Consider the following 230686-nt stretch of genomic DNA (forward strand, 5'->3'; position numbering starts at 1 on the left):
GGTCTGGCTGATGGATGGATTACTTCTGGGCAAACTGCAAAGGCTTTATCTCCTGACTCTAGGTATGGTCTGAGAAGTCAAAAACTACAAACTGATAATGGATGGGGATCTTTGAAAAAAGAATTAGGTCAAATAAGTTCTGGAAGGCACTTCATAGCACTTATTGATTACAAATCTAATGCGTCTAATACAATTTCTTTTCGAATAAACGATAATAAAACAGATTGGGGTATTAATTTAGGCTGTACTTACTTCATTAACGATAATACTTGGAGGACTGCTCACCTAAAATTCACCTCCACTGGAAACCCAATATCAATCATAGGTGCTTATCTAGATGCGGGGAACAATAAGGTAATGGTTGATGGATTAAGATTATTTGAGATTACAGAAACAATGTACAATCAAATTGATAGAGTTCCTTTGTTAAGTGGTAACAATTTATCAGAAAAGTTTAGTTATGGCGATTTATTGGATGAGAGAGGACAAATTGATAAAGATGATGATAGAAATGGTGTTGCAGATGGCTGGGCAATTTCAGGTCATAGTAAGGCGACTTTAGCTGGACTTACTATGTATGATGGATTAAGCCAAAAGTTGGTTACAGAATCTAACTGGGCATCAATTTATAAAGAAGTAGGTTCAATTCAATCTGATCATTATTTTTTGGCTCTAATTGATTATAAGGCAACTTCATCTAACCAAGTTTCTTTACGAGTTAATGATACCCAAACCGATTGGGGAGTGAACTTAGGTGCCAAGTATTTTATATTAGATAACACGTGGAGAACTGCTTATTTAAAATTCAAATCTACTGGAAAACCGATTTCTATAATAGGAGCATATATAGATCCAGGGGAAAGTATGGTTTATCTTAATAGTTTGCGTCTCTTTGAAATTAGCGAAACAATATATCGGAAAATTGATATTGACCCTAATTATACTGGTCTTAAACTAGTAAATAAATATCCATATCAATCTTTCACAGAAAGGTAGACGGTAACACTCATACTACTAAAACTCTAATATTCGATAAGATTTAGCTTAATTTAGATAAGAGTTTTTCGCTGACCGGATTGATGAAGACTGGGAGCGTGTACTTGCTTCAGATGTCACGTTACCAGTTTGTCATTGATATCGGCATGATGGGGAAGGAGTAAGGGACGTCTTTGTTCATGTCCACAAAAGAATAGCCCGGACTCTGCAAATTGCCGTCCGGGCTACTCTATGGGATGGATGCTCAGTCCTTCGTTTCCTTCTGATCCGGTGCAATACCGGGAGCCGATACCTCCGGTTCATCGCCCATCAGAGCGCCTACGATTTCATCCAGCTTGCCTGAGGCACCCTTGTCCCCGTCAACGCTTGAATCGGCTTCAGGAATGGGATGAACGCCCGGGCTGCGCCCGTCAAGCGGAGCTTCCTGATTCTTCTTCATCTGATCATCTCCTTGTAAATGCAGGTTCTGTCTTAGAATTTGTCAAAATATCCGTTCTATGTATTCGATAACCGCCGCTACGCATGGTGAACCATAAAACTTCCACAAGCTATTCATATCAATAACAAAAAGCCGGTTGTCCAGAAGAATCTGGATAACCGGCTTTGGTCTTACATGAAGCTATACAGGCGTACGCCGTGTGCAGGCACGGTGGTCTGCAACACGCCGCCGCTAAGCTCAGCAGGCGTCTGGCTCCACATCTCCTTACCGGAGGTAACATCGCTCAGTCCAATCTCTGCAAGTCCGAGGTTCAGCGGCAGCGGGCTATCGCCAACATTGAAGACGGCGGCATACCGGGTGCCATCGTCATGAGCAGCCGTCCAGACGATAAGCTCATCCCGGCACAGGGCTTCTCTGGCGCCGTGACTCTCGCGCTGCATACGCAGCACCTCGCGGTTGGTGAGCAGCGACAGGGTCCAGTCGTCATTGTCCCGTAGCTCGCCGCCGAAGATCAGCGGCGAACGGAAAATACTCCAGAGCGACATCATCGTCAGCTGCTCGTCCCGGGTGAACCGGGTCCAGCGGTCATCCCCGCCGCCGTCAACGGAGCGGACGCCGATGTGGCCGAGCGGCAGCATGTCGCAATCCGGCCAGGAGCCGGCCTGCGGGACGCCCTGCCAGCTGCGGCAGCGGCTGAACATGTCCAGCAGCAGCTCCCAGCGGTCCCAGAAGTCATCCGTTATGCGCCACATGTTGGCATGTTCGGTGAAATGTTGTGCATATTCTACCGGAGCAGGGCCGGGGGAGAGGCTCAGCACCATTGGACGGCCGCAGTTCTTGATCGCCTGGGAGATCAGGTCAATCTCCGGCTGATGGGTATCGTACAGTCTGGAGGCGGCGATGTCATCCACCTTAACCAGATCGACACCCCACTGCGCGTACAGTTCAAAGAGTGAATTATAATACTCCTGCGCCCCCTCCTTGGAAGCATCGACTCCGTACATATCTGTATTCCACGGACAAATGGAGTTCGTGTGCGCAATCTCCCGGGCGGTTGCGCTTGTGCCCAGAACTGGAGTGGCAGCGTGAGCTGCCTGGCGCGGGATTCCGCGCATAATATGAATGCCGAACTTCAGGCCCAGACTATGGACGTAGTCAGCCAGCGGCTTGAAGCCCTGGCCGCCCGCTGCGGAAGGGAAGCGGTTCTCGGCCGGCATCAGCCGGGAGTATTCATCCATGATTAGGGGGACGAAGGGGCGGTACAGAGAGGACACGGCACCAGGCTCATACCACTGGATGTCAACGGTGATATAGCTCCAGCCGAAGTCTTTGAGATGCTCGGCCATGTATTCGGCATTGCCGCGGATTTCTGCTTCCGTTACGGCCGCGCCGTAACAGTCCCAGCTATTCCAGCCCAGCGGCGGTGTAGGTGCAGCCAGCTTATGATTCATTGTAATTCTCCTTTACAGATGATGATTGCTCTTGTCTTGTTCATCATAATCAAGGAGAATCCTGATATCTATAGTAATCTTACAAGCGGAATAGCACTATATTGCGCTTAGTCGAAAAAGAGCCGGCGGTAAGTTAGGCTCTCATCTCCGCTGCGGAAATCGCCCGGCGTCAGTCCGGTCAGGCTGCGGAATGCCTTAATGAAGTAACTCCCGCTGGAGTAGCCGATCTGTGCAGCGATGGCTTCGATGCTTAAGCCTGTCCCCCGGAGCAGCTCCATAGCCTTCTCTGTCCGCACCCGGGTCAGATAAGCGCCAGGCGTCAGTCCCGTGCTGGCCGAGAAGCGCCGGATCAGATGATATTTGGATAGAGAGACATGCTCCGATAACTGGTCGATGCTGATCATCTGTGAGTAATGCTACTCGATGAATTCGGCGGCGCGCCTGATATTCTCTGACCAGTTGTCCCTGTCCCGCAGGGTAGCTGCCTGTATTCGGGTTAGTTCCGTCACGAATTGATAGACGCTGGACGAGGCAATTAGCGGATCGGATATTCTTCCTGCCCCGGCATCCGCCACAATCATCCGCGCCAGCCGGACGGGTGCACAGTCTGCGGGCAACCGGGGCACTTCGCCCGCTTCACGCAGGAACTTACGCCAATGGGGCAGAATCAGGGCAGGGCGGAACAACAGGAACAGGAACTCCCAGGGCTGCGCCGAATCCGCCGGGTAGTAATAGCGGTGGGGGCCGGGGATTTCCGCCAGTATAGCCTGTCCGGCCGTGACCCGGTAAATCCGGTTCTCCGACTCAAATACGCCTTCGCCGGAGAGGGTGTACTGGAACAGCAGGAGCGGGCCGTCATTGCGCTCCAGGCCGTCCCAGCGGTAAGCGGGATCGGAGATGGAATCATAACCGGCCGCAAATAACACGCATAGCTGCAGCTCCTTATCTTCGGCAAAACGAAACCCGTAGGTGCCTCTGGGAATGTCCATGAATGTCCTCCTTCTATAGAAGAAGCACAGAAGAAATGAACGGAAGGCTTTAAGTTCAAATGTTATGTGCCGTTTCTGCTTGTCAGCAAGTATTTTAACACATAACCCTTATATCTTTGTTTACGACTTGTTATTTTGTCGCCATGAGGTTTGTCCGAGCAGATCCCGCATCGTGGACATGAATTCGTCTTCCGATGATGACCATCTCAGCCTGGCCATCTCTTCCGCAGCCGCACCCGCAGGGTAACGCAGCCGGTCGGTCCCGTCACAAGCGGCTTTGTATACCAGAGCAGCCACCTGTTCTTCCTCTGCATCTTCAAAAGGATAGTGGTTGATCATCGAATCCATCATTTGATCGAAATAGGACTTGTACTCTATAGGAATGGGCGTGTTCAGGCCTGCTGTGCGGCTCGATGTGAAGTTTGTGTTCCGCATAGCTCCCGGCTCAACAAGCTTAATCCGGATATTTTGCGATTCAAGTTCGTAAGCAAGGGATTCCGAGAGTCCTTCGATTGTATGTTTCGTTGCGGTATAAATCGAAAGCAGCGGGGAGGCTGCATACCCCACGGACGAACAGACATTTACAATGCTTCCGCCACCTTGCTTGCGCAGATAGGGCGTAATCGCTTGAATCACATTCATAACGCCAAAAACATTGGTCTCAAATAGCTCACGGATGAGCTCCATGGGCGTGGCTTCAAAAATAGAAAGAGTAGTGATTCCGGCATTGTTCACAACAGCGTCTATCTGGCCAAATCTGGAGATCCCTGCCGAAATCGCCGCCTCGATGCTCGCCGGGCTGGTCACATCAAGTGCCGTGACCAGGAATTGGTCAGGATGCCCTTCTGCAATACGGCCGTCCGGTTTACGCATCGTCGCGATAACATTCCATCCCTCGTCTGCGAACTTTTGGGCTGAAATATAACCCAGACCTGTTGAACACCCTGTAATTAGCACGGTTTTTGCCATTGCAATCTCTCCTTTGTAAGTACAGCTTAGGATAAGTTAAATCTGCGTATGTCTAACATTAATCCTACATGGTTATAGTCTCTCTAAGTCAAACTTACCTAGTATGTCCTTATGATTGCAGGGCTTCTAATTGAAAAATCCCCTATCAGAATGTAAAATAGGTTAGAGTAACTCTAATCAACTGGTGGTGAAGGGATGACTTATACAGTTAAGGAAGTCTCGGGGAAAATGGGCATCACTCCGTATACGCTGCGGTTTTACGAGAAAGAGGGTGTCATCGCTCCGGTTGAACGAAATAAGAACGGGGAGCGGATGTACACGGACTCCGATATGGATATGATCGGGACGGTTCAGGCGCTTCGTTCCACCGGCCTGTCTTTGGGGGAAATTAAACAATACGTGGAGCTGTATCATGCCGGGGACAGTAAGCTGCAGGAAAGAAAAAGTCTGCTGGCCCGCCAGAAAAGCAAGGTCGAAGATCAGATCGTTCTCTTAATGAAAACCCTGGAAAAAATCAACTACAAGATGGCATTAATTGATGCCCAGGATCATAGATTCGACAAGTTGCCGTAGAGTACTTGGGTGCGGCACCCCAAAATGAGAAATAAGAGAAGGAAGGTATTGGAATGTCTCAGATGCACGTGTACCAACCAACGGAGAATCATGTCAAAATCATCGGGCGGACCCACTGGGTTAAGGATGTACTGTGGCTGGCTCTTTCGGGCGGAGGGGTGGAATTCTCACTGCGGGGCAGAACAGCCCGGGTAACCTTGCAGGGGGATGATGTGGCCTTAACCGGCAATAACCTGGCCCGGATCGGCATCAGTGTGAACGGCATGCGGGTGATTGATGATCAGGTGGACCAGCCGCTCAAGACCTATACGATATTTGAAAGCGATACAGACCAGGCGGTCACTGTAAGAATCACGAAGCTGTCAGAGGCGGCAATGTCAACGGTGGGCATCCGGGAGATTGCGGTGGAGTCTGCGGAGGGGATCAGGCCAACGCCGCGCCAATTACATACGATTGAATTCATCGGCGATTCCATTACCTGCGGCTATGGGGTGGATGATGAAGAGGCGCTGCATTCTTTTTCTACTGCTACAGAAGATGTGACAAAGGCCTATGCCTACCTGACTGCCGAGCAACTTGAAGCGGATTACAGCATGGTGTGTTACAGCGGATACGGCATTATTACCGGCTATACGGAGAATGATCAGAAGCTGACCACGCATCTTCTTCCGGATTACTATGAGAAGGTGGGCAAGTCTGAAGGGAAGTTCGGCAACAGCCTGTTGCCCCAGGAGGTACCTTGGGAGTTCAGCAGATTCACGCCGGAGCTGATTGTCCTTAATCTGGGAACGAACGATGACTCCTACACCAAGGACGATACCGCCAAGCAGGCGGATTATGTAGCGAACTATACACAGTTTCTCGAAAAAGTAAGAAGCCATAATCCCGGTTCTATGATTCTATGTACACTGGGGATCATGGGAGACAGGCTGTATCCTCATCTGGAGCAGGCGGTGGACCGCTATTCCCGGGAAACCGGCGACAGCAGGATCTCAGCTATGAAGTTTGAGGTCCAGCTTGAGGAGGATGGCTATGCCGTCGATTTCCACCCTTCCCAGGCGACTCACCGCAAGGCCGCGGACAGACTGACGGCAGAGATCCGGAAGCTGATGAAGTGGTGATCCGGGCAGATTGAGGCTGGCCCCCAGCCAAGCGCCTTCAGCACTCCAACAGGCCGTACCGGGTCAACGTCACCGATGTATCCCCTTTTCACGCACAAACTTCTCCAGCACCCCGAACTCCTCTGTAACCTTGGTGAAAGGCAGCGCCGCAAGCACCTGCTCCCGGTAAGGGTTGCGGGCTCCGGCAGACAGGCGGGAATCGAGGATGCTGAGTACACCAAGGTCCGTCTCACTGCGGATCAGGCGTCCGGTGCCCTGTCTTAAGCGGAGCAGCATGTCCGGCACGAATACCTCCATCAGCGGATTCTTGGCCTGCGCGGCTTTATATTCATAGACAGGGTCGGCGGGAACCGGGAACGGCAGCCGAAAGACAATCAAATGCGACAAATCCGCACCCTCAATGTTCACACCCTCCCAGAATACGCCGGTACTCAGCAGCACACCCTTGCTTCTCCGGAATTCAGCGATCACCCCGTCCTGGGACGAGCCTTCCCGCTGCATATGCAGCGCCCAGCGCAGCTTCTCCGCACTTAGCTTCTTATGAATGTACTTCATATCCTCTTTGGCCGAAAAAAGCACCAGTGCCCGCCCGTCCGTTACATTGCACAGCCTCAGCAGCTCCTTATAGGCCGCTTCCAGGTAAGCTTCCCGGTTGTTGTGGTTATACTGAGGAACGTCCTTGGCGATATACATCATAGTGTGGTTGTCATAGTCGAACGGTGAAGCCTGGCGCTCCATGTATTCTCCCCTGTAGCCCAGCGACCGGGTCAGATAAGCGTATTGCTCCTCCGGTGTATCGCCGGATTGGCTGAGGGTTGCGGACGTTAGAATGACTGGTGTTTTACCGTTGAACAAGCTGTATTTCAGGAACTGGCTAATCCCTTTGGGACAGATGCTGACCGTGGCTTCCCCGCGCGGATGACCGGCCCAGAGCAGATAGTTGTCCTCTGTCCCGGCAAGCACCTGGAAGAGGTCAATCATTCCGTTCATAGCCTCGAAGGTATTGTCGATCTCCCGCTCGCGCCGGGAAGCCAGAACCGAGAGACTGAGGCGGAACTCCTGCAATACCTGCACTCCCCGCCCTAGCGGGACGCCCGTGATCTCCGTTATTTTAATCCGGTCATTGTCCTGTTTGGCGGTGTGCAGCAGGTCTGCTTCAATTTGTCTGAACAGATCCTTGACACAGCCTTTGACAAATTTGAAGGACTTCATCAGACTGTGATCTGCCGATTGCTTGAAAAGAAGCTGCATAGCGTCCTCCAGCACCCGGCACATTCCCCGGCAGGTGAATTCAAGCGTCTGGGCATCCCGGACCTTGGCTTCCAGATTATGCGCTTCATCTATAATGATCAGCGCAGGCCGTTCTGCGATCAGGCCCCTGGTCCCTTCCTTTTTCTTGATCAGGTCGCGGATCAGCAGGTCCTGGTTCACGATGATCACATCCATCTCGCCCGGACCGGCGTTGATTTTGGCCCTCATCTCGTAGAAGGCGCAGGTGTTCTTGTAGTGGCAATGCTCGAACTTGCAATCATTCACACACACGTTAGACCACAATACGTCACTGACTCCGCCCTTCAGATCTGCCCGCTCGTCAATTTCAGCATCCATAATACGCTCTGCCAGCGCCGCTAGGGGGGAGCCTGGCTCTCTGGGCTGAAGCAGCTCCGCAGCCCGGTACCGGCAGGCATATTGCCCCATGCCCTTGCCGACTACAGAGCGGACCATGGAGAAGCCGAGCCGGCTGCCGATGAACCGCAGATCCTTATGGATCTGTTCGGAGAGCTGGATGGAGGAGGTGGCAATAATGACCGGCTGCCGGGAGAGCTGGTTAATGAGCAGGCCGGGAATCAGGTAGGCGAAGGATTTGCCGATGCCGACACCGGCTTCAATCATTGCATTTCGCCCATGGACATAAGCGTCAGCGATATCCAGCGACATATCCTGCTGGCCTAAGCGCTCGGTAAGGCCGAGTCTCTGGAACCGGTCATACATCCGGAAGATGGCATTGACCAGAGCGGGTTCGGCATCTTTTACCGGCTCCCGCTTCTGTAATTTGTAGAGATCATTTAACCAGCTCATGCCGACCGCCCCTTTTCCTAATCAATGATATCCTGCATGTATTTCGGGTAGAGGTTGTTATTATCTTAGATGGCGGGCGAACAGTCAAGGGCCGGAGCTTCATTCGACCACGCAAGTCCGCCTATAATATAATGAAAGTGATCCGGAAGGGAGAGAGATTATGAGTGAACGTCTGCCCTGTCAGACCCCCGGCTGCACGGGAAGCATTCTTCCGGCAACGGCGCAGAGAACAGGCGGTATCTGTATGCCCTGCCAGCAGCGGAAGCTTGCGGAGCAGAGACAGGCTTATATTGAGCAGAACCGGAAAGAGATCAATAGATATGCAGGTGTGGAAGACCGGGTTGAAATTCTGACAATCATGCACAGCCCGCAGAAGCCTGACCCGCTTATCCGGGAAGTGCCCTACCCCCTAACAGAGCAGGAGCTGTATCATGAGCTGACCGTGGAAGAACGGGAGCGAATGGAGAGCTACGCGGTTCAATTATTGGAAGAAGAGGAGGTTGACCAGGCGGAGACGATTCTGTTGTCCCTTGTCTGTTACACAGATACACGGCTCGGCCCGGGCCTCGAAAGCTTCCTGCGCACAGGGAATTATTATCCGGCGATCCTCTACAAGGATGCGGACGCGGTGATCCGGGACCGGCTCATCGCTCAGGTGGAGACTGATCCGGGGAACCGGAATCACCTGCTGCTGGCACTGGCCTGGATTGGTGATGAAGAAGTGGTCAGGCTGTTTGCGCAATGGCGGCAGTCCCCGCCGGTGTGGGCGTCAGCGTTATATATAGCTCCCGAGATGTATGCCCGTGAAGCAGGCTGGGAGCTTGATGCCGGAGGCGGCAAGAGACTGCTTATACACCCGGAGTGTTATCCATTCAAAGTATATAAGGAAGAAATTGCGGAAGCTCCCCGCACTCCTGCGGCGGTGACAGCGCTCCAGACAGGGGCGGCGTCCTGTCCGTGGTGCGGAGGCGGATTGACCGTCTTATTCGATTACGATTTGCAGCATCCTTTGCTTCAATTCATGAAGCTGCCCGGCAAGCGTCTAAGGATTGCCGCCTGTATGCACTGTAATTGCTACGGCACCGTGTTCATGAACGTTGATCTGGAAGGAGGTTATGCATGGAGCGATTATAATGTGGTTCCTGAATATCTGCCTGACAATAACGGAGGGCCAGCGTCCCCCGCATGGCATGTGATGCAATTATCGGAACAGCCTGTAGGCACTTATGAAAGTGCGCATTGGACACTTGAGACGCCGGCATCGCAGATCGGGGGACATCCGGCCTGGATTCAGGATGCGGATTATCCCGCATGTCCCTGCTGCTCGCAGACGATGACCTTCACCGCACAGATGGACATGGAGCAGGCGGAAGACAGCGAGGGAATCTATTATGCTTTTCTATGCAGCGATTGCCTGATTACAGCAGTGAATTACCAGCAGACCTGACGGGGTTTCGGGATTTGAATTTTTGGGTATATAAGCTATATTTTCGAAATATAAACGTAAGCAAGCCACAGGTTGGAAAGTGAGGGTCCTCATGGATTATCCAATCAACATCCTGCTCGTAGACGATCATCCCGAGAACCTGCTTGCCATTGAGGCCGTTCTCAGCGGAGAGCCTTACCGGTTATTTCGGGCCTATTCCGGGATTGAGGCTTTGCGCTGTTTGCTGGAAGAGGAATTTGCGGTCATTGTAATGGATGTGCAAATGCCGGGAATGGACGGGCTGGAGACGGCCCGCCTCATCCGCACGCGGGAGAAGAACAATTTCGTGCCGATTATTTTCATGACCGCTAACAGCACTACCATGGAGGATATCTTCGCTGGCTATTCCGTTGGCGCTATGGATTATATGACGAAGCCCATCGTCCCGCAGCTGTTCAAATCCAAGATTGAGGGTTACGTCAGTATGTATGAAGCGAACAAAACGCTGCTGCTCCAGAGCGAAATGCTGAAGATGCAGGCGAGGCAGATGGAGAGAACCAATCAGGAGCTAAGGGAAGCGAAGGAAACAGCGGAGGTGGCCTCCCGGGTGAAATCGGAATTCCTGGCTATGATGAGCCACGAGATCCGGACTCCGCTGAACGGGATTATCGGGATGTCTGATCTGCTGCTCGCCTCGGATCTGCCGGAGGAATACGCTGAAATGGCAGGGATTATCCATACAAGCAGCAATGCCCTTCTATCGGTGATCAACCCCATTCTGGATTATTCCAAGCTTGAATCCGGCAAGCTGGTGGTGGAGGAGGCGCCGTTCTCGCTGCAAGACTGCCTGAGTGAGACGATTGCCCTGTTCACCGCCAAGACCCGTGAGCGGAAGCTTGATATGGTGGTAATGATTGACCCCGCCGTGCCGCCCTATCTGTCGGGAGATGTGAACCGCCTCCGTCAGGTGCTGAATAATCTGGTAGGCAACGCAGTGAAGTTCACCCATGCAGGCAGTGTATACATAATGGTTAACAAGCTGGGGGAAGCGGCGGATAAGCTTACGCTTGAATTTACCATCAAGGATACAGGAATCGGAATTCCCCGGGACAAAATAAACGAGCTGTTTCAGCCCTTCTCCCAGCTCGATGCGTCTACTACACGCAGGTTCGGAGGCACGGGGCTTGGTCTATCCATCAGCAAATCCCTGGTTGAGCTGATGGGCGGAATGATCCGGGCAGAGCCGTCCGATGAACCGGGGGCTACCTTTGTGTTCACCATCGTTGTCCATGAGCATCATGGCGAGCTGCCGGAGGAGTACGAGCCGGTGCCGGGGGTTGCAGGCTATCCGAAGACAAGCCCTGCGGCTGCGCCGGTACATGTGCTGATTGCGGAAGAGGATCAGGTATGCCGGAAGCTGCTGCAGCGGATGCTCGGAACGCTGGGGTTCTCCGCCGACTTGGCCGAGAATAGTACGGAGATACTGGCTGCGCTGGAGCATAGGCCTTATCCGCTGCTGTTCCTTGATCTGCGGACCCCTGGCCGGGAAGGCTGGAAGGCGGTTCAGGCCATGAAGTCGCAGTCCATAGATGAGCCTCCTGTCATTATTGGGATGACGGGCGACTTTTCCAGGGAGTTCATGCAGCAGTGTATATTGTCGGGAGTGGATGATTTCATCGCCAGACCGGTGAGGCTGGATGTTATACAACAGGTCATGCAAAAATATGTGCTGGATAAGGGGCAGGGTTGATACTATGAGCGATGACAACCAAATCAATGAGATACACGGCGATGTAATAGACACCGGCGAGCTGCTGAGCGCCTTGATGGCGATGAAGAAGGGCAATTTCTCCCACAGAATGCCTTATGACCGGACGGGAATCGCCGGGAAGGTAGCGGATACGTTCAATGAGATCATGGATATTCAGGAGAGCCTGGTGCATGAAGTTCAGGCTGTGGCCCGGGTAGTCGGCAAGGAGGGGAATCTGTCCAGAAGGTTCGCGCAGAAGAATCTGGGCGGGTCCTGGGAGACGGTCACCGATTCCTTGAACGGTCTGGTGATTGACCTGATTCAGCCGACCAGCGAGATGGTCCGGGTGATTAACGCTGTAGCCAAAGGCGACCTGTCCCAGAAGGTGGAGCTGGAGATCGAAGGGCGGCCGCTCACCGGTGAGTTCCAGAGAACGGCAAGCAACATTAATATGATGGTCAACCAGCTCAGCACCTTCGCCTCCGAGGTGACCCGTGTAGCGCGCGAGGTCGGTACAGAAGGCATTCTGGGTGGTCAGGCCGATGTCAAAGGGGTCTCCGGCACCTGGAAGGATCTGACCGACAGCGTGAATTATATGGCGACGAACCTGACGGATCAGGTGCGCAATATCGCGGCGGTCACCACTGCCGTTGCCAATGGGGATCTGTCGAAGCAGATCACGGTGAATGCGCGGGGCGAAATTCTGGAGCTGAAGAATACGATCAACACGATGGTGGATCAGCTCTCCATGTTCTCTTCCGAGGTGACGCGTGTGGCGCGTGAGGTGGGGACAGAAGGCAAGCTCGGCGGACAGGCCGATGTGAAGGATGTCTCCGGGACCTGGCGGGATTTGACCGAAAGCGTTAACTATATGGCGTCCAATCTGACGAACCAGGTACGTAACATCGCGGTGGTGACCACTGCGGTGGCGAACGGCGATCTGTCAAAGAAGATTACCGCCGATGTCCAGGGCGAAATTCTGGAGCTGAAGAATACGATCAACACGATGGTGGATCAATTATCGACGTTTGCTTCTGAGGTGACCCGGATGGCCCGCGAGGTGGGGACGGAAGGGATACTTGGCGGACAGGCCGATGTCAAAGGCGTGTCCGGAACCTGGCGGGATTTGACCGAAAGTGTAAATTACATGGCTTCGAACTTAACCAATCAGGTACGTAATATTGCAGAGGTAACCACTGCGGTGGCCAAGGGCGACTTGTCGAAGACGATTACCGTCGATGCGAAGGGCGAGATTCTGGAGCTCAAAAGCACGATTAACATCATGGTGGACCAGCTCAGCAACTTCGCCTCCGAGGTGACGCGGGTAGCGCGCGAGGTATCTACTGAAGGTATTCTCGGCGGTCAGGCCGATGTGAAGGGAGTCTCCGGCACCTGGAAGGATCTGACTGACAGCGTTAACTTTATGGCGGGCACGCTGACGGATCAGGTGCGTAATATCGCCGAAGTGACGACAGCCGTGGCCAAAGGCGACCTGTCCAAGCAGATTACGGTGAATGCGACCGGCGAGATCCTGGAGCTGAAGAACACCATTAACACCATGGTGGAGCAGCTGTCGATCTTCGCCTCCGAGGTCACGCGGGTGGCGCGTGAGGTGGGCACCGAGGGGATGCTGGGCGGACAGGCCCAGGTGAAGGGCGTGGCCGGGACCTGGCGGGATTTGACCGAGAGCGTCAACTATATGGCGTCCAATCTGACCAATCAGGTGCGCAATATTGCGGTGGTAACGACAGCGGTGGCGAACGGCGACCTGTCCAAGAAGATCACTGCGGATGTGCAGGGCGAAATCCTGGAGCTGAAGAATACGATCAATACGATGGTGGACCAGCTCTCCATGTTCTCCTCCGAGGTTACGCGTGTGGCGCGCGAGGTAGGGACGGACGGCAAGCTCGGCGGACAGGCTCAAGTCAAGGGGGTCGGCGGCACCTGGAGGGATCTGACCGAAGGCGTAAATAACATGGCCCGGAATCTGACGGACCAGGTGCGTAATATTGCCGATGTAACCACAGCGGTAGCCAAGGGAGATCTGTCCAAGAAGATTACGGTAGATGTCAAAGGCGAAATTCTGGAACTGAAGAACACGATTAACACGATGGTGGACCAGCTCTCGATCTTCGCCTCGGAGGTGACGCGTGTAGCGCGTGAAGTGGGCACGGACGGCAAGCTGGGCGCACAAGCCGAAGTTAAGGATGTCTCCGGTACATGGAAAGACTTGACCGACACGGTGAACTACATGGCGAGTAATCTGACGATCCAGATGCGCAACATTGCCGGTGTCACCACGGCGGTAGCGAACGGGGACCTGTCCAAGAAGATTACGGTAGACGTCAAGGGCGAATTGCTTGAGCTGAAGAACACGATCAACACGATGGTGGATCAGCTGAATTCGTTCGCCTCCGAGGTTACGCGTGTGGCGCGTGAGGTCGGTACAGACGGCAAGCTGGGCGGACAGGCCCAGGTGCGCGGTGTCGGGGGGATCTGGAAGGATCTGACCGACAACGTTAATATTATGGCGACCAATCTGACCGATCAGGTACGCGGAATCGCCAAGGTCGTGACGGCAGTGGCGAACGGTAACCTGAAGCAGAAGCTGACGGTGGAAGCCAAGGGCGAAATTGCCGAGCTGACGGATACGATCAATAACATGATCGAGACCCTGGCGACCTTCGCCGACCAGGTTACCACCGTGGCCCGCGAGGTAGGTGCCGAAGGGAAGCTAGGCGGACAGGCCAGTGTGCCGGGGGCGGCGGGGACCTGGCGTGATCTCACGGACAACGTTAACTACATGGCGAGTACGCTGACCACGCAGGTGCGCGCCATCACCAACGTTGCCACCGCAGTGACGAACGGCGATCTGTCACGGGCCATCGACGTATCCGCCTCAGGAGAAGTGGCGACACTCAAAGACAATATCAACGAAATGATCCGCAATCTGAAGGAGACGACCCGGATCAATACCGAGCAGGACTGGCTTAAGACCAATCTGGCCAAGTTCTCGCGGATGCTGCAGGGGCAGAGGGACCTGTATGCGGTCAGCCGTATGATCCTGTCCGAGCTGGCGCCGCTTGTGTCGATGCAGCATGGCGTCTTCTATATCAATGAACCCTCCGGCGGGGAAGCGGTCCTGAAGCTGTTCGCCAGCTATGCATATCAGAACCGCAAGCATCTGGCGAATGAATTCCGCGCGGGCCAGGGGCTGGTCGGCCAGTGCCTGATTGAGAAGCAGCGGATTCTACTGACCAACGTACCGGGTGACTATGTGATGATCTCCTCGGCACTGGGGGAAGCCACGCCGCTGAATATCATTTTGCTGCCGATTATCTTTGAGGATCAGGTGCTGGCGATTCTGGAGCTGGCCACCTTCCGTCCATACAGCGATATCGACATCGCGTTCCTGGATCAGCTTACAGAATCCATCGGCAGTGTGATTAACACAATGCAGGCGAACCAGCGGACGGAGGAGCTGCTGATTCAGTCCCAGTCGCTTACCGAGGAGCTCCAGAAGCAGCAGATGGAGCTGCGGAGCACGAATGACGAGCTTGAGGATAAGGCGAAGCTGCTCGTCCTCCAGAAGGCGGAAGTGGAGAGCAAGAACCACGAGGTAGAGGTTGCCAAGCGTTACCTGGAGGAGAAGGCAGAGCAGCTTGCCCTGACCTCCAAATATAAATCTGAATTCCTGGCCAACATGTCCCATGAGCTGCGGACCCCGCTGAATTCCCTGCTGCTCCTGGCAGAACAGCTGGCCGAGAACCCGGATGAGAATCTGCACGAGCTTCAGGTGAAGTTCGCCAAGACGATTCAGGATTCGGGACTGGAATTGCTGCACCTGATCAATGATATCCTGGATCTGTCCAAAATCGAATCCGGCACGATCACGCCGGACTTCAGCGAGGTCTCTCTGGCAGAGCTGACGGGCGGACTGGACCGCACCTTCCGCCATATGGTGGATGCCAAGAAGCTCGACTACCGGATCACCGTTGATCCCGGCGTGCCGGGCAGTATCGCAACGGACTCCAAGCGGCTGCAGCAGATACTGAAGAATCTGCTCTCGAACGCCTTCAAGTTCACGGAGCAGGGGCAGATCATGCTCCAGATCCGCAAGGCAGAGGATGGCTGGCACCCGGACAATGAGTCGCTGAAGCGGGCCAGAACGGTGATCTGCTTCTCCGTAAGCGATACCGGGATCGGCATTCCGCAGGAGAAGCAGCAGATTATCTTCGAAGCCTTCCAGCAGGCGGACGGCAGCACGAACCGGGAATACGGCGGAACGGGCCTGGGGCTTGCCATCTCCCGCGAGATTGCCGAGATGCTGGGCGGAGAGATTACCCTGTACAGCGAAGTGGGCAAAGGGAGCGTATTTAATCTGTACCTGCCAACGGAAGCGGAATTCACAGAGCCGGTGCTCCCGCAGGCTCATGTTCCCGAGGTCATTGACATTACTCCGGCCAAACGCCGCAGCAGCCTAGCGAAGCCGGCAGAGGAATCCTTCGTTGACGACCGCGAGGATATCAAGCCGGGAGACCGTGTGTTCCTGATCGTTGAGGATGACCAGAAGTTCAATGAGATCATTCTCGGGATGCTCCATAAAAAGGGGATCAAGGCGGTCATCGCCACCAGCGGGTGGGATGTGATGGAGCTTGTTCATCAGTATCAGCCGGCGGCGATTACGCTGGATCTGCATCTTGGCGGGGATACCGACGGCTGGCTGGTGCTGCAGCAGCTGAAGAATGATATCAATGTGAGGCATATCCCGGTTTGTGTGATGACTGTGGATGAGGACGAGGTGCTGCTGCTGCAAAAGGGAGCTTACGATTACTTCCGCAAGCCGGTGACCAACGAGGAGCTGGAGAATGCGCTCGACCGTCTGAACCGGTTCGCAGATAATACCACCACGAAGCTGCTGGTGGCGGTCCGCGATGAAGAGGAGCGTAAGCATATAGCCGGGCTGCTGGACAACCCGGATATCCAGCTCACGGTAGTCGATACAGGGCGCAAAGCCTTGAACCAGCTGGGCAGCAAGGAGTTCGGAGGTGTGGTTGTGGACAGCGGCCTGACGGATATGAATCTGATCCGGTTCATCCGGGAGCTGTACAAGAATGCCCGGAACAAAAGGATTCCCGTCCTGGTGCATATGAGCCGGAAGCTGACGCCGGAGGAAGAGACCGAGTGGGATGAGCTGGTGAAGATGGCGGTGCTCAAAGAGGTGAAGTCGGATATCCAGCTGATTGATGAGACAACGCTCGCCCTGCACCGCAAGGCAGAGAATCTGCCGCCTCTCTCCAGAGACAAGCTGCTTAAGCTGCATCAGTCGGATGAGATGATTGAATATAAAAAGGTGCTTGTAGTAGATGATGATATCCGCAACATCTTCGCACTCACCTCCATTCTGGAGCGTCATCAGATGAAGGTCATACCCGCGGAGAACGGCCAGGATGCCATCACCCTGCTGGAGCAGACACCGGATATCGAGATTGTCCTGATGGATATCATGATGCCGGGAATGGACGGCTACGAGACAACCCGCGAGATTCGGCAGAAGCCGGAGTTCCAGGACCTCCCCATTCTTGCGCTTACCGCCAAAGCAATGAAGGGAGACCGGGAGCTATGCCTGGAAGCAGGCTGCTCGGATTATATTACCAAGCCGGTCAACAGCGGCCAGTTGTTATCCATGATGCGTACCTGGCTGGACCGCTAGAGCCATAAGCGGCAACGGCTGCGCCGACCTTTTTTAAGGGCGGCATTCATTTCAGCGGGAAATAGAAACAGGAGCTGCCTCAAGCCGTTAGCGCGGTTGGGGTGAGGCTCCTGTTTTTTTTGCGAATATAAGGAAGTCTATGTCCTACAGGTCTGTAACGGGTTCAAGCCGCCTGCAGGAGGATCTTGCGATAAAAAGCGTATCGACTTTGATCTTCGTGCTGACCACGGGCGGTACGCCCAGGGAGGATGTGAACAGGTCTACTGCCCATGCGGCCATCCGTTCTTTCTCCACATGAACCGTCGTCAGCTCCGGGGTCACAATCAGCGATTCATTGATATTATCGAAGCCGATAACCGATACATCCTCCGGGATGGAGAAGCCCAGTTCACCCAGTGCCTTGATGGTGCTGATGGCGATATAGTCGCATTCACAGAAGAAGGCGGTAGGAAAAGGCTGGCCGCTGTCCTTCAGGTGCTGGAGCTTGTCCCGCAGGGGTCCCTGGGAGGAGAACAGGGTAGGGGGCACCGCCAGGAGGCTGCTCCGGGGAATCTCCACCTGAGCCTCTGCCATGGCCGCCATGAATCCCCGTTGCCGCTCCTCAAAGTTATGGATACGTTCCTCGGAAGCGATATAGCCGATTCTCCGGTGTCCATGCCCGGTCAGATAGGTACCCGCCTGATAGGCGCCCATATAATTATTGATCTCTACAAAATGGACAGGGAGTGCATCGAAGCAAGTATCCAAAACGATCAAGCCGGGCAGCTTATCCGCAATATCGGCTATTCTGGAGGACTCCAGGCTGGTGCCGAGAAGAATAACACCGCTGGTCGGTTCCTCCATAATGGTGCGGATTCCCTGCTCATAGTGCTTCTCTTCAATCGCGGAGAACATCAGACGGTATCCACCCATGCGGCAGCGTTCTTCAATATGGTGAATCAGCTCGCGGAAGAAGGGCTGCTGATAATATTCCTCATGGACCAGTCCGGCATTGGTGAATACCAGGAAGCGCAGGGTTGTGCCGTTCGCCTCAGCGGCTGCTGTTTTGCCTTTGCCTTTGCTGTTGCCTGTATATCCTGATTCCCTGGCCAGCCGCAGGATTCGCTCGCGTGTCTCCTGCCCTACCCCCGGCTTCCCGTTCAGGGCAAGAGAAACAGCGCCTTTGGAGACCCCGGCCAAGCGGGCAAGCTCCTCCATATTCAATGCATATTCCTCCATTCACAGTATCTTAAGTATGTTTAGTGTAAGGGAAGAGATTAGTTTTAGCAATGAAGCAAGGGGGAATGGATTTTGTTTAGTTATGTTTAGTTGGAGGGTGACCAGTAGACCCTGAATACCGTTTGATAAATAAGACTATTGACGATATTTCAGGCGTATTGTAGGATGGAAATATATAAACGGCATGATTATCGTCGGTTTTGTTTAGTTAATGTTTAGTTGGATATGGAAGGGAGCAGGTACTATGGCTAATCAGGAGGAAGCAAGGCAGGCTGCTGGATTCCAGGGGAGCGACGCTGTTTCAGTTACGGACAGGGCTGTCCGATGGGGCGTATGTGAAATTGTACTGCACGGGGGACCCGCCGGGGGCAATCCCTTTACAGAGGTAGCCCTGCAAGCGGAGTTTACGCTGGAGGAACGCTCCATTCTGGCGCTGGGCTTCTATGATGGTGAAGGCGTGTACCGCATCCGGTTCATGCCGGACCGTGAAGGCAGGTGGACCTTCCGGACCAGCAGCAATGAACCTGCTCTCCATGGGATCGAAGGGGATTTTGAATGTACGGCTGCTGCTGGCGGCAATCACGGTCCGGTCCGGGTCAGAAATACCTTTCATTTTGTCTATGAGGACGGGACGCCCTATCTTCCTGTTGGCACTACTTGCTACGCCTGGACCCACCAGGGCGATGAGTTGGAGGAGCAGACGCTGGCGACTTTGAAAGCGTCTTCTTTTAACAAAATAAGAATGTGTGTATTTCCGAAATCCTACTCTTATAACACTAATGAACCGGTCTATTATCCGTATGAGGGTTCGCTTGAGGAGGGCTGGGATTACAGCCGGTTCAATCCGGCGTTCTTCAGGCATCTGGAGGAGCGGATTGCGGACCTGGGGGAGCTTGGCATCGAAGCTGACCTGATTCTGTTTCATCCGTACGACCGCTGGGGGTTCGCAGATATGGGCAAGGAGGCGGATGACCGCTATCTCCGTTACATTGTGGCCAGACTCTCGGCTTACCGCCATATCTGGTGGTCCCTTGCCAATGAATATGATTTCATGAGAACCAAAACACTTGCGGACTGGGAGCGGTTCGCCCACATTGTTACCTCGTATGATCCTTACGGGCATCTGATTTCTAACCATAATGGTCTTGCGTTCTATGACTTCAACCAGCCCTGGGTTACGCATTGCAGTATTCAGCGTGTGGATGCCTACAAGACCTCCGAGAATACGGACGAATGGAGACAACGCTGGAACAAGCCGGTTGTGATCGACGAATGTGCCTATGAGGGCAATGTGGAACATGGCTGGGGGAATATTACCGGGGAAGAAATGGTCCGCCGCTTCTGGGAAGGAGCGGTACGCGGAGGGTATGTCGGGCATGGCGAAACCTATCTGCACCCGGAGGACAAGATCTGGTGGGCCAAGGGCGGCCAGCTCTACGGAACCAGCCCTGAGCGTATTGCTTTTCTGCGCTGCGTATTGGAAGAAGGACCCGCCGGGGGACTGAACCCGTTGCCTTCGGAATGGGATCTGCCCAGAGCCGGGATTGAAGACGAATATTATCTGTACTACTTCGGATTTAACCGGCCGTCGTTCCGTCAGTTCACGATGAACCCGGATGTCCGCTATAAGGTGGAGCTGCTGGATACCTGGAATATGACGGTGGAGCGGCTTGCGGGCAGCTATCAGGGGACCTTCCGGATCGACCTGCCCGGGCGGACCTACATGGCGGTGAGAATGACGCGCTTGCCCGGGGACAAGGACTTGGAGGATGAATAAGATGTGGAAGATTGGTGTAGTGGGTGCGGGGTATTGGTCCGATAAGCATTTGCAGGCCTGGCGGCGTATCCCCGGGGTTCAGATTCAAGGTCTGTGCGATCCCGATAAAAGCAGGCTGTACAGCAAGGCAGAGGCCTATGATATTCCCGAAGATAAGCTGTATGGGACGCTGGAGGAGATGCTGGCTGCTGCTGATATCGACGTAGTAGATATTATTACTCCGCCGGATACCCATCCCGAATTAGTCGGCAGAGCCGCCCGGGCAGGCAAACACATCATGTGCCAGAAGCCGTTCGCCCATTCCATGGAGGAAGCGCGGGAGATGGTCGAAGCTGCCAAGGCTGCGGAGGTCCGGCTGATGGTCACGGAGAACTGGCGCTGGCTGCAGCCGATGCAGACGATCAGGGAACTGCTGAATAGCGGAGCAGCGGGAGGGCTTCACACGATCCGCTACATTCATACAGACTACTATTCTCCCCGGTTTGCACCGGAGAATGAGCTCCCGCAGCCGTTCTTCCGGGAGATGCCGAAGCTGCTGTTCTACGAGATGGGCGTTCACTGGTACGATACCTGGCGGTTCCTGTTCGGGGACCCCAAGCGGCTATATGCGGAGACCCGGCGGGTCAGCCCTTATATTACCGGCGAGGATGCGGGGCTGATTACGCTTGGATACGAGGACTATATGGGCTTCATGGATATGAGCTGGGCGACCCGGCAGAATCTGCCGGGCCTGCTTACGATGCCGGTGCTGCCCGAGCATAAAGAACAGCTGATCATCGAAGGAGATCAGGCAACACTGAAGCTGTACAGCAGCGGCACCCTTAGCCTGATTGATAACAGCGGGACGGAGACGATTGTTACGGAGAACAACGGTCTTGATTTTGAAGAGAGCCATTTCCGTCTGCAGTCTCATTTCATTCATTGTCTGAACACCGGAGAGGAATTTCAGACCAGCGGAGAAGACAATCTGAAGACGCTGGAGCTTGTATTCGGAACCTACAGGAGTGCGGAGGAGCATGAGGTTATTCATTTTGGGCAGCGCTGACTTAGGGCGGAAGTGACGCAGGAAGTAGAGTAGGAGGTGAGGCGGGAAAGTAAGATAGTAAGTAGAGTGAGAAGTGGAGTAGGCGGTAGAGCGGAAAGAAACGCAGCGAAAAGTTGGCTCGAAATAAAACACACCTTATCTGTGCCCCAAGCCATTCCGCCCAGGCGGAGCGGCTTGGGGTTGTTTGTGTTTAGAAGTTGGGCGGTTGTGGTATTCGTCAGCGGAGCGGGCCAAACAAGGGTATAAATCCCTCTGAATTCGCCGGAAGTGGGCGGAGCGGGCGAATCAAAGGTATAAATCCCACTGAATCCGCCGGAAGTGGGCGGAGTGGCCAACCAAAGGGATAAATCCCTTTGAATCCGCCGGAAGTGGGCGGAGTGGGCCAACCAAAGGGATAAATCCCTTTGAATCCGCCGGAAGTGGGCGGAGTGGGCCAACCAAAGGGATAAATCCCACTGAATCCGCCAAATGTGGGCAGAGTGGGCAAACCAAGGGTATAAATCCTTCTGAATCCGCCAAATGTGGGCGGAGTGGGCAAATCAAAGGGATAAATCCCTCTGAATCCGCCAAATGTAGGCGGAGCGGGGAACCCAGAGGGTAAGGAGGAAATGAAGAGCAGAAGTGCACTTGAATTTCTCAAATGTGGCCCTGAGGAGGAAATGAGGAGCAGAAGTGCGCTTGAATTTCTCAAATGTGGCTCCAAGGAGGAAATGAAGAGCAGAAGTGCACTTGAATTTCTCAAATACGGCCCCAAGGAGGAAATAAGGAGCAGAAGTGCACTTGAATTTCTCGTATGCTAACCCGAATCTAGCATGATTCAATCGGTGTGCGAGGTTCAGACATTAATTAAGGAGCGGTAGCCCAAGGGACGCCGTTCCTTTTGGATATCTAAGCCTGTTCAATCATTTGAAGCAAGGCTGACAACGCACTGGAGAACACAGAGTCCCGGCGGTGGACAAACCATACCTGCAACTCCCGGTAATCTTCAGGAAGGCCGTGGGAAGCGATTAGTCCGGCCTCTTCGGCTTTGGCAATCGACGATTGTGGCAGCATAGATACGCCGAGCCCCGCCGATACCCCGTTTATAATCATTTCTAAGGTTCCAAATTCCATAATCTGATAGGAGGGGATTCCACTTTCGTCAAGGAAGCGCTCGGCTTTTGCCCGGTGCGTACATCCGACGTCGAAGAACAACATGGGCTTCGTGAGCAATTCGCGCATGTCGCTTAGACCCGGTTCCGAGATAAGCACCAGCTCCTCTTCAAAAGCCGTAACAGATTCTATATCAGGCTGGTCAATGGGTCCGTAGACGAAGGCACCATCTAATTTGTAATCGAGCACCTTCTGTAAGAGACCATGCGTCTCACCCGTTATTAGCGATAGATTAACTTCGGGATACCGGGAGTGGTACGCGGTTATAAGAGAGGTCAGGTGAATGACCGCTGTCGTCTCGATTGAGCCTATCCGTAAGGGGCCGGCAGGGTGCTCCGAGTATTGCGTGGATTTCACAGCCTCGTCCATCAGAGTTAGGATCTGATCTGCATATTCCAGTAAATTCTCACCTGCCGGCGTTAAGATCATCCCCCGATTGGTCCGGCGGAAAAGGGGTATCCTCAACTGAGCCTCAAGGAACTGAATCCGGTTCGTCACATTGGACTGGACATAGTTCAAGACTTGCGCGGCCTTCGTTATGCTGCCTTCACGGGCGACGGCTTGAAATATTCTCAAATCTCCGCTTTCCATATCTATGTCACCTTCTTGGTATGATGAATTGTGATAGTCACTTTCAGTTCTGATCATTTTACCGGATTCCTTCCACTAAGTACAATTGAGTATAGATTCATTACTAACGACTTAGGGAGGATCAGAATGAAAGCAGTTGTACATGTTGGATATGGCGGCCTGGAGGGCTTGAGATACGAAGATATGGTGGACAAACAGCCGGGGGCCGGTGAAGTAAAAATAAGATTAAAGGCTGCAGGGCTGAACCACAGGGACTTGTTCATCATGGCAGACCGGACAGAACCGGATGTCCCTCTAATTATAGGTTCTGATGGTGCAGGCAGGATTGAAGCGGTAGGGGAAGGTGTAGCCAATCATACGGTAGGTGATGAAGTGATTATTAATCCGTGTATTGGATGGGAGTCGGCCGACAAGGTCCCGGACGTCCCAGCGATTGTGGGCGGTCCTTCGGATGGCACTTTTGCGGAGGCTATTATCATTCCATCACAAAATGCTGTCAGTAAGCCAGCTTACTTGTCGTGGGCAGAAGCGGGTGTGCTGCCTTTGTCCGCTTTGACGGCTTATCGGGCTCTGTTCACGAGAGGCTGCTTACAGCAAGGTGAGCATGTTCTGATCCCTGGCATTGGCGGCGGTGTGGCAACGTATGCCATGATGATGGCTGTAGCAGCTGGTGCGCGTGTCAGTGTTACTTCACGTAGTGAAATCAAAAGACAAGCTGCCCTCAACCATGGGGCTGACCACGCATTCGACAGTCATAGCGATTGGACAAAAAGTATGAACGGAGCCGCCGTGGATCTCATCCTCGACAGCATCGGACCGGCAACGTTCCCGCACTACTTTGAGGTTATTAAACCGGGTGGCCGGATTGTCACCTTCGGAGCCAGCTCGGGAGATCAGATGCAGTTCCCCATGAGATCCTTATTTTTTCCTCAGATCAGTATCATTGGCAGCTCAATGGGCAGTAGTGAGGAGTTCGCTGATATGCTTCAATTTATGGAGCGTCACGCACTGCATCCTATCATTGACCGGGTATATCCGTTACAAGACGCGGTACAGGCATTTCACCGTATGCAGCAGGGGGAGCAATTCGGGAATATTGGAATAACAATGTATTGAGTCCGGAAAAATCGAACGAAATATTCTCTATTTTGCAATTGCTCACAAATAGTTGACAACAAGTACAAAGGGACAGGCGGATGCCTGTCCCTTCTTAAGCGATTAATCGAAATGTAGGGCGGCCCTCACTCAGCCTCCACCCCTCAGCCCGTTGGCAGAGCGACCCAATGGCCCGGCGAGACCTCGACCAGACTGGACTGGTCAAGATTGTATTTGTCACCGCCGCCGCTGTGTTCTTCCAGCAGGACACGCTTTTTGGCCGCTTCGATCTTCGGGTCGGGTACGGGGATAGCGGCCAGGAGCGACTTCGTATAATCATGCTGCGGATTGGTGTACAGCTCTTCGCTCTCGGCCAGCTCGACAATCCGGCCATTGTACATCACGGCAACCCGGTCGCTGATATGTTTGACCATGGATAAGTCATGGGCAATGAACAGGTACGTCAAGGCAAGACGCTGCTGCAGATCCTCCAGCAGCTTGACGACCTGGGCCTGAATGGACATATCCAGTGCAGACAGCGGTTCATCGCAGACAATGAACTTCGGCTCAACGGCCAGGGCACGGGCGATGCCGATCCGCTGCCGCTGGCCGCCGGAGAATTCATGCGGGTAGCGGATCGCGAGCGCCGGGTCCAGCCCGACCAGGTCCAGCAGCTCCTCCACCCGTCTCTTCCGCTCGTTCTTGCTGCCGGCGAGCTGATGCACATCCAGAGCTTCGCCGATGATATCCATCACCTTGAAGCGCGGATTCAGGGAAGCGTACGGGTCCTGGAAGATCATCTGCATATGGCGCCGCATGGTCTTCATCTCCTGGGCGTTCAGCCGGTTCACTGCCATACCGTGGAACAGCACATCGCCGCCTGTCGGTTCGTGCAGGCGGAGAATAGAACGTCCAGTCGTAGACTTCCCGCTGCCGGATTCACCGACCATGCCGAGCGTCTCCCCTTCACGGATATGGAAGCTGATATCATTCACTGCACGCAGCACCCGGCCTTTGCCCAGGTTGAAATGCTGCTTCAGCGATCTGACCTCCAGCAGCGGCCGCTTGCCTTCACCCTGTATAATCAGGCCGGGCGGCTTCGGCTTCTTCTTCTCGTCCAGCCGGGGCAACGCATTCAGCAGCCGCTGCGTATAAGGATGCTGCGGGCGGGCGAAGATGTCCGCGGTGGTGCCGGTCTCTACGATCTCCCCGTCCTTCATCACCGCCACGCGGTCACACATCCCCGCAACGACCCCCAGATCATGGGTGATCAGAATGATGGAGGTGCCCAGGCGCTGCTGCATATGCTTCATCAGATTGAGGATTTGGGCCTGAATGGTCACATCAAGCGCCGTAGTCGGCTCGTCTGCAATGAGCAGCGCCGGCTGGCAGACCAGAGCGATGGCGATCATGACCCGCTGCCGCATCCCACCTGAGAATTCATGCGGGTATTGCTGGTAGCGTGCTTCGCTGTCGCGGATGCCGACCTGCTTCAGCATCTCCAGCGCCTCCTGCTTCGCAGCCTTGCGGGACAACTTGCGGTGCTTGATCAGGCTCTCGCTGATCTGTTCCCCGATGCGGATCGTCGGGTTCAGCGAGCTCATCGGGTCCTGGAAGATCATTCCGATCTCCCTTCCGCGGATATTCTCCATCTGCTTCTCCGATTTCGCTGCGAGATTATCTCCGAGGAAGAAGATCTCTCCGTCCTTATGAAGTGCGGGCGGGGAAGGCAATAGTCTCATGATGGAACGGGCGGTGACGCTTTTGCCGCTGCCCGATTCCCCGACAATTCCCAGCGTTTCCCCTTTATGTACTTCAAAGCTTACGCCGCGGACGGCGGCGCGCTCCTCATCATGGCTCTGGAAAGAGATGTGCAGATTATTTACTGTCAAAATCGGTTCCATAGTTACACCTGCCAATTTTCCTGAAATTTTAGATAACATAGCTTGACTTTAGACCACTCTATTAATAAAATATACCTTATCTATCGGAATAGTACAAATTCAAAAATGAAAAATGAAAGATTGAGGAGGACAGGTACTATGGAGGCGGCAAAAAGTGGAGGCATACCTGTCGCAGAGGTCATAGGTGATGCTTACGGCAAACTGCTGCAGAACGCCTCATACCGTTATTTCGCCCTGGTGCTCGGCGCACCTGTTAATCTGTTCACGCTGCTTGTTCACCGTACCCGCACAGCCGGGGATATCCATACCTCCGTCCTGCGGGAGACACGGGAGGAGCTGCTGGCTTCGGGGCTTCAGAAGGAGCTGCAGGCGGACTTCACCGACCAATTGCAGAGCAAGGCCAGATTCTTCGGGCAGCAGCTGACTGACACTGAGCTTGAGGCAGAAGCGCAGAAGCTGACAGCAGAACGGTTCGAGCATATGGCTGCGCAGCGGGCGGAGCGCAGGCTGCAGGAGCAGGGACTTACCAGATCAACGTTTATCAGTACCTTTCGGTCACTGCTGCAGCATCCGTTATTTTTACCGTTATCATTCATTCCGGGCCTGCCGCTATATCTGTTAATTTGGCTCTATAGCAGCCCGTATCTCAAATACATATTTGAAAGATTAGTAATGACGGTATTCGTTATTTTCGGCGTGGCAGTGCTTGTCTTCACCATATTGTATATCTCGCCGTTCGATCCCGCAGTCAATATTCTCGGCCAGACAGCCACCGATGCGCAGATCATCGAATTCAACAGGGTATACGGGCTGGATCAGTCTTATCTGGTGCAGCTATGGGATAATATCAAAGGAATTGCGATGTTCGACCTCGGCAAATCGTTTGCGGGGAATGAAGAGATTGTCTCGGCCATCGGACGCAAATTCCCGGTTACGCTGGAGCTGACGCTGTTCTCCCTGCTGATGGCTGTGGGGATTGCCATTCCCATCGGCATTATCTCGGCCGCGAAGCCCAATTCCTGGTTCGATTATACCTTCATGCTGATTGCGCTGATCGGCTTGTCGATCCCGAGCTTCTGGCAGGGGCTGGTCTTCATCCTTGGCTTCTCCATTAAGCTGCAGTGGCTTCCGGCAACGTTCAATCCGGGGAACTGGCTGACCTTCATTATGCCGGTGGTGGTCCTGGGAACAGGCCTGACGGCAGCGATTGCCCGGATGACCCGGGCGTCCACGCTTGAGGTCATTCACGAAGATTATATTATCACAGCAACCGCCAAAGGGCTAAGCAAACGTAAGGTGCTGCTGAAGCACGCTGTACGCAATGCGCTCATCCCGATTGTGACCGTGATCGGCCTTCAATTCGGAGCCATGCTGGGCGGGGCTGCCGTTACAGAAAAGGTATTCAACATCAGCGGGCTGGGCAGCTACATCGTAGATAAGCAGTTCATTCCCGACATTCCGGCCATTATGGGCGGGGTGGTCTATACGGCAATCACCATTTCCTTGATCAATGCCATTATTGATATTCTATATGCTTTTGTGGACCCGCGTATCCGGTCCAAGATGAAACAATACTGATAGCAGGTGACATTCATGGTTAACACTAACGCTGACAGGCGCGCAGCAGAGCTTAGACTCACAACCTCCCAGGATTACCGGCAGGCAGGCTTCGCATGGGCCGGATCGCTGATCATAACCCTGGTCCTGCTGCTTGGCAGTTATGACTGGGAGAGAGAAGCGTTCAAGCCTTATATAGGGATTGCCTGCCTGATCTATGGGATCTTTACCCTAATCCAGGTGCTGGTAACCCTGCTGATTCGCCGGGACCTTATCCTTAAGGGAGACATCCGCGCCAGAACCCGCGCTCTGGGTTATATTCAGCTCCTCAGCCTGGTGACTGCCAATGTATTCCTGGTAACAGCAGCGCTTCAGTTAATCCAGAAGCGTAAGTCACCGGAGTACACCCTGGCCGTGTACACCCTGCTGACACAGATAGCCGTGATTGGCATCTCGGCCTTGAACCTCTACAAGCCTTATGTAGCGGACACCTTCCTCACAGGAATGTTTGTCCTGCTGGCGGTAGCCGTATTCCATCTACTCGTGGTTGTGCTTACGGCCAGATTCGTAAGCCGCCGCCAGATCTCCCGGAAGCTGGTCTGGATCGCTTATCCGCTGCTCCTCACCTCGCTGACCGGTAATTTGTTCGCGCTGGCCCTGGGCATCATTCTGCTGGTCCGAATCCGCAACCGGGACAATCCGGCAGTAGCCGGGTGGGAGGATGTGCTGGAGCGGATGACCCGGAACACGACGGCGATGCTGGGTCTGCTGTTCATTGCCTTTCTGTTCTCCGTCTCCGTCTGCAGCTATGTTACCTTTGATTACGGAATGGCGGTAGACAACAACTATTCACTGATTCTGCAGCCGCCGTCATTAGCGTATCCGCTGGGCACGGATAATTTCGGACGCTGCCTGTTTACACGGATTATTTTCGGGGCGCGCATTTCCCTGATTGTCGGGGTCATGTCTACGGTTCTCCCGCTTCTATTAGGAGGAACGCTGGGAGCGATATCCGGCTACTATGGACGTTATACCGACAACATCATTATGCGTGCGCTGGATGTGCTGTATGCCATTCCCGGCATCCTGCTGGCGATTGCGATTATTGCCGCCTTCGGTGCCAATACAGTCAACCTGATTCTGGCGTTAAGCGTCGGGGCGATCCCGACCTACGCCCGGACCATGCGGGCCAATGTGCTGCAGGTCTCCACTTATGAATATGTGGATGCGGCGCGGGCCTTCGGCTCAAGCAACAGGTCGATTATTTTCAAGCATATTGTTCCGAATTCGCTGGCGCCCATGATCGTCAAGGCAACACTGACCATCGGCGGTGCGGTAATATCCACCAGCAGCCTCAGCTTTCTGGGTCTGGGCATCGAACCCCATATCCCGGAATGGGGCAATATTCTCAAGCTGGGCAGTACGTATCTGGAGACGAACTCGTATCTGGCGATTTTCCCGGGACTGGCGATTATTGCCCTGGTGCTGTCGTTCAACTTCTTCGGCGACGGGCTGCGCGATGCGCTTGATCCCAAAATGGATTAAACGGGAAATTGGAAAATTCGTCTGAAGCTGACGTTTTTCATAGAGAAATTAGATATACCACCTGGGAGGGAACTGTAATGAAAACAAAATTCACACTGGCTCTGCTGCTGACTCTGGTACTGATCCTTAGCGGCTGCTCTGTAGCAACCAAATCGGATAGCACCGGCAATAAGGCTGAACCCTCTTCTTCTGAAGCTCCGGCAACTGCGCCTGCGGGCGAGGGGACACCGGTTAATATTGAAGTGCTTGGCATGAGCAGCAATGAATCTGACCTGAATATTGTCAGAGATCAGCTGACCAAGAACGGATTCAACGTGAAGCTGAATATTCAGCCCGATTATGCCAGCTTCAAGGCCCAGGAGGATGCAGGCAACTTCGATGTGTCGCTCTCCGGCTGGACTACCGTTACAGGGAATCCCGATTATGCAGTGAGATCGCTGTTCACCACCGGCGGGGACTACAGCATTCAGTCCGATGCCGAGCTGGATACGCTGATTAACAAAGCAGCCGCGCAGACGCCGGAAGAATATGTGCAGACATACAAGGATTTCGAGCAGCGTCTGGTGTTCGATGAAGCCCGTATCGCTCCGCTGTATATCTCCCTCAAAAGCCAGGCCGTCAACAAAGAGGTACTGAAGGCCGATTCTGTGAGACTGTCCAAATCCCGCGCCCTGGCCTGGGAGGATATAGACTTCATTGATACTGCCAAACGTGCGACCACTCCGCTGATTCTGTCCCAGGCGTTATCCAACCTGACTTCCCTGGACCCGATCAAAGGAAATGACGGTTCGATCAACCAGCTGAATACGAATATGTATGTGCGCCTGGTCAACCTGACGGATGATGACAAAATCACTTCCGACGCTTCGCTGTCCCGCAACTATAGTATTGCAGACGGTAATCAGGACTACTATTTCATCCTGCGCGACGACATCAACTTCGCCAAGATCGAGAATAAAAAAGCGGTGGATACCGGAGAACGTGTAGGCGGCGACGATGTCGTGTTCTCCCTGGACCGTGCCAAGAATAAGGATTCCGTGCCGGATCACCGTACCTACAGTCTGCATGAGCATATCAACAAGGTTGAGGTGTTCACTGACCTGAACGCTCTCGGCTCCATTAAGCAGGCAGGCGGTAAGGGGACGGTCAAGGAAGCGCTGGAGCAGGGGCTTGAAGCGCCAATCTCCGAACTCGTAAGCGACAAGAAGCAGGCCAACAACAAGCAGGGCAAATATCAGGTGGTCAAGCTGACGACGACCGAGCCTTTTCCGCAGGTGCTGAATTATCTGGCGCATCAATCGGCCGGTATTGTGTCCAAGAAGCAGGTTGAGAGCATCAACACCTATGATGTAGCTACCTTCGATGTCAACAAGGATATCCCTTATGGTGACCAGAATACCGTTACAGAAGGCGACAAGTACGACAACAAGCTGTATGCCAGCGGTCCTTACATTCTGTCTTACAAGAATGACTACGAAGGAGTCTTCCTGAAGAACCCGGTTTATCAAAAAGGAACAGACAACGAAGCGCTGATCAATCAGGTCAATGTACGCTTTATTGCCGACGCTGACAGCACCTTGTCCGCTCTGCGCAGCGGTGAAATTTATGTATACTATGGTGTGCCGGAGACCAAATATGATGTGGTTGAAGGGGACAGCAAGCTGCAGCTGAAGAGCATTCCGAGCAACGCGATGAGCTACCTGCTGTTCAACACCAAGAACCGCGATGTAGCAAACAGCACAGATCTCCGCAAGGCTGTACTCTACTCCATCAATCAGGATGAGATTCTGGCCTTCTATAAGGGGAAAAAGATCAAAGCCGTCTCCACGGTCAGCCCGCTGATCGACACCGGAAATGAACTGAAGGCCGATCCGGCCAAGGTAAAAGAATTCCTGGCCGCTTATCAGGCCGCCAAGTAATAGAGCTGAAGCTGCCTGGCTGAGGCTTAACCAATTCATATCCAGAGAGGGCTGTCCCCAAAGTCATGATATGGCTGATGGGGACAGCCCTTTTTTTGTTGAGCGTGCCTGTTAGAATTTGCTGTACCTCCTAAATTGGCAAGCCGGATGCTAGAGACCGGAATTAGTTGGATTAGTTGGATTTCCTACACTTACTGATGAGCGAATAGGAGCTACTGGGTCAGTAGTTGGAAAAACAGCACTTAGCTAACTCCATTTCACCCAAAGTAGCGAAAACCATCAATAGCAGATGCTGTTTTTCCACTTGCTTACCCACAATCCGCCGAAATCAACAAATTAGGATACCTTTTTCCACTTGCTTGTTGTAGGGAGCGGAGACGAATTAGCTGATTCTCTTGTTTTGTCGTAAACTAGACGGATAGAGTAACAATTGAACAGAGCTGCGGGGTGAGTAGAAATGGAGAAGCTGCTGGAGCAGATCACAGGTGAACTGCTGGACAAGGTAATCGTAGAAAGTGTTGATCCGCAGGAGCCGGTGCAGGTCCGCAGCGTACCCAAGCCCTGGAGGCTTCTCGGGACCGGGAATTATGCCGCTGTCTTTTATCATCCGGGGGCTGCGGAGTATGCGGTGAAGGTCTATGCTCCGGGCAGGCCGGGCCTTGAGGAAGAAGCTGAGGTGTACCGCCGTCTCGGCCCCCATCCTGCATTCTCTGAATGCTATTATACCGGACCGGGCTTCCTGGTCTTGAAACGGCTGAACGGGGTCACCTTCTACGATTCTATGAAACGGGGAATTCTGATCACGGAACAGGCGATAGAGGATATTGACAAGGCCCTTCAGTATGCCAGAGCACAGGGGCTTCATCCGCATGATGTCCATGCCAAGAATGTAATGCTTCAAGACGGCCGCGGCCTGATTGTGGACGTATCCGATTTCCTGAAGCAAGAGGATTGCAGCATGTGGGAGGATTACAAGAAGGCGTATTACCAGTTGTACCGGCCGGTGGCCTCCCGCTGGATGTTTCCGGTTCCCCGGCTGGTCCTGGAGATGGTCCGCAGGGGCTACCGGCTATGGAGGCGGCGGAAGCAGTGGCGCAACTGGTTAGCGCATTTGAAAAAGTAGCTTTTACTGCACCCGAAGCTATTATAACTGATTGAGCTTGCTTTCAGGCTCTTCACCATTGTCTACACGTTTTATGTTATTGATGAAGAAATCATATCTTTTTTTATGGAATTTACGGCCATCCGGCATTCCTGCGGTATGAGGAGTAAGGATCACATTACCCAGATTCCGGAGCCCGCTGTCCATAGGAAGCGGTTCTGATTCATACACATCCAGGCATGCGCCTGAAATATCCCCGTTTTTCAAGGCATCCATCAAGTCTCTTTCATGGACAATACCGCCGCGGGCTGTATTGATGAACAGACTGGTATTCTTCATTTTCTGGAATGCCTCTTTGTTGATCAGCTGTTTGGTTTGCGGAGTCAAAGGTACATGTACACTGACGATGTCCGATGAGCTTAGAAGAGTATCTAAATCTGTCATGTTCACCAAACCGTCAGACTGAGAAACACCATGTCTCGCATAAGCCAGTACATTCATATCAAAAGCCCTGCAAAACGCAGCTACTTTTTTGCCGATAGCACCCAGACCGATAATTCCAATCGTTTTGCCTTGTAATTCACTCCCTGTATAGTCCAGTTGATGTTCATCCCGCTTGTTTTTCATGAAGTTATCAAGAAACGGTATGTTTTTATAATAAGACAAGATCAGTGCCATTACGTGCTCGGCCACTGCCTGTGCATTCACTCCGGCAGCATTGGCCACCCAGATCCCGAGCTGTGTACAGGCAGGGATATCTACATTATCAAATCCAGCACCCGTCTGAACCAATTTTAACTCTTGGGCGTTAGCCAGCAGGCTGTGATCCACTTTAATATGTTCAGGGATGAGCACCTGGCAATCTTTAATATGATGCAGCATTTCTTCCTCGGGCGGGACAACCACAACGTTCCAGTCTTGCGGGAAATACCTTACAATATTTGATTGTGCAGACTCATTAAAATAGCCAACGATCAGAATCTTCATTACTTAACCACCTTTCTTAGCCCATGGAGGATCGGAATTAGTATTAATGATAATTTTAAACCTACAGGTTAATGTTGTAAAATCAAATACCGATACCATCTGCGATGGAGAAGGAATATACGGGGCTGGGCGTAGGCAGATCATAGGCTCCATGGTATATTGAGTGCATTTAGTGGTTGTCAGGAGGGATACTGAATGTTGAAGCATTCCGGCCGCAAGGCCGCCGAAGCCCCATATGCTATAGGTCTGAAGCGGATATATGAGCCTGCGGCGCCAGAGGACGGGTACCGGATACTGGTGGACAGGCTATGGGCGCGCGGAATTACGAAACAGCAGGCTGCGATAGACGAGTGGATGAAGGAGATTGCTCCAAGCCCGGAGCTGCGCCGGTGGTTCGGCCACCTGCCGGAGCGGTTCGCGGTATTCAAGGACCGTTATACAGTGGAGCTGGAGGAGAATCCTGAATGTGTAAGACTTGCTGAGTCTATCCGGGAGCGGGCAGTTAAGCAGCAGGTTACGCTGGTCTATGCCGCGAAGGACCCTATCCATAACCATGCGAATGTACTTTATGAATGGCTGATCTCCCGTTAAAAAGCACACGGGCCGCCTACGAATGGTTAAGAATTCGGCAGGCGGCCCGTGTGCTTTTATTAAATCGGTTCTACGCGTTGCTTAGCTGAAGGGCGGGTCCGAAGAACTCGTAATGAATCTGCTCATCCTTCATCCCGAGCGCCCGCAGTTCTCCGATCATCGCTTCCATGAAAGGAACAGGGCCGCATACGTAAGCATCTCCGGTAACATCTACATAGCTCTTCAGGATTTCGCCAGTGATGACGCCATCCGGGCCGCCGGAGTAGAAGGTTCTGGTCTGTACATTGCTCATGGCCGCAGCATGTTTCTCAATATCCTTAACGAAAGCGGCGAGCGATTCATTCCTTGCAGAATGCAGGAATACGGTTTTGCGGTCCGGTGTTACAGCTGCAACGGTCTCGAACATACTCATCATGGGGGTAATACCTACGCCGCCTGAGATGAAGGCTACAGGTGTGGTTGCGGCCGTATCCAGCAGGAATTCACCGGCCGGTGCGCTTACCTCAACAGTATCTCCTTCATTCACCTGGTTATGGAGATAGACGGAAACTACACCATTCGGATCATTCGTCTCTTCACGCTTCACGGAAATACGGAATTCATCTGCCCGGGGAGCCTGCGACAGGCTGTATTGGCGGATCATGGTGTATTGCTCTCCGGGAATCAGCACACGGATCGAGATGTACTGGCCCGCCTTGTAATCCGGTACGCCTAAGCCGTCCGCCGGCTTCAGGTAGAACGAGGTGATACTGCCGCTCTCCTGAACCTTACGCACAACGGTAAAAGGCTTGAAGAAGTTCCAGCCATTGTCCTGTTCGCGCGCTTCCTTGTACATGCTGTCTTCGACGCCGATGAACGCACCGGCAATGACGCCGTACGCCGCTTCCCAGGCACTGAGGATCTCATCCGTAGCAGCATCGCCCAGCACTTCCTTGATGGCTTTCAGCAGGAATTCCCCGACAATCGGGTAATGCTCCGGCTTGATGCCGAGACTGACATGCTTGTGCGCGATCTGGACTACCGCCGGAAGGATGTTCTCCAGGTTGTCTATATGGACTGCTGCGGCGTAGACCGCATTGGCCAGTGCCGCCTGCTGGCGGCCTTGCGCCTGGTTGGCGTGGTTGAACACATTCAGCAGTTCCGGGTGGGCCTCGAACAGATTCCGGTAAAACACCGTTGTAATCGTAGTACCGTGTTCCGCCAGGACTGGCGCTGTGGATTTGACAATGTCACGAGTGTGTTGTGATAAAATATCAATCATCCCCTCTCCATATATTACAAAATTAATATATACGCTTTTTAAGATAAAAGATATATTTAAAATACCACTTTAACAAAATGGACAAATAATATGATATCATCTGTAAAAAATATCACTTACTTGAGGCGAAATGCGTATCTTCCTTCTTCGCTTGTTGGCTATACGTGCACAAGCCGGGATGTTAGATGGCGTGGTATAGTTGGATGGAGGGTATGGTTGGTTCCGTAGTTTCGACGGGAGGGCATAACAGGTGGATTTTCTCCACTTGCTGATCTCTGGAAGAGTCCTGGCTGGCCAGCAGATGGATAAACAGCACTTAATTATTCGCAATTTTTCCAAAGAGGCCCAATCGGCGTTATATAGATGCTGTTTTTTCACTTGCTTTCGTATAATCGGCAGAAATCGAGAAATTAAACTACCTTTTTCCACTTGCTTGTTTTGTTGCTGGGGGACTTGCTCAACTTCCTTCTAGATTGGACGCTGTTTCTGTCCGTATGACATCGACTTGATGGAAGCCGCTGTTCGCGGCAGAAATCCGTTGACAGCATTGCATTTGTAAACAGAATGGAGAGAAGAGAATGAGGCTGACGTTATATACCGACTACTCCTTGCGCATCCTCATGTATCTCGGAGCGAAGCAGCGGGAAGAGCTGACTACTATACAGGATATCTCCAGTGCTTATGGCATCTCCAAGAATCATCTGATGAAGGTGTCGCATGAGCTCGGCAAGGCGGGTTATATTGAAACGGTCAGAGGGCGCGGGGGAGGGATCAGGCTGGCGCGTGCGCCGGAGACGATCAATATCGGGGAGGTCGTGCGCCGGATGGAGGATGATTTCTATCTCGTCGAATGCTTCCAGCCTGCAGGCGGCAGTTGTCCGATCTCCCCGGTATGCAGACTCAAAGGCGTGCTGAGCAAAGCCCTGAACGCCTATCTGCAGGTACTGGGCGAGTATACGCTTGAGGATCTGTTAATGAATAGAGATGATCTGCGTGCCATTCTGCAGGAGAGCAGCAGCCATGCTACTCCCCGAACAGAAGACGTTCCTCATCCCGGCTATGAATCGCATTCACTACCAGCAGCGCGTGGAATTGGTGAAGCACCGCAGGAGTAAGCCCTTCTTCCGCCAGCATGGCTTTGACATCCTGTACGATGATCCGCAATAGCTCATGATCCCGCTTCAGCCGGATAACGGGTGCCTCCAGGTCCGGATTCTTCGCAATCATCTCCTGATAAAAGCCGTCTTCTTCCGCATCGGCATGGCTGAGAATCCGCGTCTCCCAGTACTCAATCAGGTGGTCCGCCGCCTGGCGGGCCACTTCGGCTTCCTTCATCTCCAGCAGTTCTTCCACTTCTTCTGTCTTGGCTACAGCGCCGGAGAGCCCGCCCTGATGTATGGCATGATGGGCGTGCAGCTGGCGCAGTGAGGGTCCTGACATCCTTGTTCATCCTCCCATGTATTGCACCTATAAGATTTCATATGTTCCACAGTATAACACATAGGGCTGCAGTGGAATTCCCGCTAAGAGCTTCCCCCGGGGATAAAGAGGGAACTCCCTAATGGGGACTCCTGCCCGGCAGGTACCATGCAGAATCACAGCTTTTCTCCTCAGCGGGAAAGGCTTGTTTGCTGTGGGCTGAGATCGAGGGAATTCCCGAGGTTCAATAGGTGTTTCCCTAATGGGAAGCGCGGCCGGGTAGATCCATAATGAGATTAATTGAATAGATTCGCGGAAAAGGAGTGTTCTGGATACATGAAGAAGAAATTCGGCCTTAACTTTTTTAAGCCGGTGGAGAGCTATTCCGGGAACTGGTCCATACTTGAAGAGAAAAATAGAGATTGGGAGAATATGTACCGCCAGCGCTGGTCTCACGATAAAGTAGTACGCACCACCCATGGGGTCAACTGTACAGGCTCCTGCAGCTGGAAGGTGTTCGTGAAGAACGGAATCATCACCTGGGAGAACCAGCAGATCGACTATCCGTCCTGCGGACCGGACATGCCGGAGTTTGAACCGCGCGGCTGTCCCCGCGGAGCCACCTTCTCCTGGTACGAATATAGTCCGCTGCGCGTGAAGTACCCTTATATCCGGGGGAAGCTGTGGCGGCTGTGGCAGACGGCGCTCCAGGAGCATGACAATTATGTCGATGCCTGGGCCAGTATTGTGGAAGATCCCGGGAAGGCCAGCCTGTATAAGAAGGCGCGCGGCAAAGGCGGTCATGTCCGGGTAGCCTGGGAAGACGCATTGCGGCTGATCGCGGCACAGCTGATCTATACGATCCGTAAGTACGGTCCCGACCGTATCGCCGGGTTCACCCCGATTCCGGCCATGTCTATGGTCAGCTACGCTTCGGGTGCACGGTTCATCTCGCTCCTGGGCGGTCAAATGCTGAGCTTCTATGACTGGTATGCCGATCTTCCTCCGGCTTCGCCGCAGATCTGGGGCGAACAGACAGATGTCCCGGAATCCTCGGACTGGTACAACGCCGGTTACCTGATGATGTGGGGCTCGAACGTACCGCTTACCCGGACGCCGGATGCCCACTTCATGACCGAAGTGCGTTATAAAGGAACCAAGGTCGTGTCGGTAGCCCCGGATCTCGCCGAGAATGTCAAATTCGCCGACAATTGGCTGGCACCGAATCCCGGTTCGGACGCAGCGCTTGCCCAGGCCATGACGCATGTCATCCTGCAGGAATTCTACCAGGAACGCCAGGAGCCGATGTTCCTGAATTATGCGAAGCAGTATACCGACATGCCGTTCCTGATTCTGCTTGATCCCCATGAGGATCACCTGAAGGGCGGACGTTTCCTGCGGGCGAGCGATCTTGGAGATGCCTCCCCGCATTCAGACTGGAAGCCGGTCATCTTCGATGAGGCTACAGGTGAGATGATGGTTCCGAACGGTACGATGGGGCAGCGCTGGGAAGAGGGCAAGAAGTGGAACCTGATTCTGGAGCGGGAGGACGGCAGCAGGGTCGAGCCGGCCCTGACCATGGAAGGCCATGGGGAAGAATGGACGGAAATCGTGTTCCCGTATTTCGACAATGCCGGTAACGGCACGTTCAGCCGGATCATTCCGGCCCGGAAGATGAAGCTTGCGGACGGTACAGAACGTTATGTAGCCACCGTATACGATTTGATGATGAGCCAATACGGCATTAAGCGCAGAGACAGTCTGCTGAACGCCAAGGGGTATGAGGATGAACTGTCCCATTACACTCCAGCCTGGCAAGAGAAGATTACCACCGTGAAGGCAAGTGTAGTCGTTCAGATTGCCCGTGAGTTTGCCCAGAACTCCATTGAGACGGGCGGACGCTCCATGATTATCATGGGTGCAGGCATCAACCACTGGTTCAACAGTGATACCATCTACCGCTCCATCCTGAATCTGGTCGTACTGACCGCCTCCCAGGGCGTTAACGGCGGCGGCTGGGCCCATTATGTCGGCCAGGAGAAATGCCGTCCGATTGAGGGCTGGTCAACTGTTGCGTTTGCCAAGGACTGGCAGGGGCCGTCGCGGCAGCAGAACGCAACCTCGTTCTTCTACTTTGCCACAGAGCAGTGGCGTTATGAGGAGAGCGGCACCGATTCGCTGAAATCGCCGACAGGCGGGGATGTAGCTTACCAGCATCCGGCGGATTACAACGTTCTGGCTGCGCGTCTCGGCTGGCTGCCTTCCTTCCCGCAATTTAACAAGAACAGCCTGCTGTTCGCCGAGGAAGCAGCGCAGCAGGGCAAGAAGACGAACAGTGAGATTATCAGCCACACCGTGGAAGAGATCACCTCGCGGAAGACACGTTTTGCTGTGGAAGATCCTGGCGCACCCGAGAACTTCCCACGCTCCCTGTTCATCTGGCGCTCGAACCTGATCTCAAGCTCTGCCAAAGGCCAGGAATACTTCATGAAGCATTTGCTCGGAGCCTCGGACGGTCTGCTGGCGGAGCCGAATGAAGAACAGAAGCCGGAGGAGATTGTCTGGCGCGGGGATGTGGAAGGCAAGCTGGATCTGATGGTAGCCCTGGATTTCCGGATGACGACTACGCCGCTGTATGCGGATATTGTGCTGCCTGCTGCAACCTGGTATGAGAAAACAGATCTGTCGTCCACCGACATGCATCCGTTCGTCCATCCGTTCAATCCGGCCGTGAATCCGCTATGGGAATCCCGTTCCGACTGGGATATCTACCGCCAATTATCAGAGGTATTCTCCGAGATGGCGAAGTCGCAGCTCCCTGGCGTCTATAAAGATGTGGTGATGTCTCCGCTGGGCCATGACTCCATCAGTGAAATTTCACAGCCGATGGGTCTGGTCAAGGATTGGACCAAGGGCGAAGTGCCGGCCATTCCGGGTAAAACTATGCCGAACTTCACCATTGTGGAGCGGGATTACACCCAGATTCATGACAAATACACTTCGCTAGGACCGAATCTGGCAACCGGTAAGGCCGGCGCGCACGGCATCAGCTTCTCTGTCGCTGAGGAATATGAGGAGCTTAAGAAGATCAGCGGCGTGCATTACGATGAAACCATCAAAAACGGACTGCCGAAGCTGCAAACCGCCCGTCAGGCTGCGGATACCATTCTTCATCTGTCTTCAGCCACCAACGGCCGCGTCTCCCAGAAGGCCTATGCTGCGGCAGAACAGGATTCAGGTGTAGAGCTCCGCGACATCTCGGCAGACCGGGCCGCCGAGAAAATTACGTTCCAGAGCATCACCGCCCAGCCGCGCGAAGTGATTCCGACACCGGTATTCAGCGGCTCGAACAAGCAAGGGCGGCGTTATTCACCGTTCACTACGAATATCGAACGTCTCGTTCCGTTCCGCACCCTGACGGGGAGACAGCATTTCTACATTGACCATGAGATCTTCCAGCAGTTCGGCGAAGCGCTGCCGGTCTATAAGCCGACACTGCCTCCGATGGTCTTCGGGCCGCGCGACAAGGAAGTGAAGGGCGGGATGGATGCGCTGGTCCTGAGATATCTGACACCACACGGGAAATGGAATATCCATTCAACCTATCAGGACAACCAGCACATGCTGACATTGTTCCGCGGCGGTCCGACGGTGTGGATCAATAATGAGGATGCAGCAGCCCATGACATTGCGGACAACGACTGGCTTGAAGTCTATAACCGTAACGGTGTCGTCACGGCACGAGCGGTTGTCAGTCACCGGATGCCCAGAGGCACCATGTTCATGTATCACGCCCAGGATAAGCATATTCAGGTGCCGGGCTCCGAGATTACGGATACGCGCGGCGGAAGCCACAATGCGCCAACCCGGATTCATCTGAAGCCAACCCAGATGGTCGGCGGATATGCCCAGCTCAGCTACGGCTTCAACTACTACGGTCCGATCGGCAACCAGCGTGATGTCTACGTAGCCGTCCGCAAAATGAAGGAGGTCAACTGGCTTGAAAATTAAAGCGCAAGTGGCAATGGTAATGAATCTGGATAAATGCATCGGCTGCCACACCTGCAGCGTGACCTGCAAGACGACCTGGACGAACCGCAAGGGTGCGGAATATATGTGGTTCAACAATGTGGAGACGAAGCCGGGCATCGGTTATCCGAAGCGCTGGGAAGACCAGGAGCTGTACAAGGGGGGTTGGCAGCTGCGCAAGGGCAAGCTGGAGCTGAAATCCGGCAATAAGCTGTCCAAGATCGCGCTTGGCAAGATTTTCTACAACCCCGACATGCCGGAAATGAAGGATTATTATGAGCCGTGGACGTACAACTACGAGCATCTGACGAATGCAGGGGAGCAGAAGCATTCCCCGGTAGCACGGGCCCACTCTGCTGTAACGGGCGAGAAGATGGACCTGGAATGGGGACCGAACTGGGAGGATGATCTGGCAGGCGCACATGTTACCGGGCCGCTTGACCCGAACATTCAGAAGATCGAGGAAGAGATCAAGTTCAACTTCGAGAAATCCTTCATGATCTATTTGCCCCGTCTGTGCGAACATTGTCTGAACCCGAGCTGCGTGGCGTCCTGTCCTTCAGGCGCGATGTACAAACGCGATGAGGACGGCATTGTCCTCGTGGACCAGGAGGCCTGCCGCGGCTGGAGATATTGTATGACAGGCTGTCCTTATAAGAAGGTGTACTTCAACTGGCAGACGAACAAAGCGGAGAAATGCACGTTCTGCTTCCCTCGTGTGGAGGCAGGTCTGCCAACGGTATGCTCCGAGACCTGCACCGGCCGTATCCGTTATCTCGGGGTACTGCTGTATGATGCCGACAAGGTGCTTGAGGCGGCGTCCACCCCGGACGAGAAGGATCTGTATAAGGCACAATGTGATTTGTTCCTGAATCCGCATGATCCGGAGATTATGGCTCAGGCCAGAAAAGACGGCATCTCCGAGGACTGGCTGGAGGCTGCCCAGAACTCGCCGGTCTACAAGCTGGCGATTGAGCACAAGCTGGCCTTCCCGCTTCACCCGGAATACCGGACCCTGCCGATGGTATGGTACGTCCCGCCGCTTAGCCCGATCATGAATTACTTTGAAGGCAAGGATTCGCTGAAGAATCCCGATATGATCTTCCCGGCGATCGAAGAGATGCGTACGCCTATCCAGTACCTGGCGAACATGCTGACAGCCGGCGATACGGAGACTGTGAAGGAAGCTCTGCAGCGGATGGCGATGATGCGCTCCTATATGCGCGCCCAGTCCACCGGCCAGGAGTTCGATCTCAGCCGTCTTGACCGGGTCGGTATGACCGCACAGCAGACGGAGGAAATGTACCGGCTGCTCGCAATCGCCAAGTACGAAGACCGTTTCGTTATCCCGACCTCCCATAAGGAGCAGCACATGAACCCTTACCGTGCCCAAGGCTCAGCCGGTTACGGCAACGGGATGGGCGATATGGGCTCCGGCTCCGGCTGTGACGGCTGCGGACCGGCCAGCCCTTCCGGTGATGCCATGAAGACGGGCAAGGAGATGTATGAAGAGAATTTCTACGGGGGGATCTGGCGTGATTGATCTGATCAAACTGCATCATTATAAGCAATCCTTCGGTTATTTCGCCCTGCAGCTCATGTACCCGGAGAAGCTGGATTTCCATCCGGCTCTGCTGGAAGAGGCGTTTGACCCCCATCACCCGGGCTATGCCCATGTGCAGACCTATTGGCAGCAGATGCAGAGCTTCAGCCTGGAAGAGATTCAGGAGAATTATGCAGCTACCTTTGATTTCCAGAAGGACTGTGCGCTCTATATGACCTATTTCAAATTTGAGGAGGCCAAGGAACGCGGGCAAATGCTCGCCAAGCTGAAGCTTCTGTATGAAATGTTCGGCCTAATCATGCCGGAGAGTGAGCTGCCTGATTATTTGCCGCTGATGTGCGAATTTCTATATGCCGCGGAGTGGCTGGATATCCCAGGCGCGCCGGAGAACTTCCGGATGCTGATTGCGGTGCTGGAGGATGGCACGTATCATCTGCTCACGGCGCTGGAGCGTAATGAAAGTCCTTATTATCACCTGGTTAGAGGTTTGCGTAATACCTTCAAAGCTTGTGCGGAACAGGAGGCCCTGAGTCAATGAATATGGCGGGTCAGTTTTTATGGGTTATTTTCCCTTATATGTGTATGGTGGTGTTTGTCGGCGGTCATATTGCCCGCTACCGGAAGGATCAGTTCAACTGGACGGCCAAATCCAGTGAATTCATTGAGAAAAAACAGCTGAAATTCGGCAGCATTCTGTTCCATCTCGGCATCATGCCGGTCATTCTCGGCCACATCGGCGGGCTAGCCGTTCCAAAATCCTGGCTGGAGGCCGTAGGCGTAAGTGATCATCTGTACCACATTGGCGCAGTATACATCGGAGGAATCTTCGGTGCGGCTACCCTGCTCGGGATGCTGATTCTGACCTCACGGCGCTTCACACTGAAGAATGTCCGCCGGCTCAGCAGCGCCTCCGATCTGATTGTCAACTCGCTGCTCCTGTTCATTGTATTCATGGGGATGTACTCCACTATTGTCACGAATGTGGTACAGCCGGAGTTCGATTACCGGGATACGATATCTGTGTGGTTCCGCGGCTTGTTCCTGTTCCGGCCGGACCCGTCGCTGATGAGCGGAGTGCCCTTCTCCTTCAAGCTTCACATCCTGTCAGGGTTCGCAATCTTTGCCTTCTGGCCGTTCACCCGGCTGGTCCATGTCTGGAGCGTTCCGTTGAATTATGTAGGCAGAAGTTATATCCTATACAGAAGAAATAAATCAAATTAACGGAAGAGAGCAGCGTGGACTTCTTTCCCTGTTCTATCCGAGGAGAGAAAGCGATGATGAATCAGGTGGATTACCAAATCAAGCTTGACCAGATCCGCATAGCCCTGGGGTATGACTTCATGTCGCTGGCGTTCGCCGAACCGGCGGAATATGACTATGTGATCCGGTGGAAATACGCCTCAGGCAATATCAGTGACCGTTACAAACGGATTGTGCTGCAGTCCGGCAGAGGGATTGCAGGAATCGTATTCAAGACCGGTAAGCCGTTCTTGATTCCGTCTGTGAAGCTCGTAGTGAAGGCCGATACCTTATTCAATTATCCCATCACCAAGATAGAGAATCTGAACAGCATCGGGGCTGTGCCGATGTGGAATGATGCCCGTGTGGCAGGCGTGCTTCTGGGCGGCTTCAGGGGTGAACAGCAGGTAACCGCTGAAATGCTTAGAGACCTGGAAGCGGTAGCGCGGAGGGGGATTGGAGACTTGAACGGGAAGGAATTGTTGCTCAGTTGATGATATCCGGAACGGATTTGCGTAGCACGCTCATGACGAAGCTGTTCGAGAACAGCTCGGAAGCGATGTTCTTTTTTGACCGGGAAGGGAAAGCCTTGGCCATGAATCCGGCTGCCGAAGCCATCGTCGACAAGGATGTTCTGAAGCAGCTGTATCAGGGGAATCCTGAAGCACTCTGCGGAACCTGCCGGGGATATACCAGTGAGACGGAGCTGCGTACCTGCCTGAATTGTTATTTTCATACACCGGACTTGGAGGAGTTCACCTCGTATCAAGTCTATCTGGAGACTAGGGACAAGGGGGTTGTCCCTTATGCGGCAACCTTCCACACTATAGATGAAGAGAACGGGATCAGAATCTTCATGCTCAGGGATCTGACGAGGCAGTTCAAGACGCAGGAGAAGTTCTACCAGAACAAGATGATGAAGCATATTATTGAGGCCCAGGAGAATGAACGCAAGCGGATCTCCCGTGAACTGCATGATAGCGTTGCGCAAGAGCTGATGAGTGCTGTGATTGATCTGCGTGTGCTGAAATATATGACAGCCGACGACGGGCTGCTGAAGAAGATGAAGCAAACTGAAGTGTCCATGACCCGGCTGCTGAATGATATCCGCAACCTATCGGTAGAGCTTAGACCGGCTGCCTTGGATGACTTCGGGCTGGAGGCGGCCTTCCGCTCCCACTTCAAGCGGGTGGAACAAACCTACGGCCTGCTGATTGAATATGAATCCCGGCTCTCGGAGAAGCGGTATGGGAGCGAGATCGAGACGGTCATGTACCGGGTATGCCAGGAGGCTGTGCTGAACGCCCTGAAGTATGCCCAGGTGGACAGCGTCAAGGTCTCGCTTACCGAGACCGGCGGCATCCTGCTGCTGCGGGTTGAGGATGAGGGTATCGGCTTCCATCCGGGAGACGAGCCTGCGGGAACCGGCCTTGGCCTGTTCGGGATGCAGGAACGGGCGGAGCTGGTGGGCGGCACCTTCAGTGTGGATTCACAGCTGGGCAGGGGGACCCGAATTGTTTTACAGGTGCCGGTAGGAATGGCCCAAGGAAAGGAATGAGCTTCTGATGAAGATCGTCATTGCAGACGACCATGCGATTGTGCGCAGCGGATTCTCCATGATTCTCAATTTCCAGGATGACATTGAAGTGATCGGAGCGGCGGCTGACGGCAGGGAAGCTTATACCATGGTAGCCAAATTCCGGCCGGACATTCTGATCATGGATTTAAGTATGCCTCCGGGAGAAAGCGGGCTGACCGCGACCGGCAAGATTAAAGAGGATTATCCCGATACCAAAATTCTGATTCTCACGATGCATGACGATGATGAATATCTTTTCCATGTCCTGAAGAACGGGGCCTCCGGTTATGTGCTCAAGAGTGCGCCGGACGAGGAGCTGCTGCTGGCCATCCGGACTATCTATGAAGGCGGCACTTATATTCATCCCAAGATGGCTACGTCGCTGGTCCGCGAGTTCATTAAGCAGGAGAAGACCGCCGGGACCGAGGACCTGTTCGAGCTGTTGTCCAAGCGGGAGCTGGAGATTCTGCCGCTCATTGCCAAGGGATACGGGAATAAGGAGATCGCCGAGAAGCTCTTCATTTCCGTGAAGACCGTGGAAGCCCACAAAGCCAAAATTATGGAGAAGTTAAACCTTAAAAGCCGGCCGGAGCTGGTCGAATATGCTTTGAGGAAAAAAATGCTGGATTTCTGACCGGCAACGGGAGGGGTTAGCTGTATGCCGGAACATACAGGCCTCAGGTTTACGCTGCCCGCGATGCGTATCCTTGAGAATGAACACCGCTATTTATCTTTTCTGATGGAGGAATGGCATGAGCTCGTGCTGTGGTATGAGCAGGAGCCGCTCGCTCTGGAAGAGGCCCGGACCCGGCTCCATAAGCTGCGCCAGGCGATCCTGGAGTTCGTGGAGCCGCTGAAGAAGCATACCGGGAAGGAAGAAACGCATTTCTTCCCGCTGCTGGGTAATTATATCGGCTTTGAGCAAGGGCCGCTGGCCGGCATCCAGGAGGAGCACCGCGAGATTGACGGATATATCGGGCATTTCCTGCATCACTCCGAGGGGAATATAGACCAGATGCCGCTTGAGGCGATCCGTTCAGCCGTTCAGGATGCGGGGGAGGCCTTTGAGGTGCTGACGGTGCATTTTGTCAAAGAAGAGACGGTGATCTTTCCGATGGGCGAGACTCAGTTGAGCGCGAAGGATAAGGAACGTTTAAGTAAACAGTTAAATACGCTTATTACGTGACAAAAAACAGGCCGCTCCAATTCCATTGGGCGGCTTTTTGATACTTTTGATAATAGGAGAATTTATACTTTTTCAACAGGAGGTTCGGTCAGTGCTTCCCCATCTGTGATTTCAACCTTAAGATTTGTTGTTCTGTGAGACCTGAAGCTTTAAGAATAACTGAGGTTTCTACTCCAAGCGCAAGAAGTTCAAGTACTATGGCTTCTGCCTTTTTTTGTTCACCCTTAGCAATTCCCTCCGCAATTCCTTCAGCAATTCCTTCCGCACGTCCTTCCGCACGTCCTTCCGCTTTAGCACCGTTCATCCGTGAAGCCTCGTCACGCAAATACTTCATCCGGGCATCATACTCCATACGTGTAGCGGCATCCTGGCTCAGAAATTCAAGTGTATCCATTGCTTTTTTTAACATGGGTTCATTCATGGTCAGCACCTCCCAGTTTGGTTGTTCAACACCCTTCAGGAATAATAACCAGTTGATTAAACCGCTTGTTAACGGTATTACCTGCTCCTCGAGCTTTGTTAATTCCATCACATGAATCTCTAGATCATTGTTAAGCGGAATCCCGGTATGATCTTCCCGAAGGCGAAAGACATTATGATGGCGGTCATTCGGTAGGCAGGAGTAGTTCAATATATTAATCGTAACACACTTTTTCAATTGGCTGTAATCGTCGCCCTTTTGAATTTGGTGATAGTACATCTCACTCCAGTAAAAAAGTGTCCGCTTCTCCATATTGTAAGGATTGAACAATTGCATTTCGATGTTGATCCGCTTGCCCTCTGCCGTTTTCGCCTTGATGTCCAGTATGGACTGCTTTTCAGCCGGAGCATCTTTATCTGTATAAGGATTCATTAATATGATCTCAGTCAACGGTGGTTCACCGGACTCCATAAAAGTACTGTTAAGAAAGGCTAAAAGCACATCTTTGTTGTTTTCACTGCCGAATATTTTCTTGAAGATAAAGTCGTTCCTTGCATCGAGCAATTCCACTATTATCACTCCAATCTAATAGGCTTATTATATCATGGCAGAATTACGCGTTGTAGACAAAATCAGCCTTTTTGTATACACACACATAATGCTATTCTGTCCCTAAAACTCTGTAATGCATACAGTCAATTAGGTGGCGTTATTTTTTCAGGGTTTACCCTGTCAGGGAAAGGGGACTCCCCTATATCTGAGCCGGGGAACGGCGGATACAATGAGTACAGAAGTATCTATAGGCATAAATCACAAGAAAAAACGGCGAAAAGGTGAGTCGAATGATTAGAAAAATGCAATTGCCCTTGCAAACCTTAAACTTGATTACCGGATTCATGGTGTGGGTGATTATCTCTTCCCTGATGCCCTTTATTTCGGAGGATATCAGCATCCCTCCAGGGCGGCTGGCCATGGTTACGGCCATTCCGGTTGTGCTTGGCTCGGTTTTAAGAATTCCGTTAGGCTATTATGCGAATATTCTGGGAGCGCGAATTATTTTTATGTCCAGCTTTATCCTGCTGCTGTTCCCGGTCTACTTCATCAGTGAAGCGTCCTCGGTCACTCATCTGATTATCGGAGGGCTGTTCCTGGGTGTCGGCGGAGCCGTATTCTCGGTAGGCGTAACCTCTCTGCCGAAGTATTATCCCAAGGAGAAGCATGGCCTGGTCAACGGAATCTATGGCATCGGGAATATCGGGACGGCGGTCACGACCTTCTCGGCCCCCATTGTGGCTGCACAGATCGGCTGGGGCCCTGCTGTCAAAATGTATCTGATTCTGTTACTGGTCTTCATCGCCCTGAACTTCTTCTTCGGGGACCGTCAGGAGCCTAAGCTCAGAACACCGATTATCGAGCAGATCAGGGGCGTATCTAGGAATGAGAAGCTATGGCTGTTCTCCCTGTTCTATTTCATTACCTTTGGCTCGTTCGTGGCGTTTACCATTTATCTGCCGAATTTTCTGGTCTCCAATTTCAGTCTGGAAAAAGTGGACGCCGGGATGCGTACCGCCGGCTTCATTGCAGTAGCCACCTTCTTCCGTCCGATCGGAGGCTGGCTGGCCGACAAGTTCCAGCCTTTGTTCCTGCTAATCTTCACCTTCAGTATCTATACGGTTGCAGCCATTATTCTGGCCTTCATGCCGGATATGGGCTTATACACAGTAGGTTGCCTGGCGATAGCAGTAAGCGCGGGAATCGGCAACGGGGTCATATTCAAGCTGGTTCCGCTGTACTTCAACAAGCAGGCGGGAATTGCCAACGGAATTGTGTCCATGATGGGCGGTCTGGGCGGATTTTTCCCTCCGATTATGCTGTCGGTCATTCATACGGCGACCGGACAATACTCCATCGGGTTCATGCTGCTCTCCCAGGTGGCGCTTGCCAGTCTGGTGCTGGTGGTATGGCTGTATTTCCAGGACCGTCTGGCCCTTACCTCTGAAGTGTTCAATTCGACCGGTCAGGGGATTCTGGTTACCGATGTATCCGGTCATATCAAGACGGTTAACCCGGCCTTCACGAAGCTCACCGGCTATACCGAAGAGGAGGTGCTGGGCAGACAGCCCAGCCTGCTGAAGTCCGGCCGCCAATCCAAGGACTTTTACCGCGCGATGTGGGGAGAGGTCAAGGAGAAGGGGATGTGGCAGGGTGAGATCTGGAACAGGCGCAAGAGCGGAGAAGAATATTTGCAGTGGCTGAATATCAGCGCAGTGAAGGATGAGACAGGGGAAGATGTCCGTTATGTAGGCACCTTCAGTGATATTACGCAGAAATAGACGGGGGATTGGGTATCCAGTCCGGCACCGGGTTAGGAGCAGATGAAGGTGGAGAAGACGAGAACGCCGGTTACTGTAGCAGAAGCTGTATTCCGGGTTACCGATAGAGTATGCCGCACAGGTACAGAGAGAGTCCCGCTTGACGCAAGTTATGGACGCATACTGGCGCAGCCGCTCACGGCAACCCATGATGTTCCGCATTTCACCCGTTCCCCGTATGACGGATATGCTATTGCTTCGGCAGATTCTGCCGGTGCTTCCGGCAGCAGCCGGGTCAGCTTCACGGTGGTAGATCATATAGGCGCCGGGGAAGTCTCACAGGCTGTGATCGGCCGCCATGAAGCGGTCCGCCTGATGACGGGGGCAGCGCTCCCGGATGGGGCGGATGCGGTAGTCATGTTTGAGCAGGCCGTGTCCACGGGGCAGACGTTTACGATCCGCAAGGCTTTTGCGCCGCAGGAGAATCTGTCTCTGCAGGGTGAGGATATGCAGGCAGGGGAGATGGTGATTCCGGCAGGCCGCTTCATTCATCCCGGAGTGATCGCGCTGCTTGCTACCTTCGGTTACGCGGAGGTGGAGACGGGGAGACGGCCGGTTGTAGGGATTCTGTCCACGGGAACCGAGCTGCTGGCTGTGAATGCACCGCTGGTCCCCGGCAAAATCCGTAACAGCAACGGGCCGATGATTGCCGCCCAGCTCGCCCGGATGGGGATCCCTTACCGGATGTATGATACGGAAGCGGACCAGCTCGAAGATTGCCTGCTGACAGTCCGCCGGGCCATGGCTGAAACCGACTGTCTGATCACAACGGGCGGAGTGTCGGTTGGAGATTATGACTACCTGCCGGAGATTTACAAGCGCCTCGGGGCTGAGGTGTTGTTCAACAAGGTGGCGATGCGCCCGGGCAGCGTGACAACAGTGGCAGTTGCCGGGGATACCTTCCTGTTCGGACTGTCCGGCAATCCTTCGGCGTGCTTCACCGGCTTCGAGCTGTTCGTCAGACCTGCCCTGCTCCGGATGATGGGAGCGGACAACCTGTATCTGCCTCATACGACGGCCCTGCTGGCAGAGGATGTGCCGAAGGCCAATCCGTTCACCCGGTTCATCCGGGCGGTCTATGACGGGACCACGGTACGGCCCGCCGGCTTCAATAAGTCGGGTGCAGTATCGTCGATTGCACGCGGGAACTCCCTGATCGTGCTGCCGGGCGGGACAAGAGGTTATGCTTCAGGAGATAAGGTGGATGTCCTGCTGCTGGGCACTGAAGAAGGTACGGATGAATGGGGACTCTAAGGCTACCGGAAGGAGATAGACGCACATGAATACTCATCCACTACAGGATCAGCTGCGGCGGCCTATCCATGATCTGCGGATATCGGTCACCGACCGGTGCAATTTCCGCTGCTCCTACTGCATGCCGAAGGAGATATTCGGTGAGGATTATGCCTTCCTCCCGGCCAGCGAGCTGCTTACCTTCGATGAAATCTGCCGGTTGACCAGGCTGTTCGTCTCGCTGGGTGTCAGCAAAATCCGCCTGACCGGAGGCGAACCGCTGATGCGGCCTAATCTGCCTGAGCTGGTCACCCGAATCTCCGCTACGCCCGGTGTAGAGGATATGGGACTGACGACGAACGGGGTCCTGCTAGGCAGACAGGCGGCGCCGTTGTACGCGGCGGGCCTGCGCAGACTGAATGTCAGCCTGGATGCCCTGGACCCTGAGCTGTTCGGCAGAATGAACGGGCGCGGCTTCAAGCCGGGAAGCATTCTCCAGGCGATTGATCAGGCGGCCGCCGCCGGGTTCGAGGTCAAAGTGAATATGGTCGTCCAAAGAGGTGTGAATGAATCGGAGATTCTGCCGATGGCCGCCTACTTCAAGAGGCGGAAGATCACACTGCGCTTCATCGAATTCATGGATGCCGGCAACGATAACGGCTGGAGCTATGATAAGGTCGTTACCAAAAAAGAAATACTGCAGCAGCTGCAAAACGTCTATACGCTGGAAGCCCTGGAGCAGAATTACACCGGCGAAGTCGCACAGCGTTATGGCTATCAGGGAAGTGTGGGCGGGGTCGGCTTCATCACCTCCGTGTCCGAATCCTTCTGCTCCACCTGTTCGCGGGCCCGGCTGTCTTCCGACGGCAAATTGTATACCTGCCTGTTTGCTTCTGAGGGCTTCGACCTCAGGACCATGCTGCGCAGGGGGGCCAGTGATGCAAGTCTGCTGGCAGCGATCAGGCAGGTATGGGAACAGCGCAGCGACCGTTATTCCGACGAACGGACGGAGCAGACCCGCAGAAGCAAGGCCAAGATTGGCATGTCCTATATTGGAGGATAATTTTTGTATGACAGGAGACGAATCGTACCTATGAACGGAGCAGAGCTGCTGATTGAGCTGCTGATCGGGAAGAAAGTGGAGACCCTGTTCGGCTACCCCGGCGGAGCCGTATTGCCTTTATATGATGCACTATATGATAATGACCGGATTCAGCATGTGCTGGTCCGGCATGAGCAGGCTGCGGTCCATGCAGCGGACGGATATGCAAGAGCCACGGGGCGTCCGGGGGTGGCCCTCGTAACCAGTGGTCCCGGAGCCACCAATGCGGTCACCGGCATTGCCACAGCATTCATGGATTCTGTTCCGTTGATTGTGCTTACCGGCCAGGTAGCCACTGATCTCATTGGTCTGGATAGCTTCCAGGAAGTGGATATTTACGGAATGACCATGCCGGTCACCAAGCATAATTATATTGTCAGGGACATTGCCGATCTTCCCAGGATCGTACACGAAGCCTTCCATGTAGCGACCACAGGAAGACCGGGTCCGGTCCTGATTGATCTGCCGAAGAATGTCATGAATGCAGCGTACACCGGGGAGAATGGGGCAGCGGCACAGAGTGCCCCGCCAAGCATAAGAGGCTATCAGCCCGATCCGTCCATTGACCCTGCGGATATCATGCTTACGGCAGAGTGGCTGAGCCGCGCGGAGCGTCCGCTGATTCTCGCCGGCGGAGGCTGCATGCAGGGAGATACCCCTGCGCTCCTGAGGGAATTCGCCGAGCGGCATAACCTTCCTGTAGCCAGTACGCTGATGGGTCTCGGAGCGTTCCCCTCGGGACATCCCCGGCATCTGGGCATGGTCGGGATGCATGGAACAGTGGCTGCTAACCGTGCGCTGCAGGGTGCCGATGTGGTGTTATGTCTCGGAGTACGGTTCAGTGACCGTGTAACGGGTAAGCGGAAGGCGTTCTCCCCGGGCTCCTACAAAATCCAAGTGGATCTGGACACCTCGGAGCTGAACAAGAACATTCCTGTAGATCTTGCGGTAAACGGCTCATGCGAGGAGCTGCTTAGAGGAATCCGGGAACAGGTACATACCGCGGAGCGTTCAGCCTGGGATCAGCAGATTATGACCTGGCTCCATCGCCCGGTGAAGTCAAGCCGGGAACAGGAGGCTAAGCTGACTCCCCAGGAAGTGATCCGCTGCCTTCAAAAGGCTACCGCAGGCGATGCGATTATTGCCACGGATGTCGGCCAGCATCAGATCTGGACGGCGACGCATTATGAATTCTCGGAAGCCCGGTCCTTCCTGACCTCCGGCGGGCTGGGCACCATGGGGTACGGTTTGCCTGCTGCAATAGGCGCTGCCGTTGCTTTTCCGGAACGCGATGTGGTGTGTATTACAGGGGACGGCAGCTTTCAGATGAATATGCAGGAGATCATGACGGCCGTGGACCATGGCCTGAATGTCAAGGTGGCGATCCTTAAGAACGGGTATCTGGGGATGGTCAGACAATGGCAGCAGTTGTTTCTGGGCCGGCGGTATTCCTCGGTGCGGATCAGCTCGCCGGATTTCGTGGCCTTGGCGAAGTCCTTCGGCGCCCACGGGTTCCGGGCACGTACGCTGTCTGAAGCGGAGCAGATTATCCAGCTTGCGCTGCACACAGAGGGGCTGGTTGTGATGGAATTCGATATCACCGAGGAGAGCAATGTCTATCCTATTGTGCCGCCCGGCTCCAGCAATCAGGATATGATCGTAGAGTAGACAATAGACTGGCGGACATGAAGGAAGCTCCTCTGCGCGGATGACCGGCGGAAGAGCTTCCTGGTTTTTTAGAGGCTGATAAGCCGAATATAATAAGAAAAGCGATAAGGATCGGAGGGGGATTTTGGAACTGTAGGAGCGATAGCGACCGCCTTTGTCACCGGATTTTCTACCGCTAACTGCGGTTCCAAATCAAGAAATCTGGGGACAACAGCGGCCGGAAGTCCAAATATTCTCCGTAGTGACGATTAAGCTTTAGAAATATAATACAAGCACAGACACATACAACATGACGGAGAAGCCGATCTCGATGATTCCGGTACGTTTGGCGGTAATTCCTGTCCTCGGCAGAATGGCTGCCCGCAGAAGCAGGATCAGCAGCGGGACCAGCAGAGACGGGAACAGGAACAGCCCGGCTGCGGTGAACAGCAGATGATATCCCACGGAGCCGTAATAGAAGCGGGGATTGTTCCGTTCACGGATGACCGTTTTGACATAGAATGCGGTTCCGGTAAAATACAGCACAGCCAGCACGAACAGCTCGTTCACGGCCTGCCAGCTCTCTCCCCGCCCCACATAGAAGACCGGATAAATCACCAGGCAGAATGCCACAATAGCCGCGATATCATTGAGCAGGGCCCGTTCATTCTTCGTTCTGGCATAATAGAGATTTACAGCAAATAACGGCAAGAGCAGCAGCACGAACCCTAGCAGTACAGGCTGGACGATCACCAGATAGAGGGCGAACGGGACCAGCAGAATGCCGTATACCTTGAGCGGACCGGCAACCCGCGCGAATCTTCGGGTCTTCACCGCCTGTAATAACGGGAAGCTGAACAAATAGATCAGCAGCCAGCAGATAAACAGCGGAATATGTATGAATTGGCCTTTGGAGGCGGCGACTCCGAGCAGAAACGGGAGAACGAGCATTGCCCAGGCGCCGTGCTGGTTAGGGATATATTTTTTCATTGAGACATGGAGCTCCTTCCTTGAACGATCATGGGGTGTCAGGTACCAGACTCTTTAACTATACTTTTTGTGGGCGGGGAACACAGGTGATTTGAAGCACATGTGCGGCACCGGCAGAGTGGGAATGGGAAGCGGGCTGAACAATGTTATAATCGGATAGATACTCAAGAAGAGGAGTAAGCACTGTGACGAAGGAATTTCAGTATGCAGGAGCAGGAAGTCCGGTTCCTGTATTGCAAATCATAGGCTATAAGAACAGCGGCAAAACAACCCTGGCCTGCCGGCTGATCCACGCTCTATCCGCGCAAGGGATACGTGTCGGCACTGCCAAACGGGATGCCCATGATTTCCGGTTGGATGACCCGGGGACCGACAGCAGCAGGCATCTGCTGCACGGTGCGGTTGAGACTGTGCTGACCTCTTCAGAGGCCACAAGGGTCATGCGGAAGTCGGGGACTTCCCTGGAAGCCATTGCGCAGTCGATGCGCGGCAGGGTGGATCTGCTGATCGCCGAGGGGTTCAAATCTGCGGATTATCCCAAGATTGCCTTGATTCGCCGTTCAGAGGACAGGATAATGCTGCAAAAAGAAGCATCAAATATATGCCTGTGGTTAAGCTGGGAAGAGACGGCGGATAGGCATAGTGCAGCTTCCCAAGCTTGGAAGAGCCAGAATGGCCCCCCAATATTGCCGCTGCGGGATCAGGCGCTTGTATATCAAGAGATCCTCGCTCTGGCTCTGTCGCTGCTAGCTTGAATACAACCTACAGGAGGTGTCCCTTGTGCTGACAGGAATCATATTGGCGGGCGGACGGAATTCCCGGATGGAGGGCCGGAATAAAGCACTCCTGACCTATCACGGGGAACCGTTCATTGTCCGGCAGGTGAGGGAGATGCGGACCGTTTGCTCCGCGGTGATGGTGGTCACGAACGATTCTTCCCCTTATCAGGACCTTCTTCCGTCTGATATCCTGTATCTGCCGGATGTATACGCAGGGCATGGGCCGTTAAGCGGGTTTCATGCTGCTTTTGCCAGAGTGGGGACGGATTATTCCTGGGTTGTAGGCTGTGACAGCCCTAATATCTCGGCTCCGGCTGCCGCTTGGATGCTTACCCGGCTGGAGGAAGGCGGCTATGATGCGGTTCTTCCCGTAATTGACGGCAGACATCAGATGCTGCATGGGGTATACCGGACGCGTCCCGTCTTGCCAAGGATGATTGCAGGACTGGAGGCCGGACAATACCGGCTGGCAGGTCTACTGGATTCGATCTATTGGCTGGGGGTTGACCAGGACGAGCTTGCCGGGGCGGGATTCGAAGCGGAATGTGCGGCAGATGTAGATACACCCGGGCAGTATGAGCAACTGCTTGCAGCTATCGAAAGGGAGTGAGCCTATGGACAGTTCATTGTTTGAAATTACAGACCAAGCTATAATACCGGCAGAGGTATCGGATAAAGTTCTGCGCCGGGAAGCCGGAGCGATTACGTTATTCATAGGCACGGTACGGGAGTTCACGCAGGGGAAAAGAACCTTATATCTGGAATATGAAGCGTACCCGTCCATGGCTGTTGCGCAATTGAAGCGCATCGGGCAGGAAGTGCTGGAGCGTTGGCCGGATACGAAGCTTGCGGTTACCCACCGGGTAGGCAGGCTTGAGATTACCGATATCGCTGTTGTGATCGCAGTCTCCTCCCCCCACCGTAAGGCCGCTTATGAGGCGAATGAATACGTGATTGAGCGGATCAAGCAAATCGTTCCGATCTGGAAAAAAGAAATGGGAGAAGACGGCCAAGCCTGGATAGGCGATCAGCTGGGTCAAACGGTTTATCCGCAGGGACGGCCGCTATTGCCGGATGTTCCGGCAGAGGACGGGAAGTAGCGGTAGGTCTACATTTTGAAGAGAATACTCGAATAAGGAGTGTTGCACAGGTGAATGCAGAACAGGTTATGCAGGAGCTTGAAGCGCTTGGCAAGGAACGGACGAAGAAAATGTATGTCGCAAACGGCGCACGGGAACCGCTCTATGGAGTAGCTACCGGTGCCATGAAGCCGATCTTCCGGCAAACCAAAATCAATCAGCCGCTGGCTGAACAGCTATATGCCACAGGCAATTATGATGCAATGTATTTTGCCGGGATCATTGCTGATCCGAATGCCATGACGGAAGCGGACTATAACCGGTGGATGGACGGGGCTTATTTCTATATGCTGTCTGATTTCGTGGTGGCTGTAACCCTGGCTGAAGCGGATATTGCCCAGCAGGTGGCCGATGAGTGGATCAAGAGCGGGGAGGACCTCAGAATGTCGGCGGGCTGGAGCTGTTACTGCTGGCTGCTGGGAAGCCGCCCGGATCAGGAATTCTCAGAGAGCAAGCTTGCCGGTATGCTGGAGCTGGTGAGCCAGAGTATTCATCAGTCCCCGGAGCGCACCCGTTATTCAATGAACAACTTCCTGTATACCGTAGCCGTGTCCTATTCCCCGCTTCATGATCTGGCGTGTGAGACAGCCAGGCAGGTGGGACCGGTTGAGGTCGACAAGGACAAGCCGAAGAGCAAGCTCATCAACGCTTACGATAATATTCAGAAGGCTGTCGATAAAGGGCGTACCGGCTTCAAACGCAAGCATGTAAGATGCTGATCCACCGGATTGTAGTGAAATAGATAATGCTTCGCCGCTTCTGGTTAATAAATGCTATGCGTTTGGATAACCTATTCCATATCCCGGAAGAAAAGAGGCGGTTAGTATGTCTACTACACACCACAGTCACGAGGAGGCCGTTGAGACGGTCCGCAAGCTGATCAAAGGTATTGATATGGCCATGTTCACGACCATCTCAGCCGAAGGGCTGGTCTCCCGGCCCATGAAGACGCAGGAAGTTGAATTCGACGGGGATCTGTGGTTCCTGACCAAGAAGGATACCAGCAAATTCGGAGAGATCCTCTATGATCCGAGAGTGAATGTCGTATATTCCGATAAATCCTATGTCTCCATCCGTGGAACGGCCGAGATTGTGGAGGATGTGAACAAGAAGAAGGAGTTCTGGAATGCGGGGTACGAGGCGTTCCTGAAGACCGGTTACGATGACCCGGATGTGATTCTGATCAAGGTCCATGCCGAAGCAGCCGAATATTGGAAAAGCGGTAATCTGGCTGAGAAGGCGATGTACATGTTCAAACGCATCACCAATCAGGATACAGACAAGCTGAACCTCAATCAGACCGTCGAGTTGGAGTAGACGGTTCTGGAAGCAGGTTCTGCCCCGGAGACCAACAGGATGTATCTGTTGGTCTCTTTTTGTGCAACAATTTTGAAATGGAGCCGGAATAAACAGGGGAATGTTGTATTTTAGACAGGATTTTTCCCTAATCCTATGAGTTGAACAGGACGCACGCCCCGCAAGGGCGTCGTTTTTTTACATACGGATTCCGCCATAAATAAATGTCACGCTGATGGCTGCTCAGGTGTTATATCTTATAGAAACAGAAGAAAATAGAAGAATTAGAAGAATTAGAAGGAAGGAGACCAACGTGGATTCTATTGAAGAGAAGATCAGAAGAATACAGGCCGGAGAGGCCCCGCTGTTCTCAGATGTGATCAGGCTGTACCAGCAGCGGATATACCTCTACTGCTTCCGCCTGATGAACAATAAGGAAGAGGCTGAGGACGCGGTGCAGGATGTCTTTATCAAGGCTTACCAGAATATCGGGCAGTTCAGGCCGCAGACGAACCTCAGCTCCTGGCTCTACAAGATCGCTTACCACCATTGTCTGAACCTGCTGCGGCGGCAGAAATTTCAGCTTCAACTGCGCAAGCTGCTCCGGCAGGAGGTCGCGGTGGACGGCGCCGAGCAAATGGTTGAGAACCGCCTGTTCAGCGAGCCGGTCTCGGCTGCTCTGGCGAAGCTTGATGTAGAGGACCGGAATTTGTTGATTCTGCGTATTTACGAAGATAAGTCCTTTGCAGAAATAGGGGAGATTCTGGGGATAAGTACGCCTGCGGTGAGAAAAAGATATGAACGGACAAGAGGCAAGCTCAAAAAGGCTATTGAACGAAGGGAGAAACAGCTATGGGTAAAAGCGAATTGACCCCGGAGGAGCAGTTCTTGAAGGACGGAGACCGGTCTATGGATGTCAGACCTGTGGATATCCATGATCCTGTGATGGAAGCCATAGGGTTCGGCAAAATCCGTTGTACTCCTGAGCTGGAGACACCCCTGCCTGGCGGGGAGGCAATTGACATTATGCGCAGAGTTGAGACCGAAACCAGATTGGCACGGGACCGGAAGCGGATACTGCGGATGCCGGTGAGAAGCTGGGCCGCGGCGCTCATCCTGATAGTCTTGCTTGGAGGAGGGTATTCCTGGTACACCGGAGGGCCACGGCAGGCGGCCGGATTCCAGTATGAGGTGCTGCCCTACAAGCCGCTCCCAGTTACGAAGTCAGGTCTTATGATATCGTTATTGAAAGCTCCCTTAACTCCCGGTTTACCCCCCGATCCTGCTGCTTCTCAGCCCCAGCCGCGAAAGCAGCGCGAAGAGGATGAACTGTGGACTTTAAAATATAATAAGGGCTTTAATGCCATAAAAAAATTATTGCTCCCCGGAGAGTACGCTACATTTGTATTAAAACAGGATGGTCGGGAAGGACGCAGTCAGCTTGGGGTGTATCACCCGCTGATGAAATTTACGGACTATTCAGCGTTTAAAAGCAGTGCAGAGAAGCATTTAGCTCCGCATTTGAAGCAGCCGGGGTATATGCCGGACGGCTATAAGTTTGACCAGGCATGGATTCCTCCCTCTATCAAAAAGATTGAAGAGAAAGAGCTGCTTGCCGGAACCGGCGGGATCAAGCTTGGGGATGGCTTCCGGGTGATCTGGAGACGCGAGCCTGCGGGGAACATTGCCTTTAATTCCTCTTCATTAATGTACAGGAATGGTGAGAATCAGATAAATTTAAACGCCAAACGTATTGATGAAAAGGCTGAAACGGCAGAGACTCTGCTGTGGACCAAAACCACAACGATCGAGAATATTGATATTGGCGGCAAGCAGCTGATCTATCTCGAACCCTCCGGTAATGAAGACTTCAAGGTCGGGTATAAGTATAAACTGGTCTGGGCCGATCCGGAAGCGCAGATTGTCTATGATGTGACAGCCAATGCTGAGAATACCACATTGACCAAGGATGAGATTATCCGCATTGCTGCCGGTATGATGAATTAAGTATTGTACACATAAAGAAAGGTGGAAACTCAATGAATTACAGAAAAATGTTCATGGCTGTGACAAGTGTGGCACTATTAGTGGGTATAGAGTGCGGGGCTTCAGTGGAGGCGTTTGCTGCCCCATCCAGAATACAATCTGCAGCAGCCCTGCCTGCCATCAAGACGGATGTTAAAGATGTAGCGCAGGTCAGCATGGAGGAGGCTAGAGCGAAAGCGGAGCAGGAGCAGAAGAAATTCAAGAGTCTTCTGGACCAGCAAAAGAAAGCGTTAAGCGGTACTTATCAGCCTGGAGAGATCAGGTATGCGTACATTAATGACAAGGAATACCAGGCCAGTCCCATCGGCTCGTCCTATGGGAGTAACTCGTATTCACTTATATTCAGAAATTATGATGAATACGTCAAGAAGTATGCGGCAGGGAAGACCGCAATGCGTCTGGAGCTGAACCTGCTCCCGGATGGCTACAATTTTACTCTGGCAAGAATTGCACCCTATCAAACTTCTTCCGAACAGAAGCAGATATTGAACCAGGTGATTGCTGAGGGGAAGGCGTCCGGCAAAAAAATATATGTTAAGAAGCTGCAGGAGAAGCGGATTTCTATAGAGCTAATCTATACTATGGCCGCTCCGGTCAATGGAATAACTGGAGTCCTCGCTTTCAGAACCGAGCCCGCAGGGGCTGCAGGGAAGACGGTTGAATCGGAGCCTGTACAGCCGCAGTCGGAGAAACTGAAAGTCGATGGGCAAGAGGTGATATATACAGCTAACGATAAGCAGGAGCACAAGTCGGTTGTATGGATGAATGCAAAAACACATGTCAATTATATTCTCACGGAAGACCGCGGGCACCTGACCAGGGAGGAACTGCTGGCTTTGGCAAGACAGGTTATGGAGGCATCGAAATAGCCGCAGGTTCTGTTTGCTTGACAATCATCTGCTCCGTTGCGTGAAGACCTGCCGTAAAGCACCTTCAAAATTGGCCCCTATCGCTAGGATGGGGGACAACCTTGGAGGTGTTTTTGGCGTGCCCGCCGATATTATTTCCGTGAGATTTTATAAGAATTCGTGCATTGCCCTTCTATGAACTTCCAATCCATCTTGTTACTATAGCAATGTAGCAAGACAATACAGATTTATACAGGAGGGTTAAAGATGTTGAAATGGAAGCGTTCTCTTTCGGTGTTGGCCATGACAGCGATAGTAGGTACACTGGCTGCCTGCGGCGGCGGAGGAAATAAAGTGAATAATGCCGGAGCGGCTACGGAGGCACCTGCCAGCACAACTGCTGCTGCTGCTGCAACTGAAGCTCCAAGCACCAATGAACCTGTCAAGCTCCGTATTATGTGGTGGGGCTCCCAGCCGCGTCACGAAGCTACCCTGGCGGCGCTCGACTTGTATACGAAGAACAATCCGAATGTAACGTTCGAGCCGGAGTATTCCGGGATGGACGGTTATCTGGACAAATTATCTACGCAGGCTGCGGCCAACAATGCTCCTGATGTAGTACAGCTTGACCCGGGCTGGATGCCGGACTGGATGGCCCGCCAGCAATTGGCCGATCTGGCTCCTGAGGTGGATGTCAGCAAATTCGACGGGAAGCTGCTGGCCGGGGGGCAGAGGGAAGGCAAGCAGTATGCCGTGCCGCTCGGATCGGTAGCCTTCGGTATGGTATATGATAAAGCCGCGATGGATAAGCTGGGCATTGCGAATCCGGCCAACGGCTGGACCTGGGATGAATTCTTCGCCCTAGCCAAGGAATCCAAGGCCAAGCTGCCGAAGGGCCAATATTTCACCCTGGACTATGCGGGTAACTACTTCATGTATTCCGCCTATCAATATGCCAAGGGCAAAGGGCAGGTCATCACGGATGACGGTCATTTCAACGTAGATGAAGCCTCCTATCTGGAATGGACCAAGAAATTTGAAGAGCTGCGTAAGGAAGGCCTGGTTCCCCCGGCGGATGTCAATGCCTCCGATAAGGAAAATGATCCGCAGATGGACCTGCTGGCAGCAGGAAAAGTCCTGTTCCGCTATAGCTTCTCCAACAATCTGGGAACCTGGGACAGTATTAAACCAGGGGCTTATGCTCTTGTAACCATGCCGCGTGCCGAAGAAGCCGGAGGCTGGCTGAAGCCGTCGATGTACATGGCTGTCTCCAAGAATTCCAAGCATGCCGAAGAAGCCAAGAAATTCATCAACTGGTTCGTGAATGATCCGGAAGCGGCTCAAATCACCAAAACCTTCCGCGGCCTGCCGGCCAACAAGGAGAATGCCGCCCTGCTGGAAGCGAATATGAGCGATCTGGATAAAGTCGGCTTAGAACTTCTCCGTGCGACAGAGCCGGATGGCCAGACCTGGTCGGCCGGAGCCGGCGGCTGGACCAACTTCGTGGATAAAGACTGGGTGCTGGTCCGCGATCAGCTCAGCTTCGGGAAATCCACACCGGAGGAAGCCTTCAAGCAGCTTAAGGAAGCTTCGCAATCTTACGAGAAATAAGCTGTGAACTTTAAGCCCGGGCAGCCATGTCCCGGGCTTTCTTTATCAACGGGTCTCTGAATTAATCGTTATATTTTGAAAGAATTCGAGCATTGCCCTTATTTAGAAGAACCTGGGCCAATTATATACTTAAGCTATACAAATTGACCACAAGAGGTGACCACAGATGAACCGCTCCACAACCACTTTAGCCCAAGCCGCACCATCGCCCAAAAAAAGCTCCTATTTCAAAAGCCGGTGGAACGCGCCGCTTGCAGGCTATTTGTTTATTTCGCCCTGGCTGATCGGGTTTCTGGTGCTGACAGCGTATCCGTTATTCCTGTCGCTGTACTATTCGTTTACCGACTACACCCTGATGCAGCCCATGCAATGGATCGGGTCGCGCAATTACGAACGGATTTTTACAGCAGACCCCAAATTCATTCAATCCGCCAAAGTCACTGTTATGTATGTGCTTGCTTCCGTGCCCCTTAAGCTCATTGCGGCCCTGCTTGTAGCTATGGTTCTGAGCAAGGCTGTCAAAGGGATCGGCTTCTACCGCACAGCGATCTATTTCCCCTCACTCATCGGAGGCAGCATCGGGGTATCCCTGCTGTGGCGTAACATCTTCGGCGTAGACGGGATTTTCAATAAGCTGATTGCTATCTTTGGCATCGAGGGCAAAAGCTGGATTACCAATCCCGACACAGCGCTCGGCACACTGATTCTGCTCACGGTCTGGCAATTCGGCTCAACCATGGTCATCTTCCTGGCAGGACTGAAGCAGATTCCGAATGACTTGTACGAGGCTTCCTCTGTGGACGGGGCCAACAAAATCGTTCAATTCTTCCGCATCACACTGCCCATGCTGTCGCCTATCCTTTACTTCAACCTGATCATGGCCGTTATTAATGCCTTCCAGATGTTCACCTCGGCCTTTGTGATTACGAACGGCGGTCCGATGAATGCTACATATGTGTATGCCATGTACTTGTACGAACGGGCATTCAGCCGCTATGAGCTGGGCTACGCTTCCGCACTGGCCTGGATTATGCTGGTCGCCATAGTAGCCGCAACGCTCCTGATCTCCTACACCTCGAAGTATTGGGTATTCTATGAGACTGACACTGGAGGGAAAAAACGCAAATGACAACAACTCTGAACTGGAAGCCTGCACTCCGGCATGTATTCATGATTCTCTTCAGCTTCCTCATGGTCTATCCGATTGTCTGGTGGATCGGGGCATCCCTGAAGGACAGCACCGAGCTAAGCTCGCCGGGAATCTTCCCGTCCGTCCCGCAATGGGAGAACTTCACCAAGGGCTGGAATTCGGTTCCCGGACACACATTCACTGATTTCTACCTCAACACCTTCGGCCTTGAAATTATGGTGCTGATCGCAACCCTGTTATCCTGCACGCTGGTTGCCTTCGGCTTCGCCAGACTGGATTTCCCGCTGAAGAAGTTCTGGTTCTCCATCCTGATGCTGACGCTGATGATGCCGGGACAGGTGCTGATTATTCCCCAGTATGCCTTGTTCCATCAGCTAGGGTGGGTTAATACGTATTTGCCGTTTGTCGTTCCCCATCTGCTGGCAGGCGGGGCCGGGGGCAGCTTCTTCGTCTTTCTGCTGATTCAGTTTATCCGCGGTGTACCCAAGGAGCTGGATGAATCGGCCAAAATCGACGGCTGCTCATGGTTCGGGATTTTCTGGAGAGTGGTTATGCCTCTGGCGTTCCCGGCGGTGGTGACGGTGACGATCTTCTGCTTCCTGTGGAACTGGGATGACTTCCTGGGTCACCTCCTGTACATCAACACGGTTGACAAATACACGGTCGGTCTCGCGCTGCGCATGATCAATGACTCCCAATCTGCGGCCGAGTGGGGCCAGCTCCTGGCCATGTCGCTTGTCTCGATTATTCCGGCTACTCTTGTATTCATATTCCTGCAAAAGTATTTCGTGGATGGGATTGCGACAACGGGGATAAAGGGATAAGATGTTAAAAAACATCCGTCTGATAACGGTAAAGCGACAGAGCCTTATTCGCCGCTTTACCGTTTATTTCGAAATATAAGCAATTATATGTTTTACACAATAATTTATCCTTCTATTTCTCGCTGAAACGGCACCGTCCTTTGAAAGGACGGTAAAGCCGTTTCTACTTGTGTGAGCCGGAGGCGAAGGAAGGGGATAGCTTGATCAATCCTTTTAAGAAATACAGGATCGACCGACTTTTTTTTCATAGCTTTGCTATCGTTCTTATTCTGGTAATAGCCGTTACTGCATGGACCAGCTACAGCAATTCCTCCAAGGCCCTTGTACAGACCACCTCTCATTATCAGCAGCGGCTGCTGGACGAATTGAATAATGAAATCAGCACCCGGCTGGATATGATTGAGCAGATCTCACTGTCCACCTCACGGGACAACGAGCTGACGACCTTTCTGCTGAACAGGCAGGATGATTTCGAGCGGTACCGCAAGCGTGTGAGCGTTGAGAGTGCGCTCGGCAATTTGACCTATGCCATTCCGTTGATTCAGGGGATTGACCTGTATATGGATGAGCCGATGCCGAGCGACGGCCAGAGCTACATTCAATTCCGGAATATTCGTGATCTGGATAAGCAGTCCTGGGCCAGGAATCTGGTGAAAAGCGATTTCGCCTGGTCGGGGGAGCATTCCATTCCCAGCGTGCAGGGGGAGATTCCGGTTCTAAGCTTCGCCAGAAAGGTAATGAACGAGAACGACTATCTCGGTGTGCTGGTCGTCCATATTAAGGCCAAGGAGATCCGTGCGCTGCTGACCGGTAACTCCTCCGGGTCGAACCGGATCATGGCGGACAGCGGGGGGAAGCAGATTCTGAGCATCGGGGAGACGCTCGAACAGAGTGAATGGTCCAAATGGATCGATCTCAAGAGTAACAACTCAGGTTATGTCCATATTCCCGGGGATGAGAATTCCGGCAATACCCTGCTCGTCTATTCCAGAATGGACAACTCCATTTGGACGCTGCTCGAATTCACCTCCTGGAAACAGATTACGGCAAGCAGTCTGGAGCTGGCGGAATGGATTGGACTGATCGGGATTGGGGCTATTCTGCTGGTCCTGCTGCTGACGCATTATCTGAGCAAGCAATTTACCAAGCCGATCAAGCAACTTGTAAGCGCTATGAAGATATATTCTGTAGGCGGGCATAGAGAGGAGCTGCCTATAGATTACGAGAATGAATTCGGTTATTTATTCTCCGGCTACCGCAAGCAGAACGACCGTATCGAGGAGCTGTACCTGTCGCTCGAACGGCGTTATGAGCAGCAGCGCAAAGCGGAGATTGAGGCCTTGCAGGCCAATATTAATCCTCACTTCCTCTATAATATGCTGGACCAGCTCAACTGGATGGCTATTGATGCCGGACAGGATGAGCTCAGCCGGATTCTGGAGCTGATGGGCCAGATGTTCCGTATCGGCTTATCCAATGGGGCGAGCTTCATCATGATTTCTGAAGAGCTGCAGCATATTCAGTGTTATCTGGAGATCCAGCAGCTCCGCTGGGGGGACGGGCTGGAGTACCAGATTGATGTGGCACCGGAGCTTCAGGAGATCTACCTCCCTAAGCTCACCTTGCAGCCTTTCGTGGAGAATTCCATTGTGCACGGATTCAACAAGCAGCGCAGCGGTCATATCTCTATCCGCATGGCTATGTTAGAGGAAGCGGTGCAGATTATTATTGACGATAATGGAGCAGGCCTGAAGCAGCCGGAGGAGCGGCCGAGGAGCCGCCGCACCGGCGGCTATGGCATACGTAATGTGAGAGAGCGGATTGCCGGATATTTCGGCAATGAGTACGGGGTTACGCTGAAGGAGCGTGAAGAAGGCGGGACCCGGGTGGAGATTATTCTGCCGCTGCTCACAGAGGCTCCGGCACAGACACTGACGGCTTCGCTGGCTGCGAAAGAAGGCTGATACCGCTGCTGCGGGGATGTAGAAGCTTAAGGAGGCACAGATAATGTGGAAGATCGCTATTATTGACGATGAGCGCCAGGTACTTCAGGGAATGAAGCGGGCGATTCCATGGGAGGAGCTGGGTGCAGAATGGGCCGGTGAGGCGCTTAACGGGGGAGACGGGCTTACGATGATCCGAGCAGCCAGCCCGGACATTGTGATCACCGATATCTATATGCCGGTGATGAGTGGCCTGGAGATGATGGAGCAATTAAGGAACGAGGGCTTCAAGGGCAAAATTATTATTTTGAGCGGATATTCGGACTTTGAGCATGCCAGGCAAGCCCTCAGGCTTCAGGTCAGTGACTATGTCTCCAAGCCGATCAGTCTGCCCACGCTCCGAACGATTCTGTCCAAGGTCATTGCGGAGCTGGTCAAAGAGCAGGAGAAGCGGACCCGGCAAGGAGAGCTTGAGCTGAAGATGATGTTATACGAGCCGTTTGTCGAGAAGGAATGGGTTCGTTCGGCAGCAGTCGGCACGCTGGACCCTGCGTACCGCAACAATACCCATCTTCCGTCTTCGTATCATTATTGGCTGGAACGCCGCCATGCCACGATCGGAATCGAGCTGATCCGCGATGACAGGGCGAGTTCCTTCTCGGTCTCTGACTGGAATCTGTTTCGCTTTGCGGTCAGCAATATTGCCTGTGAGGTAACGCGCAAGCATTTTGCCAACATGGAATATACGGAGCTGAACAGCAACAGGGCATTATTGATTATTCATCCCGATGCAGAATGCACGCAGCAGCTTGAGGAGCTGGCGACCCGGCTGATTGACAGCATCAGCTCGTATCTTCGGCTGATGGTCCGCATAGGTATAGGAGGACTGAAGGATACGTGGACGAAGATCCCCGAATCGACGGAAGAGGCCTTCCGCGCCATGGATCACGGAGCTCTGCGGATCAGCCCGGCTTATGAAGTGTACTGCTACCGGGAGAGTCACAGCAGCGGGCAGGACCGGGGAGTCCTCTTCCCGGTCAAGTTCTCTTATAAGCTGGCCGCTGCAATGAAGGCTTCACAGGAGGCTGAGGCACAACAGCTTGTATACGGTTACATCGCGGAGCTGCAAGCGCAGCAAGGGGTCTCCGCCAGCTACGTGCAGATGCTCGGCAGTGAACTGTGGGGAATTATTGCCTACGCCTTATATGAATCAGGATTCGTGCTCGATGACCTGTTCACCAATGATCAGATCGCCCAGGAGATCGGCAACCTGGCCGTGCCGGATCAGCTGGCAGGCTGGTTATCCGCCAAGATCACAGCGATCTGTGCCAGCCGCCAATGGAAGGGCAGCAGCAAGCACAGGCAGATTGTTGATTTCATGACGAACTATATCCATGAGCATTATGCCGAGGAGCTTACGCTGGCCGATCTTTCGGATAAGGTGTTCATCTCCCGGAATCATTTGTCGATTATCTTCAAGAATATCACCGGGGAGACATTCAACAACTACCTGACCCGGGTACGGATTGAGAAGGCCAGAGAGCTGCTCATGGAACGCAATATGCTGGTCTATGAAGTGGCGGAACGGGTAGGCTACAAGAACATTCCTTATTTCAGCACACTATTCAAAAAGATCACCGGTATGAACCCGACAGAGCTGATCAAATGAATGCGCCTAATGAAGTCCTATGGCATTGGCGGGACGGCCGGTCCTGCCATGGGCAAAAGATCATAGCCCGGGTTCAAGGAGATAGAGCGTACTTACTGTAGTACAGCATCATCACACCAGTTCACAGGGGAGGACAGGTTATGTCCGTAACATTCAGTATTATCGGCGGGGCCGGTTTCCGTGCACAATATTATCTCAGAATTGCCCGCTCGTTGCCGGACCGCTTCCGGATTGGCGGCCTTGTGGTAAGGGACCTGGCCAAAGGGAAGGCCATGGAAGCGGCATGGGGCGTTCAGACATATCGTTCCCTTGAAGAGCTGCTCAGGAACGAGGACCCGGACTTTGTCGTTGTCTCGGTCAGCGGTCAGGCTTCCCTGGACTATTTGTACCGCTTGGCGTCTCTGGGCCTTCCCGCGCTGACGGAGACACCGCCTGCCTCAGGCCTGGAAGAGCTGGAGCAGCTGCATAAGGAGGTGACCCGGCACGGGGCGTGGATTCAAGTCGCCGAGCAGTATCCTTACCATCCTGTTCAAGAAGCGAGACTGTCGCTGATCCGTTCAGGCAGGCTCGGCAGAATCACAGAAACGACGGTCTCCGTGTCGCATCTCTATCATGGAGCAAGCATGATCCGCAAGATGCTCGGCATCGGGTTCGAGGAGGCCACCATCCGGGGGATGCGGTTCGCCTCCAGCTGGGTGGGCGGCCCGACCCGGAGCGGTCCTCCGGCTGAAGACAAGCTGATTCCGCTACAGCGGGATCTGGCCTGGCTGGATTTCGGGGACCGGCTGGGTATTTACGATTTCACCAAGGATCAGCACCGCTCCTGGACACGCTCGAATCATCTCTCCGTACGCGGCGAGCGGGGGGAGATCTTCGACAACCGCGTGCTGATCCAGCAGGATAATCTGGTGCCGCTGCAAATGGAGCTGAGACGCATCAACAAAGGGGAGCAGGAGAATGCAGAGGGCTATTACCTGCAAGGGATTATCTGCGGTGAACAATGGGTCTATAATAACCCGTTCACTCCTGCCCGGCTGTATGATGATGAGATTGCCATTGCCACCTGCCTGGACCAAATGGCCAGCTACTCCGCAGGCGGCCCGGGATTCTACGGACTGGAGCAAGCCTCGCAGGATGCCTATCTCGGACTGATGATTGACAAGGCGATTCAGACCGGCGAGACGGTGAGAACTGAGCGGATGTGCTGGGCGGAGGACAGGTAAGCGACGCTGCGCTGGTGCAATTAATCAGAAATTTCATAATAAAATAACCAAATTCAGGAATATCTCTGCGAAATCAGATATATTATGATCTATGTCACATCGCTGTGTGATTATCATTTGATAATTTGTGGAGGTTGAAATAATGCGGGGAACGGTTAACAAATACATCCGTCTATCTTTAATTGGAGTTCTTTTTACCGGTACAGTCGGTACAGCCAGTCTGGGAGTCCATTCGCTGAAGGCTTATGCGTCGGATGAGTTCATTGCAGCAGGGCATAGCTCACCTTCGTCCATGACCCTGTTCTCTCAGCCGCCCTGGCCGCCCAATGTAACTGCAGATGATGAAGCCAACACTATCATAGGTGCGAACGAGAAGATGGAGTATTCCACTGACGAAGGCTTGAACTGGACCGCCTATGATCCGCTCTGCCCGCCGGTCTTCTGCGGCGACCTGACGGTGCAGGTGCGGATCGCAGGAGACAGCGTGAATTATATTCCGGCCGGATTTATCAAAACGCTGACGTTTACAGCGGATACGCCGGATGTCTGATACGGCAGTTTAGCGGACGCACCCCGTACACCGAAATTAGCGAGTATAGCGTAGCGGACTGCGGATTAATGTTAGGTGCGGCTTTAAGGCTATCTATCAATTGAACAATTATGTTCCCTCGCCATATCTAATCACGATTCCGTCCGTCACAGGACGGGGGCGATGTCATTGACGCTGGCAGCAACAGACACTATAATCTATAAAAACGGATGAAGCACATCCCGTACCCATGGTTTGTTGGGTGCGGGATTTTTTGTTTTTTTAGGGCACAGTACGGTTCCACGTTTTGCGGATGATGTACAGAGGAGGATGAAGGGAATGGCTTTTGCAGAAGAGCATCACAAATGGCTGGAGTATCATAAGAAACGGAGAGCAGGGGAGCGTAAGGACCGGCTGGAGCGGGGACACCGGCATGGCGAGCAAATGTTTGTGGAGCGGGTGTGGTGGCCGATTTTTGGTAACATGGATGATCTTCACCCGGAGTATGAGGTTGCGGATTGGCGGGGGATGCCCTATTTCGTTGATTTTGTATGGAAGCAGGGACAGGTGAAGTTTGCTATTGAGGTCAAGGGCTATGGCCCGCATGTGGCCAAGACGGACAGGACCCGTTACCGCCAGGAGCTAAATCGAGAGACGTATTTGCAAATTGCCGGGTATCGGATCGTCGCAGTCCCTTACGATGAGCTGGAAGCCGCACCGGAGCTGATCATCTCTCTGTTAAAAGCTCTGCTCACTCCATGTTTGCTGAAAAATATGGCTGAGGGAAGCCGTCCGTTTACGAGGATCGAAGCCGACATTCTGCGGATGGCAAGCCGGAAGAATGGTTATCTCAAACCTGTGGATGTGGTGAGGGGGCTTGGGCTTGATCCCCGTACAGTAAGAAAATACTTGAATGCTTTGTGTGAGAAAGGCAAGCTCAAACCAATCTTGCAGCAAGGCAGTAATAGAGTGTGCCGGTATGAGCTTATTCCATCCTTTACGGATAATGAGCTATGGTAGCTAGCCTGAGTTACCCTCCCTGAATCCGCCGAAAGCAGGCGGAAGGAGAAAAGGAGAGGGATAAATCCCTCTGAATCCGCCAAAAGCGGGCGGAAGGAGGAAAGGAGAGGGATAAATCCCTCTGAATCCGCCGAAAGGGGGCGGAAAGAGAACAGGAGAGGGATAAATCCCTCTGAATCCGCCAAAAGCGGGCGGAAGGAGGAAAGGAGAGGGATAAATCCCTCTGAATCCGCCAAAAGGGGGCGGAAAGAGAAAAGGAGAGGGATAAATCCCTCTGAATCCGCCGAAAGCGGGCGGAAGGAGAAAAGGAGAGGGATAAATCCCTCTGAATCCGCCAAAAGCGGGCGGAAGGATGAAAGGAGAGGGATAAATCCCTCTGAATCCGCCGAAAGCGGGCGGAAGGAGGAAAGGAGAGGGATAAATCCCTCTGAATCCGCCGAAAGGGGGCGGAAGGAGGAAAGGAGAGGGATAAATCCCTCTGAATCCGCCCAAAGCAGGCGGCCAGCACACAAAAAAATCCAAAGGGATAGATTCCCCTTTGGATTCTCATCATTTCATTCAGATGAATCAGGACTAACCCTGGTTACTCACTGCGCAGCGCAGCGACCGGGTCCTTCCTCGCCGCCATTTTGGCTGGAATGGCACCGCCGAGCATCGTCAGCACGACACTGATCACACCCAGAATGAGCGCATGGAGCGGATTCAGCTGGGCGACATTCTTCAGCTCGGTCAGGTTATACAGGACGGCGTTAACCGGAATGGTCAGCAGGTAGGTAATGCCGATCCCCAGAATCCCCGAGCAAGCCCCGATAATGAAGGTCTCGGCATTGAACACCCGGGTAATATCCTTCTTCCGGGCACCCAGTGCGCGCAGTACGCCGATCTCCTTCGTACGTTCCATGACGGAAATGTAAGTGATGATCGCAATCATAATCAGCGACACCACCAGGGAAATAGCTGCAAAAGCAATCAGTACCATCGTAATCCCGTCCATAATTCCGCCGGAAATGTTGGTGACTATAGCTGCGAGGTCGGTGTACTGTACCTGAGCTTCGGCAGCCTTTCCTTCATTCCACTTGTCCAGATAAGCTGTTACGGATTCCTTGGCACTGAAATCAATCGGATAAAGCGAGACTGCGCTTGGGATATCCGTTGCTCCCAGAGCAGCAAGTGCATGTTCTTTGGTCATGGACGACATGCTGGCTGCTGCTGCCATTCCGGCATTCATGAGCGGCATCTCGCCCATTCCGGCACTGGAGCCGCCGCCTGCGATACCCTCCGACAAGGCTTGCCCTGTCAATACGTTAATATCAGATTTCTCTTGTGCGAGTACAATTTCCGATTTCTGTGCATCTGCAATGAACGTAGAGGTCAGCTCATCAGAATAGACAAGACCGGGAGACAGTGTAGAGATTCTGGACCCTTCCTGGGCACGCAGAACACCGACAATATTAAGGGTTACTGCCTTGGGGCTGTTGTAGAGGTCATTCAGATTTCCGCCGGTTGCATGGACTACAAACTGTTCACCATTTTTTTTGTAATAATCATTGTTCATGACCAGCTTAAGCGGAGTTCCGACCAGATCACTCAGATTGATACTCTTAGCTTCATAATCCAGTCCAAGCGCATTCACTGCGCCTTCGGTCAGACGGTTGTATTGATCCACGATCAGCACCAGATCCGTCTTCTCGGCCGGGAATTTCCCCTCAAGCAGATCATAATATTGCTCCAGATAGCTGCCCGAGGCACTGCCCTGTTTGCTTGGATACGGAGCTGTCGTAATCTTGCTTTTATCCAGAACCGCCGCCTTGTCCCCGTTCTTCACCAGCCAGTTCATATTCACGGTACGGGTGTAAGAGACGCCGTCAATCAGCTTGGGATCGATTCCGTCCAGATATTCAATATACTCTTTGGTCAGCACGTTCGTGTGGATGGCTGAATTCACCGTAGGGTCGTATGGATACAGCTTTTTGTCGGCCGGATAGGAAGGGAGTTCCGTAGTTTCCTGCCCCGGAGGACCTGCATTCTGCAAATTCATGGCCGTCTGGTTGATAGAAATCGGGAAGTTGGATAATGCCCCGGTTTCGTACGAGCTGATCTGTTTGTCGAAGCCATTGGACAGCGACAGAATCAGGGCAATGCCGATAATTCCGATACTGGAGGCAAAAGCGGTCAACCCCGTGCGCCATTTCTTGGTGGCAATATTTTTGCCGGATAATTTCAGGGCGGTGAAGAAGCTCATGCTCGTCTGCTTCAGCTTATAAGCACTTGAAGTCTTCTGCGTGGCCAGCGGATTGCTGTCCGAGATCGCATGACCGTCCGAGAAACGGATGACGCGGTCTGCATAATTCTCCGCCAGCTCCGGGTTATGGGTAACCATAATGACGAGCTTATCCTCCGCAATGGTCTTGATCAGCTCCATGATCTGTTCACTGGTCTCCGAATCCAGAGCGCCTGTAGGTTCATCGGCGAGGATAATATCCGGATTGTTGGCCAGCGCCCGGGCAATCGCTACACGCTGCATCTGTCCGCCCGATAGCTGATTCGGCTTTTTGTGCACATGATCCTTAAGGCCGACCTTCTCCAGTACCTCCAGCGCCTTACGGTGCTTCTCGGCTGAATCGACCCCGCTGAGCGTCATCCCCATCTCCACGTTATCCGTGATGCTCAGGTGTGAGATCAGATTATAACTCTGGAAAATAAAGCCGACACTATTATTGCGGTACGCATCCCACTCGCTGTCTTTGAAACGCTCGGTCGATTGGCCGTTAATGATCAGCTCTCCGCTGTCATACTGATCCAGTCCGCCGACGATATTGAGCAGCGTGGTCTTGCCTGATCCGCTCTGGCCCAGAATGGCGACGAATTCACTTTGTCTGAAATTGAGGTTCACTTTATCCAGCGCCACCTGTGTAAATTCACCGGTCTTATAGCTCTTGGTAATGTTTTTTAATTGCAGCATTGTCCAGTCTCCCTTTCCACTCCTGTAATCTTGTTGTTCTCTATATAGACTGCACTTGTATTTTTTCTATTATGGGATAGCCGTGACTCCAGAGAATGTTTGGCCCTCCGGCCGCTGTTGCCCCCAGATTTCTTAATTAAACCGCTGCTCGCGGTAGAAATCCGGTGACAAAGGCGGACGCTGACGCTCCTACAGTGCCAAAATTCTCCTCCGCCACTTTTCCCTATCAGTATATTTTCAAGTTCAATCTATATAGACTCTTCTTGTCCTGCTGTACCCTAGTATAATCGTCCAATATAAACTAAACCTAAACTCCCAGTTGAGATTCACTTGATCTTGGCAGGTTAAAGCTATACGCTTCATTACATATGAACGTTCCAGGAGGAGACCTTATGTTTAATATTCTTGTGGTTGAGGATGATGCCAAGCTGCGGCAGCTCTTCTGTACCGTACTGACCCGAAACGGATATCGCGCGCTGCCGGCGGTCAATGGAGAGGACGCGCTGGATGTGCTGGATAAGGAATATATTGATCTGATCATCTGCGATATTATGATGCCCCGGATGGACGGCTTCGAGCTGACACAGACGCTCAGGGACAACAACCAGCAGCTTCCCGTTCTTATGGTGACGGCGCGGGAGAATTTTGCCGATAAGCAGCAGGGCTTCCTTGTGGGAATCGACGATTATATGGTCAAGCCGGTCAATGTGAATGAGATGATCCTGCGTGTGGGAGCACTGCTGCGCCGGGCCAAAATCATCAGCGAGCGCAAAATCGAATGGGGAGAAACCGTGCTGGATTATGATACGTTAATGGTAATTCAGGGGCCTGAGAGTATCCTGCTTCCGCAGAAGGAGTTCTATCTCCTCTACAAAATGATTTCTTATCCCAATAAGATCTTCACCAAACAGCAGCTGATGGATGAAATCTGGGGGATGGACTCCGAGTCCGACGAGCATACCGTGGTGGTCCATATTAACCGCCTGCGGGAGCGTTTCAGGGAAAGTGCGGATTTTGAGATCGTTACGGTCAGAGGGCTGGGCTATAAGGCGGTGAAGCGGGGATGATCCGGGGGAAAAACAGAGGGTTATGGTGGTATTTTGTCTCTATGGTGTTTGTGATCATTCTGTTCTTCGTCCTGCTTATGTCTGTATGGGCCTTCCTCTATTTCCGGATAGGAAACAATACCTGGGAGCATGGCAACCCATTCCCGCCTATTCTGACTATGGTGTTATTCAGCCTGGTTATCGGGACTACCATCAGTATCATGGTGGGCAGGACCATTCTGGCCCCGATTACGGACTTCAGCAAGGCAGCCAAGGAAATTGCAGGCGGCAACTTCGACATCTATCTGAATGAGTCGCACCGGGTCAATGAGATCAGCGAGGTGGCACACCACTTCAACCTCATGGTTCAGGAGCTGCGCAGCATCGAGACCCTCCGCAATGACTTCGTCGTTAATGTGTCTCACGAATTCAAGACGCCCATTGCGGCAATCGAAGGATACGCGACGCTGCTCCAGGAGGAGAACCTGAGCAAAGAGGAGCATGACGAATACACCGGGATGATCATCGACAGCTCGCGGCAGCTGTCCAATCTCTCCGGCAATATCCTCAAAATATCCAAGCTCGAGAACCAGGAAATGCTTACAGAGCTGGCTGAATACCCTCTGGATGAGCAGCTCCGCCAGGCGCTGCTGTTGCTGGAGTCCCTCTGGTCTGCCAAGCACCTTCATCTTAATCTCGACCTGGAGGAGCAGCCCTATTATGGAAATGAAGAGCTGATGATGCAGGTGTGGCTCAATGTGCTTGGCAACGCGATCAAATTCACCCCGGAAGGCGGGGCCATCTCGGTATCCATCCACTCGGACGGCTCCTGGATCTCCGTGGTCATCGCCGACAACGGCATCGGAATGACCCCGAAGGTGCGCAAGCACATCTTCGAGAAATTCTATCAGGGCGACCCCGCCCGCTCCGCCGGGGGCAACGGCCTCGGCCTGCCGCTGGCCGCCCGGATCATCAGCCTGAGCAAGGGCATCATCGAGGTGCAGAGCGAGCCGGGCCAGGGATCGGCGTTCACGGTCAAGCTCCCGGTGGCGGGAGAGTAAATTAATCACAGACAAGCAGAAAAGGTATGGGATAAAATAACATAAATGAGAGTTATTCAATTGAGTTGTTCAATGGAGTTATTCAAGTGCACAGGAGGGATCGAATGAAAACGAGAAATATCATCCTAATCATTGCGTGTTTGGTTGGACTGGCGGCTGTGATTACAATGCATGATATGTTCAAGAATCAGAGTCTGAGAATAGTGCTGTCTTTAGCCGTCGCTGTTGCCGCGGCCTACCTCATTTCAAGAAGCGCCATTCCGAAGCAGGTATCCGCCAGAACGATGAACGTAGTGTTAGCGTCATTGTTGGTGTTTACTTGTGCGTATCATATCCTGCTCTCCGCAGCCTTAGGGCAGAGTATATTCGCTAACTACTTTTGGGGATTCTTGTGCGTGATCTATTGTCTAATCTGGCTGCGTGCCCGGCAAGATCAGAAGGGTTAACGGCCTGGCTCTGCTGAAGTGAACCGGTCAGCCAGGCAACGGGTTATTCCGCAGACGGGAGCTTGGCGCGTGTGGACTTCTTTTTATTAATCTCCTTGGACAGCTCTAACTGCTGCTGGGAGATTTTTTTGAGTTCTGCCTGTAATTTGGTGATCCGGCTCATTTTACTGCTGAGCGAGCTTGGCGAAGAGCTGAGTTTGCAGTCTTTCTCCAGCTGGCTGATCTTGCCCCGGGTGGTGTTGGTCTTCTTCTGCAGCTCCGCAATATCCGATTCCATCTCGGTGATCTCCTGGTTCAGGCGGTTAAGCATAGATTTCGTGAAGCTAATAGCCATTCTGGCACCTCTTACTTCCCTTAATATAATGTGCATCAAGATATTATTGTACTACAAGCGTTACGTATATGCGAGATACAGAAGAAGACCCGTGGAGTGCGCTCCGCGGGTCTTCTTCTGTATGAAACCTATAGAATGGCAGAGAATGCAGGCGCGCTCCCTAGACTTCCTTGGCAACAACCATCTTCTGCTCCACACCCGGTTCCTTGGCCTGCCCCACCTGCTTAATGAAGAAGGAGAGGACCAGCCCGATCACGCCGATGCCAACAATGACCAGATAGGAATCGTTGATGCCTTGGATGGAGGCTTCCATTATCATATGCTTCTGAGCTTCGCCGGTAGTTCCGCCGCTGGCCATCATATCCTGGAAGTGGGCGGCGGTGCGGCTGGTCATCACGGTGACCAGCAGAGAAGTCCCTACGGCACCGGCTACTTGCCTTACAGTATTGGAGATCGCTGTACCATGTGAATTCAGCCTTGATGGGAGCTGATTCAGCCCGAGGGTCTGAATAGGCATAAGCAGCAGAGCCATTCCGATCCGGCGGCCGGTGGACATCAGCATCAAGTAGCTGTAGCTTGTCGAGTCTGTAAGATTCACGAAGCTGAGGGTAGTCAGAATCGTGATCGTGAGGCCGATAATGGAGAGCCATTTCGCTCCGAAGCGGTCGAACAGCTTACCGGTGACCGGCATAAGCGCGCCCATAATGACCGCTCCGGGAAGCAGCAGCAGGCCGGATTCCATGGCGGTGAAGCCGCGGGCATTCTGCAGATAGAGCGGCAGCAGCATCATATCCGCGTACATCACAATCGTAACCGCCACACTGATGAGGGTGGTCAGGGAGAACATATTATATTTGAAGGCCCGCAGATCCAGCAGCGGGCTATCGGAAGTGAGCTGCTTCCAGATAAATAACCCGAGCGACAAGAGTCCTGCTGCCAGAGACAATAGCACCTCTGCGCTTGACCAGCCTGCACTGGCCGCCCGGCTGAAGCCGTACAGCAGGGTACCGAATCCGAGGGTGGACAGGACCACGCTGGTGATGTCGATTTTGGGAAAAGCACGCTCTGCCACATTTCTCAGATAAATAAATCCGCATACGATGACAATAACGGTAAGGGGAAGCATGCCGTAGAACATCGTCTCCCAAGAATAACGTTCCATAATATATCCGGCCAGCGTAGGGCCAATGGCCGGGGCGAAGATAATGGCGAGTCCGACCATACCCATGGCGGCGCCTCTTTTCTCACGCGGGAACAGGGTTAAGATAACATTGGTGAGCAGCGGCATAATAATGCCGGCACCGGCAGCCTGAATCATCCGTCCGGTAAGCAGCACGGGGAAGCTTCCGGCAAGAGCAGATACAAGGGTACCCGCAAAGAAAATAAACATCGAGGCCTGGAACAGCTCGCGTGTAGTGAAGCGCTGCATCAGATAGGCTGTGATCGGAATCAGCACACCGTTAACGAGCATATAGCCGGTAGTCAGCCACTGGGCCGTTGCCGCCGTGATGTTGAAGTCATTCATCAACTCCGGTGTAGCCACGCTCATGATGGTCTGATTCAGTGTGGCCAGGAAGGCGCCGAGAATCATTACGAAAAGAATAGGTCCCTTTTGAATAGAGGGGACTTTGTGGTTTGCTGTCTTGTTACTCAATATTCTCCATCCTTTCAAACCGCCGAATCATGGACTAAATTTACAATGTGTCGTATAGTTTACAATGTATAAAGTAGATTATAAATGAAAATTTCATGCGATCAAGCAACGATTTTCGGGAAAATGTAAAGTAGTTTACACTTAGAAGAGATGTGTAGTGTATGTAGGTGAAAAACGACACTTTAGACTGAAATTGTAGCCTGCCCTTGGGCAGCCGCAGATAGGAGAGAACAGAATGGCCAATTCCCCCCAGCGGACAGATCCGCGTGTCCTCCGCACACGCCAATTCCTTAAGGAGGCGCTGGTTGAGCTGATGGAAGAGATGAGCATTGAGAAAATCACCGTCAACCGCCTTGCGCAGCGGGCCCAAATTAACCGTGTGACCTTCTATCTGCATTACCGGGATATCCCGGATATGCTGGAGAAAATGGCGGATGACATGGCTGAGGAGGTGCTGGAAGTGGTGAGGGATGATGCGGACCCTATGGAAGCTGCACAGGAAGAGAAGTGGCCGATGCTGGAGCGTCTGCTTGTGCATATTGCTGAGAACGCCAAATTCTACAAAATCGTACTGACGTCACGGAAGAGTACGATCTTTACCGACCGGCTATTTAAACTGATGGCGGACATTATAGCTGCACGGGTGGAGAGCCGGGTTAGTGCGCATGACGCTGCGGAGGTAACGGTGCAGAGGGACATCGCGGTGTGGTACGGCTCGGCGGCCCTCATCGGGACAATCATCGCCTGGCTCCGGGAGGATATGCCGTATACGCCGCAGTATCTGGCCAGGCAGATCACTTCGCTGCGGGCAAATTGATGGACTCACAGGTCCAAGAGCGGCCAATTCATCCAGCATATAAATAGTAGGGACTACTATGTGTTCTGCAGCTATTTATAATGGATGGGGTGGTTCGGGATGAAGAGGAAGAGGAAGGCAAAATCGGCACGGAAGCGGGTAATTCCCGCCAGGCTGCAGGCTATACTCAGAGTGAAGCGCAGAATCAAGGCGCAGACCCTTGAGTTTGCGGTATTTGGAGACAGCCATGTAGGATACGGCGACAGCTTAAGCATATTTAAGAGCCTTTTGCCCAAAGCGGTGAGCAGCGGGAACAAACGGTTGTTCATCTTCGGGGGAGATAATACACACGCGGGTGCGGACCAAGGGGAGAACGCCGAAGCGTATTACAAAGAATTCAGAGACACAGTAACAGGCACGCTCGGAAGTATTCCTTATAAGGCCTCGATAGGGAATTGGGAGGCCACCACCCGGCCTCTGTTCACCCAGTATTTGGGGGCGGTAGCCGGACAGATGAATTTCCCGGGAACCCAGGGCAAAGTGAAATATGTGTGGCTGGATTGCGCACTCGGACAATTCAGTCCGGCAAGTCTCTATCTGCTGCGAAATCTGGATGACAAGCATTACTATATTGTGGATTTCCATTGGCCTCTGAGGGTGCAGGGAATTTCAGTGGATTCCAGCCATGTGCTCAGCGCAGCGGAGACCACCAGATTCTTCTCGGCGATTCCGCCCCAAGCAAGAGATAAGGTTCTGGCTATCTTCACACACCATGGTCATAAATTCTACCGCAAGCTTAGTAATATCTATCCGGGATACGCTAAGACGAAATTCTTCGTCTGCGGCTGTTCCGGGGAATATAAATGCAAGACTGACGGGAACATGGGTTACTACAGTGCCACCTTAACCGGCAGCGCATCAGGATATATGGTCGATGCGTATATTGAGCACTGAGTGTAGTACAGCGGGACACGGCGGAGGGCTTGACAGCCCTTTCATGGGTTGGGTATGGTTGTATGGTTCATAACATGAGACATACGACAGGAGGAATCACACGATGAATATTCTGATTACCGGGGCCGGACGCGGACTGGGGCTTGATCTGGTTGCCGTAGCACTGGAACACGGACATGACGTTATTGCCGGAGTACGTGACCCGGCGCGCGGGCAGGCAGCACTATCAGCGCTTGCGGCTGCATACGGGGACAACCTGACCGTGGCTGCTCTTGATGTGACAGATGAGGCTGGAATAGCGGCGCTGGCTGCAAGCTTGAAGGAGCAGGGGCGGACGCTCGGTGTGATCATTAATAATGCCGCAGTGCTGAATGCCACGGACACTCCGCTTGAGGAGCTGGATATTGCAGAGATGCAGCTTGCGCTTGATATTAATCTGTACGGGCCGATGCGTGTGGTCAAGCACTTCCTGCCGCTGCTAACAGAGCAGAAGGCTTCAATTATCAATATCTCCTCCGAGGCAGGCAGTATCACGAATGCTTACCCGGGCAGTTATCCGTACACGATCTCTAAGACCGCACTAAATATGTTCTCGCAAAAGCTTCATGTCACGCTGAAGGAACGCGGTATCCATGTACTCAGCGTACACCCCGGCTGGATGCCCACCGATATGGGCGGATCTAAAGCGCCAACGAGTCCGCGTACCAGTGCCGAACGCATTCTTGGCCTGATTGAGCAGCGCACCGCGCCGGAAGGGCACTTCAGGTTCGTGGACTATACGGGCAAGGACATGGAGATTTAATTGGAAGACACAGATTGCGGTTACCGCTGCTGGTGCCGGCTGATTCAAGCAGCGCTTCCTCCAGCGCCTGAAGACCGATAGGCTTAAGCAGGGAGTCCATGCCGCCCCGGCAGAAGGCCTTCAGGATGAAGGCGTGGCTGCTAGTCACGATCATTCTGCCGTAAGTATGCTGCCCGTACAACTGCTCCAGCAGAGGGGCTTCGCCCAGCAGCAGCAGCTTGGCATCCGTAATGATCAGTTCAGGTCTATGCTTCTGAATCAGCCGCAGGGCGGAAGCATCACAGCCGGCTTCCATAACCTCTGCGGTATCCGGGGAGAGCTGCTCCAGCATCTGCCTCAGGCTGTTCCGCACATGAAGACTATCATCAACGAGTATGATTTGCATTGCAATTCCTCCTGTTAAGATGCCAAGGTCTCCTTAATCTTTGCGTCCGGGGAGCGGCGGGGCCATAGCAGCAGTCCAAGTGAACCTCCAATGAGGAGCAGGCAGAGCAGGTAAGAATGCCGGTATCCTAACCACTGGGCTGCGGCTCCTCCCGCCAGGCTTCCGGTCAGTCTGCCGATGGTTGTGGCATTGGTGTACAGCGTAGAGGCGTAGCCGGGAAGATCCGGCAGCAGATCCTGAATATAGCTGATGCCAATGGCAGAGATTACGGCGACAAAAAAAGCCAGCAGCACCTGTCCGGCCATGAGCTGCCAAAGCTCGCCCGCCCCCAGCACCAGCGCGTAATACATTCCTCCCAGCACCATGCCCCAGCCCATCAGCAGCTTGTTAGAATATTTGGCCGACATCAGTCCCAGCATGAACATGAACGGAATCTCCAGCAAGGCGCAGATACTCGCAACCGAAGCCACGTTCTGTGTACTGCCTCCAAGCGTATTGACGATGAATAACGAAATGTTCAGATTATTGGCCCAGTGTCCGGCATAGAGCAGGGTCAGGATGAGAAAAGGAACCAGTACCCGGGCATCCCGGTGCAGCCGGACTGGCTGTTGCCGGGGCTTATGGCTCTGCCGGTTAGCGGCAGGCGGCCGTACGAAGCTGAACACAAGCAGCGCATTCACCAGGAAGATCAGGGTTGTCGACAGGAATACTCCCTGGAACCCGAAGCGGCTCAAGAGCGCAGCTCCTGCCAGCGGCCCGCTGATGAAGCCAAGCGAGAACATCGAGCGCAGGGTAGAGTTGGCATAGGCGTGATCGGGGGAACGGCTGGCGTTCACGGCTTCCCTGGCACTGGCGAATAATTGCGGCATCGCCGGGGCGCCTACTGCGGTGAATACAGTCATATAGACCAGCAACGGGTAGAAGTCATGGATGAATATGTATCCGGCAAAAGCAATTGCATTAAATATCATACAGATCACCATCAGCCTGCGGCGGTTCAGACCGGCATCAGAGCGCTTGGCGATGAACATGCTTAAGGCCACACCGCTAAGCAGAGTCACCGCCGTGAAGATTCCGAAGGTTCCGGCGGATACGCCGAGCTCTTCGGTGAAGTAGACAGCCAGGAACGGGGCGCTGATAGAGATGGCCATTCCCTGAAACAACATACATAACATGAATATGGGATAGCTTGGAATCCGGAGCAGAGCATAGGTTCTTTTGAGCATAGAGGCAGTGAGCTTCCTTTCGGCATCGCTTGTAGTCTTATCTTTGATTTGGTTATAGTATAGTTAATGTTACGGGAATATTGAATGTTTTATCTGATTATTTATCTATACTATTTGGCTGGGATGGTGAACATTGTGGATGTAAGGCTGCACGCCTGCGCGTATTCTTTTCATGTGCTGCCCTTCAAAACCTCCTTCACGCCGCCGCCCTTCTTCCTCTTCAGGCTGCAGGTGGTAGGCAACTGCCGGGCGCTGGTCAACGGAAGGATGACCCGGATTCAGCCTGGAGATTTGCTGATCTATAAGCCCGGGGACCCTTATCATCTGGTAGTGGAGGAGATGGACGGGAAGATCGAGAGCGGAGATTATTACCTGCTCTGCGAAGGCTCGTGGATTCAGCAGTGGTGGGAAGCGCGCCCCCGTCTGCCGCATCAGCGTATTCACCTGGATGCAGGGATGCTCTCCCTATGGCAGCAGCTTAGCATGGAGCAGCACCGGATCATCCAGGACAGCCCGGAGCTGATCCGCCATCTGCTCTGCGCACTGTGCCTGTCACTGGACCGTTTGCCGGTAGAATCGTCTCCCCTTGAGGATACGCTGAGATCCTCGAATGAGCGGGTGATGAGGATGCACCGTTACATTAACGAGCATGCGCTGAGTCCGCTGCGGGTGGAGGAGGTTGCGGCTTATGCGGGGCTAAGCGTATCGCGTGCGGTGCATCTTTTCAAGGAGCTGTCCGGGTACACCATCATTCAATATACGCAGGAGATCCGGTTGTCGAACGCTCTGGAGCGCATCCGTTATACCGACTTCAGTCTGGAGAATATTGCGAACGCCTGCGGCTTCGGGACCTATTCCTATTTCCACAAAGTATTCAAGGCCAGATACGGCGTCTCCCCCAAAGAGATCCGCAAGCGGCCGCTGGAGAACAAGCCGGAAGGGGATTATGTCATTACGGACGGGGACCTGAAATATACCGGACTGTCGGCAGATGCGCTGAAGTTCCATTATCCGCAAGGGAATCCCCCGCAGCCGTGAATCTCTAATTATGAACTGATTTTTGGGTTAATTATGATGGTGTTGCCGGAAGCGCCAATCTTTTATGATGAGATGAAACCGTTATCATGAAGATTGAAGATTAAAGGAGCGATTGAAATGGACACTGCTGCATATCCTTTTAGACAAACTGACTTACCATTGGGTGAACGTATACAGGATTTGCTCTCCAGGCTGACGCTGGAGGAGAAGGTAAGTCTGATGCCGCAATATCAGGCGGCGATTGAACGGCTTGGCATAGGCGGCTACAAGCATGGGACGGAGGGGGCGCACGGGATCTCGTGGCTGGGCAAAGCGACCTCTTTCCCGCAGCCAAGCGGCCTGGCCTGCACCTGGAACCCGGAGCTGCTGCAGCGGATCGGCTCAGCCATCGGGGATGAAGCCAGAGCCTTCTACCGGAAGAATCCGGCCGTCAACGGCCTGACCCTGTGGGCACCGACGGTGGACATGGAGCGGGACCCGCGCTGGGGGAGAACAGAAGAAGCGTACGGGGAAGACCCGGAGCTGACAGGCCAGCTTAGCACAGCACTGGTCCAAGGTATTCAGGGCGATCATCCGGTGTATTTGAAAGCGGTAGCAACCCTTAAGCACTTCCTCGGCAACAACAATGAGATCGACCGGGGGGTGGCGTCCTCCAGTATTGACCCGCGGAATATGCGCGAATATTATCTGGAAGCCTTCAAGCCCGCCTTCCAGGAAGGTGGCGCACAATCTATGATGACCGCCTACAATTCAGTGAACGGAGTGCCGGTCATCCTCCATCCGGCCGTGATGGAGATTGTGAAGGGCGAATGGGAGATGGACGGGTTCATTGTGAGCGATGCCGGAGACCTGTTCGGAATTGTGAAGGACCATAAGTATTATGATTCCTTCGCCCGGTCGATGGCCGAGTCGATCAAGAACGGCATTGACAGTGTGACGGAAGAGACCGAAGAGACCATTAAGGTCATTCATGAGGCGCTCCGTGAAGGACTGCTGACCGAGGAGGATCTGGACCGCGCCCTGTCGAACACCTTCCGCGTCCGCTTCCGGCTCGGGGAGTTCGATCCGGAGGAAGGCAATCCGTATACGAGTATAGATGACTCTGTCATTCTCAGCAAAGCGCATGGCGAGCTGTCCCTGGAAGCCGCGAAGCAATCTATTGTGCTGCTCAAGAACGATAAGGCTACCCTCCCGCTGAAGGCCGATTCGTTGTCCAAGGTGGCTGTAATTGGTCCGCTGGGGGATGAAGCGTTCAGGGACTGGTATTCCGGAACAATGCCTTATGCGGTAACTCCTTATCAGGGGGTAACCAAGAAGCTGGCAGGCAAGCAGGTAACCTTCGAGAGCGGGGATGACCGGATCATCTTAACCTCTGCGGCAGGCGGTCAGGCTGTAGGCATCACGGGTGAGGACGGCCGGCTGGCGGTGCTGCATGATCAGCCGGAGCGCGGCGAACTGTTCCGCCATACGGCGTGGGGCTGGACGGCCAATACCCTGGAGTCTACCAGCCGTGGGCAGTATGTTACCCTGAGCGATGCCGGAACACTGACAGCTTCCGCTGATGAGATCTACGGCTGGTATGTGAAGGAATCGCTGAATCTGGTCCCGGAGGCAGACGGCGCAGTCAGCTTGCGGACCTGGAACGACCAGCCGCTGTGTATCAGTGCTGAGGACGGAACCATTCGCGCGGCTGAAGAAGAAGCATCTGCCGAAGCAGCACTATTCCATAAGAAAATTGTCGTGAACGGCATAGAAGCTGCGGCAGAAGCGGCCCGGGCTGCTGAGGTTGCAGTCGTCTTCGTCGGCAACCACCCGCTGCTGAACGGGAAGGAAGAGATCGACCGGCCGGACATTGTGCTGCCTGCTGAACAGGAGAACCTGGTTAAGGCCGTCTATGCCGCTAACCCGAATACGGTGGTAGTCATCGTGGGCAGCTACCCGATCTCCTCCACCTGGATCGACGAGCATATTCCGGCAGTACTCTATACCTCCCACAGCGGACAGGAGCTTGGCCATGCGGTGGCAGAAGTCCTGTTCGGCGGGTACAGCCCGTCCGGCAAGCTGAATATGACCTGGTACCGCAGCGTGGACCAGCTTCCAGAATTCATGGACTATGACATTATCAAAGGCAAAAGAACCTACATGTACTTCGACGGTGAACCGCTGTATCCGTTCGGGCATGGTCTGAGCTACGCGCAGGTGGAGTATAAGAAGCTGTCGCTGGCGGCGGAGGAAGTGCAGCAGGACGGCACGATCAGCCTGACCGTAGAGCTTGAGAACAGCGGCAGTGTAGAGGGGGACGAGGTGGTGCAATGGTATGTGCAATCCTTGTCCACCCGGATCAAGCGTCCGCTTAAGCAGTTGAAGGGCTTTGAGAAGCTCCGGCTGGCTGCCGGGCAGGCAGAGACAGTCACCTTCACCCTGCCGGTATCCGAGCTCTCCTTCTGGGATGTAAGCCGGGAGCGGTATTGTGTGGAGGACGGGGAATACAAGCTCCTCGTAGGCCGTTCTTCAGGCGATATCCGGCTGAGTGCTACCATCCGGGTGCATGGCGAGAATGTTCCGCCGCGTAATCTGTATACAGCAGTGAAAGCCGAGAACTACGATGATTACGAAGCGGTATTCCTGGATGAGTGCAAGGCAGGCGGCGCTTCGGTACATCCGGTGAAGGATGGGGCATGGATTGCCTTCCATAATGTACAGTTTGCAGAGGGCGCAGCAGGTATTGAGCTACTGGTATCCTCGGTCCAAGGAGGCGGGATTGAGGTCAGAACCGGCGGTCCGACCGGCAAGCTGGCAGCTACGCTTGCGGTTCCGGCAGGCGAAGCCCAGAGCTGGCATAGCCAGTCCGCCCTGGCAGGCGTGGATGCCGGAACCGCCGATGTGTATCTTGTATTTAAGGGTGAGGTTCTGCTCAGCCGCATTCATTTTACGGTGTAGAAGGTTCCAAAAGTATAATTGGTAAGGAACACAACTTGAAACTTCGTCGTCACCGGGTGTACATTTGGACTTCCGGAATGAAAAAATCTGGAGACCACAGAGATTGGAACACCGGTCCGTTCGCGCAGCGTCCACCCAAGTGCTCACGTTGATCCCTCCAAAATAAAAAGCAGTCCCAAGTAGTCATTTCATGGCTTTTGGGACTGCTTTTTTGTTATTTTTGTCAGGTGCCGGAGATAGTTGGATTTACTCCACTTGCTGATAAAGGAATGAACGCTGCTAAGACAAGAGTTGGAAAAACAGCATTTAATTTCTCACAATTCACCCTCAGAAGCCCAAATGACTGATTTTAGATGCTGTTTTTCCACTTGCTTCTATCAATCCCTTAGAAACAGACAAAATAAGATACCTTTTTCCACCTGCTTGCTGCATGATCGACCGAATCAATACGACCGCGTGGACGAAGCCGCGCCAGACAACCCTTGCGCCTTGCGGAACGCGGAAGGTGACATGCCGCTCTGCTTATTGAAGATGCGGTTGAACTGGGAGAAGCTGTTGAATCCGCATTGTCCGGCAATGTCGGAGATCTTCTGACGGGTATGCAGCAGCAGTTGCTGGGCTTTGCGGACGCGCGTCATCTGGATGTATTCCGTCAGAGTGAAGCCGGTAACGGTTTTGAACTGATGGGACAGGTAATAAGGGCTGATATAGAATTCCTTGGAGATAGAATCCAGGGACAGCTCGCTGCTGTAATGGCTGTGGATGCGGGCGGTGATCGAATAGATTTTTTGCATCATCGCGTTCCCGATCTCCTCCAGCACATAAGCATTCTGGCCGCACTGCTGGGATAAACTGCACAGAAATTGCTGGAACAGGCTGTGGATCAGCACCGGATTCAGCGGCGAAGTATTGTGGGACAAGGTAAAAATGGCATTCAGCGGCTCGAACACGGCACTGCGCGGACCGCCCGTGAACCGGTAGATCGGAACCTCCGCGGTGAAGGGCTGCAGCATGGTATGGTAAGCGGCCTCAAGTCCGGGGATATCCCCGGGCAGGTTGAAGTTGATGATCAGCCGCTTATGCGGCGGCCCTGCGGGATACTGGGTCATATGCAGCCGGTACGGGGCGAGCAGAACAATATCATATTGCTGCAGGGCATGAATATTACCCTCAATAATATGTGTGGCGCTGGAATCGAGCAGAATATGGATTTCATAAAAGTCATGATCATGCTGAAACTCCATATTAATGTCGTGGGACCGCTGATCGTAGTCCAAATAATAAAACAGCGGATCAGCCGGAGTATTGATACGTACGCTATACCCTTGCTCATACAACAGGTCGCTTTCAAGCATAACCTCTCTCCTCACCACTTACAGATTACCCGTATATTATAGGCCCGAAAAAGCAAAAAATGCAATGTTTAGGACGTAATATAGCAAAAGTAAGGTAGTTTTTGAGACGGAGGGTTTGTTATAGTGATGATATGAAAGCGGATACAAGGAGTGATAAGATGTTATTCACAGAAGAAAAGCTGATTAAACGCCAGGCCGAAGTGGAAAAGCATAGATATCTTAAGGTTGTGGAGCTTACAGAGTTTGCGTTCGCAGAGGATGAGGAAGGGGCTAACGGCGTATACCCGGAGGCCGTCTCCTTCGATGGCATCATCAGACTTCAGGAGCATTGGTGCGGACGGGACCGTTATGTCTGGCTGCGTACAGTGATCGTAATGCCCGAGAGTCAGGCTGGCTTCAGACTCGCCGGCAGATTTGATTTTGGCAAAACAGGGGACTTCAATAACTCCGGCTTCGAATCGCTGCTGTTCGTGAACGGCTCGCCTTACCAGGGCGTAGATAATAACCATAGAGAGGTGATCTTCGGCGATGAATGGGGCGGGCAGACGGTAGAGCTGGTCTTCCGGCTGTGGTCGGGGCTTGAAGGCGGCGGGCGTCCCAGGATTCAGGATCACCGGATCAGCGAAGCCTTCATCGGCTATTTGGACGAGAGAATTGATGATCTGTTCTATATGTCGAAGGCCGCGCTGGATACCTTCCGTTACCTGGGCAGAGACCAGCCGGAGAAGCAGTGGCTGCTTAGAGCGCTGAACGACGCCTTCCGCCTGATCGACTGGTCGGAGCCCGGCTCCCCGGAGCATATCACCTCGCTGTACGAGGCAGGCTCCAGTCTGAATCAGGCGGTAGAGGGGATGCCGCAGACTTTTGACGTAACGCTCACGGCTGTAGGCCATACCCACATTGATGTTGCATGGCTCTGGCGGCTTAAGCATACCCGTGAGAAGACGGCCCGCTCCTTCTCCACCGTCCTGCGGCTGATGGAGGAATTCCCGGAGTACCAGTTCCTACAGACACAGCCGCAGCTATACGCGTACCTGGAGCAGGATTATCCCGAGCTGTTCGGGCGGATCTCGGAGAAGGTGAAGGAAGGACGCTGGGAGGCGGAAGGTGCCATGTGGCTGGAGGCCGATTGTAACATCCCGTCCGGTGAGTCGCTGGTCCGCCAGATTATGACGGGCAAACACTATCTCCGTGAACAATTCGGAGTTGAGAGCAAATACCTCTGGCTGCCGGATGTATTCGGGTATAGCTGGGCGCTGCCGCAGATTCTCCGCAAATCGGGGATTGATACCTTCATGACCACCAAAATCAGCTGGAACCAGTTCAACCGGATGCCGCATGATACCTTCTGGTGGCGGGGGATGGACGGCTCGGAGGTGCTCACGCATTTCATCACCACCTCCGAGAAGGACGGGGCGGAATACACATATAACGGCCGGATGACAGCGGCGCTGCTGCGCGGGATCTGGAATTCCTATCAGGACAAGGAGATCAATGATCACCTGATGTTTGCCTACGGCTGGGGCGACGGGGGCGGAGGACCCACACGGGAGATGCTGGAGCTTCGCCGGCGCTTCGACAAGCTTCCGGGTATCCCGAAGATTGAAATGGGCAGTGCCGGGGACTATTTCACCGGACTGCATGAACGAATCGGGAATTCGGAGGCGTTCGTGCACACCTGGAACGGCGAGCTGTATTTCGAATGCCACAGGGGAACGTATACCTCGCAAGCCCGCAACAAGAAGTATAACCGCCGGCTGGAGCTGCTGCTGCGCGATGCGGAGTGGCTGTATACGCTGACCGGGGTAAGACGGGGGAATCTGGAATCGGGATATCCTGCGGCTGAACTGGGCGGGATCTGGGAAATTTTGCTGCGCAACCAGTTCCACGACATCATCCCCGGTTCGTCCATCCAGGAGGTCTACCAGGACAGTGACCTTGAATACGCGGAAGGAGAGGCACGTTCACTCGCGCTGATTAACAGCGCAGCTGAAGGAGAGACTGGCAGCCGGATCACCCTGCTGAACAGCTCGAACTGGAACCGTCCGCGGGTTGCGCTGATTCCCGCAGAGGCCGCAGACGGCGCACAGGTTCATGACGCGGAGGGGAACCGGCTGATGCAGCAGCAGACGGCAGACGGCGGAGTGCTGGTGTATGTTCCGTCGGTGCCTGCACTTGGCACGGCAGTCCTCCAGATAGCACCCGGACAGGCTGAGGAGGCGTCCCGGGAGGAACAGGTTCAGCCGCTTGCAGCCGTATCCGGCAACACGCTGACAACACCGCTCCTGGAGGTCGTGTGGAATGAGCAGGGCCAGTTCACTTCGATGCTTGACCGGCGGAGCGGCCGCGAGCTGCTGGCTCCGGGGCAGCGCGGCAATGTGCTTCAGGTGTTCGAGGATAAGCCGCTGGACTTTGAGGCGTGGGATATTGATATTTTCTACCAGGAAAAGATGACGGAGATCTCACAGCTGACCGGCTGTGAGCTGACCGAGAACGGTCCGCTGCGGGCCGTGCTGCGTATGAGCTGGACCTATCACCGTACAGCGGTAACCCAGGACATCCTCTTCTACCGGGATACCGCCCGGATTGATTTCCGCACAGAGCTGGACTGGCACGGACATAACCAATTGCTGAAGGTGGCCTTCCCGGTGGATATTCATGCGCTGGAAGCTACCTATGATATTCAGTTCGGCAATGTAAAGCGCCCGACTCACTGGAATACGAGCTGGGATGTAGCCCGCTTTGAGACGGTAGGCCACCAGTGGGCGGATATCAGCGAGAAGGGGTATGGCATAGCGCTGCTTAATGACTGCAAATATGGCTACGACATCAAGGATAGCGTACTGCGGCTGACACTGCTGAAGTCGGCTGTTCATCCCGATCCCGAACAGGATCAGGGGCATCATGCCTTTACGTATGCGCTTTATCCGCATACTGGCGATTTTGTGGAAGGCGGGGTAGTCCAGGAGGCGTGGGAGCTGAATAATCCGCTGCGCACCGTGGCAGGAGAGCTGGCAGGAGCGCCGCTGCTTGATATCGCAGGCGCACATGTGATGGTGGATGCCATCAAGCGCTCGGAAGACGGTAACGATGTGGTGCTGCGGCTGCATGAATATGCCGGTTCCCGGACGCAGATCACGGTGGAGAGCGCATATTCCATTGCCTCCTGGCAGGAATGCAATCTGATGGAGGAGCCGCTCGGAGCCTGGCAGGAAGCAGAGCTGTCCTTCCAGATTAAGCCTTATGAGATCCGGACATTCAGAATGAAGCTGCGCGGGGCGCAAACATGAGAGGGGAGCATGGCGGCATGGAAGCAGGACACAACCTGAAGGTGTATGGAAGAACTATTAATAGAGAGGAGCTGCTCCGTAAGCTGGACCTGGTTACAGATAAGCTGATGAAGCTGAGCCGGCCGGACAACGAGACGGAATTGCAGAAGCAGGTGGAGGGGGCGGGACGGCATCGTTATTTTGCCCGCGACTTCGGGATGGAGGAATGGGATTGGCCGCAGGGCGTAGGGCTGTATGGTCTGCAAAAGCTGGACCGCCACTTCGGGGACGGCCGTTATGAGGCCTACACCAAGCCGTGGATGGCCCGTCAGCTGGAGAAAGGCCTGCCCAGCCGGAACATCAATACGACCGCTCCGCTCTTGTCGCTGATGGAACTGGAGGAGGCCGGGGAGCTGAGCCTCGAATGGATGGATTGGCTGATGCATGGCCTGCCCCGGACACTGGAGCAAGGGTATCAGCATGTCACCACGGGGGCGGAGAAGCATGAAGTCTCTCTTCATGAGAATGAGCTCTGGATTGATACGCTGTTCATGGCCATTCTGTTCACGGCCAAAATGGGAGTGAAGCACGATAACCCGCAGTGGCGGGAAGCCTCACTGCATCAATTGCTGCTGCACATTAAATATCTGTATGACAAAAAAACCGGCCTGTTCTTCCACGGCTGGCACTGTGAGCAGCGGCATAATTTCAGCGAAGCCTTCTGGTGCCGCGGCAATAGCTGGTTCACACTTGGCCTGCCGGAATATCTGGAGCTGATGCGCCCGTATCTGGCAGAGGGGATCTTCATGTATCTTCAGCAGATCATGCAGGCCCAGGCAGAAGCCTTACTGGCTTGCCAGAGCGGGGATGGACTGTGGCATACGCTGCTGGATGACCCGGACAGTTATACCGAGACGTCCGGCTCGGCCGCCATTGCCGCCGGTATTCTGAACGGTGTACGCACCGGAATGCTGCCGGAGGCGTACGCGGAACCGGCGCTGAGAGCGATCCAGGCTGTGCTGGATCAGATTGATGGCGAAGGCACCGTGCTTGGCGTATCGAGCGGTACTCCCATTGGTGCAGCCAAGGAGGATTACAAAGCGATTGTCATTGCCCCTATGGCCTACGGCCAGGCGATGGCGCTGGTTGCACTGGGCGAGGCTCTGCATTACTGCTGAGAATCTATAGAGTGAAAAAAGCGGCAGCCAAAGACCAGGCAATAGTCTTTGGCTGCCGCTGTTGTATTGAGCCAGGCCTACACCTCAATCTCAAAAATGGAATCCACAATAACTGGAAGATTGTCTCTCAAGGAAACAGCTCCTAATACAGAACGGGCATGAATCCCCTTTTCACCAAAAACATCCAGCATTAAGTCAGAACAGCCGTTTAACACTTTGTGATGTTCTTCGAAATAGGGATCGGCATTGATGAACCCCTGAATCTTAACCACTCTTTTTACTTTTTCAAGAGAACCTAATGCTGAATTCAGCACAGCCAGAATCTCAATCCCGGTCTGCCGAGCGAACTGATAACCTTCATCCGTTGTATAATCTATTCCCAGCTTGCCGCTAGGCTTACCGGAGGGGCCTTTTCCCGAGACAAACAATAGTCCGTTAACTTCAACGAAGTTTGCATATTTAGCTGCGGGCTCACTGGCATTCGGCAAAACAATGCCCAATGCCTCCAGTCTGTCCATTACCGTTTGCTCAGACATTGTATTCCTCCTAAACTCGTTAATTTGGAAGGATTATACTCTTTTATTCCGAACGCAGTCAATCAGATCCTTCAAACTAACTGTCAGTCAGGTGTGCATATGCTCGATCTTGTTTCTATATAAGTTCAGGATTCGAACCTCGGCCTCGCTTAACTCTTCGAAGTTCCAGTACTTGTGCATCAGACTATATTCAAAACATTCCTTCAGCTTCAAAAATAACGGGAATTTCGTAAGCATCTCAGAAGAGAGATGATGCTCCTCCTGATAGCCTTCGAGCATTGCCTTAGTAATGGATCGTTCATAATCCCTCAGATTTCCGCCGCCCATGAAAGAGTACTCCAGCGCAGAATAGATCGGCACCACTAAATCGTATATATAGAAATGCTGTTCACAATCTTGAAAGTCAATCATGGTTAGTGCGGAGTCGCGGTCAACAAGGATATTTTCCAGCCACAGGTCGCCGTGGATTAGGCCGTAATTGGATGGGTTCCGGGGCAGCTCTTTAATCTGGGTGACCACGCCGGCTGCAATCTCCCGTATGGACTTCTCTTCTGCGGGAATATATTGGAGGAAATCGTATTCTTCACTTTCATGCCAATGACGAATAGTTACAGCAGCTTCAGTATTCAAATATCCTCTACTTACCCGGTGCATCCTGCCGATTTGTTGTCCAAGCCCTCTGAACACAGCTTCATTCCACTCTGTCCGCGGCAGATGGATTCCGGGTGCAGCCTTAAATACAACGCATAGCTGTTCTTCATCCAGGCTTAATGGTTCAAGGAATGAACCCTTGCTTGAGGGTACAATCTCTGCGACGCCTACGCCCTGGTTGAATAAAAAATGAGTCCACTTAAGCTCTTCTAATTGTTCTTCATAGGTCTTGTAATTCGTGATTCGGGCGTAGAAGATACCTTGCCGGGAGTGACAACGGTACATTTCATTGGTTACTACTTCAACCTGATAAAACTCTACTTTATAGGTCTCGTTTAAAAATAGTAATATTCGTTCTTCCATAAGTTAATCCTCCACATGTTTTTCCTGGGTAATTAGAGCCTTGCAAACGTGATGTAATCGACTGGAGCAGGCTCTGCTGAATCCATCCGAAGCGCCCGGTTGATCTGTCCCCGGTGATATTGCCCATGTAAAAGGACCTGCAACAGGATATCCCGGACGGATGTTCGGAACGGAACTCCGCTCTGGCTGGCATAATCAATGATCTTGTCCAGCCCGGATTCCTCCAGCCCTTCGATATAGATGCGGTACTGCTCAGCATTCTCTTCAAACATTTGCCGGATCGCCGCCAGCTCTTCGGTGTCCTCCCACAATGAATATTGTGCGCTGCCCTGACCTTGCAGCCGGGATAGCCAGACCCGCTCCGCGACCGCAATGTGCCGCACTAGCTTCAGCAGCTCCTTGTCCTTCGTGTCACTCGCCTGAAGCGCCTCCAAGATCCGGCCGTCCGCCCAGTACAGGTGATTTAGCATGGATTTTATGGTTTTCATTACGTTTCCTCCTCTTTATGATTCAAGCTGATGTTCGGCCGACCAAGAGAGTGCCAGCTGTTCCATACTTTTTACAAAAGATTTTTTGGCTGGGCTATACTCACTTGTATTGTCGAAGCGTTCAACTAATTCTTGCTTGAACTTACTGTACCTGGTTACTTCTTCCGGATGACATCTCAAGTAATCCCTAAATATTAGATGCCGTTCAATTTGAGGATTATCTGTTTGATAACAATGAATGTGGTGAGTCCTTTCTTCACAGCCTTTGCGGAATAATCTTCTGCCAGGAATTCCCCAATCTCCGGCAACATCATATCCGAGCGAATGCATCCTATCGTTATATAAGTCGATCTTGGTAATGTCTTTTACAATACACATCATATCAATCACGGGTTTAGCCTGTAAGCCCGGGACTGAAGTACTTCCAAAATGCTCAAAACGCACGATTTCATCTGTAAATATAGTAGTTAAAAACGCAGCTTCCTCTTGGTAGCGGTTAACCCAGTCCGGATTATACTCGCTTAGTCTAACTTTCATGAAAAAACCTCCTACGGGGTGAATATAGGTCTATACTTATCTACCCGCTGGCTAACGATTTAACTGTTTTGAGAGAGTTCTTTGGTCAAATAATAGTGAGAGTAGCCGCCAGCGTCAGGTATCGTTCCAAACACTTCGAAGCCTTGCTTCAGGTAGAAGTCCAATGCCTGAAAACTCAAGGTGTCTAATTTGATGAAATCGCATTATTTCTCTTTAGCCATTTGTTCGGCTGCTGACAGCAGTTGCTTACCATATCCGAATGTCCAGTAGGCCTCTTCCACGAAAAGATATTGCACCTCTAACCAGTTCCAGCATATCTCACCCACCAGTCCGCCGTAAATATTTCCAGCCTCATCTTGTAAAAGCGGGTTCACTTCCTGGTATCTGCCTTTCAACTCATCAGGGAAATGCTTAAGCCATCGGGAACACTCCTTCAAGCAAGTACATGCTAACTTAAGTGTACCATTGGGTCCCAGTATTTGGCTGTAAAAAACAACTAAACTTAAGCTATCCTGTAGCTCAGCCTAATCCAGGTGGAGCCGGGTAAAAGATTTGCTTGAAGCTTCCGGGAGCATGAAGTATACTATTCTTGGGAAGGTTAAGCGCTTACCCTCTGAGGAGGATAAGTGAAGATGGTAAATCCGATTGTAGTTGGCATTATCGGCGCGGGAAGAATCGGGCGCCTGCATGCGGATAATCTGCGTGCGATGCCGTCCTATAAGCTGAAGTCTATTGCAGAAGCAATGATGAGTGATGAATTGCTGGCCTGGGCGGAGAGCCGGGGGCTGGGTTCTGTTTTTGCAGCGGGTGAAGATATTCTGAAGGACCCTGAGATTGAAGCGGTGTTCATCTGCACACCGACGGATACGCACGCATCGTGGATTGAGCGGGCTGCGCTTGCGGGGAAGCATATATTCTGTGAGAAGCCGATCAGCCTGTCATCGGAGGAGACCCTTCGGGCATTACAGATTGCAGAGGAAGCGGGCGTGCTGCTCCAGGTCGGCTTCAACCGCCGGATGGACCCCAGCTTCCGTAAGCTGAAGCAGCTGGTTGAGTCCGGGGAGCTGGGCAGCCCGCATATTGTGAAGATTACCTCGCGTGATCCGCAGCCTCCGGGCGAGTCTTATGTGCGCTCCTCGGGCGGGATGTTCATGGATATGACGATTCACGATTTCGATATGGCCCGCTACCTGATGGACGGGGAAGTGGCTGAGGTCTACACGCGGGGGGCGAACCTGATTGATCCGATGTTCGGCCGCTGCGGGGATGTGGACACAGCTGTCATCACACTGACCTTCGAGAGCGGAGCAATCTGCGTGATTGATAACAGCCGCAAGGCTGTCTACGGCTATGACCAGCGGGTGGAGGTATTCGGCACGCTTGGTTCGGCGACTGCCGACAATTGCCGCCCGACAACAGTGGAGGTGTCCACCGCCACTTCGGTTACCCGCGACCAGCCGGAGCATTTCTTCCTGGAGCGCTATAACCGGGCGTTCATGGACGAGATTGCCGCGTTTGCCCGTTCGGTACGGCTGCAGGAGCCGCTGATCTGCAGCGGCCGTGACGGTCAAGCGGCACAATTGATTGCCGAAGCAGCCAGAGCGTCCTATGTGAGCGGGCTTCCGGTCAAGCTGTCTGGTGCAGGAGCAGGACTATCGGAGATGCAAGCTTTGTAAGCGGATGCAAACCTTGAAGGACGAAGGAGGATGAGCGAAAATGTCCGAACTAATCATTAAGGCTGGAGCGCCAGACAAGGACGGACTGGTGGCTGCGGTCAGCCCGGAGACTGCCGGATGGAAGTATGTAGGGTTCGAGGTGTACCAATTGCAGGCCGGGGATACACTGGACCGTAGTACAGAAGGGAACGAGGTCTGCCTGGTACTGCTTGCGGGCAAGGCCGATATCAGTGTGGATGGCGAGCTGTTCGCAGGTATCGGCGGGCGTATGTCGGTCTTTGAAGATATGGCTCCATACGCGGTGTATGTTCCGGCGGGAGCGAACTACAAGGTTACAGCACTGACAGAGCTGGAGCTTGCAGCCTGTCTGGCTCCGGGAACGGGCAAATATCCGGCACGGCTGATTACTCCAGCCGATGCGGTTGCAGAGGACCGGGGGTATGGCAGCATGTCACGCCGTGTCGTTAATATCCTGCCGGAGCAGAGTGTGGCTGAGAGTCTGCTGGTAGTGGAGGTGCGCACAGGCGGCGGCAACTGGTCCAGCTATCCGCCGCATAAGCATGATCAGGATAACCTGCCGGCCGAATCCTATCTGGAGGAGACGTATTATCACAGGGTGAACCCCTCCCATGGCTTTGTGGTGCAGCGGGTCTACAATGACGACCGCAGCTTAGACGAGACCCTGGCTGTATCTGACCGGAGCATCGTGCTTGTTCCAGAGGGATATCACCCCGTCTCCGCGCCGCCGGGTTATGATTCGTATTATCTTAACGTGATGGCGGGTCCGGTCCGCACCTGGGTATTCCATAATGATCCAGATCATGAATGGCTGTTCAAGTCGGGGCAGAGTACGGCTGCTGTGGAAGATTGAACGGAGCCCGGGAGGGAAGAGTGCAGAGTCCGAGAGGGAAGATTGAACGGAGTCTGCGAGGGGAAATTGAACGAAGCCCGCGAGGCAAATTCATAGATTAATCCGGGGCTTCCGCGTAGCGGAGGCCTTTTGACGCGGGGATACACAAATTATAGATAAGCACAGCGGTTCACATCTGAAGAAGCCCCGGAGCGGGCAGCGGCTGGAGGACCCGCGATTATCTGGAGTGAAATAGCAGTAATTTTGCAAACAACCTAACATTTAATGGGACTCCAAAAAATTGCACAAAAAAAGAGATTCCTTTATCGTAGAAGTTGTTACGACACCCACGAAAGGAGATCTCTTGCTTTATAAGTTAGCGGAAAAAGGATTGTTGTGTCAAGTCACTTCATGGTTAGAAACGAAAGGGCGCTTGTTGTTCGGTGACCGCTACGCTAAAAAACTGAAGTGGGGCAGTACCGCCTTTCTCTTTTTAGAAGCCATATTAAGTCGTCGGCCCGGGGTACAAAATATAGCAGACAATCTGTTGCGGACGCCGTGCTATCAGGAGCGGACCGGGGTGACTTCCATTCACCCTTCGTCTCTGAACCGGAAGCTAAGCCAATTACCACCTGAACAAATGCGAGAACTCTACCACTCCCGCCTCCAGCACTTACTTGAAAAAGAAGGGCCGCCTCTGCCCAAACACTTACAGAAACTCGGTCCTTTAGCAGCGGTCGATTCCTCCACACTAACCTTGGGAAGGCTTCGCGGGGAGTGGGCGTTTCAGCAGACAGGGACCAATGCGGTGAGAATGCACACCTGCTTGCAGTTAACCGGCGAAACCAGCGCCATTCCTACTGCTTCGGTGCTTTCCACAGGAACGGTGGCGGACTTGGATTCGGAAGTACTGGAGCACCTGGTGCTAAAGAAAGAAGTCACTCATTTGCTGGACCGAGGCTACCTCCACTATGCGCAATTTATGGATTGGGAGCGCAGAGGAATCAAGTTCGTAGCCCGTCTGAAGCACAACAGCAAGGTGAAGGTTCTGCGGACGCGGAAAGTCACGAAGCCCTTTCTGAAACGGGATGCCACGGTGGAAATCGCTTCGCCGGAAACCGGGGAAACGGGTGTTTTTCGGCTAGTGGAGTACACCTATGTGGACAAGAAAGGAAAGTCTCACCTGGCTCGCGTCCTGACGAATCGCTGGGATGTGACGGCGGCAGAGGTGGCGGAGTTGTACCGGTATCGCTGGAAGGTGGAACTCTTTTTTAAGTTCATGAAGTCTAACCTCCACCTCAAAAAACTGTACAGCAGTCGTACACCGACAGCTGTATGGAACCAGATCTATTTAAATCTGATTGCCTATGTGCTGTGTGAGCACCTTCGTTTGCGTCATGCCCCCCACCAGCGAATCGGACGACTATTAGCAGTGTTCCGGTTGTATTTGACTGGAGAATACGCAGATTTTCTAAACCATCTAAACCAGGTAAAGACGCGAACCAGCAAGGGGCGAAGGAAAAAGGGCGGAAGGCCAAGGATCCATCCCAAGCGACTGAAAAAAGACCGTATTCTCTTTTACTAACTGAACGGGAAGCAAACAACTGAAGCTAGACCAATCCAAAAAAACGGGTGTTGTTAAACGCTAAATTGGGGAAGGCTTTTTTTTGTCTTTTGAGCTCGCACCAAGCAAAATCCCCCTCAGACTCGCCTCATATAAAGGTGGAAAGATATACATTTCCAGTAATCTGCCCCCTGTAGATATACCGTGTTAACTTTTATGCAAAATTACTGGTGAAATAGTGAAATGCTGAAATGCTGAAATGCTGAAATGCTGTAGTTATTGCAACTTGTGTTCATAGATAGCCGGGTGCCCGGGAGAGATGTTGCAGAGAATACAAGAATAGTCTTGCTACAATTGCTTAGAGAGGGCGAAATCCTGCTTTTGAGGCAACAATTATGGTTTAGAGCCGATGACGGTGAAGGAATGTTGCATTCTGGTCAGGATTTTAATCTGGACAGGATTTCAATAAGGAGGAAGTCTGAAGGCAGAACAAGGAAGCTGAGTACAGAATAAGGAAGCTTAACCCAGAATAAGGAAGTCCGAAGGCAGAACAAGGAAGTCCGAATCCAGAACAAGGAAGTCTGAATGCAAGCCAAGGAAGCCGAATCCAGAACAAAGAAGTCCGAAAGCAGACATTGTCTGAGTTTCTGCGGTCTCTATTTTGCGGAGAAGGCCGTGTGCCGGGTAGATAGACACCGCCGGAGGACTTCCTTATAATCGAGTTATAAGAAGGCTAGAACGCAAAGGCGGGCTTAATAACGATGAAACCTACAATCTATGATGTGGCAAGGGAAGCGGGAGTCTCCATCGCTACTGTGTCCAAGGTGTTGAATAAGAGCGGACGGATCAGTATCAAGACACGGGAAAAGGTAGGGCGGGTCATGGAGGAGCTGAATTATCAGCCAAGTATGGTAGCTTCCGCCCTGACCAACCGCCGGACAGGAACCATCGGGCTGATGATTCCCGATATTGCCAATCCTTTTTTTGCTGAGACGGCCCGTGGTATCGAGGATTATGCCCAGGAACAGGGCAGTGACTTAATCGTGTGCAGTACGGACCGCAGTGATGAGAAGGCTGCACGGTATATCTCGCTGCTGCTGCGCAAACGGGTGGATGGCCTGATCATTGCGTCTCATCCCGGGAATCCTGAGCTGATTCGCGGATTGGTGGCCGATCATGTGCCGCTCGTGCTGTTCTCAGCCGATATCCGCAGCTTGGAGAGCCACAGCGTCACGGTGGATGATTATAAGGGCGGCTATCAGGCAACAGAATATTTACTGGCCCTCGGCCATCGCAGGCTGGGGATTATCTCCGACAATCTGCCGGGGAGCAAGCTGTGTGTGGAAGGTTTCCTGGATGCGCTGAAGGCGGAGGGAATAGCTTGTGACAATCCGGCTAACATGATACACACCTCGGCCACACTGGAGAACGGCCGCACGGCAGCAGCAGAGATGCTCAATCAGGCCACAGACATCCGTCCTACAGCCATCTTTGCCTGCAATGACCTGCTGGCGATCGGGGTGCTCAAAGAAGCCCGGAGTGCCGGACTGTCCATTCCCCGCGACCTGTCTGTAGTAGGCTTCGACAATACGGTACTGGCAGAAATCTGCCATCCCACATTAACCAGTATCGCCCAGCCTTTGCGCGAGATGACAGAGCAGGCGATGATTCTGCTGAATGAGTCGATCAGTAATCCGGCCAGCCCCAAGCGGAAAATTATGCTGATGCCGGAGCTGGTAATCCGCCATTCTACAGGCCCGGTTCCGCGATAAATTCATAGGCTGGGCAGCACCAGTGTGACCCTCAAGCAGAAACGGCTGCGCCGTCCTTCGACAGGATGGCATCCGTTTCAGCGATAAAGATTAAAAATATCTATTGAGCGAAGCATATCAATTCTATATTTTAAAGATAGACCCCACTTTGTGGGGTTTTTTGCTGAGACGGAGGCTGTCCTATGAAAGGACGGCCTAGCGGTTCCTACTTGTGAAACAAAGCTAAAAGCACCCAGAGAACAAGTTGGACAAGCCTGGAAGTTAGAGTAATCTGGAAGTTAGAGTAATCGGGAATTAGTTGGATTTTCTCCACTTGCTAATGAATGAATGGACGCTGCCAAAACAGTAGTTGGATAAATGACACTTAAATTAGCATAATTTCCCCAAAGTAGCGAAACTGCCGCCAGTAGATGCTGTTTATCCACTTGCTTCCGTCTATCTCTCAAAAATCGGCGGATTAAGATACGTTTTTCCACTTATTTACTGTGAGAGCTGGAATACCCCGATGTTCTCTCATCAGCTTAGTTTGCAATCCCCCGTTTGTTATCGCTTTCAAATTGATCATTGCCAAATGTCTTGTTCTAATCTATACTAAAGAGGAAAATTAGGTTAAGCGCTTACCCTACCCCCACGAAAAAAGAAAATAACTTTCTGAGAAAGAACAACTGGCCAATTAATCAACTATTCAATCGACCAATCGACCAATCAACTAATAACCAACCAACCAACCAACAACCAACCAACAACCAACCAAGCAACAATCAACCAACCAACACGCGGTCACTCAACGACCTTATTCCCTAAGCTCGATCAAGGAGGCATCACTATGAACGGTTTACAGTTCGACCCTACCCGGCAGATGGATCTAATCGCCGTTGGCCGGCTTTGTATAGATCTGAACGCCAATGAAACCGGGAGACCGATGGAAGAGACGATGACCTTCACCAAATATGTCGGCGGCTCTCCGGCTAATATTGTCATCGGTGCAGCGCGGCTTGGCATGCGCACCGGCTTCATCGGCAAGATTGCCGATGACCAGATGGGCAGGTTCATCCGCAGCTATCTGCAAAAGGATGGCATTGACGACAGCCAGGTCTGCGTGGACCGGACGGGTGCGGTGACGGGGCTGGCTTTTACAGAAATTAAGAGCCCGCAGGAATGCAGCATTCTAATGTACCGGGATCATGTGGCCGATCTCCTGCTGAAGCCGGAGGAAATCTCGGAGGAGTACATCCGCAGCTCCAAAGCGCTGCTCATCTCCGGAACCGCTCTCGCGCAGAGCCCTTCCCGTGAAGCGGTGTTCCTGGCGCTGGAGTTTGCCCGCAAGCATGGGGTTACCGTGTTTTTTGATCTCGATTACCGGCCTTATACCTGGACATCAGCCGCTGAAACAGCGGTTTACTATAACCTCGCTGCCGAGAAAAGCCACTGCATCATCGGCACGCGCGAAGAATTCGACATGATGGAGAATCTGTATAATCTGGCTGGTGCCGATGATCAGGCAACGGCAGCCCGCTGGTTCGCGCATCAGGCGGAGCTGGTGGTCATCAAGCATGGCGGCAGCGGCTCGATCTCTTATACAGCGGATGGTCAGAGCCATAGAAGCGGTATTTTTCCGGCTAAGGTGCTGAAGACGTTCGGTGCAGGTGATTCGTATGCGTCAGCCTTCATCCACAGTCTGATGAACGGGCATAGTGTCAGCGAGGCGATGCGGCGCGGCAGTGCGTCGGCATCCATCGTCATCTCCCGCCATAGCTGCTCCGATGCCATGCCAACCCTCAATGAGCTGGAAGACTTCCTGCTCTCGAACGAGGAGATTACATCAGGCGCACAATAAGCGCATATGCGGGGGACGGAAGGAACCGGCGGCGATTACACATTCAGGCAGCAGCAGAACAGACGGAATCATTACCAGCAGACATCAATAGAGCCGAAGGAGTGGACAGAATGACAGTACCAACTGCACAAATACTGAAGAATTATATTGACGGACAATGGGTAGAAGCGGATACAGCGCAGACGGAGCAGGTAGTTAATCCGGCGACGGGTGAGGAGCTGGGCAGAGTTCCCCTGTCCTCGAGAGCCGATGTGGACCGGGCGGTGGCGGCGGCCAAGGGAGCTTTTGCCGGATGGTCCACCACACCGGTGCCGCGCAGGGCACGGATTCTGTTCAAATACCAGCAGCTGCTGGTCGAGAATTGGGAGCCGCTGGCGAAGATCATCACGCTGGAGAACGGCAAAAGCTTCAAAGAAGCCTACGGCGAAGTGCAGCGCGGCATCGAATGTGTAGAATTCGCGGCAGGCGCCCCGACGCTGATGATGGGCCGGCAGCTGCCGGATATTGCGACTGGCATTGAGTCCGGTATGTACCGCTATCCGATAGGGGTGGTCGGCGGGATTACTCCGTTTAATTTTCCGATGATGGTACCCTGCTGGATGTTCCCGCTGGCGATTGCCTGTGGCAACACCTTTGTGCTGAAGCCCTCGGAGCGTACACCGCTGCTGGCGGCACGCCTTGCGGAACTGCTGGAGGAAGCCGGACTGCCGAAGGGTGTGCTCAATGTGGTGAACGGTGCGCATGAGGTGGTGAACGGCCTGCTGGAGCATCCGGATGTGAAGGCGATTTCTTTTGTCGGATCGCAGCCGGTGGCGGAATATGTCTACAAAAAAGGAACAGACCACCTGAAACGCGTCCAGGCGCTGGCCGGAGCGAAGAACCATTCCATCGTACTGGCGGACGCGAACCTGGAGGCTTCGGCTTCCCAGATTGTGAATGCGGCCTTCGGCTCTGCCGGGGAACGCTGTATGGCCTGTTCTGTGGTAACGGTGCAGGAGGAAGTGGCCGATGAGCTGATCTCCATCCTCTTGCGTGAATGCAACAGCATGACTATCGGGAATGGCTTGGCGGAGGATACGTTCCTTGGGCCGGTGATCCGGCAGGGGCATAAAGACCGGACGGTTGCCTACATTGAACAGGGGATCGCCGAAGGGGCGAAGCTGCTCAGGGATGGCCGGGAGGATGCTGCGGTGCAGGGAGCGGGTTATTTTATCGGGCCAACGTTGTTCGACGGAGTGACGGAGGAGATGAAGATCTGGCAGGAGGAAGTCTTTGCGCCGGTGCTGTCGGTCATCCGGGTGAAGGATGTCGCCGAGGCGGTGGAGATTGCGAACCGCTCACGGTTTGCGAATGGAGCGTGTATCTTCACCAATGATGGCGGCAAAGTCCGCTACTTCCGCGAGCATATCGAATCCGGGATGCTGGGTGTGAATGTTGGCGTACCGGCACCGATGGCCTTCTTCCCGTTCTCGGGCTGGAAGGATTCATTCTACGGCGATCTTCATGCGAACGGAAGCGACGGGGTGGAATTCTATACGCGCAAAAAAGTGGTCACTGCCCGTTGGCAATAGGTTGAAGACGAAGGGAGGACATCAGGTGGAACGGATCAAATTAACGACAGCGCAGGCGCTGGTTAAATTTCTGAATCAGCAATATGTCGATTTCGGCGGCGGGCCGGAACGGTTCGTGCACGGTGTATTCACTGTGTTCGGACATGGCAATGTACTCGGACTCGGGCAGGCTTTGCAGGAAGCGCCGGGGGAACTGACGGTCTATCAGGGACGCAATGAGCAGGGAATGGTTCATGCCGCGACCGCGTTCGCCAAGCAGAGCCGCAGGCGGAAGATTATGGCCTGTACCGCTTCGGTAGGGCCGGGGGCGGCCAATATGCTGACGGCTGCCGCTACAGCGACGGCGAATCAGATTCCGGTGCTGCTGCTGCCGGGGGATACTTTTGCCACCCGCCAGCCGGACCCGGTGCTGCAGCAGATGGAGCATACCTACAATCTGTCGATCTCGGTTAACGACGCCTTCAAGGCCGTAAGCAAATACTGGGACCGGGTCTGCCGGCCTGAGCAGTTAATGTCGGCCATGCTTAATGCAATGCGGGTGCTGACGGATCAGGCGGATACCGGGGCGGTAACCATCGCGCTGCCGCAGGATGTACAGGGGGAGGCTTGGGAGTATCCGCTTGATTTCTTCCGCAAAAGAGTTCACCGCGTCCTTCCCCGGCTTCCGCACCCAGCGGAGATCGCTGCTGCTGCCGAGCTGATTGCGGGCAAGCAGCGGCCGCTGCTGATCTGCGGCGGCGGTGTCCGGTACAGTGATGCCGGAGAGGCGCTGCGCGCTTTTGCAGAGAAATTCGCCATCCCGTTCGGAGAGACGCAGGCCGGAAAAAGCGCGGTCGCCAGCAGCTTCGAGTACAACCTCGGCGGTATCGGTGTCACCGGCAATGGCTGCGCCAACGCGCTGGCTCCGAAGGCTGATCTGGTGATCGGCGTCGGCACCCGGTTTACGGATTTCACGACAGCCTCGAAGAGTCTGTTCGGTCATCCAGAGGTGGAGTTCCTGACGCTCAACGCCTCGCCTTATCACGCGGCCAAGCTGGATGCGCTGGCTGTTGTCTGTGATGCTGCGGAAGGATTGAACGCGTTATCCGCAGCTCTAGAGGAGCGGGGGTACCGCTCAGCGTATACGGATGAGATCGCAGAGGCCAAGAAGGCTTGGGGAGCGGAGAGAGAACGTCTCGCCGGTGTAGAGTATCCGGGAAATGCCGGAGATGAGCGCAGCTTGCAGGGTGGCATGACGGAAGGCGGCGTTACGGAGGGTCAGGCTGATCGTTCAGCGGAGCCTTTTGTCCCGGAGGTGGCCGGTCATTTGGATGAGAAGCTCCCCGAGTATGCCGGGGTGCTGGGTACTTCACTTACACAGACGCAAGTGTTGGCGATCATCAATGACACCATACCGCAGGATGCAATTGTCATTGGAGCCGCAGGCAGTCTTCCGGGAGACATGCAGCGGATGTGGAACTCGGAGGTGCCGGATACCTATCATATGGAATATGGATTCTCGTGTATGGGCTATGAAATCTCGGGTGCGCTGGGTATCAAAATAGCCGAGCCGCAGCGCGAGGTCTACGCGCTGGTCGGCGACGGCAGTTACCAGATGCTGCATTCCGAACTGGTAACCAGCCTGCAGGAGAACCGCAAGATTAATGTCATTCTGCTGGACAATGCAGGCTTCGGGTGCATTAATAACCTGCAGATGGAGCAGGGAATGGACAGCATGGCGACGGAATTCCGTCACCGGGGTGCGGACGGCCAGCTCAGCGGTGAGCTGATGCGTATCGACTATGCTGCGAGCGCAGCTGGTTATGGGGTTCAGACCTTCCGGGCAGCAACAGCCGGGGAGCTTCAGGCTGCTCTGGCGGCGGCCCGGAAGTCGGAACGCTCTACGCTGATCGACATCAAGGTGCTGCCCAAGACGATGACCCATGGCTATGGGGCCTGGTGGAATGTGGGTGTAGCTGAAGTATCCGGCAGTGAGGCAGTGCAGGCTGCTTACCGGCACAAATCCAGCGAACTGGAGAAAGCCCGTAGCTACTGAGGATCATGATGAAGATGAAGCCTGCCATACATGGGATTGTGGAAGGGGAAGAACAAGATGATGTTCCGAGAACATGCCGTCCGGCTGGCCATTGCTCCGATTGCCTGGACGAATGATGATATGCCTGAGCTTGGGCAGGGTAATACCTTCGAGCAGTGCATCAGCGAAATGGCGCTTGCCGGGTATCAGGGCAGTGAGGTGGGCAACAAATACCCGCGCTCCCCGGAGGTGCTGCGCCGGGCCTTGGAGCTGCGCGGTCTGGAGATCGCCAGTGCCTGGTTCAGTGCTTACCTGACGGTACGCCCGTATGAGGAGACGGCAGAAGCTTTTGGCATACACCGTGATTTCCTGCATGAGATGGGCGCCAAAGTCATTGTAGTGTCCGAACAGGGACGAAGCATTCAGGGGCAGATGGACACGCCGCTGTTCGCTGAGAAACCGGTATTTGACGATCAGGAGTGGGCGGCGCTTGCGGCTGGTCTGGGCGGACTGGGACGGCTTGCGGCTGAGAAGGACATGACACTGGTGTATCACCATCATATGGGGACCGGTGTGCAGACGGCTGCGGAAATCACCCGGCTCATGGAGCTTACCGACCCTGGTGAAGTGTCGCTGCTGTACGATACGGGGCATCTGGCCTTCTCCGGTGAGAACCCGCTGGAGGTGCTGCGCGAGCATCTGCCGCGGATCAGGCATGTGCATCTGAAGGACATCCGGCCGGAAGTAGTCCGGCGGGTGACTGCGGAGAAGCTGAGCTTTCTCCAGGCGGTAAAAGCTGGAGCGTTCACTGTCCCGGGGGATGGCTGTATTGCGTTCGGTGAGATTTTTGCCGAGCTGGCTGCCTCGCCCTATACGGGATGGTTCGTCGTCGAAGCGGAGCAGGACCCGGCGCTGGCCGATCCGCTGGAATATGCCATCAAGGCACGGCATTATATCCGGGAACTCAGTGGTTTATAGCAGTTTATAAGTCATATAGGTGGCAGCCTTTATGGCTGACGGGTGAGAGAATGCGGGGATGCACGGCTGCGGCTGTGTGTACTCCGTTTTTTCATGGAATGGTGGCTGATGGGGGCTGCAAGAATATGAGGAGGAGCTTATCACCCGCCGGAAGTGTGGGGATGGTAGCTAGATGGCGGCTGGAAGTAGGTGATACGCTGGAAGTGGGCGATACGCTGGGAGGAGAGGGATAAATCCCTTTGAGTTTGCTGGAAGTGGGCGATACGCTGGAAGGAGAGGGATAAATCCCTCTGAGTTTGTTGGAGGTAGGCGATACGCTGGAAGGAGAGGGATACATCCCTCTGAGTTTGCTAGATGTGGGCGGGAGGCGGACCTGAGGAGCAAAAGTGCACCTCATTTCCAAAAGTCGGCGGTAGACGGGAAGGAGTAGGCGAGAAATCAAATCCCGGGTGACCGCCGCCCATCCTTTTAAGCTATATAAATTGTACTTGCAAGCTTCTGCTTATCCGTGACTCCAGAGAATGTTAGGCCGCAGGCTGCTGCCCAAATAATCTATATAACTCATCGTTTCTGCTGGCATCCGTCCACCGTATGTTTCCACATATATCCACACCTAGCGTGCTTAAACCAAGCAGGCGGGGCATATTAGGCTGGCGGGGAAAAAAGCTGCGGTGAGTTGACTTTATCTGGTTGGCTGGACCGGGAGTGCGTATGCTATAATGGCAGGAATTCGCACAGAGTTATACTCCTGTATGCCAGCATCAGAACACCTATGGCCGCTACATCAGAGTTACTATAATGCCAGCATCAGAACACCTATGTTCGCTACATCAGATTTTTATAATGTCAGCATCAGATTTTCTATAATCACTACAGCAGAATGTGTATGCCCCTCAGCAGAAGGTCTGCATTGGCAGCAGCTTCGTTCTGGGCGGTGTTTGTGTTAGAGCGGCCGGACCGCGGCCTGGTATATTGAATGGTTGTGGAGGAGGTTATCTATTGTTTCGTACCTGGTATCGCCGATTGCTGCTGTCCTATTTCCCTATTTTTTTGCTGACGGTGACGATTCTGATCTTTGCCTCATTTGTGTTCATTAACGATATCTCCCGGATGGAGACGAAGAAGGCCGACCGCATCTCAGCCAGCTATCTCAGGGATAGTGTGGACCGGACGATCAAAGAAGCCGAGTTGTCGGTGCTGGAAGCGGTGGAGCGAACCGATATCTACAAGCTCTATTTCAATAATCAGGGCGAGCCGGACCAGGGAACGGTCTATGCGGTTGCCCAGAGTCTGCGCAATATGATGAAGGAATCTTCGTATATTCAATCGGTCTATTTGTATGACCGTGTCCATGGAAGCGTTTTAACGGAGTCAGGCTTGAAGGAGCTTGAAGGATTCTTCGACGAGGACTGGATCAAGGCCATGACCTCTACTCCAGTAGTGCCGGAAGGGTGGCAGCCGGTCAGGGAGTATAATTCCGACCAGTTTCAGCGTACTCCCATCCGTGTGCTGACTACCAACAAAGCGATGCCGCTTCCCTTCGGCTCCGGGGGGATGCTGGTCATCAATATCAAAATGAGCGCCGTGGAGCAGCTAATCGACAGTATGGTCAACCAGCAGCTTTCTTTCATGACCATTCTGGACAGCAGCGGGAAAATGGTATATCAGGCGCATTCCGATACTGAGGGTGCCGCCCACGGCAAGCTGCTGAATACGCTGAATCTGGAACGAAACGGCTGGACGTTCACAAGCGGAATCAAGGCGGGGAACCTGTTCAACTGGGTTTCTGTAGTCTCCTATCTCTGGGTAGCGATTGCCGTCGGGACCGTAGTATGTGCGATATTGTATCTGATCTATGTGACCCGGCGCAATTATAAACCGATCCAGGTGATTATGAACCGGATTGAAGGCCATCAGATCCGCATGATGGACCAGTCCACCGACAGGCCTGACGAGATGATGCTGATTGACGGGGTGCTGGAGGATCTGATCAACCACATGACCGATTATGATAAAAAAAGCAGGGAGAATCTGCTCCTGCAGCGCAGCAAGCTGTTCACCGATCTGCTGCACAGCGAGCGGCTGGAGCAGGTGACCCAGCGGCTGGAGGAGTTGTCGCCGCTTACCGGCGCCGAGGCCTCATCGCGCTTCATGGTTGTACTAGCCGAGATTAACCGGTATGAGCAGGTTTTCGAGGACCGCTATACCCGCGGCGACCAGAATACGCTCAAGTTTGCCCTGATGAATGTGTTCCAGGAATTGGCGCGGAATGCGGAGCTGCAGGGCTGGGCAGAGTGGGTAGGAACCGAACGTGCCGCGATTCTCTTCCTGGCAACCGGCAGCGATGAGGAGATGGCGGCCAGAATCCGCATCTTCACGGAGGACTGCCGCTCCTGGGTGGAGCAGAATCTGCGGATCTCGCTCAGCTTCGGGATTGGCTCTGCAGCCGCCGGGCCGGCCAAGATCCGGGAGTCTTATGCGGCAGCCGAATATGTCATGCAGCATAAGCTGCTGATCTATGGGGATATCGCTCTGGCCGAGAGCGGCGAAGCGCGCCAGCCGCTGCTGGAGACGTATAAATATCTGCAGATGATCGCAGAGTTCGTGAAGCACTTCCGCATGTCGAGCGGACAGTGGCGGGAGCAGCTGGAGCGGATTTTTGAGGCGTTTGAGCAGGACTTCCTGAAGGACGAAGGGATCCGTTCCTTAATCCAGGCTATGCTGCAGATGCTGGGCCGTGAAGTAGCCGTGATGTCCGAGCAATTGCAGGACGAGCTGTCGGCGGAGAATGCGCAGGTCCGGCTGAAGCAGCTGGAAGAGGCCGAGGCCATTCATGAAGTGAAGGCTATTTTATTCGAATATGTCACCGATTTATTCCGCACCTATGTCTCGGTCAGCGAGACCAAAAGCTACCGGGCCATGGTCAATGAGATGAAGGATTATATCGAAGAGAATTTCGCCAATCCCGATCTGTCGCTGAAGCATCTGAGTGACCGGTTCCAGGTCTCCGGCAAATATGCCAGCTATCTGTTCAAGACAGAATTCAAAATGAAGTTTGTGGACTTCCTCACGGAGCTGAGGATGAAGGAAGCGGAGCAGCTGCTGGCGGAGACGGATTATTCCCTGCAGGATATCGCGCTTCAAGTAGGGTATGCGAATGCCATTTCGTTCGGCAGGGTATTCAAACGGATTGCCGGCATCACGCCGGGCGATTACCGCTCCTCGAAACGCCGCGAAGCCTCCAGAACCTGAGCCGCAGGCTGGGACACAAGCTTCAGCATGGTTACATCAGCTACACTCCCGTTACACCCAGGCCGCATCCCTCGTCCGCAAACCTCCGAAAAAGGGTGCGAACAGCGATGCGGCCTGTATTTTTGCCCATGTGAAAGCGGTTTATCGTACGAAAATCGTTGGTCGGATAAACCGGATGTCCGAATTAAGGTGCTATTGCCCATCCGAAACAGGTTTATTGTCAGACCCGCCAAAGGTATGGAATACTGTGGTCATCCCGAAGCAACAAGCAAGCAGCCTTGAACACCACAGGCCGATATTGCTTGAGGGACACCGCTAAGAATCGGGCACTATAGAAGCTCGGGGGTATCATGAAGTCACCATTATAGCCTGCTAAGGCGAGGGAGATGGAACAATGACAGTGAACGTAAACCAAAGAGTTCTGAAGAAGGCAATCGGCATCGGATTGACCGCAGTAATGGGGGCTACGCTGCTTGCAGGCTGCTCCTCTGATGGCAAGAGTAATTCGGCAGCCGGAGGTACAGAAGCACCCGGTAAAGCCGAACGCGTCACTCTAAAGGTGGAGATCTTCGACCGCGGTAAAAGTCCGAAGCAATACACCATTACCAATAACTTTATGTCCCAGATGATTCAGAAAAATTTCGGTGATCCCAATAACATTGACGTTGAGTTTGTACCGGTCCAGCGTTCAGAGGAAGTTACGTAGCTGAATGTACTGATGGCGAGTAACTCCGATGTGCCGGATATTGTCTTTACTTATGATTCCAGCGTTTTCTACCGTTATGCCCAGCAGGGCGGTCTGACGGATGTCGGTCCCCTTCTTGAAGAGCATGGTCAGACGCTGAAGAAATTCATTGGTGACGAGACGATGGCTTTCGGCCAGCTGGACGGCAAGCAGTTCGCCATACCGGGCAAACGGGCCATCACGGGCCGCTACGCCTCCTACATCCGCCAGGATTGGCTGGACAAGGTGGGTCTTCCGGTACCGAAGAACACTGATGAGCTGTACACTACTTTGAAAGCGTTTAAGGAGAAGGACCCGGGCGGGCTTGGCAGCAAAACCATCCCGATGGGAATGTCACTTGGCTCTGCTCAGTTAGAGACCCTGATCTACTCCTTCATTAAGCCGATCAGCGGCGATCTGACCTACAGCCAGCGCTACGAGCTGCCGCTGCATGAGGGCTTCAAGGATGCGGCACAGTTCCTCAACAAGCTCTACAATGAAGGGCTGGTCAGCAAGGACTTCAGTCTGGATGAAGACAAAGCCCAGGTGTCCAAGGACATTCAGAACGGTAACGTCGGCTTCTTCTCCGAGGATGTGGATACCTTGTTCTATGCTGACGGTACGCTGGATAATCTCTACAAGAATGTACCGGGCAGCAAGCTGCTGCCTGCGGATATCCTCACCAATGCCAAGGTGGACAATAAATATATCAAATCCCGCTATGCCTCGAACGGCATGTACATCATGATCCCTAAGAGCAGCAAACGTGCCGTGGAAGCGGTGAAATACCTTGACTGGATGGCGACAGGCAACAATCTGATTGACATCTACAACGGTGTTGAGGGCGAGAACTACGATATGGTGGACGGCATCCCGGTGGTGAAGGCTGATGTATCCCAGGAATTCCAGGACCGTCTGTTCACTTCCGGGGACACCGCGATTATCTCCAACGGCAAGAACCTCGGCGACCAGGCTATGAATGAGAAGGCATGGATCAGCGGATTCCCTGTGAACAACCAGGAACCATTGAAGCAGTCGATCGACATTGCCAACACGGATACCGTGGGTCCTATCGTCTTCGGGAAGCCGATTGAAGCAGAATCCAAATACGGCACTACGCTCAGCGACAAGCTCAACGTTATTATCGTGAAGACCGCGATGGCGAAGCCGGATCAATTCGATGCTATATTCGAGCAGGAAATGAAGGACTACATGTCTCTGGGCGGAGACAAGCTGAAAGCGGAGCTGGAGCAGGCGCTTACAGAGATTTCAGCCAAATAAACTAAAAAAAAGTGAAAACCGGGGGGAGTTGGCATGCTGCTCTGCCCGGTTTTTTCTCCATAGGAGGAGAGTAACTTGAGCAAAGCGTCCTACATCAGACGGTACTGGCAACTATACGCGCTGCTTTCACTGCCCATTATGTATTTCCTGATTTTCCGCTACGGCCCGATGTATGGGGTACAGATTGCCTTCAAGGATTTCAACCTGTTCCAGGGAATCAACGGCAGTGAGTGGATCGGCTTCGATGCCTTCCGCGAGGTCTTTGGCATGAAAGAGTTCTACAGCAGTCTGCGCAATACGTTCTTGTTGAACTTTCTGGATTTGATAGTATCTTTCCCGGCCCCGATTATTCTGGCCATTATGCTATATGAAGTGAAGTCGGTATGGTTCAAAAAAATATCACAGACCCTTCTCTACATTCCCCACTTTATTTCCTGGGTGATTATCGGGGGAATCGTCTATCAATTGTTCGGCAACCAATCCGGTATGGTGAACGGTTTGCTGGAGAGCATGGGGCTGAACCCCATTCCTTTTTTGACCGAAAAAAATCCATGGCTGATTACCTATCTGTTCACTGGTGTCTGGCAAAGCGCCGGCTGGGGAACCATCCTGTATCTGGCAGCGCTTACCGGTGTCAACCGCGAGCTGTTTGAAGCGGCCGAGGTGGATGGGGCGACCAGAATGAAGAAGATCCGCTACATTACGCTGCCCAGCATCAAACCTACCATTATTACCCTGCTGATTCTCAACCTGGGGAAAATGGTCAGCATCGGCTTCGATCGTCCTTACATCATCGGGAATACGGCAGTGCGTGAATATTCCGATGTGCTCAGTACCTTCGTCTACCGGATTGGTCTGGAATCGGGCCAGTATACGCTGGCGACTGTAGTTGGATTGTTCCAGGCAGTGGTTGGACTGGTATTCATCCTTGGCTCCAATTATATATCGAAAAAAGTGACCGGCGACGGCATTCTATGATCATGAAGAAAGGAGGCGGAGTTCTATGAGTGAACGTACCTCAAACCGGATATTCGATATCGTTAATGTGACCTTTATAGCCCTGTTCGTACTGTTTTGTCTGGCTCCGTTTGTACACGTGATTGCGGTGTCCCTCAGCTCCACGCGGGCCATTACCTCGGGGGAAGTAACGATTTTTCCGATTGAACTGAACTGGAAGGCTTATGTGCAAGTCTTTACTGACAGTGCAATGATCCGCTCGCTGATCTTCACTATTATCCTGACCGTGGCCACTACGGTATTATGTATGCTCTTCACCATCGCAGCCGCTTATCCGCTGACCAAAAGCAAGCTGAAGGGCCGCACCATGTTCATGTATCTGATCATCATCACCATGTTCTTCAGCGGCGGGATTATTCCCGAATACCTGCTGATCCGTGATCTGCATATGATTGATACCGTCTGGTCGCTGATTCTGCCTGGTCTGGTCAGCCCGTTCAACCTGATTATCCTGATCTCGTTCTTCCGCAGCATCCCGCCGAGTCTGGAGGAATCAGCCGAGATCGACGGCAGCTCGCATTTCCGTACTCTGATGAAAATCGTCCTGCCGTTATCCATGCCGGTTATGGCTACACTTGCGCTCTTCTACGCGGTTGGCCGCTGGAACGGATTCCAGGATTCCCTGATGTATATCAATAATCCCGATCTGTATCCGCTTCAGCTGAAGCTCTTCCAGATGGTTCAGAACAATATGATCTCTGAGCTGACACAGCTGGAGGGGGCTGTCCGTGCCAAGCTGCCGCCGGAGAGCCTCAAGGCTGCTACTGTCGTCTTCGCTACCGTTCCGATTCTCGTAGTCTACCCATGGCTGCAGAAATATTTCGTCAGTGGTGTTATGCTTGGTGCGGTCAAGGGCTAACCTGCAACACTGCGGTATAGGGAAAGGAGAGAAGGATATGGAGGATAAAGGCGAATTCTCATTCTCCACCTGCTGGAACATCAGACGTCACACTACAGGTGACGGGATGCTGAATGAGATCCGTGAGCTGGGCTTCCGGCGGGTGGAGCTGAATTATAATGTGACGGAGGAAATGCTGGCTACGATCGAACCGATGCTGGAGCGAGGAGAAATCGGCGTATCCAGTGTGCATAATACCTTCCCCCACGTGGCGGACCCTGATTATGGCACGGATTCCGTGCTGCTGGGCTTCGCAGACAGGGAGAAGCGGAAGCGGGCAGTAGACCTGCTGGTCCGTTCGGCGGAATACGCCCATCGCTATGGCGGTGAAGCCGTGGTGGTGCATCCCGGCGAAGTACCTTTTCCGGGGGATATCTCCGGGGAGCTGGAGCAGCTCTATGGCGGGCAAGGCAAGGAATCGGAGGCTTACCGCAGGAAGTGGGCAGAGCTGATGGAACGGCGTGAAGCCTATAGCGCAGGTTATGTGCAGACCATTATTGAAAGTCTGGACGAAGTGTGTAACCGCGCGGTGTCTAAGGGGCTGAATGTCCGCTTCGGCATTGAGACACGCTCCAAGCCGCAGCAGATTCCGACGCTTGCGGAAGCGGGGACGATTATTAATGCCTTAAAGGGAGCGCCGGTCGGTATCTGGTATGACACGGGTCATGCCATTATGATGGACCGGCTGGGACTGTACGACAGCATCGGGGAAATGGAAGGGCTGATGGATGACATCGTCGGTGTCCACATCCATGAGACGATTGGCCTCTCCGACCACTGGTGTCCCTATGTGAACAGCGGGAATCCCGATTTCTATGACGCCTATCTGCCCATGATTGAACGGGCGCAGGTCAAGGTCTACGAATTGAAGGCAGCCTGCCGTCCGGAAGAGATCCATGAGAGCCACCGTCTGCTTACGGCTAAGCTGGCGGGCAGGGGATAGGCTGAACAAAAAGCAAAAGAAGAAATCTGGGGATGGGCAGCGGCCGGAAGTCCTATATAGCAAGATTTTCTGCAAGGAGGAAGCACAATGTATAAGCAACTGGTGGATAGCAATGACAGAGCGGTAGAACAAGGGATTCCCCGGCAGGTGCTGGATCAGGAGAGTCTGTATTATGGTGGGACCATTGATCCGCATACGGGGATTGCCTGGGTGAATCATACCACCGGCACTCCAACGGACATGTGTTATTGGGGGGCCGCTCTGGTGAACCCGGATTCCAGATACTACCGGGATGAGGAGCTTCTGGACCGGCTGAAGCTGGCCACAGAGTTCGTGCTGCGCTTTCAGCATAAGGACGGGTCCATTTCTCCGGGCTGGACGAACTATCATTCTCCGCCGGATACGGCTTTTGTCGTGGTTGGCTACGCCCAATTGTATCAACTGCTGCTGAAGCAGGAGTGGCCGCCGCTTCAGCCGGTTCTCGCCAATATGCGCCTGTTCCTGGAGCGGACTCTTCCCGTCATGCTTACAGGCGGGATTCATACTCCGAATCACCGCTGGGTCATGTGCGCGGCCCTTGGGTTTCTTCATGAGCTGTTCGGCGGGGAAGAGGTCCTGCAGCGGGCGGAGCAGTGGCTCGCGGAAGGCATGGACATTACACCGGACGGGGAATGGACAGAGCGGAGCAACGGCATCTACAGCGCAGTCAGCGACATCATGCTTATACATGCCGCCCGGCTGCTGAATAAGCCGCAGCTTTTGGACCCGGTCCGGCGGAACCTGCACATGATGGTCTATCTGGTCCATCCTTCGGGTGAGGTCGTGACCGATTATTCCGGCCGGCAGGATCTGGGGAGCCTGCATGATCTGTCTCCCTACTATTTGCCTTATGCCATTCTTGCCCGGTCCGACAAGGATGCCGTACTGGCCGGCATGGCCGAATGGGCGGGGCGGTCACTTCAAAATCCGGGCGTCTGCTCGGTGAATGCCCTGGTGCGGATGTTGCTGGAGCCGGAGCTGCAGCAGCCGCCGGAGACAACGGCGGAGCTTCCGGTACAGTATGAGAGAATACTGAACGGTGATTTCCTGCGGAACGGTTATCTGGAGCGGATGGAGTCTGCCGGGCATCAGGGGCGGATCTACCACAGCCGTCTGCATACCGATTTCGGGGCGCCTGTGGCCCGGCTCAGAGACGGGAAGACCAGCGTGACACTGATCACGGAGACGCCCTCCTTCTTCGCGATGCGTCACGGTGCCGTAAGGCTGCTGGCGGTGCAGCTAACCTCCAGCTTCAATCCCGGCTTCGTGCCGATGCAGGAGATGACCAGACTGCCGGACGGCTACCTGCTGAAGGGCGTGCAGAAGAAAGGCTACTATGGACCGGTTGAAGGAGCGCTGCTTCCGCCGGAAGCTGCTACAGAAGTAAGTCCCTGGTATCTCCTGCCGCATCAGAGCCGTCCGCTGACCCATGAACAGACGCTCTCCGTGGAGACGGAGATACACCGTACAGCGACAGGCTGGACTCTCCGGCTGCATTGCGAGGAGCCTGCACAGGTTATGGCTCAGCTATCCTTCAACTTCGGCTGGGAGGGCAACCTCACTTCGGGAGGGCTGGAGACGGCGGGTGAGGATAACGCCTCGGGGGAGCTGGAGATGGTGGATGAGGATAACTCACTATGGAGCGGAGGACAGTTCCGTTATAGTTATGGCGGTGACTGGATTGATTTTACAGGTGGGGAAATGGCTCATCTGGGCGCTACGGCCCGTGAGTCCAGGCCGCCTAAAAACTACAAGTCGGTCCTGGTGAATCTGGTGACCCCGTTCGACAAGACATTTACCCTTACCCTCTCTCCTGCTAAGGAATGAGATATTATCGTGTAGACGAGACGGTCAGCATCAAGATGCTGGCCTCTTTGGGTGTGTGTACATGGGGTCGCCTAGCTTTCAATTGTGCTGAATCTGCTGAACTCGCCGATCCCGTCGATTCCACCGCAACCCGCCGAACCCACTGAACTCGCTGGATTCGCTAATCGCGCTGAGCCCGTCGCCCCCAATGATTCCGTCGAACCCGCTGAACCCGATGGATTCGCTCATCGCACTGAGCCCGTCGAACCCACTAATTCCGTCAATCCTGCTGAATCCGATGGATTCGCTGATCCCATCGAGCCCGTCGAACCCACTAATTCCGTCAATCCTGCTGAATCCGATGGATTCGCTGATCCCATCGAGCCCGTCGAACCCACTAATTCCGTCAATCCTGCTGAATCCGATGGATTCGCTGATCCCATCGAGCCCGTCGAACCCACTAATTCCGTCAATCCTGCTGAACCCAACCAGAACTCTCTGATCCCGCTGTACCCGTCGAAAGTGGGCGGCAGGAGCGAATTGGGAGCAAAAGTGCACCTCAATCCGCTGGAAGTGGGCAGCAGGCGGGAAGGAGGAGCAAAAGTGCACCTCAATCCGTTGGAAGTGGGCAACAGGCGGGAAGGAGGAGCAAAAGTGCACCTCAATCCGCCGGAAGTGGGCTGCAGGAGGAAAGGAGGAGCAAAAGTGCACTTCAATCCTCTGGAAGTGGACAACAGGCGGGAAGGAGGAGCAAAGCTGCACCTCAATCCGCTGGAAGTGGGCTGTATGAGAAAATGAAAGGGATAAATCCCACTGATCCGGCCGGAAGTGAGCTGGATGAGAAAATAAAAGGGATAAATCCCACTGATCTGGCCGAAAGTGGGCTGGATGAGGAAATGAAAGGGATAAATCCCACTGATTCGGCTGGAAGTGGCCTGTATGAGAAAATGAAAGGGATAAATCCCACTGATCTGGCTGGAAGTGGCCTGTATGAGAAAATGAAAGGGATAAATCCCACTGATCCGGCTGGAAGTGGGCAGTAGGCGAGATTGAGGAGCAGAATCGCCGCCCGACTCCGGGCCTCAGGGATAGCAGGTGGAAAAATGTATCTTAATTTAGCGGGTTCTGACGATTATAGGGTAGCAAGTGGAAAAACAGCATCTACTGATGCGGTTTCCTGCCTTTTTGGGTGAATTGTGATTATTTAAGTGCTGTTATTCCACCTGCTGTTGTAGAAGCGACCATTCGTTCATCAGCAAGTGGACAAAATCCAACTGCTATCGTTCACAGTAACATCCTATTATCGTTCACAGTAACATTCTATAATTCACAGTAACATCCCGGCTTATCCAATCGGTAGATAGATTTAGCAGAAGAAAATTCACCGCCGTTCAACAAAACGGGTTCTATGAAGAGCGAGATCGAGGGGTTGAGGGAAGTTATGGGAGAACAATAATAGTTAGTTTTAAAAGCAGGCGCCCACTTCTGCCCGCTCACCACAAGAGCCTCCCGGCCGCCGTTCATGGCAACTGTGAGGCTCGGTTGTTCATTCTGTTAGTCTCCGCCACCGCCACCGCCGCCATCCCCGCCACCGGAATCGCCGCCGCCGTGGCCGCCACTGTCCCAGCCGCCGTGGCTGCCGCTGCCCCAACTGCTGCCGCCATGGTTATGATCATGTGTATGATGCCCATGGTGATGGCTGGCGCCGCTGTGCCCGTCATGGTGACGATGATTATCGCGGCTGTCCCCGGAGGAGATGTTCGGATCAACTCCCGGGAAGAAAAAACTATCCGCAGAATTATTCCTTTTCCAGTAGCTCCTGTTATTCCTGTTCCCGTAATTCTTATGGCGGGCATTTCGGTTGCTGTGATTAATGCCTAATATAGCGATATACACAACTACTCCAACAAATACAAAGCTACCAATCAAATGGAACCCCTCCTATTATAGAAAGTAGTAATGCGTTCTTACCTGAATCATACTATAATTTCTCAGTTATTGAAGGTCATCCAGGTTACAGAATAGTCCAGCCTTTGCTACCAGCGACGGAGTCACAGTCACAGCCAGACTAACCAGACAGCTTGAAATTACTTATCTGAAGCGCGGAAACTGCTCTGGATGCTGTTTGTATTGTCCGGGTGTGAGACCCGTATATTTCTTGAACACTTTGGTAAAATAGCTCTGGTCGTTGAAATGCAGACGCGAAGCAATATCCGACAGGGTAATGCCGGGAAGTCCGATCAGCCGCTTGGATTCTTCGATCCGTTCCTGCTGGATATAGTCACTGATGGCGGTTCCGGTCTCTTTTTTGAACAATTGGGACAGGTAGCTGGCATTAAGACCGGTGAATTCGGCCAGCCTGCTGAGCGGAAGCTCCTCATATAAATGATTATATATAAAATTCTGGCACAGGGCGGAGATACGCGTGAGCTTGGAGCTGCGGCTGCCCAGTACCTGATCGGCGAAGTCACAGAGTGCGGCAACCATGGCGCGGTCCACTGCCGGAATATCACGGAGTTCCTCTATATGCTGAATGTGGAAGTCGCTGAGGGTATAGGCGATCTCCCAGAACAGCCCGCCTTCAATCGCTGCGCGGGTTGCCAGGGTTATGGAGGAGACGGCCAGGTTTTTTTTGCTGCGCAGCTGGCTCTGCTTGGAAAGCCGTCCGTAATTCTCTTCGGCAAAAGAAGCCTGGGTCCGCAGCAGCCCTGCCTTGTCTCCGTTCGTAATATGGCGGAACATCTCCCGCTCCAGCATCGGGTCATGGTGCAGCCAGGTCGTCTCGCGGCGGTAGGAAAGATCCAGATCCGGGCTGTCGCCCGGAGAAGGAGCAGGCCCGGCAGGCGTACTTGCCGTCAGTAGCAGCTCCGTTATAGACAACTGCTGCCCCGTAACAAGGGTGTAGAGCAGCAGCGCCGCATGATACCAGCGCATCCGGTTTAATACAGGCAGGCTGCTGTAATACTGGAGCCAGTCTTCCTGCTGCCCGGGCGGAATGCTGTGGTCGCGCATCAGGCTGGCGGCATTGTCTCCGGTAATCGGGGCACTAAGCACCGGACCGATGACGATTGCACCGCAGCTTAGATCTGCTTCGGCTACCTGGAGAATAATGAAATTCTCCAGGTAGCCGGTGGTATACAGAACCGGCAGAGCGGGGGTGACGGGCGCCGTCCCAACACTAGCAGGGGCATCGGTGTCCGCTACCTTCGCCGTGCCCGTGGCTGTTTCAGCCACGATGTCCGCTTCCAGCCCTGTGCTTGTGCCCGCCGGGGTTCCTGTCGCCACGCCCGCTGCCATGCCCGTTGCCGTCCCCGCCACCGAACCCGTTGCCATCCCTGCGGTTGTACCCTCCGCACTCTGCGCCGCTATGTCCGTCGCCGTCCCCGCCACCATGCCCGCTGTCATCCCTGCCGTTATGTCCGTCGCTGTTTCTGCCGCCATGCCCGCCGCCGCCCCAACACCAGATCTGCTCCTGCGGGCATGATCCATAATCTCAGCCAGCAGGCTGACCGCCTCCTGAACGGCAGGCCGGCCGGCGACCGCCGGAGGCAGGGTCAGATCCGGGTGATCTTCTTCATCCAGCCACATGACCGGAACCCGGTAGGCCTCATAGATCAGCTTGCAGATATAGGGCATCCTTTGATTTTCCTTCATTGGTTCCTTCATTGGTTCCTTCGTTGGCACCTTCATTGGCACCTTCACTGGCTTCTCCATGACTGCCTCCTCAACATCTAACCAAAATACCAAAGTTCCAATTATAATACCATAAACAAGCAAGCAAGTCGTTTAGAATGAAGGTAAGAAAACGCATTCTTAGGAGGACAACACTATGGCAACGGATATTCAGAAGCTCATGTCGCAAATGACACTTGAAGAGAAGGCAGGACTCTGCTCCGGGCTGGATTTCTGGAACACCAAAGGGATTGAGCGTCTGGGCATTCCCTCAGTGATGGTAACGGACGGACCCCACGGGCTCCGCAAGCAGCAGGGAAGCGCGGACCATCTCGGTCTGCATAACAGCGTACCAGCCACTTGTTTCCCGTCAGCAGCCGGGCTGGCCTCCTCCTGGGACCGCAAGCTGATCGCCCGGGTGGGCGAGGCGCTGGGAACGGAATGCCAGGTGGAGAATGTGGCTGTTCTGCTCGGGCCGGGCAATAATATCAAACGTTCTCCGCTGAACGGGCGGAACTTTGAATATTTCTCGGAGGACCCGTTCCTCGCCTCGGAGATGGCTGCGAGTCATGTGAAGGGTGTGCAGAGCCAGGGGGTCGGGACTTCCCTGAAGCATTTTGCCGCCAATAACCAGGAACACCGGCGCATGTCTGTGGATGCGGTTATTGATGAGCGGACGCTGCGTGAGATTTATCTGGCCAGCTTCGAAGGCACAGTGAAGCAGAGCCAGCCTTGGAGCATCATGAGCTCCTATAACCGTGTGAACGGGGAGTATGCCTCCGAGAGCCATAAGCTGCTAACTAAGATACTCCGCGAGGAGTGGGGTTTTGAAGGGTTCGTGGTGTCCGACTGGGGTGCTGTCAATGAGCGGGTGAAGGCGCTGCAGGCCGGGCTGGAGCTGGAGATGCCGTCCAGCGGGGGCATCGGGGATGCCAAGATTATAGACGCCGTGAACAGCGGCGAATTGTCTATGGAGACGCTGGATCTGGCGGTAGAGCGGATGCTGGGCTTTATCTTCAAAAGCGTGGAGAGCCGCAGCGAGGACGCAGTCTTCGATCAGGACAAGCATCATGCGCTGGCGCGGGAAGTGGCCCGCGAGAGCATGGTGCTGCTGAAGAATGAAGGTGGCGTTCTGCCGCTGGCGAAGAGCGGCAAGCTTGCCATCATCGGCGAATTCGCCAAGAAGCCCCGTTATCAGGGCGGCGGCAGCTCACATGTGAATCCGACAAGACTGGATGACGCCTTCGCGGAGATGCAGGCGATTGCCGGTGATTCGGCCAGCTTCCTGTATGCACAGGGCTACGAGCTGGCCAGCGATGAGGTGAATGCCGGACTGCTGCGTGAAGCCCGGGATACAGCCGCCCAAGCGGATGCTGCAGTGCTGTTCCTTGGCTTGCCTGACCGCTACGAATCGGAAGGCTATGACCGCAGCCATCTGTCGCTTCCAGCGAGTCATCTGGCGCTGATCGAAGCCGTGGCTGAAGTCCAGAGCGAGATTATTGTGGTGCTGAGCAACGGCTCGCCGGTAGAGATGCCTTGGCTGGATCAGGTGAAGGCCGTGCTCGAAGGGTATCTGGGCGGGCAGGCTTTTGGCGGCGCGGTTGCGGACCTGCTCTTCGGTGAAGTGAGTCCTAGCGGCAAGCTGGCAGAGACGTTCCCCCGGAAGCTGAGCGACAATCCGTCCTTCCTGAATTTCCCCGGAGAAGGCGATACTGTGGAGTACAAGGAAGGTTTATTTGTCGGCTACCGTTATTATGATACCAAAGAAATAGAGCCGCTGTTCCCGTTCGGCTTCGGACTCAGCTACACAGAGTTCGAGTACAGTAATTTGTCGCTGGATCAGACCCGCATCAAGGATACAGATACCGTACAGGTCTCGGTGAGCGTTAAGAACACAGGCAGCAGAACAGGCAAAGAAACCGTACAGCTCTATGTCAGCGATACCGAGAGCAGCGTGATTCGTCCGCTGCAGGAGCTGAAAGGCTTCGACAAGCTGGAGTTGCAGCCCGGAGAAGAGCGTAAGGTAAGTTTTACACTGGATAAGCGCTCCTTCGCCTACTATAATGTGACGCTGGCCGACTGGCATGTGGAGAGCGGAATGTTCAAGATCACTGTAGGTTCATCCTCACGCGATATCCGCCTGTCCGCCGAGCTTGAAGTAGTGACAACCACGAAGCTTGCCGGTAAGTTCCACCGCAATACTACAGTGGGTGATCTGCTGGCGAATCCGCTGACCGCTGATAAAGCGAAGAACTACGGCAGTATCTTCGGTCTGGAGGATGCACTGGGTGATAATCCGGAAATGTTCCTGGCGATGATGCAATATATGCCGCTGCGCGCGATGATCGGCTTCGGCCAGGGCAAATACACCGAAGCCGATCTGGCAGAGGATTTGCGTGAATTGAACCGGCTTGCCGGACAGGAGTAGGGTGTATTAACGGAACGGAAGGAGAATCTGTCCCGGAAGTCATAATCATCTCTTAGACAGCGGACCGCCCAGTGATCTGGAACCCTGGGGAGTCCGGATTATGCTGGAGACAAGCTCCGGGAATTGATCCGGCAACTGCTGCCGGAGAATAGCAAGGGTTGCTTTTCGCAGTGTTATTTGCTAACATACGACGTAAGTTCATAAGCTTTTATTGTTCTCTAGGGTTCCGCAGCGAAGGTGAACACCGCTGGCTGGTCCGAGGGAGAACGCACGGATAGAGTTCATATCCGTGTATACACGGAGGGACAAAAGCCCGGGAGGTATCGTCTGCAGAGACGATAACCTTCCGGGCTTATTATTTTGAATCACAGGAGGCAGGACGGAATGAAGAAGAGCACGAAGAGCTGGGTAATGATAGCAGGCGCAGCATGTTTTGAAGTGATATGGGTTATCGGGCTGAAGCACGCTGCTTCGCCTTGGGAATGGGCGGTAACGGCAGCAGCCATCCTGATCAGCTTCTATGCCCTCATCTGGGCCAGCGGCAGGCTGCCGGTGGGGACCGTCTATGCTGTGTTCGTGGGACTGGGAACAGCAGGCACTGTTCTGGCGGGAGGAATCCTGTTCAATGAGCCGCTGCGGCCGCTGAAGCTGCTGCTGATCGGCCTGCTGCTGGCAGGGGTGGTCGGCCTGAAGCTGGTGACTCCTGCCGAGACTGAATCTACACAAAAGGAGCTGAACTAATATGGCGTGGATCATGCTGGTAGCCGCCGGTTTATGCGAGATGTTCGGGGTAGCAATGATTGGCAAGCTGCACAAGAACCGCAATTGGCAGTCTGTCGTACTGCTTGTTCTGGGGTTCGGAGCGAGCTTCCTGCTGCTGTCCCTGGCGATGGAGAGCCTGCCTATGGGGATCGCTTATGCGATCTGGACGGGGATCGGAGCGTCCGGGGCAGCGGTCATGGGAATGGTATTCTATGGTGAAGCGCGTGATCCGCGGCGGATTGCCTGCATCGTGCTGATCCTGGGGGCTGTCGCCGGGCTGAAGCTTATCGGCTGATTCTGCTCCAAACGTTACAGACTTAGACACTTGCCGGATGTTTCACAGGAGCTAATATGGTAAGTATAGTAAGTAATAACATTATCCTATAAGGAGACTTCCATTATTATGAGCAAACCTGTATCTGATACGATCATTTTACCGGATGGAGCTGTATTGCCGAGAGTGGGACAGGGAACCTGGCAGATCGGCGAGGAGCCTGCGAAGCGGGCAGAAGAGATTGCCGCATTGCGGCAAGGTGTGGAGCTGGGCATGAATCTGATTGATACGGCCGAGATGTACGGGGACGGCCGCTCCGAGGAGCTGGTCGGTGAAGCGCTGGAGGGCATCCGCGACAGCGTGTTCCTGGTCTCCAAGGTGTACCCGCATAATGCTGGCGGGACTAAGCTGGTCAGCAGCTGCGAAGCCAGCCTGAAGCGGCTGGGCACGGATCATCTGGATCTGTACCTGCTGCATTGGCGCGGCACCATCCCGCTGGAAGAGACGGTGGAAGGGATGGAGGCCTTGGTCGCTTCGGGCAAAATAGCCCGCTGGGGCGTATCCAATCTGGATACCCGGGATATGCAGGAGCTGTTCCGCATTCCGGGCGGTAATCACTGTGCAGTGAACCAGGTGCTCTATCATCTTGGCTCAAGAGGCATCGAGCATGAGCTGCTGCCCTGGATGAGAGGCCACAAAATTCCTGTCATGGCGTATTCCCCGCTGGCCCAGGCAGGAACGCTGAGAAAAGGGCTGACCGAGAATGAAGCGGTCCAGCAGATTGCCCGGAATCACGGGGTCACCCCCCTGCAGGTTCTGCTGGCCTGGAGCATCCGCGAAGGGGATGTACTAGCTATCCCCAAGGCCGGAAGCGTCAAGCATGTGGTTGAGAACGCGGCTGCCAGCAAGCTGGTGCTTACAGACGATGAGCTATGGCAGCTGGACGATGCTTTTCCGCAGCCGTCGTGGAAGGTTCCGCTGGATATGATCTGATGTAGAAGTGACCCTGATATAGTGTAAGGCTGCGAGGCTGTCTCCACAGTGGAGGCGGCTTTTTTGCTGTGCGTGCCCTTAGGGAACTCATGATATTTTATGAAAAATGGTGCATTCTATAAAGGTTATTATAGGCCGCCAGGAGCAGTGGAAATACCGGACTTTAGCCCCTTGGCAGGAACTCTTAAATGTTGTCAACAACGTTCATGACGAAACCGTGTTTTCAATTTGATGACAAAGAAAGCGCTTTGATTTACGATGTGTTCAAAGGGAATAACCTTTCAGGAAGAGTAGCGGAAAGGCTTCCATTCATTTCAATAAGGGGGCATCTTAAATGGCCACAACGGCAACTACACAAACTTCATCCGGCGGTGCAAGGGTGAAGGTTCAACAATTTGGTCGTATGCTCAGCGGTATGGTTATGCCGAATATCGGCGCTTTTATCGCCTGGGGATTAATTACAGCATTATTCATTCCGACCGGCTGGTATCCGAATGAAAGCCTGGCAGCACTGGTTGATCCAATGATCAAGTATTTGCTGCCACTGTTGATCGGTTATACCGGCGGACAGATGGTTCACGGCAAACGCGGCGGTGTCATCGGCGCGCTGGTGACCATGGGGGTTATCGTCGGCTCAACCATTCCAATGTTCCTGGGTGCCATGATTGTCGGTCCGCTGGCCGCCTGGGTTCTGAAGCAGTTCGACAAAGCGGTGGATGGCAAAATCAGAGCCGGCTTTGAAATGCTCGTCAACAACTTCTCCCTTGGTATTATCGGCGGGGCCTTGACCATTGGAGCGCTTAAAGGGGTTGGACCACTGGTTCAGGGATTGACCAATATTTTGTCCAACGGCGTTGAGTTCCTGGTCAACCATAACCTGCTGCCGCTTATCAACATCATCATTGAGCCGGCCAAAGTATTGTTCCTGAACAATGCGATCAACCACGGTGTACTGGGTCCGATCGCGCTTGAAGAATCACAAAGAATCGGCAAATCCATCCTGTTCATGCTTGAATCGAATCCGGGTCCCGGTCTGGGTATCCTGCTTGCTTACTGGCTGGCGGGTAAAGGCTCTGCGAAATCTTCCGCACCAGGCGCCATTATCATTCACTTCCTGGGCGGAATTCATGAGATCTACTTCCCTTACATCCTGATGAATCCGCGTCTGATTCTGGCTGTCATCGGCGGCGGGATGTCCGGTACATTCACCTTCCAGATGCTGGGTGCAGGTCTGGTAGCCTCTCCATCACCAGGCAGTATCTTTGCTTACTTCGCAATGACGCCTAAGGGCGGATATCTTCCAATGATTGCCGGTGTAGTCGTTGCTACAATCGTGTCCTTCCTGATCGCGGCAGTACTCTTGAGATCCTCCAAGAAGAATGATGAAGAAGAGATGGATCTGGAAGCGGCAGAAGCCAGAATGAGAGACATGAAGTCTGCCGGTACAGCAGCTCAGACTGCCGCAACCGTAGCCGCAGCTTCCAATGTCCGCACCAAAGCCAATGTGAACAAAATCGTCTTCGCTTGTGATGCAGGGATGGGATCAAGTGCTATGGGGGCTTCGGTCCTGAGAAAGAAACTGCAAAATGCAGGGGTGAACATCACTGTTACGAACTCTGCTGTCAGTGAAATTCCGGCGGATGCCGACATCGTGGTTACGCAGAAGACCCTTACAGACCGTGCGATTGCCAGCAATCCAAGGGCAGAGCATATCTCGATCGACAACTTCCTGAAGAGCCCGAAATACGATGAGCTTGTGGAACGTTTGAAGTAAGAAGCAGAAGTGTACAATTTAAGTATAGGATAAAAATGTTAAATAAGGAGACGCTGGCCCCCAAAGCCAGCGTTTGTCTCCATATAGGGCGAGGGTTTGCGGAAATGAGGAAAATTACCGCCAGACAGCGCCAGATTCTCTGGCTTCTGCTCGGAGTCAACGGAGAAATTACAGCCGTGAAAATCGCCGAGGCTACCGGTGTCAGCGTAAGAACGGTACACCGGGAGATGGAGGATATTGAGTCCGCGCTGAAGAATTTCGGTCTTGATCTGATCAGGAAATCAGGGAAAGGCATACAATTGAGCGGCCCGGAGGCCGGTCTTGCAGAGCTGCGCCTGTTTTTACGGGAAGAGAAGCCGGCCGAGTATTCCGGGGAGGACCGCAAGGTGTATGAGCTATGCGCCCTGCTGGAGGCAGAGGAGCCGGTGAAGCTGTTCACCCTTGCCCATTCCCTTCAGGTGACGGTGGCTTCCGTCAGCTATGATCTGGATGAGCTGGAGCACTGGGTCCGCAAGTTCGGCCTGGACCTGGTCCGCAGAAGAGGCTATGGGGTTGAAATCACCGGCAGCGAGATCGACAAGCGCCGGGCGGTTGCCCGGCTGGCCGCCGAGCATCTGGACCTCTCCGATCTGGTCGGTCATGGTTCCTTGGCCGAGAGTAACCCTGCCTTCCGGGTTCTGCTGACTACGGTAGGCAAGTCGAATCTCATGGAGATTGAGAATACGCTGTGGGATATGGAATGGAAGTGGACGGCCGAGCTGCCGGAGATTGTCTATATGGAGATGCTGCTGGGTCTTGCTGTAACGACCCGGCGGATCGAAATCGGACGGAGCATCGACAGCGGAGAAGAGGCGGGTTATTCCAGAGTGTCGGACCACCGCAATATTGCCGGGGCCGAGCGATTCGTGCAGCAGCTTGAAGCGGTGCTTAAGATGAAGATTCCCCGGGTAGAGATCCTGTATATTGCAGGATTATTCGACCGGGTCCAGGATTCCTTCTCCTCCTCAGGCTATGCCTATGGCGATATTGAATTAATGGAGATTGTCTACAAGCTGACGGAAAGTGTGGTCAAGCGGACAGGGCTTCCCTTCCAGAGTGACCGCACTCTGCGCGAGGGGCTGCTGGAGCATATTGATCCGGCGCTGAAGCGGATTCGTGAAGGCACCCGCATCCGCAATCCGCTGCTTGGCCCCATCCGCAGGGATTATGAATATCTGTTCAACATCGTCCGTGCCTCCGTAGAGGATATGGAGCTGGAGCTTGAGATTCCGGATGAAGAAATCGGCTTTCTCGTCATGCATTTCGGAGCCTCCGCAGAGCGGCTCAACCAGCTAAGGCGCAATGTTAGGGCGATTCTGGTCTGTGCCAGCGGACTTAGCTCCTCCCGTCTGCTGGCTACCCGGCTGACGAAGGAAATGCCGCAGATTGAGATTCTCGGCAATATATCCTGGTATGAAGCTGCACGGCTGCCGGATGTGGATTACGATCTGATTATCTCGACCATTGATCTGCCGATTGATAAGGAGCGTTACATCAAGATCAGCCCCCTGCTCACAGCGGAAGAGATCGAGAAGCTGCTGAGCTATATCCAGAACATCACACTGCGGGAACGGGAGAACAGAACATCCGGCGGGCCGGACCAGCCGGTACGGAAGGAAGCTTCCCTTGAACAGCTTAGGAGCTATAAGGGCATTCTGGATGAGATCGTCAGTCTGCTGGAGCGGTTCCGGTTCCATCCAATCAACAACAAGGGGATGGATTTGTCTGCGACATTAGTGGAAATGCTGGAGATGCTGAGTGGACACGGCGTGGTCGGGGATGCCGGAATTGTGCTGGAGCGGCTGCTCGAACGGGAGCGGATGACCAGTCAGGTCATCCCGGATACCGCGCTCGCTCTTTTCCACACCCGAAGCAGTCATATTCACCTGTCGTCGCTGACCCTGTACCGGCTGCATCAGCCCGTCATTCTGGAGGGAGATACAGAGGTCAGAGTCATTCTGCTCATGCTGGCTCCGCGCAGGCTGTCTAAGGAGAGTCTGGAGGTGCTCAGCGAGATCAGCGCCTTGCTGCTTAACTCCGAGCTGGTCCAATTGCTGGAGGAACGTACAGAGACAGAGATCCGGGGGTACCTGTCCTCGGAGCTGCTGCATTTTTTCCAAAATAAACTTTGAAAGTGAGAGAAATCATATGAGTATACTGTCAGAAAACAAAGTAATTATGCACGGTGCCGCAAAGGATAAATACGAAGCGATCGCTATGGCGGGCAAGCTGCTGGTCGATGCAGGACATGTAACGGAAGAATATGTGCCCAAGATGCTGGAGCGTGAGGAAGTGGTCTCTACTTATATGGGCGGCGGGCTGGCCATTCCCCACGGTACCAAGGAAGCGCGGCCTTTTATTAAATCGACTGGCTTATCTATCATTCGTTTCCCGGACGGTGTGGACTTCGGCGGCGATGAGCCGGCATTCGTGGTCATTGGCATTGCCGCAGCAGGCGACGGTCATATGGAGGTTCTGACTAACGTGGCGATGATCTTCACTGAAGATGATGCGATTGACCGCGTCATGAACGCCCCGACTGCCGCTGATGTCATTGCGATTTTTGAAGGGGGCATGGAGTGATGAAGGCGGTCCATTTCGGCGCGGGCAATATCGGCAGAGGTTTCATTGGACTGCTGCTGTCGCAGGCAGGCTATGAAGTTACGTTCGTGGATGTGAATGAAGCATTTGTTGCGCAGCTTAAGGAGCGGGGCGAATATCCGGTAACGCTGGCCAGCGATGGTCAGGAAACGGTGATGGTGAAAAATGTAACTGCGCTCAGCAGCGTAACTCATGGTGAGGAAGTTGCCGCAGCGATTGCGGAAGCTGATCTGGTTACTACAGCGGTCGGCGTATCCATACTGAAGCATATTGCCGGTACCTTGGCTGAAGGCATTGGCAGAAGGCTGGCTGTCTCTTCATCTCCTCTGCATGTTATCGCCTGCGAGAATGCGATTGGCGGCAGTGCCCAGCTCAAAGAGCTGGTCTACGCCAAGCTGGATGAAGCGGCCCGCACGAAGGCTGACGCTTCGGTTGCTTTTCCTAACGCGGCTGTGGACCGGATCGTTCCCTTGCAGCAGCATGAGGATATTCTGAAGGTCGTCGTTGAGCCGTTCTATGAATGGGTGGTGGATGCTTCGCAGATGATCCCGGGCTATACGCCGGTTGAAGGTGTGCATTACGTTGACAACCTGGAGCCTTATATTGAACGCAAGCTATTCACGGTCAACACGGGTCATTGCTCAGCGGCATACCTTGGCTTCCTGCAAGGCTACGAGACGATTCAACAGGCCATGGCGGATGAAGTCTTGACGGCACAGGTTCGTGAGGTGCTGGAGGAGACCGGTGCAGTGCTGATCCAGAAGCACGGCTTCGATGAGGCTGAACACAGCAAGTATATCGACAAAATTCTGGAGCGCTTCCGCAACCCCGCGCTGACCGATGAAGTATCCCGTGTCGGCCGTTCGCCGCTGCGCAAGCTATCGCCGAGTGACCGTCTGGTGTCTCCGGCGACGCAGGCTTATGACCGGGGGCTGAGCTATGCGGCCCTGGCCCGTTCTATGGCCGGTGCGCTGCTGTTCAAGGCGAGCGACGACCCGGAAGCGGCCCAGCTGCAAGCCGCCATTGCCGAGCTTGGTGCAGAAGCTGCGCTGACGAAATACACGGGACTTGCTGCGGAACATCCTATTCATCAGTCTGCGATGGAGCAGTATGGGAAGCTGAAATAAATGGCGAGATAAGACGCACTTAAGTTGTAAACTTGAAGCTTCATCGTCACTGCGGTGAACATTTGGACTTCCGGCCGCTGTTGTCACCAGATTTCTTGATTTAAACCGCTCTACGCGGGTGAAATCCGGTGACAAAGGCGGACGCTACCGCTCCTACAGTTCCAAATTTCCCCTCCGCTTCTTTTGCTTTTTGTTTATTTCTTTAGTGCTTCTTATGTATATATAGAATTACAGCCGCAGGGGAAGCCTATCCCTGCGGCTGTTTGCAGTTCACAACAAATACGATGCCCCCTACCAGCGGGGCATCGTATTCAATCAGCTGTTCTCCAGAATCGTCTGCAGTGTAGTGCGGTCCAGTCCTTCGACGAGCTTGATCAGCAGCTCTTTGGCCGCTGCATAATCATCGCTGTGAATGATGGAGGTCGCTGTATGGATGTATCGCGAGCAGATTCCGATGACTGCCGAAGGAATGCCGATTCCGCTAACATGCACCTGTCCCGCATCCGTTCCCCCCTGAGACACGAAATACTGGTATTTGATCTTATGGGTGTCCGCCGTATCCTGCACATATTCGATCAATCCGCGGTGGGTGATCATCGTAGGATCGAAGATACGCAGCAGCGCGCCCTGACCCAGATGGCCGAACGCCTGGCGGTCGCCGGTCATATCGGCAGCGGCGCTGGCATCCAGACCGAAGAAGATATCCGGTGCAAGCAGATTGGCTGAGGTCCGTGCGCCGCGCAGGCCGACTTCTTCCTGGACGGTGGCGCCGCAGAATACGGTATTCGGCAATGGCTTGCCGTGCAGTTCCTTCATTAATTCAATGGCGAGGCCCACGCCATAGCGGTTGTCCCAGGCCTTGGCCATAATCTTCTTCGGATTGGCCAGCGGAGTGAACGGGCATACCGGCACGACCTGCTGGCCTGGAGCTACGCCGAAGCTCTGGGCTTCTTCGCGGCTGTCGGCGCCGATATCAATGTACATTTTGCCGATATCACCGGCTTTGCCGCGCTCCTCGGGACTTACCAGGTGAATCGGCGTGCTGCCGACTACGCCGTTCAGCGTTCCCTTGGGTGTGATAATCTGCAGCCGCTGCGAGGCAACCGCCGAAGCCAGCCAGCCGCCCAGCGGCGTGAAGCGGATCATTCCGTTGTCCGTAATGCCGGTTACCATGAAGCCCACTTCGTCGAAATGTCCGGCAACCATAATCTTGGGACCGTTCGCTTCACCGCGCAGTACGCCGAACAGGCTGCCCAGGCGGTCCTGTATGAATTCATCCGTGTAAGGCGTCATGGTCTCCTTGACATAGGCGCGCAGCTCGCGCTCGAAGCCGGGGGCTGAGGGGAATTCTGTCAATGTTTTGAACAACTCAAGTGTTTCTGTATTCATATACATATCGCTCCTTTATGTCATCTAGTATGAACATTGTTGCGCTGGTTGTCCATGTCAGAAAGGCAAATGAACACAGTGGGCAAGGGTACGAATACTATGCAGTAAGGGCTCTGCAGGCAGGAGCCGGGGAAAGGAAGCGAGGAGAATGTGGCTCTCAGGGAGCGTAGCCCACACAGGCAGCCAAGTAAGGCTCAGGAAGGTGCCGGTCCGCAGACAGACCCTGCCCGGGCGGTATCGCCGCCGGTACCGGCGGGAGAATGAGGCGGTGCTGATTCTGGTGCTGTTTATGCTGCTGATTGTTGTACTGTTTTATTTTTCCTGAGCAGAAGCAGACATAACGAAGCCGCCTAAAGTGAACAATAAGGAAAACTTAATCAAGCATGGCACGAAGGGACGGGGAACCGTTTGTCTGCTGCCCGTTCCCTTTCGTATCTTTGTCCAGGAGGTGTCTATATTGCCGGCAAAAACAAAAAAATCAGGCGTCAAGCTGAACCTTGACGGTCTGACCCCGCAGGCTTATCAGGAATTGGCCAAGCCGTATGTCCCTTCGCGTCCTGTATTCAAAAATTGTATACGCGCCTTCCTCTCCGGGGGCTTGATCTGTGTGCTTGGACAAGGTATCCAGGAAGCGTTCATGGCAATATTTGATATGAGCTCAAGGGAGGCGGCTAGTCCGACGGTGGCGATTCTGATTCTGCTCTCCGTCATTCTTACCAGCTTCGGGGTGTATGACAAGCTTGCCCAGTGGTGCGGTGCAGGTACAGCGGTGCCTGTCACTGGATTCGCCAACAGTATGTGCTCCGCTGCACTCGAACACCGGGCGGAAGGACTGGTGCTGGGCGTCGGCGGCAACATGTTCAAGCTGGCGGGATCGGTCATCGTCTTTGGGGTCGTTGCCGCTTTTATCGTTGGCGTAGTGTATGCCGTTATGGGCTGGGGAGGTGCACATTAACTGATGAAGCAACTCGGCAGCCAGACCTGGGAATTTACGAATCGTCCGGTCATCCTCGGCACTTCGGCAGTGGTAGGACCGGAAGAGGGAGAAGGACCGCTTGCGTCAAGCTTTGATTATATCTACGATTCGCTGGAGATGGGCGAGAAGACATGGGAGAAGGCAGAACGTGCCCTGTTTGAAAAAGCCTCCAAGCTTGCCCTGATGAACGCGAATCTGGATCAGGACAAGCTTGAATTCTTCGTCGGCGGTGATCTGCTGAATCAGATCATCAGCAGCTCCTTCGCCGCGCGGAAGCTTGGCGTTCCTTATCTGGGTGTATTCGGTGCCTGCTCCACTTCTATGGAGAGTCTGGCGATCGCCTCAATGATTGTCGATTCCGGCGGCGGAAAGTATGTGCTGGCCGGTACATCCAGCCACAACTGTACCGTGGAGAAGCAGTTCCGCTACCCGACAGAGTATGGCTCACAGAAGCCGCCGACCGCCCAATACACCGTAACAGGCTCCGGCTGCGCGGTGGTGGGTGTCAATGACGGCACTGCCAAAGGCCCGCATGTAATCTATGCAACGCTTGGGCGTATCATGGATCTGGGGCTGAAGGACCCGTTCAATATGGGGACCGCGATGGCACCGGCGGCGGCGGACACGATTACTGCACATTTTCGCGATACGGGTCTGTCGCCCGGTTATTATGACCTGGTTGTCACAGGCGATCTGGCTTCCATCGGCTTGCCGATTGCCAAGGAGCTGCTGGCCAAGGAAGGTATTCCAATGGAGCAGACAGTCTTTAATGACTGCGGCCTGATGATGTACGACCTGGACAAGCAGAAATATGTCATTGCCGGGGGAAGCGGTGCGGGATGCTCAGCCACAGTAACCTACGGGCATATCATAGGCCGGATGAAAAAGGGGGAGCTGAAACGGGTATTAATCGTGGCGACCGGGGCGCTGCTCTCCCCGCTATCTTACCAGCAGGGCGAAAGTATTCCATGCGTGGCCCATGCGGTAGCCTTGGAGAGCGGAGGTGAAGGAGCATGATTTATTTATGGGCTTTTCTGGTCGGCGGTGCGATTTGCGTCATTGGCCAGCTGATGTTCGATGTGATTAAGCTGACTCCGGCTCATACTATGAGTACGCTGGTCGTGATGGGTGCCGTCGCCGACGCTTTCGGTATCTACGATCCGCTGGTGAAATTTGCCGGAGCGGGAGCAAGCGTCCCTATTACCAGCTTCGGGAATTCGCTGGTCCATGGCGCGCTGACCGAGCTGGAGCGAGACGGCTGGGTCGGTGTCGTCACCGGGATCTTCGATGTAACCAGCGCGGGGATCTCCTCCGCGATTGTCTTCTCGTTCCTGGCGGCGCTGGTGGTACGGCCGAAGGGGTAGGGGATTTGTTATTTGGACGGAGAGATAAGGGCCAGGTTAGGGATAGAAGATGGATAGTTAGTTCCGGGATCGCCAGGCGGCGGTCCTTTTTGCGTGGAGATGATGTATTTCCGCCGAAATTGCAGAAGTGCACCCCAATCAGCCGAAAGCGGGCAGTCGGCGAGAAGGAAGAGCAGAAGTGCACCCCAATCGGCGGAAAGCGGGCGGAAGGAGGAAAAGAGAGGGATAAATCCCTCTGAATCGGCGGAAAGCGGGCGGAAGGAGGAAAGGGGAGGGATAAATCCCTCTGAATCGGCCGAAAGCGGGCGGAAGGAGGAAAGGAGAGGGATAAATCCCTCCGAATCAGCCGAAAGCAGGCGTAAGGAGGAAAGGAGAGGGATAAATCCCTCTGAATCGGCCGAAAGCAGGCAGAACGAGGAAAGGGGAGGGATAAATCCCTCTGAATCGGCAGAAAGCGGGCAGAAGGAAGAAAGGAGAGGGATAAATCCCTCTGAATGGGCCGAAAGCAGGCAGAAGGAGGAAAGGAGAGGGATAAATCCCTCTGAATGGGAGGAAAGCGGGCGGAAGGAGAAAAGGAGAGGGATAAATCCCTCTGAATCGGCCGAGAGCAGGCAGCCAGCGAGAAGGAAGAGCAGAAGTGCACTTCAATCGACCGAAAGCGGGCAGCCATTGAGAAGGAAGAGCAGAAGTGCACCCCAATCGGCCGAAAGCGGGCAGTCGGCGAGAAGGAAGAGCAGAAGTGCACCTCAATCGGCCGGAAGCGGGCAGCCAGTGAGAAGGAAGAGCAGAAGTGCACCTCAATCGGTCGAAAGCGTGCAGCTAGCGAGAAGGAAGAGCAGAAGTGCACCTCAATTGGTGGAAAACGGGCAGCCAGTATGAAGGAAGAGCAGAAGTGCACCTCAATCGGCTGAAAGCGGGCAGCCAGTGAGAAGGAAGAGCAGAAGTGCACCTCAATCGGCGGAAAACGCGCAGCCAGTGAGAAGGGAGAGCAGAAGTGCACCCCAATCGGCGGTAAGCGGGCAGCCAGCGAGAAGGAAGAGCAGAAGTGCACCCCAATCCGCCGTAAGCGGGCAGCCAGTGTGCAGACGGGGGGAACTCACTTCCCGCTTTTTTGGGATAAATCCCGTAAGCGGTTCTATAAATTCAGGGGACCTAACATGTACTTTGGGTGCTCCTATCATGTAAAATGTATATATTACTGCTTATTCTGATATAGGAGGGTTTACCATATATGCCCGTACGTCAAGAATCGACGCAAATAATGAACGCTGTTCGCACTAATCTGGAATCCTGTATTCTCGGTAAAAGCTTTGAAATAGAACTGCTGCTCACGGCCCTGCTTGCAGGCGGACATGTCCTGATTGAGGATGTTCCGGGCACAGGCAAAACCCAGCTCATCCGCGCGCTCTCCCGCTCGATGTCCGGTGAATACCGGCGGATTCAGTGTAACCCGGATATTCTTCCAAGTGATATTACCGGGGTATCTGTCTATCATCCGCGCGATGAGATGTTCCACTTCCGGCCGGGGCCGGTCATGACCAATATACTGCTGGCCGATGAGATTAACCGGGCGACCACCAAGACCCAGTCAGCCCTCCTTGAAGTGATGGAGGAACGCAATGTCACGGTCGATGGAGAGACTTATCCTCTTCCTCATCCGTTCATGCTCTGTGCGACCCAGAATCCGATAGATTTCGAGGGGACGTATACGCTTCCTGAAGCTCAGCTCGACCGCTTCATGCTGCGGATCAGCCTGGGCTATCCCGATGCGGATACCGAGAAGAACCTGCTGCTGACCCATCAGCAGGGCCAGCCGGTGGACAGGCTGACTCCTGTTACCAGCATGGACACGATCGCTGCCATCCAGGAGGAGATCCGCGATGTCTTCATCAGCGAGCCTGTGCTGAACTACCTGCTGGATGTGGTCCGGCAGACGCGGGTGCATCCGCTGGTCCTGCTGGGTGCAAGCCCCCGGGCATCCTTGTCGTTCATGATGGCCTGCAAGGCTTACGCTTTCCTCCAGGAACGGGATTATGTGCTGCCGGATGATGTGAAGACCCTCACCCCGTATGCCCTGGGGCACCGTATCCTGCTGCGGCCGGAATCGCGCCTGGACAATATCAGCATGGACTCCCTGCTGCAGAAGCTGCTTCAGAGCATTCATGTGCCTGTAACCATGAGGCAATAAGATGAGAGCCATTCTTACGAGGGCAGCCGCTGTGATTCAGCCGAGGAAGTTCATGGGCGTTCTTGCGATATGGGTCATCACACTCTGTTATGTGCTGTTTCAGGGCGGCAAAACCTCGTTCATGCTGTTTATCATGGTCTCTGTTCTCATTCTGTATCTGGTTATTGGAGGTCTTGAAGGCGTCCGGCGGGCCAAAGGCACCCGCAGCTTCTACTCGGAGCAGGAGAAGCCTGATCTGCTCTACGCCGGCGGTTATCTGCGGGTGAAGCTGGAAGTGACGATTCCGGGATTTCTGCCTTTGCCCTATGTAGTGGTACGGGAAATTCTCAAGCGTCATAATGGAGAATCCTGGGTGTTCGAGGAGAGCCTCATTCCCAATATGGGCGGGCGGGGAGAGCTGCTGTTCCAGACGCCGCTGCTGGAGCGGGGGCGTTATACCTTTGAGAATACGGATATCCTCAGTGAGGACATCTTCGGTCTGATGGAGCACAAAGGGACATTCAAGGCGGAGGGTCAATTCCGGGTGATGCCACGAACGGTCATGGTGCCGCGCTGGCAGCTCTATGAACGCAAAGCGCGCCTGTCCGGGCCGCAGGTATCACTGCTTCAGTCCCGGCGTGAGACCACGCAGATCAACGGTGTCCGTGATTATGTCTACGGAGACCGGCTGACACGGATTCACTGGAATGCGACGGCGAAGACCGGCGACTGGAAGTCCAAGGAATTCGAGCATGAATCTGTTCCCAGAACGATTCTGGTGCTGGATGGCAGCTCAAGCAGTTACTACAACCCGGCGCACTTCGAGCTGGCGGTATCCATAACGGCTTCGCTGCTCGGCTTCGGTATCCGGGAGAGAATCGGGATCGGGCTGTGCTGCCTGGATAAGAATACGAAGGTATTCAGTCCGGCAGAAGGCAGTGCGGAACGGCAGAAGATGATTCAATATTTGATTGATATCAATGCGGAAGGAAGCGGTCCGCTGATTAACCGGCTGGAGAGTGCCCAGCGGATGTTCCCCAAAGGGGCGTACTTCGTGCTGATCAGCCCGCAGAGCGGCCGGGCGGCACTCGACACCCTACGCTGGGCCGACAGCAGGGGGATGACCCCGTCCCACATTCATGTCCTTCATCCTTCCGGGAAGTACCGGGCCGGGGAGTGGCAGAATATTCTCCAGTCTCATGGAATTACCGGTCATAGCATCAGTACACTTCAGGAGCTTCCTGCGGTACTTGGAGGTGATTCTGTCCGATGAAGCAATGGTTCCGTGCAATTAGATCCTCCTGGCATCACGGGCTGACGCTGCTATGGCTGACCATCATCGCTTTGCAGTGGGTCTCCTACACGGTGCCCTTTTGGCTGGAGGAGACGACAGTCGCTGTTGCGTTAAGCCTTTTTGCAGTCACTGCTATTGAAATCATTCTGCCATTCAAAAAGATATACCGCCTTCCTCTGGAAGGTGCGGCAGTTCTTTATATTATATACAACATCATTGTCCATTACGGGGTGTACACTCCTGATCCGCTGCTGCCTGCATTTCTGGACCGGCTGCCGGGTATAGCTATACAGATGAGCCCTTATATCTGGTTTGCCTTGGGAGCCTGGCTGCTGCTGCTGGTGTCCGCCTGGTGGGTGAACGGCAAGACGCGGATTCTGATGTTCATCGCGATGAATATTACGGCCTTCGCCGCACTGGATTCGTTCACTACAGCAGTATTATGGCAGGAGGTAGCCTGGACCGTATTTGCCGGCATGGGCTGGCTGGTCACACAGCATCTGAGGAATTTCCAGCTTCATTATCCCCGGGGCTGGACCTACATGCTTAAGTATCCGATGAAGGTAGCCTTGAATATAGCCATCATATTCTCATTGGTCATTCTTGCAGGGGTGAATATGCCCGAGGTCCGGCCAACCTTAACCGATCCTTATACAGCTTGGCAAAAGTGGAACGGAAAGTCTGTTTCCTCCGGTCCTTCCTCCGGCAACGGGGACAGTACAAGCAGCGGGTCAGGCGCGAACGGGACGACGTCCGGATACAGTCTGAATGATGACAACCTGGGCGGGGGCTTCAACTTCGATTACTCGCCGGTGATGACCGTGACCTCCGATCTGCGCACCTATATGCGCGGCGAGACCCGCAGCAAGTATTCGGGAAAAGGCTGGCCTGACGATGATTCATCCGGGCGGGGCGAGCAACGGGAGGTGCAGGTGGGCGAGCCGCTGGAACGCGCCGTAGCCCCCAAGACAGAGACCCGGACCTTGAAGCAGACGGTTAAGCTTTTGGGAGGGAACAGCTATCCGGTGGTCTTCGGCGGCTATTCGATCTCGGGAGTAGACTCCGTGGACGGGCAAGAACAGAGCAGCGGCTTGTCATGGCGGAGTGAAGACAGCGAGCTGCTATGGAATTCCGCAGGGAAAACGCGGGCCTACCCGCAGACCTATGTGGTAACTTCAGAGGTGCCGGTTATTCCTTTTCAGGAGCTGAGCATTCAGACCTTTGAACAGCTATACGGGAATAAGAATATCGACCCGCAGTACCTTCAGCTCCCGGCTAACTACCCGGAGCGGGTGAGCGCGCTGGCTAAGGAGATTACGGCCAGGGCAGACACGCCTTACGAGAAGACCATATTGCTGCAGCAATATCTCCAGCAGACTTTTCCTTACACGAATCAGCCGGATACCTCACGGGCCAAAAGCAAGGATATGGTCGAGAGCTTCCTGTTTGAGATCAGGGAAGGCTACTGTGATTATTATTCCACGGCCCTGGTTACCATGGCGAGGTCACTGGATATACCGGCCCGCTGGGTGAAGGGATATGCGCCGGGGGAACAGGCCGAAATTCCGGATAATGTGATGCTTCAGCAAGGCGGTACCCTAGTGAATAATAATTATACGATTACCAATGCGGATGCCCATTCCTGGGCTGAGATTTATTTCGGGGACTACGGATGGGTTCCGGTAGAGGCGACGCCCGGCTTCAATGTTCCTGTGCTGACGCAGAGTGAGCAGGACAATGCAGAGCAGACTGAAGCTCCGGAAGTGGAGCCGGAGGAGCTTGAGCCTGCGGCAACCGGTCAGGCTGACGGAGATACCGGATTCCACCCCGGTACCTGGGTAGTGACGGGGGCGGTGGCAGTGCTTCTGCTATGGGGCGTATTCCTGCTCTGGCAGCGGCGGCTCAGCCTGCGGTTCCTGATCACCCGGATGCGTATCGGCGGCCAGCCGACTCCGGCGCAAAAAGTTATCGCAGAAACACAGCGCTGGGTAAGGTATGTGCACCGGAAGGGTATGCTTAAGAAAGAGCATGAAACCCTGCGCGAATCCGTGGAACGGTGGAGCCGTGAACGCCCGGCGTCTGCGGAGAGTTTCGCAGCACTGCTGGGGATGTATGAACGGGCGAATTACAGCCCGGAGGTTATTGAAGACAAAGACTGGCACAGCGTGTATACTGAAGCTTTGCGGCTGCGAAAAAACATGAAGTCCGGCAGGGTAATGCCCCTGTAACACATTACCCTGCCGGACCCGGGGTTTCAGCAGCCGAAATAGAACCGGGCAACAAGTTTCCTGTATGAAAAAGAGGTGAATGAATTGTTTGAAAGGTTAGTTCCCAAACTCCGGGTAAATACCGTATTCGATATTTCGCTGGAAGAGCTGTACCGGCAAGGATACCGTGGGATTATCACGGATTTGGATAATACGCTGGTCGGCGCCAAGGCGCCCCTCGCTACCCCTGAGCTGCTGCTCTGGTTCGCGAAGGTGAAGGAGCTTGGCTTCAAGCTTGTCATCGTATCCAACAACAATATGGACCGGGTGTCGCGTTTTGCCACCCCGCTGAATATTGAATTTGTGCATCAGGCCCGCAAGCCGAGCAATTCCCCGTTCCTGAGAGCCATGAAGCTGATGGAGCTGGGGCCGGAGCAGACGATTGTTGTCGGCGACCAGATGCTTACAGATGTCTACGGCGGTAACCGGCTGGGACTGTACACGGTACTCGTGATGCCGATCTCCGTCAAGGATGAAGGGATTGGAACAAGAATCAACCGCAGAGTGGAGCAGATTGCCCTGACACGATTGCGGAAGCAAGGATTGTGGCAAGAGGAGGATAAATCTTAATGAGTGAATTGAACGACGAAACGAAACGGCCTGTGAAATGCAGCGGCTGCGGCATCAAGCTCCAGAGTGTGGACAAGGAGCTTCCCGGCTATATCCCGGAGGTCGCATTTGAACGGGAGCCGGTGATCTGCCAGCGCTGCTTCCGGATTAAGAACTACAATGAAGCTTCTTCCGTATCGGTCGACCAGGACGAATTCCTGAAGCTGCTCAGCGGCGTCGGCGAGAAGAACGCGCTGGTGATCCATATTGTTGATATTTTTGATTTTGAGGGCAGTCTGATATCCGGGCTGCAGCGGTTTGTCGGCAATAACCAGGTCATTCTGGCGGTTAACAAAAGCGATCTGCTGCCGAAGGTGACCAATTGGAACAGGCTGCGCAACTGGATGCAGCAACGCTGCAAGGAAGAGGGGCTGCGCACAGCAGAGATTGTCCTGGTCAGCGCGAAGCGCAACCAGGGCTTCGACCGTCTGCTGGAGGCCGTAACCGAGCTGCGCGGACAACGTGATGTCTATGTCGTCGGGGCGACCAATGTGGGCAAGTCCTCGCTGATTAACCGCCTGATCTCCGATTACAGCGACCTGGAAGAGGAGCTGACGACCTCCCGTTATCCGGGCACGACCCTGGACATGGTCAAGATTCCGCTGGATGACGGCCATTATATCATTGATACTCCGGGTATTGTGTACCCTTGGCGGTACAGTGAGATGGTTGAGCGCAAGGATCTCGGCGCTGTAATGCCGGAGAATCCGCTCAAACCGGCGGTATACCAGCTGAATGAAGGCCAGTCGCTGTTCTTCGGCGGACTGGGACGATTCGACTTCATCCAGGGGGAACGCCAATCCTTCACCTGCTTCATCAGCAGTACGCTGAAGATTCACCGTACGAAGCTGGAGCGTGCAGATTCCTTGTATCAGGACCACCGGGGCGAGCTGTTGTCTCCGCCGGGAACGGCTGATATGGACAAGCTGCCGCAGTGGCAGCGGCACGAATTCCGGATAGCCAGGAACAGCGAGACAGACCTGTTCATCTCCGGGCTGGGCTGGATCAAGGTGAACGGCACTGCGGGTGCGGTAATCGCCATACATGTTCCGCGCGGCGTGAAGGTACTTACCCGTCCTTCGCTGATCTAAGGAGGGCGACGATATGACTGACATTGGCAGGAACGTACAGGATAACCGCCTTCCCGGGGAACTCCTGCTGGGCGTAATGGGTGATCCGATTGCCCAGTCCAAATCCCCGCTTATGCACGGTGCTGCACTTCAGGCACTGGGTCTCTCAGGCGCTTATGTGCCGCTGCATATTACTCCGGACAAGCTGGGAGAGGCCGTGCAGGCCATACGGACCCTTGGCTTCCGCGGGGTGAATGTAACGATCCCGCACAAGGTTGCGGTAATGGAGTATCTGGACCGGCTGGATGCAAGCGCCGTGGATGTGGGCGCAGTTAATACCATTGTTAATGACAAGGGGATATTAACCGGGTTCAATACGGACGGAATCGGATATGTCCGTTCGCTGAAGGCAGAGGCTGCGCCGGAGCTGTCCGGTACCCGCATCCTGGTGATTGGAGCCGGGGGTGCGGCCAGAGGCATTGTCTCGGCACTGCTGAAGGAGCAGCCGGCTTCCGTCCTGATTGTCAACCGCAATCAGGACAGGGCTCAGCAGCTGGCAGACAGCTTCGCGGGCAGGGGAGCTGTAGCCGGAACGGGAATGGATGCAGTACCCTCTGTCATCGGCGGCATGGATATCGTGATCAATACGACCTCGGTAGGCATGTATCCGCATATGGAGGATATGCCGATCGACCCGGCCTGGCTGCATGAAGGGATGATTGTAAGTGATCTGATCTACAATCCGCTGCATACCCGGCTGCTAACGGAGAGCCTGAAGCGGGGCTGCAGGATTCACGGCGGGCTGGGAATGTTCGTGTACCAAGGTGCCTATGCACTGGAATACTGGACAGGAATGGAAGCCCCCGCTGATATTATGCGGCAGACCATTGTGGATTGCCTCGGCGTAACGCCGGGCAAATGATTTTGAAGCAAAACGGTAATAATATATGTTAATTAAGGAGTTTTCACATTTATGTTAACTGGCAAACAAAAACGCTATCTCCGTTCTTTGGCTCATCATCTGGATGCAGTATTTCAGGTGGGCAAAGGCGGCGTAAACGATCATCTGATCCGTCACATTGAAGAAGCTATTGAGAAACGCGAGCTGATGAAGATCAGCATACTGAATAACAACGCTGATGACCCTAAGGAAATTGGTGCCGCGCTTGCCGAGCAATCCGGTTCGGAGCTTGTTCAGGTAATCGGCAAGACTATCGTTCTGTACAAGGAATCACGCGATAACAAGACGATTGAGCTTCCAAGATAGGAGGTTGGCCTCTTGAAAGTAGGAATAATGGGAGGAACCTTCGATCCTCTGCATATCGGCCATATGATGGCGGCTGAGACGGCGCGGGAGAGCTACGGTCTGCAGGAGGTCTGGTTCATGCCTTCGCATATTCCGCCTCATAAGCATGAGGCCGGGGCAACCGGCGAGGAGAGGCTGGCCATGGTGGAGGAAGCAGTGAAGGACCATCCCTCCTTCGGCATTCTCGATTGGGAAGTAGTCAGAGGCGGGGTATCCTACACACTGGAGACGGTAATCAGTCTGCAGGAGGAATATCCGCAGCATGAATTCTTTTTCATAGTGGGTGCGGATATGGTTCAGTATCTGCCTAAGTGGCAGGGGATCGAAGAGCTGGTGAAGCGGCTGACGTTCATCGGTGTCGGACGTCCGGGGACTCCGCTCGATCTTGGGCTGCTGCCCGCCTTCATTGCGGGCCGGGTACAGCTTGCGGATATGCCGCTGGTGGATATCTCCTCCACGATGCTCCGGGCCCGGGCCGCCGAAGGGAAATCCATCCGCTACATGGTGCCTGACGCTGTGTATGAATATGTTCAAAGGAGTGGATTGTATGGAGTACAGCCGTGAAGCGCTGATTGAAGAGGTATCCGGCCAGATGCCGGACAAACGCTGGAAGCATACCCTCGGTGTGATGGAAGCCTCTGTGAAGCTGGCACAGCGCTATGGCGCTGATCCTGAGCGGGCCGAGACGGCGGCGATTCTGCACGATGTCGCCAAGTACTGGCCTGTAGAACAGATGCGTGAGATTATTGAGCAGAACGGGCTGAACACCGGGCTTTTGAAATACGATAAGCAGCTATGGCATGCCGAGGTGGGCGCTTTTGCCGCTGAGCATGATTATGGAATTAAGGATGCTGAGGTACTGGATGCCATCCGTTACCATACCTCGGGCCGGGAGAACATGAGCCTGCTGGAGCGGATCGTCTGTCTGGCCGATTATATCGAGCCTGGACGGGACTTCCCCGGTGTGGATGAGATACGCAGGCTGGCTAAAGTCAGTCTGGAGGAAGGGCTTATTGCAGGACTGGATTCCACCATCAGCCTGCTGCTGGAGAGACGCCGGATCGTGTTCCCGCTTACGGTGCTGGCGCGCAACGATTTAGTAAGAATATTGGAGGATAAACGATGAGTGTACAATCTAACAAGCTTCTGGAACTGGCTCTGAACGCCGTTCAAGATAAAAAAGCAATGAACGTGGTGGCCCTGGATCTGCGCAATGTGTCGCCGATCAGTGATTATTTCATCATCTGCCACGGTAATTCCGATACCCAGGTTCAGGCGATTGCCACTGAGGTACGCAAGGTAGTCCATGAAGCAGGCGGTATGATCAAGGGCATCGAGGGAATGGACGCGGCTCGCTGGGTTCTGATGGACCTTGGCGATGTCATTGTCCATGTCTTCCACCGCGATGAACGCGAATATTACAATATTGAGCGTCTGTGGTCCGATGCCAAGGTCGTGGAGACGGTATGAGTCTGATTGCTGGAACTACGGTTACGCTTGAAGTGATGCGGGAGGTATCCCCTTACGGATACTTTCTGAGCGCGGGCGACCAGGATATCATGCTTCACTATACGGAGCTTGTGGGCAGCAAACCGAAGATCGGCGACCAGGTGGAGGTATTCATCTTCTTTGATACCGAGGACCGTCCTGCCGCTACTATGAAAAAGCCTTACCTGACGCTGGGCGAGATGGCGCTGCTTGAAGTGGCCGATATTCATCCGCGTCTGGGCTGCTTCCTGGAGATGGGACTGGGACGGCAGCTGTTGCTGCCGCTCGGCGAGCTTCCTGAACTGGTGGAGCTGCGTCCGCAGATTGGAGACAAGGTCTTCGCGATCATGGAGCATGACAAGCAGGGCCGTCTTCGGGCCAAGCTGGCCGGAGAGCAGGAGCTTGCGCCGCTGGCGCTGCCTGCACCGGAGTCCTGGCAGGGGCAGACGGTATCTGCCCGGGTGTATAAGCCGCTGCAGATGGGCACCTTCGTGCTTGTAGACGCCGGTGTGCTGGGCTTCGGCATTATCGGCATGGTTCACTCCTCCGAGCGCAGCCGCCTGCTGCGTCTGGGCGAAGTGATTGAAGCGCGTGTAGCGCATATCCGTGAGGACGGGCGCGTCAACCTCAGCATGGGCCACCGCAAGGAAGTGGGCCGTGATGTGGATTCAGCGGCATTGCTTGATTTCCTGGCTTCCCGGCCGGGCGGCGGAATGCCTTATTCGGATGCTACACCGCCGGATATCATCAAGCAGCGCTTCGGGATCAGCAAGTCTGCGTTCAAGCGTGCGCTGGGCAAGCTGATGAAGGAAGGCCTGGTTGTCCAGAAGGAGAACTGGACCTATCTGGCCACACGTGAAGAGGAATCCTCCGAGCCGGAATCGGATGACAACCAATAGTATAGAGAAAGCGGTGTAGCAGTGTCTTCCTATGGCAAATTTGCTTATGTATACGATGAGCTTATGGCGGATATGCCGTACCCGGAGTGGCTGACCTTTGCCGAGACGGCATGGAGTAAGTACGGCAAGCCGCGTACGGTAGCCGAACTCGGCTGCGGTACCGGCAGCCTGACTATTCCGCTGGCTGCGGCAGGCTATCACATGACGGGGATCGATCTCTCTTCGGACATGCTGGCAGTAGCCCAGCGCAAGCTGGAGCAGCAGCCGCAGGGACGGCGTTTTTTGCGGGAGGGGAGTGTACTCTGGGTCAGACAGAACATGAAGGAATGGGAATTGCCCGAGCTGGTGGATTCCGTCATCTCCTTCTGTGATTGCCTGAATTATGTGCTGGAAGAGCAGGACATTACGGAGGTATTCTCCAGTACGTATGCCGGACTGAAGCCGGGCGGCACCTTCTTATTCGATGTTCATCATCCGAATACGCTGATCCGTTATGAGGAAGAGCAGCCTTTTGTACTGGATGAGCCTAATGTATCCTATATCTGGACCTGTGAGCTGGATGAGCCGCGCCGTGAGATTGAGCATCATCTATCCATCTTCGCCCGTGAAGAGGGCAGCCGGGATGTGTACCGCCGGTTCGAAGAGACCCATACCCAGCGTGCCTATGACCCGGAGTGGATGAAGCAGGAGCTGCTGAAGGCGGGCTTCAGCGGGGTGTCGGTCTATGCGGACTTCGAGTGGACCCCTGCAGATGATTCCTCGCAACGTTTGTTCTATGTAGCTGTGAAATGAAGAGCTAAATATGGTTTAGGTTTTATGGAGGTCCTTACCCGGGTGGGGTGAGGGCCTTATTCGTTCTTTGAACTGTGCACGATCAGCCTGAAATGTATGCGAAAACGGGTAGGCCAAATGTAATCGAAAAACCGAACACAATGGGACTGTGAGCGCCACGTAGGCCAAATGTAATCGAAAAACAGGCATGACAAGACAGAGGCCTTGTCACCCCCAGGAATGAAAATAAGTGGGTGGCATCCGTCGCATCCATTCTAAAAGATGCTGTAGTCGTCAACACTACATATACAAATCAAAGGGCGGACGCGGTTACTGGGATACACCCCGTGCGAAAAACCGTTCTATTGCGCTTTTCGAGCATCGCCTATTGTAACCCCCCAAAAAGTACGTGTATTAAATTACACTCACTCGAGCGCATGATTTGTAAGTTGACGATGGAGGATGGTTGGAATGGATGCTGTACGTATGTGTTGCGCGGGTCTAGACGTGCACCAGGAAACCGTTGTGGCCTGCGTGTTGAAAGGACCGATCGAACAGAAACCACAATCTCACCTGAAAACCTTTGGGACGACAACCAAAGAATTGCTAGGCCTACAAGATTGGCTGAATGAACACGGCTGCCTTGAAGTGGTGATGGAGAGTACCGGCGTGTTTTGGAAACCGGTATGGAACATCTTAGAGGGCAGTTGTGATCTTGTCTTGGCCAACGCCCAGCGGGTAAAGAATATGCCGGGTCGAAAAAGTGACATGCAAGATGCGCGCTGGTTAGCGCAATTGCACCGTTGCGGGCTCATTGAAGGCAGTATGGTGCCAGAACAGGACATCCGGGATTTGCGAGATTTGACCCGTTACCGGAGTAAGATGGTGCAGGCGGTGACGGCGGAGAAAAACCGCATTCACAAAATCCTGCAGGATGCCAACATCAAGCTAACCACCTTTATGTCCGATCTATATGGGGTTTCGGGACGGGGCCTGCTCCAGAAGATCATGGACGGCGAGGTCGTAGACGAAGTGACCGTCAAAAACCTGGTCAAAACCCGTTTAAAAAAGAAAGTTCCGCAGTTGCTAGACGCGCTCAATGGCAAGTTGCGCCGTCATCATCGGGAGATGATTCGAGACCACTGGGACCACTTGGTCTATTTGGAGAAACGGATCACGGAACTGGAAGCTCGAATCGAGGCGAAGGCAGAACCCTACCTGGAGAGGATTGAACAAATTGACTCCATTCCAGGAATTGAGCGGACATCTGCCGTGACCATCTTTGCAGAAGTGGGGCCGCATGTCGCGGAAATGTTCCCGAGCGATGCGCAGTTTGCTTCATGGGCGGGGGTGTGTCCAGGGAACAACGAAAGCGCTGGAAAGCGAAAAAAGTCAAAAACGATGCAAGGGAACAAGCATCTGAAAGGGGCCTTGTGTCAGGCGGCTTGGGCGAACTCTCGCTCCTCGAACCGGATCGGCCAATTCTTTCGACGAATACGTAAGAGACGGGGAGATAAAAAAGCAAACGTCGCCACCGCACATTTGTTGATTCGAATCCTCCATGCCCTGATGCGGGAGAAAAGGTTATACCAAGAAATAGACGTCTCACTAGGCGATGAGACGTCCAAGAAAAACCCGTTGGATCGGTACGTGCAATATATCCAGCAGTTAGGATATAGCGTGCAATTAAATCCTATCCAATAGTCTCCCCTTTTTCAAAAAAAACGAAACGTTATTTTTGGGGCGGTGGGTCTTTTTTTGTCAAAATCCAGTCTGCGGCGCATTTTCCGATACTTTTATTTTCGTATTAAACCGAACACAATGGGACCGGGGGCACCGCGTAGTCTGAATGTAATCGAAAAACCGAACACAATGGGACTGTGAGCGCCACGTAGGCCAAATGTAATCGAAAAACCGAACACAATGGGACCGAGTGCACCGCGTAAGCAGGCACGAGATGTATAGCCGCTTCGGCTTAAGACATAGCAAACCAGCCCGTATCTGAAAGATACGGACCGGCCATCTTCCAAGCTGCTTACCTGTGTTCGAACAAGTCGATGGTGCCGAGTACAATATGCGCCAGACCAAATCCAAGAATGCCAGTTGCAGCGATCTTATATCTGCTCCCCAGAAAAGCTGCACTCGAAGCAGTTACAACGGTCCCCAGTACGGCGGGTATCATCCCTTCACGCATTCGAAACACTCCCTCACGGTAGTTTGAAAGACATTCGTTAGTGTGGGTTACAGAAGGGATAATTATACTTCGAGTTTATGTCAGCGGCGGCAGGGAAGCGGCTGACAATCCTAACCGGTCAATCTGCTGCCAGTCCTAACCGGTCAATCTGCCGCCCCCGCCGTGGTCACACGGCCGGCCGGATCTTCAACCTCATGTACATTGTAGAGCACGCGCGCCAGCAGATCCTGGCTGTAATTGCCGAAATGCTTGCCGTAGATCGTCAAGCCGCGCTTGTTCACCGGTTTGTCGGTGACGGCAATGCGGAAGGTCAGCTCGCTTTTGTAATCCAGCTTGATGTCGTCAAGGGTAATGTCGGAGATCCGGCAGCCGTCAATGAAGCTGCCCTCCTTATTGATCCGGATCAGCTTCAGCATTCCATACTGGTTAAGGTGGGGAGGCCACCAGTCGGGATTGAAGGTGCCGCGCGCATCGCCGAAGTCCCCGGGGCTGGTCCAGAAGCCGATCTCGATTCCGTTCACATAGAAGTACAGATCAGAAGGATAATTGTCGTTGAATCCTGGAGCCTCGGAGCCAATCTCCATGGAGAACTGAATCTCCCGGAAGGTCTGGTTGGCTTTGAGATAGTTAGGGATACGGTACTCCAGGAAGCCTTCCGCCATCCAGATAATCTCGGAATCAATCCGCTGGGGATCGGCGAAATAACGCGGCTCGTCGAAGTCGCCGATGATGCTGTCCTTGGTGGCCAGTCCGCAGGTGGGAACCGCCTGATAATTGCTGTAATGGCCTACCTGAATCTCGACCTCGTACAGATTGTCAACATCCTTGCTCCGCAGATCCACCATAAGCTTATCCTTGTTCAGGTAGCAGACCTTCTGAATTCCGTGCTTGCCTACTGCGGTATTAATCTCGATTAAGCCGCTCTCCTCCAGCTTCTTGATATGCATCGTAATAGCCCCATTGCTGAGATTCAGCTTCTTGGCAATTTCGTTGAGATTAAGGGCCTGATTGGTCGCCAGCAGCTCAAGAATCTGGATGCGGATCTCGGAGCTGAGCGCCTTGAAGATATCAATCCCGCTCATCAGATCTTTGATATAAATCATATTTAGGGTACCTTCTTCCAGTGAGGTCATTAGAAAATAAACTATTTTACAAAATTATAAACTAATCAATCCTAAAAGGAAAGCATTCAGCCTTTATTTGTAGAATTCGATTAAATTTAAGCTAAAAATATAGTATAAGGACTATTTACTTTATAATAATATAAATTAATATTGTGTAAAAAGGTCAATAATCAATGATTTTTTTCAGAAATAAGAATATATTCTACATTTAGTTTGTATATGTTTAAATAGATTTATACTTTTATGTTTACAGGGTTCTTTATATATGCTATTTTATACCTGTAAGCGAATACATTCAATTGTTTTTCAATCATTCAATTAAAGTGTGAAATATATTGCTTGAAAGCGGTAGCTTGAACTAACAGGCCTCAGCGGGGTTTCTTGGTTCTTCTATATAGCATGTACATTCTAATGGTTGAGCAAATCCTAGGAGGGGTTACAGTGTTAAAGAAAAAGGGCTGGTTCACACTGCTGTCGTTGGTTCTGATGGTATCGGTTGTACTTACAGGCTGCGGCGGGAACAACAAAACATCGTCCGGAGGCAATAGCGGAGGTGAAGCCACGGCAAATGCCGGGAAGAAGGATTCCAAGGAGACCAAGAATCTTACCTTCATGTTCCGCGGGGGAACTGACGAGCAGAAGGCCTATGAAGGCGTTGTGAAGAAATTTGAAGCCGACCATCCGAACGTCAAGGTGAAGATTGTCGTGACTGCGGCAGATCAATATGCTACCAAGCTGAAGGCCTCCATTACAGGCAACAGCGTGCCGGATGTCTTCTATTTTGAATCCGGTGACTTGAAGGCCTATGTGAACAGCGGCGTACTGCTCGACCTTACCAGCCATGTAGAGAATAATCCTAACATCGACTTGAACAACATCTGGAAATATGGCGTGGATCTGTACCGTTATGACGGCACCATGGCCGGACAAGGCAATCTGTACGGAATGCCCAAGGACGTAGGCCCATTCGCACTCGGCTATAACAAGACCATGTTCGAAGCTGCGGGTGTACCTCTGCCGGACAAAGACAAACCGTATACCTGGGATGAATTCATCAAAGTCGCCCAGCAGCTGACCATTGATAAAGACGGGGACGGCAAGCTGGACCAATTCGGCGCAGGCTTCAACGTGCAGTGGGCATTGCCTTCCTTAGTCTGGAGCAACGGCGCGGACTGGCTGGATGCTACCAAGACCAAGGTCACCATTGATGATCCGAAGTTCATCGAAGCCCTGCAATTCTTCACCGACATGCAGCTTAAATACGGGATTACACCATCCACGGAACAAGCGCAGACTCTGGATACCTACCAGCGCTGGATGAAAGGCGAAATGGCCTTCTTCCCTGTAGGCCCGTGGGATATGAGCACTTATGAGACTCTGCCGTTCGACTATGATCTGATTCCGTATCCTGCAGGCTCCACCGGCAAATCGGCTACATGGACCGGCTCACTCGGGATCGGTGCTTCTGCCAAAACCAAACACCCGGACGAGGCCGTAGAGCTGATCAACTATCTGACCGCCTCCAAGGACGGGATGGAAGCGCTTGTGAAGGCAAAAGTGCAAATTCCTAACCTGATTGACATGGCTACAGAATGGGCCGCAGATACAAGCACCAAACCGGCTAACAAAGAAGAATTCCTGCAGGTAGTGAATGAGTACGGACGCGTGCTGCCTGGCCATTATACGTACAATGCGGAATGGTATAACCTGTTCTACACCGACATCCAGCCGGTCCTTGACGGCAAAGTTACCCCGGAAGAGTATGTGAAATCGGAACAGCCGAAGATGCAGAAGCTGCTGGACAAAGCGGTAGAGCAAGAGGCGAAATCCAAGAAATAAGCGCTATCACATAGTACTTATCCAGCATTAAAGTGATGTTTGGTCTCCTGTAACAGCGGACCGGCATCACTTTGTTGCTGAACTATCCGAATTTGAGGTGATTCTTATGAATGCTAAGTCCAATCTCTACCGCAAGGAGAAAATCTACGGATTTCTGTTTATCCTGCCTCCGCTGCTGGGATTGTTGATTTTTACACTATACCCGATGATTTACTCCATCTATGGCTCATTTACGGATTGGGATGGACTCGGACAGATGAATGTGATCGGGCTGAGCAATTTCGCGGATCTTTGGTCAGATGAGCTGTTCCACAAAGCCTTATTCAATACCTTGTTCATGATGCTGGGCATTCCTATCGGCATCACGCTGGCACTACTGCTCGCCCTGGGCCTTAACCGGGGGGTGCCCGGGACAACGGCCTTCCGGGTGATCTATTATGTTCCGGTTATTTCTTCACTGGCAGCAGTATCCATCATGTGGAACTGGGCCTATAACGGTGACTATGGTCTCGTCAACCAGTTCCTCGATCTGTTCGGCATCAGCGGACCGAACTGGATGGCGAATAAATATACGGTCAAGCCTGCGCTGATTATTATGGCGGTATGGAAGGGACTCGGCTATACGATGCTGCTCTATTTGGCGGCGCTGCAAAGTGTCTCCCGCTCCTATTATGAAGCGGCAGAGCTGGATGGGGCGAACGGCTTCCAGTCCTTCCGGCATATTACCTGGCCGATGGTGCGTCCGGTAACCTTTTTCATCATCGTTACCAATATTATTGGAGGATCACAAATCTTCACCGAGATGAACATCATGACCCCGACAGGCGGTCCGGAATATGCTTCGGCATCCGTAGTATTCTACATTTGGCAGAAGGCGTTCGGCAATTTCCAGATGGGTTATGCTTCCGCAATGGCGGTATTCCTCGGCGTGTTCATATTTGTCGTGACTCTTATCCAATTCCGAATGAACGAGAAGCAATCGTTCGATGTCGATTAACTGAAGAGGGAGGAGACCATAACTATGACGAGCAGAAGAAGAGTTACCCATACCATTATATTTGTCCTACTATCCATAGGCGCGGTGTTCATGATCGGCCCGCTGCTCTGGATGCTGTCCACCTCATTCAAGGATAAGCAGGATGTGTTTGCCCTGCCTCCGGTGTGGATTCCGAATCCGTTCCATTTCGATAAATACAGTGAGATTTGGGAGGCGGGTCCGCTGCTGAGCGGGATCAGGAACAGCTTGATTATCGCAGTGACAGTAACGATTGTAGGGACATTCACCTCCAGTCTGGCGGCGTTTTCCTTTTCCAAATTGCGGTTTCCCGGTAAAAACAAGATCTTCCTGCTGATGCTGTCTTCGCTGATGATCCCGTATCCGGCGGTCATGATTCCGCAATTCTTCATGTTCTCCAAGCTGGGCTGGATTGACACCCTGCTGCCGCTGATCGTTCCGGGCCTGTTCGGGAATATCGTGATGATCTTCTTCCTGCGGCAGTACCTGAGCAGTGTGCCGAATGCTATTATTGAAGCGGCCAAAATCGACGGAAGCTCGTATTTCCGCCTGTACAGCTCGATCACCTTCCCGCTGATCAAACCGGCAGTAGCTGCACAGCTGATCCTGTGGTTCATGGGAATCTGGAATGACTACCTGTCTCCGATTATCTACCTGAATTCACCGGAGAAGCAGACCCTTCAGCTGGTAATCGCCAACTTCAATGCAACCTATGCGATCCAGACGGACTATCCGCTAATTATGGCAGCTTCGATTATTGCCCTGCTGCCGATGCTGATCATCTTCCTGGTATTCCAGAAGCAAATTATTGAATCTGTAGCCATCTCGGGCGTAAAGGGATAACAGATATAAGACCAAAGGAGAAACCATAATGAATACAAATAGAGAGTACAATAACCCCCTAGTAGAACAGCGTGCAGACCCTTGGGTATACAAGCACTCAGACGGTTATTACTATTACACTGCTTCTGTGCCGGAATATGACCGGATTGAAGTACGCAGAGCGTTAACGATTGAGGGGCTTCGGGAAGCACAGCCGGTAGTCGCCTGGCGCAAATACGAGAGCGGCCCGCTCAGCGCCAACATCTGGGCTCCCGAAATTCATTACATCGACGGTAAATGGTATATTTACTTCGCGGCGGCCCGGACCACGGAAACGAAGGAGGGGCTGTTCGACCACCGCATGTTCGCCCTGGAGAATACTTCGGCGAATCCGCTGGAGGGCGAGTGGGTGGAGAAGGGGCAGGTGAGAACGGCCTGGGAATCCTTTGCACTGGATGCGACCTCGTTTGAACATAAGGGAGTACAATATTATGTATGGGCGCAAAAAGACCCCGGTATCGACGGGAACTCCAACCTCTATATCTCAGCCATGGAGAACGGCTGGACGCTGAAGGGTCCGCAGACGATGATCTCTACCCCGGAGTATCCGTGGGAGATTATCGGCTTCAAGGTGAATGAAGGCGCTGCGGTGTTGAAGCGGAACGGCCGGATCTTCATGAGCTTCTCGGCAAGCGCTACCGACCACAATTATTGTATGGGGCTGCTCACCGCATCGGAGGACAGTGATCTGCTGGACGCGGCCTCCTGGACCAAGCATCCTGAGCCGGTCTTCAAGACCAGTGAAGAGAACGGGCAATACGGTCCGGGACATAACAGCTTCACGGTAGATGAGAACGGTGAGGATGTGCTGATCTACCATGCCCGGAGTTATAAGGAAATTACCGGAGATCCGCTCTATGACCCGAACCGCCACACCCGTGCCCAGCGCCTGCGGTGGAACGGGGACGGGACTCCTGATTTCGGGGTGCCGGTGAAGGACGGCGGGGAGTAGGCTGGCGGGGGGAGTACAGACCTGGGGGAAAGAGAGCGGGATGCAGCGTGCCGGGTCACATGCTCCGGCGCTATGACGCTCGAGCCCGACTAGTACAGCGTCAGATTTAAAAAGGTGAGTGGGCGCGATGAGGCCTGAAGGACTATAAAAGTGAAGTCATTGGGCCAGATGTATGCGAAAAACAGGCATGACAAGACAGAGGCCTTGTCACCCCCAGGAATGAAAATAAGTGGGTGGCATCCGTCGCATCCATTCTAAAAGATGCTGTAGTCGTCAACACTACATATACAAATCAAAGGGCGGACGCGGTTACTGGGATACACCCCGTGCGAAAAACCGTTCTATTGCGCTTTTCGAGCATCGCCTATTGTAACCCCCCAAAAAGTACGTGTATTAAATTACACTCACTCGAGCGCATGATTTGTAAGTTGACGATGGAGGATGGTTGGAATGGATGCTGTACGTATGTGTTGCGCGGGTCTAGACGTGCACCAGGAAACCGTTGTGGCCTGCGTGTTGAAAGGACCGATCGAACAGAAACCACAATCTCACCTGAAAACCTTTGGGACGACAACCAAAGAATTGCTAGGCCTACAAGATTGGCTGAATGAACACGGCTGCCTTGAAGTGGTGATGGAGAGTACCGGCGTGTTTTGGAAACCGGTATGGAACATCTTAGAGGGCAGTTGTGATCTTGTCTTGGCCAACGCCCAGCGGGTAAAGAATATGCCGGGTCGAAAAAGTGACATGCAAGATGCGCGCTGGTTAGCGCAATTGCACCGTTGCGGGCTCATTGAAGGCAGTATGGTGCCAGAACAGGACATCCGGGATTTGCGAGATTTGACCCGTTACCGGAGTAAGATGGTGCAGGCGGTGACGGCGGAGAAAAACCGCATTCACAAAATCCTGCAGGATGCCAACATCAAGCTAACCACCTTTATGTCCGATCTATATGGGGTTTCGGGACGGGGCCTGCTCCAGAAGATCATGGACGGCGAGGTCGTAGACGAAGTGACCGTCAAAAACCTGGTCAAAACCCGTTTAAAAAAGAAAGTTCCGCAGTTGCTAGACGCGCTCAATGGCAAGTTGCGCCGTCATCATCGGGAGATGATTCGAGACCACTGGGACCACTTGGTCTATTTGGAGAAACGGATCACGGAACTGGAAGCTCGAATCGAGGCGAAGGCAGAACCCTACCTGGAGAGGATTGAACAAATTGACTCCATTCCAGGAATTGAGCGGACATCTGCCGTGACCATCTTTGCAGAAGTGGGGCCGCATGTCGCGGAAATGTTCCCGAGCGATGCGCAGTTTGCTTCATGGGCGGGGGTGTGTCCAGGGAACAACGAAAGCGCTGGAAAGCGAAAAAAGTCAAAAACGATGCAAGGGAACAAGCATCTGAAAGGGGCCTTGTGTCAGGCGGCTTGGGCGAACTCTCGCTCCTCGAACCGGATCGGCCAATTCTTTCGACGAATACGTAAGAGACGGGGAGATAAAAAAGCAAACGTCGCCACCGCACATTTGTTGATTCGAATCCTCCATGCCCTGATGCGGGAGAAAAGGTTATACCAAGAAATAGACGTCTCACTAGGCGATGAGACGTCCAAGAAAAACCCGTTGGATCGGTACGTGCAATATATCCAGCAGTTAGGATATAGCGTGCAATTAAATCCTATCCAATAGTCTCCCCTTTTTCAAAAAAAACGAAACGTTATTTTTGGGGCGGTGGGTCTTTTTTTGTCAAAATCCAGTCTGCGGCGCATTTTCCGATACTTTTATTTTCGTATTAAACCGAACACAATTGGACTGGGTGCACCGCGTAGGCCAAATGTAATCGAAAAACAGGCATGACAAGACAGAGGCCTTGTCACCCCCAGGAATGAAAATAAGTGGGTGGCATCCGTCGCATCCATTCTAAAAGATGCTGTAGTCGTCAACACTACATATACAAATCAAAGGGCGGACGCGGTTACTGGGATACACCCCGTGCGAAAAACCGTTCTATTGCGCTTTTCGAGCATCGCCTATTGTAACCCCCCAAAAAGTACGTGTATTAAATTACACTCACTCGAGCGCATGATTTGTAAGCTGACGATGGAGGATGATTGGAATGGATGCTGTACGTATGTGTTGCGCCGGTCTGGACGTGCACCAGGAAACCGTTGTGGCCTGCGTGTTAAAAGGACCGATCGAACAGAAACCGCAATGTCACATGAAAACCTTTGGGACGACAACCCGAGAATTGTTAGGCCTGCAAGATTGGCTGAGTGAACACGGCTGCCGGGAAGTGGTGATGGAGAGTACCGGCGTGTTTTGGAAACCGGTATGGAACATCTTAGAGGGCAGTTGTGATCTTGTCTTGGCCAACGCCCAGCGGGTAAAGAATATGCCGGGTCGAAAAAGTGACATGCAAGATGCGCGCTGGTTAGCGCAATTGCACCGTTGCGGGCTCATTGAAGGCAGTATGGTGCCAGAACAGGACATCCGGGATTTGCGAGATTTGACCCGTTACCGGAGTAAGATGGTGCAGGCGGTGACGGCGGAGAAAAACCGCATTCACAAAATCCTGCAGGATGCCAACATCAAGCTAACCACCTTTATGTCCGATCTATATGGGGTTTCAGGACGGGGCCTGCTCCAGAAGATCATGGACGGCGAGGTCGTAGACGAAGTGACCGTTAAAAACCTGGTCAAAACCCGTTTAAAAAAGAAAGTTCCGCAGTTGCTAGACGCGCTCAATGGCAAGTTGCGCCGTCATCATCGGGAGATGATTCGAGACCACTGGGACCACTTGGTCTATTTGGAGAAACGGATCACGGAACTGGAAGCTCGAATCGAGGCGAAGGCAGAACCCTACCTGGAGAGGATTGAACAAATTGACTCCATTCCAGGAATTGAGCGGACATCTGCCGTGACCATCTTTGCAGAAGTGGGGCCGCATGTCGCGGAAATGTTCCCGAGTGATGCGCAGTTTGCATCATGGGCGGGGGTGTGTCCAGGGAACAACGAAAGCGCTGGAAAGCGAAAAAAGTCAAAAACGATGCAAGGGAACAAGCATCTGAAAGGGGCCTTGTGTCAGGCGGCTTGGGCGAACTCTCGCTCCTCGAACCGGATCGGCCAATTCTTTCGACGAATACGTAAGAGACGAGGAGATAAAAAAGCAAACGTCGCCACCGCACATTTGTTGATTCGAATCCTCCATGCCCTGATGCGGGAGAAAAGGTTATACCAAGAAATAGACGTCTCACTAGGCGATGAGACGTCCAAGAAAAACCCGTTGGATCGGTACGTGCAATATATCCAGCAGTTAGGATATAGCGTGCAATTAAATCCTATCCAATAGTCTCCCCTTTTTCAAAAAAAACGAAACGTAATTTTGGGGCGGTGGGTCTTTTTTTGTCAAAATCCAGTCTGCGGCGCATTTTCCGATACTTTTATTTTCGTATTAAACCGAACACAATTGGACTGTGAGCGCCACGTAGGCCGAATGTAAACGAAAAACCGAACACAATGGGACTGGGAGCGCCACGTAGGCCGAATGTAATCGAAAAACCGAACACAATGGGACTGGGAGCGCCACGTAGGCCGAATGTAATCGAAAAATCGAACACAATTGGACTGGGAGCGCTGCGTAGGCCGTGCGTTTATCGCAGTGCCAGACGTATTTTCACAGAAAAACCGTGCACATTATGCTGGCGCGAAGGTAATCGGGTCAATGTAAGCGAAAAACCGAACACAATAGTAGGTGGTTCGATCTTACTGATTCAATCTACTGTATAAATTCTGATGCTCTACTAGTAGCCCTCTGTGAACCCTACAGTGTCTCCCCGTGACCGACAGTACCCGCCGTGAACCGACCCGCCGAAAACGGCGAAGATCCCGCAACCCTATCAGGGGAGCGGGATTCTTTATGCTGTATGGAGGATTGCTGCACAAAATGCAACCTTCCCTTCGTGATATGGTCGCTAATCAGAAATTGTTGTACGAAAGTCAGCATTCCTGCGACATTAAGCCGCATGGCGGGACTATTCATGCATTTCCTGCAACAATTCTCTAAAGTGCACACTATCTATCATCCTAAGCTGCAAAACGTACAACATTTGCAAACCTGCCTATACAGAACAGAATGAGCTAAAATGCTGGCGGTTAACTCTTCAGCGTCCCCTGCCTATATACCCACAGCTATGCGTAAGCGGCGGGACTGCGGCACATTATTTCTGGGCTAGTGCTTCATATCATCAATTGGGCCAGTGCTTCATATCTTCAATAGAGCTAGTGCTTCGCATCCCCTACTGGAACCGGAACAGTTTGTCTGTAGAACTTAATATAGTCGAAGCCATCCATCAGCAGGAACTGCGGTGGCTCCATGGTCTGGAAGGAATACGTACGTTCCCACAGGATGTTACCGTTCTTGAGGTCCCATGGACGGGAATCGGATATAGTTGTGACGGGAACGGTTGCTCCTCCGGCACGAACAGCCAGAGTGTCCTTGTCCAGCATCGTGAACTGCTTCCCGGCGATCACGATATCATAGCCGTCAGCAGTCTTGGTGACACTGCGAATCCACAGCTTCTCGTTGCCGACCGGAACGGAGCGGTCCGAGGGTGAGGCCAGGGAGACGGGCTGCTCTACGGTCTGATATCCCATGAAATTATCTAGCACCAGCTCAACGCTTTGCAGCTTGTCTGTCGGGAGCACATCGTATTCAATTATAAATTCCGGGAATCCCTTTTTGTTGAAATTCGTACCCCGCATCGACCACCTATTCACTTCAGTCCCATTCACATAAAGCTTGGTTGCCGCCGGGAATCTCGGAACCTCCCCATTATCCATTTCGTAATGTCCCTTTACGATGGTTGAGGTGGGTGAGGCTGTTATGGAATCATAGAAGACTTTCCCTTCGTCCACCGGCACAGCCTGGTCAATATCCGCAACGAGCAGGCTTTTCATGGCAAGGTTCGGGTCATATTTGAAGGAGATAGGGAAATGGACTATTTCTCCGCTTGTCAGCTTTGCATTGAGATTCACGGTCAATTTTTTGGAAAAAGGGCTGACCGGCTCAAATTTGTATACACCCTCGAACCGGGTCTTGTCCGGGCTGTAATCTCCGCCGCCTCCGGTAGGATCAGAGTCAGTAAACAAGCCTTTAATATTATTGAAGGAGTAATTGGAGAAGCCCGTCTCATCAAACACCAAGCCTGGCGGGCGCTGTATACTGTAATGCATCAGCAGGTTATTGTCGTCTGCAATCACAGCTTTGATAGCGAAGATAGTCCCGTCCTTAAGTGTCTTGCTCTGGTTGACCGCTTGTCCGTAACCCTCCTTAACCACTTGAGCGAAATTCACAGTATTCAGCTCGCTTTGACTGAACAGCTTCCCGCCGTAATAAGCTAAGGCAGGATATTGATACACGCCTACAGTCAGCAGGAGTGCGGCAGCCGAAGCGGCGACCCATGTTCTTGCTCTTCTAATCCGTGATCTTGGCTGTCTGGCAGGTGCCTGCTCCAGTGCCTTACGCAGTCTGCCCTCAAGTTCTGATGGCGTCCTGGTCTGCTGATGCTCCTGTAGTCTCTCCTCGATCGTTCTCATAACGGTCCCCTCCGATCATAGCTTTTAGTTTCTGTATCCCTTGCGAAATTCTCGACTTGATGGTGCCTACCGGTGCATCGGTGATATCGGCAATCGTCTGATACGACAGATCGTGAACGTAGCGGAGTTCAATCGCTTCCCGCTGCCGCGGATTCAGATGAGCGAGCAGCAGCGACATGTCCAGTTCAGACTCCGTATAACGATAGGGGTTATCTGCAGTCCAGGCCTCAAGTGCAGGCTCCGGCGGCCCGTCCTCCTCCAGGGCAACGAACCGGTTCTGTGAGCGGAGGACCGCTTTGCAGCGGTTGACGAGAATGGTCTTGCTCCAGCTGTAGAAGGCTTCACGCTTCTTCAACTGCTCCAGCTTCTCATACAGCGTGACAATCATGTCTTCCATCACATCCATCGCATCATGCTCATTCTTCATGTAGCTATAGGCCAGGCGATAATAAGCGTCCTGTTCGGCTAGGATTAGTTCTAATAATGCTTCTTTGTTGCCTCGCTGGGCCGCTCTGACAAGACGGCTTATATTCATGTTCTCACCCCTTTTCATAGATAAGAGTCCCTGGCAGCCCTAAAAGTTCATTATGCTCCAAAAAAAATCTCCACAGCCGTTCTCAGAGAAAAGTACTCTCTCTAAGGAGGCTGCGGAGGAAGCGGGAGGAGGAACAACCCTCACTCATAGAACAGCAGACGCTTGGCATAAGCATTGCGGAACTCGGTGGGGGTGAGGCCGACGATTTTTTTGAACGATTTCATGAAATTATGGCAATCCTTATAGCCGAGCTGCTGCGAGACTTCACTGACATTCTGATTGGTGTCGGTCAGCAGGAATTTCGCCAGCTCCATCTTTTGCTGCAGAATATACTGCTTCAGGGAGATCCCGGAGATTACGGTGAACAGATGGGAGAGATACTTCTCGTTGTAGCCGAAATAGGCGGCGATCTGGGAGACCTTGATATGCTGGCTGCGGCTCCATTTGATGTAGTCCACGATATCATGGTAGAGCTGCTCCTGCTTCGTTCTTTTGAACGGATCGGCACCGGTATGCAGGGTCTGGTTGTACAGCTCGCACAGAATGACGGTGGACATATAGTTGCTCAGCGCCGTCTGATTATAGCTCCGGACCGAATCCTGAAGCTGCTTCATCATCACAATGAGCTTCTCCGCATTCCGCAGGGTTCCGTATTGGGGCAGATGGATTACGTATTCTTCCTGCCCGGAGGTCTGCGGAGGGAGATCCGTAGTCTGAGCGTTGCCCGCAGCTTGAAAATGCAGCCAATAGAAGCTACAGTCCGAGGACTTGGTTCCGTATTGTCTGGTAAGCGGCGGGAGCAGCAGATATTCGCCTTTGGAGACCACGAATTGCTGGTTGTCCCCCGCGAGGTAGAGCACGCCTTCTGTCATGACGATAAGCTCATAGTCCTGCAAAATCCGGCTCAGGTGAATCCACTCCGCAGAGGGGGCAACAAACTTGCCGGTCATCTCCAGCGTGACAGGCTTATCCACAAGCAGCTTGAATGCAGTCATGTATGTGTCTCCTTATATTCTGGCCTTCATCCTGTTTATCGTAACGGAGCGCCTGGGCAGAAGCAAGGAGTAGCTGCAAGATCTGTTAGTTCAAGCCTTTATGTTAGGGGTTCAGATGAATCTGGAACCTGTCTCCTGCCTTGCCGCCGAACACAATCGTTCCGCCTTCCGGGAGGATTACCGGTGATGTATCCTTATTCACGATTGAGGAGTACACCATCGCACCTTGGTCATCGTACACGATAACCCCTCCGCTGGCCGGAGCCTCTACGCTCATGGCTGAAGCAGCCGATTTGGCATCAATCTTGAACCATACAGCATGACCGCTATCCGCAATCGTACAGATCGAGGCATTTCCGCCGTAGATCGGATGGATGGCATCTTCACTGAGGTAGGACTGCCCGTCTATCATCAGATACTCTTGCTTGTTCACAGTGTGGAAGCTCAGATCGAAGGCATCTCTTCCGCTCATCGCCGGAATTTCAGCAACATTGACGGCGGTATGTTCATCCACAATTCGGGTGCCTGAGGCATAGCCGTTCTTACTGTCAACAGCGATAGTATAGATTAGGTCTTCAGGGGTGAGATAGAGCAGGGAGTTGATTTTTTCATCCAATCCGTAGTAGCTTTTATGGTTTCTTGTCTCCCACGCAGCTCTGGTGGCCGGCGCTAGAGGATTGGCGTCCAGCTTCTGATATTCATAGGCGACCACAGACGTATACCCAATGCCGGGCAGTTCCACATAGGCCTTCAGCTTAAAATAGATATGTCCGTTGGACTGTTTCTCAAAGCTTATCGTCACGGTACCATCCTTGTTGGTGAATTGTCCTTGGCCTGTATACACATAGGCTTGTGGAGGGATAACGCCCCCTTCGAGGGCGGGGAGCGAGAGCTCCCCATTCTTGATCTCCACCTTCAGCGTTGTGCCCACTGTGCCGTATAATCCGGCATACGCAAGCTGGTCCGCCGGCATCTTGACCTTGATGGAAGGTTCGAAGACAGGGCTCGGGATCAGCTTGCCGGTCTTGCCGGTGTCCTGCAGATAGGCCAATAGAACGTTGGTGGCAAAAACACTGTTATACAGCGAATTTCCGTTCGAGGACAGGACAGCCATCGAAATATGATGTTCAGGCAGTGTAGTCAGAGCAGCATGATACATAACGGTATCCCCGCCTTTGGACAAAGCCTGGATGCCATATTGATCGAACGGGGTCAGGCGGACGGCATCCCAGCCCAGGCCATAGTTCACGCTGTTGGTTTCCTCTGGTACCCAGATGCCTTTTCTATATTCTGCGCTTTGCATGGCGGCGGCTGATTGCCCGGATAACACATCGGGCCGGCTCCCGGTCAATACTTCTCCGAACGCAGCCAGCTCTTCAGCCGTAGAGTATAGCCCGCCGGCACCAATGACATTGGTATTCTCCACGGGCAAAGCCTGTGGTATTCCAGGGTAATAGGTTTTGGCTAATTGTGCTCTGTCAAAGGTGCTGAGCGGCGTTTGGGTGGAGGCGAAAATCAGCGGCTGGTTGATCTTCTGATCCAGAAATCCGGTATAGCTTAAGCCGCTAACCCGTTCAACCAGGAGCTCCAGCAGCTGGAATCCATCGTTGCAATACACCGAATATTCACCCGGCTTCGACTTCAGGCGCTCCGATTGCAGCCTCATTAATAATTCATCCCGGTTGCCGGTGTCATGGTCATCGAACAGGATGCTGTTGGCATAATGACTGCCGTAAAGACCTGAGGAGTGATTCATCAGCATACGCGGCGTAATGTCCTTATACCTCTCATCTGCCATGCTGAAATCCTTGATATAAGTGATAAGCGGCTGATCAATATCCACTTTGCCCGCATCCGCCAGCATCATCACTGCAGCCGTTACATACATTTTGCTCACCGAGCCGATGCCGAACATGGTATCCTTTGTAACGGGAGATTGGCTGGCCCGGTCACGGACACCTGTGCTGCCGGATAATACAAGGGTTCCGCTGTCCATAATGGCATACTGTAAGCCGGTTACTCCATAGTCGGATACAATCGTCGATGCCAGCTTGCGGGCTTTCTCCGTTGCCGTATTCTTAAGGGGCTGTGCTGAAGCCTGGTTCATGGGTTGAAGGATGGTTATAAGCATAACACTCATTACTGCTGCACGAATTCTCTTCACTCTAACTTCCTCCTCGGCACCCTGTAGCGGACTTATCTGGGCTATAGTTCAGCATACAAGAGAGAAGGAGGGAGGAATACGAATATACCCTGAAACGCCAAAAGCAATCCCTAAACAACCATTCGTCTAAGGATTGCCTGTATCGCATCGTCCGGCAGCTTGCCGGGTAGGGCACATAAGTCATTACGGTCTATGCATTTTCAACTTTATGTAACGTCGTCCGGATATGCTCCAGCGCAGCCGCCGGATCCTCCCGCTTGAGGCACTCCTCGATATAGAGGTACTGCTGGTTGGTGTCGTGGATGATTCGGTTGACCGATTGGAAGCTGCGTACCGTCTGGTCGTAACTGGCTTCCTGCTCGTTCATCTGCTGCTCCAGGCGGGCATTCTCAAGCTTGAATTGAAATTTATCAATCATCGTATCCAAAATATAGATGATCATCACATTGATCCATAGAAACCCGATCGCGGAAATAAAGTAATGGATGTTCATCTCCGTGTAAAATGTGAGTACATTAAGCTGGTAGATGCTGATGAGAGGAATAAGGATTAATAGGATGTAGTAACGATAAGGCAAGGGGAAGCTCCTGCGTGTGGCGATCAGCCGGATGATCTGGATAACGGCTAACATGATCATGAAGCTAAGCAGATTGGCCTGGAATAACAGGAACGTATTCTCTTCGTCTGTTACAGTAAGACTAGCGGTATCAACCAGGTTCAGCATATAGAAGCAATAGACCGAAATCATATTTACAATAGACATTAATACTGCATAGAGCACGGTGAATATAATCTTCGTTTTGAGTTCCGCGTTGAAGACTAGAGACAGACTGAAGATGGCGGATGTCACCAGAAGCGAAGAGACCACAAAAGAATCGGGAACAGATAAATAAAGGTAACCAAGGACTCCGAAAACGACAAAACACATCCACTTCTTGCGCTTGTGAGCCGGCTTACCTAACACCGAGTTGAAGAAATACAGGATCTGAAAACCCAGAATAAGCTCAAGAAACAGCACGATGAACCCTTCGCTGGTGGTCATAGCTGTGCAACCCGTTGATCCATTGGGGACCCCCTCTCCTTCTAACAACTAAGCAGGCCAGCTTCGAAAAGCGTCCGCAGTCCCGGACTTTTTGCCGCCACAGCCCCGGCCTTCCCCCGCCGCAGTCACCCGTTCTTCCCGCCGCCGGCAGCAGGGGGAAGGACGGTATTCAGCGTGGTGACTACGATTATACCTTGATTATGGTGACCTTGTATTCCTGCTCCGTAAGATGATCCTCGGCCTTAACCGTGAGCTTCAGCCCGGTATAATCATGCAGCAGTCTGATCGTGCGCGGGAGCGAATCCTCGATTAATATGCCGTCAGCATAGACCAGGGCATTCTGATGCTGGGGGGTAACGTTCAACTGTACTTGGCGGGTGTCTTGCGGAACAGTTAGGTTGTAAGCCGTTACTCCGCCGGTGAAGGAAGTGGACAGCGTTCCTTCGCTGAAGGCAAGCTGTCTCAGCCCGGCGTTGTGATCATAACCGGTCATCATGCGCAGCAGGTCGAATATACCGTTCTCCCGGCCCGGAACAACGAATTTGACTTCTACCTCTGTCTTGGCACCAATGGCTTCAGCCGGGATCAGATAACTCCGGTTGTAGAAGCTGCGGGCTTCAGCCGTATGCAGGATTTCGGACGCGATCCGCTCACCATCCACATAGATGGCAATTTCCTTCCCGTTATTTCCTGAGAAATAAGTCACCGAGAGATAGTTGTCCGTACGCGGCGCGACCTTCATCCGGTAGCTGAACCAGCCGCCTGCCTCCGCTTTGCGGATATTGTAACCATCCCAGGTAGCTACAGAGGTATTCTCTCCCTCAATGCCGTGCTCCAGCTCATATTGGTCATTGCCGACAGGCAGGCTGTCCAGAGTGGCGTCCTGCATACGCTGCCGGATTTTGCCCTGCAAAATATGCTGCTGCAGCTCAGCCGAATCGGCTTCCACCAGCCGCCAATAGATGCCGTACCGCTCACTATGCTGCTTATAATGTGGAGTGAAGACCAGGCGGTCATCCTCATCCGTCCCCCGCAGCGCAAAAGCTAGCTCATCCTGCTCCAGCCGGACCATGCGGCCCTCAAGCTGCTCCAGCCAAGCCTCCGGAGCTTCGTTCACCGTAGTGATGAAATCCTTAACCAGCAGGTTCTGGGTCGGAACACTGACCGCAACGCCCGTTGCAGATATAGACAGATCGGTCTGGCCCAGAGCCGCGCTCAGCACCACCGGCCCGTATTTGAAGGCAACCACCTGGGGGGCATCCGGCAGATTGAAGGAGGCAAGCTTCATCGGCAGCCGGAGCTGAAGCGTATCGCCGTCTGCCCATATTTTACTAAGAGTGATATAATTTCCGCTGACCTCTGTATTCACAGGCTGTCCGTTCAAGAGAAGCTCAGGCTCAGCGGCCAGCCAGTCCGGCAGACGGAGCTTCAGCGCGAGCGATTGAACCTGCGGCTGCAGCACCCATACAGTGAATTGTACACGATCACTATAAGGCAGATCCGCTGACTGTGACAGCTTCAGGCCATGTTCAGCAGAATTCAGGGTAGAGCTAAGATACTGGTTGACCACAATGCTGGACGCATCATAGAAGTACAGGCTGTCGTTCAGCTTGGTGAAGCTCTCCATGCCTGTACCCGTACAACACCAGAAATGCTCGAACGGGGAGCTGTACACCTTGAAATAGCCAGTCGCCATAGGCTGGAAATACATCGTCATCCCGGTATGCGGATGCTGGGACGAGACGATTGCATTCAGGTACGTATTCTCGTAAAAGCTGGCATAACGGGAGTCCCCAGTGATTTTGAACAGCTCGCGGGTCAGCTTGAGCATGTTGTAGGTGTTACAGGTCTCCGCTGTGAAGTTGGAGCGCTCCCGGTCCAGCATATCCGGGTCGCCGAAATGCTCCCATTCGCTGTTGCCGCCGGTGATGTAGCTGTGATGATGGACCACCATGTCCCAGAACTGCTTCGCGGCCTCCAGGTAAAAAACCTCGCTGTCCCCAAGCGTCCGGTAACGGTTCAGCGCACCGAGGAACTTCGGAATCGTGGTATTGGCGTGTTTGCCTTTGAGGATGTCCTTGCCCTCATGGACAGGGGTGAATAAAGTCAGCTCGTCAAAGCTATGGGCGGCGTTTAAGTGTTCAGCTTTCCCGGTGAGCTTATACAGCTCGTAGAGGCAGTCATTCATTCCGCCATATTCCACGGATAATACACGCTGATGGACCTCCTCCGACCAGGAAGCCGTGCGGCGGCTGACCCAATCGCCCAGCTTATCCGCCACAGTATAAGCGGTCTTGCTGCCGGTAGCCGTATAAGCGGCAGTGAGTCCGGCGATGATCTTGTGCATCGTGTACCAGGGAACCCAGGCGGGCTGCTTGTTCTCGACATTATCGAACAGTTGCTCCCCGAAGGCGGAGAGGTAACCGCTCTCATGCTGGCACAACGCCAGCTCCTCCAGAAGGTATCTCAGCCGGAGCGCAAGTGCGTCATCCCGGGTGCTGGCATAAGCCTGGGACAACGCCGACAGATAGTGGCCCAGCGTATGGCCGCGGATCTCCGTATTCTCCCACCCCGGATATCTCTCGCCCTTCTCCGGCAGTCCCCGGTTCTCACGGAAGCCGGCCAGCAGGCGGTCGGGATCATAGCTGGTAAGATACTCTATCTCCTTGGCGAATGCGTTGACGATATAGGGATCGGATACGGAGACCTGGTCCATACGGTATTCCTGGTACATCGGTGTGCCCGGAGTCCGGGCGGCTTGCTGCGGCTTGTGTGTAATAGTCACTTTTTTATCCTCATTCCTATGAATTCTGTAGGGTTGATGCAAGGTATGCATCCTATGTATAAGCTTATATATAAAGGGCTTAAGGGTAAATAGTGATAGGATTGAATATGTGTGAAAAGGTTAGAATGAAGCAGCCTGCTACAGGCGCAAAAAAGCCACAACTGCTGCTAACGGCATCAGACTGTGGCTTATAGAAGGAGTATGAATGCTAGTAATCTTGTATCTTCGTTATGGAGTATACTGCTGCACGATAGATACGATTTGTCCATCTTTAAGAGTAAGGTGATAAGGAGACTGGCTTAGATCGAATACCTCAGTCAGGGCAAATTCATGAATGAACTGCTGCAGGCTCAGCGCTTCGTTCCAGTTGATATCCAGCTCTTCAAGTTTGCCTGTGCGGTCATAGATCTGCATGGTTACCTTGGCATCCGGAGCTACGGTATAGGTACTCAGCGAGTCGCTGTCATTCACAATGTAGTAGCCGTCAGGGGCACCGCCGATTTCGGCTGCAGATTCAGGCTCACGCTGTGCAAAGACTGCATCGGCGGCGGCACCTTCGTACCATTCAATCTCGTCCCCGGTGAGAGTCGTCTGACCCTTCAGGGTATCAATGGAATGGATGTACACGCTCAGGTGCTGGAGGCTGCTGCTGCTCTTGGCGTCAGCGGTCTTCATGGTTGTGCTTGCCGTAGTTACGAGGGAGAGGAACAACAGGACCAGTACAGGAAACAGATAGACATTTTTGTTCTTTAGCATTATGAATTTCCCCCTTGGCGTAATAGTAACACGGCATAAGTCTATAAGATGTATTTACCCTGCCGGAACATTCTCAAACTTGGTTATACCCTAATAAACGTTGCTGGGCCGGAAATGTTGCAAAATATTTTTGCAGCCAGGCGGAAATGGGGATATATAACATTTATTCCGGTTTTGTCAACCTCTTTTGAACCGTTCAAACTCGATTGACCTGTCTAATTAAGGGACTTATTATATAGGAATATCTGGGTTTTTACTAGAATATCTGGTTCTCGAGGGGCGGTATTGGTTTGCAACACAAGTCTACAATTCAAGCAGAACTGGCTGCTTTTCTGAAAAAAGAGAGCTATACCATCAATCAGTTTGCAGGGCTATCCGGTGTCAATTCGGGAACACTGAGCAGCATTATTAATGGCAACCGTCCTATTGCCATGCAGCAGCTTGACCGGATTACCGCCGGAATGGGGCTCCCTGAAGGAACATTTTATGAGCTATATATAGATGAATGTGTCGTTCATTCCACACCTGACTGGCGGCGGCTCGGACCCTTCCTGCACCGCTGTGCGGAGCTTCACAAGCTGGACTGTATCCGGCAGGTTGTTCTTATCATTATGGATAATATTACATATGCTCCGCTGCTGTTCGATACGGCAGAAGAATTCTACGGGCAAGGCAAGCTTGAAGCAGCAGCTCTGCTCTATGAGGGGGTAGCCGACAGTGAGAAGTATCAGCATTCAGAACGGCTGGCCCTCTGCCAGTACCGGTTGTTCAAGATCAGAATTGGCCAGAGCCCGGAAGCGGACTTCCGCGAGGCCACCCGGTTCGAGTGTTTCGTGGAGCGCCTGGAGGAACTCGACCAATTGGGTGCAATACAGCAGCTTGCGGACATCTACATCTCTTTGCGGCACTGGGATAAGGCCGGAATACTGGCCCGGGAGCTGCATCATAAGACCTCTATCCAGTACGAGCTAAGGTATTACAAAACCAGAAAGCATAAGGAGATAAAGGAAGCGCAGAGGCCTCTGTGCTTCTATATCCTATATTCCTACTGGCTCCAGTCCAAGGTATGTGAGGAATCCGGGGAATATAAGCAGGCGCTTGATTATGTAGGCATGTACTCCGACATGGACTGGATTGTGGAGGAATCGGAAGAGGTCCGGCAGATCAAAGAACAGTTCACGAAGCTTGGTATAGTCTATGCGTGTCTATACCGTCTGATGTGCGGTGAACTTGAAGTTATCCCTGAATATGGGAAATATATCGGCACCCCTGAGCTGGGGCTGCTGGACGGGCTGCTTAAGGCCGTTCAAGCGGCTAACCGCTTCCACTGGGATACAGATAGCCTGATCAGCCGCTTCCAGCCGTTGCTGGCGCAGGAAGGAATGGTCTTGGGGCAAGCTGCTTCCCGTGCGGATATCCCGGATAACTATCCGGTATTGCTCTATGAGCTGGCGGTGTATTATCTGCACACGGAGAGAGCAGAGCAGGGGCTGGCTTACCTATTCGAGAGTCTGGAGGCTTCGGCGGCTCTCTGCAGTGTGGCCTATGTCATCCGCTCCGTAAGATTATTCGAGCAGTTCCGGCCGCTTGCTTCAGCGGAGGATCAGGAGCGGTACAAGCAACTGATCAACAAAGTGCAGCAGGCCCACGCCGGAGCGAAGCGGACCACAGGGTCCCTGCGGGAGTAATGAAGCTGCTTACAAATTATAATAAGCCCCTTCCCGGCTGGGAGGGGCTTATTATATATTATCTTGTTTTTTCTGTTATGATAAGGACCAGTCAAGTCTATCGTTACATATTTAGGCTTGGGAAATGAGGTTCTGGTACGAAGATGGAGAATACGAATACCCGTAGTCCGGTAATACGTAATTTAGAGGATGCCGCAGACCGGATGATAGAGCTGCTAAGCCAACTTTTCAAGTCCAACACGATTCTGATTTCGGTGTATGGTGTAAGCTCAGATCCCCTGCTGCGGGTGTTCAACCGGGAAGAGCTGACGGTGCCGGATACGGATGGCTCTGCGTTTTTTGATCCTATTTGCAGTCTGATCACTCTGAATGACAATAAGCCGTTACTGGTCGCTGATACGCATACACAGCCCGCGTCCCCTGCGCTCGACTTCATACACACCCGGGGAGTGCATTCATTCATTGGCGTTCCTCTGATTACTGAGGATGGCGAATCGCTCGGAACGATCTGCCTGATGGACCCTGCGGCCGGGAGTCATACGAAGGAAGACCTGGACATCTTAAGCGCAATGGCTTATTTTTTCACCTATATTATGAATTTGGAACGGAAGTATGAAGCTGTAGAGCAGCGGAGCCAATCGAAATTGGATCTGTTCGCCATGCTCAGCCATGAAATCCGCACCCCTATGAACGGCATTATCGGCATGACGGATCTGATGATGACGACTGATATGAACGAGGAACAGCGGTATTACATGGAGATCATTGAATCGAGTAATGCCAAGCTGCTGCAATTCCTGAACGATGTTCTGGATTTCAGCAAGATGGAAGCGGGCAAACTGCTCATTGAAAAAGAACCGTTCGATATTATCACCGCCCTGGAAGAGAGCGTCTATCTGTTCTCCACCAAGGCTTTTGAGAAAAACCTGGAGGTTATTCTGAATGTGGATTCGGAGATTCCCCTATATGTTCTGGGAGATGCCCCCAAGATACGCCAGATCATCATGAATATCGTAAGCAACGCCCTGAAGTTCACCCACGCCGGGGAGATACTGATCGAGCTGAAATCCTTGCCTGTGCGCGGGGAAGAGGTCGGGATTAGGATCAGGGTTCAGGATTCCGGGATAGGGATAGCGCAGGACAAGCTGAAGCGGCTGTTCAACAAATATACCCAGGTTCACCAGAACAGCGAGCTGCATCATTACGGAGGTACCGGACTGGGGCTGGCCATCTGCAGACAGCTGGTGGAGCTGATGGGGGGAGAGATCTCTGCCGAAAGCGAGGAAGGGACAGGGACCAGGCTCGAAGTCACACTGTATCTGGAGAAGTATACAAGCCTGCCCTCGATTCCTTTCGAGAAGGATGTGCTTGATGCCATTAAGATCCTGGTTGTGGATGATAATCTGACCAGTCTGCAGGTCATCTCTTCGGTACTTGAGGACTGGAGTGTGGCTGTGAATTCTGCCCGTACTGCCGGAGAGGCCCTGGAGCTTGTGGCGGCCAATAACGACTATGATCTAATCCTTATGGACAAGGATATCGCCGGGACAGAAGCCACAGAGCTTGCCAAGCACATGCGCCAGCTTGCTCCGGGCAGGAAGCTGCCCGTCATTCTGCTTGCTCCCCTGGGGACGAATCTGGACGAGGAGACCAAGGCGCAGTTTGCCTCCATCATTATCAAGCCCATCCGCAAGGTGCATCTGCTCAATAACATATTGGCCTTGCTGAAGCACAGTAAGCCGGAATCATAATTCGTACAAGAGCCTGTTTGAAGCCGGGAGGATGCCGGAATTCAAGCAGGCTCTTTGGATTGTACATACGGTAAATTCATGCCCGGCATACGGTGATTTCACTGTTTCTTGAGCGGCTTATTGCCCGGCCCCGGTTCTTGATGACATAATCGAAAGAGCAGGCATGTTCACGGGAAGGCGTGAAGAAATTGGACTATTTCCGGAAGCAATCGTTCCGCAGTAAATTAAAAACCGCATTCCTGGCCGTGATACTCCTCTCTGTGCTGATGACCGGAGGGCTGTCCTATTCCATCTCGGCGGCGATCCTGGAGAAGAATGCGCTGAAGCTCACCCAGGATACCGTCGTCAAATCGGCACAGATCATCGACGAGAAGCTGAACAAGCTTACCCTAATCATGATGACCTTTATGATCAGCCAGCCTTTTCACGATATGATGAGGGATGTTGTCTCCGGGGACACAGGCGGATATTATACCCACCTGAATGATCTTGATAACGTGTTCTCGCAGGCGCGGATTGCCGAGCCGCTGATTCAGTCCATCTATGTGTCCACGCCGATCGGGGAGTTCTACCCGTCGTCAATGAACCGCAACCGGCTGACGGAGTTCAAGGATACGTTTCTGTATGAGCGCATTGAACAGGAGAAGAAGAACCTGTGGGTTGAGGGCCATGAGGATATGCTGTTCTCCGGTAAGGACCGGGTGATCTCACTGATCCTGGAGCCCATATTCGATACTCCGGTCAGCGGTGTGTATATCGTAGTCAATATCCGCGAAGACGGCTTCCGCAAGCTGGTAAGCGGAGGTACCGGCGGCGGGGGGCACAGCTTCCTGCTGAACGCTTCAGGTGAGCCCGTGTATTCTGTGAAAGATCCGCTGGTCCGGCAGGCGCTGGAGGGCAGTCATCTGGGCGGTATGATCAGCAGCAGCCGGGATCTCAGCAATACGTTCAGGCTGGGCGGTGAATCCTACCTGCTGAACTATGCCCATCTGGGCATTGCGGATTGGACGATGACCACGATCCAGTCCAAAGCCAGCGTGCTGAAGGATATGATCTATGTCAAGTGGATGCTTGTAGTGGTAGCCCTCGCTGCCTTTACAGTTACGATGATGGTATCCGGCGCATTTACCCGTTATCTGTTGAGGCCCCTTCAAGGTCTGATGAAGGTCATGAAAAAGGTGGAAAGCAACGATCTGAGCGCCCGGTTCGAGAGCAGCAGCGGGGACGAGCTGGCTCAGGTCGGTATCCGGTTCAACCGGATGCTGGAGCAGATTGTAGTGCTGATCGGCGAAGTCACCGAGGCGGAGACGAATAAACGCTCGGCGGAGATCAAGGCGCTGTCGGCGCAGATGGACCCCCATTTCCTCTACAACACGCTGAATACGATCTACTGGAAGCTGAATCTGAAGCAGGTGGAGCAGTCGCAGCGGATGGTAGTGTCGCTGTCCCGGCTGTTTCAGCTGGGGCTGAATAAAGGGCAGGAGATCACCACGCTGTCCAAGGAGCTGGAGCATGTCGGCCAGTATCTGGAGCTGCAGTGCAGCTGCTATGAAGGGTTATTCCGTTATGAAATCTACGTAGAGGATGAAGCGCTGAATACACTCCCTCTTCCGCGCATTCTGCTTCAGCCGCTGGTGGAGAACAGCATTCTGCATGGCTTCCGTGATCTGGAAAGCGGCGGAGTGATTGATATAGAGGTATTGGACGAGGGGGAACGCTGGTGTATTACGGTCCGCGACAACGGAACCGGGATGGAGGAGGATCAGGTCCGGGCGCTGTTCTGGCAGGAATCGGAGAAGGGGTATGCCGTGTCCAATCTGATCCGCAGGCTGCAGCTCTATTACGGGGACAGCGCGGTGTTCCGGGTGGACAGCGGGCCGGGCAGGGGAACGGCGGTCATCCTATCTTTACCCAAGAGAGAGGAGCATCAGGATGGACGATAAGGGTGTGATCAGCTTGTGCATTATAGACGATATCAAAAGCGTAGTTGCAGGACTCACCTGCATGAACTGGGCGGAGCAGGGTATCCGGGTGGCGGGTACGGCAGCCAACGGGGAGGCTGGGCTGGACATCATCTCGGAGCTGCGCCCGGATCTTGTCATTACGGATATACGGATGCCGAGAATGGATGGACTCTCCATGCTGCGGGCCGTGCTGGAACGCCACCGGGATTGTAAAGTGATTCTGATTAGCGGCTATGCCGATTTTGAATATGCGCAGCAGGCCGTCCAGCTTGGCGCTTTTGACTTTGTCGTCAAGCCGTTTACCGAAGAGGATATTATGAAGACGGTGCTGCGGGCGAAGGCGGAAATTATGGAAGAACACTCGAAGCTGCTTACCCTGCGGGAGATGGAGAACCGATTGCGGGAGAGTCTGCCGGTGCTGCGGCAGGAATATTTCGCCCTGCTGGTCAGCCACCGTACAGCCTGGGAGCAGGCGGCGGCCCGCTGGGAATTCCTGAATATTGATCTGGATCCGCTAGGATTCGTGGTCATGCTGCTTGAGATTGATCACTTTCAGGAGCGGGCAGCCGAGCTGTCCATCCGCGAGGTGGAGCTGATCCGCTTCTCGCTGCTCAATATCACACAGGAGACGATTGCCGAGCATGTACGCTGCGTAGTCTTCCGCGCCAGACATAACCGCTATCTGGCGGTTATGAATGACTGCAGCACGGTAAGTGCGGTCGAGATTGCCGAACGCTGCTGCCGGAATATTGAACGCTATACCAAATTCACCGTCTCGGTCGGGGTCGGAGGCCGGGTGGAGGAGACAAGCGAGCTGCCCGATTCCTATCTGCAGGCCAACCGGGCGCTGGCCTATCATCTGTTCACGGAAGGCAATGCAGCCATCCGCTATGACGATATTCTCCCGGCCGGCAGCCAGGAGCCGCTGTCCCTGGAATACAAGGACGAGCTGCTGCTGGCGCTGCGCTCGGGCAATGCCGGCAAGGCAGCGGCCATTCTGGAGGATATCTCAACAGGACTCCAGAGTCTTGTGTCCCGGCAGAACCCGGATTATCTGCTCAGCTTGTACGATGAGCTGGCTGCCTCGGCGATCCGGAGCTTCTATGAGCTGATTCCGTATGCGGATATCCAGCCGCTGATCCAGAGGTTCAGGGCCATTCAGGGAACAGCCGGACTGCCGCTGGCGTCTCTGCAGCGGCGGCTGCTGGAGTTATGCGTGGAAGGGGCCGCACTGGTGCGCAAGAACAGCCTGTCCGAAGGGCAGAAGGTCATCTATGCCTCACTCGATTATATCCAGAGCCGTCTCTCCGAGGAGATAACGGTAGGGGATTGCGCCGCTCATGTCCATCTCAGCGCGAGCTACTACTCCAGTCTTTTCAAGAAGGTGACCGGTATGACAGTGACCCAGTATGTGACCACGGAGAAGATCCAGAAGGCCAAAGCGCTGCTGATCGAGGGGATGCCTGTGCAGGAGGTCGCCCTTGCAGCGGGTTACCAGGAGCGGCGGTATTTCAGCGAAATGTTCAAGAAAATCACCGGGCAGACGCCTTCGGAATTCAGGGCGGGCTATCATCCTGACCGGCCGGAGGAGAAGCCTTACCGATGATGAAGTCAGAGCCGCATCGTTCCGGTGTCATGTATGCTAACTATTTCGCACACACGAAGCCCCACTCCGTGAAGTACGAAGAGGGGCTGACCTACTATCTGTTCCGGTTTCAGGCAGAAGGAACCTGCCGGGCGCTGGTGGCGGGGAATTACGAGACCATCATCCCTGGAGACCTGCTCATCTATCCTCCCGGCCAGCCCTACGAACTGAGCGTTCAGCCCCGAAGCGTACCAGCCTCGGGTGAGATTCAGCCTGCTTCGGACTATTTCCTGGCCGGCAAGGGGGAATGGCTGGACTTGTGGTGGGCCAACACAAGCCTGCCGGTAAAAACGAATATCGGTTTTGACGATACGGTGCTTACGTTATGGAAGCATATCATCAGCGAGAAGAGAAAAATGATGCAAAACCTGGACGAGATCATGGACTATCTTCTGAGAACATTTTGCCTGACCCTGGAGCATGTGATTGGGGTCAATCCGCGTACCAAGGGAGAGGACACCGCGTACAAGCTTAAGTTATTCATAGACAAGCATGCCCATGAACCGCTTAGCCTGGAGCAGATATCGGCCTCCGCCGGGTTAAGTGTGTCCCGCTGCTCTTATCTGTTCAAGGCTTCTTTTGGCCAATCTATGTTCGCCTACTGTATTCGCGTCAGACTGAAGCTTGCACAGCAGCAGGTGCTGTACAGTGACCTGACGCTTGAACAGATTGCCGACAAAACGGGCTTCCAGAGCTATGCCCACTTCTGCCGGATGTTCCGCGGACACTTTGATTATTCCCCGGGAGAATACCGGCGCAGATTCGGGTTCCGGTTCCATCCGAGTGGATGCACAGATTAGACGTCTGTATACAAAACCTGATTTTCTTGAAGAAGGATGGAATGCAGCTTCTCCACCTCTACATTCTGAACAATCCCGTCCGCGTCAAGCGCCAGCGCGGCTGCAGCCGCAGCCGATTGCCCCAGGATCATAAATACCGGTTCCATGCGGATTGAGCCGTAGGCGGCATGAGTAGCAGATACACATACCGGTACGATCAGATTGGTGCACTCCGTCCGTTTCGGTACAACCGCCCGGTAGCTTATCGGGTAAGGTGCAGCCAATCTCACATAGAATCCGCCCTCTGTGCTTACATGGCCGTCTTCGTTCACATAGTATTGGGTATGGTGCGAGTCCATGGCGAAGGAGCCCATGCCGATGGAATCCAGAACCGGATTGTCCAGTCTGACATCATGCTCCGTAACCACATAATCGCCGATCATCCTGCGGGATTCCCTGATATATAACTGGGGTGTCCAGTGGCCGCTGTCCGTGAATTCATCAAGCGGCAGCCCCCACGGCTTGTAGACCGCCCGGATGTCCTCCGGCACCCGCGGATGATTCTGCAGGGTCCAGACATAACCTTGCTGATAGATGCGGTGGGCCTCCCACATGGCTTCTCTTGCCGGATAATCCGCCTCTGCATAGCTATGGTTCATTCCGTTGTAATCCGTAGAAATGCCGCTATTGTTGTTGGAATCCGTCTTCTCTGCAGTAACCCGGTTTAATTTAAAGAAACGGGAGCGCTGCCCCTGCTCAATGGCCCGGAACAGAATTTCATAATCGGCCTCGTTATACCTCTCAGGCTTCCCGAGCTCCAGGCGGTTGCCGGGATTGTCCGTCAGGCACATGCGGAAGTTATACGCCTGAAGCTTGTTGTCACCGTCACCGATACCGCCGCCGCGGGTAGCATTGACACGCGGGAGTAAGCCGCTTGAAGGTACTCCTTTTATGATATAGGGATCAATACCGGCTGGAAGCTCGTTCAGCTCGTCGCCGGGCTGAATACCGTTAAGCGTCTCGCCATAGGCTGAATTCGGCTCCCGGCCGACAGTATAGGATACGCCTGATTTGCCCATCAGATCGCCTTCATACGTAGCATCAATAAACATCCTGCCCCTATAGAGGTTACCCGATTCCATGCGGATAGAAGTGATTGTGGTGTCTTGTCTGGCCACCCCGTCCTGAAGCTCAAGCCTGTCTCCGCAGACAACCTCGATAGGGTGTTCGAGCACGAGGTCCTGCAGTACTTCGAGCGCCACTTTGGGTTCGAACAGCCAGCGTGCCCCGTCTTCATTATATTTCCGGGCTACCCGCCGGTAGAACTCCAGGGACAGGCCGCCGACCGCCTGCTTCATCCCCACATCCGTATCTCCCAGACCTCCGCTGGTAAGGCCCCCTATGCGCTGTCCCTGCTCGATCATTACCACAGATTTGCCCATTTTTGCAGCTTGGACCGCAGCTGTAATTCCTGCAGCGGTTCCGCCGTAAATGACAATATCATACACCTTTTCCCGGTTCATAGTACGCCTCCTAATGCCTGATTTCACCTGCAAAAATTATCATAACCGCTGGCCGGCCAGGCGGGAATGATGGATCTTCCTTTTTGATTTGACGGATCTTACTGTTTTAGTTCAGAAGCTGATTTTATGGCAAAAGGCTTTTGAAATCAGGAGTTTCGTATGATAAGGTGATTCCTGAAAAACGGCAAAAGCTCTTATTCTATGATGTTAAACGGGAGGAAATATGAAATGATGAAACCGAAATTCCGCTATTTGGACAAACCGGCGCTTGAGCCTGTACCCGGCTGTGATTGGGCGGATAAAATGGTTCTGAATCCGGCTATTATTAAAGACCCTGATTCTGATGAAATCCATATGCTGTTCCGGGCCACCGGGCCATGGCAGCACAAAAGAAGAGAGGGCTGTCATGATCCCTATCCGATTTTTCTGGGTTATGCGAGCAGCAGGGATGCGGGAGAAACCTGGGAGGCAGACTTTTCAACACCTGCACTGGCGCCTGCGCTGGGGTATGAGGAGCACGAGCTGTACATCACGGATATATACGGAAATGAAGTGCGGAATTATGCCAACGGCTGTGTGGAGGACCCGCGTATCTTTTATATCGAAGAGGAGCTATACGTCACGGTGGCCTGCCGGGCGTTTCCCCCCGGCCCCTATTGGCTCAGCAGCCAGCAGCCTCCGGTACAGACGCGGTTTGAATATGTTCCGGACTGGATCTTTACCGGAGATGAGGCAGACCCGTTTATTCAATCGGCGCGGGCTAATGACACAGTCAGTGTGCTCTACAAGCTGAATCTGGATAAGTTGAAGCAGGGTGACTATGAAAGCGCTTTTCAGTATGTGGGCCCGCTTACCGAGGGGCATATCAGCGATAACCGCGATGTGTTCTTATTTCCCCGGAAAATGAGGATTGCCGGTAAAATGCAATATCTGATGCTGCACCGGCCGATGAATGTCCTTCCCTTTGAAGGGGGAGAGCAGGAGGGGAAGCCCTCGATTTATCTGGCAGCAGCGGAATCCATAGCGGATTTGGCCTCGCCCAAAGCGGCGCACAGGCTACTGGCTTATCCGGTCTTTGATTGGGAGGAGAACCGGGTGGGCGCAAGCTGGCCGCCGGTAGCCTTGGGGAATAGAGAATGGCTGGTATCCTATCACGCGAAGAAAAATATACAGTTCGGGTATACGCAATCCTTCATGATCCTCAGGGAGCAGGATAATGATTTCCCGGCTGTTATACACCGGTGCTCCGACCGTCTGATGTATGCAGAGCGGGATTGGGAAATGCCGGAGGATTACCCGACACCCTGCCTGTTTACGACCGGAGGCATTGTCTTGGGCGATGATTTAATCATGTCTTATGGCGCAGCAGATCAGAAGGTGGGGATATCGTGGGTTAATTTTGCAGAATTGCTGGCGTATATCCGGAACTACGATGAGAACGGGAACCTGACCGGACAAGGAACATCCAGCAGATAAGAACCATGGATTTCTGTCCCTAGAGAGTGAGTCTGCCGCACTCCTTTTGCGGGGGAGGGGGCTTATAATGAGAACGAGCTCACAATACAAATGTTAATCAAAGGGGTAGAATGTATGCAGAAAAAATGGTTGGGTCTCAGCTTGAGCCTCATGCTGGCCGCCGGAATCGCCGGCTGCGGCGGGAACAACAACAACACGGGGGCGGCAACTGAAGCGCCTGAAGCGGGCACGGCAGCTCCCGCCGCAACGGCCGCTGCTGGCGGCAACACTGCCGCAAGCGAGCCTGTACAGCTTAAATACTGGACGGACGACCGTCATGACCAGGAATATATCAAAGAGCTGATCAACAAGTTCAATGAGACGAACGGCGAGAATATCCAGGTCGAGCTGACGGTGATGTCCGAGAACTACGCGCAGAGCGTCGATATCGCTTTTACCAGCAATCAGGCACCGGATCTGCTCCGCCTGAAGAGCGGCAATACAGCCGAATTTGTCAAAAAAGGATATCTTGCACCGATTGACGGTTATCTTACCGATGACATGAAAACCAAATTTGGCAGCGTAATTATCGACAATGTCAACCGGATTGACGGCAAGGTATACTCCTTGGCGAATACCGGCCTCACCCTGCGCCTGATCTATAACAAGGACCTCTTTGCCAAAGCGGGGATTGCGAATCCTCCGGTATCGCTGCAGGAAATGGTCGATGATGCCAAGAAAATTACCGAGCAGGGCAAAGGAGAGGGTGTGTATGGCTTCGCGCTGAACTTCAAAAGTCCGAAGTCGGCTTTTGACCGTTCAATCCGGGAGATTCTCTCCTTGAGCGGCTATCAGGGACTCGGCTTTGACCTGAAGACAGGCCAGTTTGATTTCGCGCCTTACTCCCAGACCATCGAGTACTTCAAGCAGATGTATGAAGACGGCAGCATCCTGCCAGGTGCAGAGACACTGGACATCGACCCGCTGCGCGCCCAGTTTGCGGCAGGCAAAATCGGGATGTACCTCTCCTTCTCGACAGAGCCGGGGGTGTATCAGGACCAGTTCCCGACTGAAATCAACTGGGCGGGTGCCCTGGCTCCAACACTGGATGGCCAGATTAAAGGAACCTCTGAAATCGTGTCCGCCGGTACCTGGCTCGGCATCAGTGCCAAATCAGCACATCAGGAGGCGGCCTGGAAATTCATGCAATACATGTACGGTGACGATATTCTGAAGACGTATCATGAGAAGGGCTTCGGGATTGCCGTAGTGCCAACCATTGTAGAACAGGCTAAGAACCCGGAAATTAACGGCATGGAAGGGTTCCTGGTCGGCGAGCATGACTCGCTCTGGCCTGCAGTGCCAAGCGTTACTCCGGAGGGCTCTACCTATGCGGATGCTTTCTTCAAATATATCCTTGCAGGCGGAGACGCCAAGGCCATTACTGAGGATTTGAACGCAAGATACAATGCAGCCTTGACCAAAGCAGTGGAGAAGGGCGAGGTTACCGTTACGCCAAATGCTGCCTTTGATCCGCTGAAACCGCAAGGAGAATAACAGGTTAGGAAGGGGCTTGTACGGGATTCCCGGCGCAGCCCCTTTGCTATCCCCGAAGGAGGACCACGCATGATTTACAAATGGAGAAGGCTTGGGGAGAACTCCCTGTTCCTTGCGCCGAGCATTATTCTGACGATTACCCTTGGCATCTATCCTTTATTCTGGATGCTGCGCTATATGTTCTATGATTACGCCGGGTACGGCGAGGCGCTGTTCGTAGGATTGGACAATTTCAGCAGGCTGCTGCGGGATGGCTTGTTCTGGGAGTCAGTCCGCAATACCTTCGTCTTTGCCGGAGGCAAGCTGCTGCTGACCCTGCCGTTGTCCCTGCTGCTGGCTGTCATTCTTAATGGCAGACTGCGCGGTTCTAATCTGCTCCGGGGTATCTATTTCATGCCGACTGTGATCAGTACGGCGGTGATCTCCGTTGTTTTTTATAACATCTTCAATTCCTATAACGGGATGGTTAATACGGTTCTGATGAAGCTGCATCTGGTCTCCCAGCCGATTGACTGGCTTGGTCCGAAGCATGCGATGATGACAGTTATTATCGTGGCGGTCTGGGGTGCGGTCGGCAACTACATGCTGCTCTTCCTCGCCGGGCTGCAGAGTATTCCGCAGGATTTGTACGAGAGCGCGGCCATTGACGGGGCGAACGCCGGAAGACGCTTCTGGAATATCACGCTTCCGATGCTGGCTCCGGTTGCCCAGATGGTCATTATGCTGGCGATTATCGCTTCCCTGAAGGGCTATGAGAGCATCATGGTCATTACAGAAGGCGGACCGATCGGCAAAACCGAAGTGATGTACCTCTATCTGTATAAGCTGTTGTTCCCTGTATCCACCGGTTCACCGGTAGCGCAGCAGCTGGGCTACGGCAGTGCCGTGGGCTTCGCATCCGCCGTGATTGTCGGCGCGGTTACCGGATTGTATTTCTTCTTCAGCCGCAAAATGAACAAGGTGTATTAGGAGGTTTATTGATATGAACGAACATGTGATATCCAAGCAGCCGGCCGGACGGCCGCAGACGGCGCTCCGGCCATCCGGCCATGCCGGAAGAATTGCGGTCCGGGCGCTTATGTGGCTGTTCCTGCTGGCAACGGCGCTCCTGACCTTGTTTCCGCTGCTGATGACGCTGACCGGATCGCTGAAGACCGGAGCGGAAATGATGACCGGCGGCAGCCTGCTTCCGGCGAAGCTTCAATTCGCCAACTATGCGGAAGCCTGGAAGCAGGCCAACTTTGCCCGCTATACCTGGAACAGTGCTTTTATGAGTGTGATGGTTACGGTGGGGACGCTGCTGGTAGCGTCGATGGCTGCCTATGTGGTGGACCGGCGTAATTTCCCCGGCAAACGGATATTTGTAACGGTGCAGGCCTCCATGATGTTCATCTCGGTGGGTGCGATTGTGCTGCGCCCGCAGTTCGATCTGATGGTTGCCCTGCATCTGAATACCACGCTGTGGGGGGTTATTCTGATTCTGGTGAGCGCCCATTCCAGCACCTTTTTCATGCTGCAGGGCTTCTTCAAAGCAATCCCCCGGGAACTCGATGAAGCAGCTATGGTCGACGGCTCCGGCTTCATCCGCACCTTCTTCCGCATCATTCTGCCGCTCCTGACTCCAGGACTGGGCGTTGCCGGACTATTCGCCTTCCGCCATTCGTGGAACGAATATATCCTGCCGCTGGTGTTCACCATGACCAATCCGAAGCTGCAGACGCTGACTGTCGGGCTGGCGAATCTCCGCTACGGCTCCTCGGCCGCGATGCAGATTCATCTGATGATGGCCGGTGCCTGCCTGTCCATTCTGCCGATGCTGCTGGCGTATATTCTGGCCAATAAGACCTTCATCCAGGTTACAGCCGGTTCGGTGAAAGGGTAGCTCTAATCTTGTATATGCAAAGGAGAAACTTCCATGATGAACGATCTGACGATAGGAACACTTACCTCAAGTCCGGTGATAGTCCGGCATCCGCTGAACCCCATTCTGAAGCCTGCGGATGTCCCGTACGGGCCGGCCATGGTCTTCAACGCCGGTGTGGCGAAATTCAAAGGCAGATATGTAATGGTCTTCCGCAATGACTATGGGGATGAGGGCAAGGGGATCGTCGCCCCCCACCATACAACGAATCTGGGACTCGCCTTCAGCGATGACGGAGTAAGCTGGGAGGTGCAGCCGGAGCCCTGCTGGTCCTGGCATGATGAGGAAGTGGTCCGGGTATATGATCCGCGCCTGACCGTGATTGGTGAACGCTGCTATCTGTGCTTCGCGGTTGATACGCTTCACGGCCTGCGCGGCGGGATCGCCGTGACGGACGATTTCCGCTCCTTCGAGGTGCTGAGCCTGTCGCTGCCGGATAACCGCAATATGGTGCTGTTCCCGGAGAAGATCGGCGGCAGATACGTCAGGCTTGAGCGTCCGCTGCCGGTCTACAGCCGGGGCGGACTGGACCGCTTCGATATGTGGATGAGTGATTCCCCGGACCTGAAGTATTGGGGGAATCACAAGCTGCTGCTGGCTGTAGAGCATGTGGCGTATGCCAATGACAAGGTGGGGCCCGGTGCCCCGCCGGTCAAGACGGACAAGGGCTGGCTGACCACATTCCATGCCGTGGATCTTGACCGCAGCCGGGGCAAGAACGGCTGGGAGGACAGCTGGAAGAAGCGCTATACCGCCGGGATTATGCTGCTTGACCTTGAAGACCCCAGCCGGATTATCGGCCGGGCGGCAGCACCGCTGCTGGCACCGGAGGCGCTGTATGAGACCTCGGGCGGGTTCCGCAACGATGTGATTTTTCCCGGCGGGATGATTCTGGAGGATTCCGGGGAGGTCAAAATGTATTACGGTGCTGCGGATACGGTGGAATGCCTGGCGACTGCGCATGTAGATGATCTGCTCCGGCTGTGTCTGGAGAAGGGGACTGAATAACTAAACCGGACTTACAAGGAGGGCGATTATGAATCACGGAGATATGAGTTACGGACATATAACACTGCCGGTGGCAGAGGTGCCGGTCTCCCGCGAGGTGGATGTGCTGGTGATCGGCGGGGGAGCGGCAGGGATAGCCGCCGCCATCGCGGCTGCCGAAGGCGGTGCAAGCACCATGATCGTAGAGCAGCGGGGTTATCTGGGCGGCATGGGGACTGTAGCGCTTGTGCCTGCCTTCTGTCCCTACACGGACAAGGTCAAGCCGATTATCCGCGGCCTCGGCCTGAAGCTGATGGAGCGGATGAAGCAGGCCTGCGGGCCCGGCTATCAGGACGAATACCGCGAAATGCTGGACTGGGTGCCGATTGATCCTGAAGTGCTTAAGCGCGTCTATGACGATGCCATTCTTGAGAGCGGTGTGACCCCGCTGTTCCATACCTTTGTCTATGATGTGGTGCTGTCCCCGGATAGGCAGAGTGTCGAGGGCGTGATTATTGTCAACAAATCAGGGCGGTCCTTCATCCGCTGCCGGTATATTATCGACTGCACGGGTGACGGGGACATCGCTGCCCTGTCGGGCGTTCCATTCCAGAAAGGCGGAGGGGAAGGGGAGCTTCAGCCGGGCAGCATGTGTTATCTGCTGGCGAATGTGGACCGCAGGGAGTTCAGCCGGTTCCTGGAAGAAACGGGGGATACGGGCCAGCTGCACCGGACAGTTGAGCAGGCTATGGCTGAAGGGGCACTGCCGGAAGGCCGCAAGTCCATTTCCGGCCTGGCCTGGGTGAGTGATTATCTGGTCGGAGTCAACTTCGGCCATGTGTTCGGGGTGGACGGAACGAAGGCCGAGGAGCTTACGCGCGGAGCCATCGAAGGCCGCCGGACCGTGCTGCGGCAGCTGGAATTCTTCCGGAAGTATGTGCCGGGCTTCGGGGCGGCACATCTGGTGGCGAGCGGGGAGCAGCTTGGCATCCGGGAGACGCGGCGGATTCAGGGCGATTATATGCTGACCGTGGACGACTTCATTGCGGCGCGTTCCTTCCCGGATGATATTGCCCGCAATGCCTATTACATTGATATCCACCTGGCTACCAGCAAGAGTGATATGACCTTCAATCATCTGCCGCCGGGAGTCTCCCACGGCGTTCCTTACAGGGTCATGCTTCCCGCAGGTATCCGCAATCTGTGGGTGGCCGGACGCTCCGTGTCCTCGGACCGGGCCGTTCAGGGCTCCCTGCGGGTGATGCCGAACTGCTTCTCGATGGGCCAGGCCTGCGGGACGGCAGCATCGCTGGCGCTCCGGGATAGCGCGGATTCCCGCAGCATCTCGATCCCTGAGCTTCAGCAGCGGCTGCTGGATCAGGATGTGTGGCTGGGGGAGAACTTCATTCCGGGTACCGGTGCGGACCGCAGGGAAGCAGGGGAAGGGCATTGAAGAGCCTTCCGCTGACAGATGAATGGTTTCACGGCGCAGTTTCACTGGAGCACCGGGGGGAGGGGATCAAGCCCTGGCGTATTCCTTACCGGGATTACGAGTTGTATCCGCCGGACGGGATCGGGGGCAAGGCGGAGATCTGCTCCGGTATCCGGCTGCGGCTGGCCACCGGCTCCAAGGCGCTGGCCTTGTCGTTCAGTCCGCTTGCGGAGGCTGCCGCGCTGGATTGTCTCAGCGGCGGGGTGCTGCACCAGACGCTCCGGCTTGCGGCGGGCGGCACGGAAGCCTTGTTCACCGGGCTTCCTCCCGGAAGGAAGGAGCTGGACATCTATCTGCCGCAGAATACCGGCATGACGCTAAGCGGCCTGCAGATCGAAGCTGAAGCCGCTGCTGAACCGCTGCCGGATCACCAGCCAAGGTGGATCACCTATGGAAGCTCCATCACCCAGTGTGTGGCAGCGTCCAGCCCTTCGCGCACCTGGCCGGTCATTGCCGCCGGGAAGTGCGGCTATCATCTGACCAATCTCGGCTTCTCCGGCAACTGCCTGATGGAGCCGATGACGGGCCGGCTGATCCGGGACTTGCCGGCTGAACTGATTACCTTGTGCGTCGGAGTCAATATATACGGTGCAGCCGCCTCCAGCCCGCGGATGTTCAAGCCGCTGCTGATCGGCATACTGGAGACGATTCGTGAGAAGCACAAGGAGACGCCGCTGGCCGTCATCTCTCCGATCTACGGGACGGAGCGGGAGGCGGAGGAGAACCAGCTCGGGTTCACCCTGCCGCTGATGCGGCGGCAGATCGCAGAGACAGTGAAGCTGCTGCAGGCGCGTGGAGACCGCCATCTGCATTACCTGGACGGGCTGGAATGGTTCGGCCCGGAAGACGGGCACCTGCTCACGGATGGCCTGCATCCGGGAGCCGAAGGCTACGAGCTGCTGGGAAGCCGTTTCGGCGGCAGGCTGAAGGCAGCGCTTCAGGGTGGGCGGCTGTAGCCATCCGCAGAGCGTTGATGGAAAGGATTGTACTAAGCAGCAGGCCCTCTGGTAACCGGGGGGCCTGCTGCTATTATTAATTTTACCGCTCCAGTTCGACTGGCGGAGATTAAGTGGAAAAAGATCATTTAATTTCCTTGAAATTGACTATTTTATTGAATTAGTTGGAAAAAATACATTTAGTTTCCTTGGATTGGCCTACTTCGGGTGAATTGTCTTGAATAAGTGTCGTTTATCCATCTAATTGTATATGATCGCTTGGCAGCATGAAATTAGGTGTACTATTTCCACTAAATGTTCTTGGACCTTCATTTAAGAAAGTTATGATGGGTTACAGCATACACCTCTCAGCATCCGTTACTCTTGACGCCGGGCGGGGACGCGCCGTATTGTACAAGGGACAAGTGCTGTAAGTCTCCGGTATGATTAGGCAGGTCAGAGAGACGAAGCGGAGGAAGGGTAGAATATGAATACATTCATAGCTTATTGCGGGCAAGTCTGGCGGCAGCTCGCAGGCAGGTATTACCGGATATCAATCAAACAGAGGATTCTGTTTTCTTTTATTGTTCTGATAACGCTATCAATTGGTGCGATGGGCAGCTTCTCTTATTGGACAGCCGCCCAGGAGATTGAGGATAATGCCTATGCCGGCAGCCAGGAGACGGTAAGCAAAACTACCCAGCTGCTCGATTCCCGGCTGAACGATGTAGCCTTGTCCGTGCAGTCCCTGATGCTGAGCGATGCCTACCGGAAGATGATGATTGATGTGTTCAGCCATGAAGTGTCGAATTACTATGTGCATCTGTCGGAGCTGCAATATGTGCTCTCCCAGGCAACGTTCAATCAGCCGATTATCGAGAATGTGCTGATTGTTACGCCGATTGGCGACTTCTATTCCACCACGCAGATCCGTGCGCAGGATAGTTCGTTCTACGGCTCGGAATTATATGATCTCAGCAAGGAGCAGCCGGGCGGCTATTGGGCCAAAGGGCATTATGACCGGTTGTTCACCGGTAACCAGCGGGTGATCTCGTTCGTGGTCCGGGGAATCTATGAATATCCGTATACACCGATCAGCAATGTGTATATTGTGGTCAACATCAAGGAGAGCCGGATTGACGGCCTGCTGAATCAGGGCGGAGAGCCGCTTGGCCGGAATTATTACCTGCTGAGCGGCGAAGGGGATGCGGTGGTAGAATCCCGCTGGCCGTTCCGCGGCAAGTTCCCTTGGAGGCCCATGATGGCGGAGGACGGGGAAGAGGCGTCCGGGCAGGAGCATACCTACCCCTATGACGGCAAGGAGTACCTGGTGAATTACAAAAGATCGGCAGTCTCACCGGACTGGATTATCTCCGGCATGCAGTCGCGGGACCAGCTGCTGGGTAAGCTGCAGCGGGTGCAGCGTACAACGCTGTATGTAATCGGCGTCTTTCTGCTGACCACCTGGCTGATCTCCAATCAGCTGACTTCAGCCCTGCTGAAGCCGCTGTTCAAGCTACGGCGGCTGATGCGCAGGGTGGAGGAGAACCAGCTCAGCGTAGTGTATGAGAGCAGGTACGAGGATGAGATCGCCCAGGTAGGCTTCCAGTTCAACCGGATGATGTCGGAGATCAAGACGCTGATCGAGGATGTGAAGTCCAAGGAGAAGGACAAGCGGCAGGCGGAGCTCCGTGCGCTTACGGCGCAGATGGAGCCGCACTTTCTGTATAATACGCTGAATACGATCTACTGCAAATCGGTCATGGGCGAGAACGACGATGTGAATGAGATGATTCTGGCGCTGTCGCAGATGTTCCAGATCGGCCTCAGCGGAGGCAAGGATCTGATCCCGCTGGAGGATGAGCTGTCCCATGTCCGGCAGTATTTTGCGATTCAGCAGAAATGTTATGAGGATCTGTTTGAATATACCGTAAGCGTGGAGGATGAAGAGCTGCTGGCCTGCCAGATTCCGAAGATCATGCTGCAGCCGGTTGTGGAGAACAGCATCCAGCACGGCTTCAGCGACCGGTCCGGGGGTGGAAGAATTGACATTACGGTGGGCAGGGAGCAGGGCATGCTGCATATTTGCCTTGAGGACAATGGGCGGGGACTGGATGCCGCGAGCGTGAAGCAGGGCATGAACACTGCACCCTTGTCCCAAAAAGGCTACGCCCTGTTCAACATCAGGCACCGGCTGGCGTTGTATTACGGGGCTGACGCCCGCATGGAAATAGACGGAGCACCGGGCAAGGGAGCGCGGACGGATCTATGGATTCCGCTGGGGGAGGAGAGATAAAGATGGAACAGGAGCTGGACAGGTTCAAGCTGTGTATTATCGACGATATCAGAAGTGTAGTGGAGATGATCTCCCGTAAGCCGGCCTGGCAGGAGCACGGCATTGAGGTCTCCGGCACCGCGCTGGACGGAGAAGAGGGGCTGCGGTTGATCCGTGAGACCCGGCCCGACATTGTGCTGACCGATATCCGCATGCCGAGAATGGACGGGCTGCAGATGACCCGGGCGATACTGGATTTTCTGCCGGACTGCAAGATTATTATTCTTAGTGCCTATTCCGAGTTCTCCTATGCCCAGGAAGCGATCCGTCTGGGTGCGCTTGATTTCGTGAAGAAGCCTTTTTCCCTGGATGAGATTGTGAATGTGGTGCTGAAGGCGAAGGAGCTGTGTCTGCAAGAGCGGCAGAAGGCGGCCAGGCTTGCCGTGATGGAATCCAAAATCAAAGAAAGCATGCCCATACTGCGCCAGGAATACCTGACCTTCCTGCTGCATCATCAGACGACGGAGGCAGATGCCCGGTCCAGATGGGCTTATCTGGATATCCCCCTTGCACAGCATGATTTCTTCGTGTTTGTTGCCGAGATTGATCACTTCGCGGAGAAGCTTATGGGCCAGCCTGTACAGGAGATCGAGCTGCTGCGGTTCAGCCTGCATAATATTCTCGAAGAGACCATTACCGCCTGGACCCGCGGAGTGATCATCCGTGAAGATACCGACCGCTATGTCTGCATTATCAACGGCTCAGACCCGGACACCGCCGTGCGGATCACGGAGGCCTGCTGCATGAACGTAAGCCAATTCTCGCGCAATACACTTTCGGTCGGCATGGGGCTGGGCGTATCTTCGATACATGAACTGGCAACGGCATACAGGCAGGCGCTCAGCGCACTGGGGTATCATTTCTATACCGGCGGCAACGGTGTGTACAACTACGGCGATATCGAGAATAAGCCGCTCGCGCTTCACAGCTATTCCGCAGCCGCCGAGCAGGAGCTGCTGTTCGCCCTGCGTTCCGGGAATAGCGGCAAAAGCCTGCAGGTGCTGGATCAGCTGTTCGCAGAGCTGCTGGACAATGAGTTGCTGCCCGAGCCGCGTTATGTTGAAAGCGTGGGCTATGAGCTGAGCTTCCGGATCTGCCGCGTTATGCTGGAGCAGTTCCCGTATGAGCAGGTAGGGCCGCTGGAGCGCAGCATTGAAGTGATGAGGAACCGCATACATCCGTCCCTGCAGGATATCCGCGGTCTGCTTGACCACCTGTGCCGGGCGGCCTGCTCCCTGGTGGAGGAAGCGCGCTCCGTAGAATCCACGCGGATTATTCAGCAGGCCAAGGCGTATATCCGGGATCATCTGAACACCAGTCTGTCGCTGGAGCAGGTCGCGAGGCAGATCAGCCTCAGCCAGGGCTATTTTTCCAATCTGTTCAAGAAGGTGCAAGGGGTCTCGTTCCAGCAGTATGTGATGCATGAGAAGATGGAGAAGGCCAAGACGATGCTGATTGACGGCCTGCAGGTGCAGGAGATCGCCCTCGATCTTGGTTATGAGCACAGGCGGTACTTCAGCGAGGTGTTCAAGAAGTACACGGGCATGACCCCGTCGGAGTTCAAACTGCATTACCTGGGCAAAGATTAAGAGGGACAAGGGAGGGATTTCCGCCGTGGCGGGGATTCGCTCCCTTTTGTGTACAGGGACGCTTCAGGGGCTTCAGCCTGTCAGCAGCTCTGGCAACTCCCGCAAAAACCTGCCCTCAATGTGGGCTTACCCGCCTTATGTGTAAGCGCTGCTCATTCTATAATCAGGTTGTAAGTTAATTTCAGCAGCGATAAATAAGGGGGCACTACCAATGATGAAGCGTACGCTTATGACCTCTGTAAGCCTGGTTCTGGCACTTGGCCTGGCAGCCTGCGGCAACGGTAACAATGCAGCAGAAGGCACAGGAGATGCAGGGACAGGCGGTTCAGGTTCAGGGGCAAAGACTAAAATCAGCTACTGGACGGGCGACCGCCATGATGCCGAATTTGTGAAAGAACAGGTTGCCAAGTTCAACGAAACCAACACCGACGGAATTGAGGTGGAGCTGGTCGTGAAGGGCGACGACTTCGATACGGCGCTGGATCTGTCCTTTCAGACCTCGGATGCGCCGGATGTGATCCGGGTGAAGGAGAATACCATCCAGACGTTCTACAAAAAAGGCTTCCTGGCTCCTATTGATGAATTCCTCACCGATGAGCTGAAGACGAAGTTCCCGGCTATGCCGGATCTGAACGAATTCGAAGGTAAACGTTACAGTCTGCCGAACTACGGAACAACAATGCGTCTGGTGTACAACAAGGACCTGTTCGCCAAAGCAGGCATTGAGCATCCGCCGACTACCCTGCAGGAGCTGGTGGATACAGCCAAGAAGCTGACGGAAGCGGGCAAGGCGGACGGCGCTTACGGCTTTGCACAGAATTTCAAGAGTCCGGGCAGTGCGTTCGCGCGTTCGGCGCGGGTCATTGCGGAGTTGAGCGGCTTCGGCGGCTTCGGGTATGACTTCAAGACCGCACGGTACGACTTCAGCGGCTTCGAGCCTATTATCAATGCGTTCAAGCAGATTAAGGATGACGGCAGCATGCTTCCGGGCGTAGAATCCCTGGATATCGATCCGCTGCGGGCACAGTTCGCGGAAGGCAAGATCGGGATGTATCTGTCCTACTCCTCCGAGCCGGGCGTCTACAAGAATCAGTTCCCGGCCAAAATTGACTGGGCAGCAGCACCGGCTCCTACGATCGACGGCAATGTGAAGGGCGCTTCCGGCTTCCTCGGCGGCCAATGGCTGGGTCTGAGCTCCAAATCGGAGAATAAGGAAGCGGCATGGAAGTTCATGCAGTTCATGTATGAAGATCAGGTGCTGACGGATTATCAGGAAAAAGGCTTCGGTATCTCCATGGTTCCATCGGTCAGCTCGGTAGCCAAAACGCCGGATGTAAGCGGTATTGAAGGGTTCCTGCCGAACAAGTATGACGGGGTATGGCCGGTCTATCCGGCGGTTGCTCCCGAGGGCATGAAATCGGATGACGCCTTCTTCAAGTACATGCTCAACGGCGGCGATCTGAAGGCGATTATCGCTGACCTCAACAAACGTTACAATACAGCGCTGGACAGCGCAATTCAGAATGATGGTGTAAAAGCTGAGCCCGATGCCAGCTTCGATCCGGCCAGCCTGGGCGGCAAGTTCGCCAAATAATCAGCGGTTGAGCATACAGATACAGGTCAGGGCAGCGGGGATGGGGAAGAAGTCTTCTCCATCCTCCTGCCCTGACCGCAAGGGAAAGGAGCCGGAAGAGACCCTATGAATAAAACAAAAAATGCCTTATTCTCATACAGCTTTATCTTTCCAAGTGCCTTGCTGACACTTGTACTCGGAATCTATCCGATTGCCTGGGCGTTCCGCTACATGTTCTATGACTATAAGGGTTATGGAGCCGCCCGGTTTACCGGGCTGGATAACTTCAGCCGCATCCTGAAGGACACCCAGTTCTGGGATTCGGTTGTGAATACGTTCATCTATGCAGGAGGCAAGCTGCTGATCACCATTCCGCTGGCTCTGCTGCTGGCCGCCATTCTGAACCGCGGGCTGCGGGGCAGACAATTGCTGCGGGGGATTTTTTTCATGCCGACCGTCATCAGTACAGCTGTTATGGCCGTAGTGTTCTTCACCATATTCAACTCCTATAACGGAATTCTGAATCAGTTCCTGATCAAGTTCAATCTGTCGGACACCGGCGTTGACTGGCTGGGGCCGAAGTATGCGATGCTCACCGTCATTCTCGTGGCAGCGTGGGGGGCGGTCGGAAACTATATGCTGCTCTTCCTCGCCGGTCTGCAGAATATTCCTGAAGATGTGTATGAGGCCTCTTCCCTGGACGGGGCAGGCAGAATCCAGCAGTTCCGCTATGTAACGCTGCCGATGCTGGGTCCGGTCATGCAGATGGTTATCATGCTGGCAATTATTACAGCCTTGAAGGGCTACGAGAGTATCATGGTCCTGACCGAAGGCGGTCCGGTAGGCAAGACTGAGGTGATGTTCCTGTACTTATACAAATTATTCTTCCCTGTCGGCGGCGGCAGTGCGGCGGTTCAGGTACAGGAGTTCGGATATGGCAGTGCGGTCGCCTTCGTGTCCGCGCTAATCGTAGGGATGATTTCACTCATTTATTTCTATGCATCCAGACGAATGAATCAGACCGATTGAGGAGAGACGCGAGATGAGAATAAGAACCATACTGGGCAACACTGTGCTCTGGATATTTTTGCTGGCTTTTGCTTGTATAACCCTGATTCCGGTCGTGATTACGATACTGGGCTCCTTCAAAACGAATGCCGAGCTGACCACCGGAGCAACCTTCCTGCCAAGCAGCTGGCATGTCTCCAACTATTCCGAAGCCTGGGAACAGGCGAACTTCTCCAGGTACACCCTGAACAGCCTGATCATCTCCCTGTCGGCGGTGGTCGGCACATTGCTGGTCTCATCCATGGCGGCTTATGTGGTGGACCGGATGGATTTTGTCGGCAAAAAAATATATATCGGCCTGCAGTCCTTCACCATGTTCGTTGCCGTGGGGGCGGTAGTGCTGCGTCCGCAATTCGATCTGATGGTCAAGCTTCATCTGCACAGCAGTCTCTGGGGGGTCATTCTGATCCTGATCTCCGCGCATGCTTCCATCTTCTTCATTCTGCTCAGCTTCATGAAGGGGATTCCCAGAGAGCTGGATGAAGCCGCGCTGATTGACGGCAGTTCGCTGGGCCGGACCTTCTGGAGAATCATACTGCCGCTGCTGGGACCGGGACTCGGCGTAGGCGCCTTATTCACCTTCCGGGGCGCATGGAATGAATATCTGCTGCCGCTGGTATTCACCATGACCAAGCCGGAGCTGCAGACGCTGACCGTTGGCCTGGCGAACCTGAAATACGGGATATCGGCGGCATCCCAGACCCACTACATGATGGCAGGCGCCTGCTTATCCATCCTGCCGATTCTCGTCGCCTATCTGTTTGCCAACAAGTCCTTTATGCAGATGACGGCGGGTTCCCTCAAAGGGTAGATGCCTGCTGATGCTGTATGAGCTTAACTATATTCAAGGAGGTACACCCCATGACATTACAGGTTCCTGCTATTCTGCAATCCGCCCCGTTCATTCAGCGCTATCCGGGGAATCCGGTGCTGGATGCATCCAAGGTCCCTTACCCTACCGCACTGGTATTCAATGCCGGTGTAACGAAATTTAACGGCAAATACGTGATGATCTTCCGCAACGATTACGGCTCGCTGGACGAACAGACGATTGAGCCGCATCATACGACCGATCTCGGCATTGCATACAGTGATGACGGGGTGACCTGGACAGCCGGCCCGAAGCCGGTATTCAAAATGCATGACGAAGAGATTATCCGCGCCTACGACCCGCGCCTGACGGTGATCGGCGGACGCTGCTATATGTGCTTTGCCGTCGATACGAAGCATGGCATCCGCGGCGGAATTGCCGTGACCGATGATCTGGAGCATTTCGAGGTGCTCAGCCTGTCCACACCGGATTTGCGCAATATGGTGCTGTTCCCGGAGACAATCGGCGGCCGTTATGTCCGGCTGGAGCGTCCCTTCACCGTATACAGCCGCGGGGGGCAGGACCGCTTCGATGCGTGGATCTCTGAGTCCCCGGATCTCAGATATTGGGGGAATTCCAGCCTGCTGCTTGCTGTCGAGCAGGTGCCGTTCGCCAATGACAAGGTCGGTCCGGCTGCGCCTCCGGTCAGAACGGACAAGGGCTGGCTGACCACCTTCCATGCGGTGGATATCGACCCGGCAAGAGGCAAGCACGGCTGGGAGCCTACCTGGAAGAAACGGTATACCGCTGGCATCATGCTGCTGGATCTGGAAGATCCGCGTAAGATTATCGGCATGGCCAGGCAGCCGCTGCTGGCACCGGAGACGGATTATGAGATTGACGGGGGCTTCCGCAATCATGTTATTTTTCCGGGCGGGATGATTCTGGAGGATAACGGTGAGGTCAAAATCTACTACGGCTCTGCGGATACAATTGAATGCCTGGCTACGGCCCATGTGGACGATCTGATCAGCTACTGCCTGAAGGGCTGAGGACGGGCGTTGAGCAAGCTGTGGGAGAAGCTGGCCAATCCTGCGGCAGAATACCGGTCTGCACCGCTCTGGTCCTGGAATGACAAGCTGGAGCCGGCCGAGCTGAAGCGGCAGATCGAAGAGATGCATGCAGCCGGGATCGGCGGGTTCTTCATGCACGCCCGCAGCGGACTACAGACCCCGTATATGGGCTAAGCCTGGATGGAGGCGATCCGCCTCTCGATTGTGAAGAGCCGGGAGCTGGGCATGAACGCCTGGTTCTATGATGAGAACGGCTGGCCCAGCGGCTTCGCGGACGGTGAGGTTCCGGCCAAAGGCATTGCCTATCAGCAGAAGATACTGGCCTGGGAGAAGCCGCCGTTCCATTATCCGGTGGAGAGGGCAATTGCCTGCTATTCACTTGATGCAGCTTCCGGCGAGTACCGTCTGCTGCCGCCCGAAGAGAGCGGTACTGCGGATCTCGCCATGTATTATGAGGTGAATCCGCATTATACCGATACGCTAAGCAAGCTGGCGGTAGGTGAGTTCATTACAGCCGCCTACGAACGGTACTGGGAGGAGTTCGGCAAGCTGGAGGCGGAAGGTGCTGCCTTGCCGGGCATTTTCACGGATGAGCCGCAGTTCGCCAGAGGCAGGCTGCCGTGGTCCTTCGAGCTGGAAGAGGCATTCGCCTTGCGGAGCGGTTATACGGTGCAGGAGATTCTGCCTGCGCTGTTCTTCCCCCAGCACCGCTCAAACAAAGCGCGATATGATTACTGGAGCACGGTGACTGCCATGTTCACCGAAGCCTATGCCAAGCAGATCGGCGATTTCTGCGCCGCCAAGGGCTGGGCAGCCACGGGTCATGTGGTCGACGAGCAGGAGCTGATGCATCAGGTTACTTCCGTCGGCGATCCTATGGCCTTCTACGAATATTTGCAGATTCCCGGCTGCGACTGGCTGGGCCGGTTCGTCGGGGAGGAGCCACTGGTTCCGAAGCAGGTCAGCTCGGCGGCCCGCCAGACCGGGAAGCAGCGGACAATTACCGAGAGCTTCGGCTGCTCCGGCTGGAATGTCAGCTTCCAGGATCTGAAGCGGATCGGGGAGTGGCAGTTCGTCCACGGCATCAATTTCCTCTGCCAGCATCTGCAGGGCTATTCGCTCCGGGGGCTGCGCAAGCGTGATTATCCGCCGTCCCTGTTCTATCAGCAGCCGTGGTGGAAGGATTACCGGGGCTTCAACGACTACTTCGCCCGGCTGTCGATGATTCTGGCGGAAGGAACGGGCCGCGCGGAGGTGCTGCTGCTTCACCCGGTAAGGTCCGCGTGGCTGGCCCAATGCGGAGAGGACACTTCGGCGATTGTGCCTTATCATGAGGCTTTTGCCCTGCTGAGCCGCTGGCTCTGCCAGGCGCTTATCGAGCATGATTACGGCAGTGAGAGTATTATTGCGCGGCATGGCCGCGTAAGCGAAGGACAGTTCATCATCGGGGAGGCGGCGTACCGCACCGTGATTATTCCGCCGAGTCTGACGCTGGACCGGGTAACAGCAGCGCTGCTGGAGGAGTTCGTTAAGCAGGGTGGTCATCTGGTTGCCTGTGGACCTGTTCCGGCACTAGTGAGCGGAGAGGACAGCGGGCAGCTGGAACGGCTGCTACTGCATGCGGTTCAGCCGGAATGGAATTCGGAAGCACTGCGCGGCGCGGTAACAGCGCTCTCTGCACCCTTCGTGCAGATTACCGGTGAGGCAGGCAGGAAGCTTGCATCCGATACGCTGAATGTACGGTCGGTGACTCTGGAAGATTCGGTGGTCTATTATATCGTCAATTCCGGGACGGAAGGCTGCGGCCATGTGAACATCGAGCTGCGCCAGCGGGGCCGGGTATCCCTAATAGACCCGGAAACCGGGAGCATCACTGAACTGGATAGCGAGGCTTCTGCACAAGGCACGCGGGTTGTCTTGCCGCTCTATGCAGCGCATTCCCTGCTGCTGAAGGTGGACGAGTACGGTGATGCGGATGAAGTAAGGGAGATAGATGAGAGTATGGAAGCGGCAGAGAGCCGGGAGGTAGTGGAGAGTGAGGAAGCGGCGGAAGGCCGGGAGGTAGCGGGAAGTGAGGAAGCAGCTGTAGCACTGGAGCTTGGCCCGGAATGGATAGTTGCTGCCGCTGACCTGAACAGTCTGACGCTGGATACCGCCCGGATGCGGCTGGATGGCGGCGAGTGGTCCATTGAGCAGCCGGTTATCTTCATTCAGGAGCAGCTGCTGGCATATGGCCGGGCAGCGGCCGTTGAGCTGGAGTTCCGTTTCCAGGCGGATTCCAGTCTGCTGGAGGTGCAGGAGCTTTATCTGGCTCTGGAGCAGCCTGAAGAGATGGAACTGCTGCTGAACGGACAGCTGCTGTCTCCGGCGGATTGCGGCTGGTGGCGGGATATCTCCTTCCGCACCCTGCCTATCGCCGGAAAGGTAGTTGCTGGAGAGAATATCCTGCAATGGAGTACCCGGTTCAGTCCCAGCGGTGAGCTGCTTGCCAAGCTTGAGAAGGCGAAGCAGTTTGAAGCGGAGGGCAATAATCTGACGATGGACCAGGAGTTTGAGAGTATATATATTGTTGGCGCTTTTGGCGTAGAATCTGCTGCGCCATATACGTACGGAGAGCGGCGTGCAGTGTTTACGGAAGGACCTTTTAAGCTGACAGCACTGCCCGGGTCCGTAACAACCGGTGATCTGGTCCAGCAGGGCTTCCCGTTCTTTGCCGGCACCCTCACGCTTGAGCAGAACGTTCATATTAATGAAGGCGCAGCACTTCCGGCAAGCTGGTCCTTCCAGTCACCGCCGGACACCATTGTGTCCCGGCTGTTCATCAACGGTACAGAGGTGCGGAGATTCCTGTGGGAGCCGTACACCGCAGGTATTTCGGGGCTGCTGCATGCAGGAGAGAACCGGATACGGCTGGAACTGACCGGCAGCAGCTGCAATCTGCTCGGGCCGCATCATCATATTCAAGGTGAGGTCTACAAGTTAGGTCCGGGCAGCTTCAAGGATAAGCCCGGCTGGACCGACAAAGACCTGGAGCCGGAGACCATGTCTATCAGGACCGCTACGCCTTTGTCCGCTTCGGATTATCTTCGGCACCTGTGCTCCGGGGCTAAGTCCCTTAAACAACAGCAAGGCAGCAGTTATCCCTTACCGGGAAGCGGCTGCCTTGTATTTGTTGCTTCGGTAAGATCCCTGACCCACACTAGTATGGAAGACCCATGAAGCAGAACCGGATGACGTCCACAATCCCGTGGGCGAGCATAGCGGAGGTCAGATCCCGCTTCCTTTGCAGCACAGCAAAGGGTAGACCGAACAATATGACATACATAAGTATAGTGACGATCCCTGGAATAATTCCCCCATTAATGAAGCTGTCCGGAGTATGTACTAGCACATGCGGGATAATCATCATGAACCAGACGGTGAATTTCTGGGCTCTGGTTTCGATTTTGCCGTGTAGCATAGAGAGGCAGAGGGCATAGAACAAGGCGCGCAAAGCGATTTCTTCATAAATGGCCGGACTGAGTGCGACTTTGAAATAGGCCAGCCTGATGCTGTAACCGTCCAGGCTGCTGCCGCTCAGCATTAAGTTGATGATCCCCAGAAGGACGCCTACCGCAATACCGGTGAGCAGACTCACTGCTACTGATTTCTTACTTGCAGTATTCAAGAAGACAAGCTTTAAGCTGTTATATCTGTTGAAAGTACTAAACACAGCCAGCGATGCAAATAGAGTGATGATGCTTACTTCTATCATGGAGAAAAGAGATAGGTTAATATAGGCCGCAGCGACAGCAAGGGCTAACAGTAGAGAGATCAGGATCTGCCGCTTCAGGGGCAGCTTGTTCTTAATAAGCAATACCAAACTGATGAGGAATGCCCACACGCCGAGCAGAAGCCACATTCTGGCTGTTGGCATAGGATTGTCACTGTGGATGCCGAAATTCAGGATAAACAGCAATAGGAATACACCAAACATTATCCAAACAGCTAACAGGTTACTCTTGGTAGTCACACATTCGTTCTCCTTCCAGATTACACATTTATTTGTATGCGGACTGGATCATTCTATCTTTATAAGGATTAGGCGGAAACGAATTAAGTCACTCCTGCGGAAATAACAACAGGGGCTGACCCAAGCCTTCTCACGGCTATCGGGTCAGCCCCTGTTCCCTAATTCGTCAGCTCCTGCAGCACCATAGCGCAAGCACCCGCTGCCACGGAGCGTTCACCCAGTCTGCTGCGGGTGAAGCGGACATTATACTGCTCGCGGTAATAGGTCCGCTCAAGGGCGATCCGGGTCGCCTCCTGATAGAAATCCTCTGCCGCGAGGAACAGCGGGCCGCCGAGGATGACCTCCTCGGGGTGAAGGATATTGATCAGATTCGCCAGCCCGATACCGCAGTAGACGGCCATCTCATTGAATAACCGGACCACCACAGGGTCGCGGGCCTGGAGCGCTTCTATCAAATGAGCGAACTCCAGCTGCTCCGCACTCTCTGCCAGGCCGTGGAGCAGCCCGCTGCTGCCCAGCCGCCACGCATCGCGCGCCTGTCTCTCCAGGGTCTGGACGGACACGTAGCTCTCCCATGCCCCGGCGTTGCCGCCGGGAATATGCGGCGGCAGACCGGAGCCTTCAATGATCATCTGCCCGACAGCTCCCTCGGTATCAATCATGCCATAGAGCAGCCGTCCATCATTCATGATGGCGGAGCGCAGGCCGATTCCGGCATGGAGGTAGAGCAGATGATGCTGCATCCGGTTGCTGCTGGCCCAATATTCGCCGAGCAGGGCCGTGTTGGCTCCATTATCCAGATATACCGGCACACCCAGCCGCTGTTCCAGCTCCTCCTTAATAGGTACCTGCGACCAGCCCGGGGCCGCGAACCGCGCCGGATTCAGAATCACTCCGGCTCTGCGGTCCAGCGGACCGACGGCACCAATGCCAAGTCCGGCGACCCGGCTAAAGTCAAGGGAGACTGAGGCCAGCATACGCTGCGCCTCTTCCTGAAGGGATTCCATCAGATGCTCCGGGGTAAGCCCGGCATCCATATTCCAGGTATATTCGCCCAGCAGCTGCAGATGAAAGTCCATCAATAACAGCTTAGCGCGGGTCCGGGAGATCTCCAGCCCCAGCAGATAGGCATAGGCCGGGTTGGTCTCATAGAGGATAGGACGGCGGCCCCCGGTAGATTCGCCGAAGCCGACTTCAATCAGCAGTTCCATGGACAGCAGTTCGTCCAGTATTCGTGTTAACGTGCTTATGGTCAGTCCGCTTTCGTCCAGCAGACTTTGTTTGGAGACGGTACCGTGTTTTCTTATGGTGAGATAGATTTCCCTGGCTTTGGGATTGGCAATAACTTCATGAATAAGCAGCACAGACGGTTCTCTCCTTATGAATATACTTCACCTGATGAGCAGACTACAGCTGCTTCAACAATGACACAAAAAGCAAGGTGCCGCAACTGGCCTAAGGAGAGAGGCGGGTGAGGATATAAGGGTGGTGTTCATGCGGTGGCGGAGACGCTTCAGCAGCGGGCAGCGCTGCTAGAGCTGCTAAAGCTGTCCCGTAGGAGGGGCCTGGGCTAGAGCAGCGCCTTGAAGGAATGGCGGATGACATCGCCGCGGCTGATAATACCCACCAGCACACGGTTCCGCTCCACGGGAACTTTTTTGATCTGCTTTTTGCCGAGAATGGTTGCGACCCGCTCAATATCTTCCTCCGAATGTACGGTGATTACCTTCTTCTTGGCGATGGCCATAACGTTCAGGCTCAGCAGCTTGCGCGTCCGTTCCTCGAACTCATCATTATCCCCGACAAACACGTTGATCTGGAAAAAAGAATCCACAATCAGATCCTCATGCCTGCCGATATAGCGCATAATATCTCCGTCACTCAAATAGGCGACAATCTCGTTCCGGTCATTAACTACAGGCATGCCGCTGATCCGGTGAGCAATACATTTCTCGATAAAAGTCCGTACCGTGTCTTCCTGCTTGACCTTGTAGACCTGGCGGATCATGAACTCATGGGCTTTCATAGTATAGGTTCCCCCTGAAAAGTATCTCATGCACAAATAAGTTGCATAATGAAAGTATATACTTGTATTATACAAGTGGAGTGATTGATGTCAATGAAGAAAGAGAAGGGGATGGGACTGCATGGAGAAACGTTCAATTGAGACGATAGAGCTGGAAATGGCGGTTCTTGTCCGCCGTCTGACTTCGCTTACCACGTACAAAAAAATCGGCAATCTCGACCGTGCGGCCTATCTGCTGCTGCATCAGATTGCTTTTAATAACGGAACCGCAGGGGTAAAGGTCATCTCCGATGAATTCCAGCTGGATATATCGACTGTCAGCAGACAAGCTGCCGCGCTGGAGAACAAGGGGTATATCACCCGGATACCGGACCCTGAGGACGGCCGGGCTTATTTGCTGCAGATTACAGAGCTTGGCGGGGAGATTCTGGACGAGAACCGGCAGGTACGGCAGGAAATTATGGGCAAGCTGCTGATGAACTGGTCGGATGAAGAGGGGGATTCCTTCGGCGAGCTGCTGCGCAAATTCAATGCGACTTTTCTGGAAGAGGATTAGATAGGGCGGAGCCGTCTCCTGAGTGGAGGGTTGGGGCTGTTTTGGGCTATACTTAAGTCAATAAAGCTTATGGGGTGTACCGATGAACGAAGATAAATATGAACATATTGATGATTTAATGGAGGCCTTTCAGCAGTTTGCCCGGATGAATTGGCGCAAGACGACGCTCTGGGGGCTGAAGCCGAGTGAAATCCGTGTGCTGGTCTCGATCAAGAAGGGCATGGAGCAGGAAGGGGGCAAGGGGCGGACGGTGTCCGATATCAGCAAGCTCCTCAAGGTGACTTCTCCCACGGTCACGCAGATGGTGAACAGCCTGATTGCCCAAGGGTACGCTGTCCGCACGCCGGATAGCCAGGACCGCAGAATCAGCGACATTACGCTAACGGACAAGGGAGCGCATCTTGCGGATATGGCAGTGGCGAAATCCCGGGAGACCTTCCGGGGAATGATTGATCATCTCGGCAAAGAACAGAGCGAGACCTTAAGCGAGCTGCTGAACGGGGTGTACGAATATTTCGAGCAGTTGAACAGCGAGCAGAATGATAACTGAACAGTAGTTTTAAGCATTTATACTAAAAGAGATGTCCCGCAGCTTCAAGCTGTTCCGGGACATCTCTTTGTTGTTTATAAGGATTAACTTGTGAATCTGTTAACGCCCGGCAGGCGCAGTCTTCTTCCGCAGCTTGCTTCCTGCACCGGCTTCCTCCACAGCAGCTACTGTCTTGGATTCGCTGGAACGCAGCGGAATCTCCTTCAGGAACAGAACAAGCACGGCTGCAATAACGAGCAGCGCAGTACCGCTCAGGAACACTACCGTCAGGGAGTCGCTCAGCGCTCCGCGCACCATCTCAATCAATTGATTGAAGAGCGGCCGGATCTGCTCCGGCAGCGAGGTATGCAGCTCCTTCAGCTTAGGCTGGTCGAGCAGCAGCTGCGGGTTCATGAAGGCTGTAAGCTGCTTACCGGCTTCAGGATCAAGCTTGGACAGGTCAGGGCCTTGGCCTGAGGCTACCGCAGATTCCAGCTTATGCGTAAGTGTGGTGTTCATCACGGTACCCATAACGGCAATCCCGATGGTTCCGCCAAGGTTGCGGAACAGGGTGTTGGTAGCGGTAGCCACGCCCAGCATCTGCGGAACCACGGCGTTCTGTACGGTCAGCGTGAATACCGGCATGGCCAGCCCGAGGCCGATCCCGAACACAACCATGCTGGCTACAGCCATGACGATGCTGTTCATGAAGGCCATCATGATCATGGCGGCGACCATGAACGGCATACCGATCATGGCATAACGCTTGTATTTGCCGGATTTGGAGATCCAGCGGCCGGCCAGTGTGCTGAGCACAATCATCATCAGCGACATCGGCATGTTGATGAAGCCGGAGTTGGTCGGCGACACGCCCTCGACCCCCTGCACGAAGAACGGCAGATAGATCATGGCGCCCATCATGCCCGCATTCATCAGGAACCCGATAATCATCGAGATGGTGACAATCGAATTCTTGAACAGGGAGAGCGGCAGCACCGGGCTCTTGGCTTTGCGCTCAATCCATATCAGAATGACTGCGCCAATAATGGCTGCCGCGAACAGTCCGAGAATCTCCGGTGAACTCCAGGCATATTTGGTGCCTGCCCAGGAGAAGCCGAGCAGCAGGGCGACGATGCTGAGGGACAGGAAGATGGAACCCGCATAGTCAATCGTTTCGGAAGCGGCGCGCGTGCTTTTCGGGAACATTCTCAAGATCATAACGAACGCTACAATACCGAGCGGCAGGAAGATCCAGAAGATCCAGCGCCAATTCATATGATCGACCATGAATCCGCCCAGGGTAGGCCCGATTACGCTGGAGAATCCGAAGATGGCCATCATAATTCCCGTCCACTTCGCCCTTTCCCGGGGAGCGAACAGGTCACCTACGGCAGTGACGGTGGCCGACATCAGAATCCCGCCGCCGACGCCCTGTATCCCGCGGTAGGTGATCATCTGGTAGATGTTGTCGGACAAGCCTGACAGGAAGGCCCCGATGATGAAAATAACGATCCCGCCGAGCAGGAAGGGCTTGCGGCCGTAGATATCGGATAACTTACCGACCAGCACCGTCGCAATGGTGGAGGTCAGCATATAGATGGTAATTACCCAGGTGTAATGCTCAATTCCGCCCAGAATGGCAATAATCCGGGGCATCGCGGTGCTGACAATCGTCTGATTGATCGCCGCGAAGAACATTGCCGCCATTAAGGCGACCATAATGGTTACTTTCTTTTTTTGCGTGAGATGCTCCATGGCAGGGTATTCTCCTTTGATCCTGTACGTATTATAGTTTGGCATAGTATGATATTCTAATTAGGTAGCCAAACTACCTTTTATGTATAATACACAAATATTTTGAACATCACAATATTTTTATTTTTGTCAGCGGAGAATCGCGGTTTGTATTGATTTTCACATGTTAGGTAAGTAATCTAATGATATAGATCGGAGGTGTCTTATGAGTATTCAGGACAGCCGGGAGAGGCAGCTGCTTATCACACTGGAAAATATAAAACGCCTAAGCCCCCGTCAGCAGGGCATGGACTCTATCCCGCATGGAGAATTCGTCACGATGTTTGCCATTCATGCAGCCATGAAGCAACAGGAGGCGGATGAACAGGAACAGGGAGGCCCGTGCCGCGGCCTGATGGTCTCCCGGTTAAGTGAGCTGATGCAGGTCAGCCGGCCGACCGCTTCACAAATGGTCAGCACGCTGGAAGAGAAGGGCTACATTGAACGTATAATGTCCGAAACCGACCGCAGGGTCATCTATATCTGCCTGTCGGCCAAAGGCCAGGCGGTATTCGGCAGCAGAATGGACCGCTACTCGGATGTGCTGTCCGAGATTATTGATAAGGTGGGCGGCGAGGAGATTGATCAGCTGATCTCCACCTGCGGCCGACTGCTGGAAGCCGTCAACGAAGTGCGGCCCCGGATGATGGGGAATCCGTCCGAATGAGCCGTGAATTTCACATTTGTTAACCGTCTGATTTCAGGCGGTTTTTGTGTTGCTTGAAGTAGCGCAGATTGTGCCAATGTCCTCTCCGCAGCAGACCCTTTCTGTTTGGCCCAACCGTATGGAAGAGAAGGGCAGAGGGCAGCTAAGTGGAAAAACGGCATCTAATAACGCAGAAATCTCTGTATACGGTAGATTAGTTGGAGAAACAGCACTTGCTGCCACCCGGATCGGAGAAAAGCGAGGGAAGAGGAAAAATTAGGTGGAGAAAATCCAACTAAAATCGGTAAGGCTACCCGTGAGGTCTTAGGAAGTGGAGGAAATCCAGCTAATCCCCGAACGCCATTCACCGTCACAAGGAGTAATAACTGCAGGGAATCTGGATGCCCGGCTGAGTTTTGTCCCCCATGGGCAGGGGGAGCTGTACGCTGAACACCGCAGATGTACCTATCCAAGGGGGCGGCAACGGCCTATGATCTTCTCGAAAGAAAGCGCTTTATAATTTGCCGAGGGGAGCTGGGGGAGTTGAAGTCACTGGGTAAGAGAATCGGCCTGTGTCTGCTGATGCTGATCATGACAGCGGCACAGGCCGGACTTGCGGGAACCGGGCAGAATGTTGCAGAGGCAGCGGACAAGGAGCTGGCGCAGAAGCCTTATATGGGCTGGAGCAGCTTCAGTATGCAGGTGTATGAGCCTTCAGGAAACTGGATATCGGCGGACAGCATCAAGAAGCAGTCGGATGCCATGCATGAGAAGCTGCAGCAGCACGGTTATGAGTATATTAATATTGACGCAGGCTGGAACGGGAGTATGGATGAATACGGCAGACCCCTGCCAAGTACGGAGCGTTATCCGGACGGGTTCCAGGAGGTCATTGATTATGTCCACAACAACGGGCAAAAAATCGGAATCTACCTGATCCCCGGCTTGTCCATCGACGCCTATAATCAGAATCTTGAAATCTACGGTACAGGCGGAGAATGCCGGATGCAGGACATTGCCGTGCAGCCGCTGAAGATTGTGGATGCATGGAACGCCTACAGCTACAAGATTGATTTCAGCAACCCCTGCGCGCAAAAGTATATTGATTCCATCGCTGATATGCTGGGCGAATGGGGTATCGACTTCGTCAAATTTGACAGCGTGACGCCGGGGTCGGGAATCAACAATCTTAGCCTTGATGCACGCGGCGATGTGGAAGCCTGGTCCAAGGCCTTGGCCCGCCATGACATCTGGTTCGAGCTCTCCTGGGCGCTGGACCATAACTATGTGGACTTCTGGAAGAAGTACGCCAACGGCTGGCGGATTCAGTGGGATGTGGAAGCCTATGACAGCAATGTGGGTCTGACCCAATGGGCCAACATTGCCCGCTTGTTCCCGGATGCGGCCATATGGTGGCGGGATGCCGGCCCAGGCGGGTGGAACGACTTCGATTCGCTGAATGTCGGAAACGGTGCGATGGATGGTCTGACCAAGGATGAACGGCAGACTGCCATGACCTTCTGGGCGGTGTCTGCCGCTCAGCTCTATATCGGCAACGATATGACCCGGCTGGATGAGTACGGGCTGCAATTGCTGACGAATGATGAGGTTATCGCCGTCAACCAGTCCGGTCGTCCGGCCCATCCGGTGTCGATGGATACCAAGCAGCAGGTGTGGTATGCGAATAACGGCGATGGCACCTACAATGTGGCCCTGTTCAATCTCGGCAGCCGCAGTGCAGAGGTAGGGATGAAGTGGAGTGATATCGGCCTGGAAGGGCCGGCTTCTGTCCGTGATCTGTGGAGCCACACCGAGCTTGGAACCTTCGGGGACGGGTACAGTTCAGGCGCGCTTGAACCTCACGCTTCGCGGCTGTTCAAGGTGACCGCCAAGGAAGGCATCTCGACGGTGAACGATGATGATACCGGGCTGCGCTATACAGGCTCCTGGAAGCGTAACGGCGGGAAGGAGCAGATTCCGGGCAGCCAGGATATGAATATCAGCATCAGAGATTCCTCACCTGCCCCCGGTGAAGGAGAGCCGGGGGACGGCGGACAACAGGGAGGCAGCGCTGGGCCGGAGCCGGGCAATCCCGGAGCCGGAGGCGGAGCTTCGGTTACCCGCTCAGTCTATGTCAATGACAGCAATCCGGCCATTACCTACAGCGGGGCGTGGTCTTCCTCGACCGGCAGATCTGCCGGGGACCACAGGGCAGATGTGCATTATACGGAGCAGAACGGCGACTATTTCCGGTATACCTTCAGCGGGACGGGAATTGAGCTGCTGACGGAGAAGGACCCGGCCCAAGGCGATATGCTGGTGTATCTGGACGGGGCGGCAGAGCCGCAGCGGATAAGCACGTATACTGGCGGGGACAAGGAGGCCCAGCAGATTGTATACAGCGCCTCGGGGTTGACGGAGGGCGAGCATACCTTGAAGGTGGTCAAGGACTCCGGCCAGTATATGCTGCTTGATGCGCTGCGGATGACGACTGGCCAACTTGTTGATCCGCAGACAGGCAGCTTCGATAAGTCATCCGGCAGCCAGGCCGATCTGGAGATTGCGCTGGCCGCAGGCAGCGATTCGCTGCTGGTAATCAACAATAAGGGGACTGCCCTGCAGCCGGGCACCGATTACACTGCTGACGGCAGCACAGTCATCCTGAAAAAAGAGTATTTGCTCAACCAGCCATCCGGCCTGGCAGAGCTGACGCTCGTCTTCGACGGAGACTGCAGCGAGCGGTTCACGGTCCAGATCACAGGCTCCTCCGCAGTGCGCTACGAACAGATCAACAATGATGATCCGGGAATCACCTATAACGGGTCATGGTCCCGCAGCACTGGCAGAGGCATGGGAGACTATAAGGATGATGTGCAGTACACCGAGAATAACGGTGACTCCTTCGAGTATGACTTCAAGGGTACAGGGATCAGCCTCTATACCGAAGTTGACAGCTCGCAGGGAGATATGGATATCTATGTGGACGGCGAATACAAGGAGACGGTAAGCGCGTACCGCAACGGGCGGCTGGCCCAGCAGAGCCTGTACCGCATCTCCGGCCTGGAGGAAGGCATTCACACTCTGCGGGCGGTGAAAAAATCGGGGCGGTTCATGCTGCTGGATATGCTGAAGGTGGAGATTCCCGACCTGATCAATCCGGTGGAGGCCGCCTTCAACAAGGCAGCTCCTGCTCAAGCGGACATTGAGGTAACCCTGCTCCGGCAGCCGGGGCTGTTCGGCGGCATCCGCCAGGGGGCAACGCCGCTGGTGGAGGGCACGGATTATACGCTATCCGGCAGTACGGTCACGCTTTCTAAGTCTTATCTTGCCGCACAACCGGCAGGAACGCTTGCACTGACCTTTGAATTCCTCGGGGATTATCAGAACGATGTGCATTCCACGGAGACGGACGGGGACTATTTTGAGTATGCTTTTACAGGTACGGGGATTTCACTGGTGGGACCGAAGGGCCCGGAACTGGGGGACATTGAGCTGTATGTGGACGGCGAACTGCGGCAGACAGCCAGCGCCTACAGCGGGAACCGGCAGATTATGCGGACGCTTGCTGTAATCCCGGGACTGGGTGCGGGCTCGCATCTGCTGAAGGCCGTGAAGAAGTCAGGCGGACTTATGCTGGCCGATCAGTTGCGAATCACCCTGCAGGGTGCTAACGGGGGCCCGGGTGAAGAGCCGACGGCAACCCCGGCTCCGGGTACTACCCCGGAAGCCACTGCAACGCCGGAGGGTACAGCCACACCCCAGCCAGGAGGCACAGCGCACACCGGAGGGAATTCAGCTCCGGCAGCAACGGCTTCGCCGGTAGTGACCGGGACGCCTGCATCGTCTCCAGCGGTCACCCCGTCTTCTACGCCCGGCATTGCAGTGGAGCAGCATTCTGCATATGCCAAAGGCTATCCGGACGGCTTGTTCCAGCCGGACCGGAAGATTACCCGCGCCGAGATGGCAGCGATGCTCGCCGCAGCAATATCCCCGAAGACCGGCGGAGGGCCGGCTTCCTTCAAGGATGTGAGCGCAGGCCACTGGGCGGCAGGAGCCATTGCCCGGGTGGCAGAAGCCGGGCTGATGAAGGGCTACAGCGACGGCAGCTTCAGGCCCGGGCAGCTGATTACCCGAGCGGAGATGGCGAGTCTGGCATCCGGGCTGATCCCGGCAGACCGTGCCGCCGGCCGCGGATTCCCGGATATTGCCGGACACTGGGCGGCGGAAGCCATCCAGAAGGCGCAAGGTGCCGGAATCCTGAGCGGCTATCCTGACGGCAGCTTCAAGCCCGGCAATCCTGTAACGCGGGCAGAGGCGGTTACGGTGCTTAACAGACTGACCGGCAGAGGGCCGCTGAAGGGAATCGCTGCTTCTCCGTGGAGGGATGTTCCACTCACCCACTGGGCTTATGCGGACATCATGGAGGCTGCGGTGAATCATGGCTGGAAGCCAGCGGAAGGAGGCGGTGAGCAGCTCAGTGAATCCTAGCGCCTGAGTCTAAGCTTGTGAAGGATAGTATCCTTCGCGCTGACACTGCCGCTCCCGCTCCCGCGATGACCGCGCCGGGCGGCAGCGGGGTGCAGGCAGCGTAATCGGAATGGCTAATAAAAAGCAGCGATGCCGGCTTCGCATCGCTGCTTTTTATTCATTCCCGACTCCTGCTATGCAAGGTGCGTATGACAAATGCTTGACTGGATGGCAAATTGTTTTAAGCTAATATAATGATAGCGCTACCACTAGAGGGGGAATCTTTTCATGCCCAAGTACTCCAAGCTGTTCCGCAGATTTCTGATCTCCTATCTGGTCATCTTAATCATTCCCAGCATCGGGGGCTATATGTCCTACCGTACCTCCATCTCTGTAACCCAATCCATCTCTATTGAGAACAGCGTAACCCAGCTCGAGAAAAGCCAGGAGATCCTGGAGCGCCGCATGGCTGAGGTCGAGGGGCTTACGCGGCAGCTGGCGATTAATCAGGAACTGAATGTGCTGATGAATGAACGGGGCGGTGCAACCAACGTATTCGGAATCTGGAGAGCGATGCGCAATGTTCTGACGTTCGGACAGACCAATGATTTTCTGCAGGATTATTATATTTATCTGGCCAATTATGATCTGGTGCTGACCGCCGGCTCCTCTTACCGCCCGGATCATTATTATGATATATACCATTACGCAGACCTCTCCCTGGCGGATTGGCAAAAAGAGATTCTGGAACGGACGCACCGCAGTGAAATCAAGCCGCTGAGTGCTTATGTAAGCAAAGGGACGCAGACCTCGGTGATCACCTACATGCAGTCGCTGCCGCTGGACAGCTTCAACAACTCTTCTCCGGCAGTCGTAGTGGTCAATATTGACGAGAAGATCATCGCCAGTCTGCTGTCCGGGCTGACCGGGCGTGATGGCGGCTGGGTACATATCAGTGATGCGGACGGCAATACCATAGTCCTTCAGGGGCAAAACGATGCCTATGTGGATAGAATGGCTGCCGACCCCTTGTTTGACGGGGATAAGGTAAGCCAGTTCTACAGGGACGATCTTGTCATTACGACCCGCTCCGGCACGAACGGCTGGGTGTATCAGGCAGGTATTCCGCGCAGTGTGCTGATGGAGAACGCGAATACCATTAAGCATATGACCTGGATGATTACCGCTGGTGCCCTGTTCCTCGGTCTGCTGGCCGGGCTTGTCCTGGCCCACAGGAACAGTATGCCGATGAACCGGCTCCTGGCTGTAATGAAGGAGCAGTTCGGCAAAGAGGGCAGCCCGGAGCGCAATGAATTCGACTTCCTGAGCGGGAATATCGCCGATATGATTACCAAGAACAAGCTGCTGGAGAGTGAGCTTACCCGCCAGCTGCCTGTGGTCCGGGATGCTTTTCTCAAGCGGCTGATCGCCGGGGAATTCGAATCCAGGGAAGAGATTATCTCCGCAGCCGAGCAGGCGGATATTGGTCTGGGTGAAGGAAGCGGATATGCCGGGGTTCTGCAGATCAAGGGTTACTCCGGGATGGACAGCGTCGAAATTCTGAATGAGCTGAATGCCGCCCGGCTTCTGCTGAAGCAGATGTTCACGGACCTCGCGGGCCCGCTCCCGATGACGGATATGGGTTCGGACAAAATAGTCATCCTGTTCTTCTCCAGCACAGAGGACGGGGGACCAGCGGGCCATGAAGACGGGACGGAGCATCTGATGGATCGGTGGGTTCAGCAGGTGTTCGAGGAATACCGCATCTCGGTGCAGGGTGGCCTTGGGGCGTATTTCTCTTCAGTTACAGAGGTTAGCGAATCCTTTGAACAGGCCAGACAGGCCTTGGAGTATGCCGTCTATACGAACAGCAAAGGAGTCGTACGCCATCAGGAGGTGCAGATTGAGAATACCACCTACTATTATCCGCTGGAGACGGAGCAGCGTCTGATCAGCACCATCCGTGCCGGAGAGGTGGCGGAGGCCAGAAGAATCATTGAAGCTACCTTCGCGCAGAATCTTGGCCCCCGGGAGCTGTCGCTGGAGATGAAGCATCAGCTGATCGGGGAGCTGAAGGGGACTTTTCTCAAGCTGCTCGATCAAAAAATCTTCATGGAGTCTCCGCTCGGGGAGAGCGTCAAACGGCAGATTATCGACATCGGCACTTCTTCGGCGCTGGAGACTATCCAGGCGGAATTCCTTGAGCTGACCGGAGAGCTGTGCGGATACATCACTCACAAAAAGAAGGACGCCCATACCCAGATCATCAAGCAGATGTATCAGTATACCGCAGAGATGTATGCCGACACCGAGCTTACCCTGTACCGCGTCGCCGAGCATGTGGAGCGGCCGGAGAAGTATATCTCGCAGCTGTTCAAGGAAGTAACGGGTGTGAATTATTCGGATCATCTGATTAAGGTGAGAATGGATGAAGCGGCTATCCTGCTGAAGGAGAGCCGGTACACCGTCGATGAGATTGCAGCCAGAGTCGGTTACAACAGCTCGCATTCCTTCCGGCGGGCGTTCAAACGGCTGACCGGCCTCTCGCCGAGCACCTACAGACGTTCGCATAACGACTAGGAAGGCATGAATTCACACACTGAAGCGGCTGCTGCTGTCCACGAACCGGATAGGGCGGCCGTTTTTGGGGTCGGGATATATCCGAGGAAGGCCGGGAGCGGGCGGGACGAGGCGATGAGGGGTAGAAATGCACCTCATTCGGCTGAAAGCGGGCGGGACGAGGGAATGAGGAGCAGAAGTGCACCTCATTAGGCTAGAAGTGGGCGGGACGAGGGAATGAGGAGCAGAAGTGCACCTTATTCAGCCGGAAGCGGGCGGGACGAGGCGATGAGGGGTAGAAGTGCACCTCATTCGGCCGGAAGCGGGCGGGACGAGGCGATGAGGGGTAGAAGTGCACCTCATTCGGCCGGAAGCGGGCGGGGCGAGGAAAAGAGGAGCAGAAGTGCACCTCATTCAGCCGGAAGCGGGCGGGACGAGGAAAAGAGGAGCAGAAGTGCACCTCATTCAGCCGGAAGCGGGCGGGACGAGGCGATGAGGGGTAGAAGTGCACCTCATTCGGCCGGAAGCGGGCGGGACGAGGAGAAGAGGGGTAGAAATGCACCTCATTCGGCCGGAAGCGGGCGGGGCGAGGGAAGGAGGAGCAGAAGTGCACCTCATGCGGCCGGAAGCGGGCGGGGCGAGGGAAGGAGGAGCAGAAGTGCACCTCATGCGGCCGGAAGCGGGCGGGGCGAGGGAAGGAGGAGCAGAAGTGCACCTCATGAGAAGTCTAAGGGATAAATCCCTCTGAATTCGCCGCGAGTGGGCGATCGGGAGAAATGAGAGGGACAAATCCCTCTGAATTCGCCGCGAGTGGGCGATCGGGAGAAATGAGAGGGACAAATCCCTCTGAATGCGCCGGAAGTGGTGGATCGGGGGGAATGAGAGGGATAAATCCCTCAGATATTCAGGCGACTGTTACCAGAGTCAGCAAACAAGCTCCAACGGTACTTGCCCCCCCAACGGTACTTGCCCCCCCCAACGGTACTTGCCCCCCCCAACGGTACTTGCCCCCCAACGGTACTTGCCCCCCAACGGTGCTTGCCCCCCAACGGTACTTGGCCCCCCCAACGGTACTTGCCCCCCCAACGGTACTTGCCCCCCAACGGTACTTGCCCCCAACAGTACTTCTACCTCCTAAGTTACCTGATTCACCAACAGGTCTTCTTGCCAAGATGAGCAGCTGTTACCTCCATTGTGGGGGTACGGGGAACAGCCTGTACAGGCGGAATTCAGGATGTAAGCGTATGCTATGAACCCCGGATTCCGGGTTAACTGTACGTAAAATACGGAAGTGTACCTGTTCAGGACCCGCCGCCGGACCTTATGATCGAGTCGTGGAGAAAGCGCTATCACACACAAGCAACACTGACGCTGGCATCATTCATAGGGGGGATTATTCTGGAGAAGAATCTGATATTACACCACAAGCCGGCGCCCCGCAGCAAAGGCCAGAGCTGGCTGTCAAACGCCGGAAAAAGCATGCTGAAGCACTGGCAGCTCCATCTGCTGGTCATTCTACCTTTGCTGTTTTTTCTGATTTTCAAGTATTATCCGATGGCGAATGCGGTTCTGGCGTTCAAGGATTATAACGTGATCAAAGGCATTTGGGGCAGTCCATGGGTAGGCTTTAGGAACTTTGAACTCTTTTTCGAGAATCCGATGTTCTGGACGCTGGTGAAAAATACCATTCTGCTGAGCGGCTTCCTGCTGCTGGCAGGGTTCCCGATTCCAATCCTGCTGGCACTGATGATCAACGAGATCCGCGGCGGACGGTTCAAACGGTTTGTCCAGCTTGTATCCTTCGCGCCTTACTTCATCTCGACGGTGGTTATGGTCTCCATTATTATGCTGTTTCTGGCCCCGCGCCTCGGCTTCGCCAATATTGCCCTGAATTTCTTCGGGCTGCAGTCGGTGAATTTCCTCGGGGAGCCTGGCATGTTCCGCTCGATTTATGTCTGGTCCGATATCTGGCAGACCGCCGGCTATAGCGCCGTTATCTATCTGGCCGCCCTGGCCGGCATCGACCCTACTTTGTATGAAGCAGCCAAGGTGGACGGAGCCTCACGGTTCCAGAAGATCCGCCACATCGACCTTCCGGGCATTGTGCCGACGATTGTGATTATTCTGATCCTGAATGTGGGCAATGTGATGGCGATCGGTTTTGAAAAGGTCTATCTGCTGCAGAATCCGCTGAATATCGTGAATTCTGAGATTATTGCCACCTATGTGTACCGGATCGGCCTGCTGAACGCCAATTACAGCTTCGCCACCGCCGTCGGCTTATTCAACTCCTTCATTAATCTGGTCCTGCTGCTTACGGTTAACGGCTTGGCCAAACGAATCACGAACAACAGCATCTGGTAGGAAAGGAGTGCGCGTATGGCCGCTTTGCCAGCAGTTTCCCACAAAATCAAAGAATCCACCGGTGACCGGATCTTCCTCACGGTGGTCTATACGGTACTCGTCCTTGTAGTGATCGCCGTACTGTATCCGCTTATCTTCATTATCAGCAGCTCCATCAGCAGTCCGGCGGCAGTTACCTCCGGCAGGGTGTGGCTCTGGCCTGTCGATATCTCCTTCAAGGCGTTCAGGGTATTATTCAGCACGCATGAGATTGTTTCCGGCTATGCCAACTCGATTTTTTATACGGCGGCTGGTACCTTAATCAGTGTGACCCTTACGGTTATGATTGCGTATCCGTTATCGCGCAGAGCGTTTTTTGGCCGGAATGTGTTAATGATGGTGATTACGTTCACGATGATCTTCAGCGGCGGGCTGATCCCCACCTATATGGTGGTCCGGCAGATGCATCTGATTGATACCCGCTGGGCGCTCCTGATTCCGAACGCGATCTGGGTATGGCAGGTGATTATTGCCCGTTCCTTCTTCCAGTCCTCCATCCCGGAGGAGCTGCTGGAAGCCAGTGAGATTGACGGCTGCAGTGATATGCGGTTCATCCGCAGCGTCGTGCTTCCGTTATCCAAGCCGATCCTTGCGGTGCTGGTGCTGATGTATGCGGTGGGACAATGGAATTCCTATTTCGACGCGCTAATCTATCTGAAGTCGGCGGATCTGTTCCCGCTCCAACTGGTCCTGCGCAGTATCATCATCCAGAATAACAGTGCCGGAGCGATGGATGCGATGGCGATGGTAGAACGGCAGCAGATGGCGGAGCTTCTGAAATATGCGCTGATTGTTGTGGCTACGCTGCCGGTGCTGGTGATTTATCCTTTTGTGCAGCGTTATTTCGTTCAAGGCATGCTGGTGGGTTCCGTCAAGGGCTAAGGTCCGGCAACCGCATCTGCATTCACCCTGTTCAATTATAAAGAGGGAGTGATTGATTTTGAGAAAAAGCCTAATTCGTTTGTTCATGCTGGTAACGGTACTTACCGTTGTAATCAGCGGATGCTCGGGCAAAAACACAAACAGCCCTTCGGGCGCCCAGGCCACTAGTGGAAATGCAGGCGGAAATACACCAGCGGCAGCGGCACCTGTGGAGGTCAGTGTGTTTGCGGTTCAGGAATCGGGCATTGATATCCCGACCAATAAGTTCACCGCCTTCCTGCAGGACAAATTCGCCATCAAGTTCAACTGGCAGATCAACCCGTCCGACGGGGCCAAAGAGAAGCGCCAGATCTCGCTGGCCAGCGGGGACTATCCCGACGCCTATCTGCTAACCTCTTATATCGACGAATTCTCCCAGGGCGATGTGCTGAAATACGGCCAGCAGGGCGTGCTTGTTCCGCTGAATGATCTGATTGAGCAGCATGCCCCGAACATCAAGGCAGCGATGGAAAAGACCCCTGCGCTGAAGACGCTCGTCACAGCACCGGACGGTAATATTTACGGTCTGGGCGCCTACACGGAATGCTTCCACTGCTCTTATCCCAACAAAATGTGGATCAATACCGAATGGCTGAAGAAGCTGAATCTTGAAGAGCCGAAGACTACCGAGGAATTCAAGCAGGTGCTGGAGGCCTTCAAAACCAAAGACCCGAACGGCAACGGCAAAGCGGATGAAGTGCCGCTGAGCGGCTCCACGGAAGACTTCGGCGTACGGATCATTCCTTATCTGATGAACAGCTTCGTCTATGACGATGACCGCAATTACCTCAACCTGACGCCTGACGGCAAGGTTGAATCGGCAGCCGTTAAGCCGGAGTGGAGAGAGGGCCTGGCCTACATCAAGTCCCTGTTCGATGCCGGGCTGATTGATCCGGGAGCCTTCACCCAGAATGCTGAGGCCTTCAAGAAAATCGGCGAGAATGCCGATGCAGAAATTCTTGGCGCCGGTGCGGGCATGCACCCGGCCATCTTCGTGAACATTGATCCGGGCAACACCCGTTCGGCGCATTACAATCCGCTGGCTCCGCTTACCGGTCCCTCCGGCGTATCGTTCACCACACATGATGCAGGCGGTGTAACCTCAGGAGCCAAGTTCGTCATCACCAACAAAGCGAGTGAGGAAGCGAAGATCGCCCTGATCAAAATGGTGGATTATATGTTCACACCGGAAGGCCAGACCAATGCGGCCAGCGGAATGAAGGGCATTGACTGGACTGATCCGGGCGAAGGTGATGTGGCACTCGGCAAGGATTCCAAGCCGATGATCAAGTCGATTCCGCTGGCGGAGGGTGAAGCGCCGCGCAATGCGGGCTGGAGCGGAATGGGCCATTTCTATATGCCGAAGGAATACCGGGACACCTTCGTCCAGGGAACGGATATCTATGCTTCGAGCGGTTATGAACGCAGACTGTACGATGCTACCCTGCTGTATCAGGGCCATGAACCGAAGGATCTGTTCCCGCTATGGTCGATCTGGATTGATCCGAGCGATATCGACGAAGCCAGCATGCTGCAGACGAATCTGAGAAATTACATTGAGCAGAACGAGCTGCAGTTCATCACTGGCAATAAGGATCTGAACAAGGACTGGGACGCTTATGTGAAGGGTCTGAAGGACCTCAAGCTGGACCGTTATCTGGAGATTCTGCAGAAGGCGTATGATGTGTCGGCCAAATAAAGCCGCATAACGCGGTAACGCGGGCGGGCGGAATGCTGCAATAGTGATGCCGGCCACTTGGCCGGCATTGCTGTTGATAGCGAGTGCGAACTTTTACCGCAAGGGCAGGCTCAGGCAGATTCATTGATTATGGAGGTGAAATCATGTGCGTTCAGAATAGCGCCGGCAATGTCGGCCACCCAAGTATCATGCCGCGCCGGGGGTTGCCCGGAATGCGGAGCAAGCTTGCGGGGAATACCCCGCTGACGGTAGCTTTCCTTGGCGGCTCGATTACGGAGGGGGCGGGCGCTTCGGATGCGAGTGCGGCGAGCTGGCGCGCACGGACCGGAGCCTATTTGCAAAGGCTGTACGCCGGCCATCCCGTGCGCTGCATCAATGCCGGAGTCGGCGGGACGACCTCCATCTTCGGAGCGCACCGGCTGCAGGAGCATGTGCTGCGGGAAGGGCCGGTAGATCTGCTGTTTATCGAATTCAGCGTCAATGACGGGGAGGACCGCGGGGAGTCCATCCGCGGCATGGAGGGAATTGTCCGCCAGTGCCGGCGGCTGTCGCCGGAGACGGAGCTGGTCTTCGTGTATATGGCGGCGGATAAGAACCTGACCGGCTACAAGCCGTTCAACATCGCCGTGCATGAGGAGGTGGCCGAATATTACGGCATCCCTTCGATTGACTGTGCAGCCATGGTATATACGATGATCCGCACAGGGGAGCTGGATTGGAAGCGGTTCGCTCCTGACGGCTACCATCCGCTCGACGACGGACATGCGCTGTATGCCGCCTTTGTGCAGGAGTATGTACAGCAGGAGATTGCGTGCGGCGGCTCTCAGGCGGAAGGTAAGGGGGCGGCGGGAGCGGCGACAGGGGCGAAAGGAAAAGAAGCAACGGAAATGCCGGGAACGTCCATGGAGAAAGAGGCATCCGAGGTGAGAGCGGCGGGAGAATCGCAGGATAATGCGGCCACGAGAGCGGCGGTGTTGCCCGTACCTCCGCTCGATCCCCGGAGTTATGAGTACGCAAGAATGCTGGATTACAGCACTGCCGAATATTCGGCAGCCTTCCGCGTGCAGGAGCTGCAGCCGGGGGAGCCGCTGATGAATTGGCGGTTCGCTACAGCACATGCCTGTACGGAGGACCCGCAGGCGGAATTCACGTTCACCGTGACCGGACAAGGTGCCGGGTTGGTGCTGCTGTACGGGCCTGATTCGGGGATTCTGGAATACTCGCTGAACGGCGGGCCTTACACTGAAATCAATCTGTTCGATGACTGGTGTCCGGGAGCCTACCGTCCTGTCCTGGCATTATTCCCGGTTCAAACGGAGCGAGGGGTGCTGCAGATCGCCGTCCGCAATACAGGGCGCAGGGACAGCCGGAGTACCGGGAACGGCCTGCGGGTGCTGGGGCTGCTCTGTAACTGAAGACAAGACAGACAGGAGAATGCAGGATGAATGATTATAAATTATGGTATTCAGCCCCGGCAACAGGCTGGTCTCAGGGACTGCCGCTGGGCAACGGAAGAATAGGAGCGGTGGTGATGGCTGCTCCGCTCCGTGAAGTATGGAGCATGACCGAGCTCACCTACTGGTCAGGGCAGGCTGACCCGGAGCCTGCTCCCGCACGGGGCAAAGCTGTGCTGGAAGAAATGCGCAGGCATTTCATGAACGGGGATTATAAGGAAGGCGACCGTCTTGCCAAGCAGCATCTGCAGCCCGGGAAGCAGAATTTCGGCACGAATCTTAGATTATGCGAGGTGGTGATCGAATTCGTGGAGCAGGGGCAGCAGCCCGGAGAGACCGGGCACTTCCGGCGGGAGCTGGATTTGACTGCTGCGGTGGCCGGTGCCGTGTATCACGGCCGGAGCGGGGCACTGCATCGTGAGGTCTTTGCCTCACATGCCGGCAATCTGGTGGCGTCCAGAATCTGGAGCAGTCAGCCTGGGACGGTGTCTTTTACGCTGAGTCTGGTGAAGGGAACAGAGGAGTTCACAGTGGCAGCCGCAGATGGCGGTACGCTGGATTTCGAGAGTCAGGCGACAGAGAAGATACACAGTAACGGCGCTTGCGGAGTCTATGCCAAGGGACGGGTCCAAGTGATAATATCCGGCGGCAGGATTCATAGCAGGGACGGGCAATTGGTTATCGAAGGAGCAGATGAGGCGCAGATATATTTCGCTGTCAGTACCAGTTACCGCCGTTCGGGCAAGGACTGGGAGTCCGAGAGCCGCAGAACCTTGGAGCAGGCCGCAGGGAAAAGCTACGGACGGTTGCGGGAAGAGCATATTGCCGATTACCGGGAGCAGTATGACAAAGTGAATATTCAGCTTGGCCGTTCATACATGGCCGATCTCCCTACGGACCAGCGGATTCAATCCCTGGCGAGAGGCGGGGAGGATGACCCTCAGCTGTTCGCATTGTTCTTCCAGTACGGACGGTATCTGACGATTGCCGGGTCACGGGCTGATTCGCCGCTGCCGCTGCATTTGCAGGGCATCTGGAACGACGGCGAAGCCTGCCGGATGGGCTGGAGCTGCGACTATCATCTGGACATCAATACTCAGATGAATTACTATCCTGCGGAGATCACGAATCTCGGGGAGAGCCATCTCCCGCTGATGCGTTACATTGAAGAACTGGCACAGGCAGGAAGAACTACCGCCCGTAATCTGTATGGAAGCCCGGGCTGGGTCGCTCATGTCGTCTCCAATGTCTGGGGCTTCACGCTCCCGGGCTGGGAGACTTCATGGGGGCTGAATGTTACAGGCGGACTATGGCTCGCCACCCATCTGATCGAGCATTATGAGTACAGCAGGGACCATGGATTTCTGGAGCGTCAGGCGTACCCTGTGCTTAAAGAAGCTGCGGTCTTCTTCCTGGATTACATGTGTGTCCATCCCCGGTACGGCTGGCTGGTGACCGGCCCGGCGAATTCACCGGAGAACAGCTTCTATCCGGGGGCTCCCAGGCGAGGGAGCACAGCAGCTGTCCATGGGACCGGCTATGGATCAGATGCTGGTGCGGGAGCTGTTTGAATTCTGTCTGAAGTCGGCGGAGCTGCTGGGCAGGGACGATGACTTCCAGCGGATGCTGCGGGAGGCGATTGCCAAGCTGCCGCCGCTTCAGATCGGCAGGCGAGGACAACTGCAGGAATGGCTGGAGGATTATGAGGAAGCCCAGCCGCAGCACCGGCACCTGTCCCATCTGTTCGCCCTGTATCCCGGTCACCAGATCACTCCCGGCGGGACACCGGAGCTTGCCAGAGCAGCCAGAGTGACGCTTGAGAACCGGATGCTTCAGAATGAGCTGGAGGATGTGGAATTCACGGCGGCCTTGTTCGGCCTTGGTTTTGCCAGACTGCACGACGGGGAGAATGCCTACAGGCATATCTCGCACCTGATCGGCGGCCTGTGCTTCGAGAATCTGTTCACCTATTCCAAATCGGGCATAGCGGGAGCGGAGAGCAATATCTTCGTGATCGACGGCAATCTCGGCGGTACGGCTGTAATTGCCGAGATGCTGCTGCAGAGCCGTGCAGATGAGATTCATCTGCTGCCAGCCCTTCCTGCGGCATGGAGCAATGGAACGGTAACCGGACTGCGGGCCAAGGGCAATGCTGAGGTGGATATCGTCTGGAATAACGGCCGGCTGACGGCAGCAGCGGTCCGCACTTCATCTCCGGGCAAGGTGACGGTGCGCTCGGGTGATGCGGAAATTTCGTTCCTGGCAGAAGCAGGAGGAGGTTATCTATTCAACGGCCGGCTAGAGCTGTTGCCATAATTCGGGGGCAGAGTCCCCTCATTTCACAAGCTTAAGAGCCATAGAAGCAGCGCTCCTCCTATTCTGGAAGGGCGCTGCTTGTGTGCTTTGGGGATCTCCCCCACGTATCTCACCTCTGATTCCGCTTAAGGATGCGGATGGTCTCCCCGGAAGCTGTCTGCATCTTACCTTGTGGTCCGGTATGGACCTGTACCTCCCCGGAGGAACCGGTACATTCGGCCCCCTGCTCCCAGGGGATATAGAAGGATAGCGGTGCGCCTGCTTCACTGAATACTTCCATCCACTGCACCTCACCTGCCTGGAAGGCTGCGCTGACCAGGAAGCCGCCGACTGCGCGCAGTCGCTGGAATTCCGCGCTCTGTTGCTCCGGCCAATTGGGGAAGAAGCGGAGCACACCATTGTAGCTCTGGAGCAGGCATTCATTGATGACGGCGGGCAGTGCGAAATTCTCGAACCAGATGCCCATGCGTGACATGTAATTGAAGTCGTCCGTATCGGAGTAGCGCCCGCCGCTCATCAGCACTTTATCTGTGCAGGTGCCGTTAGGAAGCAGGCAATAGGCTACTTGCCGCTTGAACCGCTCCAGATCCAGAATGCCGAGCCGTGCTCCGGCCAGGGGCTGGAATACCAGCTCATTGCCGCCTTCATTGAGATGATTGCGGTAAGTATTCACCGCCATCTGATACTCCGCAGGAGGGGAATGCAGGCCGTGTTCTTCGCCGGGAAAGACCGTGGACAGCGGTACCGGAACGTTGTATACAACCTCCGGGTCTTCACCTGCCACTGAGACAAATACACGGCCGGATGTAGAGTCGGCTGTCGGATATTCCGGGAAGTGGTTCAGGATATCCTGTACTTGTGTAAGCAGCATGGCTTCCGCTTCTTCCCGTTCCAGCACGGCGCAAGCCTCGATGAATGCCCGGAAGATAAACCGGGTTAGTGTCAGATCAATCAGGCAATCACTGTTGCGGGCGAATCCGGGGGTGATCTCATACAGCTCAGGGACAACGGTGGGGAAAATATGATAACAGCCGTCTTCCCGGAGCTGCCTGTTTACCTCAGTGCGCTGCATGTAAGCCGTCATGAACAGGACAGCTTCCTTCATGGGGGTGAAGGCGCGGCTGCGCAGGAATTCCTTATCCATCGAATACAGATAATGCCACCATAGACTCTGTACAGTCCAGGGAGTCTCACAGATCTCCCAGCCCCAGTGCGGGACAGGGTAAGGCATCATGCCCATCTCTACCGGATAAGCTGAATGCGGGAAATAGGCACCGGGCAGGCCGTAATAGTCACTCGCCCACTTGCGGCTGACTGGCAGGACATGATCCACGAGATCTGCATAGGGCAGATGCTTCTCCAGATGGTTGCTGGAGAACGTCACCCAGAAGGGCTGCTGCGTGTTGTAGTTCATATGATAGTCTCCGTGCCATTCCGCTCCGATTGCGCCGTAGCTCCAGTTGGCGAACAGACCGGGGCAGGTGACCCCCGCCTTGACCGAGCAGTTCAGGAAGTAGAGATTGCGGTACCAGATCTGCTCCAGGAATTCATCCTCCAGGGCCACGAAGGAATGCTCCCAGTATTCCCTCCAGGCTTCACGGGTCTGCGCCAGGGCATGGCCGTAACCGGCACGTGTCGGCGTGTTCACCTTAGCTGAAACGCCGGGTCCGGGTCCGGTTCTGCCAATGGGTATCTCCGTTGCGAGTCCCTCCCGCAATTCGGCGCAGGCCAGGAAGCCGCCGGATTCCCCGGAGGTGTCCAGACGTACGCCATCGCTGCCAGAGTTGCCGTCTGCCCCCGGCAGCCGGAGTGCCAGCCGGAAGGCCTTATCCCGCTCGTGCGGGATGTATGGCGAAGCGGGAAACTCCAGGTACGGCAGAATCTGTGTAAAAGCCAGCAGGCCCGCAGCAGCCTCATTCTCCCAATGCGCCGGAGGGAATTCCAGCGGCGTCTTGGGATCGGGGATCAGCCTTGCCTCATGGAATAACGGCACCTGGTTACCGGTTGCTGAATCTGTGACCGACATCCATACCCGGTCCTGGTCTGCTTCCACAAACAGCTCGAACACCGCCGGGTTACCGCCGATCAGGAAGTCAATCGTGCAGCGCCCCTCGCCAATGTGGACGGTATGGCCCAGTACCTCAGCCTTGCGCCGGTCGAACCGGAGCAGGAGCGAGCCGCAGGGCATCGGGCGCGGATAGGGCTGGCTGTAATTGTCTCCGGCCATTTCGCAGTATTCCCGGTACCAGGGGTTGTCTGTGAGGTGCGGAAGATCGGCCGGAAGGACGGCGATGCGGCCGTACACCTCCTGGAACGTCATGATCTCCTCCGCGTGATGCTCGGCAATCCGGATATCCCAGACATTGTTGTGTCCGAAGTGCAGCATGAGCGCATCCGGCCGGGTGGTCACCACCACGCCCAGCCCGCCGTTGCCCAGCAGCGCCCCCTCGAAGAAGTCCGCCGCCGGGCCTGCGAAGGTGATGTTATGCCGCCGGGCCTGCTCCCGGGTATGAACCTGACCGCTTGCCGTATGATTAGATGCCGCTGCTGATCCCTTATCTGCTGCCTCCAGCGGCGCTGCCTTAGCCTTTACCTCCGTCACTGTCGTCACCGTCACCGTCGCCTCCGTCACTGTTGTCTCCGTGGCCGCCGCCGAGGGTACACTGTTTGTTGTCATGATCGTTATGCCTCCTCCAAGCTGTGTTCACCTATTACTCAGGTGCGCCAAACCTTCGTTATGGTTTACCTGTATGAATCGTAGGCGACTCCTGCCCGAATGTATTTAGCGGAGCGTCCGGTTGTTGCACAATCGGCAGGTAAAATGAACCGGAGCCTCTATAGCCCGGCCCGAACGGGGAAAAGGTACGCTGCCCTTGCAACTGTACCTTTACGCTGAGCAGTCAGCGGCTTATAGTCAGGTCAGAAAGCGCTATCAAATCATAGTAAGAGTGATATCCATGTGGAGGGGGAACCCTGTTGAACTTTTCAGCCATACACCCATACGTCTATCTGGCTACACGGTACCCCTTTGCAAGCGGGCAATCCAGTTCCCCGCGGATCTGCTATATGAGTTCAGTCTACCTGATCGGCGGAGGCTACGGGACGCTGCTTACCGGCGGACAGACCCTGCGGGTCGGTCCGGGAATGCTGATTCACCTTCCGCCCGGGCAGCTGCATGAATGGCGTGCCGACGATGAGCACCCGATGGTTCATCTGTGCTGCTATTTCGACTGGCAGCATGTGGACCGGGAAGGCTGCTTCGACTGGGCCTGCCCGATTTGTTATAAGCCGGAGGAACTGCAGGAGGAGATGCTGGGTCCGTTGTTTCCGTATCCGCTTCCGCAGGTGACGGATGCGGGGCTGCTGCGCGGGTGGACGGAGCGGTTTCAGAAGTTCTACAAGGCAGGGGAGTTCGACCATGCGCAGACCTTCTTCCGCAATCTGACCATCCAGCGTAATTTCCAGGAATTCATAGAGGATCTGCTGCATCTGCTGCTGAAGGACCAGCGGATTCCGGACCGGCGGATCAGCGGGCTGCTGGAGCAGCTGGAGCAGGATCTGCTGCATGATGTGCCGAAGCCGCTGGAGACGTATTACAGCAGGCTTCAACTGAGCAGAGGGCATTTCTTCGAGCTGTTCCGCAGATCTACCGGGGTCTCGCCGGTAGAATACATGAACCGCTTCCGGATTAACCGGGCCAGAGAAGATCTGCTGCACAGTCCGCTGAGCATCACCGCTATTGCCGCGAAATACCATTTCAGCTCGCTGCATTATTTCTCGCGGCTCTTCCACCGGCAGACGGGCCAGACTCCGCGGGAATTCCGGCAGCTCCGCCGGTGAACAGCGGTCCGGCCGGGCAGGATAGAGCAAAAGGGCCGCCGGCAGCTATATTTCACGCTGCACAGGCGGCCCTTATTGAACACATCCAGAAGCAGAACAGATCAGGCAAAGCCCGGATTCCCCTTCATCCCCACCCACAGCCCGGATTGTTCCAGGCAGGCGGCCAGCTGGAGCAGCAGGTCCTCGCGTCCCTTGGAGGCCATGACCTGAACGCCGATCGGCATCCCCTCTGCCGTAAGATGTAACGGCACGCTCATGGCCGGCTGGCCGGTCAGATTGGCAAGCTGAGTGAACGGGGTGTAGGTCAGGCTGGGCTCGAACATCTCGTAGATCATCCGCCGCTGCGCGTCCTTGGGCAGTCCGCTGACTTGCAGCAGCTCCTCTGTCTGCGACGCGTTCTGCGTCAGCTCCCCGATCCTTGGTGCGGAATCCGCATTGGCTGGTGTGATGTACAGATCGAAGCGGTCCATCAGCGCTGCCATCTGCGCAGCAGCCACATCCCATTCGTGCAGACTATGCACGAATTCTGCCGCCGAGACCTGCTTGCCGGCTTCGGCCAGCACCCAGGTGACAATATCCACTTCATCCGCCGCAATCGGACGGCCCATGCCGCTCTCCAGCGACAGGAACATCGCGGAGACTTCTCCGGCGTTCATCGTGTAGTAGTTATCCATCAGCCGGACTCCGTTGACCGGACTCAGCTTCTCTTCGACCTCATAGCCCTCGGACTCCAGCCATTGCACGGTCTTCAGCACCGCTTGTACCGCCTCGGCAGATACCGGTGTTCCCACCGGCGACGCCGTGGTGAATGCGATCCGCAGCTTGCGCTGTGCAGGCTTCAGCATATCCTCCAGATAGACGCCCGGATACAGCGGGGTCTGAAAAGCAGCTTCCGGCTGCACCACCTGCAGCAGATCAAGCATCGCGGCACTGTCACGCACAGACCGTGTCAGGGCGAAATCAATCGACGCGCCTTGCCACTGGCGGCCGATTCCCGGCCCTACCGGCGTGCGCCCGCGCGTCGGCTTCAGCCCGAACAGGCCGGTGAAGGAGGCCGGAATGCGGATCGAGCCGCCTCCGTCACTGGCTCCGGCGGCCGGAACGATCCCTGCGGCAACCGCCGCCGCCGCTCCGCCGCTGGAGCCGCCGGGCGAACAGGCGGGATTCCAGGGGTTGCGCGCCGGGCCGTGGAGCAGGGGCTCGGTGATGTTTTTGAGGCCGAATTCAGGAGTGTTCGTATGTCCCAGCGGAATGAAGCCGCCCCGCCGGATACGGGCTACATAGTTGGAGTCACGCTTCGCAATATGGTCCTTCATCAGCAGGGCGCCCGAAGTCAGCGGTTCTCCGCCGATCGCCTGGGAGATATCCTTCAGCAGGAAGGGGACACCGGCGAACGGACGGGAGCGGTCTGCGGGATCGGCAGGCATCTCATCGGCTTCCCTCAGCGCGGCCTCCCGGCGGGTGCGCACCACCGCATTCAGCAGCGGGTTGATTTCATCCATCCGGGTGAAGGCTGACTCTACAAGCTCACGGGGGGAGACTTCACGTGCTTTGACAAGGGCGGCAAGCCCCAGAGCATCGTAACCGGAATAAGCAGACAACGACATATGAATGACCTCTTTCTGGCAGGGGCGGGCAGTCTACGGAACGATAGCTGCGGTCTGCAGGTAGTGATAACGGGATTATGGCGGCGGCTGATCAGGTACGATCTTCAGTCAGATATTGCTTCACCGGAGGAGGGGTGTAGTCTGCGAACTGCCGCAGGATTCCCTCGGGAGTCGTATCGTTCAGCATGATGGAATGATGTTTCTCCTGCATGAACTTGTCCTTGGCCATGTTGCCGAACAGGGCAATCAGCGGATCATAATAATGATTCACATTGAGCAGTCCGCAAGGCTTCTGATGCAGGCCGAGCTGCGCCCAGGTGAAGATCTCGAAATACTCCTCCATGGTGCCCGGTCCGCCCGGCATGGCAATGAATCCGTCGGCAAGCTCAGACATCTTGAGTTTCCGCTCGTGCATAGAGTCGACCATGATCAGTTCCGTGAGCTGCTTATGCTCAATTTCCCGTTGCTTGAGAAAATGCGGCAGCACCCCGATCACGCGTCCCCCCGCCTGCATGACGCTATCTGCAATGGCCCCCATCAGGCCGACGGTGGCTCCGCCGTAGATCAGTGTGAGGTTGCGGGCGGCAAGCTCCTTGCCCAGTTGAACCGCATATTCTTTATATACGGGTAAGGCTCCGTCACTCGAACCGCAGAAGACAGCGATACTTTTCATATGAGTCTGACACTCCTTTACCTATGGTAATGTGATCATGGGAACAATTGTTTTTCCCTAATAATGTATCACGGATTTCCGGCTGTGCAAATTTTTCTCCGCTTGGAGCAGGCCGGTGATCCAGGGTGCGGCCTCTGCATTGACAACATTTTATGAAGCGGCTATACTTTCTGTAATCTTATAGTTGGTATACGTTGAACGAGCCAGTAGCAGACTTGTCCCTGTTCCCAGAGAGCCGGGGGTTGATGGAACCCGGTACACACAAGCGGACTGCGAATTACGCCTCGGGAGTATCTTGGGTAATGCCAAGCGGAGCTAAGCGAACGATAACTCGCCTAAGAGTGGTACGGGCCTGATACAGTATGAGGTCTGTGCAATTTGGGTGGTAACACGGTTAATTCTAATCGTCCCTGTGTCTGAATAGACAAGGGGCGATTTTTTTTGTTGGGCGTGCCCAGAGGCACGCATTATCTAGTTGGTGAAAGTCCAACCAAAGGAGGGACCAAGCTACCTTTGTAGCTAGGATGCTTGCACATGGCGAAATCTGTGTGTAAAAGCGCATCGACAAAAGTACTGGTCAGAGACCGGGCGAGCAACAATTCAGGCCGCAACATCAAGTGAATCCTGCCGCGTCGTCAAAAAGGCCCTGCAAAGGGGAACAGAGGGAGCCGAGTCCCGCTATTATGGACGAAGGCCAAGGAAGCTGTGCAGAACTTGGAACAACAGTGAAGAACCCTCCGGCGTATAGGGAACGGCATGGATTGAAAGATAATGCAGTGAACTGGGGAGACCCTCCCCCACACGGAATTTTTTTTTTAGGAACCCGTAAAGAGGCGCTCTATAAGTCCAGAAGACGAAGTGAACCGTCTGTGGGAAGGGAGTCCGAGGGGCTCGTAGTACCGAAGAACCTAAGGACAACATAACCTTAGGGAGGGAAGGAGCCCTGCTTTGTTTACGCTTTTGGAGGAGGTACGAGTGAGTGAATGCCAAACGGCTAACGACACCCAAGGAAAAAGTTCAAGAACTCCAAGAAAAGCTAGGTCATGCGGCCAAGGAGAACAACAAGCGTAAATTCCACGCCTTGTACGACAAAGTCTACCGGTGGGATGTGCTATGCGAAGCCTGGAAACGGGTGAAAGCGAATAAGGGAGCTGCGGGAGTGGATGCCGTAACGCTCGCTGAAATCGAGAAACAAGGAGTGACGAGATTTCTCAAAAGCTGTGAGCAAGAATTGAAAGAAGGCAGCTACCATCCGCAGCCGGTTCGGCGGCACTATATCCCGAAGAAAGATGGGAAGCCAAGACCGCTAGGCATCCCTACCGTACGGGACCGTGTCTTACAAATGGCAACCAAACTGGTGATTGAACCCATCTTTGAAGCCGATTTTAAAGAAGTCTCCTTCGGATTTCGTCCAAAACGAAGTGCCAAAGGAGCGCTGGAGCGAATCCGGAAAGCCTGCAACCGCAAAGGAAATTGGGTAGTCGACGTCGATATCCAAGGTTACTTCGACCATATCAATCAAGAGAAACTCATGAAATTGGTACAGATGCGTATCAATGACAGACGGATTCTGAAGCTCATACGGAAGTGGCTTCATGCGGGAATAATGGAAGAAGGAAAGGTACGGCGCTCCGATCTAGGGACACCCCAAGGTGGTGTCATCTCGCCACTGCTGGCGAATATCTATTTGAACTACTTTGACCGGTTATGGGAAAAACACGGAAGTGGACTGGGAGAACTGACGAGGTATGCAGACGACTTCGTCGTGGTCTGTAAAACCAAAAAGGATGCAGAACATGCGTATGAACTCATCCGCACCATTATGGAACGTCTAGAACTCACGCTGCATCCGACCAAAACCCGCATTGTAGGTCTGTGGACAGGAGACGAAGGCTTCGACTTCTTAGGAATGCACCACCGAAAAACGAAAGCAGAAACTTCTCAAGGGAAGGTGTACTATACCACCCAGCAGTGGCTAACGAAGAAGGCAGAGGAACGTATCCGAGGCGTGGTCAAAGACCGATTAGCACCGCCCGGCATGCGCTGGAAATCGTTCGTGGAACACGTGGAATGGCTCAATCCAAAGATACAGGGATGGAGAAATTATTACTACACGAACTACAGCCAAAAGAGATTAGCCAAGCTGGATTGGTATATCCTGCAGCGATTTACGCGGTGGTATGCGAAGAAGAGACAACGGAGGAGATGGATGAGTTCATTCCCGGAGGTCAAGTATATGGTCAATAAGTGTGGACTAAAAACGCTATTGTAATCTGCATGCCCATGAATGACAAACATCGGAAAGCCGTATGAGGGAAAACCTCACGTACGGTTTGATGAGGAGGGGCTGGGTTGTACCAGCCCTTTACTCTAGAATGTGCTGCTTCCGGCTCCCGTGGCTGTTACGGGCATACTCACTGCTCAGTCAACGAATACCAAAGGATATCCAAAAACAAACCAAAAAGGGGCTGTACATGTTGAACATTATCGACGAGCTATTGTGGCGCGACGCCATTAACCAGCAGACAGATGCGGACGGACTGCGTGAATTAACGGATAGTAAGGCAGTCTCGCTGTATTGCGGCGTGGACCCTACAGGCAACAGCATGCATATCGGTCACCTGATTCCCTTCATGGTGCTTCGGCGCTTCCAGCTGGCCGGTCACCGTCCTGTGATTCTGATCGGAGGCGCTACGGGAACCATCGGCGATCCGAGCGGACGCCAGAGCGAACGCTCCCTGCAGACGCTGGAGCAGGTGCAGGAGAATGTGGATGCGCTGACGGCCCAGATGAAGAAGCTCTTCCAGGCAGGGGACGACAACCAGGTCCGGCTGGTCAATAACTACGACTGGACCAAGGATATGAATGTCATTGAATTCCTGCGTGATTTCGGCAAAAACTTCAGCATCAACACAATGCTCGCCAAGGATGTAGTCGCAAGCCGTCTGGACAGCGGGATCTCGTTCACCGAGTTCTCCTACCAGATCCTCCAGTCGATTGACTACCTGCACCTGTACCAGCATGAGGATGTGCAGCTTCAGGTCGGCGGTTCGGACCAATGGGGCAATATCACCAGCGGCCTGGATCTGATCCGTAAAAAAGAAGGCAACGAAGCCAAAGCCTTCGGCCTGACCATCCCGCTGATGCTTAAGGCAGACGGTACCAAGTTCGGCAAAACCGCCGGCGGCGCGATCTGGCTTGATCCGAAGCAGACTACCCCTTACGAGTTCTACCAGTTCTGGGCGAACACCGATGACCGCGATGTAGTGAAATACCTGAAATACTTCACCTTCCTGAGCAAAGAGGAAATCGAGGCGCTGGAGGAGAAGGTGGCGACGGAGCCGCATAAACGCGAGGCCCAGAGAACCCTGGCCGAAGAGATGACCCGCTTCGTGCACAGCGAGGAGCTGCTGGAGCAGGCCAAGCGGATTAGCGCCGCGCTGTTCAGCGGGGATATCCGCTCGCTGACCGCCGATGAAATTGAGGAAGGCTTCAAGGAAATGCCGACCTTCACAGCCGGCAAGGAATCGAAGAACATTGTGGACTGGCTGGTGGAGCTGGGGATTGAGCCGTCCAAACGCCAGGCGCGTGAGGACATCACCAAAGGCGCTATTTCCATCAACGGGGAGCGTGTGAACGAGCTGGAGACGGAGATTACCGCTGAGCAGGCCATCGGCGGCAAATTCATCATCGTCCGCAAAGGCAAAAAGAACTACAGCCTGGTGAAGCTGGGTTAACCGAAGCTGCGGGTGTAGAGTGTTGAAGGAGATAAGTTTCTAAAGAAGCAGGTTGCAAAAAGAAGCTATCCCGCTGTCAGGAATGACAGGGATAGCTTCTTTTGTTGCATGAAATATAGCCTAACAGAAACTTATCTCAGAAAATATAGAAGATCAGACCTTTACCGGCGGCTGCAGTCCGGCTGTAGAAACGCTTGATTTCGTTGAAAAACTGAAGCAGGTAGGCGAAAAAGGCAGGCCCATCCTCATCTGTAACCGAGCCAGGCTCAAGAGGATACACCTCGTCCTTGACCATGGCCGGGAAATCATACCGCTGGCGGAGCTGCGCTTCATCCAGCCCGGATATAGCCTGGAGCGCTTCGGCCACTTGCCCGGCCCGCAGATAAAAGGCCCCGAATGAGCCGAATTCAAGGCCATTGTCTGATGTTAGCGGAACCACGTAGCCTAACGGGGCCGCTCCATCTGAAATATCTCCGCAGAGCAGGTAATGAATCGCCTCCCAGGTTCTATCAATATCCAGTCCGGGATAATCGTCTATGTTCAAACTTGTAAGTGAGGTATTGCCTGCTGCAACTTGCTCCACCAGGGTGTCCTCCATCGCAAAGTAATATCCGCGCATCGCCATTGACAGCCATCCTCCCATTGTTGATGATCTTGATCACATGAAGCTTAATCCTCAAGCAGCGCAAGCTTGTCTTCGAGTTCAGCCAGCTTCGCCCGGATGGCTTCCACGCGTGGTTTGTCTTGTGCCTGTACAGCCGCTGACAACTCATCCTGTGCAACACCGATCTGATATTCGAGATAAGTGTAATCCGATGCAGCGGCAGGGTGGGTGGAACGTTGTGAATAGGTCATGTACCGAGTCCTCCTTTCTATACAATCACGTGATGGTTACGGCCTCGTTAACATTGCAATGATATGTTCATGATACAATCTTTACCGGAAGGGCTCAACCTCGTGCCGTGGGACAAGCCGCGGACGTTATTGCGACATTTTTCACAGACAATGAACCCTGTTCTGGTTTTACCATAAGAAGGTATTGAAAATTAAAGCTTAATTTTTCAGTAACAGTGTGCGGAGGCGCAATCCGCAAAGGAAGGTTGATATACATAATGATAGCTGTATCTTTTAACACAATGAATGAAGCCAGACGCCATCTGGAGGAACTGGACGGGAACCGGGGACTGGTGCTGTTCGCTTCGGCTGCGGCCGTCCGGGAATTGTCCCTCCATGCCCCCTCCCGGGCGGTATTGTGCTCAACCAAAGGGGAATACACTCCGCAGGGCTACCGCAGCGGCGTAATTACAGGGTTCGAATACGAAGCGGATCTGGCAGATATCGTAGAGATTCTGCATCCGCCTGTGCTTAGCGCAAGTGCACTGGATGCGGCTTACCGCAAAGTCGAGGGCAATGCGAACGCTTTTCTGCTGCTCCTGTGTGACGGTAAGGGTGGGATGGAGGAGATGATCCTCTCCTCGCTGTATTTTATGGACCCGCAGTTCAAGGTGATCGGCGGCAGTGCGGCGGATGATGAGGGCGGCGAGACTTATCTGTATATGGGCACCCGCCGGGTGAGGAATCTGGGGATTTATTTCAATATGTCTGCCCGTACAGCCCTGGTCAAAGAGAATATTTATGTCCGGACCGGGAAGACACTGCTGGTGACGGAAGCCGATGTCTTCGGCAGAACGGTATATTCCTTCAACGGCCGGCCTGCCGCCGGGGAATATGCGCGTGTGCTGGGCGTGCCGGAGGAGGAGCTGGCAGAACATTTTCTGAGTAACCCCCTGGGCAAAAGATATGAAGAT

General features: G+C 54.0%; 185 protein-coding genes, 1 pseudogene and 1 riboswitch (2 of these 187 running past the window's edge). Of the genes and pseudogenes, 138 read left to right on the forward strand and 48 right to left on the reverse strand.

The genetic code is table 11. The annotated features are described in order from the left end of the window. Window positions 1–996 carry the 3' portion of a hypothetical protein gene (locus KDC22_RS07395; RefSeq protein WP_211722568.1) on the forward strand. The gene continues 273 nt to the left of window position 1, outside the view, so only the last 996 of its 1269 coding nucleotides appear in the window; the start codon falls outside the window, past its left edge; it ends in the stop codon at window positions 994–996. A 244-nt stretch (window positions 997–1240) separates the two neighbouring features. On the opposite strand, the gene KDC22_RS07400 is transcribed toward KDC22_RS07395, so the two are convergent. The 5 genes from KDC22_RS07400 to KDC22_RS07415 form a co-directional block, all read right to left on the reverse strand. Continuing rightward, entirely contained in the window at window positions 1241–1435 is a 195-nt protein-coding gene (locus KDC22_RS07400) for a hypothetical protein (RefSeq protein WP_211722569.1), read from the reverse strand. Between the two features lie 170 nt (window positions 1436–1605). Further along, on the reverse strand, window positions 1606–2886 hold the full coding sequence (locus KDC22_RS07405) for a glycoside hydrolase family 27 protein (protein WP_211722570.1): 1281 nt from the start codon (window positions 2884–2886) through the stop codon (window positions 1606–1608). 107 nt (window positions 2887–2993) lie between these two features. Then, window positions 2994–3290: a helix-turn-helix domain-containing protein gene (locus KDC22_RS33360; RefSeq protein ID WP_246553364.1), complete on the reverse strand. Its 297-nt coding sequence runs from the start codon at window positions 3288–3290 to the stop codon at window positions 2994–2996. Between the two features lie 12 nt (window positions 3291–3302). Beyond that, on the reverse strand, window positions 3303–3875 hold the full coding sequence (locus tag KDC22_RS33365) for an AraC family ligand binding domain-containing protein (protein ID WP_246553366.1): 573 nt from the start codon (window positions 3873–3875) through the stop codon (window positions 3303–3305). Between the two features lie 120 nt (window positions 3876–3995). Continuing rightward, on the reverse strand, window positions 3996–4844 hold the full coding sequence (locus KDC22_RS07415; RefSeq protein ID WP_173130933.1) for an SDR family oxidoreductase: 849 nt from the start codon (window positions 4842–4844) through the stop codon (window positions 3996–3998). A 195-nt stretch (window positions 4845–5039) separates the two neighbouring features. Between KDC22_RS07415 and KDC22_RS07420 the strand changes: the two genes are divergently transcribed. Together KDC22_RS07420 and KDC22_RS07425 are read left to right on the forward strand one after the other, a co-directional pair. Continuing rightward, entirely contained in the window at window positions 5040–5417 is a 378-nt protein-coding gene (locus tag KDC22_RS07420) for a MerR family transcriptional regulator (protein WP_173130936.1), read from the forward strand. A 53-nt stretch (window positions 5418–5470) separates the two neighbouring features. Then, entirely contained in the window at window positions 5471–6538 is a 1068-nt protein-coding gene (locus KDC22_RS07425) for an SGNH/GDSL hydrolase family protein (protein WP_246553368.1), read from the forward strand. A gap of 69 nt (window positions 6539–6607) precedes the next feature. Here KDC22_RS07425 and KDC22_RS07430 read toward each other — a convergent pair whose 3' ends face one another. Further along, on the reverse strand, window positions 6608–8617 hold the full coding sequence (locus KDC22_RS07430) for an ATP-dependent DNA helicase (protein WP_211722571.1): 2010 nt from the start codon (window positions 8615–8617) through the stop codon (window positions 6608–6610). A 160-nt stretch (window positions 8618–8777) separates the two neighbouring features. Here KDC22_RS07430 and KDC22_RS07435 point away from each other — a divergent pair, with 160 nt between their 5' ends. From KDC22_RS07435 to KDC22_RS07445, 3 genes are all read left to right on the forward strand, one after another. After that, window positions 8778–10064, forward strand: a complete 1287-nt coding sequence (locus KDC22_RS07435; protein ID WP_211722572.1) for a DUF1963 domain-containing protein — start codon at window positions 8778–8780, stop codon at window positions 10062–10064. A gap of 91 nt (window positions 10065–10155) precedes the next feature. Next, window positions 10156–11793 (forward strand): response regulator, encoded by a 1638-nt coding sequence (locus tag KDC22_RS07440; RefSeq protein WP_211722573.1) that lies wholly within the window; start codon window positions 10156–10158, stop codon window positions 11791–11793. A 4-nt stretch (window positions 11794–11797) separates the two neighbouring features. Then, window positions 11798–17506 (forward strand): HAMP domain-containing protein, encoded by a 5709-nt coding sequence (locus tag KDC22_RS07445; protein WP_211722574.1) that lies wholly within the window; start codon window positions 11798–11800, stop codon window positions 17504–17506. Window positions 17507–17650: 144 nt separating this feature from the next. On the opposite strand, the gene KDC22_RS07450 is transcribed toward KDC22_RS07445, so the two are convergent. Next, window positions 17651–18709 (reverse strand): LacI family DNA-binding transcriptional regulator, encoded by a 1059-nt coding sequence (locus KDC22_RS07450; RefSeq protein WP_211722575.1) that lies wholly within the window; start codon window positions 18707–18709, stop codon window positions 17651–17653. Between the two features lie 259 nt (window positions 18710–18968). On the opposite strand from KDC22_RS07450, the gene KDC22_RS07455 reads away from it, so the two are divergent. The 3 genes from KDC22_RS07455 (at window position 18969) to KDC22_RS07465 (ending at window position 22346) form a co-directional block, all read left to right on the forward strand. Next, window positions 18969–20501, forward strand: coding sequence for a DUF5605 domain-containing protein (locus tag KDC22_RS07455; protein ID WP_246553370.1), 1533 nt, complete (start codon window positions 18969–18971; stop codon window positions 20499–20501). Continuing rightward, window positions 20494–21546 (forward strand): Gfo/Idh/MocA family protein, encoded by a 1053-nt coding sequence (locus KDC22_RS07460; RefSeq protein ID WP_246553372.1) that lies wholly within the window; start codon window positions 20494–20496, stop codon window positions 21544–21546. Before KDC22_RS07455 ends, KDC22_RS07460 begins: the two co-directional genes overlap by 8 nt. Window positions 21547–22154: 608 nt before the next feature. Beyond that, window positions 22155–22346: a hypothetical protein gene (locus KDC22_RS07465; protein ID WP_211722577.1), complete on the forward strand. Its 192-nt coding sequence runs from the start codon at window positions 22155–22157 to the stop codon at window positions 22344–22346. Between the two features lie 88 nt (window positions 22347–22434). On the opposite strand, the gene KDC22_RS07470 is transcribed toward KDC22_RS07465, so the two are convergent. Next, the gene (locus KDC22_RS07470) at window positions 22435–23289 is read right to left on the reverse strand and encodes a LysR family transcriptional regulator (protein WP_211722578.1); all 855 of its coding nucleotides are present in this window, start codon (window positions 23287–23289) and stop codon (window positions 22435–22437) included. 126 nt (window positions 23290–23415) lie between these two features. Between KDC22_RS07470 and KDC22_RS07475 the strand changes: the two genes are divergently transcribed. Further along, entirely contained in the window at window positions 23416–24405 is a 990-nt protein-coding gene (locus tag KDC22_RS07475; RefSeq protein ID WP_211722579.1) for a zinc-binding dehydrogenase, read from the forward strand. A gap of 143 nt (window positions 24406–24548) precedes the next feature. Here KDC22_RS07475 and KDC22_RS07480 read toward each other — a convergent pair whose 3' ends face one another. Next, entirely contained in the window at window positions 24549–26288 is a 1740-nt protein-coding gene (locus KDC22_RS07480) for an ABC transporter ATP-binding protein (RefSeq protein WP_211722580.1), read from the reverse strand. 138 nt (window positions 26289–26426) lie between these two features. On the opposite strand from KDC22_RS07480, the gene KDC22_RS07485 reads away from it, so the two are divergent. From KDC22_RS07485 to KDC22_RS07500, 4 genes are all read left to right on the forward strand, one after another. Beyond that, on the forward strand, window positions 26427–27866 hold the full coding sequence (locus KDC22_RS07485) for an ABC transporter permease (RefSeq protein WP_173130974.1): 1440 nt from the start codon (window positions 26427–26429) through the stop codon (window positions 27864–27866). 15 nt (window positions 27867–27881) lie between these two features. Further along, the gene (locus tag KDC22_RS07490) at window positions 27882–29390 is read left to right on the forward strand and encodes an ABC transporter permease (protein WP_211722581.1); all 1509 of its coding nucleotides are present in this window, start codon (window positions 27882–27884) and stop codon (window positions 29388–29390) included. Window positions 29391–29467: 77 nt separating this feature from the next. Next, complete coding sequence (locus KDC22_RS07495; RefSeq protein WP_211722582.1) at window positions 29468–31309, forward strand: ABC transporter substrate-binding protein; 1842 nt, start codon at window positions 29468–29470, stop codon at window positions 31307–31309. 457 nt (window positions 31310–31766) lie between these two features. After that, window positions 31767–32432: a serine/threonine protein kinase gene (locus KDC22_RS07500; RefSeq protein ID WP_211722583.1), complete on the forward strand. Its 666-nt coding sequence runs from the start codon at window positions 31767–31769 to the stop codon at window positions 32430–32432. A 21-nt stretch (window positions 32433–32453) separates the two neighbouring features. On the opposite strand, the gene KDC22_RS07505 is transcribed toward KDC22_RS07500, so the two are convergent. Beyond that, on the reverse strand, window positions 32454–33398 hold the full coding sequence (locus KDC22_RS07505; RefSeq protein ID WP_211722584.1) for an NAD(P)-dependent oxidoreductase: 945 nt from the start codon (window positions 33396–33398) through the stop codon (window positions 32454–32456). Between the two features lie 195 nt (window positions 33399–33593). Here KDC22_RS07505 and KDC22_RS07510 point away from each other — a divergent pair, with 195 nt between their 5' ends. Then, a complete protein-coding gene (locus tag KDC22_RS07510) occupies window positions 33594–33989 on the forward strand; it encodes a DUF488 domain-containing protein (RefSeq protein WP_211722585.1) in 396 nt (131 codons plus the stop codon). Window positions 33990–34059: 70 nt separating this feature from the next. Here the strand turns inward: KDC22_RS07510 and hmpA are convergent, their stop codons facing one another. Continuing rightward, window positions 34060–35241: an NO-inducible flavohemoprotein gene (gene hmpA / locus KDC22_RS07515; RefSeq protein WP_211723934.1), complete on the reverse strand. Its 1182-nt coding sequence runs from the start codon at window positions 35239–35241 to the stop codon at window positions 34060–34062. 587 nt (window positions 35242–35828) lie between these two features. Here hmpA and KDC22_RS07520 point away from each other — a divergent pair. Beyond that, window positions 35829–36365 carry an RrF2 family transcriptional regulator gene (locus tag KDC22_RS07520; protein WP_211722586.1) on the forward strand — a complete coding sequence of 179 codons (537 nt, stop codon included), beginning with the start codon at window positions 35829–35831 and terminating at the stop codon, window positions 36363–36365. Here the strand turns inward: KDC22_RS07520 and KDC22_RS07525 are convergent. After that, window positions 36274–36690 carry a hemerythrin domain-containing protein gene (locus KDC22_RS07525; protein ID WP_173130995.1) on the reverse strand — a complete coding sequence of 139 codons (417 nt, stop codon included), beginning with the start codon at window positions 36688–36690 and terminating at the stop codon, window positions 36274–36276. The genes KDC22_RS07520 and KDC22_RS07525 overlap by 92 nt on opposite strands. 315 nt (window positions 36691–37005) lie before the next feature. Between KDC22_RS07525 and KDC22_RS07530 the strand changes: the two genes are divergently transcribed. The 8 genes from KDC22_RS07530 to KDC22_RS07565 are packed head-to-tail and all read left to right on the forward strand — an operon-like array spanning window position 37006 to window position 46266. Beyond that, entirely contained in the window at window positions 37006–40680 is a 3675-nt protein-coding gene (locus KDC22_RS07530) for a nitrate reductase subunit alpha (protein ID WP_211722587.1), read from the forward strand. Beyond that, window positions 40670–42241 carry a nitrate reductase subunit beta gene (gene narH, locus KDC22_RS07535; RefSeq protein ID WP_173131001.1) on the forward strand — a complete coding sequence of 524 codons (1572 nt, stop codon included), beginning with the start codon at window positions 40670–40672 and terminating at the stop codon, window positions 42239–42241. Before KDC22_RS07530 ends, narH begins: the two co-directional genes overlap by 11 nt. Then, window positions 42234–42800 (forward strand): nitrate reductase molybdenum cofactor assembly chaperone, encoded by a 567-nt coding sequence (gene narJ, locus KDC22_RS07540; RefSeq protein ID WP_173131004.1) that lies wholly within the window; start codon window positions 42234–42236, stop codon window positions 42798–42800. Before narH ends, narJ begins: the two co-directional genes overlap by 8 nt. Then, window positions 42797–43483, forward strand: a complete 687-nt coding sequence (narI, locus tag KDC22_RS07545) for a respiratory nitrate reductase subunit gamma (RefSeq protein ID WP_173131007.1) — start codon at window positions 42797–42799, stop codon at window positions 43481–43483. Before narJ ends, narI begins: the two co-directional genes overlap by 4 nt. Window positions 43484–43536: 53 nt before the next feature. Beyond that, complete coding sequence (locus tag KDC22_RS07550) at window positions 43537–43995, forward strand: GAF domain-containing protein (protein WP_211722588.1); 459 nt, start codon at window positions 43537–43539, stop codon at window positions 43993–43995. Between the two features lie 32 nt (window positions 43996–44027). Further along, on the forward strand, window positions 44028–45059 hold the full coding sequence (locus tag KDC22_RS07555; RefSeq protein WP_211722589.1) for a sensor histidine kinase: 1032 nt from the start codon (window positions 44028–44030) through the stop codon (window positions 45057–45059). Between the two features lie 7 nt (window positions 45060–45066). Beyond that, window positions 45067–45714 (forward strand): response regulator transcription factor, encoded by a 648-nt coding sequence (locus KDC22_RS07560; protein ID WP_173131013.1) that lies wholly within the window; start codon window positions 45067–45069, stop codon window positions 45712–45714. 24 nt (window positions 45715–45738) lie between these two features. After that, window positions 45739–46266, forward strand: a complete 528-nt coding sequence (locus KDC22_RS07565) for a hemerythrin domain-containing protein (protein ID WP_211722590.1) — start codon at window positions 45739–45741, stop codon at window positions 46264–46266. Between the two features lie 88 nt (window positions 46267–46354). On the opposite strand, the gene KDC22_RS07570 is transcribed toward KDC22_RS07565, so the two are convergent. Further along, complete coding sequence (locus KDC22_RS07570; RefSeq protein WP_173131425.1) at window positions 46355–47260, reverse strand: Rpn family recombination-promoting nuclease/putative transposase; 906 nt, start codon at window positions 47258–47260, stop codon at window positions 46355–46357. Between the two features lie 269 nt (window positions 47261–47529). On the opposite strand from KDC22_RS07570, the gene KDC22_RS07575 reads away from it, so the two are divergent. From KDC22_RS07575 to ilvB, 4 genes are read left to right on the forward strand one after another with little or no spacing between them, the layout of a single operon-like run. Further along, window positions 47530–49020, forward strand: a complete 1491-nt coding sequence (locus tag KDC22_RS07575) for a nitrate/nitrite transporter (protein WP_211722591.1) — start codon at window positions 47530–47532, stop codon at window positions 49018–49020. Window positions 49021–49062: 42 nt separating this feature from the next. Beyond that, window positions 49063–50313 carry a molybdopterin molybdotransferase MoeA gene (locus KDC22_RS07580; RefSeq protein ID WP_211722592.1) on the forward strand — a complete coding sequence of 417 codons (1251 nt, stop codon included), beginning with the start codon at window positions 49063–49065 and terminating at the stop codon, window positions 50311–50313. 25 nt (window positions 50314–50338) lie between these two features. Further along, the gene (moaA, locus tag KDC22_RS07585; RefSeq protein WP_211722593.1) at window positions 50339–51355 is read left to right on the forward strand and encodes a GTP 3',8-cyclase MoaA; all 1017 of its coding nucleotides are present in this window, start codon (window positions 50339–50341) and stop codon (window positions 51353–51355) included. Window positions 51356–51385: 30 nt separating this feature from the next. Continuing rightward, complete coding sequence (gene ilvB / locus KDC22_RS07590) at window positions 51386–53062, forward strand: biosynthetic-type acetolactate synthase large subunit (protein WP_211722594.1); 1677 nt, start codon at window positions 51386–51388, stop codon at window positions 53060–53062. A 255-nt stretch (window positions 53063–53317) separates the two neighbouring features. Here ilvB and KDC22_RS07595 read toward each other — a convergent pair whose 3' ends face one another. After that, window positions 53318–54031, reverse strand: a complete 714-nt coding sequence (locus KDC22_RS07595; RefSeq protein ID WP_211722595.1) for a YwiC-like family protein — start codon at window positions 54029–54031, stop codon at window positions 53318–53320. 185 nt (window positions 54032–54216) lie between these two features. Between KDC22_RS07595 and mobB the strand changes: the two genes are divergently transcribed. The 16 genes from mobB (at window position 54217) to KDC22_RS07675 (ending at window position 70108) form a co-directional block, all read left to right on the forward strand. Beyond that, on the forward strand, window positions 54217–54786 hold the full coding sequence (gene mobB, locus KDC22_RS07600; RefSeq protein ID WP_211722596.1) for a molybdopterin-guanine dinucleotide biosynthesis protein B: 570 nt from the start codon (window positions 54217–54219) through the stop codon (window positions 54784–54786). Window positions 54787–54811: 25 nt separating this feature from the next. Then, entirely contained in the window at window positions 54812–55420 is a 609-nt protein-coding gene (gene mobA, locus KDC22_RS07605; RefSeq protein ID WP_211722597.1) for a molybdenum cofactor guanylyltransferase, read from the forward strand. A 4-nt stretch (window positions 55421–55424) separates the two neighbouring features. Beyond that, window positions 55425–55910 carry a molybdenum cofactor biosynthesis protein MoaE gene (locus KDC22_RS07610; RefSeq protein ID WP_211722598.1) on the forward strand — a complete coding sequence of 162 codons (486 nt, stop codon included), beginning with the start codon at window positions 55425–55427 and terminating at the stop codon, window positions 55908–55910. A gap of 50 nt (window positions 55911–55960) precedes the next feature. Continuing rightward, on the forward strand, window positions 55961–56668 hold the full coding sequence (locus tag KDC22_RS07615; RefSeq protein ID WP_211722599.1) for a DNA alkylation repair protein: 708 nt from the start codon (window positions 55961–55963) through the stop codon (window positions 56666–56668). 106 nt (window positions 56669–56774) lie between these two features. Beyond that, entirely contained in the window at window positions 56775–57266 is a 492-nt protein-coding gene (locus KDC22_RS07620; RefSeq protein WP_211722600.1) for a pyridoxamine 5'-phosphate oxidase family protein, read from the forward strand. 292 nt (window positions 57267–57558) lie between these two features. Next, a complete protein-coding gene (locus tag KDC22_RS07625; protein WP_246553374.1) occupies window positions 57559–58116 on the forward strand; it encodes an RNA polymerase sigma factor in 558 nt (185 codons plus the stop codon). Continuing rightward, window positions 58098–59252 carry a DUF4367 domain-containing protein gene (locus KDC22_RS07630; protein WP_211722602.1) on the forward strand — a complete coding sequence of 385 codons (1155 nt, stop codon included), beginning with the start codon at window positions 58098–58100 and terminating at the stop codon, window positions 59250–59252. Before KDC22_RS07625 ends, KDC22_RS07630 begins: the two co-directional genes overlap by 19 nt. 32 nt (window positions 59253–59284) lie before the next feature. After that, complete coding sequence (locus KDC22_RS07635) at window positions 59285–60160, forward strand: hypothetical protein (RefSeq protein ID WP_211722603.1); 876 nt, start codon at window positions 59285–59287, stop codon at window positions 60158–60160. Window positions 60161–60406: 246 nt separating this feature from the next. After that, on the forward strand, window positions 60407–61750 hold the full coding sequence (locus KDC22_RS07640; RefSeq protein ID WP_211722604.1) for an ABC transporter substrate-binding protein: 1344 nt from the start codon (window positions 60407–60409) through the stop codon (window positions 61748–61750). Between the two features lie 166 nt (window positions 61751–61916). Continuing rightward, window positions 61917–62879, forward strand: a complete 963-nt coding sequence (locus tag KDC22_RS07645; protein WP_211722605.1) for a carbohydrate ABC transporter permease — start codon at window positions 61917–61919, stop codon at window positions 62877–62879. Then, window positions 62876–63724 (forward strand): carbohydrate ABC transporter permease, encoded by an 849-nt coding sequence (locus KDC22_RS07650; protein ID WP_173131078.1) that lies wholly within the window; start codon window positions 62876–62878, stop codon window positions 63722–63724. Before KDC22_RS07645 ends, KDC22_RS07650 begins: the two co-directional genes overlap by 4 nt. Before the next feature lie 200 nt (window positions 63725–63924). After that, a complete protein-coding gene (locus KDC22_RS07655) occupies window positions 63925–65688 on the forward strand; it encodes a sensor histidine kinase (protein WP_211722606.1) in 1764 nt (587 codons plus the stop codon). 43 nt (window positions 65689–65731) lie between these two features. After that, entirely contained in the window at window positions 65732–67336 is a 1605-nt protein-coding gene (locus KDC22_RS07660) for a response regulator transcription factor (protein WP_173131085.1), read from the forward strand. A 140-nt stretch (window positions 67337–67476) separates the two neighbouring features. Then, window positions 67477–68559 carry a Gfo/Idh/MocA family protein gene (locus KDC22_RS07665; protein ID WP_211722607.1) on the forward strand — a complete coding sequence of 361 codons (1083 nt, stop codon included), beginning with the start codon at window positions 67477–67479 and terminating at the stop codon, window positions 68557–68559. A gap of 142 nt (window positions 68560–68701) precedes the next feature. Further along, complete coding sequence (locus tag KDC22_RS07670; RefSeq protein ID WP_211722608.1) at window positions 68702–69109, forward strand: DUF4073 domain-containing protein; 408 nt, start codon at window positions 68702–68704, stop codon at window positions 69107–69109. A 318-nt stretch (window positions 69110–69427) separates the two neighbouring features. Then, window positions 69428–70108 carry a hypothetical protein gene (locus tag KDC22_RS07675; protein WP_211722609.1) on the forward strand — a complete coding sequence of 227 codons (681 nt, stop codon included), beginning with the start codon at window positions 69428–69430 and terminating at the stop codon, window positions 70106–70108. 583 nt (window positions 70109–70691) lie between these two features. Here KDC22_RS07675 and KDC22_RS07680 read toward each other — a convergent pair. Then, window positions 70692–73070, reverse strand: a complete 2379-nt coding sequence (locus KDC22_RS07680) for an ABC transporter ATP-binding protein/permease (RefSeq protein ID WP_211722610.1) — start codon at window positions 73068–73070, stop codon at window positions 70692–70694. 392 nt (window positions 73071–73462) lie between these two features. Between KDC22_RS07680 and KDC22_RS07685 the strand changes: the two genes are divergently transcribed. The 3 genes from KDC22_RS07685 to KDC22_RS07695 all read left to right on the forward strand — a co-directional run bounded on the left by KDC22_RS07685 (window position 73463) and on the right by KDC22_RS07695 (window position 75623). After that, the gene (locus KDC22_RS07685) at window positions 73463–74137 is read left to right on the forward strand and encodes a response regulator transcription factor (protein WP_173131106.1); all 675 of its coding nucleotides are present in this window, start codon (window positions 73463–73465) and stop codon (window positions 74135–74137) included. After that, window positions 74134–75177 (forward strand): HAMP domain-containing sensor histidine kinase, encoded by a 1044-nt coding sequence (locus tag KDC22_RS07690; protein ID WP_211722611.1) that lies wholly within the window; start codon window positions 74134–74136, stop codon window positions 75175–75177. The genes KDC22_RS07685 and KDC22_RS07690 overlap by 4 nt, the downstream gene beginning before the upstream one ends. 104 nt (window positions 75178–75281) lie before the next feature. Continuing rightward, window positions 75282–75623, forward strand: a complete 342-nt coding sequence (locus tag KDC22_RS07695) for a hypothetical protein (protein ID WP_211722612.1) — start codon at window positions 75282–75284, stop codon at window positions 75621–75623. Between the two features lie 43 nt (window positions 75624–75666). Here KDC22_RS07695 and KDC22_RS07700 read toward each other — a convergent pair whose 3' ends face one another. Continuing rightward, window positions 75667–75957 (reverse strand): hypothetical protein, encoded by a 291-nt coding sequence (locus KDC22_RS07700; protein WP_173131115.1) that lies wholly within the window; start codon window positions 75955–75957, stop codon window positions 75667–75669. A gap of 160 nt (window positions 75958–76117) precedes the next feature. Next, entirely contained in the window at window positions 76118–77548 is a 1431-nt protein-coding gene (locus KDC22_RS07705; protein ID WP_211723935.1) for a DHA2 family efflux MFS transporter permease subunit, read from the reverse strand. Window positions 77549–77846: 298 nt separating this feature from the next. Here KDC22_RS07705 and KDC22_RS07710 point away from each other — a divergent pair, with 298 nt between their 5' ends. The 4 genes from KDC22_RS07710 to KDC22_RS07720 all read left to right on the forward strand — a co-directional run bounded on the left by KDC22_RS07710 (window position 77847) and on the right by KDC22_RS07720 (window position 80163). Next, window positions 77847–78428, forward strand: coding sequence for a TetR/AcrR family transcriptional regulator (locus tag KDC22_RS07710; protein WP_211722613.1), 582 nt, complete (start codon window positions 77847–77849; stop codon window positions 78426–78428). An 80-nt stretch (window positions 78429–78508) separates the two neighbouring features. Next, window positions 78509–78631: a hypothetical protein gene (locus KDC22_RS33745; protein WP_281424968.1), complete on the forward strand. Its 123-nt coding sequence runs from the start codon at window positions 78509–78511 to the stop codon at window positions 78629–78631. Then, complete coding sequence (locus tag KDC22_RS07715; protein WP_246553376.1) at window positions 78600–79361, forward strand: metallophosphoesterase; 762 nt, start codon at window positions 78600–78602, stop codon at window positions 79359–79361. Before KDC22_RS33745 ends, KDC22_RS07715 begins: the two co-directional genes overlap by 32 nt. A gap of 103 nt (window positions 79362–79464) precedes the next feature. Continuing rightward, window positions 79465–80163 (forward strand): SDR family oxidoreductase, encoded by a 699-nt coding sequence (locus tag KDC22_RS07720; RefSeq protein WP_211722614.1) that lies wholly within the window; start codon window positions 79465–79467, stop codon window positions 80161–80163. Here the strand turns inward: KDC22_RS07720 and KDC22_RS07725 are convergent. Next, on the reverse strand, window positions 80123–80548 hold the full coding sequence (locus KDC22_RS07725) for a response regulator (RefSeq protein ID WP_211722615.1): 426 nt from the start codon (window positions 80546–80548) through the stop codon (window positions 80123–80125). The genes KDC22_RS07720 and KDC22_RS07725 overlap by 41 nt on opposite strands. Before the next feature lie 14 nt (window positions 80549–80562). Beyond that, complete coding sequence (locus tag KDC22_RS07730; RefSeq protein ID WP_343222034.1) at window positions 80563–81822, reverse strand: sugar efflux transporter; 1260 nt, start codon at window positions 81820–81822, stop codon at window positions 80563–80565. 36 nt (window positions 81823–81858) lie between these two features. Between KDC22_RS07730 and KDC22_RS07735 the strand changes: the two genes are divergently transcribed. Both KDC22_RS07735 and KDC22_RS07740 read left to right on the forward strand, forming a co-directional pair. Then, entirely contained in the window at window positions 81859–82812 is a 954-nt protein-coding gene (locus tag KDC22_RS07735; RefSeq protein WP_211722617.1) for a helix-turn-helix domain-containing protein, read from the forward strand. A gap of 117 nt (window positions 82813–82929) precedes the next feature. Continuing rightward, complete coding sequence (locus KDC22_RS07740; protein WP_211722618.1) at window positions 82930–85752, forward strand: glycoside hydrolase family 3 protein; 2823 nt, start codon at window positions 82930–82932, stop codon at window positions 85750–85752. Between the two features lie 443 nt (window positions 85753–86195). Here KDC22_RS07740 and KDC22_RS07745 read toward each other — a convergent pair whose 3' ends face one another. Next, window positions 86196–87107: a helix-turn-helix transcriptional regulator gene (locus KDC22_RS07745; protein ID WP_211722619.1), complete on the reverse strand. Its 912-nt coding sequence runs from the start codon at window positions 87105–87107 to the stop codon at window positions 86196–86198. A 158-nt stretch (window positions 87108–87265) separates the two neighbouring features. Here KDC22_RS07745 and KDC22_RS07750 point away from each other — a divergent pair, with 158 nt between their 5' ends. Beyond that, the gene (locus KDC22_RS07750; RefSeq protein ID WP_211722620.1) at window positions 87266–90397 is read left to right on the forward strand and encodes an alpha-mannosidase; all 3132 of its coding nucleotides are present in this window, start codon (window positions 87266–87268) and stop codon (window positions 90395–90397) included. Further along, complete coding sequence (locus KDC22_RS07755) at window positions 90394–91554, forward strand: glycoside hydrolase family 88/105 protein (protein ID WP_246553378.1); 1161 nt, start codon at window positions 90394–90396, stop codon at window positions 91552–91554. The genes KDC22_RS07750 and KDC22_RS07755 overlap by 4 nt, the downstream gene beginning before the upstream one ends. A gap of 77 nt (window positions 91555–91631) precedes the next feature. Here the strand turns inward: KDC22_RS07755 and KDC22_RS07760 are convergent, their stop codons facing one another. From KDC22_RS07760 to KDC22_RS33370, 5 genes are all read right to left on the reverse strand, one after another. Next, window positions 91632–92090, reverse strand: coding sequence for a RidA family protein (locus KDC22_RS07760; protein WP_211722621.1), 459 nt, complete (start codon window positions 92088–92090; stop codon window positions 91632–91634). Window positions 92091–92177: 87 nt separating this feature from the next. Then, window positions 92178–93104, reverse strand: a complete 927-nt coding sequence (locus KDC22_RS07765) for a phosphotransferase enzyme family protein (protein WP_211722622.1) — start codon at window positions 93102–93104, stop codon at window positions 92178–92180. A gap of 32 nt (window positions 93105–93136) precedes the next feature. Beyond that, window positions 93137–93592: a DinB family protein gene (locus KDC22_RS07770; RefSeq protein ID WP_211722623.1), complete on the reverse strand. Its 456-nt coding sequence runs from the start codon at window positions 93590–93592 to the stop codon at window positions 93137–93139. A 15-nt stretch (window positions 93593–93607) separates the two neighbouring features. Further along, window positions 93608–94129 carry a GrpB family protein gene (locus KDC22_RS07775; protein WP_211722624.1) on the reverse strand — a complete coding sequence of 174 codons (522 nt, stop codon included), beginning with the start codon at window positions 94127–94129 and terminating at the stop codon, window positions 93608–93610. A 203-nt stretch (window positions 94130–94332) separates the two neighbouring features. Beyond that, window positions 94333–94524, reverse strand: a complete 192-nt coding sequence (locus tag KDC22_RS33370) for a GNAT family N-acetyltransferase (protein WP_246553380.1) — start codon at window positions 94522–94524, stop codon at window positions 94333–94335. Window positions 94525–94761: 237 nt separating this feature from the next. Here KDC22_RS33370 and iolG point away from each other — a divergent pair, with 237 nt between their 5' ends. The 14 genes and pseudogenes from iolG (at window position 94762) to KDC22_RS07850 (ending at window position 116372) form a co-directional block, all read left to right on the forward strand. Next, window positions 94762–95805, forward strand: a complete 1044-nt coding sequence (gene iolG, locus KDC22_RS07785; protein ID WP_211722625.1) for an inositol 2-dehydrogenase — start codon at window positions 94762–94764, stop codon at window positions 95803–95805. A gap of 40 nt (window positions 95806–95845) precedes the next feature. Then, window positions 95846–96676: a 5-deoxy-glucuronate isomerase gene (iolB, locus tag KDC22_RS07790; RefSeq protein ID WP_211722626.1), complete on the forward strand. Its 831-nt coding sequence runs from the start codon at window positions 95846–95848 to the stop codon at window positions 96674–96676. A 343-nt stretch (window positions 96677–97019) separates the two neighbouring features. Beyond that, window positions 97020–98240 carry an IS4 family transposase gene (locus tag KDC22_RS07795; RefSeq protein WP_211722627.1) on the forward strand — a complete coding sequence of 407 codons (1221 nt, stop codon included), beginning with the start codon at window positions 97020–97022 and terminating at the stop codon, window positions 98238–98240. Between the two features lie 740 nt (window positions 98241–98980). Then, on the forward strand, window positions 98981–99991 hold the full coding sequence (locus KDC22_RS07800) for a LacI family DNA-binding transcriptional regulator (RefSeq protein ID WP_211722628.1): 1011 nt from the start codon (window positions 98981–98983) through the stop codon (window positions 99989–99991). Between the two features lie 826 nt (window positions 99992–100817). Beyond that, a complete protein-coding gene (gene iolC, locus KDC22_RS07805) occupies window positions 100818–101828 on the forward strand; it encodes a 5-dehydro-2-deoxygluconokinase (RefSeq protein WP_211722629.1) in 1011 nt (336 codons plus the stop codon). 110 nt (window positions 101829–101938) lie between these two features. Then, a complete protein-coding gene (locus KDC22_RS07810; RefSeq protein ID WP_211722630.1) occupies window positions 101939–103399 on the forward strand; it encodes a CoA-acylating methylmalonate-semialdehyde dehydrogenase in 1461 nt (486 codons plus the stop codon). 25 nt (window positions 103400–103424) lie between these two features. Beyond that, a complete protein-coding gene (gene iolD / locus KDC22_RS07815) occupies window positions 103425–105434 on the forward strand; it encodes a 3D-(3,5/4)-trihydroxycyclohexane-1,2-dione acylhydrolase (decyclizing) (RefSeq protein WP_211722631.1) in 2010 nt (669 codons plus the stop codon). Between the two features lie 60 nt (window positions 105435–105494). After that, complete coding sequence (iolE, locus tag KDC22_RS07820) at window positions 105495–106391, forward strand: myo-inosose-2 dehydratase (protein ID WP_211723937.1); 897 nt, start codon at window positions 105495–105497, stop codon at window positions 106389–106391. Window positions 106392–107390: 999 nt separating this feature from the next. Further along, on the forward strand, window positions 107391–109643 hold the full coding sequence (locus KDC22_RS07825) for a helix-turn-helix domain-containing protein (RefSeq protein ID WP_211722632.1): 2253 nt from the start codon (window positions 107391–107393) through the stop codon (window positions 109641–109643). A 394-nt stretch (window positions 109644–110037) separates the two neighbouring features. Further along, window positions 110038–111648: pseudogene (locus KDC22_RS07830) on the forward strand (extracellular solute-binding protein). Window positions 111649–111786: 138 nt separating this feature from the next. Then, window positions 111787–112626 (forward strand): ABC transporter permease, encoded by an 840-nt coding sequence (locus tag KDC22_RS07835; RefSeq protein ID WP_246553683.1) that lies wholly within the window; start codon window positions 111787–111789, stop codon window positions 112624–112626. 25 nt (window positions 112627–112651) lie between these two features. Then, window positions 112652–113524: a carbohydrate ABC transporter permease gene (locus tag KDC22_RS07840; RefSeq protein WP_173131193.1), complete on the forward strand. Its 873-nt coding sequence runs from the start codon at window positions 112652–112654 to the stop codon at window positions 113522–113524. 37 nt (window positions 113525–113561) lie between these two features. Next, window positions 113562–114506 (forward strand): sugar phosphate isomerase/epimerase family protein, encoded by a 945-nt coding sequence (locus tag KDC22_RS07845; protein ID WP_211722633.1) that lies wholly within the window; start codon window positions 113562–113564, stop codon window positions 114504–114506. 87 nt (window positions 114507–114593) lie between these two features. Then, the gene (locus tag KDC22_RS07850) at window positions 114594–116372 is read left to right on the forward strand and encodes a hypothetical protein (protein ID WP_211722634.1); all 1779 of its coding nucleotides are present in this window, start codon (window positions 114594–114596) and stop codon (window positions 116370–116372) included. A gap of 78 nt (window positions 116373–116450) precedes the next feature. Here the strand turns inward: KDC22_RS07850 and KDC22_RS07855 are convergent, their stop codons facing one another. Next, complete coding sequence (locus KDC22_RS07855; RefSeq protein WP_211722635.1) at window positions 116451–117011, reverse strand: hypothetical protein; 561 nt, start codon at window positions 117009–117011, stop codon at window positions 116451–116453. 134 nt (window positions 117012–117145) lie between these two features. On the opposite strand from KDC22_RS07855, the gene KDC22_RS07860 reads away from it, so the two are divergent. After that, window positions 117146–117394 (forward strand): hypothetical protein, encoded by a 249-nt coding sequence (locus KDC22_RS07860; RefSeq protein WP_211722636.1) that lies wholly within the window; start codon window positions 117146–117148, stop codon window positions 117392–117394. Window positions 117395–117905: 511 nt separating this feature from the next. Here the strand turns inward: KDC22_RS07860 and KDC22_RS07865 are convergent. Both KDC22_RS07865 and KDC22_RS07870 read right to left on the reverse strand, forming a co-directional pair. Further along, window positions 117906–118280, reverse strand: coding sequence for a hypothetical protein (locus KDC22_RS07865; RefSeq protein WP_211722637.1), 375 nt, complete (start codon window positions 118278–118280; stop codon window positions 117906–117908). Window positions 118281–118442: 162 nt separating this feature from the next. Next, complete coding sequence (locus KDC22_RS07870) at window positions 118443–120065, reverse strand: AraC family transcriptional regulator (protein WP_211722638.1); 1623 nt, start codon at window positions 120063–120065, stop codon at window positions 118443–118445. A gap of 115 nt (window positions 120066–120180) precedes the next feature. Between KDC22_RS07870 and KDC22_RS07875 the strand changes: the two genes are divergently transcribed. From KDC22_RS07875 to KDC22_RS07910, 8 genes are all read left to right on the forward strand, one after another. After that, window positions 120181–122451 carry a glycoside hydrolase family 3 C-terminal domain-containing protein gene (locus tag KDC22_RS07875; protein WP_211722639.1) on the forward strand — a complete coding sequence of 757 codons (2271 nt, stop codon included), beginning with the start codon at window positions 120181–120183 and terminating at the stop codon, window positions 122449–122451. 207 nt (window positions 122452–122658) lie between these two features. Continuing rightward, window positions 122659–122773: riboswitch (guanidine-I (ykkC/yxkD leader) on the forward strand. Window positions 122774–122835: 62 nt separating this feature from the next. Continuing rightward, a complete protein-coding gene (locus tag KDC22_RS07880) occupies window positions 122836–123192 on the forward strand; it encodes a DMT family transporter (RefSeq protein ID WP_211722640.1) in 357 nt (118 codons plus the stop codon). 1 nt (window position 123193) lies between these two features. Then, on the forward strand, window positions 123194–123508 hold the full coding sequence (locus KDC22_RS07885; RefSeq protein WP_211722641.1) for a DMT family transporter: 315 nt from the start codon (window positions 123194–123196) through the stop codon (window positions 123506–123508). A gap of 108 nt (window positions 123509–123616) precedes the next feature. Next, on the forward strand, window positions 123617–124480 hold the full coding sequence (locus KDC22_RS07890; protein ID WP_211722642.1) for an aldo/keto reductase: 864 nt from the start codon (window positions 123617–123619) through the stop codon (window positions 124478–124480). Window positions 124481–124814: 334 nt separating this feature from the next. Beyond that, entirely contained in the window at window positions 124815–126254 is a 1440-nt protein-coding gene (locus KDC22_RS07895) for a PTS mannitol transporter subunit IIBC (protein ID WP_211722643.1), read from the forward strand. 104 nt (window positions 126255–126358) lie between these two features. After that, window positions 126359–128425: a BglG family transcription antiterminator gene (locus tag KDC22_RS07900; protein WP_211722644.1), complete on the forward strand. Its 2067-nt coding sequence runs from the start codon at window positions 126359–126361 to the stop codon at window positions 128423–128425. 16 nt (window positions 128426–128441) lie between these two features. Continuing rightward, window positions 128442–128876 (forward strand): PTS mannitol transporter subunit IIA, encoded by a 435-nt coding sequence (locus KDC22_RS07905; RefSeq protein WP_211722645.1) that lies wholly within the window; start codon window positions 128442–128444, stop codon window positions 128874–128876. Next, window positions 128876–130021, forward strand: coding sequence for a mannitol-1-phosphate 5-dehydrogenase (locus KDC22_RS07910; protein WP_211722646.1), 1146 nt, complete (start codon window positions 128876–128878; stop codon window positions 130019–130021). The genes KDC22_RS07905 and KDC22_RS07910 overlap by 1 nt, the downstream gene beginning before the upstream one ends. Before the next feature lie 315 nt (window positions 130022–130336). Here KDC22_RS07910 and KDC22_RS07915 read toward each other — a convergent pair whose 3' ends face one another. Next, entirely contained in the window at window positions 130337–131410 is a 1074-nt protein-coding gene (locus KDC22_RS07915; protein WP_211722647.1) for a M42 family metallopeptidase, read from the reverse strand. Between the two features lie 148 nt (window positions 131411–131558). Here KDC22_RS07915 and KDC22_RS07920 point away from each other — a divergent pair, with 148 nt between their 5' ends. The 18 genes from KDC22_RS07920 (at window position 131559) to KDC22_RS08005 (ending at window position 147325) form a co-directional block, all read left to right on the forward strand. Continuing rightward, window positions 131559–131735 carry a hypothetical protein gene (locus KDC22_RS07920; protein WP_211722648.1) on the forward strand — a complete coding sequence of 59 codons (177 nt, stop codon included), beginning with the start codon at window positions 131559–131561 and terminating at the stop codon, window positions 131733–131735. A 132-nt stretch (window positions 131736–131867) separates the two neighbouring features. Further along, a complete protein-coding gene (spoVAC, locus tag KDC22_RS07925; RefSeq protein WP_211722649.1) occupies window positions 131868–132365 on the forward strand; it encodes a stage V sporulation protein AC in 498 nt (165 codons plus the stop codon). A 3-nt stretch (window positions 132366–132368) separates the two neighbouring features. After that, window positions 132369–133403 (forward strand): stage V sporulation protein AD, encoded by a 1035-nt coding sequence (spoVAD, locus tag KDC22_RS07930; RefSeq protein ID WP_211722650.1) that lies wholly within the window; start codon window positions 132369–132371, stop codon window positions 133401–133403. Then, the gene (gene spoVAE, locus KDC22_RS07935) at window positions 133400–133750 is read left to right on the forward strand and encodes a stage V sporulation protein AE (protein WP_173131279.1); all 351 of its coding nucleotides are present in this window, start codon (window positions 133400–133402) and stop codon (window positions 133748–133750) included. The genes spoVAD and spoVAE overlap by 4 nt, the downstream gene beginning before the upstream one ends. A gap of 93 nt (window positions 133751–133843) precedes the next feature. Next, the gene (locus KDC22_RS07940) at window positions 133844–134629 is read left to right on the forward strand and encodes a hypothetical protein (protein WP_211722651.1); all 786 of its coding nucleotides are present in this window, start codon (window positions 133844–133846) and stop codon (window positions 134627–134629) included. A gap of 352 nt (window positions 134630–134981) precedes the next feature. Beyond that, window positions 134982–135938: an AAA family ATPase gene (locus KDC22_RS07945; RefSeq protein WP_173131281.1), complete on the forward strand. Its 957-nt coding sequence runs from the start codon at window positions 134982–134984 to the stop codon at window positions 135936–135938. A 1-nt stretch (window position 135939) separates the two neighbouring features. Beyond that, the gene (locus KDC22_RS07950) at window positions 135940–137190 is read left to right on the forward strand and encodes a DUF58 domain-containing protein (RefSeq protein ID WP_211722652.1); all 1251 of its coding nucleotides are present in this window, start codon (window positions 135940–135942) and stop codon (window positions 137188–137190) included. Continuing rightward, window positions 137187–139439 carry a transglutaminase TgpA family protein gene (locus KDC22_RS07955; RefSeq protein ID WP_211722653.1) on the forward strand — a complete coding sequence of 751 codons (2253 nt, stop codon included), beginning with the start codon at window positions 137187–137189 and terminating at the stop codon, window positions 139437–139439. The genes KDC22_RS07950 and KDC22_RS07955 overlap by 4 nt, the downstream gene beginning before the upstream one ends. A gap of 84 nt (window positions 139440–139523) precedes the next feature. Next, the gene (locus KDC22_RS07960; RefSeq protein WP_173131290.1) at window positions 139524–140048 is read left to right on the forward strand and encodes a YqeG family HAD IIIA-type phosphatase; all 525 of its coding nucleotides are present in this window, start codon (window positions 139524–139526) and stop codon (window positions 140046–140048) included. Then, a complete protein-coding gene (gene yqeH / locus KDC22_RS07965) occupies window positions 140048–141178 on the forward strand; it encodes a ribosome biogenesis GTPase YqeH (protein WP_211722654.1) in 1131 nt (376 codons plus the stop codon). The genes KDC22_RS07960 and yqeH overlap by 1 nt, the downstream gene beginning before the upstream one ends. Window positions 141179–141191: 13 nt before the next feature. Next, complete coding sequence (gene aroE, locus KDC22_RS07970) at window positions 141192–142079, forward strand: shikimate dehydrogenase (protein WP_211722655.1); 888 nt, start codon at window positions 141192–141194, stop codon at window positions 142077–142079. A 51-nt stretch (window positions 142080–142130) separates the two neighbouring features. Further along, the gene (yhbY, locus tag KDC22_RS07975) at window positions 142131–142424 is read left to right on the forward strand and encodes a ribosome assembly RNA-binding protein YhbY (RefSeq protein ID WP_173131315.1); all 294 of its coding nucleotides are present in this window, start codon (window positions 142131–142133) and stop codon (window positions 142422–142424) included. Window positions 142425–142436: 12 nt separating this feature from the next. Beyond that, entirely contained in the window at window positions 142437–143027 is a 591-nt protein-coding gene (locus tag KDC22_RS07980; RefSeq protein ID WP_211722656.1) for a nicotinate-nucleotide adenylyltransferase, read from the forward strand. Further along, entirely contained in the window at window positions 143011–143589 is a 579-nt protein-coding gene (gene yqeK, locus KDC22_RS07985) for a bis(5'-nucleosyl)-tetraphosphatase (symmetrical) YqeK (protein WP_211722657.1), read from the forward strand. The genes KDC22_RS07980 and yqeK overlap by 17 nt, the downstream gene beginning before the upstream one ends. Beyond that, window positions 143586–143933 (forward strand): ribosome silencing factor, encoded by a 348-nt coding sequence (gene rsfS / locus KDC22_RS07990; RefSeq protein ID WP_173131331.1) that lies wholly within the window; start codon window positions 143586–143588, stop codon window positions 143931–143933. Before yqeK ends, rsfS begins: the two co-directional genes overlap by 4 nt. After that, on the forward strand, window positions 143930–144850 hold the full coding sequence (locus KDC22_RS07995) for a CvfB family protein (protein WP_211722658.1): 921 nt from the start codon (window positions 143930–143932) through the stop codon (window positions 144848–144850). The genes rsfS and KDC22_RS07995 overlap by 4 nt, the downstream gene beginning before the upstream one ends. A 21-nt stretch (window positions 144851–144871) precedes the next feature. Next, the gene (locus KDC22_RS08000; protein ID WP_211722659.1) at window positions 144872–145642 is read left to right on the forward strand and encodes a class I SAM-dependent DNA methyltransferase; all 771 of its coding nucleotides are present in this window, start codon (window positions 144872–144874) and stop codon (window positions 145640–145642) included. A gap of 450 nt (window positions 145643–146092) precedes the next feature. Beyond that, window positions 146093–147325: an IS110 family RNA-guided transposase gene (locus KDC22_RS08005; protein WP_211722660.1), complete on the forward strand. Its 1233-nt coding sequence runs from the start codon at window positions 146093–146095 to the stop codon at window positions 147323–147325. A 331-nt stretch (window positions 147326–147656) separates the two neighbouring features. Here KDC22_RS08005 and KDC22_RS08010 read toward each other — a convergent pair whose 3' ends face one another. Then, window positions 147657–147815 (reverse strand): hypothetical protein, encoded by a 159-nt coding sequence (locus tag KDC22_RS08010; protein WP_036725695.1) that lies wholly within the window; start codon window positions 147813–147815, stop codon window positions 147657–147659. A 143-nt stretch (window positions 147816–147958) separates the two neighbouring features. Beyond that, complete coding sequence (locus KDC22_RS08015; protein ID WP_173140940.1) at window positions 147959–148918, reverse strand: ArsR/SmtB family transcription factor; 960 nt, start codon at window positions 148916–148918, stop codon at window positions 147959–147961. 462 nt (window positions 148919–149380) lie between these two features. Between KDC22_RS08015 and KDC22_RS08020 the strand changes: the two genes are divergently transcribed. From KDC22_RS08020 to KDC22_RS08045, 6 genes are all read left to right on the forward strand, one after another. After that, window positions 149381–150778 carry an ABC transporter substrate-binding protein gene (locus tag KDC22_RS08020; RefSeq protein WP_173140938.1) on the forward strand — a complete coding sequence of 466 codons (1398 nt, stop codon included), beginning with the start codon at window positions 149381–149383 and terminating at the stop codon, window positions 150776–150778. A gap of 106 nt (window positions 150779–150884) precedes the next feature. After that, window positions 150885–151775, forward strand: coding sequence for a carbohydrate ABC transporter permease (locus KDC22_RS08025; RefSeq protein ID WP_173140935.1), 891 nt, complete (start codon window positions 150885–150887; stop codon window positions 151773–151775). Between the two features lie 24 nt (window positions 151776–151799). Then, on the forward strand, window positions 151800–152636 hold the full coding sequence (locus KDC22_RS08030) for a carbohydrate ABC transporter permease (protein ID WP_425517003.1): 837 nt from the start codon (window positions 151800–151802) through the stop codon (window positions 152634–152636). 28 nt (window positions 152637–152664) lie between these two features. After that, the gene (locus tag KDC22_RS08035) at window positions 152665–153627 is read left to right on the forward strand and encodes a glycoside hydrolase family 43 protein (protein WP_211722661.1); all 963 of its coding nucleotides are present in this window, start codon (window positions 152665–152667) and stop codon (window positions 153625–153627) included. A gap of 450 nt (window positions 153628–154077) precedes the next feature. Continuing rightward, window positions 154078–155310, forward strand: a complete 1233-nt coding sequence (locus KDC22_RS08040; protein WP_211722660.1) for an IS110 family RNA-guided transposase — start codon at window positions 154078–154080, stop codon at window positions 155308–155310. A gap of 427 nt (window positions 155311–155737) precedes the next feature. Then, window positions 155738–156970: an IS110 family RNA-guided transposase gene (locus tag KDC22_RS08045; protein ID WP_211721312.1), complete on the forward strand. Its 1233-nt coding sequence runs from the start codon at window positions 155738–155740 to the stop codon at window positions 156968–156970. 929 nt (window positions 156971–157899) lie between these two features. Here KDC22_RS08045 and KDC22_RS08050 read toward each other — a convergent pair. From KDC22_RS08050 to KDC22_RS08080, 7 genes are all read right to left on the reverse strand, one after another. Continuing rightward, complete coding sequence (locus KDC22_RS08050; RefSeq protein ID WP_211722662.1) at window positions 157900–159216, reverse strand: DUF4179 domain-containing protein; 1317 nt, start codon at window positions 159214–159216, stop codon at window positions 157900–157902. Further along, window positions 159155–159751, reverse strand: coding sequence for an RNA polymerase sigma factor (locus tag KDC22_RS08055; RefSeq protein ID WP_173140929.1), 597 nt, complete (start codon window positions 159749–159751; stop codon window positions 159155–159157). The genes KDC22_RS08050 and KDC22_RS08055 overlap by 62 nt, the downstream gene beginning before the upstream one ends. Before the next feature lie 140 nt (window positions 159752–159891). Continuing rightward, window positions 159892–160746: an AraC family transcriptional regulator gene (locus KDC22_RS08060; RefSeq protein ID WP_211722663.1), complete on the reverse strand. Its 855-nt coding sequence runs from the start codon at window positions 160744–160746 to the stop codon at window positions 159892–159894. 103 nt (window positions 160747–160849) lie between these two features. Next, window positions 160850–162910 (reverse strand): serine hydrolase domain-containing protein, encoded by a 2061-nt coding sequence (locus tag KDC22_RS08065; protein ID WP_425517004.1) that lies wholly within the window; start codon window positions 162908–162910, stop codon window positions 160850–160852. 190 nt (window positions 162911–163100) lie between these two features. Continuing rightward, window positions 163101–163952, reverse strand: coding sequence for a hypothetical protein (locus KDC22_RS08070; protein ID WP_211722664.1), 852 nt, complete (start codon window positions 163950–163952; stop codon window positions 163101–163103). Window positions 163953–164139: 187 nt separating this feature from the next. After that, window positions 164140–166737 (reverse strand): beta-L-arabinofuranosidase domain-containing protein, encoded by a 2598-nt coding sequence (locus KDC22_RS08075; protein ID WP_246553383.1) that lies wholly within the window; start codon window positions 166735–166737, stop codon window positions 164140–164142. Window positions 166738–166965: 228 nt separating this feature from the next. Next, window positions 166966–167493: a hypothetical protein gene (locus KDC22_RS08080; protein WP_211722665.1), complete on the reverse strand. Its 528-nt coding sequence runs from the start codon at window positions 167491–167493 to the stop codon at window positions 166966–166968. 290 nt (window positions 167494–167783) lie between these two features. On the opposite strand from KDC22_RS08080, the gene KDC22_RS08085 reads away from it, so the two are divergent. From KDC22_RS08085 to KDC22_RS08105, 5 genes are all read left to right on the forward strand, one after another. Further along, complete coding sequence (locus KDC22_RS08085; protein ID WP_211722666.1) at window positions 167784–169181, forward strand: helix-turn-helix domain-containing protein; 1398 nt, start codon at window positions 167784–167786, stop codon at window positions 169179–169181. Window positions 169182–169324: 143 nt separating this feature from the next. Next, window positions 169325–170932 (forward strand): GAF domain-containing hybrid sensor histidine kinase/response regulator, encoded by a 1608-nt coding sequence (locus KDC22_RS08090; RefSeq protein WP_211722667.1) that lies wholly within the window; start codon window positions 169325–169327, stop codon window positions 170930–170932. Window positions 170933–171111: 179 nt separating this feature from the next. Then, complete coding sequence (locus KDC22_RS08095; RefSeq protein WP_246553386.1) at window positions 171112–172875, forward strand: sensor histidine kinase; 1764 nt, start codon at window positions 171112–171114, stop codon at window positions 172873–172875. Next, the gene (locus KDC22_RS08100) at window positions 172865–174502 is read left to right on the forward strand and encodes a response regulator (RefSeq protein WP_211722668.1); all 1638 of its coding nucleotides are present in this window, start codon (window positions 172865–172867) and stop codon (window positions 174500–174502) included. The genes KDC22_RS08095 and KDC22_RS08100 overlap by 11 nt, the downstream gene beginning before the upstream one ends. Beyond that, window positions 174499–175341 (forward strand): AraC family transcriptional regulator, encoded by an 843-nt coding sequence (locus KDC22_RS08105; protein WP_211722669.1) that lies wholly within the window; start codon window positions 174499–174501, stop codon window positions 175339–175341. Before KDC22_RS08100 ends, KDC22_RS08105 begins: the two co-directional genes overlap by 4 nt. On the opposite strand, the gene KDC22_RS08110 is transcribed toward KDC22_RS08105, so the two are convergent. Beyond that, window positions 175338–176843 carry an FAD-dependent oxidoreductase gene (locus KDC22_RS08110; RefSeq protein WP_211722670.1) on the reverse strand — a complete coding sequence of 502 codons (1506 nt, stop codon included), beginning with the start codon at window positions 176841–176843 and terminating at the stop codon, window positions 175338–175340. The genes KDC22_RS08105 and KDC22_RS08110 overlap by 4 nt on opposite strands. A 228-nt stretch (window positions 176844–177071) precedes the next feature. On the opposite strand from KDC22_RS08110, the gene KDC22_RS08115 reads away from it, so the two are divergent. From KDC22_RS08115 to KDC22_RS08185, 15 genes are all read left to right on the forward strand, one after another. Continuing rightward, a complete protein-coding gene (locus tag KDC22_RS08115; protein ID WP_246553388.1) occupies window positions 177072–178319 on the forward strand; it encodes a glycoside hydrolase family 130 protein in 1248 nt (415 codons plus the stop codon). Window positions 178320–178433: 114 nt separating this feature from the next. Continuing rightward, window positions 178434–179855: an ABC transporter substrate-binding protein gene (locus tag KDC22_RS08120; protein ID WP_211722671.1), complete on the forward strand. Its 1422-nt coding sequence runs from the start codon at window positions 178434–178436 to the stop codon at window positions 179853–179855. A 69-nt stretch (window positions 179856–179924) separates the two neighbouring features. Further along, window positions 179925–180824 carry a carbohydrate ABC transporter permease gene (locus KDC22_RS08125; RefSeq protein WP_211722672.1) on the forward strand — a complete coding sequence of 300 codons (900 nt, stop codon included), beginning with the start codon at window positions 179925–179927 and terminating at the stop codon, window positions 180822–180824. Between the two features lie 13 nt (window positions 180825–180837). After that, on the forward strand, window positions 180838–181737 hold the full coding sequence (locus KDC22_RS08130; protein ID WP_173140907.1) for a carbohydrate ABC transporter permease: 900 nt from the start codon (window positions 180838–180840) through the stop codon (window positions 181735–181737). Between the two features lie 36 nt (window positions 181738–181773). Beyond that, window positions 181774–182784: a glycoside hydrolase family 130 protein gene (locus tag KDC22_RS08135; protein ID WP_211723943.1), complete on the forward strand. Its 1011-nt coding sequence runs from the start codon at window positions 181774–181776 to the stop codon at window positions 182782–182784. Window positions 182785–182812: 28 nt separating this feature from the next. Next, window positions 182813–184216, forward strand: coding sequence for an FAD-dependent oxidoreductase (locus KDC22_RS08140; RefSeq protein WP_246553390.1), 1404 nt, complete (start codon window positions 182813–182815; stop codon window positions 184214–184216). Next, window positions 184213–185211, forward strand: a complete 999-nt coding sequence (locus KDC22_RS08145) for an SGNH/GDSL hydrolase family protein (RefSeq protein ID WP_211722673.1) — start codon at window positions 184213–184215, stop codon at window positions 185209–185211. Before KDC22_RS08140 ends, KDC22_RS08145 begins: the two co-directional genes overlap by 4 nt. 466 nt (window positions 185212–185677) lie before the next feature. Next, on the forward strand, window positions 185678–187486 hold the full coding sequence (locus KDC22_RS08150; RefSeq protein WP_211722674.1) for a cache domain-containing sensor histidine kinase: 1809 nt from the start codon (window positions 185678–185680) through the stop codon (window positions 187484–187486). A gap of 2 nt (window positions 187487–187488) precedes the next feature. Then, the gene (locus tag KDC22_RS08155) at window positions 187489–189114 is read left to right on the forward strand and encodes a response regulator (RefSeq protein ID WP_211722675.1); all 1626 of its coding nucleotides are present in this window, start codon (window positions 187489–187491) and stop codon (window positions 189112–189114) included. Between the two features lie 211 nt (window positions 189115–189325). Then, window positions 189326–190708 carry an ABC transporter substrate-binding protein gene (locus KDC22_RS08160; protein WP_211722676.1) on the forward strand — a complete coding sequence of 461 codons (1383 nt, stop codon included), beginning with the start codon at window positions 189326–189328 and terminating at the stop codon, window positions 190706–190708. A gap of 105 nt (window positions 190709–190813) precedes the next feature. Beyond that, window positions 190814–191716, forward strand: a complete 903-nt coding sequence (locus KDC22_RS08165; protein WP_173140897.1) for a carbohydrate ABC transporter permease — start codon at window positions 190814–190816, stop codon at window positions 191714–191716. Window positions 191717–191729: 13 nt separating this feature from the next. Continuing rightward, a complete protein-coding gene (locus KDC22_RS08170) occupies window positions 191730–192566 on the forward strand; it encodes a carbohydrate ABC transporter permease (protein ID WP_211722677.1) in 837 nt (278 codons plus the stop codon). Window positions 192567–192616: 50 nt separating this feature from the next. Continuing rightward, entirely contained in the window at window positions 192617–193618 is a 1002-nt protein-coding gene (locus KDC22_RS08175; RefSeq protein ID WP_173140893.1) for a glycoside hydrolase family 130 protein, read from the forward strand. 9 nt (window positions 193619–193627) lie between these two features. After that, the gene (locus tag KDC22_RS08180) at window positions 193628–193813 is read left to right on the forward strand and encodes a hypothetical protein (protein WP_173140891.1); all 186 of its coding nucleotides are present in this window, start codon (window positions 193628–193630) and stop codon (window positions 193811–193813) included. A 6-nt stretch (window positions 193814–193819) separates the two neighbouring features. After that, window positions 193820–196858, forward strand: coding sequence for a glycosyl hydrolase (locus KDC22_RS08185; protein WP_211722678.1), 3039 nt, complete (start codon window positions 193820–193822; stop codon window positions 196856–196858). Here the strand turns inward: KDC22_RS08185 and KDC22_RS08190 are convergent. The 3 genes from KDC22_RS08190 to KDC22_RS08200 form a co-directional block, all read right to left on the reverse strand. Beyond that, the gene (locus KDC22_RS08190) at window positions 196839–197615 is read right to left on the reverse strand and encodes a CPBP family intramembrane metalloprotease (RefSeq protein ID WP_211722679.1); all 777 of its coding nucleotides are present in this window, start codon (window positions 197613–197615) and stop codon (window positions 196839–196841) included. The two genes, KDC22_RS08185 and KDC22_RS08190, sit on opposite strands and share 20 nt — an antisense overlap. Before the next feature lie 194 nt (window positions 197616–197809). Further along, entirely contained in the window at window positions 197810–199015 is a 1206-nt protein-coding gene (locus KDC22_RS08195) for an ROK family protein (RefSeq protein WP_211722680.1), read from the reverse strand. Between the two features lie 206 nt (window positions 199016–199221). Next, window positions 199222–199677: a CBS domain-containing protein gene (locus tag KDC22_RS08200; RefSeq protein ID WP_173140883.1), complete on the reverse strand. Its 456-nt coding sequence runs from the start codon at window positions 199675–199677 to the stop codon at window positions 199222–199224. A gap of 121 nt (window positions 199678–199798) precedes the next feature. Here KDC22_RS08200 and KDC22_RS08205 point away from each other — a divergent pair, with 121 nt between their 5' ends. Together KDC22_RS08205 and KDC22_RS08210 are read left to right on the forward strand one after the other, a co-directional pair. Beyond that, entirely contained in the window at window positions 199799–200233 is a 435-nt protein-coding gene (locus KDC22_RS08205; protein ID WP_173140881.1) for a MarR family winged helix-turn-helix transcriptional regulator, read from the forward strand. An 82-nt stretch (window positions 200234–200315) separates the two neighbouring features. Then, on the forward strand, window positions 200316–200783 hold the full coding sequence (locus tag KDC22_RS08210; protein ID WP_211722681.1) for a MarR family winged helix-turn-helix transcriptional regulator: 468 nt from the start codon (window positions 200316–200318) through the stop codon (window positions 200781–200783). Window positions 200784–200882: 99 nt separating this feature from the next. On the opposite strand, the gene KDC22_RS08215 is transcribed toward KDC22_RS08210, so the two are convergent. Then, the gene (locus KDC22_RS08215; RefSeq protein WP_211722682.1) at window positions 200883–202517 is read right to left on the reverse strand and encodes an MDR family MFS transporter; all 1635 of its coding nucleotides are present in this window, start codon (window positions 202515–202517) and stop codon (window positions 200883–200885) included. A 205-nt stretch (window positions 202518–202722) separates the two neighbouring features. Here KDC22_RS08215 and KDC22_RS08220 point away from each other — a divergent pair, with 205 nt between their 5' ends. From KDC22_RS08220 to KDC22_RS33855, 10 genes are all read left to right on the forward strand, one after another. Continuing rightward, complete coding sequence (locus KDC22_RS08220) at window positions 202723–203223, forward strand: MarR family winged helix-turn-helix transcriptional regulator (RefSeq protein ID WP_211722683.1); 501 nt, start codon at window positions 202723–202725, stop codon at window positions 203221–203223. Window positions 203224–203745: 522 nt separating this feature from the next. Beyond that, the gene (locus KDC22_RS08225) at window positions 203746–207690 is read left to right on the forward strand and encodes an S-layer homology domain-containing protein (protein ID WP_211722684.1); all 3945 of its coding nucleotides are present in this window, start codon (window positions 203746–203748) and stop codon (window positions 207688–207690) included. A gap of 267 nt (window positions 207691–207957) precedes the next feature. After that, a complete protein-coding gene (locus KDC22_RS08230) occupies window positions 207958–210249 on the forward strand; it encodes a helix-turn-helix domain-containing protein (RefSeq protein WP_211722685.1) in 2292 nt (763 codons plus the stop codon). Window positions 210250–210784: 535 nt separating this feature from the next. Beyond that, window positions 210785–210976, forward strand: coding sequence for a hypothetical protein (locus tag KDC22_RS08235; RefSeq protein WP_211722686.1), 192 nt, complete (start codon window positions 210785–210787; stop codon window positions 210974–210976). Between the two features lie 731 nt (window positions 210977–211707). Then, the gene (locus tag KDC22_RS08240; protein ID WP_211723945.1) at window positions 211708–212592 is read left to right on the forward strand and encodes an ABC transporter permease; all 885 of its coding nucleotides are present in this window, start codon (window positions 211708–211710) and stop codon (window positions 212590–212592) included. 15 nt (window positions 212593–212607) lie between these two features. Then, a complete protein-coding gene (locus KDC22_RS08245; RefSeq protein ID WP_211722687.1) occupies window positions 212608–213513 on the forward strand; it encodes a carbohydrate ABC transporter permease in 906 nt (301 codons plus the stop codon). Window positions 213514–213571: 58 nt separating this feature from the next. Further along, window positions 213572–215251: a type 2 periplasmic-binding domain-containing protein gene (locus tag KDC22_RS08250; RefSeq protein WP_246553392.1), complete on the forward strand. Its 1680-nt coding sequence runs from the start codon at window positions 213572–213574 to the stop codon at window positions 215249–215251. 143 nt (window positions 215252–215394) lie between these two features. Then, on the forward strand, window positions 215395–216666 hold the full coding sequence (locus KDC22_RS08255) for an SGNH/GDSL hydrolase family protein (protein ID WP_211722688.1): 1272 nt from the start codon (window positions 215395–215397) through the stop codon (window positions 216664–216666). A 26-nt stretch (window positions 216667–216692) separates the two neighbouring features. Then, a complete protein-coding gene (locus tag KDC22_RS08260; protein ID WP_343221957.1) occupies window positions 216693–218276 on the forward strand; it encodes a glycoside hydrolase family 95 protein in 1584 nt (527 codons plus the stop codon). After that, window positions 218233–219021, forward strand: coding sequence for a glycosyl hydrolase family 95 catalytic domain-containing protein (locus KDC22_RS33855; protein WP_343221958.1), 789 nt, complete (start codon window positions 218233–218235; stop codon window positions 219019–219021). The genes KDC22_RS08260 and KDC22_RS33855 overlap by 44 nt, the downstream gene beginning before the upstream one ends. Window positions 219022–219130: 109 nt before the next feature. Here KDC22_RS33855 and KDC22_RS08265 read toward each other — a convergent pair whose 3' ends face one another. Beyond that, on the reverse strand, window positions 219131–221698 hold the full coding sequence (locus KDC22_RS08265) for a glycosyl hydrolase family 95 catalytic domain-containing protein (RefSeq protein WP_211722689.1): 2568 nt from the start codon (window positions 221696–221698) through the stop codon (window positions 219131–219133). Between the two features lie 299 nt (window positions 221699–221997). Between KDC22_RS08265 and KDC22_RS08270 the strand changes: the two genes are divergently transcribed. After that, the gene (locus KDC22_RS08270) at window positions 221998–222861 is read left to right on the forward strand and encodes a helix-turn-helix transcriptional regulator (protein ID WP_211722690.1); all 864 of its coding nucleotides are present in this window, start codon (window positions 221998–222000) and stop codon (window positions 222859–222861) included. A 101-nt stretch (window positions 222862–222962) separates the two neighbouring features. Here the strand turns inward: KDC22_RS08270 and KDC22_RS08275 are convergent, their stop codons facing one another. Together KDC22_RS08275 and KDC22_RS08280 are read right to left on the reverse strand one after the other, a co-directional pair. Next, window positions 222963–224468, reverse strand: coding sequence for an amidase (locus tag KDC22_RS08275; RefSeq protein ID WP_211722691.1), 1506 nt, complete (start codon window positions 224466–224468; stop codon window positions 222963–222965). Window positions 224469–224559: 91 nt separating this feature from the next. Next, window positions 224560–225141 carry an LOG family protein gene (locus tag KDC22_RS08280; RefSeq protein WP_211722692.1) on the reverse strand — a complete coding sequence of 194 codons (582 nt, stop codon included), beginning with the start codon at window positions 225139–225141 and terminating at the stop codon, window positions 224560–224562. 979 nt (window positions 225142–226120) lie between these two features. Here KDC22_RS08280 and ltrA point away from each other — a divergent pair. Then, entirely contained in the window at window positions 226121–227413 is a 1293-nt protein-coding gene (ltrA, locus tag KDC22_RS08285) for a group II intron reverse transcriptase/maturase (protein WP_211720874.1), read from the forward strand. A gap of 205 nt (window positions 227414–227618) precedes the next feature. Then, window positions 227619–228878, forward strand: a complete 1260-nt coding sequence (gene tyrS / locus KDC22_RS08290) for a tyrosine--tRNA ligase (protein WP_211723947.1) — start codon at window positions 227619–227621, stop codon at window positions 228876–228878. 136 nt (window positions 228879–229014) lie between these two features. On the opposite strand, the gene KDC22_RS08295 is transcribed toward tyrS, so the two are convergent. Then, window positions 229015–229503 (reverse strand): YfbM family protein, encoded by a 489-nt coding sequence (locus tag KDC22_RS08295; RefSeq protein ID WP_211722693.1) that lies wholly within the window; start codon window positions 229501–229503, stop codon window positions 229015–229017. 44 nt (window positions 229504–229547) lie between these two features. Then, the gene (locus tag KDC22_RS08300) at window positions 229548–229733 is read right to left on the reverse strand and encodes a hypothetical protein (RefSeq protein WP_211722694.1); all 186 of its coding nucleotides are present in this window, start codon (window positions 229731–229733) and stop codon (window positions 229548–229550) included. A 281-nt stretch (window positions 229734–230014) separates the two neighbouring features. Between KDC22_RS08300 and KDC22_RS08305 the strand changes: the two genes are divergently transcribed. Continuing rightward, window positions 230015–230686 carry the 5' portion of an FIST signal transduction protein gene (locus KDC22_RS08305; RefSeq protein WP_211722695.1) on the forward strand. Its footprint extends 336 nt past the window's final position, so the window shows 672 of its 1008 coding nt (coding positions 1–672); the start codon lies at window positions 230015–230017; its stop codon lies off the right edge, out of view.

The sequence above is a fragment of the Paenibacillus tritici genome (assembly GCF_018207515.1).
Lineage (GTDB): Bacteria > Bacillota > Bacilli > Paenibacillales > Paenibacillaceae > Paenibacillus_AQ > Paenibacillus_AQ tritici.

What these genes read in the sequence shown, in the direction of transcription:
- KDC22_RS08255 (WP_211722688.1), top strand. Translation starts at nt 215,395, where the DNA reads ATGTGCGTTCAGAATAGCGCCGGCAATGTCGGCCACCCAAGTATCATG.
- KDC22_RS07700 (WP_173131115.1), bottom strand. Translation starts at nt 75,957, where the DNA reads ATGGCTATTAGCTTCACGAAATCTATGCTTAACCGCCTGAACCAGGAG.
- KDC22_RS08200 (WP_173140883.1), bottom strand. Translation starts at nt 199,677, where the DNA reads ATGAAAGCCCATGAGTTCATGATCCGCCAGGTCTACAAGGTCAAGCAG.
- KDC22_RS08090 (WP_211722667.1), top strand. Translation starts at nt 169,325, where the DNA reads ATGGAGAATACGAATACCCGTAGTCCGGTAATACGTAATTTAGAGGAT.
- KDC22_RS07475 (WP_211722579.1), top strand. Translation starts at nt 23,416, where the DNA reads ATGAAAGCAGTTGTACATGTTGGATATGGCGGCCTGGAGGGCTTGAGA.
- KDC22_RS08160 (WP_211722676.1), top strand. Translation starts at nt 189,326, where the DNA reads ATGATGAAGCGTACGCTTATGACCTCTGTAAGCCTGGTTCTGGCACTT.
- KDC22_RS08110 (WP_211722670.1), bottom strand. Translation starts at nt 176,843, where the DNA reads ATGAACCGGGAAAAGGTGTATGATATTGTCATTTACGGCGGAACCGCT.
- KDC22_RS08050 (WP_211722662.1), bottom strand. Translation starts at nt 159,216, where the DNA reads ATGAGAACGATCGAGGAGAGACTACAGGAGCATCAGCAGACCAGGACG.
- KDC22_RS08025 (WP_173140935.1), top strand. Translation starts at nt 150,885, where the DNA reads ATGAATGCTAAGTCCAATCTCTACCGCAAGGAGAAAATCTACGGATTT.
- KDC22_RS07635 (WP_211722603.1), top strand. Translation starts at nt 59,285, where the DNA reads ATGAATTACAGAAAAATGTTCATGGCTGTGACAAGTGTGGCACTATTA.
- spoVAE (WP_173131279.1), top strand. Translation starts at nt 133,400, where the DNA reads ATGATTTATTTATGGGCTTTTCTGGTCGGCGGTGCGATTTGCGTCATT.
- KDC22_RS07885 (WP_211722641.1), top strand. Translation starts at nt 123,194, where the DNA reads ATGGCGTGGATCATGCTGGTAGCCGCCGGTTTATGCGAGATGTTCGGG.
- KDC22_RS07760 (WP_211722621.1), bottom strand. Translation starts at nt 92,090, where the DNA reads ATGTCTGAGCAAACGGTAATGGACAGACTGGAGGCATTGGGCATTGTT.
- KDC22_RS08210 (WP_211722681.1), top strand. Translation starts at nt 200,316, where the DNA reads ATGAACGAAGATAAATATGAACATATTGATGATTTAATGGAGGCCTTT.
- KDC22_RS08140 (WP_246553390.1), top strand. Translation starts at nt 182,813, where the DNA reads ATGAATCACGGAGATATGAGTTACGGACATATAACACTGCCGGTGGCA.
- KDC22_RS07630 (WP_211722602.1), top strand. Translation starts at nt 58,098, where the DNA reads ATGGGTAAAAGCGAATTGACCCCGGAGGAGCAGTTCTTGAAGGACGGA.
- KDC22_RS07660 (WP_173131085.1), top strand. Translation starts at nt 65,732, where the DNA reads ATGTGGAAGATCGCTATTATTGACGATGAGCGCCAGGTACTTCAGGGA.
- KDC22_RS08015 (WP_173140940.1), bottom strand. Translation starts at nt 148,918, where the DNA reads ATGATTTATATCAAAGATCTGATGAGCGGGATTGATATCTTCAAGGCG.
- KDC22_RS33365 (WP_246553366.1), bottom strand. Translation starts at nt 3,875, where the DNA reads ATGGACATTCCCAGAGGCACCTACGGGTTTCGTTTTGCCGAAGATAAG.
- rsfS (WP_173131331.1), top strand. Translation starts at nt 143,586, where the DNA reads ATGAGTGTACAATCTAACAAGCTTCTGGAACTGGCTCTGAACGCCGTT.
- KDC22_RS07560 (WP_173131013.1), top strand. Translation starts at nt 45,067, where the DNA reads ATGAAGATCGTCATTGCAGACGACCATGCGATTGTGCGCAGCGGATTC.
- KDC22_RS08215 (WP_211722682.1), bottom strand. Translation starts at nt 202,517, where the DNA reads ATGGAGCATCTCACGCAAAAAAAGAAAGTAACCATTATGGTCGCCTTA.
- iolB (WP_211722626.1), top strand. Translation starts at nt 95,846, where the DNA reads ATGTCCGAACTAATCATTAAGGCTGGAGCGCCAGACAAGGACGGACTG.
- KDC22_RS07840 (WP_173131193.1), top strand. Translation starts at nt 112,652, where the DNA reads ATGAGTGAACGTACCTCAAACCGGATATTCGATATCGTTAATGTGACC.
- KDC22_RS07845 (WP_211722633.1), top strand. Translation starts at nt 113,562, where the DNA reads ATGGAGGATAAAGGCGAATTCTCATTCTCCACCTGCTGGAACATCAGA.
- KDC22_RS08245 (WP_211722687.1), top strand. Translation starts at nt 212,608, where the DNA reads ATGGCCGCTTTGCCAGCAGTTTCCCACAAAATCAAAGAATCCACCGGT.
- KDC22_RS08205 (WP_173140881.1), top strand. Translation starts at nt 199,799, where the DNA reads ATGGAGAAACGTTCAATTGAGACGATAGAGCTGGAAATGGCGGTTCTT.
- KDC22_RS08035 (WP_211722661.1), top strand. Translation starts at nt 152,665, where the DNA reads ATGAATACAAATAGAGAGTACAATAACCCCCTAGTAGAACAGCGTGCA.
- KDC22_RS07640 (WP_211722604.1), top strand. Translation starts at nt 60,407, where the DNA reads ATGTTGAAATGGAAGCGTTCTCTTTCGGTGTTGGCCATGACAGCGATA.
- KDC22_RS07745 (WP_211722619.1), bottom strand. Translation starts at nt 87,107, where the DNA reads ATGCTTGAAAGCGACCTGTTGTATGAGCAAGGGTATAGCGTACGTATC.
- KDC22_RS07495 (WP_211722582.1), top strand. Translation starts at nt 29,468, where the DNA reads ATGAAAACAAAATTCACACTGGCTCTGCTGCTGACTCTGGTACTGATC.
- iolG (WP_211722625.1), top strand. Translation starts at nt 94,762, where the DNA reads ATGGTAAATCCGATTGTAGTTGGCATTATCGGCGCGGGAAGAATCGGG.
- KDC22_RS08230 (WP_211722685.1), top strand. Translation starts at nt 207,958, where the DNA reads ATGCCCAAGTACTCCAAGCTGTTCCGCAGATTTCTGATCTCCTATCTG.
- KDC22_RS07905 (WP_211722645.1), top strand. Translation starts at nt 128,442, where the DNA reads ATGAGTATACTGTCAGAAAACAAAGTAATTATGCACGGTGCCGCAAAG.
- KDC22_RS08275 (WP_211722691.1), bottom strand. Translation starts at nt 224,468, where the DNA reads ATGTCGTTGTCTGCTTATTCCGGTTACGATGCTCTGGGGCTTGCCGCC.
- KDC22_RS08165 (WP_173140897.1), top strand. Translation starts at nt 190,814, where the DNA reads ATGAATAAAACAAAAAATGCCTTATTCTCATACAGCTTTATCTTTCCA.
- KDC22_RS07875 (WP_211722639.1), top strand. Translation starts at nt 120,181, where the DNA reads ATGGCAACGGATATTCAGAAGCTCATGTCGCAAATGACACTTGAAGAG.
- KDC22_RS07425 (WP_246553368.1), top strand. Translation starts at nt 5,471, where the DNA reads ATGTCTCAGATGCACGTGTACCAACCAACGGAGAATCATGTCAAAATC.
- KDC22_RS08235 (WP_211722686.1), top strand. Translation starts at nt 210,785, where the DNA reads ATGCACCTCATTCGGCCGGAAGCGGGCGGGGCGAGGGAAGGAGGAGCA.
- aroE (WP_211722655.1), top strand. Translation starts at nt 141,192, where the DNA reads ATGACTGACATTGGCAGGAACGTACAGGATAACCGCCTTCCCGGGGAA.
- KDC22_RS07755 (WP_246553378.1), top strand. Translation starts at nt 90,394, where the DNA reads ATGAGAGGGGAGCATGGCGGCATGGAAGCAGGACACAACCTGAAGGTG.
- KDC22_RS08005 (WP_211722660.1), top strand. Translation starts at nt 146,093, where the DNA reads ATGGATGCTGTACGTATGTGTTGCGCGGGTCTAGACGTGCACCAGGAA.
- KDC22_RS07430 (WP_211722571.1), bottom strand. Translation starts at nt 8,617, where the DNA reads ATGAGCTGGTTAAATGATCTCTACAAATTACAGAAGCGGGAGCCGGTA.
- KDC22_RS07675 (WP_211722609.1), top strand. Translation starts at nt 69,428, where the DNA reads ATGGCTTTTGCAGAAGAGCATCACAAATGGCTGGAGTATCATAAGAAA.
- KDC22_RS07770 (WP_211722623.1), bottom strand. Translation starts at nt 93,592, where the DNA reads ATGAAAACCATAAAATCCATGCTAAATCACCTGTACTGGGCGGACGGC.
- KDC22_RS07510 (WP_211722585.1), top strand. Translation starts at nt 33,594, where the DNA reads ATGTTGAAGCATTCCGGCCGCAAGGCCGCCGAAGCCCCATATGCTATA.
- KDC22_RS08130 (WP_173140907.1), top strand. Translation starts at nt 180,838, where the DNA reads ATGAACGAACATGTGATATCCAAGCAGCCGGCCGGACGGCCGCAGACG.
- KDC22_RS07670 (WP_211722608.1), top strand. Translation starts at nt 68,702, where the DNA reads ATGCGGGGAACGGTTAACAAATACATCCGTCTATCTTTAATTGGAGTT.
- KDC22_RS08175 (WP_173140893.1), top strand. Translation starts at nt 192,617, where the DNA reads ATGACATTACAGGTTCCTGCTATTCTGCAATCCGCCCCGTTCATTCAG.
- KDC22_RS08045 (WP_211721312.1), top strand. Translation starts at nt 155,738, where the DNA reads ATGGATGCTGTACGTATGTGTTGCGCCGGTCTGGACGTGCACCAGGAA.
- KDC22_RS08135 (WP_211723943.1), top strand. Translation starts at nt 181,774, where the DNA reads ATGAACGATCTGACGATAGGAACACTTACCTCAAGTCCGGTGATAGTC.
- KDC22_RS07765 (WP_211722622.1), bottom strand. Translation starts at nt 93,104, where the DNA reads ATGGAAGAACGAATATTACTATTTTTAAACGAGACCTATAAAGTAGAG.
- KDC22_RS08055 (WP_173140929.1), bottom strand. Translation starts at nt 159,751, where the DNA reads ATGAATATAAGCCGTCTTGTCAGAGCGGCCCAGCGAGGCAACAAAGAA.
- KDC22_RS08080 (WP_211722665.1), bottom strand. Translation starts at nt 167,493, where the DNA reads ATGCTAAAGAACAAAAATGTCTATCTGTTTCCTGTACTGGTCCTGTTG.
- KDC22_RS07530 (WP_211722587.1), top strand. Translation starts at nt 37,006, where the DNA reads ATGAAGAAGAAATTCGGCCTTAACTTTTTTAAGCCGGTGGAGAGCTAT.
- KDC22_RS07650 (WP_173131078.1), top strand. Translation starts at nt 62,876, where the DNA reads ATGACAACAACTCTGAACTGGAAGCCTGCACTCCGGCATGTATTCATG.
- KDC22_RS08190 (WP_211722679.1), bottom strand. Translation starts at nt 197,615, where the DNA reads ATGTTTGGTGTATTCCTATTGCTGTTTATCCTGAATTTCGGCATCCAC.
- KDC22_RS33745 (WP_281424968.1), top strand. Translation starts at nt 78,509, where the DNA reads ATGGATGGGGTGGTTCGGGATGAAGAGGAAGAGGAAGGCAAAATCGGC.
- KDC22_RS07500 (WP_211722583.1), top strand. Translation starts at nt 31,767, where the DNA reads ATGGAGAAGCTGCTGGAGCAGATCACAGGTGAACTGCTGGACAAGGTA.
- KDC22_RS08170 (WP_211722677.1), top strand. Translation starts at nt 191,730, where the DNA reads ATGAGAATAAGAACCATACTGGGCAACACTGTGCTCTGGATATTTTTG.
- KDC22_RS07775 (WP_211722624.1), bottom strand. Translation starts at nt 94,129, where the DNA reads ATGAAAGTTAGACTAAGCGAGTATAATCCGGACTGGGTTAACCGCTAC.
- KDC22_RS08070 (WP_211722664.1), bottom strand. Translation starts at nt 163,952, where the DNA reads ATGACCACCAGCGAAGGGTTCATCGTGCTGTTTCTTGAGCTTATTCTG.
- KDC22_RS08115 (WP_246553388.1), top strand. Translation starts at nt 177,072, where the DNA reads ATGATGAAACCGAAATTCCGCTATTTGGACAAACCGGCGCTTGAGCCT.
- KDC22_RS08120 (WP_211722671.1), top strand. Translation starts at nt 178,434, where the DNA reads ATGCAGAAAAAATGGTTGGGTCTCAGCTTGAGCCTCATGCTGGCCGCC.
- KDC22_RS07400 (WP_211722569.1), bottom strand. Translation starts at nt 1,435, where the DNA reads ATGAAGAAGAATCAGGAAGCTCCGCTTGACGGGCGCAGCCCGGGCGTT.
- KDC22_RS07910 (WP_211722646.1), top strand. Translation starts at nt 128,876, where the DNA reads ATGAAGGCGGTCCATTTCGGCGCGGGCAATATCGGCAGAGGTTTCATT.
- KDC22_RS07405 (WP_211722570.1), bottom strand. Translation starts at nt 2,886, where the DNA reads ATGAATCATAAGCTGGCTGCACCTACACCGCCGCTGGGCTGGAATAGC.
- yqeH (WP_211722654.1), top strand. Translation starts at nt 140,048, where the DNA reads ATGAGTGAATTGAACGACGAAACGAAACGGCCTGTGAAATGCAGCGGC.
- KDC22_RS07440 (WP_211722573.1), top strand. Translation starts at nt 10,156, where the DNA reads ATGGATTATCCAATCAACATCCTGCTCGTAGACGATCATCCCGAGAAC.
- KDC22_RS07455 (WP_246553370.1), top strand. Translation starts at nt 18,969, where the DNA reads ATGGCTAATCAGGAGGAAGCAAGGCAGGCTGCTGGATTCCAGGGGAGC.
- KDC22_RS07595 (WP_211722595.1), bottom strand. Translation starts at nt 54,031, where the DNA reads ATGAAAAAATATATCCCTAACCAGCACGGCGCCTGGGCAATGCTCGTT.
- KDC22_RS08295 (WP_211722693.1), bottom strand. Translation starts at nt 229,503, where the DNA reads ATGGCGATGCGCGGATATTACTTTGCGATGGAGGACACCCTGGTGGAG.
- KDC22_RS07460 (WP_246553372.1), top strand. Translation starts at nt 20,494, where the DNA reads ATGAATAAGATGTGGAAGATTGGTGTAGTGGGTGCGGGGTATTGGTCC.
- KDC22_RS07565 (WP_211722590.1), top strand. Translation starts at nt 45,739, where the DNA reads ATGCCGGAACATACAGGCCTCAGGTTTACGCTGCCCGCGATGCGTATC.
- KDC22_RS07860 (WP_211722636.1), top strand. Translation starts at nt 117,146, where the DNA reads ATGAAAGGGATAAATCCCACTGATCCGGCCGGAAGTGAGCTGGATGAG.
- KDC22_RS07520 (WP_211722586.1), top strand. Translation starts at nt 35,829, where the DNA reads ATGAGGCTGACGTTATATACCGACTACTCCTTGCGCATCCTCATGTAT.
- KDC22_RS07950 (WP_211722652.1), top strand. Translation starts at nt 135,940, where the DNA reads ATGAGAGCCATTCTTACGAGGGCAGCCGCTGTGATTCAGCCGAGGAAG.
- KDC22_RS07900 (WP_211722644.1), top strand. Translation starts at nt 126,359, where the DNA reads ATGAGGAAAATTACCGCCAGACAGCGCCAGATTCTCTGGCTTCTGCTC.
- KDC22_RS07550 (WP_211722588.1), top strand. Translation starts at nt 43,537, where the DNA reads ATGATGAATCAGGTGGATTACCAAATCAAGCTTGACCAGATCCGCATA.
- yhbY (WP_173131315.1), top strand. Translation starts at nt 142,131, where the DNA reads ATGTTAACTGGCAAACAAAAACGCTATCTCCGTTCTTTGGCTCATCAT.
- iolE (WP_211723937.1), top strand. Translation starts at nt 105,495, where the DNA reads ATGTTCCGAGAACATGCCGTCCGGCTGGCCATTGCTCCGATTGCCTGG.
- KDC22_RS08220 (WP_211722683.1), top strand. Translation starts at nt 202,723, where the DNA reads ATGAGTATTCAGGACAGCCGGGAGAGGCAGCTGCTTATCACACTGGAA.
- KDC22_RS07725 (WP_211722615.1), bottom strand. Translation starts at nt 80,548, where the DNA reads ATGCAAATCATACTCGTTGATGATAGTCTTCATGTGCGGAACAGCCTG.
- KDC22_RS08105 (WP_211722669.1), top strand. Translation starts at nt 174,499, where the DNA reads ATGATGAAGTCAGAGCCGCATCGTTCCGGTGTCATGTATGCTAACTAT.
- KDC22_RS08150 (WP_211722674.1), top strand. Translation starts at nt 185,678, where the DNA reads ATGAATACATTCATAGCTTATTGCGGGCAAGTCTGGCGGCAGCTCGCA.
- KDC22_RS07435 (WP_211722572.1), top strand. Translation starts at nt 8,778, where the DNA reads ATGAGTGAACGTCTGCCCTGTCAGACCCCCGGCTGCACGGGAAGCATT.
- ilvB (WP_211722594.1), top strand. Translation starts at nt 51,386, where the DNA reads ATGAACGGAGCAGAGCTGCTGATTGAGCTGCTGATCGGGAAGAAAGTG.
- KDC22_RS08265 (WP_211722689.1), bottom strand. Translation starts at nt 221,698, where the DNA reads ATGACAACAAACAGTGTACCCTCGGCGGCGGCCACGGAGACAACAGTG.
- KDC22_RS07580 (WP_211722592.1), top strand. Translation starts at nt 49,063, where the DNA reads ATGAAGGTGGAGAAGACGAGAACGCCGGTTACTGTAGCAGAAGCTGTA.
- KDC22_RS07445 (WP_211722574.1), top strand. Translation starts at nt 11,798, where the DNA reads ATGAGCGATGACAACCAAATCAATGAGATACACGGCGATGTAATAGAC.
- KDC22_RS07705 (WP_211723935.1), bottom strand. Translation starts at nt 77,548, where the DNA reads ATGATTCTCGGCGCCTTCCTGGCCACACTGAATCAGACCATCATGAGC.
- KDC22_RS07880 (WP_211722640.1), top strand. Translation starts at nt 122,836, where the DNA reads ATGAAGAAGAGCACGAAGAGCTGGGTAATGATAGCAGGCGCAGCATGT.
- KDC22_RS08030 (WP_425517003.1), top strand. Translation starts at nt 151,800, where the DNA reads ATGACGAGCAGAAGAAGAGTTACCCATACCATTATATTTGTCCTACTA.
- KDC22_RS08280 (WP_211722692.1), bottom strand. Translation starts at nt 225,141, where the DNA reads ATGAAAAGTATCGCTGTCTTCTGCGGTTCGAGTGACGGAGCCTTACCC.
- KDC22_RS07555 (WP_211722589.1), top strand. Translation starts at nt 44,028, where the DNA reads ATGACGAAGCTGTTCGAGAACAGCTCGGAAGCGATGTTCTTTTTTGAC.
- KDC22_RS08010 (WP_036725695.1), bottom strand. Translation starts at nt 147,815, where the DNA reads ATGCGTGAAGGGATGATACCCGCCGTACTGGGGACCGTTGTAACTGCT.
- KDC22_RS08125 (WP_211722672.1), top strand. Translation starts at nt 179,925, where the DNA reads ATGATTTACAAATGGAGAAGGCTTGGGGAGAACTCCCTGTTCCTTGCG.
- KDC22_RS07810 (WP_211722630.1), top strand. Translation starts at nt 101,939, where the DNA reads ATGACAGTACCAACTGCACAAATACTGAAGAATTATATTGACGGACAA.
- KDC22_RS07945 (WP_173131281.1), top strand. Translation starts at nt 134,982, where the DNA reads ATGCCCGTACGTCAAGAATCGACGCAAATAATGAACGCTGTTCGCACT.
- KDC22_RS08060 (WP_211722663.1), bottom strand. Translation starts at nt 160,746, where the DNA reads ATGACTGCATTCAAGCTGCTTGTGGATAAGCCTGTCACGCTGGAGATG.
- KDC22_RS07680 (WP_211722610.1), bottom strand. Translation starts at nt 73,070, where the DNA reads ATGCTGCAATTAAAAAACATTACCAAGAGCTATAAGACCGGTGAATTT.
- KDC22_RS07870 (WP_211722638.1), bottom strand. Translation starts at nt 120,065, where the DNA reads ATGGAGAAGCCAGTGAAGGTGCCAATGAAGGTGCCAACGAAGGAACCA.
- KDC22_RS07995 (WP_211722658.1), top strand. Translation starts at nt 143,930, where the DNA reads ATGAGTCTGATTGCTGGAACTACGGTTACGCTTGAAGTGATGCGGGAG.
- KDC22_RS07575 (WP_211722591.1), top strand. Translation starts at nt 47,530, where the DNA reads ATGATTAGAAAAATGCAATTGCCCTTGCAAACCTTAAACTTGATTACC.
- KDC22_RS07695 (WP_211722612.1), top strand. Translation starts at nt 75,282, where the DNA reads ATGAAAACGAGAAATATCATCCTAATCATTGCGTGTTTGGTTGGACTG.
- KDC22_RS07415 (WP_173130933.1), bottom strand. Translation starts at nt 4,844, where the DNA reads ATGGCAAAAACCGTGCTAATTACAGGGTGTTCAACAGGTCTGGGTTAT.
- KDC22_RS07665 (WP_211722607.1), top strand. Translation starts at nt 67,477, where the DNA reads ATGTCCGTAACATTCAGTATTATCGGCGGGGCCGGTTTCCGTGCACAA.
- KDC22_RS07690 (WP_211722611.1), top strand. Translation starts at nt 74,134, where the DNA reads ATGATCCGGGGGAAAAACAGAGGGTTATGGTGGTATTTTGTCTCTATG.
- KDC22_RS07720 (WP_211722614.1), top strand. Translation starts at nt 79,465, where the DNA reads ATGAATATTCTGATTACCGGGGCCGGACGCGGACTGGGGCTTGATCTG.
- KDC22_RS08100 (WP_211722668.1), top strand. Translation starts at nt 172,865, where the DNA reads ATGGACGATAAGGGTGTGATCAGCTTGTGCATTATAGACGATATCAAA.
- KDC22_RS07835 (WP_246553683.1), top strand. Translation starts at nt 111,787, where the DNA reads ATGTATTTCCTGATTTTCCGCTACGGCCCGATGTATGGGGTACAGATT.
- KDC22_RS07740 (WP_211722618.1), top strand. Translation starts at nt 82,930, where the DNA reads ATGGACACTGCTGCATATCCTTTTAGACAAACTGACTTACCATTGGGT.
- KDC22_RS33360 (WP_246553364.1), bottom strand. Translation starts at nt 3,290, where the DNA reads ATGATCAGCATCGACCAGTTATCGGAGCATGTCTCTCTATCCAAATAT.
- KDC22_RS07955 (WP_211722653.1), top strand. Translation starts at nt 137,187, where the DNA reads ATGAAGCAATGGTTCCGTGCAATTAGATCCTCCTGGCATCACGGGCTG.
- KDC22_RS08155 (WP_211722675.1), top strand. Translation starts at nt 187,489, where the DNA reads ATGGAACAGGAGCTGGACAGGTTCAAGCTGTGTATTATCGACGATATC.
- KDC22_RS07895 (WP_211722643.1), top strand. Translation starts at nt 124,815, where the DNA reads ATGGCCACAACGGCAACTACACAAACTTCATCCGGCGGTGCAAGGGTG.
- KDC22_RS08300 (WP_211722694.1), bottom strand. Translation starts at nt 229,733, where the DNA reads ATGACCTATTCACAACGTTCCACCCACCCTGCCGCTGCATCGGATTAC.
- KDC22_RS07750 (WP_211722620.1), top strand. Translation starts at nt 87,266, where the DNA reads ATGTTATTCACAGAAGAAAAGCTGATTAAACGCCAGGCCGAAGTGGAA.
- KDC22_RS07420 (WP_173130936.1), top strand. Translation starts at nt 5,040, where the DNA reads ATGACTTATACAGTTAAGGAAGTCTCGGGGAAAATGGGCATCACTCCG.
- KDC22_RS07915 (WP_211722647.1), bottom strand. Translation starts at nt 131,410, where the DNA reads ATGAATACAGAAACACTTGAGTTGTTCAAAACATTGACAGAATTCCCC.
- KDC22_RS33855 (WP_343221958.1), top strand. Translation starts at nt 218,233, where the DNA reads ATGGGACCGGCTATGGATCAGATGCTGGTGCGGGAGCTGTTTGAATTC.
- KDC22_RS07490 (WP_211722581.1), top strand. Translation starts at nt 27,882, where the DNA reads ATGGTTAACACTAACGCTGACAGGCGCGCAGCAGAGCTTAGACTCACA.
- KDC22_RS07850 (WP_211722634.1), top strand. Translation starts at nt 114,594, where the DNA reads ATGTATAAGCAACTGGTGGATAGCAATGACAGAGCGGTAGAACAAGGG.
- spoVAD (WP_211722650.1), top strand. Translation starts at nt 132,369, where the DNA reads ATGAAGCAACTCGGCAGCCAGACCTGGGAATTTACGAATCGTCCGGTC.
- KDC22_RS07505 (WP_211722584.1), bottom strand. Translation starts at nt 33,398, where the DNA reads ATGAAGATTCTGATCGTTGGCTATTTTAATGAGTCTGCACAATCAAAT.
- KDC22_RS08240 (WP_211723945.1), top strand. Translation starts at nt 211,708, where the DNA reads ATGCTGAAGCACTGGCAGCTCCATCTGCTGGTCATTCTACCTTTGCTG.
- KDC22_RS07920 (WP_211722648.1), top strand. Translation starts at nt 131,559, where the DNA reads ATGTGGCTCTCAGGGAGCGTAGCCCACACAGGCAGCCAAGTAAGGCTC.
- KDC22_RS08260 (WP_343221957.1), top strand. Translation starts at nt 216,693, where the DNA reads ATGAATGATTATAAATTATGGTATTCAGCCCCGGCAACAGGCTGGTCT.
- KDC22_RS08185 (WP_211722678.1), top strand. Translation starts at nt 193,820, where the DNA reads ATGGAGGCGATCCGCCTCTCGATTGTGAAGAGCCGGGAGCTGGGCATG.
- KDC22_RS07610 (WP_211722598.1), top strand. Translation starts at nt 55,425, where the DNA reads ATGGACAGTTCATTGTTTGAAATTACAGACCAAGCTATAATACCGGCA.
- iolC (WP_211722629.1), top strand. Translation starts at nt 100,818, where the DNA reads ATGAACGGTTTACAGTTCGACCCTACCCGGCAGATGGATCTAATCGCC.
- KDC22_RS07470 (WP_211722578.1), bottom strand. Translation starts at nt 23,289, where the DNA reads ATGGAAAGCGGAGATTTGAGAATATTTCAAGCCGTCGCCCGTGAAGGC.
- KDC22_RS07685 (WP_173131106.1), top strand. Translation starts at nt 73,463, where the DNA reads ATGTTTAATATTCTTGTGGTTGAGGATGATGCCAAGCTGCGGCAGCTC.
- KDC22_RS07800 (WP_211722628.1), top strand. Translation starts at nt 98,981, where the DNA reads ATGAAACCTACAATCTATGATGTGGCAAGGGAAGCGGGAGTCTCCATC.
- KDC22_RS07890 (WP_211722642.1), top strand. Translation starts at nt 123,617, where the DNA reads ATGAGCAAACCTGTATCTGATACGATCATTTTACCGGATGGAGCTGTA.
- KDC22_RS07465 (WP_211722577.1), top strand. Translation starts at nt 22,155, where the DNA reads ATGAAGAGCAGAAGTGCACTTGAATTTCTCAAATGTGGCCCTGAGGAG.
- KDC22_RS07620 (WP_211722600.1), top strand. Translation starts at nt 56,775, where the DNA reads ATGTCTACTACACACCACAGTCACGAGGAGGCCGTTGAGACGGTCCGC.
- KDC22_RS07480 (WP_211722580.1), bottom strand. Translation starts at nt 26,288, where the DNA reads ATGGAACCGATTTTGACAGTAAATAATCTGCACATCTCTTTCCAGAGC.
- moaA (WP_211722593.1), top strand. Translation starts at nt 50,339, where the DNA reads ATGAATACTCATCCACTACAGGATCAGCTGCGGCGGCCTATCCATGAT.
- KDC22_RS07645 (WP_211722605.1), top strand. Translation starts at nt 61,917, where the DNA reads ATGAACCGCTCCACAACCACTTTAGCCCAAGCCGCACCATCGCCCAAA.
- yqeK (WP_211722657.1), top strand. Translation starts at nt 143,011, where the DNA reads ATGGAGTACAGCCGTGAAGCGCTGATTGAAGAGGTATCCGGCCAGATG.
- KDC22_RS07735 (WP_211722617.1), top strand. Translation starts at nt 81,859, where the DNA reads ATGTTTTATCTGATTATTTATCTATACTATTTGGCTGGGATGGTGAAC.
- KDC22_RS07485 (WP_173130974.1), top strand. Translation starts at nt 26,427, where the DNA reads ATGGAGGCGGCAAAAAGTGGAGGCATACCTGTCGCAGAGGTCATAGGT.
- narI (WP_173131007.1), top strand. Translation starts at nt 42,797, where the DNA reads ATGAATATGGCGGGTCAGTTTTTATGGGTTATTTTCCCTTATATGTGT.
- KDC22_RS07710 (WP_211722613.1), top strand. Translation starts at nt 77,847, where the DNA reads ATGGCCAATTCCCCCCAGCGGACAGATCCGCGTGTCCTCCGCACACGC.
- KDC22_RS07525 (WP_173130995.1), bottom strand. Translation starts at nt 36,690, where the DNA reads ATGTCAGGACCCTCACTGCGCCAGCTGCACGCCCATCATGCCATACAT.
- KDC22_RS08040 (WP_211722660.1), top strand. Translation starts at nt 154,078, where the DNA reads ATGGATGCTGTACGTATGTGTTGCGCGGGTCTAGACGTGCACCAGGAA.